This is a genomic window from Pseudoblastomonas marina (assembly GCF_034374265.1).
GTDB lineage: Bacteria > Pseudomonadota > Alphaproteobacteria > Sphingomonadales > Sphingomonadaceae > Alteriqipengyuania_A > Alteriqipengyuania_A marina.
This window is the reverse complement of record NZ_CP139718.1, coordinates 1,570,627-1,796,631: the sequence shown is the minus strand read 5'-3', so window position 1 is coordinate 1,796,631 and position 226,005 is coordinate 1,570,627. Positions and strand designations below refer to the sequence as shown.

Annotated in this window: 221 protein-coding genes, 3 tRNA genes and 1 pseudogene (2 of these 225 cut by a window edge); 120 read left to right on the top strand and 105 right to left on the bottom strand. The window is 64.8% G+C overall.

Translation table 11 applies throughout. The annotated features are described in order from the left end of the window. The 11 genes in view from traC to T8S45_RS08890 are tightly spaced (at most 34 nt apart) and all read left to right on the top strand, a layout consistent with a single transcriptional unit that may run on beyond the window. A protein-coding gene (traC, locus tag T8S45_RS08940; RefSeq protein ID WP_322293458.1) for a type IV secretion system protein TraC crosses the window boundary here: on the top strand, positions 1–2,196 show its 3' portion. It extends 348 nt beyond the left edge of the window; only the last 2,196 of its 2,544 coding nucleotides appear in the window; its start codon lies beyond the left edge, outside the window; the stop codon is at positions 2,194–2,196. Then, entirely contained in the window at positions 2,193–2,573 is a 381-nt protein-coding gene (locus T8S45_RS08935) for a hypothetical protein (protein WP_322293457.1), read from the top strand. The genes traC and T8S45_RS08935 overlap by 4 nt, the downstream gene beginning before the upstream one ends. 34 nt (positions 2,574–2,607) lie before the next feature. Then, positions 2,608–2,952 (top strand): TrbI F-type domain-containing protein, encoded by a 345-nt coding sequence (locus tag T8S45_RS08930; RefSeq protein ID WP_322293456.1) that lies wholly within the window; start codon positions 2,608–2,610, stop codon positions 2,950–2,952. Continuing rightward, complete coding sequence (locus T8S45_RS08925; RefSeq protein ID WP_322293455.1) at positions 2,949–3,470, top strand: S26 family signal peptidase; 522 nt, start codon at positions 2,949–2,951, stop codon at positions 3,468–3,470. Before T8S45_RS08930 ends, T8S45_RS08925 begins: the two co-directional genes overlap by 4 nt. After that, positions 3,467–4,105, top strand: coding sequence for a type-F conjugative transfer system protein TraW (traW, locus tag T8S45_RS08920; RefSeq protein WP_082835680.1), 639 nt, complete (start codon positions 3,467–3,469; stop codon positions 4,103–4,105). The genes T8S45_RS08925 and traW overlap by 4 nt, the downstream gene beginning before the upstream one ends. Continuing rightward, positions 4,102–5,115: a conjugal transfer pilus assembly protein TraU gene (gene traU, locus T8S45_RS08915; RefSeq protein WP_050599555.1), complete on the top strand. Its 1,014-nt coding sequence runs from the start codon at positions 4,102–4,104 to the stop codon at positions 5,113–5,115. Before traW ends, traU begins: the two co-directional genes overlap by 4 nt. Next, entirely contained in the window at positions 5,112–5,864 is a 753-nt protein-coding gene (trbC, locus tag T8S45_RS08910) for a type-F conjugative transfer system pilin assembly protein TrbC (RefSeq protein ID WP_050599554.1), read from the top strand. Before traU ends, trbC begins: the two co-directional genes overlap by 4 nt. Next, positions 5,861–7,594: a conjugal transfer protein TraN gene (locus T8S45_RS08905; protein WP_067695815.1), complete on the top strand. Its 1,734-nt coding sequence runs from the start codon at positions 5,861–5,863 to the stop codon at positions 7,592–7,594. Before trbC ends, T8S45_RS08905 begins: the two co-directional genes overlap by 4 nt. After that, complete coding sequence (locus T8S45_RS08900) at positions 7,591–8,421, top strand: conjugal transfer protein TraF (RefSeq protein ID WP_230833605.1); 831 nt, start codon at positions 7,591–7,593, stop codon at positions 8,419–8,421. The genes T8S45_RS08905 and T8S45_RS08900 overlap by 4 nt, the downstream gene beginning before the upstream one ends. After that, positions 8,411–9,847 (top strand): conjugal transfer protein TraH, encoded by a 1,437-nt coding sequence (locus tag T8S45_RS08895; protein WP_160726843.1) that lies wholly within the window; start codon positions 8,411–8,413, stop codon positions 9,845–9,847. Before T8S45_RS08900 ends, T8S45_RS08895 begins: the two co-directional genes overlap by 11 nt. A gap of 12 nt (positions 9,848–9,859) precedes the next feature. Next, complete coding sequence (locus tag T8S45_RS08890) at positions 9,860–12,571, top strand: conjugal transfer protein TraG N-terminal domain-containing protein (protein ID WP_067695821.1); 2,712 nt, start codon at positions 9,860–9,862, stop codon at positions 12,569–12,571. Here T8S45_RS08890 and T8S45_RS08885 read toward each other — a convergent pair whose 3' ends face one another. Continuing rightward, a complete protein-coding gene (locus T8S45_RS08885; protein ID WP_320181559.1) occupies positions 12,572–12,775 on the bottom strand; it encodes a hypothetical protein in 204 nt (67 codons plus the stop codon). Between the two features lie 149 nt (positions 12,776–12,924). Between T8S45_RS08885 and T8S45_RS08880 the strand changes: the two genes are divergently transcribed. Both T8S45_RS08880 and T8S45_RS08875 read left to right on the top strand, forming a co-directional pair. Further along, a complete protein-coding gene (locus tag T8S45_RS08880; RefSeq protein WP_067695826.1) occupies positions 12,925–13,284 on the top strand; it encodes a type II toxin-antitoxin system RelB family anti-toxin in 360 nt (119 codons plus the stop codon). After that, positions 13,281–14,579, top strand: a complete 1,299-nt coding sequence (locus tag T8S45_RS08875) for a type II toxin-antitoxin system HipA family toxin (RefSeq protein ID WP_067695830.1) — start codon at positions 13,281–13,283, stop codon at positions 14,577–14,579. Before T8S45_RS08880 ends, T8S45_RS08875 begins: the two co-directional genes overlap by 4 nt. 228 nt (positions 14,580–14,807) lie before the next feature. On the opposite strand, the gene T8S45_RS08870 is transcribed toward T8S45_RS08875, so the two are convergent. The 5 genes from T8S45_RS08870 to T8S45_RS08850 form a co-directional block, all read right to left on the bottom strand. Further along, positions 14,808–15,512, bottom strand: a complete 705-nt coding sequence (locus T8S45_RS08870; RefSeq protein WP_157075203.1) for a hypothetical protein — start codon at positions 15,510–15,512, stop codon at positions 14,808–14,810. A 9-nt stretch (positions 15,513–15,521) separates the two neighbouring features. Then, positions 15,522–16,658, bottom strand: a complete 1,137-nt coding sequence (locus T8S45_RS08865) for a hypothetical protein (RefSeq protein WP_067695838.1) — start codon at positions 16,656–16,658, stop codon at positions 15,522–15,524. 163 nt (positions 16,659–16,821) lie between these two features. Continuing rightward, on the bottom strand, positions 16,822–17,742 hold the full coding sequence (locus tag T8S45_RS08860) for a XamI family restriction endonuclease (RefSeq protein ID WP_067695841.1): 921 nt from the start codon (positions 17,740–17,742) through the stop codon (positions 16,822–16,824). After that, positions 17,733–19,349, bottom strand: a complete 1,617-nt coding sequence (locus T8S45_RS08855; protein WP_067695844.1) for an N-6 DNA methylase — start codon at positions 19,347–19,349, stop codon at positions 17,733–17,735. Before T8S45_RS08855 ends, T8S45_RS08860 begins: the two co-directional genes overlap by 10 nt. Continuing rightward, on the bottom strand, positions 19,346–19,696 hold the full coding sequence (locus tag T8S45_RS08850; RefSeq protein WP_067695847.1) for a HigA family addiction module antitoxin: 351 nt from the start codon (positions 19,694–19,696) through the stop codon (positions 19,346–19,348). The genes T8S45_RS08855 and T8S45_RS08850 overlap by 4 nt, the downstream gene beginning before the upstream one ends. A gap of 385 nt (positions 19,697–20,081) precedes the next feature. On the opposite strand from T8S45_RS08850, the gene T8S45_RS08845 reads away from it, so the two are divergent. Further along, entirely contained in the window at positions 20,082–20,717 is a 636-nt protein-coding gene (locus T8S45_RS08845) for a S24 family peptidase (RefSeq protein WP_067695850.1), read from the top strand. 15 nt (positions 20,718–20,732) lie between these two features. Here T8S45_RS08845 and mobF read toward each other — a convergent pair whose 3' ends face one another. From mobF to T8S45_RS08825, 4 genes are all read right to left on the bottom strand, one after another. After that, positions 20,733–23,657, bottom strand: coding sequence for a MobF family relaxase (gene mobF, locus T8S45_RS08840; protein ID WP_067695853.1), 2,925 nt, complete (start codon positions 23,655–23,657; stop codon positions 20,733–20,735). 59 nt (positions 23,658–23,716) lie between these two features. Continuing rightward, positions 23,717–26,029, bottom strand: coding sequence for a type IV secretion system DNA-binding domain-containing protein (locus T8S45_RS08835; RefSeq protein WP_322293454.1), 2,313 nt, complete (start codon positions 26,027–26,029; stop codon positions 23,717–23,719). Then, a complete protein-coding gene (locus T8S45_RS08830; protein ID WP_083508388.1) occupies positions 26,019–26,351 on the bottom strand; it encodes a hypothetical protein in 333 nt (110 codons plus the stop codon). The genes T8S45_RS08835 and T8S45_RS08830 overlap by 11 nt, the downstream gene beginning before the upstream one ends. Positions 26,352–27,082: 731 nt before the next feature. Beyond that, entirely contained in the window at positions 27,083–27,304 is a 222-nt protein-coding gene (locus T8S45_RS08825; RefSeq protein WP_067696232.1) for a hypothetical protein, read from the bottom strand. Between the two features lie 345 nt (positions 27,305–27,649). Between T8S45_RS08825 and T8S45_RS08820 the strand changes: the two genes are divergently transcribed. Further along, positions 27,650–27,916, top strand: a complete 267-nt coding sequence (locus T8S45_RS08820) for a DUF6437 family protein (protein ID WP_067695862.1) — start codon at positions 27,650–27,652, stop codon at positions 27,914–27,916. Positions 27,917–27,982: 66 nt separating this feature from the next. Here T8S45_RS08820 and T8S45_RS08815 read toward each other — a convergent pair whose 3' ends face one another. The 7 genes from T8S45_RS08815 to T8S45_RS08785 all read right to left on the bottom strand — a co-directional run bounded on the left by T8S45_RS08815 (position 27,983) and on the right by T8S45_RS08785 (position 33,883). Continuing rightward, entirely contained in the window at positions 27,983–28,381 is a 399-nt protein-coding gene (locus T8S45_RS08815; RefSeq protein WP_067695865.1) for a single-stranded DNA-binding protein, read from the bottom strand. A 268-nt stretch (positions 28,382–28,649) separates the two neighbouring features. Then, positions 28,650–28,919, bottom strand: a complete 270-nt coding sequence (locus T8S45_RS08810; protein ID WP_067695868.1) for a hypothetical protein — start codon at positions 28,917–28,919, stop codon at positions 28,650–28,652. A 70-nt stretch (positions 28,920–28,989) separates the two neighbouring features. Then, the gene (locus T8S45_RS08805) at positions 28,990–29,925 is read right to left on the bottom strand and encodes a DUF2493 domain-containing protein (RefSeq protein ID WP_067695871.1); all 936 of its coding nucleotides are present in this window, start codon (positions 29,923–29,925) and stop codon (positions 28,990–28,992) included. Positions 29,926–30,144: 219 nt separating this feature from the next. Then, positions 30,145–30,585, bottom strand: coding sequence for a hypothetical protein (locus tag T8S45_RS08800; protein ID WP_011413780.1), 441 nt, complete (start codon positions 30,583–30,585; stop codon positions 30,145–30,147). Between the two features lie 11 nt (positions 30,586–30,596). Then, entirely contained in the window at positions 30,597–31,526 is a 930-nt protein-coding gene (locus T8S45_RS08795; protein ID WP_067695873.1) for an ArdC family protein, read from the bottom strand. A gap of 245 nt (positions 31,527–31,771) precedes the next feature. Beyond that, positions 31,772–32,722: a patatin-like phospholipase family protein gene (locus tag T8S45_RS08790; RefSeq protein ID WP_157075204.1), complete on the bottom strand. Its 951-nt coding sequence runs from the start codon at positions 32,720–32,722 to the stop codon at positions 31,772–31,774. A 19-nt stretch (positions 32,723–32,741) separates the two neighbouring features. Next, positions 32,742–33,883, bottom strand: a protein-coding gene (locus tag T8S45_RS08785) for an IS3 family transposase (RefSeq protein WP_157075205.1) whose coding sequence is annotated in 2 segments (ribosomal slippage) — positions 32,742–33,646 and positions 33,646–33,883 — 1,143 coding nt in all. Because the reading frame shifts where the segments join, the coding sequence is not laid out codon by codon here. A gap of 111 nt (positions 33,884–33,994) precedes the next feature. Here T8S45_RS08785 and T8S45_RS08780 point away from each other — a divergent pair. Continuing rightward, positions 33,995–35,050 (top strand): anti-phage protein Upx-like protein, encoded by a 1,056-nt coding sequence (locus T8S45_RS08780; protein WP_067695885.1) that lies wholly within the window; start codon positions 33,995–33,997, stop codon positions 35,048–35,050. A 192-nt stretch (positions 35,051–35,242) separates the two neighbouring features. On the opposite strand, the gene T8S45_RS08775 is transcribed toward T8S45_RS08780, so the two are convergent. The 5 genes from T8S45_RS08775 to T8S45_RS08755 all read right to left on the bottom strand — a co-directional run bounded on the left by T8S45_RS08775 (position 35,243) and on the right by T8S45_RS08755 (position 39,345). Continuing rightward, positions 35,243–36,025, bottom strand: a complete 783-nt coding sequence (locus tag T8S45_RS08775; RefSeq protein ID WP_067695888.1) for a hypothetical protein — start codon at positions 36,023–36,025, stop codon at positions 35,243–35,245. Positions 36,026–36,227: 202 nt separating this feature from the next. Continuing rightward, positions 36,228–37,388 (bottom strand): MvdC/MvdD family ATP grasp protein, encoded by a 1,161-nt coding sequence (locus tag T8S45_RS08770; RefSeq protein WP_067695891.1) that lies wholly within the window; start codon positions 37,386–37,388, stop codon positions 36,228–36,230. 1 nt (position 37,389) lies between these two features. Then, entirely contained in the window at positions 37,390–38,163 is a 774-nt protein-coding gene (locus T8S45_RS08765) for a Fic family protein (protein ID WP_322293453.1), read from the bottom strand. Positions 38,164–38,314: 151 nt separating this feature from the next. Further along, a complete protein-coding gene (locus T8S45_RS08760; RefSeq protein WP_157075206.1) occupies positions 38,315–38,677 on the bottom strand; it encodes a hypothetical protein in 363 nt (120 codons plus the stop codon). Between the two features lie 44 nt (positions 38,678–38,721). Then, positions 38,722–39,345 carry a hypothetical protein gene (locus T8S45_RS08755; protein WP_067695897.1) on the bottom strand — a complete coding sequence of 208 codons (624 nt, stop codon included), beginning with the start codon at positions 39,343–39,345 and terminating at the stop codon, positions 38,722–38,724. 107 nt (positions 39,346–39,452) lie between these two features. Here T8S45_RS08755 and T8S45_RS08750 point away from each other — a divergent pair. After that, a pseudogene (locus tag T8S45_RS08750) lies at positions 39,453–40,804 on the top strand (IS3 family transposase). Between the two features lie 35 nt (positions 40,805–40,839). On the opposite strand, the gene T8S45_RS08745 reads toward T8S45_RS08750, so the two are convergent. The 5 genes from T8S45_RS08745 to T8S45_RS08725 form a co-directional block, all read right to left on the bottom strand. Beyond that, positions 40,840–41,373, bottom strand: coding sequence for a site-specific integrase (locus T8S45_RS08745; protein ID WP_157075207.1), 534 nt, complete (start codon positions 41,371–41,373; stop codon positions 40,840–40,842). A gap of 374 nt (positions 41,374–41,747) precedes the next feature. Then, the gene (locus T8S45_RS08740) at positions 41,748–42,491 is read right to left on the bottom strand and encodes a recombinase family protein (protein ID WP_067695913.1); all 744 of its coding nucleotides are present in this window, start codon (positions 42,489–42,491) and stop codon (positions 41,748–41,750) included. Positions 42,492–42,796: 305 nt separating this feature from the next. Further along, a complete protein-coding gene (locus T8S45_RS08735) occupies positions 42,797–44,770 on the bottom strand; it encodes a ParB/RepB/Spo0J family partition protein (RefSeq protein WP_067695916.1) in 1,974 nt (657 codons plus the stop codon). A 104-nt stretch (positions 44,771–44,874) separates the two neighbouring features. Beyond that, complete coding sequence (locus tag T8S45_RS08730) at positions 44,875–49,122, bottom strand: strawberry notch family protein (RefSeq protein ID WP_067695919.1); 4,248 nt, start codon at positions 49,120–49,122, stop codon at positions 44,875–44,877. A gap of 75 nt (positions 49,123–49,197) precedes the next feature. After that, a complete protein-coding gene (locus T8S45_RS08725; RefSeq protein ID WP_153038146.1) occupies positions 49,198–50,106 on the bottom strand; it encodes a DUF7146 domain-containing protein in 909 nt (302 codons plus the stop codon). Positions 50,107–50,244: 138 nt separating this feature from the next. Between T8S45_RS08725 and T8S45_RS08720 the strand changes: the two genes are divergently transcribed. The 3 genes from T8S45_RS08720 (at position 50,245) to T8S45_RS08710 (ending at position 51,630) form a co-directional block, all read left to right on the top strand. Further along, on the top strand, positions 50,245–50,829 hold the full coding sequence (locus T8S45_RS08720) for a lytic transglycosylase domain-containing protein (RefSeq protein ID WP_063506971.1): 585 nt from the start codon (positions 50,245–50,247) through the stop codon (positions 50,827–50,829). Positions 50,830–50,893: 64 nt separating this feature from the next. Then, entirely contained in the window at positions 50,894–51,445 is a 552-nt protein-coding gene (locus T8S45_RS08715) for a thermonuclease family protein (protein ID WP_197458270.1), read from the top strand. After that, positions 51,436–51,630, top strand: coding sequence for a DUF6961 family protein (locus T8S45_RS08710; protein WP_067695924.1), 195 nt, complete (start codon positions 51,436–51,438; stop codon positions 51,628–51,630). The genes T8S45_RS08715 and T8S45_RS08710 overlap by 10 nt, the downstream gene beginning before the upstream one ends. 136 nt (positions 51,631–51,766) lie before the next feature. Here the strand turns inward: T8S45_RS08710 and T8S45_RS08705 are convergent, their stop codons facing one another. Then, positions 51,767–52,990, bottom strand: a complete 1,224-nt coding sequence (locus T8S45_RS08705) for a tyrosine-type recombinase/integrase (RefSeq protein ID WP_063506960.1) — start codon at positions 52,988–52,990, stop codon at positions 51,767–51,769. Positions 52,991–53,155: 165 nt separating this feature from the next. After that, positions 53,156–53,242: transfer RNA gene (locus T8S45_RS08700), tRNA-Leu, on the bottom strand. Between the two features lie 136 nt (positions 53,243–53,378). Here T8S45_RS08700 and T8S45_RS08695 point away from each other — a divergent pair. Next, positions 53,379–54,335, top strand: coding sequence for a complex I NDUFA9 subunit family protein (locus T8S45_RS08695; RefSeq protein ID WP_322293452.1), 957 nt, complete (start codon positions 53,379–53,381; stop codon positions 54,333–54,335). A gap of 184 nt (positions 54,336–54,519) precedes the next feature. Here T8S45_RS08695 and T8S45_RS08690 read toward each other — a convergent pair whose 3' ends face one another. The 3 genes from T8S45_RS08690 to T8S45_RS08680 all read right to left on the bottom strand — a co-directional run bounded on the left by T8S45_RS08690 (position 54,520) and on the right by T8S45_RS08680 (position 57,895). After that, complete coding sequence (locus T8S45_RS08690; protein ID WP_188642510.1) at positions 54,520–55,191, bottom strand: glutathione S-transferase family protein; 672 nt, start codon at positions 55,189–55,191, stop codon at positions 54,520–54,522. Positions 55,192–55,246: 55 nt separating this feature from the next. Beyond that, the gene (locus T8S45_RS08685) at positions 55,247–55,741 is read right to left on the bottom strand and encodes a hypothetical protein (protein WP_188642509.1); all 495 of its coding nucleotides are present in this window, start codon (positions 55,739–55,741) and stop codon (positions 55,247–55,249) included. 63 nt (positions 55,742–55,804) lie between these two features. Continuing rightward, a complete protein-coding gene (locus T8S45_RS08680; RefSeq protein ID WP_322293451.1) occupies positions 55,805–57,895 on the bottom strand; it encodes a TonB-dependent receptor plug domain-containing protein in 2,091 nt (696 codons plus the stop codon). A 153-nt stretch (positions 57,896–58,048) separates the two neighbouring features. On the opposite strand from T8S45_RS08680, the gene T8S45_RS08675 reads away from it, so the two are divergent. Beyond that, a complete protein-coding gene (locus T8S45_RS08675) occupies positions 58,049–59,890 on the top strand; it encodes a cation:proton antiporter (RefSeq protein WP_188642507.1) in 1,842 nt (613 codons plus the stop codon). Between the two features lie 3 nt (positions 59,891–59,893). On the opposite strand, the gene T8S45_RS08670 is transcribed toward T8S45_RS08675, so the two are convergent. The 4 genes from T8S45_RS08670 to T8S45_RS08655 are packed head-to-tail and all read right to left on the bottom strand — an operon-like array spanning position 59,894 to position 64,209. After that, positions 59,894–61,324 (bottom strand): efflux transporter outer membrane subunit, encoded by a 1,431-nt coding sequence (locus T8S45_RS08670; protein WP_322293450.1) that lies wholly within the window; start codon positions 61,322–61,324, stop codon positions 59,894–59,896. Then, on the bottom strand, positions 61,321–62,349 hold the full coding sequence (locus T8S45_RS08665) for an efflux RND transporter periplasmic adaptor subunit (RefSeq protein WP_188642505.1): 1,029 nt from the start codon (positions 62,347–62,349) through the stop codon (positions 61,321–61,323). Before T8S45_RS08665 ends, T8S45_RS08670 begins: the two co-directional genes overlap by 4 nt. A gap of 13 nt (positions 62,350–62,362) precedes the next feature. Then, on the bottom strand, positions 62,363–63,046 hold the full coding sequence (locus T8S45_RS08660) for an ABC transporter ATP-binding protein (RefSeq protein WP_322293449.1): 684 nt from the start codon (positions 63,044–63,046) through the stop codon (positions 62,363–62,365). Positions 63,047–63,075: 29 nt separating this feature from the next. Beyond that, positions 63,076–64,209 (bottom strand): ABC transporter permease, encoded by a 1,134-nt coding sequence (locus tag T8S45_RS08655; RefSeq protein WP_188642504.1) that lies wholly within the window; start codon positions 64,207–64,209, stop codon positions 63,076–63,078. A 157-nt stretch (positions 64,210–64,366) separates the two neighbouring features. On the opposite strand from T8S45_RS08655, the gene T8S45_RS08650 reads away from it, so the two are divergent. The 3 genes from T8S45_RS08650 to T8S45_RS08640 all read left to right on the top strand — a co-directional run bounded on the left by T8S45_RS08650 (position 64,367) and on the right by T8S45_RS08640 (position 67,336). Then, positions 64,367–65,002, top strand: coding sequence for a TetR/AcrR family transcriptional regulator (locus T8S45_RS08650; protein ID WP_322293448.1), 636 nt, complete (start codon positions 64,367–64,369; stop codon positions 65,000–65,002). 71 nt (positions 65,003–65,073) lie between these two features. Next, the gene (gene ftsH, locus T8S45_RS08645) at positions 65,074–67,035 is read left to right on the top strand and encodes an ATP-dependent zinc metalloprotease FtsH (protein WP_188642502.1); all 1,962 of its coding nucleotides are present in this window, start codon (positions 65,074–65,076) and stop codon (positions 67,033–67,035) included. A gap of 34 nt (positions 67,036–67,069) precedes the next feature. Next, on the top strand, positions 67,070–67,336 hold the full coding sequence (locus tag T8S45_RS08640) for a hypothetical protein (protein WP_188642501.1): 267 nt from the start codon (positions 67,070–67,072) through the stop codon (positions 67,334–67,336). Between the two features lie 3 nt (positions 67,337–67,339). Here the strand turns inward: T8S45_RS08640 and T8S45_RS08635 are convergent, their stop codons facing one another. Together T8S45_RS08635 and rpoZ are read right to left on the bottom strand one after the other, a co-directional pair. Continuing rightward, entirely contained in the window at positions 67,340–68,524 is a 1,185-nt protein-coding gene (locus T8S45_RS08635; RefSeq protein ID WP_322293447.1) for a DUF3667 domain-containing protein, read from the bottom strand. A gap of 108 nt (positions 68,525–68,632) precedes the next feature. After that, positions 68,633–68,977 (bottom strand): DNA-directed RNA polymerase subunit omega, encoded by a 345-nt coding sequence (rpoZ, locus tag T8S45_RS08630; RefSeq protein WP_188642499.1) that lies wholly within the window; start codon positions 68,975–68,977, stop codon positions 68,633–68,635. Between the two features lie 117 nt (positions 68,978–69,094). On the opposite strand from rpoZ, the gene T8S45_RS08625 reads away from it, so the two are divergent. Further along, positions 69,095–70,273, top strand: a complete 1,179-nt coding sequence (locus T8S45_RS08625; protein WP_322293446.1) for a phospholipase D-like domain-containing protein — start codon at positions 69,095–69,097, stop codon at positions 70,271–70,273. On the opposite strand, the gene T8S45_RS08620 is transcribed toward T8S45_RS08625, so the two are convergent. Further along, on the bottom strand, positions 70,270–71,775 hold the full coding sequence (locus tag T8S45_RS08620) for a replicative DNA helicase (RefSeq protein ID WP_188642497.1): 1,506 nt from the start codon (positions 71,773–71,775) through the stop codon (positions 70,270–70,272). The genes T8S45_RS08625 and T8S45_RS08620 overlap by 4 nt on opposite strands. A gap of 190 nt (positions 71,776–71,965) precedes the next feature. Between T8S45_RS08620 and T8S45_RS08615 the strand changes: the two genes are divergently transcribed. The 4 genes from T8S45_RS08615 to T8S45_RS08600 all read left to right on the top strand — a co-directional run bounded on the left by T8S45_RS08615 (position 71,966) and on the right by T8S45_RS08600 (position 73,817). Next, a complete protein-coding gene (locus T8S45_RS08615; RefSeq protein ID WP_188642496.1) occupies positions 71,966–72,448 on the top strand; it encodes a UPF0262 family protein in 483 nt (160 codons plus the stop codon). Positions 72,449–72,466: 18 nt separating this feature from the next. Beyond that, on the top strand, positions 72,467–73,162 hold the full coding sequence (locus T8S45_RS08610; protein ID WP_322293445.1) for a glycoside hydrolase family 25 protein: 696 nt from the start codon (positions 72,467–72,469) through the stop codon (positions 73,160–73,162). A 4-nt stretch (positions 73,163–73,166) separates the two neighbouring features. Then, entirely contained in the window at positions 73,167–73,571 is a 405-nt protein-coding gene (locus tag T8S45_RS08605) for a cytidine deaminase (protein WP_322293444.1), read from the top strand. Between the two features lie 72 nt (positions 73,572–73,643). Next, positions 73,644–73,817 (top strand): hypothetical protein, encoded by a 174-nt coding sequence (locus tag T8S45_RS08600; RefSeq protein WP_188642493.1) that lies wholly within the window; start codon positions 73,644–73,646, stop codon positions 73,815–73,817. A 9-nt stretch (positions 73,818–73,826) separates the two neighbouring features. Here the strand turns inward: T8S45_RS08600 and T8S45_RS08595 are convergent, their stop codons facing one another. Together T8S45_RS08595 and T8S45_RS08590 are read right to left on the bottom strand one after the other, a co-directional pair. Further along, entirely contained in the window at positions 73,827–74,963 is a 1,137-nt protein-coding gene (locus T8S45_RS08595) for a M14 family metallopeptidase (protein WP_322293443.1), read from the bottom strand. Continuing rightward, entirely contained in the window at positions 74,960–75,565 is a 606-nt protein-coding gene (locus T8S45_RS08590; protein WP_322293442.1) for a DUF4136 domain-containing protein, read from the bottom strand. Before T8S45_RS08590 ends, T8S45_RS08595 begins: the two co-directional genes overlap by 4 nt. Before the next feature lie 104 nt (positions 75,566–75,669). Here T8S45_RS08590 and galE point away from each other — a divergent pair, with 104 nt between their 5' ends. The 3 genes from galE to T8S45_RS08575 all read left to right on the top strand — a co-directional run bounded on the left by galE (position 75,670) and on the right by T8S45_RS08575 (position 77,577). Beyond that, on the top strand, positions 75,670–76,692 hold the full coding sequence (gene galE / locus T8S45_RS08585; protein WP_322293441.1) for a UDP-glucose 4-epimerase GalE: 1,023 nt from the start codon (positions 75,670–75,672) through the stop codon (positions 76,690–76,692). Positions 76,693–76,788: 96 nt separating this feature from the next. Then, positions 76,789–76,914, top strand: a complete 126-nt coding sequence (gene ykgO / locus T8S45_RS08580) for a type B 50S ribosomal protein L36 (protein WP_007165381.1) — start codon at positions 76,789–76,791, stop codon at positions 76,912–76,914. A gap of 54 nt (positions 76,915–76,968) precedes the next feature. Further along, a complete protein-coding gene (locus T8S45_RS08575; RefSeq protein WP_322293440.1) occupies positions 76,969–77,577 on the top strand; it encodes an HAD family hydrolase in 609 nt (202 codons plus the stop codon). Between the two features lie 77 nt (positions 77,578–77,654). Here T8S45_RS08575 and T8S45_RS08570 read toward each other — a convergent pair whose 3' ends face one another. Beyond that, on the bottom strand, positions 77,655–77,981 hold the full coding sequence (locus tag T8S45_RS08570) for a CC_3452 family protein (RefSeq protein ID WP_188642490.1): 327 nt from the start codon (positions 77,979–77,981) through the stop codon (positions 77,655–77,657). Positions 77,982–78,143: 162 nt separating this feature from the next. Here T8S45_RS08570 and T8S45_RS08565 point away from each other — a divergent pair, with 162 nt between their 5' ends. Next, positions 78,144–78,713, top strand: coding sequence for a winged helix-turn-helix transcriptional regulator (locus tag T8S45_RS08565; RefSeq protein WP_188642489.1), 570 nt, complete (start codon positions 78,144–78,146; stop codon positions 78,711–78,713). 12 nt (positions 78,714–78,725) lie between these two features. On the opposite strand, the gene T8S45_RS08560 is transcribed toward T8S45_RS08565, so the two are convergent. From T8S45_RS08560 to T8S45_RS08545, 4 genes are all read right to left on the bottom strand, one after another. Next, positions 78,726–79,565 (bottom strand): hypothetical protein, encoded by an 840-nt coding sequence (locus tag T8S45_RS08560; RefSeq protein ID WP_322293439.1) that lies wholly within the window; start codon positions 79,563–79,565, stop codon positions 78,726–78,728. Between the two features lie 77 nt (positions 79,566–79,642). Then, on the bottom strand, positions 79,643–80,077 hold the full coding sequence (locus T8S45_RS08555) for a GtrA family protein (RefSeq protein WP_188642487.1): 435 nt from the start codon (positions 80,075–80,077) through the stop codon (positions 79,643–79,645). Between the two features lie 11 nt (positions 80,078–80,088). Beyond that, on the bottom strand, positions 80,089–80,778 hold the full coding sequence (locus T8S45_RS08550; RefSeq protein ID WP_322293438.1) for a ferritin-like domain-containing protein: 690 nt from the start codon (positions 80,776–80,778) through the stop codon (positions 80,089–80,091). Positions 80,779–80,806: 28 nt separating this feature from the next. Continuing rightward, a complete protein-coding gene (locus T8S45_RS08545; RefSeq protein WP_322293437.1) occupies positions 80,807–82,309 on the bottom strand; it encodes a YifB family Mg chelatase-like AAA ATPase in 1,503 nt (500 codons plus the stop codon). A 200-nt stretch (positions 82,310–82,509) separates the two neighbouring features. On the opposite strand from T8S45_RS08545, the gene T8S45_RS08540 reads away from it, so the two are divergent. The 7 genes from T8S45_RS08540 (at position 82,510) to T8S45_RS08510 (ending at position 87,428) form a co-directional block, all read left to right on the top strand. Beyond that, positions 82,510–83,286: an alpha/beta hydrolase gene (locus tag T8S45_RS08540; RefSeq protein WP_322293436.1), complete on the top strand. Its 777-nt coding sequence runs from the start codon at positions 82,510–82,512 to the stop codon at positions 83,284–83,286. A gap of 133 nt (positions 83,287–83,419) precedes the next feature. Beyond that, positions 83,420–83,554, top strand: a complete 135-nt coding sequence (gene rpmH, locus T8S45_RS08535) for a 50S ribosomal protein L34 (RefSeq protein ID WP_160616868.1) — start codon at positions 83,420–83,422, stop codon at positions 83,552–83,554. Between the two features lie 17 nt (positions 83,555–83,571). Further along, the gene (rnpA, locus tag T8S45_RS08530; protein ID WP_188642483.1) at positions 83,572–83,958 is read left to right on the top strand and encodes a ribonuclease P protein component; all 387 of its coding nucleotides are present in this window, start codon (positions 83,572–83,574) and stop codon (positions 83,956–83,958) included. Beyond that, entirely contained in the window at positions 83,955–84,164 is a 210-nt protein-coding gene (gene yidD, locus T8S45_RS08525; RefSeq protein WP_188642482.1) for a membrane protein insertion efficiency factor YidD, read from the top strand. Before rnpA ends, yidD begins: the two co-directional genes overlap by 4 nt. Positions 84,165–84,242: 78 nt before the next feature. Beyond that, positions 84,243–86,051 (top strand): membrane protein insertase YidC, encoded by a 1,809-nt coding sequence (gene yidC, locus T8S45_RS08520; protein ID WP_322293435.1) that lies wholly within the window; start codon positions 84,243–84,245, stop codon positions 86,049–86,051. Next, positions 86,052–86,690 (top strand): ribosome biogenesis GTP-binding protein YihA/YsxC, encoded by a 639-nt coding sequence (gene yihA / locus T8S45_RS08515; RefSeq protein WP_322293434.1) that lies wholly within the window; start codon positions 86,052–86,054, stop codon positions 86,688–86,690. A gap of 243 nt (positions 86,691–86,933) precedes the next feature. Then, a complete protein-coding gene (locus T8S45_RS08510) occupies positions 86,934–87,428 on the top strand; it encodes a hypothetical protein (protein WP_322293433.1) in 495 nt (164 codons plus the stop codon). Here T8S45_RS08510 and T8S45_RS08505 read toward each other — a convergent pair. The 4 genes from T8S45_RS08505 to T8S45_RS08490 all read right to left on the bottom strand — a co-directional run bounded on the left by T8S45_RS08505 (position 87,425) and on the right by T8S45_RS08490 (position 89,502). Further along, positions 87,425–87,631, bottom strand: a complete 207-nt coding sequence (locus T8S45_RS08505; protein ID WP_322293432.1) for a hypothetical protein — start codon at positions 87,629–87,631, stop codon at positions 87,425–87,427. The two genes, T8S45_RS08510 and T8S45_RS08505, sit on opposite strands and share 4 nt — an antisense overlap. A gap of 41 nt (positions 87,632–87,672) precedes the next feature. Beyond that, positions 87,673–87,930 carry a DUF5676 family membrane protein gene (locus T8S45_RS08500; protein ID WP_322293431.1) on the bottom strand — a complete coding sequence of 86 codons (258 nt, stop codon included), beginning with the start codon at positions 87,928–87,930 and terminating at the stop codon, positions 87,673–87,675. Positions 87,931–88,160: 230 nt separating this feature from the next. Further along, the gene (locus tag T8S45_RS08495; protein ID WP_322295209.1) at positions 88,161–88,982 is read right to left on the bottom strand and encodes an alpha/beta fold hydrolase; all 822 of its coding nucleotides are present in this window, start codon (positions 88,980–88,982) and stop codon (positions 88,161–88,163) included. 100 nt (positions 88,983–89,082) lie between these two features. Next, positions 89,083–89,502 (bottom strand): VOC family protein, encoded by a 420-nt coding sequence (locus T8S45_RS08490; RefSeq protein ID WP_322293430.1) that lies wholly within the window; start codon positions 89,500–89,502, stop codon positions 89,083–89,085. 85 nt (positions 89,503–89,587) lie between these two features. Between T8S45_RS08490 and T8S45_RS08485 the strand changes: the two genes are divergently transcribed. Next, a complete protein-coding gene (locus tag T8S45_RS08485) occupies positions 89,588–90,250 on the top strand; it encodes a glutathione S-transferase family protein (RefSeq protein ID WP_322293429.1) in 663 nt (220 codons plus the stop codon). Continuing rightward, the gene (locus T8S45_RS08480; RefSeq protein WP_322293428.1) at positions 90,247–91,095 is read left to right on the top strand and encodes a S1/P1 nuclease; all 849 of its coding nucleotides are present in this window, start codon (positions 90,247–90,249) and stop codon (positions 91,093–91,095) included. Before T8S45_RS08485 ends, T8S45_RS08480 begins: the two co-directional genes overlap by 4 nt. Positions 91,096–91,105: 10 nt before the next feature. On the opposite strand, the gene T8S45_RS08475 is transcribed toward T8S45_RS08480, so the two are convergent. Then, positions 91,106–91,552 carry a cupin domain-containing protein gene (locus T8S45_RS08475; RefSeq protein ID WP_322293427.1) on the bottom strand — a complete coding sequence of 149 codons (447 nt, stop codon included), beginning with the start codon at positions 91,550–91,552 and terminating at the stop codon, positions 91,106–91,108. A gap of 28 nt (positions 91,553–91,580) precedes the next feature. Between T8S45_RS08475 and dapE the strand changes: the two genes are divergently transcribed. The 3 genes from dapE to T8S45_RS08460 all read left to right on the top strand — a co-directional run bounded on the left by dapE (position 91,581) and on the right by T8S45_RS08460 (position 94,404). Then, positions 91,581–92,729 (top strand): succinyl-diaminopimelate desuccinylase, encoded by a 1,149-nt coding sequence (gene dapE / locus T8S45_RS08470; protein ID WP_322293426.1) that lies wholly within the window; start codon positions 91,581–91,583, stop codon positions 92,727–92,729. Positions 92,730–92,832: 103 nt separating this feature from the next. Further along, on the top strand, positions 92,833–94,089 hold the full coding sequence (locus T8S45_RS08465; RefSeq protein WP_188642472.1) for a dicarboxylate/amino acid:cation symporter: 1,257 nt from the start codon (positions 92,833–92,835) through the stop codon (positions 94,087–94,089). A 27-nt stretch (positions 94,090–94,116) separates the two neighbouring features. Next, positions 94,117–94,404, top strand: a complete 288-nt coding sequence (locus T8S45_RS08460) for a 1-deoxy-D-xylulose-5-phosphate synthase (RefSeq protein ID WP_322293425.1) — start codon at positions 94,117–94,119, stop codon at positions 94,402–94,404. On the opposite strand, the gene nth is transcribed toward T8S45_RS08460, so the two are convergent. Continuing rightward, positions 94,405–95,055, bottom strand: a complete 651-nt coding sequence (nth, locus tag T8S45_RS08455) for an endonuclease III (RefSeq protein WP_322293424.1) — start codon at positions 95,053–95,055, stop codon at positions 94,405–94,407. It abuts the gene before it with no gap. 3 nt (positions 95,056–95,058) lie between these two features. After that, positions 95,059–95,787: a 4-hydroxy-tetrahydrodipicolinate reductase gene (gene dapB, locus T8S45_RS08450; protein ID WP_322293423.1), complete on the bottom strand. Its 729-nt coding sequence runs from the start codon at positions 95,785–95,787 to the stop codon at positions 95,059–95,061. A 35-nt stretch (positions 95,788–95,822) separates the two neighbouring features. Here dapB and T8S45_RS08445 point away from each other — a divergent pair, with 35 nt between their 5' ends. Continuing rightward, positions 95,823–96,524, top strand: a complete 702-nt coding sequence (locus T8S45_RS08445) for an NAD-dependent deacylase (protein ID WP_322295208.1) — start codon at positions 95,823–95,825, stop codon at positions 96,522–96,524. 3 nt (positions 96,525–96,527) lie between these two features. Here the strand turns inward: T8S45_RS08445 and T8S45_RS08440 are convergent, their stop codons facing one another. Beyond that, positions 96,528–97,262 (bottom strand): 7-carboxy-7-deazaguanine synthase QueE, encoded by a 735-nt coding sequence (locus T8S45_RS08440; protein ID WP_322293422.1) that lies wholly within the window; start codon positions 97,260–97,262, stop codon positions 96,528–96,530. Between the two features lie 152 nt (positions 97,263–97,414). Here T8S45_RS08440 and T8S45_RS08435 point away from each other — a divergent pair, with 152 nt between their 5' ends. Further along, positions 97,415–97,996, top strand: a complete 582-nt coding sequence (locus tag T8S45_RS08435; protein ID WP_322293421.1) for a hypothetical protein — start codon at positions 97,415–97,417, stop codon at positions 97,994–97,996. 20 nt (positions 97,997–98,016) lie between these two features. On the opposite strand, the gene T8S45_RS08430 is transcribed toward T8S45_RS08435, so the two are convergent. Then, a complete protein-coding gene (locus T8S45_RS08430) occupies positions 98,017–100,737 on the bottom strand; it encodes a valine--tRNA ligase (protein WP_322293420.1) in 2,721 nt (906 codons plus the stop codon). Between the two features lie 89 nt (positions 100,738–100,826). Between T8S45_RS08430 and T8S45_RS08425 the strand changes: the two genes are divergently transcribed. The 4 genes from T8S45_RS08425 to T8S45_RS08410 are packed head-to-tail and all read left to right on the top strand — an operon-like array spanning position 100,827 to position 104,372. Further along, complete coding sequence (locus T8S45_RS08425; protein WP_322293419.1) at positions 100,827–101,951, top strand: MlaE family ABC transporter permease; 1,125 nt, start codon at positions 100,827–100,829, stop codon at positions 101,949–101,951. Further along, positions 101,948–102,820, top strand: a complete 873-nt coding sequence (locus T8S45_RS08420) for an ABC transporter ATP-binding protein (RefSeq protein WP_322293418.1) — start codon at positions 101,948–101,950, stop codon at positions 102,818–102,820. Before T8S45_RS08425 ends, T8S45_RS08420 begins: the two co-directional genes overlap by 4 nt. Before the next feature lie 9 nt (positions 102,821–102,829). Then, entirely contained in the window at positions 102,830–103,768 is a 939-nt protein-coding gene (locus T8S45_RS08415; RefSeq protein WP_322293417.1) for an MlaD family protein, read from the top strand. 16 nt (positions 103,769–103,784) lie between these two features. Next, positions 103,785–104,372: an ABC-type transport auxiliary lipoprotein family protein gene (locus T8S45_RS08410; RefSeq protein ID WP_322293416.1), complete on the top strand. Its 588-nt coding sequence runs from the start codon at positions 103,785–103,787 to the stop codon at positions 104,370–104,372. A gap of 3 nt (positions 104,373–104,375) precedes the next feature. On the opposite strand, the gene T8S45_RS08405 is transcribed toward T8S45_RS08410, so the two are convergent. The 6 genes from T8S45_RS08405 to crcB are packed head-to-tail and all read right to left on the bottom strand — an operon-like array spanning position 104,376 to position 108,067. Then, a complete protein-coding gene (locus T8S45_RS08405) occupies positions 104,376–105,071 on the bottom strand; it encodes an ATP12 family protein (protein WP_322293415.1) in 696 nt (231 codons plus the stop codon). Continuing rightward, positions 105,068–105,277 (bottom strand): hypothetical protein, encoded by a 210-nt coding sequence (locus tag T8S45_RS08400; protein WP_188642459.1) that lies wholly within the window; start codon positions 105,275–105,277, stop codon positions 105,068–105,070. The genes T8S45_RS08405 and T8S45_RS08400 overlap by 4 nt, the downstream gene beginning before the upstream one ends. Further along, a complete protein-coding gene (locus T8S45_RS08395) occupies positions 105,270–105,926 on the bottom strand; it encodes an HAD-IA family hydrolase (protein ID WP_322293414.1) in 657 nt (218 codons plus the stop codon). Before T8S45_RS08395 ends, T8S45_RS08400 begins: the two co-directional genes overlap by 8 nt. Before the next feature lie 10 nt (positions 105,927–105,936). Further along, the gene (locus T8S45_RS08390; RefSeq protein WP_322293413.1) at positions 105,937–106,542 is read right to left on the bottom strand and encodes an FMN-binding negative transcriptional regulator; all 606 of its coding nucleotides are present in this window, start codon (positions 106,540–106,542) and stop codon (positions 105,937–105,939) included. Further along, a complete protein-coding gene (locus tag T8S45_RS08385; RefSeq protein ID WP_322293412.1) occupies positions 106,542–107,690 on the bottom strand; it encodes an RluA family pseudouridine synthase in 1,149 nt (382 codons plus the stop codon). The genes T8S45_RS08390 and T8S45_RS08385 overlap by 1 nt, the downstream gene beginning before the upstream one ends. Further along, positions 107,687–108,067: a fluoride efflux transporter CrcB gene (gene crcB / locus T8S45_RS08380; protein ID WP_322293411.1), complete on the bottom strand. Its 381-nt coding sequence runs from the start codon at positions 108,065–108,067 to the stop codon at positions 107,687–107,689. Before crcB ends, T8S45_RS08385 begins: the two co-directional genes overlap by 4 nt. A 210-nt stretch (positions 108,068–108,277) precedes the next feature. On the opposite strand from crcB, the gene rpsU reads away from it, so the two are divergent. The 7 genes from rpsU to T8S45_RS08345 all read left to right on the top strand — a co-directional run bounded on the left by rpsU (position 108,278) and on the right by T8S45_RS08345 (position 114,696). Next, positions 108,278–108,481, top strand: coding sequence for a 30S ribosomal protein S21 (rpsU, locus tag T8S45_RS08375; protein WP_188642454.1), 204 nt, complete (start codon positions 108,278–108,280; stop codon positions 108,479–108,481). A gap of 106 nt (positions 108,482–108,587) precedes the next feature. Beyond that, the gene (locus T8S45_RS08370; protein ID WP_188642453.1) at positions 108,588–109,166 is read left to right on the top strand and encodes an FKBP-type peptidyl-prolyl cis-trans isomerase; all 579 of its coding nucleotides are present in this window, start codon (positions 108,588–108,590) and stop codon (positions 109,164–109,166) included. A gap of 3 nt (positions 109,167–109,169) precedes the next feature. Continuing rightward, the gene (locus tag T8S45_RS08365; RefSeq protein WP_322293410.1) at positions 109,170–110,879 is read left to right on the top strand and encodes a DUF4153 domain-containing protein; all 1,710 of its coding nucleotides are present in this window, start codon (positions 109,170–109,172) and stop codon (positions 110,877–110,879) included. A gap of 59 nt (positions 110,880–110,938) precedes the next feature. Next, on the top strand, positions 110,939–111,241 hold the full coding sequence (gene gatC / locus T8S45_RS08360; RefSeq protein ID WP_322293409.1) for an Asp-tRNA(Asn)/Glu-tRNA(Gln) amidotransferase subunit GatC: 303 nt from the start codon (positions 110,939–110,941) through the stop codon (positions 111,239–111,241). After that, positions 111,238–112,725 (top strand): Asp-tRNA(Asn)/Glu-tRNA(Gln) amidotransferase subunit GatA, encoded by a 1,488-nt coding sequence (gatA, locus tag T8S45_RS08355; protein WP_188642450.1) that lies wholly within the window; start codon positions 111,238–111,240, stop codon positions 112,723–112,725. Before gatC ends, gatA begins: the two co-directional genes overlap by 4 nt. Then, positions 112,722–114,221, top strand: coding sequence for an Asp-tRNA(Asn)/Glu-tRNA(Gln) amidotransferase subunit GatB (gene gatB / locus T8S45_RS08350; RefSeq protein WP_322293408.1), 1,500 nt, complete (start codon positions 112,722–112,724; stop codon positions 114,219–114,221). The genes gatA and gatB overlap by 4 nt, the downstream gene beginning before the upstream one ends. Positions 114,222–114,228: 7 nt before the next feature. Continuing rightward, positions 114,229–114,696 (top strand): tRNA (cytidine(34)-2'-O)-methyltransferase, encoded by a 468-nt coding sequence (locus T8S45_RS08345; RefSeq protein ID WP_188642448.1) that lies wholly within the window; start codon positions 114,229–114,231, stop codon positions 114,694–114,696. A 7-nt stretch (positions 114,697–114,703) separates the two neighbouring features. On the opposite strand, the gene T8S45_RS08340 is transcribed toward T8S45_RS08345, so the two are convergent. The 5 genes from T8S45_RS08340 to T8S45_RS08320 form a co-directional block, all read right to left on the bottom strand. Beyond that, positions 114,704–114,937 (bottom strand): hypothetical protein, encoded by a 234-nt coding sequence (locus T8S45_RS08340; RefSeq protein WP_188642447.1) that lies wholly within the window; start codon positions 114,935–114,937, stop codon positions 114,704–114,706. Between the two features lies 1 nt (position 114,938). Continuing rightward, the gene (locus T8S45_RS08335; protein ID WP_322293407.1) at positions 114,939–116,219 is read right to left on the bottom strand and encodes a dicarboxylate/amino acid:cation symporter; all 1,281 of its coding nucleotides are present in this window, start codon (positions 116,217–116,219) and stop codon (positions 114,939–114,941) included. A gap of 133 nt (positions 116,220–116,352) precedes the next feature. Beyond that, positions 116,353–116,658: a hypothetical protein gene (locus T8S45_RS08330; protein WP_188642445.1), complete on the bottom strand. Its 306-nt coding sequence runs from the start codon at positions 116,656–116,658 to the stop codon at positions 116,353–116,355. Positions 116,659–116,717: 59 nt separating this feature from the next. Then, a complete protein-coding gene (locus T8S45_RS08325) occupies positions 116,718–119,651 on the bottom strand; it encodes a M16 family metallopeptidase (RefSeq protein ID WP_322293406.1) in 2,934 nt (977 codons plus the stop codon). 49 nt (positions 119,652–119,700) lie between these two features. After that, positions 119,701–121,896, bottom strand: coding sequence for an acylase (locus T8S45_RS08320; protein WP_322293405.1), 2,196 nt, complete (start codon positions 121,894–121,896; stop codon positions 119,701–119,703). 119 nt (positions 121,897–122,015) lie between these two features. Between T8S45_RS08320 and T8S45_RS08315 the strand changes: the two genes are divergently transcribed. From T8S45_RS08315 to T8S45_RS08265, 11 genes are all read left to right on the top strand, one after another. Further along, entirely contained in the window at positions 122,016–123,467 is a 1,452-nt protein-coding gene (locus T8S45_RS08315; RefSeq protein WP_322293404.1) for an ATP-binding protein, read from the top strand. 113 nt (positions 123,468–123,580) lie between these two features. Continuing rightward, positions 123,581–125,149, top strand: a complete 1,569-nt coding sequence (locus tag T8S45_RS08310; RefSeq protein WP_322293403.1) for a leucyl aminopeptidase family protein — start codon at positions 123,581–123,583, stop codon at positions 125,147–125,149. Positions 125,150–125,326: 177 nt separating this feature from the next. Continuing rightward, positions 125,327–127,912, top strand: a complete 2,586-nt coding sequence (gene clpB / locus T8S45_RS08305) for an ATP-dependent chaperone ClpB (protein WP_322293402.1) — start codon at positions 125,327–125,329, stop codon at positions 127,910–127,912. 287 nt (positions 127,913–128,199) lie between these two features. Next, positions 128,200–131,673, top strand: coding sequence for a TonB-dependent receptor domain-containing protein (locus T8S45_RS08300; protein ID WP_322293401.1), 3,474 nt, complete (start codon positions 128,200–128,202; stop codon positions 131,671–131,673). A 138-nt stretch (positions 131,674–131,811) separates the two neighbouring features. Continuing rightward, positions 131,812–132,984 carry an acetyl-CoA C-acetyltransferase gene (locus T8S45_RS08295; protein WP_322293400.1) on the top strand — a complete coding sequence of 391 codons (1,173 nt, stop codon included), beginning with the start codon at positions 131,812–131,814 and terminating at the stop codon, positions 132,982–132,984. Between the two features lie 90 nt (positions 132,985–133,074). Next, the gene (locus T8S45_RS08290) at positions 133,075–133,860 is read left to right on the top strand and encodes an SDR family NAD(P)-dependent oxidoreductase (RefSeq protein ID WP_322293399.1); all 786 of its coding nucleotides are present in this window, start codon (positions 133,075–133,077) and stop codon (positions 133,858–133,860) included. Between the two features lie 180 nt (positions 133,861–134,040). Beyond that, positions 134,041–134,913 (top strand): crotonase/enoyl-CoA hydratase family protein, encoded by an 873-nt coding sequence (locus T8S45_RS08285; protein WP_322293398.1) that lies wholly within the window; start codon positions 134,041–134,043, stop codon positions 134,911–134,913. Further along, complete coding sequence (locus tag T8S45_RS08280; protein WP_322293397.1) at positions 134,910–135,536, top strand: TetR-type transcription factor C-terminal domain-containing protein; 627 nt, start codon at positions 134,910–134,912, stop codon at positions 135,534–135,536. The genes T8S45_RS08285 and T8S45_RS08280 overlap by 4 nt, the downstream gene beginning before the upstream one ends. Before the next feature lie 34 nt (positions 135,537–135,570). Next, positions 135,571–136,440, top strand: coding sequence for an S-methyl-5'-thioadenosine phosphorylase (gene mtnP / locus T8S45_RS08275; RefSeq protein WP_322293396.1), 870 nt, complete (start codon positions 135,571–135,573; stop codon positions 136,438–136,440). Continuing rightward, positions 136,437–137,072 carry a maleylacetoacetate isomerase gene (maiA, locus tag T8S45_RS08270; protein ID WP_322293395.1) on the top strand — a complete coding sequence of 212 codons (636 nt, stop codon included), beginning with the start codon at positions 136,437–136,439 and terminating at the stop codon, positions 137,070–137,072. Before mtnP ends, maiA begins: the two co-directional genes overlap by 4 nt. A 1-nt stretch (position 137,073) precedes the next feature. Then, positions 137,074–137,505, top strand: a complete 432-nt coding sequence (locus T8S45_RS08265) for a MarR family winged helix-turn-helix transcriptional regulator (protein WP_322293394.1) — start codon at positions 137,074–137,076, stop codon at positions 137,503–137,505. On the opposite strand, the gene T8S45_RS08260 is transcribed toward T8S45_RS08265, so the two are convergent. The 7 genes from T8S45_RS08260 to T8S45_RS08230 form a co-directional block, all read right to left on the bottom strand. After that, positions 137,502–138,506 (bottom strand): type II secretion system F family protein, encoded by a 1,005-nt coding sequence (locus T8S45_RS08260; protein ID WP_322293393.1) that lies wholly within the window; start codon positions 138,504–138,506, stop codon positions 137,502–137,504. The two genes, T8S45_RS08265 and T8S45_RS08260, sit on opposite strands and share 4 nt — an antisense overlap. An 18-nt stretch (positions 138,507–138,524) precedes the next feature. Next, positions 138,525–139,490 carry a type II secretion system F family protein gene (locus tag T8S45_RS08255; protein ID WP_188642430.1) on the bottom strand — a complete coding sequence of 322 codons (966 nt, stop codon included), beginning with the start codon at positions 139,488–139,490 and terminating at the stop codon, positions 138,525–138,527. A 75-nt stretch (positions 139,491–139,565) separates the two neighbouring features. After that, complete coding sequence (locus T8S45_RS08250) at positions 139,566–140,843, bottom strand: CpaE/TadZ family protein (protein ID WP_322293392.1); 1,278 nt, start codon at positions 140,841–140,843, stop codon at positions 139,566–139,568. A gap of 1 nt (position 140,844) precedes the next feature. Next, entirely contained in the window at positions 140,845–141,492 is a 648-nt protein-coding gene (locus T8S45_RS08245) for a CpaD family pilus assembly protein (RefSeq protein ID WP_322293391.1), read from the bottom strand. Between the two features lie 14 nt (positions 141,493–141,506). After that, on the bottom strand, positions 141,507–143,042 hold the full coding sequence (locus tag T8S45_RS08240; RefSeq protein ID WP_188642427.1) for a type II and III secretion system protein family protein: 1,536 nt from the start codon (positions 143,040–143,042) through the stop codon (positions 141,507–141,509). A 39-nt stretch (positions 143,043–143,081) separates the two neighbouring features. Beyond that, positions 143,082–144,119: a Flp pilus assembly protein CpaB gene (gene cpaB / locus T8S45_RS08235; RefSeq protein WP_188642426.1), complete on the bottom strand. Its 1,038-nt coding sequence runs from the start codon at positions 144,117–144,119 to the stop codon at positions 143,082–143,084. 95 nt (positions 144,120–144,214) lie between these two features. Then, positions 144,215–144,757: an A24 family peptidase gene (locus T8S45_RS08230; protein ID WP_322293390.1), complete on the bottom strand. Its 543-nt coding sequence runs from the start codon at positions 144,755–144,757 to the stop codon at positions 144,215–144,217. 92 nt (positions 144,758–144,849) lie between these two features. Here T8S45_RS08230 and T8S45_RS08225 point away from each other — a divergent pair, with 92 nt between their 5' ends. Both T8S45_RS08225 and T8S45_RS08220 read left to right on the top strand, forming a co-directional pair. Then, positions 144,850–145,809 carry an alpha/beta fold hydrolase gene (locus tag T8S45_RS08225; protein ID WP_322293389.1) on the top strand — a complete coding sequence of 320 codons (960 nt, stop codon included), beginning with the start codon at positions 144,850–144,852 and terminating at the stop codon, positions 145,807–145,809. Further along, positions 145,806–146,924 (top strand): NAD(P)/FAD-dependent oxidoreductase, encoded by a 1,119-nt coding sequence (locus T8S45_RS08220; protein ID WP_322293388.1) that lies wholly within the window; start codon positions 145,806–145,808, stop codon positions 146,922–146,924. The genes T8S45_RS08225 and T8S45_RS08220 overlap by 4 nt, the downstream gene beginning before the upstream one ends. Here T8S45_RS08220 and rnhA read toward each other — a convergent pair. From rnhA to ispH, 3 genes are read right to left on the bottom strand one after another with little or no spacing between them, the layout of a single operon-like run. Then, on the bottom strand, positions 146,921–147,367 hold the full coding sequence (gene rnhA, locus T8S45_RS08215) for a ribonuclease HI (protein WP_188642422.1): 447 nt from the start codon (positions 147,365–147,367) through the stop codon (positions 146,921–146,923). The two genes, T8S45_RS08220 and rnhA, sit on opposite strands and share 4 nt — an antisense overlap. Further along, positions 147,364–148,335 carry a homoserine kinase gene (locus T8S45_RS08210; protein WP_322293387.1) on the bottom strand — a complete coding sequence of 324 codons (972 nt, stop codon included), beginning with the start codon at positions 148,333–148,335 and terminating at the stop codon, positions 147,364–147,366. The genes rnhA and T8S45_RS08210 overlap by 4 nt, the downstream gene beginning before the upstream one ends. A 9-nt stretch (positions 148,336–148,344) precedes the next feature. Then, positions 148,345–149,313, bottom strand: coding sequence for a 4-hydroxy-3-methylbut-2-enyl diphosphate reductase (ispH, locus tag T8S45_RS08205; RefSeq protein WP_322293386.1), 969 nt, complete (start codon positions 149,311–149,313; stop codon positions 148,345–148,347). 80 nt (positions 149,314–149,393) lie between these two features. Here ispH and T8S45_RS08200 point away from each other — a divergent pair, with 80 nt between their 5' ends. From T8S45_RS08200 to tatC, 9 genes are all read left to right on the top strand, one after another. Continuing rightward, entirely contained in the window at positions 149,394–150,041 is a 648-nt protein-coding gene (locus T8S45_RS08200; protein WP_322293385.1) for a hypothetical protein, read from the top strand. A gap of 70 nt (positions 150,042–150,111) precedes the next feature. Then, entirely contained in the window at positions 150,112–151,860 is a 1,749-nt protein-coding gene (argS, locus tag T8S45_RS08195; RefSeq protein WP_322293384.1) for an arginine--tRNA ligase, read from the top strand. A gap of 12 nt (positions 151,861–151,872) precedes the next feature. Continuing rightward, positions 151,873–152,511 (top strand): SPOR domain-containing protein, encoded by a 639-nt coding sequence (locus tag T8S45_RS08190; RefSeq protein WP_322293383.1) that lies wholly within the window; start codon positions 151,873–151,875, stop codon positions 152,509–152,511. A gap of 97 nt (positions 152,512–152,608) precedes the next feature. Then, positions 152,609–153,631: a beta-N-acetylhexosaminidase gene (gene nagZ / locus T8S45_RS08185; protein ID WP_322293382.1), complete on the top strand. Its 1,023-nt coding sequence runs from the start codon at positions 152,609–152,611 to the stop codon at positions 153,629–153,631. 5 nt (positions 153,632–153,636) lie between these two features. Then, positions 153,637–154,452 (top strand): segregation and condensation protein A, encoded by an 816-nt coding sequence (locus T8S45_RS08180; RefSeq protein WP_407654933.1) that lies wholly within the window; start codon positions 153,637–153,639, stop codon positions 154,450–154,452. Next, a complete protein-coding gene (gene scpB / locus T8S45_RS08175; RefSeq protein WP_188642414.1) occupies positions 154,449–155,081 on the top strand; it encodes an SMC-Scp complex subunit ScpB in 633 nt (210 codons plus the stop codon). Before T8S45_RS08180 ends, scpB begins: the two co-directional genes overlap by 4 nt. Before the next feature lie 46 nt (positions 155,082–155,127). Next, positions 155,128–155,379: a twin-arginine translocase TatA/TatE family subunit gene (locus T8S45_RS08170; protein WP_188642413.1), complete on the top strand. Its 252-nt coding sequence runs from the start codon at positions 155,128–155,130 to the stop codon at positions 155,377–155,379. A 21-nt stretch (positions 155,380–155,400) separates the two neighbouring features. After that, positions 155,401–155,847: a Sec-independent protein translocase protein TatB gene (gene tatB / locus T8S45_RS08165; protein ID WP_322293380.1), complete on the top strand. Its 447-nt coding sequence runs from the start codon at positions 155,401–155,403 to the stop codon at positions 155,845–155,847. Beyond that, a complete protein-coding gene (gene tatC, locus T8S45_RS08160; RefSeq protein ID WP_322293379.1) occupies positions 155,847–156,638 on the top strand; it encodes a twin-arginine translocase subunit TatC in 792 nt (263 codons plus the stop codon). The genes tatB and tatC overlap by 1 nt, the downstream gene beginning before the upstream one ends. Before the next feature lie 53 nt (positions 156,639–156,691). Here the strand turns inward: tatC and T8S45_RS08155 are convergent, their stop codons facing one another. From T8S45_RS08155 to T8S45_RS08140, 4 genes are all read right to left on the bottom strand, one after another. Beyond that, complete coding sequence (locus T8S45_RS08155; protein WP_188642410.1) at positions 156,692–156,904, bottom strand: hypothetical protein; 213 nt, start codon at positions 156,902–156,904, stop codon at positions 156,692–156,694. A 273-nt stretch (positions 156,905–157,177) separates the two neighbouring features. Beyond that, positions 157,178–157,396 (bottom strand): hypothetical protein, encoded by a 219-nt coding sequence (locus T8S45_RS08150; RefSeq protein ID WP_188642409.1) that lies wholly within the window; start codon positions 157,394–157,396, stop codon positions 157,178–157,180. Positions 157,397–157,605: 209 nt separating this feature from the next. Beyond that, positions 157,606–159,261 (bottom strand): amidohydrolase, encoded by a 1,656-nt coding sequence (locus tag T8S45_RS08145; protein WP_322295207.1) that lies wholly within the window; start codon positions 159,259–159,261, stop codon positions 157,606–157,608. Positions 159,262–159,280: 19 nt separating this feature from the next. Then, on the bottom strand, positions 159,281–159,835 hold the full coding sequence (locus T8S45_RS08140; protein ID WP_322293378.1) for an NAD(P)-dependent oxidoreductase: 555 nt from the start codon (positions 159,833–159,835) through the stop codon (positions 159,281–159,283). 94 nt (positions 159,836–159,929) lie between these two features. Here T8S45_RS08140 and T8S45_RS08135 point away from each other — a divergent pair, with 94 nt between their 5' ends. The 4 genes from T8S45_RS08135 (at position 159,930) to T8S45_RS08120 (ending at position 168,620) form a co-directional block, all read left to right on the top strand. Next, positions 159,930–161,174 carry a threonine ammonia-lyase gene (locus T8S45_RS08135; protein WP_322293377.1) on the top strand — a complete coding sequence of 415 codons (1,245 nt, stop codon included), beginning with the start codon at positions 159,930–159,932 and terminating at the stop codon, positions 161,172–161,174. A 204-nt stretch (positions 161,175–161,378) separates the two neighbouring features. Next, entirely contained in the window at positions 161,379–162,227 is an 849-nt protein-coding gene (locus T8S45_RS08130) for an arginyltransferase (protein WP_322293376.1), read from the top strand. Continuing rightward, the gene (locus T8S45_RS08125; protein ID WP_322293375.1) at positions 162,199–164,457 is read left to right on the top strand and encodes an autotransporter assembly complex protein TamA; all 2,259 of its coding nucleotides are present in this window, start codon (positions 162,199–162,201) and stop codon (positions 164,455–164,457) included. Before T8S45_RS08130 ends, T8S45_RS08125 begins: the two co-directional genes overlap by 29 nt. Beyond that, positions 164,457–168,620 (top strand): translocation/assembly module TamB domain-containing protein, encoded by a 4,164-nt coding sequence (locus T8S45_RS08120; protein WP_322293374.1) that lies wholly within the window; start codon positions 164,457–164,459, stop codon positions 168,618–168,620. Before T8S45_RS08125 ends, T8S45_RS08120 begins: the two co-directional genes overlap by 1 nt. Positions 168,621–168,656: 36 nt before the next feature. Here the strand turns inward: T8S45_RS08120 and T8S45_RS08115 are convergent, their stop codons facing one another. Genes T8S45_RS08115 through T8S45_RS08105 form a run of 3 tightly spaced genes read right to left on the bottom strand, consistent with a single transcriptional unit; the run spans position 168,657 to position 170,924 of the window. Further along, entirely contained in the window at positions 168,657–169,238 is a 582-nt protein-coding gene (locus tag T8S45_RS08115) for a fasciclin domain-containing protein (protein ID WP_322293373.1), read from the bottom strand. A gap of 20 nt (positions 169,239–169,258) precedes the next feature. After that, on the bottom strand, positions 169,259–170,245 hold the full coding sequence (locus tag T8S45_RS08110) for a hypothetical protein (protein ID WP_322293372.1): 987 nt from the start codon (positions 170,243–170,245) through the stop codon (positions 169,259–169,261). Between the two features lie 55 nt (positions 170,246–170,300). Beyond that, positions 170,301–170,924, bottom strand: a complete 624-nt coding sequence (locus T8S45_RS08105) for a lysozyme (protein ID WP_322293371.1) — start codon at positions 170,922–170,924, stop codon at positions 170,301–170,303. 321 nt (positions 170,925–171,245) lie between these two features. On the opposite strand from T8S45_RS08105, the gene T8S45_RS08100 reads away from it, so the two are divergent. Both T8S45_RS08100 and T8S45_RS08095 read left to right on the top strand, forming a co-directional pair. Next, a complete protein-coding gene (locus tag T8S45_RS08100; RefSeq protein WP_322293370.1) occupies positions 171,246–171,455 on the top strand; it encodes a helix-turn-helix transcriptional regulator in 210 nt (69 codons plus the stop codon). After that, a complete protein-coding gene (locus T8S45_RS08095; protein WP_322293369.1) occupies positions 171,448–172,107 on the top strand; it encodes a hypothetical protein in 660 nt (219 codons plus the stop codon). The genes T8S45_RS08100 and T8S45_RS08095 overlap by 8 nt, the downstream gene beginning before the upstream one ends. A 21-nt stretch (positions 172,108–172,128) precedes the next feature. On the opposite strand, the gene T8S45_RS08090 is transcribed toward T8S45_RS08095, so the two are convergent. From T8S45_RS08090 to T8S45_RS08065, 6 genes are all read right to left on the bottom strand, one after another. Next, entirely contained in the window at positions 172,129–173,397 is a 1,269-nt protein-coding gene (locus tag T8S45_RS08090; RefSeq protein WP_322293368.1) for a cation:proton antiporter, read from the bottom strand. 131 nt (positions 173,398–173,528) lie between these two features. Further along, the gene (gene glnA / locus T8S45_RS08085) at positions 173,529–174,938 is read right to left on the bottom strand and encodes a type I glutamate--ammonia ligase (protein WP_188642397.1); all 1,410 of its coding nucleotides are present in this window, start codon (positions 174,936–174,938) and stop codon (positions 173,529–173,531) included. A 60-nt stretch (positions 174,939–174,998) separates the two neighbouring features. Continuing rightward, positions 174,999–175,337 carry a P-II family nitrogen regulator gene (locus T8S45_RS08080; RefSeq protein ID WP_188642396.1) on the bottom strand — a complete coding sequence of 113 codons (339 nt, stop codon included), beginning with the start codon at positions 175,335–175,337 and terminating at the stop codon, positions 174,999–175,001. Positions 175,338–175,493: 156 nt separating this feature from the next. After that, positions 175,494–176,417 (bottom strand): N-acetyl-gamma-glutamyl-phosphate reductase, encoded by a 924-nt coding sequence (gene argC / locus T8S45_RS08075; protein ID WP_322293367.1) that lies wholly within the window; start codon positions 176,415–176,417, stop codon positions 175,494–175,496. A gap of 10 nt (positions 176,418–176,427) precedes the next feature. Beyond that, positions 176,428–176,775: an SH3 domain-containing protein gene (locus T8S45_RS08070; RefSeq protein ID WP_188642394.1), complete on the bottom strand. Its 348-nt coding sequence runs from the start codon at positions 176,773–176,775 to the stop codon at positions 176,428–176,430. A 55-nt stretch (positions 176,776–176,830) separates the two neighbouring features. Next, entirely contained in the window at positions 176,831–178,219 is a 1,389-nt protein-coding gene (locus T8S45_RS08065) for a leucyl aminopeptidase family protein (RefSeq protein WP_188642393.1), read from the bottom strand. Positions 178,220–178,292: 73 nt separating this feature from the next. Here T8S45_RS08065 and T8S45_RS08060 point away from each other — a divergent pair, with 73 nt between their 5' ends. Both T8S45_RS08060 and map read left to right on the top strand, forming a co-directional pair. Continuing rightward, on the top strand, positions 178,293–179,135 hold the full coding sequence (locus T8S45_RS08060) for a DUF3298 and DUF4163 domain-containing protein (protein WP_322293366.1): 843 nt from the start codon (positions 178,293–178,295) through the stop codon (positions 179,133–179,135). A 45-nt stretch (positions 179,136–179,180) separates the two neighbouring features. Continuing rightward, on the top strand, positions 179,181–180,008 hold the full coding sequence (map, locus tag T8S45_RS08055) for a type I methionyl aminopeptidase (RefSeq protein ID WP_322293365.1): 828 nt from the start codon (positions 179,181–179,183) through the stop codon (positions 180,006–180,008). A gap of 94 nt (positions 180,009–180,102) precedes the next feature. Here the strand turns inward: map and T8S45_RS08050 are convergent, their stop codons facing one another. Continuing rightward, on the bottom strand, positions 180,103–180,759 hold the full coding sequence (locus tag T8S45_RS08050; RefSeq protein WP_322293364.1) for a heme exporter protein CcmB: 657 nt from the start codon (positions 180,757–180,759) through the stop codon (positions 180,103–180,105). Continuing rightward, a complete protein-coding gene (gene ccmA / locus T8S45_RS08045; RefSeq protein WP_322293363.1) occupies positions 180,756–181,331 on the bottom strand; it encodes a heme ABC exporter ATP-binding protein CcmA in 576 nt (191 codons plus the stop codon). The genes T8S45_RS08050 and ccmA overlap by 4 nt, the downstream gene beginning before the upstream one ends. Positions 181,332–181,384: 53 nt before the next feature. Here ccmA and T8S45_RS08040 point away from each other — a divergent pair, with 53 nt between their 5' ends. Beyond that, entirely contained in the window at positions 181,385–181,675 is a 291-nt protein-coding gene (locus T8S45_RS08040; RefSeq protein WP_188642388.1) for a 4a-hydroxytetrahydrobiopterin dehydratase, read from the top strand. A 6-nt stretch (positions 181,676–181,681) separates the two neighbouring features. Here T8S45_RS08040 and T8S45_RS08035 read toward each other — a convergent pair whose 3' ends face one another. From T8S45_RS08035 to T8S45_RS08025, 3 genes are all read right to left on the bottom strand, one after another. Then, positions 181,682–182,488, bottom strand: a complete 807-nt coding sequence (locus tag T8S45_RS08035) for an SDR family oxidoreductase (protein WP_322293362.1) — start codon at positions 182,486–182,488, stop codon at positions 181,682–181,684. Between the two features lie 94 nt (positions 182,489–182,582). Beyond that, positions 182,583–184,643 carry a S9 family peptidase gene (locus T8S45_RS08030; RefSeq protein ID WP_322293361.1) on the bottom strand — a complete coding sequence of 687 codons (2,061 nt, stop codon included), beginning with the start codon at positions 184,641–184,643 and terminating at the stop codon, positions 182,583–182,585. 78 nt (positions 184,644–184,721) lie between these two features. Continuing rightward, on the bottom strand, positions 184,722–185,339 hold the full coding sequence (locus T8S45_RS08025; protein ID WP_322293360.1) for a DNA-3-methyladenine glycosylase family protein: 618 nt from the start codon (positions 185,337–185,339) through the stop codon (positions 184,722–184,724). A 75-nt stretch (positions 185,340–185,414) separates the two neighbouring features. Between T8S45_RS08025 and T8S45_RS08020 the strand changes: the two genes are divergently transcribed. The 27 genes from T8S45_RS08020 to T8S45_RS07890 all read left to right on the top strand — a co-directional run bounded on the left by T8S45_RS08020 (position 185,415) and on the right by T8S45_RS07890 (position 213,367). Next, a complete protein-coding gene (locus tag T8S45_RS08020) occupies positions 185,415–185,732 on the top strand; it encodes a 2Fe-2S iron-sulfur cluster-binding protein (protein WP_188642385.1) in 318 nt (105 codons plus the stop codon). Between the two features lie 68 nt (positions 185,733–185,800). Further along, positions 185,801–186,133: a hypothetical protein gene (locus tag T8S45_RS08015; RefSeq protein WP_322293359.1), complete on the top strand. Its 333-nt coding sequence runs from the start codon at positions 185,801–185,803 to the stop codon at positions 186,131–186,133. Beyond that, positions 186,105–186,878, top strand: a complete 774-nt coding sequence (locus T8S45_RS08010) for a Gldg family protein (protein WP_322293358.1) — start codon at positions 186,105–186,107, stop codon at positions 186,876–186,878. The genes T8S45_RS08015 and T8S45_RS08010 overlap by 29 nt, the downstream gene beginning before the upstream one ends. Positions 186,879–187,204: 326 nt before the next feature. After that, a complete protein-coding gene (locus T8S45_RS08005) occupies positions 187,205–187,720 on the top strand; it encodes a division/cell wall cluster transcriptional repressor MraZ (RefSeq protein WP_322293357.1) in 516 nt (171 codons plus the stop codon). Beyond that, positions 187,717–188,697 carry a 16S rRNA (cytosine(1402)-N(4))-methyltransferase RsmH gene (rsmH, locus tag T8S45_RS08000; protein WP_188642381.1) on the top strand — a complete coding sequence of 327 codons (981 nt, stop codon included), beginning with the start codon at positions 187,717–187,719 and terminating at the stop codon, positions 188,695–188,697. Before T8S45_RS08005 ends, rsmH begins: the two co-directional genes overlap by 4 nt. 17 nt (positions 188,698–188,714) lie before the next feature. Beyond that, complete coding sequence (locus T8S45_RS07995; protein ID WP_322293356.1) at positions 188,715–189,254, top strand: hypothetical protein; 540 nt, start codon at positions 188,715–188,717, stop codon at positions 189,252–189,254. After that, on the top strand, positions 189,251–190,972 hold the full coding sequence (locus T8S45_RS07990) for a peptidoglycan D,D-transpeptidase FtsI family protein (protein WP_322293355.1): 1,722 nt from the start codon (positions 189,251–189,253) through the stop codon (positions 190,970–190,972). The genes T8S45_RS07995 and T8S45_RS07990 overlap by 4 nt, the downstream gene beginning before the upstream one ends. Before the next feature lie 3 nt (positions 190,973–190,975). Then, positions 190,976–192,433, top strand: a complete 1,458-nt coding sequence (locus tag T8S45_RS07985) for a UDP-N-acetylmuramoyl-L-alanyl-D-glutamate--2,6-diaminopimelate ligase (RefSeq protein ID WP_322293354.1) — start codon at positions 190,976–190,978, stop codon at positions 192,431–192,433. Then, positions 192,430–193,896 carry a UDP-N-acetylmuramoyl-tripeptide--D-alanyl-D-alanine ligase gene (locus T8S45_RS07980; RefSeq protein ID WP_322293353.1) on the top strand — a complete coding sequence of 489 codons (1,467 nt, stop codon included), beginning with the start codon at positions 192,430–192,432 and terminating at the stop codon, positions 193,894–193,896. The genes T8S45_RS07985 and T8S45_RS07980 overlap by 4 nt, the downstream gene beginning before the upstream one ends. Before the next feature lie 3 nt (positions 193,897–193,899). Then, positions 193,900–194,970 (top strand): phospho-N-acetylmuramoyl-pentapeptide-transferase, encoded by a 1,071-nt coding sequence (gene mraY / locus T8S45_RS07975; protein WP_188642376.1) that lies wholly within the window; start codon positions 193,900–193,902, stop codon positions 194,968–194,970. Beyond that, the gene (gene murD / locus T8S45_RS07970; protein ID WP_322293352.1) at positions 194,967–196,301 is read left to right on the top strand and encodes a UDP-N-acetylmuramoyl-L-alanine--D-glutamate ligase; all 1,335 of its coding nucleotides are present in this window, start codon (positions 194,967–194,969) and stop codon (positions 196,299–196,301) included. The genes mraY and murD overlap by 4 nt, the downstream gene beginning before the upstream one ends. A 5-nt stretch (positions 196,302–196,306) precedes the next feature. Continuing rightward, complete coding sequence (locus T8S45_RS07965) at positions 196,307–197,503, top strand: FtsW/RodA/SpoVE family cell cycle protein (RefSeq protein ID WP_322295206.1); 1,197 nt, start codon at positions 196,307–196,309, stop codon at positions 197,501–197,503. Next, positions 197,500–198,675 (top strand): undecaprenyldiphospho-muramoylpentapeptide beta-N-acetylglucosaminyltransferase, encoded by a 1,176-nt coding sequence (murG, locus tag T8S45_RS07960; RefSeq protein ID WP_322293351.1) that lies wholly within the window; start codon positions 197,500–197,502, stop codon positions 198,673–198,675. The genes T8S45_RS07965 and murG overlap by 4 nt, the downstream gene beginning before the upstream one ends. Then, positions 198,672–200,129, top strand: coding sequence for a UDP-N-acetylmuramate--L-alanine ligase (murC, locus tag T8S45_RS07955; protein ID WP_407654887.1), 1,458 nt, complete (start codon positions 198,672–198,674; stop codon positions 200,127–200,129). Before murG ends, murC begins: the two co-directional genes overlap by 4 nt. A 68-nt stretch (positions 200,130–200,197) precedes the next feature. Next, complete coding sequence (gene murB / locus T8S45_RS07950; RefSeq protein ID WP_322295204.1) at positions 200,198–201,094, top strand: UDP-N-acetylmuramate dehydrogenase; 897 nt, start codon at positions 200,198–200,200, stop codon at positions 201,092–201,094. Further along, a complete protein-coding gene (locus tag T8S45_RS07945; protein WP_322293350.1) occupies positions 201,091–202,065 on the top strand; it encodes a D-alanine--D-alanine ligase in 975 nt (324 codons plus the stop codon). Before murB ends, T8S45_RS07945 begins: the two co-directional genes overlap by 4 nt. Next, positions 202,058–202,960 (top strand): cell division protein FtsQ/DivIB, encoded by a 903-nt coding sequence (locus T8S45_RS07940; protein ID WP_322293349.1) that lies wholly within the window; start codon positions 202,058–202,060, stop codon positions 202,958–202,960. Before T8S45_RS07945 ends, T8S45_RS07940 begins: the two co-directional genes overlap by 8 nt. Next, on the top strand, positions 202,960–204,225 hold the full coding sequence (gene ftsA, locus T8S45_RS07935; protein WP_322293348.1) for a cell division protein FtsA: 1,266 nt from the start codon (positions 202,960–202,962) through the stop codon (positions 204,223–204,225). The genes T8S45_RS07940 and ftsA overlap by 1 nt, the downstream gene beginning before the upstream one ends. A gap of 124 nt (positions 204,226–204,349) precedes the next feature. After that, positions 204,350–206,116, top strand: a complete 1,767-nt coding sequence (ftsZ, locus tag T8S45_RS07930) for a cell division protein FtsZ (RefSeq protein ID WP_322293347.1) — start codon at positions 204,350–204,352, stop codon at positions 206,114–206,116. Next, positions 206,067–207,713 carry a tetratricopeptide repeat protein gene (locus T8S45_RS07925; protein ID WP_322293346.1) on the top strand — a complete coding sequence of 549 codons (1,647 nt, stop codon included), beginning with the start codon at positions 206,067–206,069 and terminating at the stop codon, positions 207,711–207,713. The genes ftsZ and T8S45_RS07925 overlap by 50 nt, the downstream gene beginning before the upstream one ends. Positions 207,714–207,877: 164 nt before the next feature. Next, positions 207,878–208,381, top strand: a complete 504-nt coding sequence (locus tag T8S45_RS07920; RefSeq protein WP_188642368.1) for a type III secretion system chaperone family protein — start codon at positions 207,878–207,880, stop codon at positions 208,379–208,381. A 30-nt stretch (positions 208,382–208,411) separates the two neighbouring features. Beyond that, positions 208,412–209,212: a pyrroline-5-carboxylate reductase family protein gene (locus T8S45_RS07915; protein ID WP_322293345.1), complete on the top strand. Its 801-nt coding sequence runs from the start codon at positions 208,412–208,414 to the stop codon at positions 209,210–209,212. Between the two features lie 109 nt (positions 209,213–209,321). Continuing rightward, positions 209,322–210,071 carry a Bax inhibitor-1/YccA family protein gene (locus T8S45_RS07910; protein WP_188642366.1) on the top strand — a complete coding sequence of 250 codons (750 nt, stop codon included), beginning with the start codon at positions 209,322–209,324 and terminating at the stop codon, positions 210,069–210,071. Between the two features lie 183 nt (positions 210,072–210,254). Next, on the top strand, positions 210,255–211,157 hold the full coding sequence (locus tag T8S45_RS07905; RefSeq protein WP_188642365.1) for a hypothetical protein: 903 nt from the start codon (positions 210,255–210,257) through the stop codon (positions 211,155–211,157). A gap of 87 nt (positions 211,158–211,244) precedes the next feature. Continuing rightward, a tRNA-Ala gene (locus T8S45_RS07900) sits at positions 211,245–211,320 on the top strand. A 92-nt stretch (positions 211,321–211,412) separates the two neighbouring features. Further along, entirely contained in the window at positions 211,413–212,465 is a 1,053-nt protein-coding gene (obgE, locus tag T8S45_RS07895; RefSeq protein ID WP_188642364.1) for a GTPase ObgE, read from the top strand. Next, positions 212,450–213,367 carry an NAD-dependent epimerase/dehydratase family protein gene (locus T8S45_RS07890; protein ID WP_322293344.1) on the top strand — a complete coding sequence of 306 codons (918 nt, stop codon included), beginning with the start codon at positions 212,450–212,452 and terminating at the stop codon, positions 213,365–213,367. The genes obgE and T8S45_RS07890 overlap by 16 nt, the downstream gene beginning before the upstream one ends. Here the strand turns inward: T8S45_RS07890 and T8S45_RS07885 are convergent. From T8S45_RS07885 to T8S45_RS07870, 4 genes are read right to left on the bottom strand one after another with little or no spacing between them, the layout of a single operon-like run. Next, positions 213,364–214,464, bottom strand: a complete 1,101-nt coding sequence (locus tag T8S45_RS07885) for a mechanosensitive ion channel family protein (protein WP_322293343.1) — start codon at positions 214,462–214,464, stop codon at positions 213,364–213,366. The two genes, T8S45_RS07890 and T8S45_RS07885, sit on opposite strands and share 4 nt — an antisense overlap. Further along, positions 214,461–215,711, bottom strand: coding sequence for a cystathionine beta-lyase (metC, locus tag T8S45_RS07880; RefSeq protein WP_322293342.1), 1,251 nt, complete (start codon positions 215,709–215,711; stop codon positions 214,461–214,463). Before metC ends, T8S45_RS07885 begins: the two co-directional genes overlap by 4 nt. Next, the gene (sseA, locus tag T8S45_RS07875; protein ID WP_322293341.1) at positions 215,663–216,511 is read right to left on the bottom strand and encodes a 3-mercaptopyruvate sulfurtransferase; all 849 of its coding nucleotides are present in this window, start codon (positions 216,509–216,511) and stop codon (positions 215,663–215,665) included. Before sseA ends, metC begins: the two co-directional genes overlap by 49 nt. A gap of 60 nt (positions 216,512–216,571) precedes the next feature. Next, positions 216,572–217,813 carry a hypothetical protein gene (locus T8S45_RS07870; protein ID WP_322293340.1) on the bottom strand — a complete coding sequence of 414 codons (1,242 nt, stop codon included), beginning with the start codon at positions 217,811–217,813 and terminating at the stop codon, positions 216,572–216,574. A 122-nt stretch (positions 217,814–217,935) separates the two neighbouring features. Here T8S45_RS07870 and queF point away from each other — a divergent pair, with 122 nt between their 5' ends. After that, positions 217,936–218,388, top strand: coding sequence for a preQ(1) synthase (queF, locus tag T8S45_RS07865; RefSeq protein ID WP_322293339.1), 453 nt, complete (start codon positions 217,936–217,938; stop codon positions 218,386–218,388). Here queF and T8S45_RS07860 read toward each other — a convergent pair. Together T8S45_RS07860 and T8S45_RS07855 are read right to left on the bottom strand one after the other, a co-directional pair. Further along, complete coding sequence (locus T8S45_RS07860) at positions 218,385–218,984, bottom strand: exopolysaccharide biosynthesis protein (protein ID WP_188642358.1); 600 nt, start codon at positions 218,982–218,984, stop codon at positions 218,385–218,387. The genes queF and T8S45_RS07860 overlap by 4 nt on opposite strands. Positions 218,985–219,029: 45 nt before the next feature. Then, a tRNA-Thr gene (locus T8S45_RS07855) sits at positions 219,030–219,105 on the bottom strand. A gap of 65 nt (positions 219,106–219,170) precedes the next feature. Here T8S45_RS07855 and T8S45_RS07850 point away from each other — a divergent pair. Continuing rightward, positions 219,171–220,112 (top strand): glutaminase, encoded by a 942-nt coding sequence (locus tag T8S45_RS07850; protein ID WP_322293338.1) that lies wholly within the window; start codon positions 219,171–219,173, stop codon positions 220,110–220,112. A 53-nt stretch (positions 220,113–220,165) separates the two neighbouring features. Here the strand turns inward: T8S45_RS07850 and T8S45_RS07845 are convergent, their stop codons facing one another. After that, positions 220,166–221,053, bottom strand: a complete 888-nt coding sequence (locus T8S45_RS07845; protein WP_322293337.1) for a hypothetical protein — start codon at positions 221,051–221,053, stop codon at positions 220,166–220,168. After that, positions 221,043–222,365: a replication-associated recombination protein A gene (locus T8S45_RS07840; protein ID WP_322293336.1), complete on the bottom strand. Its 1,323-nt coding sequence runs from the start codon at positions 222,363–222,365 to the stop codon at positions 221,043–221,045. The genes T8S45_RS07845 and T8S45_RS07840 overlap by 11 nt, the downstream gene beginning before the upstream one ends. Positions 222,366–222,463: 98 nt before the next feature. On the opposite strand from T8S45_RS07840, the gene T8S45_RS07835 reads away from it, so the two are divergent. After that, entirely contained in the window at positions 222,464–222,910 is a 447-nt protein-coding gene (locus tag T8S45_RS07835) for a hypothetical protein (protein WP_188642353.1), read from the top strand. 48 nt (positions 222,911–222,958) lie between these two features. Here T8S45_RS07835 and T8S45_RS07830 read toward each other — a convergent pair whose 3' ends face one another. The 3 genes from T8S45_RS07830 to putP all read right to left on the bottom strand — a co-directional run. Continuing rightward, positions 222,959–224,110 (bottom strand): glycosyltransferase family 4 protein, encoded by a 1,152-nt coding sequence (locus T8S45_RS07830; protein WP_322293335.1) that lies wholly within the window; start codon positions 224,108–224,110, stop codon positions 222,959–222,961. A 123-nt stretch (positions 224,111–224,233) separates the two neighbouring features. Then, on the bottom strand, positions 224,234–224,608 hold the full coding sequence (locus T8S45_RS07825; protein ID WP_322293334.1) for a VOC family protein: 375 nt from the start codon (positions 224,606–224,608) through the stop codon (positions 224,234–224,236). Beyond that, positions 224,608–226,005, bottom strand: the 3' portion of a protein-coding gene (gene putP, locus T8S45_RS07820) for a sodium/proline symporter PutP (RefSeq protein WP_322293333.1). It continues 66 nt past the right edge of the window; only the last 1,398 of its 1,464 coding nucleotides appear in the window; the start codon falls outside the window, past its right edge; it ends in the stop codon at positions 224,608–224,610. Before putP ends, T8S45_RS07825 begins: the two co-directional genes overlap by 1 nt.

The following is a 226,005-nucleotide window of genomic DNA, read 5'->3' as shown; positions in this document are numbered from 1 at the left end:
GGGATCTACGAGGCTATCGCCAGGGCGCGCACCAGGCGCCTTTACGATCTCGTCTGGAGCTCGGGCTCGGCGCATGCGCCCTTCCATGCCCGCAACGTCCGGCTGATCGTCTCGCTGGGCGTGCCGGTGCCCGGCAGTGTGACCGATGCCCAACTCTCCGAATGCCGCGAAGGGCTGATGGGCATGCTCCATTCGCTCGGCCTGCACGCGCAAGAGCTGCGTCCGGGCGGATTGCTGGCGCTGATCGACGAGCTTACTTCGCCGACCACCGCGCACGAGACCGACATCCATGCGTGGAACCCGCACGATACGCTTCAGTCCCAAGCGATCCGCCGCGACATCGAACTCGAGGTCGGCGACGATCGCCTGATCCTCAGGACCGAGCGCTTTCGCGAGACGGGCCGAGACGAGGAGGGCAATCCTGAAGTCGGCGAATGCTATCCTGACCATTTCGACGTGCGGCATTATGCCGTGCGCTCTACCCCTGAGCGCTGGGCACCTTGGGAATGCGCGCGGCTCATCGGCGACATGTTCACCGACAAGCTGCGCTTCCCCTGTCCAACGGCGACCATGCTGTGCCTGGTCTACCCCGACCAGGAAGCCGCCTCGGCGCGCGCGGGCTTCAAATTCATGCGCACCACCAGTCTCAGCCAGACCAAGAGCGCGCGCTTTCTTCCCAAGCTTGCCGAACAGTCGGCCGAGTGGCGCCACGTCCAGGCCGAACTCCAAGCCGGCAAGAAGCTCGTCAAGCTGTTCTACGGGCTCACCAGCATCTCGCCGCTCGGCCAGGGCGACGCGCATGAACGCATCATCAAGGCGATCTACAAGGCAGCGGGCTGGGATTTGGCCGACGAGCGCTTCCTCCAGCTGCAGGGCCTCGTCGCTGCCTTTCCCTTGAGCCTCGCCGATGGCCTCGCCGACGACATGGCGCGGTTGAAGCGCCTCAAGACCATGCTCTCGACGACAGCGGCGCATATCGCGCCGATGCAGGGGGAATATCTCGGCGGCGTGATCCCGCACCTCCTGCTCGTCGGCCGCCGCGGCCAGCCCTTCTGGTGGTCGCCGTTCGAAAACACTGCGGGCAATCACAATATCGCTATCTGCGGCAAGTCGGGTTCGGGCAAGTCGGTGCTGCTGCAGGAGCTCTGCGCCGCCTTGCGCGGCGCGGGCGCCAAGGTCGTGGTGATCGACGACGGGCGCAGCTTCGAGCATTCGGTCAAACTGCAGGGCGGACGCTTCGTCGAGTTCACGCTCGCCTCGGGCTTTTCGCTGAACCCCTTCTCAATGGTCGATGATGCCCGCGCGCACGAAGACGAGGATTACCGCCTCGACTGCTTTGCCATGATCAAAGCGATCGTCGGCCAGATGGCGCGTCCGGGTACCGCGCCGAGCGACACCGAACGCGGACTGATCGACCGGGCCGTAACCGCGACCTGGGAAGCCCTGGGAAGCGGCGCATCGGTCGACGATGTCGCGCATGCGCTCCATGGCTCGGAGAACGAGGCGGGCCGCGATCTCGCCACCGCGATTGCGCCCTTCTGCCGCGGTGGTAGCTACGGCGGGTTCTTTGCAGGCAAGGCGAGCTTCGCGCTCGACGATGATTTCACCGTCTTCGAGATGAGCGATCTCGCGTCCCGTGAGGAACTGCGCAGCGTCGTCCTTTCGGCGATCATGTTCATGACCAGCCAGGCGATGACCCGCTCGTCGCGAGCAACCAAGAAGCTGCTGCTGATCGACGAGGCCTGGGCCATGCTCAAGGGAGGGTCGATGGGCGAGTTCGTCGAGACCTACGCCCGCACCGCTCGCAAATATGGCGGCGCGCTCGCCACCGCGACCCAGTCCCTCAATGATTATTACAAGTCCGACGGCGCGCGCGCCGCGCTCGAGAACAGCGACTGGATGCTGGTGCTTCAGCAGAAGGCCGAGACGATCGCCGATTTCAGGGCGAACGCGCGGCTCGACATGGACGACCGCACCGAGACGCTGATCCGCAGCCTCAAGCGTTCGGGGACCGAGTACAGCGAGGTCTTCATCAAGGGTCCCGAGACCGAGGCGGTTGGCCGGCTCGTGCTCGATCCCTTCTCGGCCACGATCTACTCCTCCGATCCCGACACCTATGCCGCGATCCAGGACTGCGAGCGGCGCGGACACAGCCTCGCCGATGCCATCCGCATCGTGGCGGGAGGCGGACAATGATGGTCTCGCACCTCGTCGACCGGACCCCTCCGGCCAACCTCCGCAGCCTGCTGCCGTTCCTGCAGGGGAGCTGCTTCGTCCTCATCGAGACCGCACGCTTTGCCGCGACTTCGCTGCTGATCGTGCTGGGATTGCCGCTTGCGCTCTTCCTGTTCGTTGCGGGCTGGGACCTTGGCGGCCTCTTCACCCAGCTCGCCAATCTGTCGGACCGCTACCTCGAAGCCGACGGGCTGCGCCGCAGCCTGTTCAGCCAGGACCTCAAGGGCTGCTTCCTCATCCTGACAGGCGCTGTGACGCTGTTTCGCATGCCGCGCTTCCTGAAACGGCTCGCGGCCGATCTCGACAACCATCCGGCCCGGGAGGCGAACCGTGACTGACACGCGCAGATTACAATCTTTTAATCGCCCGGTGGTGCTCAGAATTCTTGGCGTGCTCGCGCTCGTGGTCGCACTGCTCTGGGCAGCCTGGGTCAGCCGCGAACTGTCCGAGCCGCGCCAGCAGATCGTCACCGTCCGGCTTGCCGAGACCATCGCGGCTTTCGTCGATGCCGAAGCGCGCGGGGCACAGAATCCCGAAGCCAGTCAGGCGCGCGTGCTCGCCTTCCTCCAGGCGTCCGAACGCGCTGTTGCGGAAATGGGGACCGATGGCCGCGTGGTGCTGGTCGGCGAAGCGGTGCTCGCAGGCGATGCCCCCGATGCGACCGATGAACTGCGCGTGCGGATCGCCCGCCAGCTTGAGCAGGGAGGCGGTCAGTGACGCACTTTGCCGCTCGTCTTGTCCGCACGATCAAACGGCCGTTTGTCCTGACCGGACTGGTGTTGCTGCCACTCGGATGGGGCGCGGTCGACGCCTTCGCGAAAGACCATGCCTTCCTCATCAATGCCAGCCCGAGCCTGCCCAACTGGGCTTTCTGGCTCGACAAGCATGCGCGGATCGAGCGCGGCAGCCTGATCTTCTTCGAGCCGCCGGCCAGCAGACTCGTTGAAGTGCATTTCGGAAAAGGCGCGCAGCTCTTCGGCAAACGGGTGCTGGGCGTGCCGGGCGATGTCGTGAGCCACCGCGGTCACGAGGTCTTCATCAACGGTCGCAAGATCGCCGCGCGGCTCGATGAGACCCGTCTCGGCATTGCGCTTCAAAAAGGCCCCGAAGGCCCGATCCCCGAGGGCTGCTTCTACACCGGGACCAGCCATCCCCGCGGCCTCGACAGCCGCTACGCCGAGATCGGCTTCGTCTGCCGCGGCCAGATCCTGGGCAGCGGGAGGGCGATCCTGTGAGCAAGCTCATCCTCCCTGCAGCGCTACTTGCAGTCCTGCTCTGCCCTGCCGAGGTGCTGGCGCGCGACTATGGCCAGCGCGGCACGGTGTTTCCCGTGATCGAACGCGACCTCCTCGAGCAGATTCATTCGCGCCTGACCCAGATGGAACGTTCGGGGGAGACCGCGCGGCTCAATGAAGACCTGAAGCGCCGCACGATCGCGCGCGTGAACCGGCCCGACCCCGTCGCCGGAATCGTCCGGGCCAGCGAAGCCCGTCGCTGGCAATTTGATCCGACGATCACGCTCGCTGCCGATATCCGCGGGGCAAAAGGCGAGCTGATCCATGCCGCTGGCACGAGGGTCAATCCGCTCGACAGCGTGCAGCTACGCGCCGAACTTCTCTTCCTCGACGGCGACGATCCCGACCAGCTCGCCTGGGCGCTCAAGCAGGCCGCCAATGCCAAGCTGATCCTGGTGAAGGGTGCGCCGCTCGAGCTGATGAAGGCCCGCCAGCGCCGCTTCTATTTCGACCAGGGCGGCAAGCTCACGGAAAGGTTCGGGATCAGATCGGTGCCCGCACGCGTGCGCCAGCAGGGCCGCCTGCTCGAGATCAGCGAAATCGCGCTGCCACCGAAAAGGAGGACGGCCCAATGACGCACTTAAGAAAGCTGGCGCTCATGCTGGCCGCCATTCTTGGTCTCGCCACTGCAACGCCCGCGATGGCCGATGCCGGTCCGGGACGCTGCACCGGAAGCTTTGTCAACCCGATCACCGACATCTGCTGGTCGTGCCTGTTCCCGATCTCGATCGGCGGGCTGGACATCTGGCCCTCGAGCCGGCCCGATCCCGATAACCCCGACCTGCCGGTGTGCCTGTGCGGTCTGAGGCCCGGAATTGCGATGGGCTTCTGGGAGCCCGTGCGGCTTGCCGATGTCAGCATGAAGCCGTGGTGCTTCGTGAACCTCGGCGGCATGAAGCTCGATCCCGGCTTCGATATCGGCTTCCGCTCGATCTCGGGTCCATCAGCAGTGGGCGGCGCGAGCCAGTATTATTCGAGCTGGCACGTCCACTGGTATGCCTATCCGCTGATCTACTGGATGGAGATCGTCGCCGATTTTCTGTGCCTGGAATCGGGCTCGATCGACATCCTCTACATCTCCGAGATCGATCCGCTGTGGCAGGATTCCGAGCTCACCGCGATCATCAACCCCGAGGCCGTGCTCTTCGCCAACCCGCTGGCGCTCGCTGCCTGTGCGGCCGACTGCGTCGCCTCGACCGCGAAGCTGCCGATCGACGAGATGTTCTGGTGCGCGGGCTGCCAGGGGTCGATGTACCCGATGAACGGCAATGTCTCGGCCAGCATAGGCCACGTCCAGGCCTCGCGCCTCGTGCTTTCGCGCTTTGCCTACAAGCTCCACCGCGAACTCGTCTCGTGGGGGACGATGGGGTCCAAGGGCCTGTGCGGCAAATATTTGATGCCGGTGATGCGCAAGCAACAATACCGCTTCCAGGCCACCAACCCCAACCCGGCGACTTCGGGCCGTTACGCCTGCCCGCCCATCGGCGCCTCCACCACCTTTCAATCGGCCGGACAGGTCATTCCCGCCATCGGCGAAGACATGGGATACCTCGTCTGGCGCAAGCGGAACTGCTGCGCGCTATGAACAAGCACCTCCTCCTTTTGCCCGTCGGCCTTGCCGTCACTCTCGGTGGCCTCGCTCTCGCCCAGAGCGCGCCCGAAGGCATCGACCTTGAAGCGATCCGCGAGCGTGCGGCCGAACACGCCGACGATGCGCAGGCGCTCAGCACCAATGTCCGCCAACGCGCCGAGGCGCTGACCGAGGACGCACAGGCTATCCAGGCGCAAGCGCAGGCCAATCGCGCAGCCTATGCGGACAGCATCAAGGCAACCGAGACCGACGCCGTCCTCGACTTCGACGCCATGATCGCAGGGCAAGCCGCCGCAGAGAAGGCGTCGCTCGGGGGAACCCCGCGCTTCATTGCCTTTGCCAGCCTGTCGATGCCGCCCGAAGCGCTGAAAGCACTGGTCCACGACATGACCAGGGCGGGAGGCGTCACCGTGCTGCGCGGCTTCCCGCAAGGTAACAGCGAGGCATTCAAGAAGCGGCTCGCCGCCATCTGGAGCACCCGAGACGCGGCCGGTTCGCTCGGCATCGATCCAAGGCTGTTCCGCGCCTTCAACATCGAAGCTGCACCGAGCTTCATTATGCTGAGCACCGAGTTCAGTCCCTGCGACGGGTTCGATTGCACCAGCGAGGTGCCGCCGCACGACCGCATCGCCGGCAACATTAGCGTGGGCGAAGTCCTCGAGACCTTTGCCTCGGGCAAGGGTCCGGGCGCCGAACTTGCCCGCCTCCATCTGCGCCAGCTCTCCAGGGAGGAACGGCCATGACCGCCAAAACCCTCGCCCATCTCCTTGTGGCACTCGTCACCCTCACAAGCGCGGCTTCCATTCAGGCTCAGACCCGCGATGCGGCAAGGGCTGACGGGAAGTACTTTGCCACCGAGCTGCTGGGCGAAGCGCGCGAGGCAGCAACGACCAATCCCGACGCAGCACGCGTTCCCAATTTCGATCCGCAAGCGACGCGCGATCTGCAGGATCTTGCGCGCGATCCCGACCAGATCGAGACCCGCGCCCGCAGCGCCGCTACGACCAGCACGCCGATGCGGACGATCCGCGACAGCATGGCCAATCGCGCACGGTTCGAGCCGAACGAGATCGAGGACGTGATCGCGCGCAGCCTCGCCATCAACGAGACGCCGCTCGACTACACCAGCGGCATGGCAATTTCGGGCAGCCAGGGATCCTGCGTTCCGCTGCCGCCCGGTTCGGGCGCGGCGGGCACATATACCGCGACCTGCAATACGGGCACACGGATCGATCAGTCGGTTGGCCAATGCGCGGTACCACTCGTCGTCAGGGTCAGCCAGCAACCGCAGTATCATTACCTTTGCAGCCCATTGGGCAGCTTCAACCTATCAGGTGAGCCGGACTGCGAAGAGTTTTCGGGCGCTCTTTGCCGGGTGACCGGGCACCGCGATGGTCCTTGCTTGCAGTGGGGTTGGTCCGGTGGTCGCAAGTGGTGCACCGAGCCGGGCGATCCGCTTACCGAGCTGACCTGCGACGAACAGGTCGCAGGTCAGACGCCCTACCGCATTGCCAACGCTACCACCGTTACCACGACCCCGGACGAAAGCCAGTGCACAGGTTTTGCGGACAATAGCGATTGCACGCTGGACGCAGAGATCTGCACCGATACCGATCCGCAGACCCGCGTGGTCGATGGCGTCTCTGTCACAAAGCCCTGCTGGGAATGGCAGAGGAGCTACACCTGCATCGCGCGCGAAGCGGCGACCGATTGCTCCGACATCGAAAGCCAGGGCAGCTGTCGCTTTGTTCGCGAGGAATGCCTCACCGACGAAGACCCCTGCGAGACCTGGGAGCGCATCTACGAGTGCCCGCTTCCCGGGACCGACAGCTCCACCCAGTATGTCTGCGACGGCGATGTCTATTGCATCGACGGCAGCTGCGAGACGATCCAGCGCACCGCGAACGACGAGTTCAAGGATGCCGTCACCGCGCTCCATGCGATGGACGAGGCCCGCGGGCAGTTCGATCCCGAGACGCTGACGCTGTTCCGCGGCACGCGCAACACCTGCTCGTCCAAGGTCTTCGGCGTGCTCAACTGCTGCAAGGGCAAGGGTTTCCCGCTCATCCCCGGCATCAGCCTGCTGGTCGCGCTCGGCTGCAACCGCGAGGAAGTTCTGCTCCACGAACGCGATGCGCAGGGGCTGTGCGCCTACGTGGGGACCTATTGTTCGGACAAGTTCCTCGGCGTCTGCCTGACCAAGAAGAAGGTCTACTGCTGCTTCGAGAGCAAGCTCTCGCGGATCCTGCAGGAACAGGGTCGCCGCCAGCTGCGCAAGCCCTGGGACAAGCCCAAGGAAGAGCAGTGCGAGGGGTTCACGCTCGACGAGTTCGCCCGGCTCGACCTCAGCCAGATGGATTTCAGCGAAGTCTATGCCGAGTTCACCGAGGCTGCACGGCTCCCCGACGAGCTCGAGACCAGCATCCTCATCCAGCAGAAAATCGAAGATTATTACGCAAGGAGTGGCCAATGACGCGCCGCCAATCACTGCCGATGCTGGCCCTCCCAGCACTGGCCATGATTCTCGCTGCACTGCTCCCCGTTCGGGCAGCCGCCCAGGAAGCGCGCCAGGCAAAGCCAGCTGCTTCGGCAGACAGCCTCTACTGCGAGCAGCGCAGGCTCGGCTACTGGTTCTATTGCGTAAAGCCGGTGCCGGCAGACGAGCCGCAGATGGCGCAGCCACCAGCCCAGGTGACCGCCACGCAGGAGCTGGACGCGGTCACGGGGGAACTGCGCGAACTCAAGGCGCGCGCGATCCTCTATCCGACGCCGGAAAACGTCACCGCCTATATCCGCTTCCAGCGTGCCCAGCTCGACCGGGCTTCGCTGTTCTCCGATGTCTGGCAACGCGCGATTTGGCAGGATCCCGAGCTCGACTACACGCTCGAACGACCGGTCGGCGCACTCGCCAAGAAGCAATGGCAGGACGCGCGCGCTGCCGACCGCGACGCGGTGATGGCCAGGCTCTCCGAACGCTATGGACTGTTCTACTTCTTCGCCCAGACCTGCGGCGCCTGCGAAGTGATGAGCCCGATCGTGCGCTCGGTGGCGGACCGCTGGCATATCACGGTCCGGGCGATCTCGACCGATGGCGGGCCGTCCAGGCACTTCCCCGACTACAAGGTCGAAAGCGGCCAGCGGCCCCGCATGGGGCTCGAACCCGGCATCACCCCGGCGCTCGTGCTTTGGGACAGCGTGGCCAGGCGCCCGATCCCGATCGGATACGGCGTGCTCTCGGCCGACGAGCTGCAGGACCGCATCTACCTCCTCACCTCGAAGGAAGCCGGACATGATTACTAGCATCCGCAATGCGGCGCTCACCATAGCTGCCGCCAGCATGGTCGCGTCCCCCGTCGCCGCAAACGTCGGCGACAGCATGGACCGCTTCATGGACGACATGGGCGCTGCGGCCAATGTCACCGGGCCGAGCGCATTCGAAGGACAGTCGGCGGGCTATTACAGCCTCGGCAATGTCTGGACGCGCTTCCCGCAGAAGACGACCAGCATCGCCAACCTCCAGCTGCCGCGTGCCCGCGCAGGTTGCGGCGGCATCGATATCTTCGCCGGGTCCTTCTCCTTCATCAACGCGAGCGAGATGGTCGCGCTGTTGAAGGCCGTCGCGAACAATGCGGTGGGGTTCGCCTTCAGCCTCGCGATCGATACCGTCTGCCCCGAGTGCTCAAAGATCATGCAGGAGTTCAGCCAGAAGGCGCAGCTCATGAACAATCTCTCGATCAACTCCTGCGAGATGGCGCAGGGGCTGGTCGGCGGCGTCTGGCCCAAGGGCGATCTCGCCGACAAGGCGATCTGCGAAGCGATCGGCAATTCCGAAGGTATCTTCACCGACTATGCTGCCGCCAAACACGGTTGCGGCACCAGGGGTCAGCGCGCCTCGACCAATGAGAGCGCCGGCGCCGACTATGCCGACGTCAATCCCGGTGTACCGCGCAATTACACCTGGCATGTCCTCAAGCAGAGCGCCTTCTTCAACCCTGGTGGCACCTTCGACCGCGACCTCGCCGAGTATGCGATGACGCTCATCGGCACGGTGATCTACGTGCCGCCCCGCGATGACGAACCAGGCAAGTTCGTGCCTTTCGCAGGCGATGCCTCCTCGACGCTGGTGACCGCGCTGCTCGACGGGACGCAAGGCCAGTCGGTGCGGGTGTTCCAGTGTGACGAGCCCGACCAGTGCCTCAACCCCACTTTCCAGCAGATGAGCCTCACGAGCGCGAAGGCCATCCGGCCCCGCGTTGCCCAGCTCATCGGCAGCATGGTCGAGGCCATCCGCAGCGACACAGCGATCGGCGACGAGGAGAAGGAGCTGCTCCAGGTGGCATCGGTGCCGCTCTACAAGATCCTCACCGTGCAGGCGGCCTATGGACGCGGGATGGCAACCGACGACCGCGACACGCTGGCCGAGATCGCCAGCATCGATCTTCTCTATGCCATCCTCGAACGCATCACAGCCGAGGCCGGACGCTCGATGGCGAGCTTCATTGCGGCCGATGAAGCGAAACTCGCGATCTGGCGCGCTCAGGTCGCGGAAGTCCGGTCAAGCCTCGCCCAGAGGCAAGCGACCGGACAGGCGCGGGTCTCCGCGATCATGCAGATCATCGAGAAGACCGCGATGATCGAGAACATGCTCGCCGCCTCGATGTCGCCATCGATGGCCGCCGCGCTCGACTGGTCGCGCGGGATGCAGTCCCGCTCCATCGTTCCATAAGGGTGAGGCAGCATGGTCGAGATTTTCACGGTCGGCGGCGGCGAGTATATCGTCAATGTCCTCAATGCCGTTGCCGCCTGGACCGGAGCGGGCGGCTACAAGAGCCTGATTCAGGTCGCGCTGGTGATGGGCATGGTGCTCGCGGTCATCGTGGTCGCGTTCAACCAGGACTGGCGCGCATGGCTCAACTGGTTCCTCGGTGCGACGCTCATCTACATGTGTCTGATGGTGCCGCGCATGGACGTCCATGTGACAGACCGGGTCAATCCAAGCCTTGCACCGGCAACGGTGGCCAATGTTCCGCTCGGGCTCGCCCTGATGGCAAGTTTCACCAGCCAGGCGGGGGACTATCTGACCCGCTCGGCCGAGCTCGTCTTCGGCTTGCCGGACGACCTCAACTACTCGAAGAACGGCATGATCTATGGCGCGCGGCTGCTTGAATCGACGCGGAGCTTGCGCATTTCCGATCCGGAGTTTGCTGCGAACTTCGACGAGCATGTCAGGCAATGCGTGTTCTACGATCTGCTGCTCGGCCGCTACTCGATGAAGGAGCTGTCCGAGAGCGATGATATCTGGGCGACGATCGCACCCGGCAGCGCGGCGCGCGCGCAGAAATTCCTGACCCGGCAGGCCGACGACAGCGTGACGGCCTCGATCATCACCTGCCGCGAAGCCTACACCGCGCTTTCGGGGCAATGGGCGAGCCTCATTGACGAGATGACGCTTGTCGCGGGACGCCAACTCTATCCGCGCCAGACCGAAGCGCTCGCCAAGGCCAAGCTCATGGCCGACCTCCCGATTGCCTATCAGTATCTTACCGGCATCTCGCGCAGCGCGAGCGACATTTTCCGCCAGGTGTTGACGATCAATGCCATGAACCAGGCCATGCACGGCTTTGCAGGGGCGAGCGGCACCGGCAGTATTGACGTCTTCGCGCAGACCCGGGCCGATATTCAGACCGAGCGGACCTATTCTTCGATCGCGCACAACGCGATGAAATGGGTCCCAATCCTCAATGTCGTACTGACGGTGGTGTTCTACGCGCTGTTCCCTGTCCTGTTTCCGCTGTTCCTGATGCCGCGGACCGGACCCATTGCATTGAGAGGTTACGTCACCGGCTTCTTCTATCTTGCGGCGTGGGGACCGCTCTTCGTCATCCTGCACATGATCCTGATGTTCAAAGGCGCGGGCGATGTCGCCGCCGCTGGCGGCAGCACGGGCCTCAGCCTCGCGACCTTTGCTGGCATGAGCGACGTCAACAGCGATATCGGCATCTTGGCAGGCTATCTTGTCGCCTCGATCCCGTTCCTTGCCGGCGGCGTGGCGCGTGGTGCGCTGGCGATTTCGGGCCAGGCAACGAGCTATCTCAACCCGAGCCAGAATGCAGCCGAGGAAGCCTCGCGCGAAGCGAGCACCGGCAACGTCTCACTCGGCAACTCGAGCATCGACAATTCGACAGTGTTTTCCCGCCAGTTTGCGCAGGGCAATCTTGCCCCCAACATTGCCTATGGCGCGGCACAGACGCGGGGATTCAGCGACAGCGGCACGCAGACGACCAGCTTCCCCGATGGCGAGTTCGCTGCAGTCCCGAATTCAAGCTATCCGTTCACGCCGACGCTCGGGCAGGACTTCACGGGCCGCCTAGGAACGATGGCGAGCCAGAGCCGGACGCAGAGCGAGACCTATGCCAACCTCGCCCAGCAATCGACGAGCTCTGCGCTCACCCGGTTCAGCGAGATCCGCAACGCCTACAGCCAGGGTCAGAGCTCCGATACTGTCAGCGGCGTTGGTACGAACGACAGCATCGGCACGGCATTCAGCGAAGTCGACAATGCCTCGAGGACGCTCCAGCAGCAGTTCGGCCTGTCCCGGCGCGCGTCAGACGACATTACTATTTCTTGGTTCCTCAACGGCGAAGCAGGAGCCGGAGCAAAGGCCGAAGGTGGAGTACTAAACGCGCAGGCGGGCGTCCGCGGTGGCCGAAATCAGTCGTGGACCGACAGCGATATCGGGATCGCCTCGGAAGATCGCGGCAGGATAATGGGTACGCTGCGGCAGCTTTCGGATAGCCGCAACTGGTCGAACACGCGTGAAGGCTTCCTGCGCGAGACGAGTTCGAGTTCGGTATCGCAGGTGTCAACCAGCTCGTCGGGTCTCAGCCGATCGCTGACCGAAGCCGAAAGCTACACACGAGAGGCGCGTCGGGCCGAAGAGGTGGCCAGCCGCCTCGAGAACCAGGCCAGTTGGTACGAGGCCAATAGTGCCGCAGGCACGCTAAACCTGAGCCAGGCTTATCGCGAATGGGGCATGGCCGAGATCGAAGCCAATCGCGACTATTACGGGCCGGTGCGCTTCGACGACATCGAGTTCCAGATGAGCGCGCGCGGCCAACAACTGCAATCGCGGTTTGTCGAGAGCTATGCTGATCGCCTACAAGACGACATCGAAGCCGACCTTTCGCTGCCGGACTTCGCTCCTGTCAGCCGCCCCGGGATCGGAAGTGCTGGGCAGGTACGCGCAAGAGGAGCCGTGGGCTCTGCGGGTGGTCCCTCAATGCCCGATGCTCCTGATCGGTCTGACATCACGGATGAGGTCGAGCGGGTGCGCCGACAGGGTCGTGGCAGGATCGGAACCGTGCGAACTTATCTTGATCGCCAAACGGAAGGCGCCACGGGCGCGAGTGAGGAAGCTGCAGACGACGTCAAAGAATGGGGCAATAGATAGCTACAGCACGAAATCCTGCAGGATGACGAACACCGCAAATGCGACGACGACCAGCCCAAGTAGCCAGAGTCCGCGTCGTTCCCAAGGATCTGCTAGAGCCTTCTTCCAGCTGTATTCCATGCGCCGATTTTCGGAGATGGCACGGTCGATCTCTCGCAGGCCCTTCCAGTCCGTCTGGTCGTTTTGCTCCTTCTCGTCATCCATTTCCATCACTCCGACCTAAATAAAGTAGCAAATTTGATGCATTATCGGGCATAAGCCAATTTACGTCTCGATATTGACACATTAAATATCATCACGTAAAGACGCAAAATCGCTACACAAAGCTCCATAACGGAGATAATGTCTCGATAATGCCACATTATGATTCACCAGATCTGCGTCCGCTCTCGGTGCTGCTATCCGACCTCGGGAAGCAGATCGAAGCATATCGCATATCACGCAATCTCAAGCAGGCCGAGCTTGCGGAAATGGCAGGTATCTCGCGTTCAACGCTCGCCCGCCTGGAAGCCGGTAATGGCGGGACCATCGATAGCCTCGCCAGGATAATGCGTGCGCTCGACATTGAAGACCGCCTGCTGGATGTCATGCCGGACGCCAAGCTGAGACCGCTCGATCCCCGGTCCGACACCGGCAAGGCGCGGCAAAGGGTGCGCAAGTCTTCTGAAGGTGAGGCTGGCGAGGAATGGAGCTGGGGTGACGAGGCCCCATGACGCGTGCGGTAGTCAATCTCTGGGGTCGTCAGATCGGCGCCGTCCTGTGGGATGAAGATCGCGATGTCGGGGTTTTCGAATACACTCCGGAATTCAGTCGCAGCGGCATCGAAGTCGCTCCGCTCACAATGCCATTACGAAGCGGCGTCTACGATTTTCCCGCGCTGAATTACGAGACCTTTAAAGGGCTACCGGGCATGCTGGCAGACAGCCTGCCCGACAAGTTTGGTAACGCGCTGATCAATCGCTGGCTTGCCGAGCAAGGCCGCACAGCCGACAGCTTCGATCCGGTCGAGCGCCTTTGTTATACCGGTCGCCGAGGCATGGGTGCGCTCGAATTCGAGCCCGCTACCGGTGAGCGCCGTGAACAGGGTCGGCCGGTCGATATCGCTCCGCTTGTCGAACTCGCCAACAGGGTCATTGCCGCGCGTGAAGAACTGGCCGGTGTGCTCAAGGGTGAAGATGATCATCGCGCACTTCAAGAGATCTTGCGCGTCGGCACCTCTGCTGGTGGCGCCCGGGCCAAGGCCGTCCTCGCCTGGAATGAGGAGACCGGAGAATTCCATTCAGGGCAGCTGACTGCAGGGCCCAGGTATACGCAATGGCTCGTCAAGTTCGACGGCGTGTCGGGCAGTGCCGACAAGGAGCTAGCCGATCCGATGGGCTTCGGCCGACTTGAATACGCTTGCTATCTGCTAGCCCGAGAGGCCGGCATCGACATGGCTCGTTCTCGTCTGCATGAAGAAGGCGGCCGGGCGCATTTCATGACACAGCGTTTCGACCGCACGCCTGATGGCAAGAAGCTTCACATGCAGTCGCTTTGCGCAATGCGCCATTTCGATTTCAACCTCGCTCGCGCATACAGCTACGAGCAGGCGATCGAGACCATCCGCATGCTCGGTCTCGGCCGCGAAGCGATTAAGGAGCAGGTGCGCCGCGCGCTGCTCAATATCTTCATCCGCAACCAGGACGACCACACCAAGAACATCGCATTCCTCATGGATAGCTCGGGTCGCTGGAGCCTCTCGCCCGCATTCGATGTCGTCTATGCCTACAATCCTGACGGGGACTGGACCAACGAACACCAGATGTCTCTGGCCGGAAAGACTGACGGCTTCGAGCTTGATGACTTGCTAGCGTTCGGCAAGTTCGCTGACCTGAAGGCAGGTGAGATCAGAAACATGATTGCCGAAATCAGATCCGCAATCAGCCTTTGGGACAGATTTACGGACTTGGCGGGTCTTTCGAAACGACTCTCTGCGCGTGCGAAAGCCGGATTCCGAGCCGAACTATAATGAAAATTGCACACTGAAAGTGATCCGAGACCAGGACTCACGCCAGTCCTTGCGGCTAAACTACTGTGCGGTGTCATCGCGGCTTCCAAGGTGATAAACTTGGGATCATCTCCGTCAGTTCGATTACACATCGTGGCATACCGACTAGACTTTGGAGAAGCTGTAGGTTGATTTTCAAAACGGCCACCGCAATTGGCATGCAAAATTGAATCTTTGGGAGTGCTGTCTCTAGGTTGGCCAGAAAACAGCGCTTGTTAGCTCCACGTACTCCTGACGATCGAAGTCCGCTGGTTCGACGTTCTGAAATATATTCAGAAATGCCTCCGCCTCGACGCTTTCTGGTTCAATGTATTGAGAGATCGCCCCAGTACAGCGAGAGCATGCCGCTGACAGGATCGGGATCAAATTGGCAAACATACGGTCCACTTCGTAGCTGTGAGCAAGACACCAATCCTCGAAGCGGTCCGCAGCAATGGCTTCACGCCCCGCAGCAACAGAATCCGCGTACTTGGCTGATTGCAAATCTAGAATTGCGCGGATGTCAGACCAGCTGACATAGTGTTCAGCGAAACTTCCACCATCTTCGCTTTCACCTGCTTCGAAATTGATCAGCAGATAGTCTCTGGGATGCTCTTCGGCTCTAGCCCGTCGATAAACGCTTCGAAGCCCGTTGGCTTGGTTATGGTGTCGAGCGTTTCTCAGTCGCAAGACAAATGCGCACAAGGGGTCATCGTAGAAATTGAAAGCTTCCGGCGCTTCCAATTTCACTGCGTCATAAAGGCCATGGAATGCATTCAGAATCCCATCGATTGCGTGGTCTAGATTGCCGACGGCTTCTGGTGCATCGATCAGAAAAAGTTGGCGAAAGCGAAGATGCTGTTCGGCAAAAACTCGAAACGCTTGGGCTAGAGTTTCGAAGCGATCTGAGATCATAGAATGGTGCTACTTAAAGGGTGTGATGGCTGGATCGGAGCCGCCGAACGTGAATTCGATCCAATCATCGTTATCGTCCTCGCCGCCAGGAATCACCTCAATCTTTGTCGGAAGCCTCCCGTTCGCGAACGGCAGTTTGAATGGATTGCCACGTTGAAGTTCTGACATACGATCCACACTGATTTGGCCAGTGAGAACCTCCATAATCATGCGAGAGCTCAATCTGACATTATCGCCTGACATTTTGCAGCCTCCATGGTGCCCCCATCCATAATCTGCTTCGATCGCCCTTCGTGCAGCATTGACTGGCATGTCTCGGGGATAAGGGAAGTTTCGCATCATCGAACGAAAGGTCGTGTCGAGATCGCCAGCAATCTTTAATGCGTCTTGCGTGCGCAGCATTGCAAACATTTGCCGGTCGTAGCCCTCGGCGGGATGCCAGCCACGTCTCTCCTCACGAACGCTAATCGCCAAAACGAAGTCTACCGAGCTGTTCTGCCGCAAGAAATCGCGTGTCAGAGTATCCATGAGATCGATGCGATTGCCGAAGCCACCATCGGCCATAGTGGCGCAATCCGCATCGCAGATGATTATCCCGGTTAAGGCATCCACCCCCTTCAACTGCGGAACCTTCGATCTCAGCGCCTTATAATAGGGGTTCCGATTTTTGATGCTTGGGCGGTCATATGAGGCATAGCCGCCGCTACTGTAGGGGCTCTTGGCCGGATCAATACTGACTGAAATTTCAGTTTCCTCGTCCACAATGTCTACGCGGATCGGACACTGCCCAGAGCGGTGCTGTTGCCTTATCTCAGGCTCGATGGCTGTCTTGAAGTATTGGCGCAGGCTTGACCGATTGGGCATCTGCAAGGTCGTTTGCTCGCCTCGATCCTTTCGCTCTCGACTCGATCCTATTCGGATATCCACTCCGCCTATTGGCATTCCGAGCTTGGTTTTCAGACTTTCAACCAGATTGCTCAGATCTTCATATGGATTTTTCTTGTCGAGCCCCGCGTCGGATACGGTAGTCACGTCTGCTACAAACGATATGCCTAGGCCTGCGTACTCGATATCGGGATTTTTGCCGTTCACCTGCTCCGCTTCAACAGCTACCGACCCGACTTGATTGAGGCCGTGTACAACCATGAGTTCATAAACGGCTGCCAGCCTATCGCGATTTGGCTGATTTAATCGGCGCACTAAGTCCGCATGCCACTCGCTCGGAGTGCAGGGCCGGATTGCGTCCAAACGTGCTTGAATGCTTCGACGACTAAAGAGCAAGATGGCCGCCTTTAGTCATTGATGCTGGTCACTTCTTTGAGCTGGCGATCCATTCCGTCAATGGCTCCAGATCGTGTGCCCAGAAGATGGTCAGGCCGCGTTCCTGCGCATCCAACAAATTGTGCAACTTGTAGACGCCGCTGAGGACCGCACTTGGCACAACCTGCCGCAGGCCAAAGTCCGTTTTCCAGCTCGTAGCTTTCACCGCAGCATCATTGTTCAACCGCTTGACCGAGTTGGTTGATGAGTTTGACACCTTACACTCTATGGGCATCACGCGATGGTCCCAAAGTCGCACGATGATATCGCCTTTGCGGTTGCCGAGCACACTTTCGCCGCAGAATTGTCCTGGCTCGGGTGCCAGGGCGATCGTAGTGATCTTTCGCGGTTCCACCTCTTCGAAACCGAGCTTCAAGAGTGAATCCTTCACCGCGCCTTCCTGACGATCTTTGCCAGATGTCCGACGCTTTGTCTGAGCTCGACTCGCAGCCATCAACGCCGCCGAGGCAAGCACGGCTGCATTGCGCTCAGCCTCGGTCGGTTCACGATCTTCAACGACCCAAGCGAAGCGCCGACGGTCAAGCACCTGGCGGACTACAGCTATTACGCGCTGGACCAGTGCCGGTGTGGCCGCAAGATGTCCTTTCGTGAGCGATTGTGCATCCGAAAGGGTCTTCAGATCGTCCTGAGAAATCGGAGGACCTGCGAGATACCTGAACGCCTCAAGCAAATTTGGATCGCCCAAAACATCGAGCGCCGTATCCTCAAGACGAGAAAGGTCGACGGTGGTCTCGAGTATCTCCTCGATATGCCCCTGATACTCGTCAAAAGCGTCGAGATAGTCTTCCAGAGGTTCTTCGAGACGTTCGGTGCAAAAGGCCGCGATTGCCTTTTCTCTTTCGACCTCTAATTCTTCGTCGCTCCAAAGCGGCCGATCAATCACAGGCATACTCCGCTTGTGAGCAACTCCGGGCTCGGCACAATCACCCGTTCCATTTCACGAGGCTCAAATTTGGTTAGACCACCCGCGTAAGTCCGTCCCGACTTTTGCGAGATGTTGTGCTGCAGATAGGAGACCAAGGCGCGCTTCAACTTTTCGTTCATCGGGTCACGAGGATACAACCCATGAGCGATATTGATATGCCTTGCTCCGGCTTTGTTTAGGGCAAAGCCAGGAGGGCGTCGGGCCATATATGTCGATATGATCGGGGCCGCTTCGCGAAGCCCAATTGACCACCAAGCCTTTCTATTGCGTGCGACATACCCGCTATGTGCACCCATCGATTTTGCTACCTTCAGGAAGCTTTCAACGCGCTTGCGGTCTGAGACAGAAAGTTCATCTAGGTCGGTTGGCAGATCGATGGCTTGCCTGAGCAAGTCGGGATCTTTCAACAAGCCGCCGGAATTGAAGACCTCGCGAGCGCGCGTGATGGTTGGGAAAAGCACCGAGTCAGGCAAACCAGCACTATGCTCTCCGGCGATCCATACGCCGTTTGCCCCGGTAACAGTGCCGCGATGAACCCGGCACAGTTCTCCTAGCTCGACGTATCCCTCGGGTGGACGTTCCGCTACCCGCGTCAGATGTGACCACCGCTTCTCGGTAGCGAGACGGTCTCGCCTAATGCGTCGACCACTTCCGAGTTTACCCAGACTTGCGAGGTCATCTACTCTCTGAAAGCTAACAGTCTTGGGTTCCGCACCAATTTCGAAGGTTGTGATCGCTGCGGTCGTGGCAGCATCGGGAAATGGCTGCGCGGTCGGTTCGATTACGGTAATGTTCTTCCCGCCGAGTTCGCCGAGCATCAGCGACCGAACGAGCGAGCCGTAGTTCACGTCAAGCCACTCGGAAGCTGTAACGAATGCCCCTACGTCCTTCTTCTCGGCTTCAAGTGCTGTCGCGAGGAAAAAGTACACGTGGAGCCCAGCGAGTTTGCTCGCCGGCAGTTTCAATTCTGCCGCTCTTTGCGCGAGCCAATCCTTCCACACAGCATCGATCTGATGATGCCTGACGTATGGTGGATTACCGATGTACAGTGTCTGTCCAGCAGTCCTCTCGGTGAAATTTCGGAAGTCACCGAGTATGATCTTTGCCCGCTTTGCATACCCATTCACACACAGATTGGCACGGGCCATCAGGGTTGCGACCGGGTCCACATCAATGCCGACAAGCTGAGCATTTGGGAACGCTCGCCCGGCGGCTGAGAGGAAGCGGCCTGAGCCAACCCCTGGGTCGACAACGCGCGATGGACTTGAGTTATTCGCGGCCCACTGCACCATCGACTGAACAATGCCCTCAGGAGTGTACGTCGCCCCATCAGACCGGCGTGTCTCCGCAGATCGGATTGACGAGAACCCTTCTCCTAAAGGGTCATTTCCGCTGAGAATTGAATCACGCAGCAGAGCCACTCTCTTTGCGGAAACTCGCTGCTTGGCAGAGCTTGCAGCGAGCCTCTTTTCAGCCTCCGATAACCCATGCCCGACATCGAGCGCGCCGAGTTGCAAGGCTGCCGAAATCAGTTCCTTCTCTGACGCGAAGAGAATGGGGAGATCAGTCATCGGACCGCCTCCCGATTTGCGCTTTGGCTCATCGACGTGGTTCCAACAAATTGGAACGGCTGCACCTCAATTTCTCTGTTTTTCTTGCGAGCTTCGGCGATGTCAAATGCAGTCTGCATCTGCATCATCGCTTCCAATGGAAATCCGAATGCCTTCTCCAACCGAACTGCCATCTCTGGAGACAAATGAACTCGTTGGTTGATGAGTTTGGATAGCGAAGGACGCGCGACGCCTAGAGCCTTTGCTGCCTCCGTGACGGATATCCCACGCTCGTCAATCAACTTGATTTTCAAGAACCGACCAGGGTGCCCGGGATGCTCCGTTCTAAACTGTGTCGCAGTACCCATTTGGTATCCCCTTTGCAGTCTATTGCCCTGTAACGCTACGGGTTACAAGTGTACCTTTGTTCTTTTTTTGTTCCACTGTCAATTGGAGCTGAAAGCAGCCTCACGAGCGTCGAGCTAGATAATTCTCTACCTTCTCGACTGTTCGGCGGCGCGGCCTGCGGCCAGCTCGTAGGTCAAGCACGAAGCGCGGATCGCCAACCGCGCGACGACCGAACCGTGTCGCCGAAATGTGCGATTCCTTCAGATGTCGTTCAATGCGATCCAGCAATTTCATGGCCTTCCTCGACTCACTCAACACTTGTGTTCCTGTTTTGTTCTTAGTAGGAAGGTTCCATCGAGTCTAGGAGATTTCCTTCTCTCCTGAGACCGCTAGAAGGAACGACACATGGAACATGTCAGAGAGGAGCTCGATCGCCTGATCCAGCAGCGACGGCTCGGATATTCCTCGATCTCGCGGATGATCGGAAGAAACTCGTCCTACATTCAGCAATTCATCAAGCGTGGATCGCCGCGCAAACTGGATGACGATGACCGGCGCACGCTTGCCAGCTTCTTCGGGGTCGACGAGCAAGTGCTTGGCGGACCGCCCGCACCCATGCGTGACGGGTTGATCGAAATACCCGTGCTCAATGTCGATGCATCGGCGGGCTTTGGAGCGATTGCCGAAAGCGAGACCGCCCATACCCGCTTCGGTTTCGACGAACGCTGGCTTGGCCGGTTGACCCGGGCGAAGAGCGCCAGCCTTTCGATCATCCACGTCTTGGGCGACTCCATGGAGCCGACACTCAGCGATGGCGACGAGGTGCTGGTCGATGCATCGGACCAAGGCTCGCGGCTGCGCGACGGTATCTACGTCCTGCGCGCCGACGATGCGCTGGTGGTCAAGCGCGTGACGCTCAAGCCCGGTGGCCGCAATATCACCATCAGCAGCGATAATTCGGCCTATCCGAGCTGGGACGATGTCGACCGGTCCGAGATCCAAGTGGTCGGACGGGTCATCTGGTTTGGGCGGGCGGTATAGAAAGCTCTCGTCGGCTCAGATCCCGATTTCGAAATGCTTTACCCTTTCCTTCGTGAGTTCGGGCTTGTCACTTGCAGGCGAAGGGCTGCGGACATCCTCGTCTTGCGAAAGGCCCTTGGCCGCTGCCGCCTTGAGCCTTTGCGTTACTTCAAGGGCCGACGCTTTCTCGCCGCTGTTGGACTTGATGGCCCGGCCGAGTTTCTCGGCATTATCTGCAATCAGCGTAAGGCCGTCGCGAAGCCGGGTGACCGTGACCAGGAAAGTCTGCCGATTGGCGAGATTGCGTTCGCGGCTGTCCATCACTGCGATCCCGCGATCCGAAGTAAGTCCCTGCGCCATATGCGCATTGAGGGCGTAGGCGAGGTCCATGCATTTGAGCATGGGGTCGCCGCGGTTCAGGCGGAGCTCCTTGCCCACTGATGTCTCGACCAAGACGCCCTTTGTGTCGATGGCCACGATCCTCGCCTGGTCGGCGTTGAACAGCCCGCGCTTGTGGTCGTTGTCGGTCCAACGGATTTTGTCACCTTCAATGATGGACAGCGATTTGCGCTCGAAGAGCGACAGCCGGCTATCGTCTGCGCCCGGCCGCAAGCGCGCGGGATTGAACTTGCGAAGCCGTCCTTTCCTGTCCTCAAGCACGAGCTGCTTCCGCGCATGGTCAATGGTCTTGACGGTGTAGTCACCCTTGGAGAGTTTCTGGGTGCTGTCGCGCGAGCGGAAGTTAAGGACCATGCCTGGTTGGTAAGTGCGAAGATAGCGCAGCTCCTCGTGTGTCACATTCACCCGCGAATGAACGGTCAGCCGGCCCGATCGTGGGCCGAGCTCGCCGTTGGCCTTGAGTCCGCACTGCACAGCCTCGTTGACCGCAGAACGTAAGGCCCGTCCCGAAGCGTAGATCGACGTCCGATCCCGATCCGCCGGGCTGAGCGAAAGCCACTTTTCGGCAGCAACAATCGCGCTGTCCCCACGAGCTTCGATGGTTGAAGGAGCAAGAGCCTGGAGCGCATCGTCGATGCGTCCCTCCTGCGCTGCGGCCTGGGCTCGCCGCAGTATGGGATCGCGGCCGCGTAAATTCACATCCATGTTGGCGCGCTCGATCCCGGCCTGCTGGACGAGGTCGAAGGGCTTACCGGCATCGACGGCGGCTAGCTGTCGCTTGTCGCCGACGAGAACCAGGCGCTGGACTTCTGCAAGGTTCGCCAGCCGTACCAGCTTGGCCTTGTCCTCGTTCGACACCATCGACGCCTCATCGAGCACCAGGACATGGTCTCCGAGAGCGCTCCGAGCCTCACGCAGCAACGTGGCATTTCCCGGCTCGTGCAGAAGCCTGCCCCATTGCGCGAGAAAGCGGGCGATGGTCATCGAACGGATGCCGGTGTCGCGCTCGAGCATCTGGACGAGCGTGTTCTGCACGGCGAGCCCCAGTACCTGCTTGCCTTCCTCGCGAAGCAGCTGGGCAACAGGCTTCATCACGCTGCTTTTGCCCGCCCCGGCTATGCCCTGGATCGCTACGGTCCGGTCACGCGACGAAAGGACAAGGCCAGCCGCATTCTCCTGTCCTTCGTTGAGCGAAATTCCGTGGTTGAGCGCAGCAACAGCCTGAACCCGCTCTGCAGCGTCCGCCCGATCCAGGATGGGCAACACCGCACCTCGTCCCTGGTCGACATTCGCAATAATGGTGCTTTCAAGGTCAAGCGCCTCCCGGCTCGCCAGCCAGCCTTTGTGCTCGCCTTTGCCGGATTCGAGTGCGCCGCTTCTGATCAATGCGTTCACACGGGTTTCGATGTGGTCCACCGTCGTCGGCAGCCCAAAATCGAGCGCCGCCTTCAGCAATCCCTCACGGGGAAAGGCTGCCTCGCGCTGCGAGAGATGGCGCACCGCGGAAGCAACGGCCTGCGCTGCCGCGATGGTCGGTGCATCTTGCTTGAGGACATGGGCAGGGATCAGTGGATCCGCCGGATTGCCCTTGATCCGCTGCGCGAACTCTCTCAGCTTCGCAATTCCACGCTGCAGAAGGTTCCCTTCTTTCGAGCTGGGAATGTCCTTTGTTGCAGCGCGCATCTGCGACGCATCGATCAAGCCGGTAAGGTCAATCCCGACTTCCTGGGATTTCTGCCGCCACCCATCGAGAAGGCCTTCCCGGTCCCTAACGGGCGCCTTGCTTTTCCTTGTATCGAGCACAGCAATGTCGCGGGTTTTCGGAGTATTCTCCCCCAGCTGGCGTACCGCGTCGAGGACTTCTTCGCGCCGCGTCGAAAAGGCCATAACTTGCTGGCGGGCAATGCCCGCTGCTTCGAAGTTGCCATGCTTTCCAACCGGCCCAGCCTCGTAGCCCATTTTCTCGACTGCCAGACGAAAGCGAGCCATGGTCATCGAGTTGAGCAGCGTGTTGAACGACCAAAGTTTGTCGTTGCGAAGCGCGCGCCACTTTCCGTCGCTGCCTTGCGTGACATTCGCCACGACCGCGTGAAAATGCAGGTTTGGCTCCTGGTTGCGGTTGGTGTCGTGCTGGAAAAGACCAATCGTCAGGTTATCTGTCGCGACCTTCCCGTAACCAGCCTGACTGCCCATCCGGGTCTGCGCCGCGTTCTTTTCTGCCCAGCGCAAGGTCTCGATGACGGCCTCACGATAAGCATCGATAATCCGCTGGTCGCCGCCCACCAGCGCGAGCAGCGACCAGCTTTTCGGGAGTGAAAATGTGAGGTCGGTTCCCGGCCTGTGGGCCTGGCCCGCGTTGCCGACCTGGATACCGCCGGGAAGCTCTCCCCGCAGCAAGGCATCGAATTGCTCGGCGCTGACGCGGCCCTCAAGGCCAAGTCGTTCCGCTCCCTTCCCGACCCAGGTTCCGGAACGATCGGCATCGGCGCCGGTGTAGTAATTGTCTGCCGCGAAATAGCTCGCAGCAGCCGAAGGGGAGCGCACATTGGCGACGGAAAGCATCCAGTTTGGTCCTCGTCACGGCTCCCCTCGCGGCCGGGTAATCCCTCCCTATTTGCCTTTCACATGTCGGGCTCGAACTCGCCGAAATCCTTTTCCGGAGGATCTGCGACCGCACCTTCACGCAGGTCTTTCTCGACCGGTATGAGAGGCTGGCGCCCGTTGGCAGCTGAACGGCCTCGTTGCGTCGAACCAGCCTTGCCACCTGTGTCATCGCCGGCGGTTCCGGGTTCGGACGGATGCTGTTCCGCGCCCATTGCTGGTGCATCCTCACCGGTTTGCACTGCGGCGAGAGGTAGCGTTGGACCTGCATCCAGATGCGTATCGGAACGGGTTTCGGCACCGAGCTCACCAGTAGCGCGTCCTGCATTCAGCTTTTCAAGCGGCACAGGCTCCTGCCGATCCTGCGGTTCATCGGCGACACGGCGCTGCCCCTCCAAGTCGAGTTTGAGCTGCTTTGAATCGACAGGTTTACCGGCACCGTCGTCGTTCGAGGCGGGATGCTCATCAATCGGTTTCGAACCCGGTCTTGCTTGAAGCGCCGTTGCCGCAGGACCCTGGTCAGGCTTAATGAGCGGTTTCTCGCGGGCGATGAATCCCTCGGCAATACGGCCACGCGTGCGCGGAATGAGCGATACCGGCGCAGCGGGGAATCCGTCGGGAAATTTGATGTAGGCCGACAACCTCGGAAGGTTCATAAACTGGTCGGGCAGGAGCAATGGCTCGATCTGCCGCCTCGGCGTCAGGCTGACCGCATCGCGCGCATTGTTGTACCCGTAGCTATAGCCTTCTTCCATGTCGCGCACCTGCCGGTGGCCGATGAAATCGGAGCACCAGGTCGCTGTCTCTCGATCGGCCGTCGCTAGGATGAGCTTCGTTCGCGCAAGCGAGGAAAGTGTCATGGCCATGTTCTCGCCGTAGACTTCCTTGAGCTTGGCAAACGCATGCACCCCGGTGACGATCGCACCGCCGAAGTTGCGCGCCGTTTGCAACCCCTTTTCAAGCGCCGGTAGTCGGTGAAGGGCACCGAGCTCGTCGATCAGGAACCACATCCGCAGGTCATGTGTGCGCTCGAGCGTCATCAGCGTATTCATCGCCGTGTCGAGCCACAGCGTCAGCAACTGCGAGGAGATGCTCATGTCGACATAGCGGGCAGAAAGGAACAGGATCGAGCCCGCCTGGTAGTCGCCTTTGACCCAGTCGCGGACCGAAAAGCGCGGTCCGGATGAGGGCAAAAGCTTGAGCACTTTCGCATTCGCATTGAACACAGCGCGGATCGATTCCGCCATGCGGGCCGCTTCCGGAGCGGTCAGCGGATCGGCCATGGTACCGCGCATCAGCTTATGCACCTCGGACAGATCAGCGGTCATCAGCCGCCGCGCCAAAGCCTCATTGGTTGCAGTGCCGGTACGGGCAAGATGAAGACACATCTCGACAAACAGCATGCGCGCCGCAAGCACCCAGAACTGTTCTGAACCACCCCCGTCATGGGGCACGAGCGCTTCAGCGGCAGCATGAAACTCAGCTTCCGTCGTGCAGTCGTTGAACACGCTCCAAAGCGGGCACCGCACATCGACAGGATTGAGAATGATGTCGCGTGCAGGATCGTAGAAGGCCTCAATGAATGCCCCTGTGAGGTCGAAAATGACCGCGCGCTGGCCGCGTTCACGCGCTTCGGCAACAAGTTCGGTGAGCGCCACGGTCTTGCCGGTTCCGGTCGTACCGATGAGCATGGCGTGGCTCTGCTCGAGCCGCCACGGCCAGCTTACACCGGCGAGATGTGCGGGTTGGTAATGGCCTGCTTCGGCCAGCGCCGACGAGCTCGCAAGCCGCCACTTCCAGCCAAACTTGCGGCCCAGTTCTTCGGCCCTGAATGCCTTGTTGTGACGCTCGATTTCTTCTTCGAGTTCGTCGAGCGAAACAAGCATTGCGCCGCGCTCGTGCTTGCGCTCCTTTGACCGACCGCCAAAGCGCTCGGCGAACCACCAGAAGAACACGAAGGCCGGGATCAGCAGTACTGCCGAAACCAGCAATCCCTGCTTCACTGCCGTACGAAACGCCTCGACCGCCTCGCGCATCGGCGGGAACTCGCGAACGATGCCGAACGGGAGGCCGACCCTTTCGCCGTCAAGCAGTTCAAGGTTGACCAGCTTGGCCGGATCGAACTCCATGAAGGCATAGAGACTGGCGTAGATATGCATCCAGACCAGGTAGATCTGGTGATCACTCAGAGCCGACCGCACCTCCCAATAGCAGGTGCCGACCGCTACCAGGCCGGTGACAATCAAGGGGCCCTTCAGGCCGGCTGCAAACATGAAACCAAAGTGGCCGAGCAACTGGCTCCCGCGGGTGAAATTCAGGAGATTATGCTTCATGGGATTGGCCTCCCATGTTTGCGTTGACGAGGAGGCCAAGACGCTCGAGGCGTCGCCGGTATGCCTCGTGAGTACGGTCGCGCAAACTCGCGTCAGGGTGGCTGGCCAGAAGCGCATCGAGCGCCACCGAAATGAAGATTGCCTGGCGCGCGGGATCGAGCCCTGCGGGCCTGTCCTTCGCCTCGTTATCGCGCTGCCACGCTGCGACGATGAGGTCACGAATAAAGACGCTGACACTGACGCCATGGTCCGCGGCACACTGGCGAACCCAGTTACCCACGGAGAGAGATACGAATGTCTGAAGCCGATCTTGTCGGGTCATGAAACAGGTTCCTTGTCGGGCCGACGGAACCTGGCTCACCTTGCGGAAGGTGGCAATGAGAATAAATCGTGAACAACTCGCAGTCAATCGAAAGATTCGGACTATATTTCAAGGTGATAGATGGATGTGAGTTGTCAGCGGATCAGCGCAAAGCCGCTCTACTCGCAGACGGGTTGATTTCGCCCAAAACCACATTCTTTAGCAATAACAGAAAGATTAATCCCGAAATCGCGGGGTAGGGTGTGCTCCTTTGTTCCCAAGTGCGCGAGGTGGTCCAGGCAATGAGGGGGATTCATCAAGGACGACTTTTCCCGATCTCCATGTTGGAGCGCGAGCAACCAAGCCTGGCAGCTCACAGCATGCAGATAGAAAGCAGTTGGACGCCTCCAGCCGAAGACAGCACCTGCGAAAGAGGCAGCGGCCAAGGGCGCGTGGGAAGCAAAGCAAGCGGGACCTGTCGCGTGCCCAAGCTTCCCGCCGCCCGACCCGGTGCCGGTTCGCAAGTGCGCGCGGGGCCCAAGAACAAATTACGCCGCACCCTCAGGAGCGCATCGCAAGATGCGCGGGACAGAGTGCGTCCACAGCCCCGCTCCACTTATCGGGCGGCGCCGCATTGCGGTGGGCGGCCGTCAGAGCAACCGACCGAACCGGTTTCTTGTGCTTCGATGGACTACCCGGCGAACAAGAAAAAAGGGCAGGAACCGCTTCCGGTTCCCGCCCTGTCGGAAGTCTCAAAACTCGTCGAGCATGCCGCCGTGGACCGTGTGGACCACCCGCGCTGCGAGATGCACTGGCAATATGTTGTAGTCACCCTCGTCGAGGGCAAAGTACCCGAGTTCGTCATCCTCGATAACGTGCTGATCGAAGAAGCTGTGCAGCGCTCTCTTCTCGGCTGTCTCCAGAGCCTCGAAATAGCTCCGTGACGGAAGGGCGCAATGCATCGAATAAGCCATGATAATCCTCCTGATTTCTGTCGTGAGACGACAGGAGGTGCGCGCGATGGTCTTGTGCATCCCGGGTCAGGGATCGCCCGGATGGGCGACCGCGATAGCGGCGGTGGGGGTAACGATTTTGTTCGCCGCCGGATGCAATCCGGTGGCGGGCAAAATGGTGGGGCCCCGCCGTCCTTGAGGCGGGAGGCGCAAGGCCATCATGCTGGGAGAACCGTGAGCAAGGACCCACCACCTCCGCCCAATATCAAACATCTGCTGCGTGCGAATTGTCTTTCCTACACCCCGATGACGCGGGCATGAAACCAACCGGGGAGCAGATCCGAGGGGGACAAAAGGACAAGTAACATGCCCCGAAACAGGAGCGCGATAGCAGCCCTGCAAAAGCTCGAAGCAGACCGCGAGGCGCTCGACGCCAGACAACGCGAACTTGAAGTGCAGGCGGCCAGAGAACTCGGCGAAATCATCCTGGGAAGTGGTCTCGAAAGCTTCTCGAAGAGGGGCCTGAGGAAGGTTGCCGAAGAACTCGGGAAACTCGGCGAGGATGCCGCGATCGAGAAACTGACGGGGCGCGGTGCAACACGTGCTTCGAATGCAGCGCCGGGAACCCAGTAACCCCAGAGGAAGAGGCCCTGCCGCTTGCGGCAGAGCCTCTTCGTAAGGGGACGATCGGGATCGATGTCAGTCGATATCGGGAGCGTCGGTGTTGTCGTTGTCGTCGCTCGAACCACTACCGCGGGAGAGGAAGTCGACCTTGTCGGCGAGGATCTCGGTGCCGTAGCGCGTGACCCCGTCCTTGTCCTCCCACTGGGTGTAGTGGATGCGGCCCTGCACGCTGACCAACTGGCCCTTGGAGCAGTACTGCCCGACGGTCTTGGCGAGGCCGTTGAAACAGGTCACCCGGTGGAACTCACTTTCCTTGGCGGTATAGCCGTTCTCGTCCTTGTAGGTCTTGCCGTCCTTGTCGCGTGCGGGGCGATCGGTGACGACGGTGATCCCGGTGACGTTGGTGCCTCCCTTGGTCTCGCGGGTGTCGGGATCGCGGGCGATGCGGCCGGTGAGGATTGCGATATTGGTCATGATAGTAGTCCTTCAGTTCCTCAAACCGGAGACCATCTCCGGCTTGCGAACTTGCCAAAGAAGCAGGGCATGGGAGGACTGCACCGCAGGAGCGAAGCTCCAAGGGGAACCTGTTCATGACGGGTGGTGCGGGCAGGCGCGCGAAGCGCGACCACACGGCCGGAAAGGAACGGGTTGCTGTACTCAGCTGACCTGATTCAGGACTGTTCGCGAAGAAAGCCGGATGGGTATCGGGTGCGGGTCTGAAGGTGCCAAGACCCTACTGCAATCAGCCTGCTCCATCGCCTTCCGATGCCGCCAGTAGATCCATGAAGTTGCGGGCTGCTTCCCGGTCTTCCTCGTTCTCGAACGCCACATCGAGATCGGGGGCGGACCCGAACATGTGTAGGAACGACCACAATGCAAAGCGCTTGCCCCGATCCTTCTCAAGGCCGAGATCGACCCGGCAATGTTCAATGCCGGCTGCAAAGGTGTCTGGGGCAACCCCGGAAAGGTCGCTGGTGGCAAAGTAGCGCTGTAGCAGAACGTCAAGTTGCATGACCGGTTCATATTCGGGTCGGCGCTGAATGCACATCCAGGCAATTCAGATGAAGATGATGAAGGGCCCCTCAGGACCCAGGAGAAGTGCCCAAGAGGCCGCGACGATCGACCACGGTGATCCGGCGCGTCTTAGCATCGATCACCAGTCGTTCGGTGACGCCATTGCCCGGAAAGGCGACGACATAACGCGGATTGAGCGAGAGCATCTGCTCGTTGCGCTTGAACCCGGCGCGGGCACCAAGCCGACGATCGAGCGAATAGGTCAGCTGCTGGACTTCGCGGCGTTCGGCCCAGCTGGCGGCCAGGCGATCGGCACCCTTGCCGTCGCCGCCATGGACCAGGAAGAGATCGGGAACCACGTCGCGAACCTTGTCCAGCGTCGCCCAGATATTGTCGGCATAAACGCGCGCGTCCTCGGCGCTTTCGAAGCTCTGGCGACCACCGGCGAAAACCACCGGAGTGCCTTCCGGGATCAGGGCATTACGCCGGTTCTCGGCGCGTGCGCGGAGGAAATCGCGGGCATCGATCACGGCCGAGGTAAGGTTTCGCGAATGGCTCGTGCGCGAGCCGGAAACGGGCTTCCACGAGGAACCGGTCTCGTCGCGGTAAAGTGCTGCCGCAGCCTCGCGCATCTGCTCGAAGGCCAGCATGCTGGCTTCGGCGGCCTGCGCGCGCTCGACCTGCTCTTCAAGATTGCTCGAATGCACTTCGGAGCCATCGGCGGATGCAAGGAGGACCCGGATCTCGTCGCTGGCCTGGTCAAGTTGAGCCGACTTGCGGCTGGCGGCGCGGTGGAAAAGGTTGACCATACCCCAGGCAATATCCTCGGCATCTGCTTCCAGGGCAGTGTCGGAAAACATCGCAAAAAGGTCGGACCAGACTGCGCCAAGCGTCTGTTCGATCGCATCCTCGCAGGGAAAGTCGGTCTCGTTGAATGGGGCCGGCCTGATGCTGAGGCCTGAGAGATCGAGGCCGCTCAACTGGTCGATGAAGCTGTCGTACATGAGGTGTCTCCTGATCGCGGGGACAAGGCGAGGAGGCACCATTGCCTCGGTCCTGTCCGCCGGAGCCCGATCAGGGCCGGGACAAGGGGCGAGACGCACCGCGAAGCGGGAAACCTGCGGCCCTAGGCTGGCGCGGGTAACACGGGCCGACGGGCCGCAGGTTGCGGCGCGCCCCGACCGGCCCAAGGGCCTCTCCCGGCGGACTGGGATGAGGCAGGATCAGGACCCGGTGTCGCACTTCGATCGGGAGCGCTCGAAGATCGCTTCGCCATTCGAGAACCGCCCGACCAGGCGCAGATCCCCGAACAGGTCGATGAACCTATCCGACACCTGGGTAAGCCAGTGCCGTGCCCTCGCCGTTCGTGGGTTGTAGAAATCCGCCTCCCAGTACCGGGCATCGTCACGCTCGGCGAGCCAGATCGCGGCAAGGCCGCAATAGGTCGATATGCCGCAATCGGCGAAGGCGTTGCGCAAGAGGATTCTGTCCTCGCGGCCGCGCCATCCATCGAAACGCTCGAAAGAAGGAAAGGTCGCCTTCGTGTTATCGATGACCTCGTCGACGAGGCACTCGTAGACCCAGTCGACATCGTCGCCTTCGCCCTCATCAAGCAGGCGAAAGGCCACCACGGAGCCGGTCGGATAACTGACGGAACGTCCCATCTCACTGCTCCTCAGGCGGCGTCAGCAAGGTCGATATCGTCCTCGCTCTCGCCGAATTGGTGACCCCCAAGATCAAGCAACAGGCTGGCCGCTTCCTCGGCCTTGGCCGCAGCGGTCAGGATCGCGCGCTCGTCCGATTTGAGGATCTTGAGCCAGGACGCGATGTAGCTGGCGTGATGGTCGAGGTGGGTGACCGGAAGACCCAGTTCGGCCCCGAGAATGGCCGAGGACAGCTCGGCGATCAGTTCCTCGGCAGCATAGGCATCGCTCCCGAAGCGGTTCTTGAGATCGCGGTCGAGCCGCGAAGAATGCCCCGTCCAGTGCGACAGCTCGTGTGCAAGCGTCGCGTAGTAGTGGTCATAGGCTTCGAAGAGTTCGGCTGGCGGCATGGTGACCCGGTCACGCTGCGGCTCGTAATAGGCCTGGGCTCCAGAATGCCGCAGGTCAGCGCCGATCTCGGCGAAAAAGGTATCAAGCCGCTCTTCGCGTCCTTTGGGCTCCAGCGCGGCAATGAGTGGCTTGGGATGATAGAACTCGGGGAGGCCGTCGCACTGGTCGGCATTGAACACGGCATAAGCTTTGAGGACGCGCCGGTACTCGGTGTCAGCTTCGCCTTCGGTGTTCTCGACCTCCTTGGTGTAGTTCTTGTAGAAGATCGCGATGGTCGATTTCTCGCCTTTGCGGACCTGTCCGCCGAGCGCCTGACACTGGCGGTAAGTCATCCAATAGGGCGAGACGTAGCCGTTGCCATCGGCCACCATCCACAACCAGAAGGTATTCATGCCGCGATAGGGCGTTCCGCAGGAGCGCAACGGCCGCGAGACGGGCACACCGCGCCAAGGCTTGACCCAGGGCTTTGTGCCTTGCTCGAGTTTTTCGATAATGGCGGCGGTAATGCGCTGGGCTGGCGAAGTCGAAGTAGTGCGGCGGGACTTGGTCATGGGAGCTCTCCTGATCGCCGGGACGGGCATGCCCCGGCTCAGGAAAGGCAAAGCTCCCTCCTCTCTCTTTTACATGTGGCGGCTACCGCAGGCGCGAGCTTCATCTCACGCGCTATTTGTTCAATAGACACTTCCAGAGGTGTCGAGCGCGGAGGATAGCCCAAACCTTTTCTCAGGAGGCGACTTTCGAAGATCAAGGCATGCATCGCGGTTGCCACCGGACAGACCTCAGAACTCCTCGTTCGCTAGTTTTTCGCCTGGATCTCTGGCCAATGCTCGCTCACCAAGGAGACCACGAGCTGCTCACCTCTTAAAGAAAGGCGATCGATCCATTCATCATCCATCGCCGAAAAATTGGTTCCATAACCAGCAACTGTGTCGCCGGATATAAAGTCATCTGGTTTGTTCGAGAGTCGCGCGTCGTCTTGTCCGAGATACGGCATTATGAAGCCACCGATCCTTCCGGCTCGTTGCAGATCGAAGAGCCGAGTGGTGGATGCGTTCTGAGCCCTCGCAAAAATGCTTTCAAAAACTGCTGCCATGCGTGCTGGCATTAACGACGAGGGCTCGCCAACATCCAGCGAGTAGCCCGCACGACATGCGATCAATTTGTAAACCGGATCAACCTCCAAGCTTATGGAGTGATCGCGGTCCGGCCAAAACGGCATCAAGCCGAGATTGTCGTAGACTCCTCCGTCAGTGAGTGAGATCCGATCAGAGCGCTTTGTTCCGTTGCGCTCGAACTCAACGGTGGTATCAAGCGCTGGCAGTGCCAACGGGTATGCTGCTGATGCTGCGACTGCATCTGCCAGGCTTGTATCTTCGGAGGTCGCTGAACCGTATCGCCAGCAATGCAACTTTTCTCTTGTAAAGTAGAACGCAGCCTTTGCGCGCAACTCACAGGCGACTATGATCAACCTGGGTCGATCACCACGCAATTCGGACAGGCGCTTCGAACCAAAGACTTTGTCGAAAACTCGCCTCAAAATTGTCGTTCGACTTGCTCTGCGGTGGAGGATCGTCCGGTATGGCCAGCGATCGCGGCGTGGACTCACTGGCAATAGTGAAATCATCAGCTTCGTCGGCAAAGCGGCCAATCGATCAAGGGATATGAGCAAGACGGTGAAGAGCGCCTTCAGCCCTTCCAAACTAAAGACCGCTTCGTAGGCTGCCGGCCAGACAAAACCTTGTCGCAACTGAATAGCCCCTAGTTTTCTAGACGCCCTCGGTGCTCATCATCTGCTGCCGTTCGAACTCTACGGGTGACAGCATCCCGTTTCTCACATGCTTGCGTATCGGGTTGTAGAACATCTCGATGTAATCGAACACATCCTGTCTGGCCTCGTCTCGTGAGCGATAGGTCCGCCGCCGGACGCGTTCGCGTTTGAGCAGGTTGAAGAAGCTCTCGACCACTGCGTTGTCATGGCAGTTGCCACGGCGGCTCATCGAGTGCTCCAGATTGTGGGCCTTCAGGAAGGACGTCCAGTCCATGCTGGTGAACTGCGATCCCTGATCCGAGTGGATCAGAACCTTCCCTTTTGGCTTCCTGCGCCACACCGCCATCAGCAATGCCTGCAGGACCAGGTCGGTGGTCTGGCGGTTCTGCATCGACCAGCCCACTACGCGGCGGGAGTAAAGGTCGATCACCACCGCCAGATAGGCAAAGCCTTCCTGTGTTCTTATGTAGGTGATGTCGGTCACCCATGTCTTGTCCGGTGCCGCGACATCGAACTGGCGGGCCAGCGTGTTGTCGACCACCCTAGATGGCTTGCCGCCATAGCTGCCCGGCCTGCGCTTGTAGCCGATCTTCGCTTTAATACCCGCCAGACGACTGGCGAGACGCGCCACCCGGTTCGGGCAGCAGGTCTCGCCCTGATCGAGCAGGTCGTCGTGCAGTTTGCGGTAGCCATAGACCTTGCCGCTGTCTTCCCACGCCTGCCGGATCATCGCAGTCTGGCGAACATCTTCCTTCGCCCGTCTGCTCAGCGGGTTCTTCAACCAGGCGTAGAAGCCGCTGGGCTGGATGCGAAGACACCGGCACATCGCGCGCACCGGGAACAGCGTGCGATGCTCGGCCACGAACGCGTATCTCACTTTGCATCCCTGGCGAAATACGCGGTGGCTTTTTTTAGGATGTCGCGCTCCTCGGTCACCCGCTGCAGCTCGCGCTTCAGTTGCCGGATCTCGGCGTCCTTTGATCCATCTTCGGGCCGCTTTGCGAACTGTCTCTTCCATGCATACAGCGAATGCTGGCTCACGCCGAGTCGCTCGGAAACCTCCGCCACCCGGTAGCCCCGCTCGGTGATCTGGGCCACCGCATCGCGCTTGAACTCATCGCTGAAATTAGCCTTCCCCATCGTCGCCTCCTGTCCTCAAAATTAGGAAAGAAAGCGTCCACAAATCTAGGGGCTATTCACACCCCGTTAGGCGACATCCATGCGAGGTTTGGGTTTATCGATGACATCATCATGCCTCATGCGCACGTAACGAATGAGCGGCGGATTGCATCAGATGCCGAGAGCTATCCCGAGCAGTTGACGGAATATGAAACGACACCGAAAGCCGAACACCTTCTTTCCCCGGAATTCGTTGAGGCGTGGCAAGAGCAGTTCGGCGCAGGTTTTGACGAAACCCGAGCGCTCGTAGATGCGATTGAAGACATTGGCATCAAGGCGGAGTCCGCTGTTCAGCAGCTCAAGAAAAGTGAACTTCTAGCGATCGGTGACGGGGCTTGGCCAATTACCTCCTCTTCCGTCGCGAGCCTCTTAGACGCACTTATCCACTTGCCGCGTTCCACATGGCGGGAAACGCCTGACGGGTTCGAGGATCGCGACCGGCATCCTTGGCGCTTCCGCCGACAGCTTTCGCTACTACGGCGCCCATTGATCCAGCTTGATGAGGATAGCGATCCAACGCTCATATTTGCTCCTGGCCAGATGCGCGACAGTTTCAAATATATGCTTGGAAATCTGCTTCGCGGTGAGTTCCCGCAAACTCAGCTTTCGCCGAAAATGAAGCGTTGGGCTGGCAAGGCTGCCGACAAGAAAGGACACGATTTCACGCTGAAAGTAGCGGAGCGCTTGAGAGAACTCGGATGGTGCACCGAGACCGAGGTGACAATCCCCAAGATCTTGGGCGAGCGCCAAGACAGGAACTACGGCGACGTCGATGTTCTAGCATGGGATTCGAACAGCCGCCGGGTATTGATCGTTGAGTGCAAGGATGTGCATTTTCGGAAGACCTACGGCGAAGTGGCGGAGCAACTCGCTGATTTCCGGGGCGTCATCCGTGAGAATGGAAAGCCCGATTATCTGCGTAAACACCTTGATCGCGTCGAAATTCTTCGCGGCAATATCGACGCTGTGGCGAGGTTCACCAAGGTCGCCGATTTGACCGACGTCGAGAGCCACCTAGTTTTTGCGGACCCGGTTCCATTGGAGTTCGCACTTGCACAGATGTCCGAGCAGGTTCGTATCTCACATTTTGATCGCCTAGGCACGGCGCTGGTCTGGGAAGCACCATAACTTCGAACTGTTCGAGAACACGAGCGAAACGGCAGTTTCGTGTTCCAGGCAGTAGGAGATCGTCCCTAGTTCCGTTCAGCCGCGCACATTAGATTGGCGCACCTAATGATCACATTCTTGGGATCAAGCCCCACAATACACGGGTAAGGCCCCCACGAAATTCGAGTAGTTGGAACTGTCATCCTTACAGCGCTAGTGCGACTTCTGAACCCCCAAGGCCTCCAAGACGTGAGGAGAAATAACATCAGGATCATACGGGAGGCGCAACGACGGCTTTTTATCCTCAACCTGGAACTGTGTGCCAAAGATTTGCGGCTGATTTGTCGCCAGCAAAAAGCGATCGAGGGAAGCTGCCGCAATCCAGCGTGCGGACGGTTCACCGCGTGCCAGTGCGACCATCGCCAAAGCGTGTGCTTGTAAATAATCCGATGGCTCTTCGCCGTGTTGAAAGATGAATGCAGCGAAATAAAAGTCCCTTCCTGATTTCAATTGACCTTCCCGCAGCAAACTCTTTGCTCGATTCCGCCTTTCTCGATCCCGGAGTGCCAGCAAATGCAGCCCTTGGTCATCTAACGAGGCAGCGTCGCTTCTTTCGCGCTGGTCTTCGTCAAAGATCGACGCGATTTCGCGGTTACTTGGGCGAAATCTAAGGTGACTATAGCGGGCGTTTGAGTCCCAATCTTCAAATGCGCATTTTCCCTCACTCGGAGCCCTCAGCATGGTGAAAGGCTCAAAGGGTAGCAGTTTAAATGAAAATTCCCCCTTGGTTTGATCTACGGGACTTAACTCGATGATGTCGGGGTTGTCAGGGTCACCGGGATCTTCAAACGCAATTGCGAGAGTACCTTCCTGTTCCTCAATCCAAAGAGATCTTCGCGAGACGGCGGGGCCGGACACCTGCCAAAAATCTTCTCCGTCCGTCAGATATTCAGACGGTGCAAGAAGAGAGGCACTCCACGCTTCCTCCTTGGTCAAATCAATTCGGAAAATTGCCTGACTTTCTGCACAAACGTACCATGAACCTTGTAGACCCGCCAAGCTGCTGGCGTCTGTCCGCCCCGCATGCAAAGCACCCGCCCCTAGGAGGCAAAGAGATATCGGCACAGTTCTAAACATTCTCAGGAATGCGCCACTTCGTAGGACCTGATCATATCCCATTACAAAGCACTCCAGATAGCTAAGCAGAAAGCGCGGGGACCTGCTCACCAATATCGGTCACAAAGCCCAAATCAGGGCTAGGGAAAAACTTAAACTGCTCAATGTACTTTTGGTATTCCGGGTCACTCAGCACATCGGGAAACAGGTTTTGGGCGCTGGACGCATCCCAGTCGCTTAGGGTTCCCCAAGCCAGAAAGTGGCAAAACGCGTCGGTGATAGGAACCTCTGGGCATTTATTCTCCAAGAAAAGGAATTGTCCGCTCTCGTTCACTTCCAAGAAGACAACTTCATCGTCAGGCGTTATGATAAAATCAAACGCCCCATACGTTAGGTTAAGCTCCTTCATTAGCTGCAAGCACTTCTCGAATAAGGACGGTGATAGCTCATAGGGATAGCACTTTACGCCACTCAAACCAGACATTCTCCAGTCTACGATTGCCTTTTCATGTCCCTGGGATTCGATCGCTATGCCGAATTGTTTCTCCCCGAAGATAGTTACCCTCGCCTCATACTTCTTTTCTATATATTGTTGGAAGATAGCCGGCTGAAGTCTTACAGCTTCGTCAGTGCGCGAGGAACGTGGCGGGAAAATTGCCGAATAGGCGTGCCAACTCGATTGCTCTCCCTTCCAAGTGTGAGGAAGAAGCGATTTGCAAATGAGCCGTCCTCGAGCTTTCTCACGGAAGCGCTCCACCTGTTCAGGTGAGTTGGTGATTAGGGTCTGTGGGATTTGCAAGCCGAGTTGTGCCGCAATAATCAGTTGCAGATGCTTACTGTTTCCAATCATCTTAGCTGGAAAATCGTTGACCATCAGACTCCCGGCATTCTTGCACATAACATCAATCATCGACAGAATTGATTTCCGGTGAGCTTTGTGAATTTGCTCTATATATGGCCGATCATCTTCGTGGATTTCAAACTCCTTGACGGAGTCTCCCGCCGTCCGTCGGAGCCAGACGGTATCATAGACGACATCAGGACCCAGGATCGTTTGGCTCTCGGTTGAGAATGACCACCCGTCGCCCACGTAAGTGGTTTGCTCATCGTAATAGGGAATGAGGCTTGGCATAAAGAATTCGACCTGAACACCCCTCCTCTCCAGCAAAAATGCCATTACGTAGGCCGTGTGATCTTGGGGCTCTGCGACGATAAGCACACGTGGGGATCGAAAATTGGTCATTCTAAAGCTCCGAGATACCTCTCTCCAATGCTGTGAATTGGCAGCAGAGTTCGATGAGATCTAACATGAATTGGAGAAATTCCTCCCATCTTCCGTCTTGGGCCATGCCGCGGAATGCCGGCGTGAAAGAGTTTCCATAATGATAAATCATGGGGCCTAGCGGAAGAAAGGGTGCTGAAATCACTCCTCGATTTGCAAGATTTCCATGAAAAATTGCGCGCGCCACACGTCCATTGCCTTCTTTTAAAGGATGAAAAATTACGAAGACCGCGTATAGAATTACCGCCTCCAACAACGGAGGAAAGGATCGACGCGCTCGGACATTCTTCAATTCCGGATGCCATAGCCGCGAATTCTCTACATTTATGTATTTCCAACCCGCAACATGCCCCATCCGTGGCTTGACTATTTCATTGTTGCGAAATTGGGCCACTTCGCCGAGCAATTTTGAGCCCATCTCAATGGCCCACTCAGGGTTGACTTGCCAATCGAGGAACTGCTCCCATCGCTCGACGAGAACCGGCTCCGAGCATAGCCTTTCTTGAAAGGTCGCCAGGCTCGGCGCGCGGTAAGAAATCCGAGGATGCGTCGCTATGCGCTCATCGTGCAAAGAAACAGTTTGCAGGAGTCCCGAGGCTCGAACTTCGCTCCCGTAGCTCCGCCACACTGCATTTTCGTAGTATCGGTTGAGCGAGGTGACGACACTCTCCAGCTCACAATATCGTTCCGTCAGGTGCGGTGAGCATTCCGGTAAGGTAAATCGGTCCTCTCGCATTGCGACCCTATTGAGCAAAGCCATCGAAAAAAGGGCGCCCGTAGACGCCCTTTTTCACTTAGTCGGCGTCGACGCCAACGTCATAGTCGGGACGAGGGAATGTGGGCTCCCAAGCTCCTCTGTCGCCGACTTATTTGCCTCGGACATGGATCTATTTGGGCACCAGCCGTCCATTTGGATGCGCAGCTTGCTCGACGATGTAGACCACCGGTTCATACCAAATTGCCCCGGTATCGGGGTCGACGCATTTTTCTAGGTGCCCGCCCCAAACATAGTTCTTCCCGTCGGCGTCGCTGCGTGGCGGCAAGCTCATTGTGCTCCGTCGCACCGGCATCTTCGCGCGCACTGGCACACCAAAGATGAGCGGCATGGGCTGGAAATAGATGCGGCCATTTCGAGTGGCGCTACGCGCAAGCGGTCGAATTACCTGCTCACCGGTCTTCGGATTAATGAGCCTCTCGAATATAGGTTCGAGAGGCACGGCGTCGGGCGGCGGATTGGCGTTAGCGTCCACTGTGAAATTTATACCGCCCGGCTCTTGTCTGGAAGCGCGCGGGCTCATCGCTGATAGTATTGATACTTTCGAGGATCAGCCTGATCCTGGAACGGTTTTCGCTCTTGCTCGGTCCGCGCCTTCTCCAAGGCGCGGAGGCGCTCCGCATTCTCAGGTTTCTTTAAAGCTTCCGCAATAGCCTTGAGTTTGGTCCTCTGGTGTTGATCAAGACGCCTGTAGGTATCTTGATCGAGCTTGATGCTCGCGGCGCGGGCCTCGGCCATCAGAATAAGCCTGCGTCCATCGGGTTCACTCAAAGCGCGTTCAAGTGCGTCTCGCCCTGCCGAGATCTGCGCGGCAAGACTATTCTGTCTTGCGCGGGCGGAATGCTGCCACCGCGGACCGGAGATGCCATGCTCGCTCATCGCCCGTTCCAGCGCGGCAGCTTCAAGAAGTGTGTCGTCTGCGCTAAGGCGGACCTCGAACATCTTCTTCTCGGTATATTGAATGCTTCGCAGTGAAGGCGCCACAGCCTCTAGGTCCGCCGGGGTAGGCGCAAGCGCGACCTCGCCAAATTGGGAGGGCCGTCTCAGGAGTTCGTTTTGCGCATGCCGAAGCCCCTTGTTGCGCGCCTGCTCGCGGAATGCCTGATAGGCACCATCTGCCTGGACAAAGCTGCGGCGGAACAACGCAAGGCTCTGTTCGGTGTGGTGTCCCCCGTCAGCACCTATGGCACAGATTGGCGGTTGTGATTTAAGGAGGATTTGGGCTTCGTCGTAGTGACGAAGGAACGAAGATGAAGCCCAAATCCTCAAGGTCCAAATCGCCTGCCGAGCAGGTGGTGAAGGACATCCGCCGCAAGACCCGTCGGCATTTCTCTGCAGAAGACAAGATCCGGATCGTGCTCGATGGCCTGCGCGGTGATGACTCCATCGCCGAGCTGTGTCGCCGCGAAGGGATCGCCCAGAGCTTGTATTACACCTGGTCCAAGGAGTTCATGGAAGCCGGCAAGCGTCGCCTGGCTGGCGATACTGCGCGTGCTGCGACCACGGACGAGGTGAAGGATTTGCGCCGTGAGGCACGCGATCTGAAGGAGTGTGTGGCCGATCTCACTTTGGAGAACCGGCTGCTCAAAAAAAGCATGATCGCGGATGGGGGTGACGACGAATGAGGTATCCCGCATCCGAGAAGCTCGAGATTATCAGGATCGTCGAGCAGTCGCATCTGCCTGCCAAGCGCACGCTGGATCAGCTCGGTGTGGCTAGGCGCACCTTCTACCGCTGGTACGATCGCTTCCTCGAGGGCGGGCCCGAGGCGCTTCAGGACCGCCCTTCAGCGCCGAGCCGGGTGTGGAACCGCATCGGAGACGATATCCAGCAGCAGATCGTCGAGATGGCACTGGAGCAGACCGAGCTGTCCCCGCGCGAGCTGGCCGTGCGCTTCACCGACGAGAAGCGCTACTTCGTGTCGGAAGCCACGGTCTATCGCCTCCTGAAGGCCCACGACCTCATCACCAGCCCGGCCTACACGGTGATCAAGGCGGCAGAGGCGTTCCACACCCAGACCACCCAGCCCAACGAGATGTGGCAGACGGACTTCACCTACTTCAAGATCATCGGGTGGGGCTGGGTCTACCTCTCGACTGTGCTCGACGACTACTCACGCTACATCATCGCCTGGAAGCTCTGCACGACGATGAAGGCTGAGGACGTCACCGAGACGCTCGACATGGCACTGACCGCCTCAGGCTGCGACCATGCCAATGTCCTGCACAGGCCGCGCCTGCTCAGTGACAACGGTCCCAGTTACATCGCCGGAGAACTGGCCAGCTATCTCGAAGGCAAGGCCATGGATCATATACGCGGTGCGCCCTTCCATCCGCAGACCCAGGGCAAGATCGAGCGGTGGCACCAGACGCTGAAGAACCGCGTCCTGCTGGAGAACTACTTCCTGCCTGGCGATCTCGAACAGCAGATCAAGGCCTTCGCCGAGCACTACAACCATCAGCGCTACCACGAGAGCCTGAAAAACGTGACGCCTGCCGATGCCTACTTCGGCAGGGCAACCGCCATCATCGAACGAAGAGAAAGGATCAAGCGACAGACACTCGAACATCGGCGCTTGCAACACCGCAGGCTCGCCGCCTAAACATCAAACCCAGACAAGGCCCACACTCCGTAAGCCTACGCCGCGAGTTGTGCCAAATGTTCTGACGACGGACAATCGCGGAATTCAAGCTGTTTGAGCTCGTCCGGCCTGAGCCCGGTATTGGCCGCGAAAAGTACAAAGTCGTGCAACTGCTCCGCATGCCACCGATAGTGCGGACGCTGCGGGTCCGCCGCGTTGGATCGCGTGGCCTGATACAATAGCTTATATTCGTTTGGCGTAAACCAGGGTCGATGTTCGACCTTGGTTTGGCGACGGTAAGGATCTGAAAGATCTGGGACGTGTTCGATCCATCCGTGACGGTAGGCGGTCTTCAGCACCATGCTCAGCGTTACGACTTCGTTGTGAAGTGTGTTGCGCGCAGGCGGCTTCCACTCCTTCTCGTCATCGTTCCAGCCTTCCGGCTTAGTCATCCGCTTCACACGGTATTCCTGAGCGGTGCCGGAGGTGATGCTCTTAACGGGCATCTTTTCGAAGTGAGGTAGTAAATGAAGCCTGATCCGGTCTTTGTGGCCCTGCACCCACTTGGGGCTGCGCCGGCCACGGGTGATCGCTTCGTACTCTTTTCAAATTGCTTTGCGGCCTGAGCAAAGGTTTTGCCGGACTCGAGCTCGCCAAATCTCTTTTTGGCGCAGAGCTCCAGATACCAATCTTCGGCAACGTCTTTGGCGCGACCGAGGCTGCGCAGCTTCGTGCTTTTGCGCCACTCCTTGCCGTCGAGGTATGTGGAGCAGTGCCAGTTACCGCCGTCCGCACGGCGGTAGAGGCGGACCTTGTCACCTAAGATTCGATGTATTTCCAAAGCGCCTCCCTTTGTGTGCGTTTGTGTGAGCGCTGTGCGACTCCATTTTAGTGTATCACGGGGGAGTTTTGAGCGTCAAATGCGTGCCGCAGACAAAGAAAAAACCCCTATGAAAAAAATGGTTTAATCATTTTGTCGGTTGGTTGCGGGGGCAGGATTTGAACCTGCGACCTTCAGGTTATGAGGCTTGCCCCGCGGCGAATACTTGACCGAGCTGCAAAGACCCCGTTCGCGAACGGCCGTCATGACGCGGGTGTATCGCCGTGTCCGCAGAAACTCGTCGAAGATAAACCGGACGATCTCAGCTTCTGGCTCGTCGACCTTTAACCCCTGAGGAGTGGCAACATAGCCGAATGGCGGCAAACCACCGTGCATTTTCCCGTGCCGCTTGCGCGTGCGGATGCTGTCGCGCACCCTTTCCGCGATAAGCTCGCGTTCGAACTGGGAGAAGGTAAGCAGCACATTGAGGATCATCAGGCCCATACTGTCGGAAGTATCAAAGGCCTGTGAGATGGAGACCAGAGCTATGTTAAGGCGATCGAAGATCTCGATCATCCTAACGAAATCGGCAAGGCTACCGGTCAGCCGGTCGATCTTGTACACCACGACAACGTCGATTTCTCCTGCTTCGATATGCTGCATGAGCTGCGAGAGCGCAGGGCGATCCATTCCGCTCCCCGAATGGCCGCCATCGTCGTATCGGTTGGGCAGCTCGACCCAACCCTTGTACTGCTGACTCTTGACATAGGCGCTACTGATTTCGCGCTGCGTAACCAGTGAATTGACATCATGTTCGAGGCGCTGGTTAGTGCTCTTGCGGGTGTAAATTGCGCACCGTTTCAACGGTGCGATAGCTTCGATATCCATGGGCAAACTCCGAAATTCCTTCGAAACATCGCCCCGTTGCGATCGGCGGAGAAGGTCTAAGCGCCGGATGTGGAGAATTATGCGGCTATATGAAGAGCAAGGGCATCTCGCGCCTGACCGCTCCCCTTGGAGCGATCAGCCATCGACCTTCAGCCTAAGTCGATTGCCAGCATTGCAAGGTCTGCTCTTGTCTTTTTACCCAAACGCGGACTGATAGTTTTCTGCCGAGTATCTGGCATGGAAAAGGCGGCCCGTCCCGATTGGGACGGACCGCCCGCCGAGTGACCTGGACCTGTCAGGAGGGGTCAGGCAGCCTGCTCGGCAATTTCGTCAGTTGCTTCGGCGTTCACCGCCTCGTCTCCTTCGTGGTCGGCCAATTCGACTTCTTCCGAACCGGCGAAACGCATGCTCGAAGGCACCCAGGCCTGCGCTCGTTCCTTGATATCTGCCTCGCCGATGAAGTTGCCCGAGAAAATGCGTTCGGCAGCGCTCGCGAGTTCTGCCTTCTTCGACGCAGCGTAGCGACTGACCATTTCGGGACCACCAGCGGCATCGAGCGCTTCGAGCGTGCGGGTCTTGGCAACACGGTCGAAGTAGTTGGCAGCCGTAGGACGCCACCAATGCGCGGTCTCGATTTCGAGCAGCGAGCCGAGCGCCTCGTGCATCGGCACCGAACGCTCGCCTTCGCAGGCAAGACTGGCAACGAGTGCACGCGAGACGACATGACCAAGCCAGGCCGAGCGCGCCTCGTCGGTAAGCGCCCGGAACCTGGCAAACCGCTCGACATCGCTCTCGCCAGCACGCCAGCTTTCATCGAGCGACCCCGCGAATTCGGCCAAAGCAGCACTCGCCGGCGCATCCTTGGCCTCAAACCCGGTGACCGGGCCGGACGCTACCGATCCGACAAGCGTCGACGCTTTCTTGGCGCGCCAGTCGTGCCCATCGGCATCGGCGAGCGTGAAGACCATGAAGTCGAGTGCCAGTGCCGGATCGTTTGCGAGATGGATCGCGAGGATGTCGCGGCGCTGCATCGCGAGCTCGTCGAGCAGGCGCTGGGACAGCGAGCTCCCTTTAGGCTTCGCCGCTCCGCTCTCCTCGACGGCCTCGACCACACATTCGTCAGCGATGACTTCGGTCTCGGTGTAGTATTGCTGGACCAATGTCGGCTCGCCATTTCGCGAGAGGACTAGGAAGGCGCCAGCTTCGGATTTCAGCTCGTCGGCGAGTACCGGCGGCCGATCATTGATCGCGCGCATGGCGCGGTCGATTACCACGAGTTCCTGTTCGGCCTTGGCGACCTCATCCTCGTCGCTGTCCTCGTCTTCGAGCACAGCGGCGACGCGGTCGTAGTCGGCCTCGAGCTCGCCAAGTTCCTTCGCTTCCTGTTCGGTCATCGGCGCAGGCTCGCAAGGCAGACGGCTCAGACCTTCAACAAGGTCGTGGCTGACGTAATTGCCAAGGGTCGGCCGAATCCAGGCAAGTCCATATTCGAGCGCGGTCTTTTCTGCGGCTTCGTCCATGGCCTTGTGCGCTAGGTCCTCGAGCAGCGCGACGTCGATCCAGCTCTCGCTGGCATCATCGTCGAACAGTTCGCGCTCGATCCGGCCACCTGCGGCGATATAGGCATCGCGTCCGACGAGAACAGCACGCGGATCGGAACCGCGCACCGTGGCATCGAGCACCATGCGGCGGATCGTGTCGGGCGTGATCTGGTACCAGGCGTCCTGCAGTTCGGCATAGACATGCGCCTGGCGCTCCACGTCGGAGATCGCGCCGTAGGCCTTGGCCATGTCGAGCGTGATCGTGCCTTCGGCGAGCGCTTCGAAGACGCAAGGCGCGAGACTTGCAAGGCGCAGACGTCCTTCGACGAACCGGACAGTGAGGCCGAAGCGGCGCGCCACGTTTTCCGTGGTAGCCCCTGCCTCGATGATGGAGGCGAAGGCCTGCGCCTCGTCGGCGGGGTTCATCGCGAGGCGCTGGAAGTTCTCGGCAAGACTTGCTTCGCGCACTTCGCTTTCCTCGCCTTCGATAACGAGGCAAGTGACTTCGTGCGTGTCAGGCAAGGTGCCCTCTTCGGCCAGCGCCTGCAGCGCGGTGAGACGGCGACCGCCGGCCTCGACCTCGAACTTGCCGCGCTTTCCTTTGCGCACGACGAGGTTCTGCAGCAGGCCGCGCGCAGCAATGTCTGCCCGCAACTGGAGGTCGGCCAGCACGTCGCTCGACTTGCGAACGTTGCGCGGACTCGGGACGAGCTTCTTCAAGGGAATTGACTGGATCATGGGTGTTCTCCTGATAGGATGCAGGCGCAGGTGAGGATCACGAGGCCCACAAGCCCAAAGGGCTCCCTCCACTCTCATTCTGAGATTGGGGTCTGCCCGAGGGATCAGGCGGCAAGCGCGGGGAGGACCGACGAGGCTGCGGAGACTGGCACGAACAGCCGCGTGCGGTATCGGATAATCTCGGTGAAGCAGCCCTTGTTCTTGTACCAGTCGAGCCGATCGGGCGAGAAGCCAGTCAGTTCGAGGCGCTGTTCGCCGCCGACCAACGAGCGCTTCACGGTAAGTGGATCATGGCTTGCGAGGCCCAGCGGTTTTCCGCTTGCGAGGACGAGGTCGCCGATCTGCTCTGCCGATGGTCCGGTAACCCCGGACAGGCCAAAGGTTTTGGAAATCGCAAAGAGATCAACATCGAGCACTTCACGTCCGATGATCGACTGGCCGTCCTCGGCAACGAGCCGGGTGACCCGGACATGATCGCCAGACAGGCGCTTCCAGACCGGGAGCAGCAGCCCGGTAGCGAGATGGACGCGCTCGGTCACCGGTGAAGCGCCAGCCTCTTCTTCCTCGGCACGCCAGGCGCTCGTGAACGCGGTGACGCCAGTTTCTTCCCAGTGGCTTTCACCCAGTGCCTCAAGCGTCCAGTTCGCGGACTTGAGCGGTCGCAGCAGGCGCCGACGTTCGATCACCTCCCCGTCGTCGGCGATGAGACGCCGGGCTGGTATCGACAGCGCGACCTTGCCCGAGCGCGCATTGCGCATCGGGATTGCGTGCGGGCTGCCAATCTCGTGCATCCGTAGCAGGCGCTGCAGGCGCAGAGGCCGCAGGTGCCTCGTCACTTCGAGCGAGACGAGGCGGGTTTCCGCTCCGGTCACGGGGTCGGTGCGCAGGAGTTCATCGGCGAGGACCGTGAAACGATCGACCTTCACGGTTTCCAGTCCCTGATCGAGCGTTCCGGCCTCGCGCGCGGCTTCGATCCGCGCTTCGACGAGGCCAAGATATTCATCGAAGATGGCGTTCTGGAGCGCGATCGGCAGCGCGAGGATGCGGTTGAGCCAGCGCTGGATCGTGGGGAGATTGTCGGTCAGTCCCCCATCTGGGTTTTCGAGACGGAGGCCCGTTCGCTCGACGAAGTGGCCGAAAGTGGTGGCTTCGAGCTTGCCGTCATAGAGCAGCTGGAACCAGCGGCTGAGCGCGTCGCGCGCATAATCGCTTTCGAGATTGTCGGCCGGGTCGAACAGGTTCTGTCCGCCGGTCTGGCGCTGGCCGCGCGTAAGCGCGCCCAAAGCGTCGAGCCTTCGCGCAATAGTCGAGATGAACCGGCGCTCGCCCTTCACATCTGTGGTGACCGGGCGGAACAGCGGGGCTGAGGCCTGATTGGTGCGGTTCGTGCGACCAAGGCCCTGGATGGCGTTGTCGGCGCGCCATCCCGGTTCAAGCAGGAAGTGAACCCGGCGCTGCTGGTTCCTGGCGCCCAAGTCGGCATGATAGGAACGCCCCGTGCCGCCCGCATCCGAGAAGACCAGGATGCGCTTGGTCCCTTCCATGAAGGTTTGCGCTTCGGCGACATTGGCGCTGGGGCTACGCCGTTCGAGGCGCTGCTCACCATCGCGGCCGAGGACAAGCCTGCGGGTCCGGCCCGTGACTTCGGCCACGGCGTCGGTTCCGAAATGTTCGATAATCGCATCGAGCGCAGTGGCGATGGGCGGCAGTGCGCAAAGCTGTTCGATCAGCGCATCGCGCGCAGCAATGGCGCGCGGGCAGAAAACGGGATTGCCCTCTCCGTCGCTCATCGCCTCGGAGCGAAGATTGCCGTCCTCGTCGGCGAAGACCTGCATCAATCGTATCGGGAAGCTCTTCGTAAGGTAGTCGATGACGTATTCACGCGGGGACAGATCGATATCGAGAGCTTCGCGTTCTTCCACGGTAAGGTCGGCAAGGCGCCGGTCGAGCATGGCCTCGGCGGTCGAGACCAGCTGCACGACAACCGAATGCTCTTCGCCAAGCGCTACTTCCATCGCGGGGATCAGGCTCGGCAATTTCATCGAAAGCAGGAGCTGGGCAAAGAAGCGCTGCTTGGTGCCTTCGAAGATCGATAGCGCCGCAGCCTTGGCATTGCGGTTGAGCGTGTCGCCGCTGTCCTCGTCGACCACGCGGGTTGCTTCGAGCGCAGCTTCGAGGTTGCGGTGAATGATCGCCCAGGCATCAGCATAGGCATCATAGATTTTTATCTGCGCTTCGGTCAGGCTGTGTTCGAGGATCTCGTACTCGACCCCGGCGAAGGACAGCGCACGGGCAAGATAGAGACCCTGGGCCTTGAGATCACGGGCGACGAGCTCCATCGCCGCGACGCCGCCAGCGCGGATCTCGGTCATGAATGCCTCGTGGGTCGGAAAGGCGGTCTCGGGTCCCCAAAGGCCGAGGCGGGAAGTGTAACCGAGGTTGGCGATATCCGAAGCGCCAGTGGCAGACGCGTAGAGCACGCGGGCGCGTGGGAGATGGTTTTGCAACCTGAGGCCCGCCATGCCCTGTTCGGAGCCCTTGACCTTGCCGCGGGTTGAAGAGCCCCCAAGCGCATTGGCCATCGCGTGGGCTTCGTCAAAGGCGATCACACCGTCGAAATCCTCGCCCGCCCAGGCAAGGATCTGGTCGAGCCGCGTATCCTCGGCGCGGCCCGAGCGCAGCGTTGGATAGGTGACGAAGAGAATGCCTTCGGACATCGTTACGGGCTGGCCGAGTTTCCAGCGCGAGAGCGGCTGGAGATCGAGCGGCAGCCCGCCAAGCGCCTCCCAGTCGCGGCGTGCATCTTCGAGCAGCGCCTCGTTCTTGGTGATCCAGACATGTCGGCGCTCGCCTGCGAGCCAGCGATCCATGATGACCGCGGCGATCTGCCGTCCTTTGCCCGCTCCGGTTCCGTCGCCGAGGAAGAAGCCTTGGCGGTAGGAGTGTCCGTCCTCGGAGAGTTCCAGCGAGGTGCCTTCCTGGCTCACCTTGAACTGACCCGGAAGATCGCGCGCAAATGCCTGGGCAGCGTAGACCAGTGTCTCGCATTGCGCTTCGGACAGCAGGCCATCGGCCTGCCAACATGCGGGAAGGCGCGGGCAAACATCGGGCTGCGGTGCCGCGACCGAACCCATGGCGACCGATTCCACGAGCGGGGTGGGATGGGCCGGAGCGCCTTCGAACGCGATGCGGCTGGGCCGGTAAGGCAGGTAGATGCCTGCCTGTTCGGGCACAGGCGCGGGGTCGGCGAGGACCGAATAGGCAAGGTCGATCGCATTCGCCGTGGCTGCTGGTGTCGCGGCGAACGGCGCCACCGGCCGAACCGGCGCGCTTTGGGCCGAAGTCTTGCCAACGAGGCGCACTGGCTTGCCGAGCGGCAGGCGGTGGATGTTGGCGGAGGTCTGTATGCGTGGCGGAAGCGCAGTGATAAGCTCGTGGAGCGAGATGAGGTCGGCAGTATCTCCGGTGATCGCAGGCGAGGACGCAGTCGGCGTCTTGTCGAACACAACCAGGCGAACAGCGATCCCCGTCCCTGTCCGGCGAAACATCTGCTGCAGGCGAACATCGAGGAGCAGCGATGCTTCGTCCTGTTCCTTGGCGAAGGCGGAGGCGTCGAAGCCTTCAGGCATAATGGCGACGATCCTCGCCCGATTAGCAGCGGCCCGGATTGCACCGCGTAGGTGACGCATAGCGGTCTCACCGTCCTTGCCGCGTTCCAGGCTGTGAGCGAACGGCGGGTTCATCAGCACGGCAGACGGAACAGGGCCGCGAAGCAAGTCGGCGATCAGTTCCCCGTCATGCGCAGTGATGGTGGCCGTGGGGAAGACGTGGGCCAGACCGTCTCGTCTTGCCGGATCGATCTCGTTGAGGAGCAGCGAAGCGTTCTGGACGCTGCCCCAAAGAGCAAGGGCACCATTGCCTGCGGACGGTTCGAGGAGCGTGTCTTGCGCGCAGCCAGCTGCGGCCTTCGCCATCAGCCAGGCCAGCATTGGCGGGGTCGAGAACTGCTGGAGCTCGACCTGTGCTTCGCTGCGCACATGCCGCGGCGGAAAGGCAGCTTGGAGCCAGTCGAACCGCGCTTCGGCTTCATGCACGTTCGTCGCCAGATCGATCCGTGAGGACTCTCGCAACCAGAGCAGTGCGCCGATCTCGACCGCGTTATTGTAGTCAGCGATGGTCCAGGCGCTTCCCCAGTCCAAAGATCCAGTCTCCTCGGCGAACAGCCCGGAAATGTCGGTACGGGTAAGATGACGTCCCGAAGCAAGAAGCGCGGCAACTCGGGTGCCGATGGCATAGGCCAAGGGCATGGACGGCAACTGCTCGCCGGCGGGAAACAGGTCTGATTGAAACATGGCAATTCGTCCTCCTGATGGGGGCATCGGGACACGCCCTCTGCCGGATCAGGAATTCGAGAAGCTCTCTCTCCTCTACCGCGCCGCTTTGCGGCGCAGCCATGCTGTAAGTTCATCGTTCCAGTCGGTGTCGCGTGAGGATGGTTTGCGAACGTGGATCGTCCGCCCATCGCGGGCATAAGCGGCCAGGCCACGCGACGCAGCCAGCTCGCCGCCAGCATCGTGATCGACGAAGAGGTGAAGCTCGGTCACGCTCTCAGGCACGCTGACGAGACCGAAGCGCTCATTGCCCAGGGTCGCCCAGACGGGGATGCCGGTAAGAGCATAAGCCGACATTGCGCTCTCGATCCCTTCAGCAAGGCCGAGCAGGCCGGAGGCCGGAGCGAAGAGACGAACAGCAGCTTCACCGAGCGCGCCAAGCGCGCGCTTCGGCTTGTCGAAATCAGCCTTGGCATCGCCCGAAAGGAAAGTGCGATGGATGGCGATCGGCCCCTCGTCGAGGTTGACCGCCGCAATCATCGCCGGCAAAAAGCGGGTTCGTCCTTTCGGACCAAGCGGCGTTCGTGAATGGAAGCGGAGCGCCGGAGATGCGGCAAGGATGCCGCGGCTCTCCAGATATGCCTTTGCCGGGCTGGCACGCAGTGGCTGTGCATCGCGCCAGATCCTCAGCGCTGCCGCCGAGGGTTTGCGCGTTCTGGTCTGCTCGGGACCTTCGGTAGTCGCAGAAGCTGAAAAGAGCGCCGGTGCCTCGAAACCTTCACGCGCCAATGCAGACAATACGCTCTGCTGATCACATCCCGCAAAGCAATGGAAAAGGATAGCCTGTCGACCGAGCGACACACCGAGTGACGGCGTGCGGTCATCATGCGCGGGGCAACAGGCCATGCCCTTTGTGCCGGACCATTTGCCCCCTCGCGATTCGCAAATGCGACGGGCGGTCTCGGCAAGCGACCGGTTGGGATGAGTTTGGACAGACAGGGACATGCGAGCTCCTCAGCATGCAAAGTAGCCCCCTCATCAGCGCTCCTCTCCTCTCCCAAAGGCAGGCGTTCGCCGCTTTCCTACAGGGATATGTTCTATCTATGTTCTCTTTCGATTCGAATCAATGGAGCACAAGTCGAGATGACCTCCCTCAATCGTCTGACTGCGATAGCGGTCGCCTGTCTGGGGATGATCGCGACCTCCTCACAGCAGGTCCGCGCCCAGGATTTCACTTTGTTCGAGCACGCGATCGTTCCACCAAAGACGGACCAGCAGCCGGCAAGGCAATATCTACCTGCAATCTACCAAACAGGGCCAGCAGACGTATCCTACCGGGAAGGCCTGTATATGGCGGCAATAGCCGAGGCCGAGCGCCGTTACGGGCTTCCGACCAATCTGCTTCGTGCTCTCATCTGGGCTGAGTCCCGCTTCAATCCGATGGCTGTGAGTCCAGCCGGTGCTGCCGGGCTTGCTCAGCTTATGCCAGCCACGGCGCGAGAACTGGGCGTCCGGAACCGTCATGACCCTCTTGCATCGATCGACGGTGGCGCCAGGTACCTTCGCGACATGTTGGACCGGTTCGACGCGGTCCACCTGGCCTTGGCTGCTTACAATGCGGGCCCAGGTGCCGTCTCCCGATCACGCGGCATTCCCAACAATGGTGAAACGCCGCAATATGTCCGGTCTGTGTTGGGACGTTGGCAAGCAATTGGTACGTACAATTGACGAAACTACCTGATTTCCGGCTATTGTCTGAAATCATGTGCCGGAATGAAGACGGACAACGCCAGTGAATGAGACCCCCGGTGAGCCGTTCGACTTTCGCAAGGCGTTGAAGGCACAGAAGCGCCGGAAGCTGAGAAAGGAGATCGCGTTGGGTTTGGGAGCATTCGCGATCGTATTTGCTGGAGGGATGCTGGCACTCAACTGGTCAGTCCATGATGCCAGCCTTGCTAACGACGATCAGCAGCCTCAGGCTTTATTCCAGCAAGCAAGCTCCCCACAATTCGACATCTGCGGATCCGTCCGGCGCACATGCGTCGTGGATGGAGATACTTTCTGGCTTGATGGCGTGAAAATCCGGATTGCCGACATCGACACTCCCGAGATCAGCGAGCCTCGTTGCGACTATGAATACCAGCTCGGCATGCGCGCGACGCACCGCCTTGTCGAATTGCTGAATGGCGGGCCCTTTGAACTGAGGACCATCGGTAGCAGAGACGAGGATCAGTACGGTCGCAAATTGCGGGTTGTAACGCGCGGCGGCCGCTCGCTTGGCGATCAGCTGGTCAGCGAAGGCCTGGCGCGAACCTGGACCGGGAGACGTGAACCATGGTGCTGAACCGCGATCAGGAATTGTGGGCCGTCGCGCTCTGGGTCGAAAAGAACCATGGCGGAGAGGGAACCGCGTATATCGCGCAGCAAATCCAGCGGCTATCCAACGAAGGGGACGAGGCTGGCATAGCAACGTGGAAGACTGTTGCTGAACGGTTCGATCAGCTTAGCTGCCAAAGCTCTACGAACTGAGGCTCGGCACGATGCGGAAGTGGCTTAAGGTCTGGGGCATCAGAATTGAGTTCGCCTTGCTCGCGTCAGTGTCCCTGATAGGGCTGGTCCTGAGCCTTCAATCCTGCACTGGCTGAGAAGAAATTCGATCTCCCGATCAACCCTTCGCAAACTTCCCCATGATGACCTTTCCTCCAGTCCGGAGCTCATCGAGGTAGTCGCTCCACCATTGAGCCATCCGCACGCGCTCGTCCCAATGCTTGCCGCGATGGTAGATGCCACGCACAACATTGCTGTCGCCATGTGCCAAGGCACGCTCGATCGCATCAGGATTCCAAAGGCCCGACTCGTTCAGGAATGTCGATGCTGTCGCCCGGAGTCCATGAGCGGTGACTTCTTCCTTCGAGTATCCCATGCGACGGAATGCGGCATTGAGCGTGTTTTCACTCATGGGACGCTTGGAGCTGCGCGCAGATGGGAAAACATATCCTTCGCGGCCGAGCATCTCGGCCAGATCAGTGAGATAGCCTCTAACCTGCTTGGAAAGTGGGACGGCATGCGCTCGGCGCGCTTTCATTTTACCGGCAGGGATCTTCCAGACCCCATCGACGAGGTCGATCTCATGCCATTCGGCGTGCCGGAGTTCGCCGGGGCGTACGAACACATGCGGCGCTATCTGCAAGGCCAACTTCGTCACCATGTAGCCAGTAAAGTCGTCGATTGCGCGCAGCAGCCCACCTAGCTCGGTGGGCTCGAGGATTGCTGCATAATGCGTGGCTCTCGGCGTTACGAGAGCGCCCTTCAGCATACTGGTCGGATCGGATTTGCAGCGGGTGGTAGCAACACCGTAGCGAAACACGCGGCCTGCGAACGACCGACATTTCTTCGCAGTCTCGTGCTTACCGGTGGCTTCCAGCCGTTTGAGGGGAGCCAGAACTTCGAACGGCTCGATCTCGTTGATGGGTCGGTTCCCGATGGCAGGCGCAAGCTTGTCGAGGAAATAGTTGGCCTTGACGATCGTGCCATCGGCGCGGCCGTTCTGGACCATCATCTGTTCAATATACTCACGTGCGACTGCCTCGAACGTCTGTGCAGAAAGGAACTCTGCGCGGATTTTCCGCTTCCGCTTCTCAAAAGCCGGGTCGCCCCCTGAAGCAACAGCTCGTCGCGCCTCGTAGGCCGCGTCTCGCGCTTGCTTGAGGCTGATGTCGGGATAGCTGCCGATGCAGAGCTTCTTTTGCGCGCCGCCGATCCGGTATCGGAATCGCCAAAGTTTGCCGCCGGTCGGCGTGACCTCAACATATAGGCCGCGCTCATCGGTTACCTTGTACGGCTTATCCTTGGGCTTGAGTGCGCGGAGGCGAGTATCTGTCAGCGGCATGTGGGGGCCTTTTCATCTGGGCCTTTGCGAAACGGCCTCAAAAGGCCCACAAAAGTGTCTGGAACCCCCGAGAACAGGCGGGACGATCCGGAACGATCCAAGGGCCAAATCCCTAGGATTTCTGCGGGTTTTATAGATTATTTGGGAGAACGTGAGAAGAACAAATGGTGCCCAGAAGAGGACTCGAACCTCCACGCCCTTGCGAGCGCCGCCACCTGAAGACGGTGCGTCTACCAATTCCGCCATCTGGGCACACTAGTCGCGGTGGATCGTCTGAGTCCGCCGCTCGGTAGGCGCGGGCCACTAGCGAAGCGATGGGGGCATTGTCAACGCTGATTGCGACCAGTAACGGGTCGCGCGACGCCCATTTCTCCGCAGGATGACCGCCATGACCAAGACCGACCCGCTTTCCGGAAAACTCGTGACCCTGTTCGGGGGCAGCGGCTGGCTCGGCACGCATGTCGCGCAGGACCTGCTCGAGCGCGGCGCGCGGCTCAAGATCGCGAGCCGGCATCCCGAGAAGGCACGGCATCTGAAGCCGCTCGCGAACCTCGGCCAGGTCGCGCTCGTGCGCTGCGACGTGTCGCGCGAGGACAGCGTGCGCGCGGCGATCGCGGGATCGGATGCGGTGGTGAACCTGGCCGGCGCGTTCGGCGCGAATGCGGAAGCCGTGATGGCCTGGGGCGCCGAGTATATCGCGCAGGCCGCGGCCGACGAAGGGGTTGGCGCGCTCGTCCACGTCTCGGCGATCGGGGCCGATCCGGACGGTGATACCGCTTATGCCGTAAGCAAGGCCGAAGGCGAGGCGGCGATGCGCGACCTGTTCCCCCAGGCGACGATCGTGCGCCCGTCGATTATCTTCGGAGAAGATGGCGAGTTCATCAACATGATGGCGGGGCTGATCCAGCGCCTGCCGGTGCTGCCGGTCTTTGCTCCCGAGAGCGAATTGCAGCTGGTCTGGGTCGACGACGTCGCGGCGGGCATCGTCGCCGCGCTGGCCGATCCGGGCAAGCACGGCGGCAAGACCTACGAACTTGCGGGACCCGAACGCGTGCCGATGATCGCCTTGAACCGCCGGATCGCGCAGGCGCAGGGGCGCAACCGCCACTTCATTCCGCTGCCCGATGCCGTGTCGGGCGGGATCGCTGCGGCCACCGGCTGGATGCCGGGTGCCCCGATCAGCCGCGAGCAATGGAAGCTGCTCGAGAAGGGCAATGTCGCGAGCGGCGACTATCCCGGCTTCGACAAGCTCGGCATCAGCCCCAAGCCACTCGGCCTGTTCCTCGATCGCTGGATGGCGCGCTATCGCAAGCACGGGCGCTTCGGGAAGAAGAGTGTAGTTTAGCTTTCTTCAGACCCTCAGGCGCCGGGCGCAGCGCGTCCGCGCTGATTGGCTTCGCGGCATAGGCCGCGATGGGCGGTCGCCCGCAGGCGCCTCGGCTCCAAGCGGAGAGAATAGGACCGCGGATGCGGGTGGGTAACTACAAAAACTTCGTCTCGACTGGGCGCTGGCTGGAGAGACCGCTTCTTTACCAGTTCACATCGGCATAGTTATCCGCCGGCTGGATCGTATCCATCTTCTCCGCCAGCAACGCGCGGAAGCTGGGGCGGCTCTTCATCACCGAATACCAGCTCTTGGCCTGGTCGTGACCGCGCCAGTCGAGCGCGCCGAGATAGTCGGCGACCGACAGCTGCGCGGCGGCGGCGAGATCGGCGAGGCTCAATCGCGGCCCGCCGAGCCAGGCGCGGTTATCGACCAACCAGTCGATATGGTAGAGATGCTCGTGGGCGAGCTTCATCGCCTCGCGCAGCACGCGCGCATCGGGCGGTTCGCGGGTGACAAGCCGCTTCTTCATCTTTTCCTGCAGCAGCGGCGCGGTGACGTCGCCGTAGAGGTGCTCGTCGAACAGCGCGACCAGTCGGCGGATCTCGGCGCGCTGGAGCGCATTGCCGACGATCATTGCATTGCCTTCGAAGGTTTCCTCGATGAATTCGCCGATCGCCCGGCTGTCGGCCAGCACCGTGCCCTTGGCACTGTCGCGCAGCACCGGAACCCGGCCGGCCGGGTTCATGTTGAGGAATTCGTCGCGCCGCCGCCAGGGGTCCTCGCGCACGAGTTCATAGGCAATGCCCTTCTCCGCCAGGTGCAGGCGCACCTTGCGGCTGAAGGGACAGAGCGGGAATTGGTAAAGGTGCCACATGCTTGGCCCCACGCTTTGCCGAAAGCTAGGGGCGCGTGCAATGGCGCGCGTGCAATCAGTCTCGCGACAGGACGGGCAGACGCGCGGGAAGCGACCGCTTCATGCGCTCGGCGGCCTCTTTCAGCTTGGGCAGGGCCGACTCGATCGCACCGGTCATCCCCGCCGCGGCATCCATCGCCTGCGGCACGCGTTCGGCCAGTTCGACCGACACGCGATCGCCATCGGGGCCAAGCATGTCGCGCAGGGTGGCGTCGGGATCGACGTCCTTGCGCGGAGGCGCTTCGGTTCCGGCTTCGCGTGCGATCTTGTCGACCGCTTCGTCCATCGCCTCGACCAGCGGGCCGACGGGCATGTCGAGCAGTACTTCGCCGAGAATCGCGACGGTGGCAGTGGCGGTAGCCTGGACCTGCGGGTCGCGCAGCGTCTCCGAAAGATCTTCGGCAGCGGTCGTTTCCGTTTCATCCGATTCCTGGGCGGAGGCGGGGGATGCCGCGAGGCCAAGCGCGGCCAGCGTGCCGAACAGCAAGGGGATCGAACGAATCGCGCGCATGGGTCTTCCTCCGGTATAATGGGCGAATGCTAGTGCCGAAGCCCTTAGCGATGCGTGAACGGGCTAGAAGGAGCCCTTGACCGACAACCGGACAGAGCGTCCGAATTCGCGGTCGCGTTCCTCGACGAACAGGATCGGCGAAGCGTTCCGGGGACCTTCGTAAACGGTGCGGATCGAGGTGTCCCCGCCGAGATAGGGGTTGCCGATCCGCACATTCACCGTCAGCCCAAACAGGTCCTTGTGCTCGACGAAGATGCCGCCGAACGCCGGACCGTTGCGCTCGAAGCCACTCTCGGTGATGCGGAAGAACGGTTCGTCTCCGCTCAGGAACACGCTTGCGCCGTAGGCGATGTCCGAGCCCGGGATATCGTGGCGGTAATCGATATCGATGCGATAGGGGTCGGCATTGCTGATCGCGCGGGCAAGCCCGGTCAGCGGATCGTCGAGCCGCGCGCGCTGCCAGTCGATCCCGGCGTCGATCCTGGCCCCGCCGATCCCCAGCGGGGCGAGTTCGAGCGTACCGTTGAACTCGACGCCCGTGCGCCGCGCGCTGGCGATATTGCCCGGCGATTGCCCGCCATCGACGAGGATCACGTCGACCAGGTCCTCGATATGGTAGTCGAACAGGCGCAGGCTGGCATTGCCCCAGCGACCGAAGTCCTTGCGCGCCTCGATTTCGAATTCCCAGCTTTGCGGCGGGCGCAATTCGTTGTTGCCGGCATTTTCGCGATCGTCACCGAGGAAGACCCGGGCGAGGAAGTCGCCAAATTGCAACTGCCCGACGCGGCGGCGCACACTGAAGGTGAGGTCGAGATCGTCCTGTGCCGACCAGGCGAGCGAGGCGGAGCCCTTCGGGCGCAGGAAGGTGCGCGAGGCGGCGGCCGAGCCGGTCTGCGTCAGCGTCGAGCGTTCGACCGCCGCGGTCGCCTGCAGCGAGAGCGTCGCTGAAAGCGGGCGACCGTAGCTGAGCGAGGCCTCGTAGCGATCCTCGGAAACCCCGCCGACCCCGGCGGGAAAGTCGATCTCGCCGAAATTGCCGCCAGGATCGATCTCGAACAGCCGCGCGACCTGGCCGAGCGTGTTGTAGGCGGCCTCGCCCGCAAGCTGCCAGTCGGCGCCACCGCCCGACCAGGTGAACTCGGCGCGCCCGATCCGTTCTCCTGATTCTCGCAGCTGGGCGAAGCGGGCACCGCTCAGCGATCCGTCAGCGTCGAGCGTGAGGAGTTCGGTGCTGACGAAATCGGAATCGTCCCCGCTCGCAAGGCCGATCAGCTTGAGCGTCCCGCCCAAGGCGGGGAAGGCCACATCGCCGCCGACCTCGTAGCGCACCGCGTCGTCATCGGTGGTGCGGTCGACGAACCGCGCATTGTCGCCGGCTCCGTCGGTGCGCAGCTCGTCCGAGCGGTTGCGGAAAAAGGTCCACTGGTGGCTGAGAGTCGCATTGGCGACCACGCCGTTGTCGTTACTCCAGCCGAAATTGCCCGAAATCTTGGGCGAGCGGGTGCGGCGCTCATTGTCGCTGAACCGCTGTTCGATCAGGTTTCCGGCCCCATCGAATCGAAGGCTCGGTCCGCGCGATGCGCCGACATCGTCCTCGTTGTTGAAGGCAAGCTGGTATTCGAACGGGCCGCTGGCCCCGCTGATCGAGATACTGCCGTCGAGCAGGGCGGGGCCGCCGACCTGGCGGAACTGGGGCGAGTATTCGAACTGGCCCGATAGGCCGCCAGCCTCGACCACGACATTGGCGACCTGACCGGTCAGGCCCGGAATTTCGAGCGTGGTCCCGTCGAGGATTTCGATGCGCACGACGTTGTCGATGGAAATCCGGCCCAGCTGGTCGCGCGCGCTTTCCGACTTCGAGGACAGCCGCCGGCCGTTGATCAGCACATTGCCCGAAGCCTGGCCGAGCCCGCGTTCGCCGTCTTCGGATTCGATCTGGAAGCCGGGGACCTGCTCGAGCAGGTCGAGCGCGCTACGCGGGGCGAAGCGGGCGAGATCCTCCGGGGTGAAGACGCGGCGCTGCTCGCCGGTGCCGCTGGCCGAAACCTGCGATGCGGCCGCTTCGGGCTCGTCCTGCGCGCAGGCAGGACTGGTTGCGAGCGCGATCGCGCCCGCAGCCGTGAGCGGCAATAATCCAGTCTTCAGTCCCGACATCGTGCAGCGCCCCTGCCAAGCGGGGCAATCCTGCCAACCCGCTTTCGTCGGGGTGCCCCTAGCCATCGACCAGCGGCATGGCGAGCGAAAGCTGAGCCGGATCACGAAGGTAAGGGGGTGCAATTCACAAACGGATAGGGCAGGGGAGGCCCCATGCACTTAGACACCCTCATGGTGAAGATCGCGCTGATCGGCGTTCTCGGTCTCGCGGCCCAGTGGATCGCCTGGCGCACCGGTCGCCCCGCGATCGTCTTCCTCCTCCTGTCCGGCATCGTCGTTGGACCGGTGCTCGGGTTCCTCGATCCCGAGGCCGATTTCGGCGAATTGCAGGAGCCGATCATCAAGCTCGCGGTGGCCGTGATCCTTTTCGAGGGCGGGCTTTCGCTTCGCTTCCGCGACCTGATCCATGCCGCCGGCGCAGTCAAACGCCTGATCTTCCTCGGCGTGCCGTTGGGCTTCATGTTCTGCACCTTGGCGGTTCGATACGGGGTCGGGCTGAGCTGGGAGCTGTCGATGCTGTTCGGCGGCATTCTGGTGGTAACCGGGCCGACGGTCATCGGGCCGCTGCTCCGCGAGCTGAACCTGCCGCGGCGGACGGGCGATGCATTGAAGTGGGAAGCGATCATCAACGACCCGATCGGCGCGCTGCTCGCGATCGGGATCTTCGCTTGGCTGACCTATGAAGGCATCGAGATCGACCCGGTCAATATCGGCGTCGACGTGCTGGTCGCGACCGGCATTGCGGGTCTGATCGGCTTCGCCTGCGGCTGGGCTCTCACCTGGCTGTTCCCGCGCGGTTACGTGCCCGAATATCTCAAGGCGCCTCTGTTGCTCGTCACGGTGATCGGCAGCTTCGTTGCGGCCGACCTTGTTATGCACGAAAGCGGGCTGGTCACGGTCACCGTGATGGGCATGGTCATGGCGAACAAGCCGACCTTCAGCACGCAGGCGCTGCGCCGGTTCAAGGAGGACCTCGTTGTCCTGCTGATCTCGGGCGTGTTCATCATCCTCTCGGCGACGCTCAACTGGGAAGTCGTCAGCCGGGTGCAGTGGGAATTCGTGATCTACCTCGCGCTGCTGATGTTCGTCGCACGCCCCGCGACGGTGCTGACGGCGCTGCTGTTCAGCGACGTTCCGTGGCGCGAACGGCTGTTCATCGCCTGGATCGCACCGCGCGGTATCGTCGCCGTGGCGATCACCGGCCTGTTCGCGATCCGGCTCGAACAGCGCGGGGTGCCGGGGGCCGAACTGCTTGTCCCGCTGGCTTTCGCGACCGCGATCGCGACGATCGTCGCGCATGGATTCACCGCGAAATGGTGGGCGCATCGCCTCGGTATCGACCAGGGCCGCGCCGAAGGCCTGATGCTGATCGGGGTCAACGGGTTCAGCCTTGCTCTGGCCAAGGCGCTCAAGAATTCGGACATCAAGGTCGAGGTCGTCGACAGTTCGAAATTCGCGTTGCGCGCCGCCAAGAAGCTCGAGGTGCCGACCCATCACGGCGACATGCTCGACGACGATTGGCGCCATCACCTGCCGCTCGCAAATTTCAACACCGTGATCGCGATGACCGAGACCGACGCCTTCAATGCGCTGGTCTGTTCGGAACTCGGCCCCGAACTGGGCTACGACAAGGTCGCGCAGGCCGGTCCGGACCAGCGCACGGGCATGACGACCGCGCGCGGCAATGTGATCTTCCAGGAGCAACCCTCGGTCTACGACCTGCTGGTGCGCGTGGGCGAGGGCTGGGAGTTTTCGCGCACGCGAATGAGCGAGCAGTTCAAGATGAAGGATTTGCGCGAATATCTCGGCGATCAGGGCATGCCCTTCGCCGTGATCCGTGCCGACAAGTCGCTCGAACTTTTCACCTCGATCACCCAGCCGACCGTGGGCGAAGGCGACGTGGTGCTGTCCTTCACCGCGCCCGATACCGCCGAAGAGCGCAAGGAAAAGCGCGACGCCGAGCGCGAGAAGAAGGACGCCAAGGAGAAGGCTTGATCGCTAGCCTTCCGGCTCGCTCGAGCCGGTCGCGGGTGTCCCGCCAAGCGCCTGCCACAACAGAACCCTCGCTCGCAGCGCGCGGCCGAGCGCGGCGGCAGCGCGCTCGGCGCTCCCGTCGGCGACGCGGCGGGCCTCGATCACGGTGAGGAAATCGGCCAGCCCGGCCTCGTAGCGCGTATTGGCAAGATCGGCGCTGCGGATGGACGAGGCTTCTTCGCGGCGCGCCGCGGCGAGTTCGGCATCGGTCGCGGCGACGAGGCCGTAGGCCGCCTCGGCCTCTCCCAGCGCCGCAAAGACCGTGCCGCGATAGGCCTCGAAGGCGCCGCGTTTCTCTGCAGCCGCGCCGTCGATCTCGGCCTCGATCCGGCCGAAGTCGAGCAGCGGGGCGGCGACGTCCGCCGCCAGCGAGCCGACGATCGAATCCGGATCGAAAAGGTCGCCGATCCCGAAGGCCAGCAGTCCGACCACCGCGCTCAGCGAGAGATTGGGAAAACGGCGCGCGGCGGTTGCGGCGAGCTGTTCGTCGCGGGCCGCGAGCCGCGCGCTGGCGGCAAGGATGTCGGGCCGATTCTGGAGCAGCGCGCCGGGCAGGGTGGGCGGCGGCACGGCACGCTCGGGGCGTGGTGCAACCTCGGCCAGGGCAGTAAGGACATCGCGTCCCGACGAGGCGGTCAGCGTGACGAGCTGGCCGGTGAGACGGGCCCGCTCACTCGCGAGCGCGGCGAGCCGGCTGCGGGTCGTTTCGGCCGAGGTCTCGGCGCGCACGCGGTCGAAACCGGGCGCGATCCCGGCGCGTTCTCGCACGCCCGCAAGCCGAGCAAGCTCTGTCGCCGCGGCGAGGTCCTCGCGCAGCGCGCCCTCGCGGCGGGCCAGCGTGCGCCAGTCGATCACCGCCCCCGCGATCTCGGCGACCAGCGCGTTGCGGACCGCCTGCGCATCGGCTCCGGCGGCTTCGACCAGTCGCACTTGCGCCCGCTCCTGCGCCCGCAAGCGGCCGAACAGGTCCGGGTCCCAGCTCGCGGCGAGGTTGACGCCATAGGAAATCCGCTCGCTTTCGATCTGGACACCCGGCGGCAGGCCGGCGGCGAATTGCACGGGATTGGTGCGCTGACCGGTGACGGAAGCGCCCGCATCGAGGCGCGGCATGCGTTCGGCGCCCGCACGTGCGGCCGACGCGCGCGCGGCGTCGATCCGCGCCGCGGCCTCGCCAAGCGTCGGCGAGGTTTCGAGAGCGCGTGCGACCAGCGCTGAAAAGGCGGGATCCTCGTCGGGCAGCAGGTCCTCGAGCTTGCCGGCAACACCCGCTTCGGGCGCGTAGGCGTAACCCAGCGGGAGCACCGGCGGGGACGTGTCGATCTGGGGCGGCGGCCCGGCGACGCAGGCCGACAGCGCCAACGCCGAGGCGAGGGGAAGGGCGGCGCGGCGGATCATTCGGTCTCGTCCGCTTCGGGTTTGACGATGTCCGTCGTCGCGCCGTTGCGGCGCGCGGGGATATAGGCATCGACCTGTTGGCCGACGCGGAACAGCGCCTCGTTCGACGAGGCCGCCGACGGGAGAGCGTAAATGACCTGCAGCACGCGGACGTCGACCCGCTCGGCGGCACTGTTGGTGAGCGAGCGCTTGGGCACCACCTGCGGCTCGGCGCGCACGAAGCTGGCCTTGACCTGGCGGTCCGACGCACCGCGTGGGCTCACGGTTGCGGGCTCTCCCAGCGCGATGCGCGCCGCTTCGGATTCGTCGATATCGATCCGGACATGGAGTGGCCGGGTTTCGCCCATGCGGATGAAACTCGCATTGCCGCCCATGGTCGAGACATATTCGCCGGGGCGGATGTCGACCGCGAGGATCTCGCCCGAGATCGGCGCGCGCACGACCAGCCGGCCAAGCTCGGTGGTGGCGCTCGATCGCATCGCCTGCGCGCTCTGCAGCCGGGCGCGGGCGGCATTGAGCCGGTTCTGTGCCGCGCTCGCCTCGCCCTCGGCGCGGATCACCTCGGCGCGGCTGACGGCGGCGGGATCGGAGACGTTGCGGTAAAGATCGAGCTGGCGCGCGGCGGTTGCGGCGGCGCTCTGCGCTTCGGCGATCGCGGCACGCGCCTCGCCGATCTGCGCTTCGGCCTCGCGGACGCGCGCGCGCACCGCGCGGTCGTCGACCTGGAACAGCGGCTGGCCCTTGGTGACGTAATCGCCCGGCTGCACACGCACCATCGTCACCAGCCCGGCAATAGCGGTGCCGATATCGATCACCTCGCTCGAGGGTTCGACCACGCCCGCGCCCGCCACCCGGGCGGCATTGGCGAGTTCCTGGGGCGCACGCGGCGGTTCTTCGGTCGGTTCGGAGAGCTCGCGATCGGGCAGGCCGGTGGCGATGTAGATCACCGCGAGGACTAGCCCCGCGAGTGCCACCAGCGGCAGGATCTGGCGCGAGAAGCTCAGGTTTTTCGGTAGCAGGGCCATGGTCTCAGTCCGTCTAGTGGTCTTCGGGCATCTCGGTGCCGTCATGGGTGACGCGGCCGTCCTCGAGCACGAGGATGCGGTCGGCGAGGTCGAACACGCGGTTGTCGTGGGTGACGATGATGCAGGCGCGATCCTCGTCCACCGCGACTTCGCGCAACAGGTCCATCACGCGGCGGCCGGACCTGGCGTCGAGCGCGGCGGTCGGCTCGTCGCAGACCACGAGGCGCGGCTCGTGCACAAGCGCGCGGGCGATCGCGACACGCTGCTGCTGCCCGCCCGAAAGCTGGTTGGGCAGCTTGTCGGCCTGGTCGGCGATGTTGAGCTTGTCCATCATCGCAACCGCACGTTCGCGCGCCTCGTGCCGGTCCATCCCCTGCGCAATCAGCGGGACGGCGGCGTTGCTGGCCGCGTTGATCGCCGGGATCAGGTTGTACTGCTGGAAGATGAAGCCGATATTCTTGAGCCGGAATTCGACCAATTCGGTATCGGACAGGTGGTAGATATCGGTATCGAAGACCCGGACCGTGCCTTCGGTCGGGTAGAGGATCCCGCACATGATGCTGATCAGCGTCGTCTTGCCCGATCCGCTTTCGCCGACGATGTAGGTCAGCTCGCCCGAATGGACGTCGATATCAATATCGTGCAGCACCCGGATGGTTTGCTGCCCGGCGGTGAAATCGCGTGCAATATCGCGCACCGAAATCGCCTTGCTGATCGGCGCCGCGCTCACCGGAACACCGCCGCGGGCTCGGTCTTGAGCACGGTGCGCAAGCTCAGCCAGCCGGTCAGCGCGATGATCAGCACGATCGCTACCAGCGAAATAAGCGGGATCTGCCACGGGATGTAGAAGCCCTTGAAGGTCGGGTCGCCGGAGAAGGCGTGGATGAAGCCGACCGTGCCGAGCACGCCGAGGCCGTAGCCGACCATCCCGACCATGCCCGCCTGCGCCGCCACCATCCGGGCGATCCGGCCATTGGACACGCCGATCGCCTTGAGCGCCCCGAACTGCTTGATATTGTCGCGAATGAACAGGCTGAAGGTCAGCCCGACGATCGCCACGCCGACGATAAAGCCGAGCATCACGGTGATCCCGAAATTCAGGGGAATCCCGGTGTTCTCGATGATGAAATCGACCCCGTCGCCGGCGAATTGCTCGCGCGTGCGGGCGCGCAGGCCCGTCTGCGCCTCGATCCGGTCGACCAGTTGCTGTGCGCTCACATCGTCGGCCTTGCCGACGAGCACGAAGGATAGTCGATTGCGCGTGCCGGGCACGTAGTTCAGCGCCTGCGAATACTTGGTGTAGAGCACGACGGTGCTGGTGAAGCTGGGGATCGCATCGGCGATCCCGCGGACCACCGCGCGCTGGTCGTTCAATTCGAGCCGCTCGCCGATCGGCGACTGGTCGGGAAACATCCGCGTCATGCCGACATCGTCGATGATCACGCTGTCGGGTTGCGAGAGGACATCGGGTGAGCCTTCGATCATGCGCTTTGGCAGTCCGATCAGCGTCGCGTCGTCGACCCCGATGATCGCCACGCCTTCGAGGTCGCCGTCCTTGGTCCGCACCGCCGCGGTCGCGCGGATATGCGGTACCGCCCATTCGACCCCCGACACGCCACGCACCTTGTCGAGCGCGGTCGACGGCATGGCATAGGCGACATCGGTGGTGCGGCTGACCGGATCCATTACCCAGACATCGGCGCTCGACACGTTGTAGACCCCGCTCGCCCCGCGCTCGAGCAGGTTGACGAAGATCGTCAGCTGCTGGGTGATCAGCAGGGTCGAAAAGGCGATTCCGAACAGCAGTCCGTAGAACTTCTGCCTGTCGCCGGTCAGCATCCGGATGGCGATCCAGATCATTGCGTGTCCTGCTCCGGTCCCGCGCCGTGACGACGCGCCTCTTGCGGTTGCGACCCGCTGCGTCCATAAGTGAACGACAGCGTTCACCTGAACGGCTGCGTTCAATTGAACGATCGCGTTCAGGTGAACGGACCCGTTCAATATGTCAAGGATCGATTTGAGCAAGACGAGAAAGCGGACCGGTCGCCCGGTGGACGAGGAGAAACGCGTCGCAATCGTGAATGCGGCCGCGCGGGCGTTCTTCGACCACGGCTATGCCGCTTCGAGCATCGAGGCGATCGCCGCCGAAGCGGGCGTCTCGAAGGTCACGATCTACAACCAGTTCGGTGGCAAGCGGGAGCTCTTCACCGCCGCGGTCGTGGCCGAATGCGGCAAGATGCGGCGTAGCTTCGAGGTCCCCGAATTCGTCGAGGGAACGCTGCGCGAGCGGCTGACCGAAATCGGCGAGGCGATGACGGCATTCCTGTCGCGGCCCGAGATGATCCAGTTCGACCGGCGAATTTCCGCCGAAACCGAGCGTGAACCGGGGATCGGCAAGGCGTTCCTCGCGGCCGGGCCCTATCGCATGAAAATGGCCTTCGCCGAATTCCTCGAGGCAATGCACGACGCTGGCGAAGTCGCGATCGACGATATCCCGCTCGCGACCGAACAATTCGTCTCGATGTGCAAGGGGATGGGCGACCTAGAGCGGCGATTCGGCGCGGAGCCGACCCGAGCAGAAGACCGGCGCCGGATCGACGGCGCCGTCGAGGTGTTCTGCCGAGCCTATGCCGTCGATCGGAATTGCCGCTGATCGCGCCCGTCCCGGCAACTTGTCATTCACCCGCGTGCGCCTACATACGTGCGTGAAAGGATGCCCCTGCGATGAGCGATCAGAACAACGCCCCCAACGAACCCGAAGAGGGCGGTCCCAACCCCTGGATTAAGAGCCTGATGGTATGGGGCGGGATATTCATGGTCCTGCTGCTGGTCGTCTCGATGTTCTCGCCGCAGGACGGCGGGGGCGATGCGATCGCCTATTCGGAGTTCCGCCAGCAGGTGGCCGAGGGGCGCGTCTCCGAGGTGCGCATTTCCGAAGACAAGATCGTCGGCCAGTATGCCGACAAGACGACCTTCACGACCGTGCCGGTGGCGGGAGATACCTCGCTGCCGCAGCTGCTCGAAGCGAACGGCGTCGCCTTTTCGGGCGCGCCCGACGAAGAGCCCAACCTGCTGTTTTACGTGCTGATCCAGGCGCTGCCCTTCATCCTGATCCTCGGCCTCGCCTTTTTCGCCTTGCGCCAGATGCAAAAGGGCGGCGGCGCGGGCGGCGCGATGGGCTTCGGCAAGTCGAAGGCGAAGATGCTGACCGAGAAGTCGGGCAAGGTGACGTTCGAGGACGTCGCCGGGATCGACGAGGCGCGCGAGGAGCTCGAGGAGATCGTCGAATTCCTCAAGGATCCGCAGCGCTTCTCCAAGCTCGGCGGCCAGATTCCCAAGGGTGCACTGCTGGTCGGCTCGCCCGGTACGGGTAAGACCCTCCTTGCACGCGCGATCGCGGGCGAGGCGGGCGTACCCTTCTTCACCATTTCCGGCTCCGATTTCGTCGAGATGTTCGTCGGCGTCGGTGCGAGCCGCGTGCGCGACATGTTCGAACAGGCCAAGAAGAACGCGCCGTGCATCGTGTTCATCGACGAAATCGATGCGGTCGGCCGCAGCCGTGGCCACGGCCTCGGCAATTCGAACGACGAACGCGAGCAGACATTGAACCAGCTGCTGGTCGAAATGGACGGTTTCGAGGCGAACGAAGGCATCATCATCATCGCCGCGACCAACCGGCCCGATGTGCTCGACCCCGCCTTGCTGCGCCCGGGCCGCTTCGACCGTCAGGTCGTGGTCCCGGTGCCCGATATCGAGGGCCGCGAGAAGATCCTCGAAGTGCACATGAAGAAGGTGCCGCTGGCGCCCGACGTCAACTCGCGCACCATCGCGCGCGGCACGCCGGGTTTCTCGGGCGCGGACCTCGCCAACCTCGTCAACGAGGCGGCACTGCTCGCCGCGCGGCGCAACAAGCGCCTCGTCGCGATGCAGGAATTCGAGGACGCCAAGGACAAGGTCATGATGGGCAGCGAGCGCCGCTCGATGGTCATGACCGATGACGAGAAGAAGATGACCGCTTATCACGAGGCGGGCCACGCGCTGGTTTCACTGAACGAGCCAGCCTCGGACCCGATCCACAAGGCGACGATCATCCCGCGCGGCCGCGCGCTGGGCATGGTGATGCGCCTGCCCGAACGCGACAATTATTCCTACCATCGCGACAAGATGCATGCCGATCTCGCGGTCGCGATGGGCGGCCGCGTGGCGGAGGAGATCATCTTCGGCCACGACAAGGTCAGCTCGGGCGCCTCCTCCGACATCCAGTACGCGACCAAGCTGGCGCGCAACATGGTCACCAAATGGGGCATGTCGGACAAGCTGGGTCCGCTCCAGTACGAGGAGCAGCAGGAAGGCTATCTCGGCATGGGCCAGTCCGCGCGCACGATGGGCTCGGGCGAGACCAACAAACTGATCGACGCCGAAATCCGCGCGCTGGTCGACGGGGCGCACAAGCGCGCGACCGAAGTCCTCAAGACGCAGGAAGACAAGCTCCACCTGCTCGCCCAGGCGATGCTCGAATACGAAACTCTGACCGGCGACGAGATCGACGAGCTGCTCGAAAACGGCAAGATCGACCGTCCCGACGAGCCCAAGGGCCCGAATGTCGTCCGTCCCGTGCATGGCAGCGCCGTGCCCAAGGCGGGTCGGAAGTTCGGCGGCGAAGGCCCGGCACCCCAAGGCGCGTGACGCGTTGATCCCTCGTTACAGAGGGAGAACGACCATGCGAAACCTGATTCCGACCGCGCTTCTCGCGCTGGCGCTGCCGCTCGCCGCCTGTTCGCAGGAAACGCAGCAGAACGCAGAGAAAACCGCTGAATACGCCGCGGACGATGCCGCCAAGAACGCCGACGCGGCAGGCGAAGTGCTCGAGGACGTTGCCGCCGATGCTGCGCGCGAGGTCAGCGAAGGCGCGGCCGCGCTCGAAGGCAAATTGCGCGACGGGGACGATCCGGCCGACGAGCTCGAGAAAGCCCCGGCGGTCGACTGACCGTCAGAAAGCGCCGATCACCAGCAGTAGCTGGAGGAAAAGCACCAGCACGATCAGGATGAAAACCTGCAGCACGACGAGCCGCCAGAGTGCGGAAAAACGCGACAGGCCGTAGGCACCGCGCAATTGCTTGTACATGTGGATCGGCGGGATGAAGAGCGCCGCGAAGGCGATCACCGCAGTGTGAGCCTTCAGGATTCCCATGATGCTGAGCGAGATGAACAGCAGCGACATGAAGGATAGCGAGTAGGTCACGAAGATCGCGTGATCGTAGGCGCGGAAATTGCGTTTCCAGGCAAACAGCAGCCACACGAACGGCACCGAAAGCGGGATCAGCAGCCAGCTGAACTTGTAGCTGTTGGCCTGCAACTTGTAGAGCATCAGGCTCGGGTTCTGCTCCCATTTCTTGACGATGCCGTTGTCTATCCAATCGATCCCGGTGAGGTTCATGGTCATCCGGCGATCGCCCGAAGAATCCGACGCGATGACGCGCGTATCGCTCTCGCCGTCAGGGGTTGCGGTCCCGTCCGCCTCGGCCCGGGTTGCGTCGCTCGCGCCTTGGACGAAGGGCGTGGCTGCCGCGGCTCTCGCGGTCTCGAGGTCGCCGACGGCTTCTTGTCGGCGCCGATTCAACCGCTCCCGCACCGACTGTTCGAGGTTTTCATCAGCCAGACGTTCGTCAAGCGTTTCGATGCGATCTTCCTGGTCCTTGATCTCGGCAGCGATCGCCGTCTTGATCTGATCGCGCGAAGGTGTGTCGGGCAGGGTGGGCGCGGTCAACCCCACCGCCTGGAAGATCGCGAACATCAGGAAGACGGAAAACAGAAACAGCGCCATTGGTGATACGAACTTAGCCCGTTCGCCCGCGACATAGCGACGAGTCAACTCGCCCGGCTTGAGTACCAGCTTGGGCAGCGTCGACCACATCTTGCCTTCGAAATGCAGCGCGCCGTGCAGCAGGTCGTGCATGAAGGCGCGGATCGTACGGTGAAGATGCGCCTTCTGTCCGCAATTGTGGCAATGCGTCCCGTGCAGCGAGGTCCCGCAATTGAGGCAAGTCTCTTCGGCGAAATGACCTTTCACCAGCCTCCCTGCTCCGACCGGACCCTCGCCGTCCGTTTTCTCGACCGCGCGCGAATAGAGGCCGCCCTCCGCGACCGTCCCTAACGCTTCGCCGATCTCACTCATGCCCCGGTCCCGATCCCTGCTCAGTTCGGGTGCATGATAGCGCCGACGGCGAATACGAAAAGGGCCGCCTCGCCGGGCGGCCCTTTTTGATCATCGGGTTGGCTGCGATCAGCCGTCGTAATCGGATCCGATCGAAGTCGGGCGTGCCGGCTGCGAGGCCGAGATGCGCAGCGCTTCGGCCGACTGGCTGAGCGAACCGATTTCGTCGATATCGTCGTCCTCTTCCTCGATCACGCGCTGCAGGCTCTGCACCACGGCCTCCTTGAGGTCCTTTGGCTTGACGTTCTGCTCGGCGATCTCGCGCAGGGCGACGACCGGGTTCTTGTCACGATCGCGCTCGAGCGTGAGTTCGGCGCCGCCCGAGATCTCGCGCGCACGCTGCGCGGCGAGCAGGACGAGGTCGAAACGGTTCGGGATCTTGTCGACGCAATCTTCGACGGTAACGCGCGCCATCGGGCACTCCGTAAATTCGTGTAAGCGACATGGCTGTCGGGAAGGGTGGCGAGCTAGGGGCGAACCGGGAAAAAGTCAAGCATTGCACGTGGGCGCAAGGGGTGCGAAGCGGGGCGCATGGCCGATGCGCCCTGCGAGCAGGAACAGTCCTATCACGATCCGGCGCCCTTCACGGTCGAGGCGCAAGGACAGACGCTCACCTTCTATCCCGACGGTCGCGACCGGTTGGAGGCGCTGATCGCACTGATCGAGAGCGCGCGCGAATCGCTCAAGCTGTGTTTCTACATCTTTGCCGAGGACGCCGCTTCGACCAAGGTCCGCGATGCACTGACCCAAGCCGCGCGGCGCGGCGTGGCGGTCAGCCTCCTGATCGACAGTTTCGGGGCCAGCGCCGACGAGAAATTCTTCGATGAATTCGTCGCCGCGGGCGGCAAGTACAGCTGCTTTTCTGCGACCTGGTCACAACGCTACCTGATCCGAAACCATCAGAAGATGGCGATCGCCGACGGCCAGGAGGCCATGTTCGGCGGGTTCAATATAGAGGACGGGTATTTCGAGACACCGTGCGAGGATGGCTGGCACGACCTGGGTATCGTGATCGAGGGCGACGGGGTGGACCGGCTGTGCGACTGGTTCGACCAGCTCGAGCGGTGGACCGAGAGCGACCGGCACCAGTGGCGCGCGATCCGCAAGCTGCTGCGCGAATGGGACCCGGGTGACGGCCCGGTGCAATGGCTGATCGGCGGGCCGACAAAGGGCCTGTCGAGCTGGGCCCGTTGCGTCGGCGAGGACCTGATCGAAGGCGCGCGCCTCGACATGATCATGGCCTATTTCTCGCCACCCAGGCGGCTGTTGCAGCGGATCGGCAATATCGCTCGTAAGGGTGAAACGAGGCTGATCATGGCCGCGAAATCGGACAATGGCGCGACGATCGGCGCCTCGCGCTCGCTCTATCACGACCTCCTCAAGCGGGGCGCAAAGATCTTCGAATTCGAGCCCTGCAAGCTGCACATGAAGCTGATCGTGCTCGACGACGCGGTCTATCTCGGCAGCGCCAATTTCGACATGCGCAGCCTCTATGTGAACCTCGAACTGATGCTGCGGATCGAGGACAGGGGGCTGGCCGACCGGATGCGGCAATTCGTCGATGCCCATATCCCCGCCTCGACCGAAATCACGCCCGCGCTGCACCGGCAGCGCAGCGGGTTGTGGACGCGGATCAAGTGGAACCTCAGCTGGTTCCTCGTCGCGGTGGTCGATTACACGGTCAGCCGGAAACTGAACTTGGGGCTTTAATATTCCGGCGAGCCGTAATCCTCGTCGGCGAGGTCGGAGAACTTGGTGATCTTGTGTTCGAAGCGCAGGCGGACCTTGCCGGTCGAGCCGTGGCGCTGCTTGGCGACGATCAGTTCGGACAGGCCGTAGACCCGCTCCATCTCCTGCATCCACTGGGCGTGGGTTTCGTGGACCGCGACGTCGTCCCCCTCGACCGGGCGCTTGGGTTCGCGCGAGGCGACGTAATAGTCCTCGCGATAGATGAACCACACCATGTCGGCGTCCTGTTCGATCGAGCCCGATTCGCGCAGGTCGGACAGCATCGGCCGCTTGTCGTCGCGTTGCTCGACCGCACGGGAGAGCTGCGACAGCGCGATCACCGGAACCTCGAGTTCCTTGGCGAGCGTCTTCAAGCCGCGACTGATTTCGGAAATCTCGTTCACGCGATTGTCGTTGGCGCGCCCGGTGCCCTGGAGCAGCTGGAGGTAATCGATGATCACCAGCCCGATATTGTGGCGCCGCTTCAGGCGTCGCGCGCGGGCGCGCAGTCCGGCGATGGTTAGGGCGGGCGTATCGTCGATATAGAGCGGCAGCTCGGACAGGCGCTGGCTGGCATGGGCCAACTGCGCGAAATCTTCCTTCGACAGCTTGCCCATGCGCAGCGCCGAGGAGCTGATGCCCGATTGTTCGGCGAGGATACGCGTCGCGAGCTGGTCGGCGCTCATTTCGAGGCTGAACAGGGCGACGCCCGCGCCGATCGATTCGCTGTCGTCGATGCCGGCTTCGCGATCGGTGCGCAGCCGCTCGGCGGCATTGAAGGCGATGTTGGTCGCGATCGCCGACTTGCCCATGCCCGGGCGCCCGGCGACGATGATGAGGTCCGAATCGTGCAGACCGCCGGTCTGCGAGTTGATCGAGACGAAGCCGGTGGTCTTGCCAGAGACCTTGCCGCCCGAATTGAGCGCCTTCTGGATCTGGCGCAGCGATTCCATGCTCGCCGCGCCGAAGCTCTTGGCGCTCTCGTTGGTCGCGCTGCCCTCGGCGACCCGATAGAGCTGGGCCTCGGCATTTTCGATCTGCTTTTCGGGCGAGATGTCTTCGCTCGTATCCATCGCCCCGGTGACGAGATCGCGCCCGACAACCACCAGTTCGCGCAGCAGCGCGAGATCGTAGATCTGCTGCGATAGCTCGCGCGCCGCGAGCGTGCCGAGCCCGGTGCCCGACAACTGCATCAGGTAGCTCGTACCGCCGAGGTCGGCGAGCGCCTCGTCGCCCTCGAAATAGGGCTTGAGCGACACCGGGCTGGCGGTCGCATTGCGATCGATCAGCTGGAGGATGCGTTCGAAAATCTTCTGGTGGATCGATTCGAAGAAATGCTGCGGCTGGAGCGCGACCGGCAGCTCTTCGAGCACGCGGTTGTCGAACAGCACCGCGCCGAGGAACGCGGCCTCCGCTTCGATATTGGAGGGCAACGCCTGCGCGGCATGTTTGTCGTCGCGGATGATGAGATCTTGGTCGGCCATGAGCGACATAGTGCGGGAGGGGGAGAGGGGCTTCAAGTGGCGCGATCCAATTGGGTGCTGTGGATGTCGGTCATAACTTTTCGTCATCCCGGAGAAAGCGGGGATCCAGGGAGATGTGGTGCAAAATTACCCCGGAGTTCCTGCGTGCGCGGGAATGACAACGGGTGTTGCATCTGCGAAGGCTAACTCGATGCCCGATCACCGCATTGCCAAGATCGAACTCGACGAGGCGACCATCCTGTGGCGCAATGCCGATATCGAGCAGGAGCGGCGGATCGCGATCTTCGACCTGATCGAGGACAATAGCTTCCGGCCGGTGCGCGCGGCGGAGAAGGGGGCCGACGGGCCGTACCACCTCTCGCTTTCGGTGCGCGACGGGCGGCTGGTGCTGCTGATCGCCGACGTGGATGACGCAGAGCTTGAAACGCTGGTGCTGGGGCTCGCCCGCTTCCGCCGTCCGATCCGCGATTATTTCGCCATCTGCGACAGCTATTACCAGGCGATCCGCAAGGCGACCCCGAAGGAGATCGAGACGATCGACATGGCGCGGCGCGGGGTGCACAACAATGCCGCCGAGCTGCTGCTCGAGCGGCTCGACGGAAAGGTGGAAACCGACTTCGCAACCGCGCGGCGGCTCTTCACACTGATCTGCGTCCTGCATATTAAGAGCTGAAGGACAGGCGGGCGCACATTGGCACGGAAATCTCGAAAACTGGTCTCGCGCGTGTTGGGCGCGCTCTTGCTGGTCGCGCTGATCGCGGGCGGCGTGGCTTGGTGGCAGCTGCGCCAATGGACCCCGCCGCGCGCGCAATTCCCAGTGCAGGGCGTCGAATGGGGGCTCGAGGAAGGCGCGGCGAATTGGCGCGCGCTCGCCGCCAACGGCGCGAGCTTCGCCTATCTCGATGCCAGCGACGGCGCCTTCGCCAAGGATTCGACCTTCGCCCGGCACCTGGCCGGCGCGCGCGAGGCGGGGCTGGCAGTGGGCGCTGTGCATCGCTTCGATCCGTGCCAGCCGGCCGACCCCCAGGCGGGCAATTTCGCCACCATCGTGCCGCGCGATAGCGAATTGCTCCCCCCGGTGGTCGAGTTCGACCGGGGGCAGGAGTCCTGTCCGCAGACCCTCTCCGATGCCGCGGTCGAAAGCGAGCTGACCACGCTTCTCAACCAGATCGAAACGCACGCGGGCAAACCCGCCATCCTCAAGCTGTCCCACGAGGCGCAGGACCAATTCGGGATCGCGACGCGGCTCGAACGCGACCTGTGGTTGTCGCGGACATATTACCAACCCGATTACGGCGGGCGCCCGTGGACGCTCTGGACCGCCAATCCCTATCGCGCCTACGAAGGCGGCGAAGGCACGGTGCGCTGGGTGGTGGCGCGGGAGTAGCAAGATGACCGACGAAGACCTGATCGCCGCCGCGCGCGATGCGGCCAAGCAATCCTATTCGCCCTATTCGGTCTTCCCGGTCGGCGCGGCGCTGCGCTTTGCCGACGGCACGGTGGTGACCGGCACCAATATCGAGAATGCCAGCTACGGGCTCGCGCTGTGCGCGGAGACCGTTGCGGTGGCGAAGGCAATGGATGCGGGCGTACGCGGCGGGCTCGAGGCGGTCGCGGTCACCGGACCGGGCGCCGAGCCGATTACGCCGTGCGGCCGTTGCCGCCAGGTGCTCAACGAACTCGCCGCGCTCGGCGGGACCGATCCCGAAATCCTCTGCGTCGGCCCCGACGACGTGCGTCGCACCACGCTGAGCGCGCTGCTGCCCGATGCCTTCGGCCCGGCAAGTTTGAACTGAGGCTGCGGGCAAGCTGTTAAGGTCTGCGCGTTATCGGACTCCAGCGCGCTCGGCGCACCGGAGTCCCAACACATGAAATTCGTCGAACTGGCCTCGCGCGGCGGCAACTACCTTGTCGTCGCTTCCAATGTCGCATGGCTGCGGGTGGCCGAAAACGGCCAGACCAATGTCGGCATCATTGGCGGACAGCCCCTGCTGGTCACCGGTACCCCCGAAGAGGTGTCGCAAAAACTGCTCGCGGCCTGACCCGCGCGATCAGGCGTCCGAGGCTTCGAGCCACTCCACCAGCGCACCGAGGCAGTCGCGGGCGAGCGCTTCGCAGTTCTCGGGCGACCAGCCCTGTTCGGGGTCGGGGCTCTTGAAATTGTCCTTGTAGGGCATCTCGAGCGTCATCGCGGTCGCCTTGAAGCGGTGCGCGACCTGGGTCGTGCTCATCGAGAGGTTGGCTTCGCCGGGCTTCGACTTGTCGTAGCCCTTTTCGGTCTGGAATAGCACCGAACGGCGGTCGAGGATCTGCTCGTAGCGGGTGAAGCCGGCATAATGCTCCTCGGTCAGGCCCGGGATGCCTTCATAGCCGGCGAGGAAGGCGGCGGGGATCGCCTCGTCGCCATGCACGTCCATCGCGAAGAACACGCCGGTCTCGTCCATCGCATTGCGCAGGGCGAGCACTTCGGGCGAGCGTTCGGCGGTCGGGTTTTCCCATTCGCGGTTCAAATTCGCGCCGCAGGCATTGGTGCGCAGATGGCCGCGGAAGCTGCCGTCAGGGTTCATATTGGGCACGACGTGGAGCGTGCACTTCTCGCGCAGCGTGCGCGCGACCGGATCGCCCATGTCGGTGAGCACGTCGAGCGCGCCTTCCATCCACCATTCGGCCTGCGTTTCGCCCGGATGCTGGCGGGCATAGAGCCACACATGCTTGTCGCCTTCGCCCATTTCGAGACAGTCGATCGGGCGCCCGTCGAGCGTGTGGCCGAGAACGCGGTGCGAGACCCCGTCCATCAGCGCGGCTTCGGAGACGAGGTCGAAATGGCGCTCCATCGAATAGGGCGCGAAATAGGCGAACCAGGCGATGTTCGATTCGGGCGTATAGCGGATCGTGAGCGTGCCGCTGTCGGCATCGTATTCGCTGTCGGCACGGCCCCAATATTCGCGATCCTCGGAAACGACCGATTCGTAGTCGGGCCAGCCGCCGGGGTAGGCCGAATCCTTGAGATCCTCGATCTTGAGTTCGAGTTCGCGGCCCGCCGCGCCCGACACTCGGAAATAGTACCACTGCTTGAACTCGGACTGGTTGTCCTTGCGGATGGCGAGGCGCGCGCTCGCCCCGTCCACGGCTTTGACTTCGATATTGCCCGCATCGAAGGCGGTGTCGATCGCGATATTGTGGGTCATTCTACCTCTATCGTTTCGCCCGAATTGCCGGGAAATCCGGCAAACAGGGCGCTGGCAAGTTTGTCGGCCGCGTTGGCGACCTCGAATTCGTCCGCGTTTTCGGTCGCGGCAAAGCTGGCCCGGCCTTCCCACAGCACTTCGCGCGTGTCCATATCGCGGATCATGACCGCCATGCTGGTGTCGACGGTGCGGCGCTCGCCGCCGCCCAGATTGATCCCGATCCCGACGCCGACGCCCGAGCCGTAGGTCCCGGTCGATCCGCCGACCCCGACGCTGACCGGCGAGCGGCGCGATCCATCGGCGAGCAATTCGCCGCGCCCGGCACGCACTTCGGCGACTTGCGTGCCGCCGCCGGAAACCGGGGCGTAACCGAGCGCGGCGAGCTCGCGCGTCACCGCGTCGAGATAGGGCTGCATGGCGAGACCGCTCGTCTCCTCGCCGGGGGCGACGACCACTTCGATCCGGCCGCGCGGCGCCTCGGCGAGGTCGGGCGCGGAGAAACGCGTCACCTCGGTGGGCCCAGCATAGGGCGCCGTGGCGCAGGCGGAGAGGGCGAGCGCCGAAAGCGCAATGAGGGCGGGACGACGGAACGTGGCGAACATGGGGTCGACTCCTTGAAAGTCGTGGCGATCCGTACGCCCGCGATCGAATCGAGGAAAGGAAGCGCGGGTGGCTCCCCGAAGGCGCGACGGCCTGTTAGAAGCGAATGATGGACAGAAAGTTTCCCGATTGCCCCGGGCACCTCCGCACGCCGGTGCTGGTGACGGGCGGGGCCGGCTACATCGGAAGCCATGCCGTGCTGGCGTTGCGCGATGCCGGCTGGCCGGTCGCGGTAGTGGACGACCTTTCGACCGGGTTCCGCGCCGCCGTGGCGGAGGACGTCCCGTTCTACGAGGGCGATATCGCCGATGGCGAACTGCTTGCGCGGATCTTCGCCGAGCAGGAAATCGGCGCGATCATGCATTTCGCCGGCTCGATCGTGGTCCCCGAATCGGTTGCCGATCCGCTCAGATATTACGGCAACAACACCGCCAAGAGCCGTGCGCTGATCGCTGCCGCCGTGGCGCATGGCATCGGGCATTTCATCTTCAGCTCGACTGCGGCGGTCTATGGCGCGCCCGACCATTCACCCGTGGACGAGGAGACCCCGGCCGCGCCGATCAATCCCTACGGCCGGTCGAAGCTGATGACCGAGCAGATGCTGGCCGACACCGCGGCGGCGCATGATATCAACTACGGTGTGTTGCGCTATTTCAATGTTGCCGGGGCCGATCCGCAGGGACGGGCAGGCCAGTCGACCGCCGGGGCGACGCATTTGATCAAGGTCGCCTGCGAAGCGGCGACCGGGCGGCGCGACGGCGTCGCGATCTTCGGGACCGATTACGAAACGCCGGACGGCACCGGCGTGCGCGACTATATCCACGTGTCCGACCTCGCGGCGGCGCATGTGCTGCTGCTCGAACGGCTGATCGCCGAACCGGAAGCCTCGCTGACGATGAATTGCGGCTATGGGCGCGGGTTCTCGGTCAGCGAGGTGCTCGATGCGGTCGAGCGCGTGGCGGGTACCGAGATCGCGCGGCGGACCGAAGCCCGTCGCGCGGGCGATCCGGGCGAACTGGTCTCGGATCCTTCGCGGATTCGTTCGACCCTGCCGTGGGAGCCGCGGAATGACGATCTCGATACGATCGTGCGCCATGCCCTCGAATGGGAGCGAATGCGGACAGACTGAATCGTTGACAAGCTCGTCCGCGCGCACTAACCGCGCCTTGATTTTCCGGCATCGGAGACCATCTCCGGTGCCTGTTTCATTTCCGGGATACGCACCATGAAGATTCGCAACAGCCTCAAGTCGCTGAAGAACCGTCACCGCGATTGCCGCGTCATCCGTCGCCGCGGTCGCACCTACGTGATCAACAAGACCAACCGTCGCTTCAAGGCGCGCCAGGGCTGATCGCCCCGGCGATACGGTTTACGAAAACCCCCGCCGATGCGGGGGTTTTTTGTTATGTCTGAGGCAGTCGTCTTCGATATCGGGCGCGTCATGGTTCATTGGGACCTCGCGCATCTCTACCGCGAGCTGATCGCGGATGACGGTCAGCGCGCCTGGTTCGTCGAGAACGTCGTCTCGCCCGAATGGCATTTCCAGCATGACGCGGGCCGACCGCTCGAGCTGATGGTGGCCGAGCGCAAGGCGCAGTATCCCGAATTCGGTCCGCTGATCGATGCCTATGCGACGCGCTTCCTCGATTCGATCCCGGGCGAGGTCGAGGGGATGGTCGCCTTGATCGAGGAACTGGTGGCGGCGGATGTACCCGTCTTCGCGCTGACCAATTTCGCCGACAGCTTCTGGGACGAGTTCGCCGCCGAATATCGCTGGACCCGCCATTTCCGCGAGGTGGTCGTTTCGGGCAAGGTCAAGCTCGCCAAGCCCGACCCGGCGATCTACGCGCTCGCGCAAAAGCGCTACGGGCGCGCGGCGGGCGAGCTGTTCTTTGTCGACGACACGGTCCGCAATGTCGAAGCGGCACGCACCGCCGGCTGGGATGCGGAAGTCTTCTCCGACGCAGAGACCTTCCGCGGCCAGCTGGTCGCGCGCGGTTTTCTCGCCGCATGAAAAAGCCCCCGCGCGGGGGAGCGCGGGGGCACGGGGAGACGAGCCGGGAGGAGGCTCCTCGGGGGAGAGCCGGTTGCTCAGTCGTTGCACTTCGCCAGTTCGTCGGCGTCGAACACGTTGTTGGCGGCACGGAAGGCGGTGACTTCGCCGAATTCGCTCGCCAGGCGCTGACACACGATCACGTCGCGGCTGCGGCCCTTGTTCGGTGCGACGCAGGTGTCGCCTTCGCAATCCCACAGCACGCCCTTCTGGATGTCGGAACGGGCGGTTTCGACCGGGCTGGCGAGCTGGGCACGGTAATAGTGGTTGTTGACGGCATTGGCCGGGGCGGTGGTCGCGGCGAAGCTGGACAACGTGCCGGCGATCGCGAGTGCGGCGAGCGAAAGAGTGCTGGTGAGTTTCATCGGAGGGGTCCTTCGGGCTGGTTTCGTATCGTTATTGCGGGCAACCGTTTTTCAGTTGCGAATCGATACCTACTGCCTTAAGTTTTAAGTTGCAACTAAAAACTTTGTTTCGATTTTGTGGCACTGCGCCTTTGCGCTATGAGCGCACCGGGAAAGGACGATATGGGCGATTTACGCGAACCGCTGCGCGAGCTGACCGAATGCGGGCTGCCGCAAGCGCTGGAAGTAATGGGCGAACGCTGGAGCTTCATGATCCTGCGCGCCAGCTTCAACGGGCTCCACCATTTCGAGGAATTCCTGAGCGAGCTCGGCATCGCGCGGAACATCCTTTCCAACCGTCTGGCCAAGCTGGTCGAGCACGAAATCCTCCGCCGTGAACCGTGTCCGGAGGATCGCCGCAAGATCGAATACCGGCTGACCCAGAAGGGCTTCGACCTGCTGCCGGCGATGATCGCGCTGCGTCAATGGGGACAGAAATACGGTGCCGAATTCACCGAGGATCCGGTGCTGGTCGACGAGCGCGACCGGCTGCCGCTGGGCCCGGTCTCGATCCTCGCGCATGACGGGCGCACGCTGACGCACGAGGATCTCTGGCTGGTTCCGCGCGACAAGCTCGGCCAGCGCGAGGACGGCAGCCGCGCCAAGGTCGGCAAGTGCTGCAATCCCGGCGCACGCGACGAACCGGTCAAGGACTGGCGTCAGTCGAGCGAGGATGCGGTCGCAGCCGAATAGGCTGTCAGTCGCTCATTCCGCGGGGACGGCTCCGGGGGCGGTATCCTTGTGCGGTCGGCGTTTGCCTGCCTGCCATCCGCGCCATGCGACCAGCGCACCGATGACGCATCCGAGCGCCATCCAGATCGCCGGGCTCGTCGCCCCGATCGCCATGAACAGCTCGCGCCATGCATCCGAAAGGCGCGCCACCGAGAACAGCACCAGTTGCGCGGCCACGAGCAGCGCGACAATCGCCATCGGGCGACGGCCTTTCACCGGCGCGGCGCGCCAGAGCCACACGGCAATGCCGGCGATGACGAACTGCGCAACGACCAGTGCCGCGTAGAACACCACGGGCGGTTCGTAGCTCCCACCCAGGGTGATGAAGAGCGGGATGGCGAATAGCCGCGCGAGGACCGGCCCGAGCAGCATGAACAGCGTCCCGATCATGAAACGCGCATGGACGTGGACGTTGTGCCGCTCCTTCAGCGCCTCGTGGAAGAACCACGCGACCGCGAGCACGCTCAGCAGGTCGTACGCGCCGAGGCCTTCGCCATGCGCCTCGTAGATGATGCTGTCGCCGAACGCGGTCGCCTTCGCCATCGACCACACGATCACCATCGCGCTGGCCATGAAAAGCGGAAAATAAAACAGGCTCGCGCGGCCCAGCGTGCGGTGCAGCGCCAATCGGTCCTTGCGGTGTGCGGCCCAGGCCTGGGTGGCGAGCAGGATCATCCATCCGGTCGCAGTCGCAGCGTGGAAATGCATCTCCCACGGCGCATCGGTGAATTGCCCGAAATATCCGCGCCAGAAGGCCGGAATGGTCAGCAGGACCACCAGCGTGACCCACAGATAGGCTTTCTTGTACGGCATGGCTTCCCCCCTCCTTGCGCGTCCCGGAGGGAGGCTAATCGCGGTTCGTGCAGACGGTCAAGCGAGCGGGCGCCCCCTCACACCCGGCGGAAGTTCCACACCGCGTTCAGCACGAACATTGCCAGCCCCGCCACCACCGAGACCAGCACCCGCGCGATCAGGTAGTTGATCGGGGTGAACTGCAGGAAAACCCACATCAGCCCCATGGTGAGCGCCAGCCCGACGCCGCTGTTCAGCAGGAACAGCGCATAGCCCTTGCCCAGCTCGCGCTCGGTTCCGGCGAACACCCACCAGCGACCGAACAGGTAATGGATCGAATTGGAGATCACGAAACCGATGCCCGAGGCGATCACCTCGTCGACCCCGTAATATTCGACCAGCACGAACAGGACCCCGAGCCCGATAAGGAACACCCCGGTGCTGACCACGGTGTTGCGCACCAGCATGCCGCCCACGCGGCGGGTGAACAGCCGGCGATGGAGCGGCGCGTCGGCGGGCGGCGGCGATGGCACGGCGGTGCGGGTCAGGCGGGATGCGCCCCCAGCTTGCGCGAATAGCGGTCGGGATCGACCTCGCCCTCGTCGCGCCAGCTCGTGCGACGCTTCATGAAGGGATTGAGAAACAGCAGCGGCAGCTTGAGGAACAGCAGTTCGGAATGGATGAAACCGTCCACGGCGCGCTCCCACCATCTCGGTTCGCGCCTCGCGTGCTGCTTGAGCCAGCCGTCATAGGGCGCCCAGTGGCTTGGTTCGTCCTGTTTGATGATTTCGAAGATCCTCACCAGCTGTGGGTCGCTCTTCACGAAGCGGTTGGCGAGCAGGATTTCGACCTGCTTGTAGCCGCGCTGTTCGGTCAGCGAGATCACGTGACACAGCCGCTCGAACAATTCGTCGCGCGCGATCACTTCCTTGGTGTCGAGCCCGTCGATCGTGCGTCCGAACATGATCTCGACGAAGCGGTCGATATGGCCGAACATCCGGTCGACCGCGAGCGGTCGGGTGCCGCGCAACTCGAACCAGCGCTTGAACATCACGTAATGCTTGCGCTCGTCCGCACGGTGCCGCTCGACCTTTGCGATGAATTCGGCATCGTCCGGGTAGCGCGCGCGCACCGCCTCGAGCACCCGGTCGATCGCCGTATACCCGCGATGCTCGTTGTAGATGTAGATCGACCCGAGCAGGTCGAGATAGCGATCGCGGAACCAGGTGAGCATCGTACGGCCTCCTCGGCCTGTGCCGTGTCTATGCACGCGGCGGTTGCCGCCTGTAACTCAATGCCTCTGCAACGTGGATTCGCCCCACCTGTTCCGCCCCCGCGAGGTCCGCGACCGTCCGCGACACGCGCAGGATGCGGGTGTAGCCGCGCGCGGTGAGGCGCATCGCCTCGGCCGCTTGCATCAGCAGCTTGCGGCCCGGTTCGTCGGGCGTGGCGTAGCGGTCGAGGTCGTCGCCTTCGAGTTCGGCGTTGGTCCGCGCCTCGGTGTCGCGGCTCGACTGGCGGGCGCGGGCCCGGGCGACGCGCGACGCGACTTCGGCGCTGCCTTCGGCGGCTGGCGGCAGGGCGAGGTCGCTGGCGCTGACGGGATCGACCTCGACATGCATGTCGATCCGGTCGAGCAGCGGCCCGCTGATCTTGGCCTGGTAATCGGCGGCGCAGCGCGGGGCGCGGCTGCAGGCGAGGGCGGGGTCGCCGAGATGGCCGCAGCGGCACGGGTTCATCGCGGCGACCAGCTGAACGCGCGCTGGGTAGGTGACGTGGGCGTTGGCGCGCGCCACGTCGACCTTGCCCGCTTCCAGCGGCTGGCGCAGCGAATCGAGCACCGCGCGCTGGAATTCGGGCAATTCGTCGAGGAACAGCACGCCCAGATGCGCAAGGCTGACTTCACCCGGCTTCACCCGCAATCCGCCGCCAGTCAGCGCCGCCATGCTGGCCGAGTGATGCGGCGCGCGGAACGGGCGGGTGCGGCTGATCGCGCCGCCTTCCAGCGTCCCCGCGACCGAGGCGACCATCGAGGTCTCGAGCGCTTCCTCGGGCGTCAGCGGGGGAAGGATGCCCGGCAGGCACGATGCGAGCAGCGATTTGCCCGCGCCCGGTGGCCCGTTCATCAGCAGGTTGTGTCCGCCTGCCGCGGCGATCTCGAGCGCGCGCTTGGCGGTTTCCTGGCCCTTGACCTGCTTCAGGTCGGGTCCGTGCCTGGGCTCGGCCGCCTCGCCCGGTTCGGGCGGGGAGAGCACCTGCGTGCCCTTCAAATGGTTGAGCAATGCGGTGAGATCGGGCGCGGCGAGCACCGCCACGCCGCTCGCCCAGCGCGCTTCCGGACCTTGGGCGGCAGGGCAGATCAGCCCCTTCTCCGCGCCCGCCGCATGCATCGCCGCGAGCAGCACGCCGGGCGAGGGCGCAATCCGCCCGTCGAGCGAAAGCTCTCCCACCGCGACGTAATCGGCCAGCTGCTCGGCATCGGTGACGCCCATAGCGGCGAGCAGCGCGAGCGCGATCGGCAGGTCGTAATGCGATCCTTCCTTGGGCAGGTCGGCCGGCGAGAGGTTGATCGTGATCCGCTTGGGTGGGAGCGCGAGGCCCAGCGCGGAAAGCGCCGCCTGTACCCGGTCGCGCGATTCTCCCACCGCCTTGTCGGGCAGGCCGACCACGCCGAATCGCGGCATGCCGGGCGCGATCTGGCACTGCACCTCGACCGCGCGCGCTTCGAGCCCGAGAAATGCGACGGTCGATACCAGTGCGACCATGCCATCCGCCCCCTGTTAACCCTGCCGCGACACGTCTGGCGGAGCGAACCGCATCTGTCGAGGACTGAAAAACTTCAGAATTCGCGCATGATCCGGTTCGTGCGCCGCCGCAGCCGCCGTGCCTGCAAGATTCGATTAACCAGCCTGGGTGACTCTGTGCCTAAGCGTGCTGGCAAGTCGCGCCCCTGCATGAGATCAACATGCAAAAGGTCGCAAAACTTTTCCTCGCCGCGCTGGCCCTGGTCGCAAGCCCCGCCGCCGCGCAGACGATCGCCTACGAAGACGTGCTGTTCGCCGACAGCTCGGTCGCGCTGCTCGAACAGCCGCCGTCGCAGGCCGTCGCCGCCGCGCCAACGATCGCCTACGAAACCCCGGTCGAATACGAAACCGCCCAGCGTGCGGTGACGATCTGGAACCGCGTGCCGATGGTCCCGCGTGCCACGCAGAAGGTAGCGACCCTCGATTACGGCCCGTTCCGCGTGCTCGGCGAGGGCAAGGTTGCATTGCTCGGCCTGATCGACAGCCGCAGCCCCGCACAGTTCGCCCAGCTGCTGCGCGACCACCCCGGTATCGGCATGCTCGAAATGGTCGAGGCCCCGGGTACGGTCGACGACAATGCGAACTTCCGCCTCGCGCGGATGCTGCGCGATCACGCCATCGTGACCTACGTGCCCGCGCACGGTTCGGTCCGTTCGGGCGCGGTCGAACTGTTCCTTGCGGGCGCGCGCCGGATCGCGCATCGCGACGCCGAATTCGCCGTGCACAGCTGGATGGACATCTATGGCCGCGAGGCGAGCGATTTCGCCGCCAACGACGCGGTCAACCGCGCCTATATCGACTTCTACGTCGAAATGGGGCTCGGCGAGGGCGAGGCGAAGCGGTTTTACGCGATGACCAATTCGGTCCCGCATTACGACGCGCTGTGGCTGGATACCCGCGAGCTGGCGCGCTATGTGCCGATCGAGCAGACTGGCTGAGGCCACGGTCGCTTTGGCTTGACTTGATCGCGGGTTTTTTCTAGGCGCGCGCTCGATATCGGGTCGCCCGTGAGGCGGCCCTTTCAATTTCCGGCCACCCGACAGGGTCCGGCACAAACCTAGGTTCGATACGATGAAACGCACTTTCCAGCCCAGCAATCTCGTGCGCGCCCGCCGCCACGGTTTCTTCGCCCGCAAGGCGACCCCGGGTGGCCGCAAGGTCCTCGCCAACCGCCGTCGTCGCGGTCGCAAGAAGCTGAGCGCGTAAGCTGTTACGGGGCGCCGATGGCGCGCGCTCCACTCTCCACTATCAGGAACCGCCCGGACTTTCTCCGGGCCAACCGGGGGCTGCGCGTTGCGCGGCCCGGTTTCGTGTTGCTGACGCAGAGGAACGATCTCGAATCGAAGCGATTCGGCGTGACCGTGACCAAGAAGGTCGGCAACGCCGTGGTCCGCAACCGGATGAAGCGGCGGTTGCGTGCGCTGGCGCACGAACTGATCCCCGAACACGGGCTCGACGGCCATGATCACGTGCTGATCGGGCGCGACGGCGGGATCGAGCGGGACTTCGCCGAGATGCGCGAAGAACTTGCCACGGCGCTGGCGCAGGCGCGCGCGGGGCGGGCGAGCCGGCGCGGACCCCGCAAGCCCGATCGCAAGGGCAGCAAGTGAAACGCCTGCTGATCCTCCTCGCGCGCGGGTGGCAACTCGGCCCCTCGCGAATTCTGCCTCCGACCTGCCGTTACACACCGTCCTGCTCGGCCTATGCGATCGAGGCGCTCGAGCGGCACGGGGCGATTAGGGGTGGCTGGCTCGCGACAAAGCGGATATGCCGCTGCCATCCATGGGGCGGGCATGGACACGATCCGGTTCCCTGATCCGGTGTGTCACAGGTTTAAAACACCTTGCGCCTTCCCATATCATGCACGATTTGAAGAATTGAGACGGGACCTCTCGTGAACGACAACCGCAATCTGATCATCGCGATCATCCTGTCGGCGCTGGTGCTGATCGGCTGGGACACGGCGATGAACACCTTCTACCCGCAGCCCGAGAAGTCGGCCGAAGTGGTCGAGGCCGTGGACGGTCCGCAGGCGGCCGCCGCGCCGACCGGTGCCGGCCCGGCGCCGGGCAGCGACACCTCGGCCCAGGCCCCCGCCGCCAGCGGACAGGGCGCGCCGATCGAAGCGACGCAGCCGGTCCGCGATCTCGACAGCGAGCTCGCCAGCGCCGGTCGCGTGCCGATCGATGCGCCGGGCCTTGCAGGGTCGATCAACCTGCGCGGTGCGCTGGTCGACGATCTCGTGCTCACGCGCCATCTCGCAACGCTCGAAGACGGCGCCGAAGAGCCGGTACGCCTGTTTGCGCCGGCCGGCACCGAAGCCCAGTATTTCGCGCAGTTCGGCTGGGTCGGTTCGGGCGCGCAGTTCCCCGATCGCGACACCGTGTGGAAGGTCGCCGACGATGCGACGCTCACCCCCGACACGCCGGTCACGCTGCAATGGACGGCGCCCGACGGCACCGGTTACGCGATCCGCTTCGCGATCGACGACGACTACATGATCACCGCGACCCAGTCGGTCGCCAATCGCGGCGGCGAACGGATCGTCGCGCAGCCGTTCGGGGTCGTGAACCGCACCGATCGCTTTGCCGACGAAGGCACATGGATCATCCATTCAGGTCCGATCGGCGCGTTCGACGACGCGGTGAATTTCGATATCGGCTATGACGATCTCGTCGAGGAAGGCCGGAGCAGTGGCAATGGCGATGTCGACTGGATCGGCTTCACCGACCATTACTGGCTCTCCTCGCTCGTCCCGCAAGCCGGGGCCGAGGCCGAGGCCGATTTCCGTTCGCTCGGCAATTCGATCTTCCGCGCCGATCTCGTCTACCAGCCGACCGCGGTCGCCGCAGGCGAGACCCTGACCCGCAGCACCCAGCTGTTTGCCGGCGCCAAGGAAAACGACGTCCTCGACGCCTATGAAGACGGCGGCATCGTCAATTTCGGCCATGCGATCGACTGGGGCTGGTTCGAATGGTTCGAACGCCCGTTCCTGTGGCTGCTCAAGCAGCTCGAATCGCTGTCGGGCAATTTCGGCGTGGCGATCATCCTGCTGACCGTCATCATCCGCTTCTTCCTGTTCCCGATCGCGCAGAAGCAGTTCGCCAGCATGGCGGCGATGCGCGCGATCCAGCCGAAGATGAAGGCGATCCAGGAACGCTACAAGGACGACAAGCAGAAGATGCAGCAGGAGGTCATGGCCCTCTACAAGAAGGAGAAGGTCAACCCGCTCTCCGGCTGCCTGCCGATCTTCATCCAGATCCCGATCTTCTTCGCGCTCTACAAGGTGCTGATGCTGTCGGTCGAAATGCGCCACAAGCCGTTCGTGCTGTGGATCGAGGATCTCTCGGCGCCCGATCCGGCGCATGTCCTCAACCTGTTCGGCCTGCTGCCGTTCACGCCGCCGGCGCTGCTGGCGATCGGCCCGCTCGCGATCCTGCTCGGCCTGACGATGTTCCTGCAGTTCCGCATGAACCCGATCGCAGATCCGGTGCAGGAACAGATCTTCAAGATCATGCCGTGGGTGCTGATGTTCGTGATGGCACCGTTCGCCGCGGGCCTGCTGCTCTACTGGGTGACCAACAACATCCTGACGCTGGCGCAGCAGAAATATCTCTATTCCAAGAACCCGCAGCTGCGCGAACAGGCGCTGAAGGAGAAGGAAGAGAAGCGGCGCAAGCTGGCCGAGGCGAAGGGTCAGTAGGTGGAGCCCGATCCCGAGCTCATCGAACGCGCGCGGAAACTGTTTTCCGGTCGTGTCGATTTCCTGCTCTCAGCCCCGCAGCTCAAGTTCCTGCCCGAACCGGACTTCCCGGAGATCGCCTTCGCGGGCCGATCGAACGTGGGCAAGAGCTCGCTGATCAACGCGCTCACGGGCAGGAAAGCGATTGCGCGCACCTCGGTGACGCCGGGACGCACGCAGGAACTGAACCTGTTCGAGATCGGCAACCCGACCCAGCTGCGGCTGGTCGACATGCCCGGCTACGGTTTCGCCAAGGCCCCGCCCAAGGTGGTGGAGAAATGGAAGAAGCTGGTCCGCTCCTACCTGCGCGGGCGGCCGGTGCTCAATCGCGCACTGGTGCTGGTCGATGCCCGTCGCGGGATCACCAAGCACGACGCCGAGATGATGGACATGCTCGACGAGGCCGCGGTCGGCTATCGAGTGGTCCTGACCAAGGCCGACAAGCTGAAGGCGAGCGAGCTCGACAAGGTCGCGGAAGCGACCGCGCAGGCGCTGGCGAAGCGTCCCGCCGCCTTCCCGGTTCTGCATGTCACCTCGAGCGAGAAGGGGATGGGCATCCCGGAGCTACGCGCTGCGGTGCTCAGCGACAGCGAACTCTAACGAACGACTGCTCTTCAGCCTCCCACGGGAGGCTCGAAATGACTGGGTTTGGGTGGAAAGCTGACTCTAGGTTCGTTGCCAGACCCTGTCTTCGAAGGAACAGACTGGCGGTCTCAGGTTTTGACTGACCGAAAGGCCAATTTCATGTTTCCACGTATCCTTGCCCTCTCCCTGTTAACGGCAACGATCGCGAACTGCTCTCCAAACAATTCGGAGCGTGCGCGAGCAGGGGGCGGTGATCAGATGAGCATGATGGGTGAAGGCGATGTGCCCGACCAGGGCAATGGCGGGATGATGAATCGCGGCATGATGGATGACGCCGGGTCAATGGGCGACATGATGACCATCCGGCGACTGCTTTCGAACCATGAGCAAATCGAACGCGAGGTGCAAAACATTCCGGGCGGAGTGCGCAGCGTGACCGTGAGTGACGACCCCAAAATCACCGAACTGATCCGTCGCCACGTGAGGGAGATGAAGGCCCGCTATAGCCGAGGGCAGCCGATCCGGATGATGGATCCGCTCTTTCGTGAACTGTTCCGTCATCGGGATCGCGCCACACTGACGATCGAAGATATCCCTGGCGGAGTGCGAGTGTCGCATACATCCGACGATCCCGAGGTCGCCTCGCTTATTCGGCAGCACGCTCATAGGTTCGTAAGCGAGGCCGCCGAGCAGGGCATGGAGCGGGTGATGCAACCGACGGAACTACCCGAAGGGTATGCACCGGCGAACTAGGGCAGATCGTTGCCGGCACCTTTCTTACCCTGAGTGTCAGCATCCATGTCTTTGCCTTTGCAGCAACAACAGCCTTCACCCTTCGCCATCTTTTCGCAGCACGCCATTTTTGTTTTGGCTGGAGGAGGGCTTAAAGGCTGCGATTCCGGAGCGGGCGCCGATTGAGCGGCGACGCTGGCGGCGATCAAAGTCGTAACGATCATGTGTAGTCTCCTGACATTATGAGGCCCTCCTGGGGCTTGGTTCAACCAATCAGGCGGTTGTAAGTTGCGGCGATAGCGACCGCGATCAGGCCAGCGCCTAGGGACCAAGCAAGAAGGCCGAATGCAAAGCCGGTGAAGTCGAGTTGCCAGCCCATTTGGCTTAAATCGGCGTGGACCATGTCACCTGTCATTTGCATCATCGACCCCGGCATCCCCAGAATGAACAGGCTGCAGATCACCCACGCCACGGCAAAGACGGCTGCAGTGGCAAATCCGAGTTTGATGGCATCTATCTTCATGACGCTCTCCTCTTCGGTGGCGAATGCATAGCAGACGCAGAGTCGATTGGGTTTGATCGGGATCAATCGCTCCGACCTGAAAACGTCCGCAATCGGGTCGTTAGCCGACAGACCGCTTTTCGTTGAATCTAGCCGATAGTTGACGGTCCGCGAACGGCCTAACACAAGGACCTTACGATGGGACTAGCCTCTGCATAGGCCCTCGATTTGCTAACCGCCCAGTTGCAGTATTATTTCGAATCCGAGATGCTCGTAGCGTCCAGAATCACGCGGACGGTCTCCTCTGGCTGATCCCACATCGGGAAGTGTCCGCTACGCTCGAACCAGTGCATCGTCGCTTCAGGGAAGGCTTTGATCGCGCGATCCGCCTGCTGCGGTAGACACAGCCGATCCTTACGTCCCCAGCCGATGACAACGGGCGCAGCCGTTTTTGCAGGGCCCTTCTGCATTGCGCCATTGGCGAGATCCTTCACAAGCGAATTGACGGTGCGCGTATTAGCCAATGACTTCAGTTCACGCGCGACGAATGCCGGATCGAGCGCCCACGGCCTTGCGGAGAGCTGGGCCATGAGCGCGGTCCGGCCTGCGACATTCCCGGTGATGGCAGAAAGCGCCGGTCGCAGCGCGCGAACCAGAGCAATCGATGGCGTTATGGTGGCTTTGAAGAAGGTGCGCTCCCACCCCTGCCAGAAGCCGCCCGGATCCAGTGCGACAACCGCGCCGGCTTGGCCGCGCCGCGACATCTCGAGCACCAGACGAGCACCCAGCGAGCTGCCGACCATATCAATACCTGTGAGATTCTCCGCGCCGAGCCAGTCGGCCAAATAGCGCGCCAGCCCGTCAAACGTGCCGCTGTCGGCCTCTTCGGGCGTCTGCCCGTGGCCGGGCAGGTCCACGGCGATTACCTCCCTGGCCTGAGAAAGCGCAGGCGAGATCGTGTCCCACGAGCGGCAGGTAGCCCCCAGTCCGTGGACAAGGAGAAGGGGTTTTCCGCGCCCCGTGCGCGTGTGTAGTGCATGGTCATGGAACGGTAACGCCTCACACCGACTTATGGGCCCGTGGATGCCTATATTGCCGAAGGTGAGGCCAAGAGCGGACGGTCCGCAATCGGGTCGTTGGCGGAATGGCAGGAATTGGCCCGCCTCGCCTTTTTCAGATCGCGAAAATCCGCGCGGGGTCGGCAAACGCCTTGATCTCGAGCGCGTTGCCGCTGGGGTCGCGGAAGAACATCGTCGCCTGCTCGCCCGGTTCGCCCTTGAAGCGGATATGCGGCTCGATCGCGAAATCGACCTTGCCTTCGAGCCGATCGGCCAGCGCCTGCCATTCGGTCATCGACAGCACCACGCCGAAATGCGGCACCGGCACGTCGTGCCCGTCGACCGGGTTTGCCCCGGCATCTGCATCGCCGGCGCGCTTCACCTTATGCGCGACGATCTGGTGGCCGTAGAAATCGAAATCGACCCAGTCTTCGGCGCTGCGGCCCTCGCGGCAGCCCATCACCTCGCCGTAGAAGCGGCGCGCGGCGGGAATATCGTCGACGGGGAAGGCGAGGTGGAAGGGCGGCATGGTCATGGATCGCTCTTGCGCTTTGATCGGTTCATTGTCGACAGGCTTTGCGTGAATGCATAGGGCGGGGCCGAGCAACAGGGACCCGTGCATGAAACTCGTCATCGGCAACAAGAACTATTCGAGCTGGTCGCTGCGCGCCTGGCTGGCATGCAAGCAATCGGGCCTGTCCTTCGACGAGATCGTGGTGCCTCTGTTCGGCAGCGACTGGGAAGAACACCAGCGGCAGGACAACCTCCAGCCCAGCCACGGCAAGGTGCCGGTGCTGTGGGACGGCGAGGCGGTGGTGTGGGATTCGATCGCGATCATGGAATACCTCGCCGACAAGGTCGGACGCGATCGCTTCTGGCCCAAGGACGAGGTTGCGCGCGGAACCGCGCGGGCGATGGTGGCGGAAATGCATTCCTCCTACCTCGCGCTGCGCAGCGAATGCCCGATGAACATCCGCAAGCGCATCACCGGCGGCTCGTTCAGCGAGGATTGCAAGCAGGACATCATCCGCATCCTTGGCCTGTGGGCCGAGGCGCGCTCGCGCTACGGCAGCGGCGGACCGTTCCTGTTCGGTGCGTTCGGCGCGGCCGACATCTTCTATGCTCCCGTGGTCAGCCGCCTGTTGACCTATGGCGTCGCCGTGCCGGGGTTCGCCGAAGGCTACATGCAGGCGGTGTGGGAACACGACTGGATGCAGGAATGGATCGCCGCGGCCGAGGACGAGGAATGGACGATCCAGCAATATGACAGGGCGCAGGCATGATCCGATTTCTTACCGTTTTCGCCGCCTTCCTGGCGCTCGCCGTGGCGAACCCGGTGAAGGCCTGGGGGTTCTACGCCCACCGCATCACCGCCAGTATCGCGCTCGAGAACGTCACGCCCGAAACCCGCGCCGAGATCGACCGGCTGCTGAAGGCCGCGCCGCTGCTGGGAACGCCCGAATGTGCGCTCGAAACGCTCGAGGATGCGTCGGTCTGGGCCGATTGCGTGCGCCGCGATTTCGATCGCTGGGGCTATACCGCCGCCTGGCATTACAAGACCGCGCCGATCGACGAGGAATACAATGCCCGCCAGAACTGCTCCGGCGGCGCCTGCGTCAACGGCCAGATCGAGCGCGCAATGAACGTGCTCTCGCGCCGTGAATTGCCCGACAACGTCCGGCTCGAAGCGCTCGCCTTCCTCGTCCATTTCACCGGCGACATTCACATGCCCTTGCATTCGGGCGACAAGGACGATCGCGGCGGCAACGACCGCGAGACCGATTACGGCATCGTGCCGTCGTTGAACCTCCACTGGATCTGGGACGGCCCGATGGCAGAACGCGCGATCAGCTCGGCGCGGCCCACGCTCGTGCGCCGCTACACCGCCGAGGAACGCGCGGCGCTGTCGGGCGGGACGCCCGCCGACTGGGGCCGCGAGAGCTGGGAATTGTCGCGCACGCTGGTCTATCCGATCGCCTTCGATACCGAGAATCCCGCTGAGGCCGACCTCCCCGAAAAGACCGCGCTGACGCAGGAGGATATCGTTGCGCAGCTTCCCGCGCTGCGCCGCCGCGTGCAGCAGGCGGGGCTGCGGATGGCGAACCTGCTGGACGAGGCGCTGGGGTGAGCTCGCCTGGCTAGAACGCGCTGCCGTCCTTGCGGGTGAAGGGACCGCCCGCGGGCAGGTGCATGTCGATATCGGGATAGTGGCAGGCGGTGGTCGAGGGCTTGCCGACCACGACGAAGCTGCACGGCGCATCGCTGCGGTTCTGGATGACGTGGCCGTTGCCGTCGTTCTTGGGGAAGGCCGCGATATCGCCGGGGCGGAGCGCATGTTCGCCCGCATCGTCGACCAGCACGCCTTCGCCTTCGACCATCACCAGCAGCTCGTCCTCGCCCTCGTGCCAGTGACGCTGCGACGACCACGCGCCGGGTTCGAGCACCACGTGGCTCGCGCCGAAATCCTCCAGTCCCGCGGCGGGGGCGAGGCGGCGGTAATTGCGCCCCTGAACCTTGTCGGCGAATTCGGGCGGGTATCCGGTCGCATTGGTCTGGGGAATGGTCTCGAGATCGAGCTTGGGCATGGGCGCGGCTCCTGTTAGCGCAAGCGTCATGACCGATGTCGTCACCCTCGCCAAGCGGCTGATCGAAGCCGAGAGCGTCACCCCCGCGCGCGGGTGCGTGTTCGATGCATTCGAGGCGATGCTCGCCCCGCTGGGGTTCGAGGTCCACCGCTTCATCCGCGGCGACGGGCCCGAGGGCAGCGACGAGGAGCCGGTCGAGAACTGTTTCGCGATCCGCCGCGGCCCCGAAGGATCGAAGCATTTCGCCTTCGCCGGCCATCTCGACGTGGTGCCTCCGGGCGATGGCTGGTCGGTCGATGCGTTCGAACCGCAAGTGAAATCCGAACCGGGCGGCGACTTGCTCTATGGTCGCGGCGCGGTCGACATGAAGGGCTCGATCGCCTCCATGGTCGATGCGGTGGCCGCGATCCCGGCGGAGGCGGGGACGATCAGCTTCATCATCACCGGCGACGAGGAAGGCCCGGCGCTCCATGGCACCCGCGCGCTGATCGACTGGATGAACGAGGCGGGCGAGCGGCCCGATTTGTGCCTCGTCGGCGAGCCGACCAGCGTGAACCGGCTGGGTGATATGGTGAAGATCGGGCGGCGCGGCTCGATCAATATCTGGCTCGAGGTCGAGGGACGCCAGGGCCACGTCGCCTATCCGCACCTCGCCGACAATCCGCTCCCGCGCATGATCGGCATGCTGTCCGAGCTCGACGAACTCGCGCTCGACGAGGGGACGGAATGGTTCCAGGCGAGCAATCTCGAGATCACCGAATTCGACGTGGCGAACCGCGCGCACAACGTCATCCCCGGCAAGGCAAAGGCGCGAATCTCGATCCGCTTCAACGACCTCCACACCGGCGCCGAACTGGCCGAGCGCGTGACGGCGATCGCCGAAAAGCATGGCGGCAGTGCGCGACCGATGATCTCGGGCGAGAGCTTCCTCACCCCGCCGGGCGAATTTTCCGACCTCGTCAGCCAGGCGGTGAAGGCCGAGACGGGGCTGCTGCCCGAGCTTTCGACCAGCGGCGGCACCTCGGATGCGCGCTTCCTCAAGGATCTATGCCCGGTGATCGAATTCGGTCTCGTCAACGCGACCATGCACAAGGTCGACGAGGCGGTCGCGGTGGCGGACCTACGCCTGCTGTCGAACATCTATCGGCGGATCGCCGTCGCGGCTCTCGAGCAATAAATTCCGTCGCCGGGATGACGAATTTGGATAGGATGCGCTCGGCGCTTCCAATGCGGCTCAACCCCGCCTAGCATCCCGCACCAAAGAGGTAGGGGAAGACTGCATGAAAACCTGGTTCGCCATTCCGCTGTGGCAGCGTGTGATCGCCGCACTGATCCTCGGCGTGATCGTCGGCTTCGTCTGGGGACCGGGCGCGGAAAGCATCAAGATTATCGGCGATATCTTCATCGCCTTCATCAAGATGCTGGTCGTCCCGCTGATCTTCTTCAGCCTGGTCGCAGGCGTCGCGAGCATCGGCGACTTGCGCAAGCTCGGCAATGTCGGCTGGCGCGCGCTGCTGCTGTTCGTCGTCACGGGCCAGATCGCGGTGTGGCTGGGCCTCGCGATCGGCAGCTTCTTCACCCCCGGTTCGAGCATCGACGGAACCTCGATGGAACTCGACCAGGGCGCGCTCGAAAACGCGCAGGCCCGGCAGGAACAGGCGGTCACCTTCCGCGACATGATCCTCGAAGTCGTGCCCGACAGCCCGGTACAGGTGATGGCGGACGTCAACGTCCTCCCCTTGATCGTGTTCTCGCTGCTGATCGGCGTCGGCATCCTGATGGCGAAAGAGGAGGGCAAGCCCGTCCTCGCGATCTTCGAAAGCGGCTCGGTCGTCATGCAGAAGGTCACCATGGTGGTGATGGAACTGACCCCGTTCGGCGTATTCGCGCTGATGGCGTGGGTCGCGGGTACGCTCGGCGTCGATGCGCTGCAGGCGCTCGGCCTGCTCGTGGCGCTGAACTATCTCGGCTGCCTCCTGATCATCGGGGTGATGTATTCGGCGATGATCAAGTTCCTCGCCAGGCTGCCGGTGATCGACTTCTTCCGCGGAATCGTCGACGCGATCGCGGTCAGCTACTCGACCGCCAGTTCGAACGCGACGCTGCCGGTCACGCTGCGCTGCGCCGAGCGGAACCTCGGCGTGTCGAACTCGGTCGCGGCCTTCGTGATCTCGCTCGGTGCGACGATCAACATGAACGGCACCGCGATGTATCTCGGCCTCGCCACGATCTTCGGCGCGCAGGCCTTCGGGGTCGACCTGTCGTGGAGCGACTATTTCATGATCTCGATCCTCGGCACGCTCGGCGCTATCGGCGCGGCGGGCATCCCGGGCGCGGGCCTGATCATGATGGTGCTGGTGTTCGGCGCGGTCGGCGTCCCGCTCGAAACCATCGCGCTGGTCGCGGGGATCGATCGTATCATGGACATGATGCGCACCACCACCAACGTCTCCGGCGACGCCGCCGTGGCGACCACGGTGGCCGCCATGACCGGCGAGCTGGACCGCGAGGAAATGATCTCCGCCGACGATGTCTAGGGCATGTCCAAACCCAAGACTCGGATCATGTATATCGAGGACAAGTCCGAAGGCTTGAATGGACCGGCGAGGATCGGGCGGGTCACTTTTTCAAAGTCCGGCCGCTCCGTGCATTACGGCGGCAGGACCTTTTCGAAGGTTGGTAGTGGCTACAAGTTTAACCATGTCGCGGACGACAACGGGGACCACTTTTGGATCTCAGGTCCACGCAAGGACGGTCAGGATCGCCTCTATCCGCAAAGTTCGATGCCGATCGAAATCGATGCTGAAGTCGCGGAAGAATACTGGCGAGAAATCAGGGGCAGGAAGGACTAACTACCGGCCCTTCGGCTTCTCCAGCACTTTCTTCCGGCAGCTGCACAGGTCCACGAGCTTGCAGCGCCAGCATTCGGGCGTCCGCGCCTTGCACACATAGCGCCCGTGCAGGATCAGCCAGTGATGCGCATGCAGGCGAAAAGGCTGGGGGACGCGCTTTTCGAGCTTGGCCTCGACCTGCTCGGGCGTCTTGCCCTTGGCGAGCCCGGTGCGGTTGGCGACGCGGAAGATATGCGTGTCGACCGCGAAGGTCTCCTGCCCGAACCAGCAATTGAGCACGACATTGGCGGTCTTGCGTCCGACTCCCGGCAGCCGCACGAGGTCCTCGCGCGTATCGGGCACCTCGCCACCATATTCGTCGACCAGCAGCTGCGAGAGCGCGATCACGTTCCTGGCCTTGGAATTGAACAGGCCGATCGTCTTGATGTGCTCCTTGAGCCCGTCCTCGCCCAGTTCGAGCATCTGTTGCGGCGTTTCGACCGCGGCAAACAGCGCTCGCGTCGCCTTGTTCACCCCCACGTCGGTCGCCTGCGCCGAAAGCGCCACCGCGACGACGAGCTGGTAGGCATTGCCGTATTCGAGTTCGGTCTCGGGCGCGGGGTCGTCCTCCGCCAGCCGCCGGAAGAACTCGAAGATCTGGTCCTTGGTCATCGTCTACAGGCCGAGCATATCGTCCATGCTGTAGCGCCCGGCCTCGCGCTCTGTCAGCCACGCCGCGCCCTTGACAGCGCCGCGAGCGAAGATCGCGCGGTCCTCGGCGCGGTGGGAAAGGGTGATGCTTTCCTGCTCGCCGGCGAGGATCACGCTGTGGTCGCCCGCCACCGTGCCACCGCGCAGCGCGGCGAAACCGATCGCGCCTTCGCCGCGTTCGCCGGTATGGCCGTCGCGGCCGCGTTCGGAATTGGTATCGAGGTCGATCCCGCGCCCCTCGGCGGCGGCCTCGCCCAGCAACAGCGCGGTGCCAGAGGGCGCATCGACCTTGTGCCGGTGGTGCATCTCGACGATCTCGATGTCCCAGTCGGGCCCGAGCTTTGCCGCCGCCTGTTTGACGAGGGCTGCGAGCATGTTGACCCCGAGCGAGGTATTGCCCGTCTGCAGCACCGGGATCGCGCGCGCCGCGTTGTCGATTGCATCGTGATGGCAGCTCTCGAGCCCGGTGGTGCCGATCAGGATCGGGATCCCTGCGCCGATCGCAGCCTGGAGATTGCTCTTGAGCGCGCCGGGGGCGGAGAAATCGACCAGCACGTCGCACTTGTTCGACAGGTTCTCGAGGTTGTCGCCGCGATCGACCCCGCCCGCGCAATCATGCCCGAGCTCCTCGACCGCGCGCATCAGCGCCTGCCCCATCCGGCCCTCGCTGCCGATAATGCCGATCCGTACCATTGCCATTCTCCCTCGCGGCATGGTTCATGGGGGACATGGAAAATATCCGCAACATCGTGATCCTGACCGGCGCGGGGATATCCGCCGAAAGCGGCATCGATACCTTTCGCGGGGGCGGCGGGCTGTGGGAACAGCACAAGGTCGAGGACGTCGCCACGCCCGAGGCCTTCGCGCGCGACCCCGACCTCGTCCTGCGCTTCTACGACATGCGGCGCGAGGCGATCCAGACCAAGGAACCCAACCCGGCGCACGAGGCGTTGGCGCAGCTGGATTCCGGGTGGAAAGGCGAGCTGCTGATCGTCACACAGAACGTCGACGACCTGCACGAGCGCGCCGGCGCCAAGCGCGTGCTCCACATGCACGGCACCCACCTCAACGCCTGGTGCACCGCCTGCGACGTACGCACGCCGTGGCGCGACACGCTGGTCGAACGACCGCCATGCCCCGAATGCGGAGAGCGTGCGCTTCGGCCCGACGTCGTCTGGTTCGGCGAGATGCCCTACGAGATGGAGCGGATCTACGGTGCACTGCGAGAGGCGGACCTGTTTGTTTCGATCGGCACGTCGGGCGCGGTCTATCCCGCCGCCGGATTCGTACGCGAGGCGAGGGCGATGGGTGTGCGCACGCTCGAGCTCAATCTCGAACCGAGCCAGGGGACCGCATGGTTCGACGATGCGCGGCACGGGCAGGCCAGCAAGCTCGTCCCGCAGTGGGTGGACGAGGTTCTCTCGTCGTGATCGTCAGGTCCCGCGCGTATCGCCGAACAGGTGGATATGGAGGCGGTCGGACAAGCGATACCCGCGCTCGATGCAGAGCGGGGTGAGCCATTTTTCGCGGGTCCGCAGCGTCTCGCTGACGGTGCCTTCGGCCATCAGGAAGACGCGACTCGGGTCGATGCCGTATTCGGCGACCAGCGCATCGACCTCGGCGACATCCTCGGGCGTGGCGATCACGAACTTGAAGAAGGCGCGCGGCTCCTGCGCCCAGTGGGCGAGGCGCTCGGGCACCAGCGCCAGTTCGGCCGGATTGCCGCTATGCGCGAGCTTGGGACTGACATTGTACTGGTCGATCAGCGGGTCGAGTGCAGGATGCGGCGGTGAGGTGCCGTTGGTCTCGATCTCGACCGTGAAGCCATCGAGTTCCTGCAGCATCTTCGCCAGCGCCGGGGCCTGCAGCGTCGGTTCGCCGCCGGTGAGGACGAGCCGCCGCGGCGCGAGCGCGGACACGCGCTCGGCGACCTCGGTCTCCGATAGCGTCTGCTGGTTTGGCTTGCGTTCGTAAGTCTCGCCCGAGCGGTGCGGACGCTCGTCTCCGGTAAAGTGCCAGGTGTAGGCGGTGTCGCACCACACGCAGGCGAGGTTGCAGCGCGACAGCCGCACGAAGGTGCAGGGCACGCCCATGCTCGGACCCTCGCCCTGGACCGAAGCGAAAATTTCGGGCTCATGGAGAGCCTGGGTGGCGAGAACCAGCGACATGGCGCCCCCATATCGTGTTCCCCTGCCGAGAACGAGCCGAAATGCCATCGATCGCCCGTTCGTCCGATTACAAGTGTAGTTGATCGAGTCCGGCTGGAGATCGCCCGGCGCACGGTCCTAGGTCAGGCTGCAATCAAGCAAGGAGTGAGAGGATGACACGCAAGATGTTGGCGATACTGCTCGGCGCGGGCGCGCTGGTCGCAGGACCCACCGTGATCGCGATGGAGCAGGCTGACCGCGATACCGACGAAGCGGCGCGCGAAGCGAAGGAAGCAGCCCGCGAGGCCCGCGAAGCGGCGCGCGAAGCGGCCGAAGAGGCGCGCGAGGCTGCACGCGAAGCCGCAGAAGATGCACGCGAGGCGGCCCGGGAAGCGGCCGAGGAAGCGCGCGAGGCGGCCGTGGAACTGCGCGAAGTCGATCTCGAAATCGCCGAGGGTATGCGCAGCGGTGCCGAAGCCATGCGCGAGGGTGCCGACGAGATGGAACGCGGGGCCGACGAAATGGCCGAATATGCCCGCAAGCTGCGCAATCGCGATTTCCGCCTCTCCGAGGTCGAGCGCATCAACGCGCAGGAGAATCGCGGTTACGGCGAAAAGAAGCCGATCACCGAGCAGGACCTGATCGATTCGATCCCCAAGCTCGAACAGGGCGCCCAGAAGATGCGCGTCGGTGCCGACAAGATGCGCGAGGGTGCCGCCCGCATGGCGCGCCGCGCGACCGACAGCCGGGGCTGACGCCCCGACGCCGACGCACCCTATCCGAGCCGCCCGAGCGCGGCTCGGAGACGTTCGATCTCCGCCGTGTGGTGCGCGTGGTCGGCGCGCGCCTTCTCGACCGCTTCGGGCTTGGCCTTTTCGACGAATTTGGCGTTGCCGAGCCGCCCCTCGAGTGCCTTGGCTTCCTTCTCGCTCGCCGCCAACGCCTTGGTGAGACGGGCCTTCTCGGCATCGATGTCGATCAGCCCTTCGAGCGGGACGATATAGGCGTCGCTCCCGGCCGCGACCTGCATCGACGCGCCGGCGGGCGCGGCGGTGCGATGCACGGCGGAGAGGCGCGCGACGCGTTCGAGCGCCGCGGCCTGGTTGTCGAGCACGCTCGCGCCGGTGTCCGAAGGGCTTTCGATCCACGCTTCGAGCTTCGCGCCCGGCGGCAGGCCGAGCTCGTTCTTGGCCGATCGCAGCGCGGTGGTGAGCGCAATCACGTAGTCGATCTCGGCCTTCGCCTGCGCATCCACTTCAGCCTGCGGATCGGGCCATTTGGCGGTGATCAGCGGGTAGTCCGCGCGGTCGCCGAGCAGGCTCCACAGCTCTTCGGTGACGAAGGGCATGAAAGGATGGAGCATGACGAGAATCTGGTCGAGCGCCCAGCCAGCGACGGCCCTGGTCTCGTCGTCGATATTGCCCTTGATCAGCTCGAGGTACCAGTCGCAGAACCGGTCCCACACGAAGTGGTAGAGCGTGTTTGCGGCGGCATCGAAGCGCAAATCGGCCAGCGCCTTGTCGAGCGTAGCCTGCGTCTCGATCACCTCGCCCACGATCCAGCGATTGACCGCGTGGTTGGCCTCGGGCGCGGCGATGGCCTTGCTCGCGGTGATCCCGTTGGACTGGCAGAAACGCGCCGCGTTCCACAACTTGGTCGCGAAATTGCGATAGCCCTCGACCCGGCTGTTATCCATCTTGATGTCGCGGCCCTGGCTTTCCATCGCGGCCATGAAGAAGCGCAGCGCATCGGCACCGTACTGGTCGATCAGGCCGAGCGGATCGACGACATTGCCCTTCGACTTGGACATCTTCTGCCCGTCGGGCGCGCGCACGAGGCCGTGGAGATAAAGCCGCGGCCACGGGTTCTGGCCGGTCAGGTGGCGGCCCATCATCATCATCCGCGCATCCCAGAAGAACAGGATGTCGAAGCCGGAAATGAGCAGGTCGTTTGGATAGTGCTTGTCGACGAGCGCGGTCTCGTCGGGCCAGCCGAGCGTGGCGAACGGCCACAGCGCGCTGGAAAACCAGGTGTCGAGGACATCCTCGTCACGGGTGAGTTCGACGCCCTCGCCGGCCTTGGCCTGCGCCTCTTCCTCGGTCATCGCAACATAGGCATTGCCCTCGGCATCGTACCACGCCGGGATCCGGTGGCCCCACCAGAGCTGGCGGCTGACGCACCACGGCTGGATGTTCTCCATCCAGTTGAAGAAGGTCTTTTCCCAGCTCTTCGGGACGATCTCGACCTCGCCGGACTTCACCGCCGCGATCGGTGCGGCGGCGAGCTGTTCGGCGTCGACATACCACTGGTCGGTCAGCCACGGCTCGATCACCACGCCGCCGCGATCGCCGAAGGGGGTCGCGATCTGGCGCGGTTCGGCGTCGTGCTCGATCCGCTCGCCATCCTTCTCGACCACGTGCGGGATCAGATGGCCGCTGTCCTTGAGGCGCTGGACGACAAGTTCGCGCGCGCCGTCGGTTCCGTCGCGCTTGAAGCGGTGGAGGCCGAGATATTCCTCGGGCACCATGCCGTCGGCGGTCTGGCAGACATTGGCATCGGCATCGAGCATGTTGAGCATGTCGGCGGGCGCGATACCCGCGCGCTTGCCGACCTCGAAATCGTTGAAATCGTGGCCCGGGGTGATCTTGACGCAACCCGAACCGAGTTCGGGATCGGCGTGTTCGTCGGCGACGATCGGCACCTTGCGCCCGGTGATCGGCAGGATCACATGCTTGCCGACCACGCTCTTGTAACGCTCGTCGGAGGGATGCACCGCGACCGCCATATCGGCGAGCATGGTCTCTGGGCGCGTGGTCGCGACCTGGATGAAGTCCGCCCCGCTATCGAGCGTGACGCCGTCCTCGAGCGGATAGCGGATGTGCCAGAAGCTGCCCGGAATCGTCTGCTGTTCGACCTCGAGGTCGCTGATCGCGGTCTTGAGCTTCGGGTCCCAGTTCACCAGCCGCTTGTCGCGATAGATCAGCCCGTCTTCGTGCAGCTTCACGAAGGTAGTCAGAACCGCCTTGGAAAAGTGCTCGTCCATCGTGAACTGTTCTCGCGACCAGTCCATCGAACAGCCGAGGCGGCGCAGCTGGCGGGTGATCTGGCCGCCGCTTTCGTCCTTCCATTCCCAGACCTTGTCGACGAATTCCTCGCGCGAATAATTGGTGCGCTTGTCCTGTTTCGCTTCGAGCTGGCGTTCGACCACCATCTGCGTCGCGATCCCGGCATGGTCGACCCCGACCACCCACAGCGCATCCTTGCCGCGCAGCCTTTCGTAGCGCACGACGATGTCCTGCAGCGTGTTGTCGAGGGCGTGGCCGATATGAAGGCTGCCCGTGACATTGGGCGGCGGGTTGACGATGGTGAAGGCTTCGGCCTCACCGCGCTCGGGCCGGAACAACCCGTGCTCTTCCCAATGGGCATACCACTTCGCCTCGATCGCTGCGGGATCGAAAGTGCGGTCAATCGTTTCGTTGTTGTGCTCGCTCGACATGCGGGGGCAATGGCAAAGGGTGCAATCGGGCGCAATAGCGGCGTTCGCACTTGTGACGGGGCGGCTTTTCGCCCACACGAGAGGGTGCAATGCGCGAGTGGGCGGAATACGATATCCATGAAGGGGACGGGGGCGAGAGCGGCGCGGGCAGCCGCATCGTGCTCAGCGGACCGATGCGTGTCGATTCGATCGGCCTGATCGAGCGCGACCTGCGCAATTACGACGGCCATCTCGCGGCGATCGATATCTCGGCGGTCGACGACATCGACACGGTCGGCGCGTGGATCGTCTCGCGGCTGGCCGACGAACACGATGCCGCGATCGAGGGTGCCAACGACACCGCCCAGCGCCTGCTCAAGGCGGTCGAGGCGGGCGACGGCGAGGCCAACGTCCACCCCTATCGCGCGCCGCTGGTCGAACGGGTGCTCTACGGTGCGGGCGAATACGTCCAGGACTGGGGCAAGGGCACGATCGGGCTGCTGTCCTTCCTCGGCCGGATCGTGCTCGCCTTCGGATCGATCATCCGCCATCCGCGACGCTTCCCGATGCGCGCGATCGTGCGGCAGATGGAACTGGTCGGCATCAACTCGCTCGGCATCATCGGGCTGATGAGCTTCCTGATCGGGATCGTGATCGCGCAGCAGGGCGCGGCGCAATTGTCGCAATTCGGCGCCGAATCGCTGACGGTGAACCTCGTCGGGCGCATTTCCTTGCGCGAACTCGGCGTGCTGATGGCGGCGATCATGGTCGCGGGCCGTTCCGGCTCGGCCTTCGCCGCGCAGATCGGGACGATGAAGCTGACCGAGGAAATCGACGCGATGCGCACGATCGGTATCTCGCCGACCGAAAAGCTGATCATTCCGCGGCTGATCGCGTGCACGGTGATGATGGTGTTCGTCGGTTTCTACGCCGCGGTGATGTCGATCATCGGCGGGGCGGCGATCTCGGACCTGATGCTGGACCTCAACTTCACCAGTTTCCTCGCCCGGGTGCGCGATGTGGTGCCGACCTACGATCTGTGGGTCCTGCTGATCAAGGCGCCGGTCTTCGGCCTGATCGTCGCGCTGCTCGGCTGCTACCAGGGCATGCAGGTCGAGAAGAACGCCGAGGAAGTCGGCAAGCGCACCACCCAGGCGGTGGTGTTCGGCATTTTCTTCGTGATCGTGGTCGACGCGATCTTTGCGGTGTTCTTCACCAGCGTGGGGTGGAAATGAGCGACCCGCTGGACAGGATCGACGAGCGCGCGGTCGCGCGGCAGGACGATTACGGCGAATACCCCATTCGCGTGCGTGGCCTGCGCAACGCCTTCGGCGAACAGGTGGTGCACGACAATTTGTCGCTCGACGTCAGGAAGGGCGAGATCCTCGGCGTGGTCGGCGGTTCGGGCACCGGCAAGTCGGTGCTGATGCGCTCGATCATCGGGCTGCAGACCCCGCAGGAGGGAGAGATCGAGGTGTTCGGCCGCAACATCCTCGAGGCCGATCCCGACGAGATCATCGGCATCCGCGATCGCTGGGGCGTGCTGTTCCAGGGCGGGGCGCTGTTCTCCACGCTGACCGTGGGCGAGAACATCCAGGTCCCGCTCAAGCAGTATTATCCCGAGCTTTCGCCCGAGCTGCTCGACGAGATCGCCCACTACAAGGTCAAGCTCGCCGGACTGCCCGAAGAGGCGCTCGGCAAGTATCCGTCCGAACTGTCGGGCGGGATGAAGAAGCGCGCCGGGCTCGCCCGGGCGCTCGCGCTCGATCCCGAACTGCTGTTCCTCGACGAGCCGACCGCGGGGCTCGACCCGATCGGCGCCTCGGCGTTCGACAAGCAGACCGAGGAATTGTCCGAGACGCTCGGGCTGACGGTGTTCCTGATCACCCACGACCTCGATACGCTGCACGAAATCTGCGACCGGGTGGCGGTGCTCGCGGACAACCAGGTGATCGCGGTCGACACGGTCCCCAACCTGATGGATCTCGATCATCCGTGGATCCAGGAATATTTCAACGGCCCGCGCGGTCGGGCGGCGCTCACCGCGCAGGCGCTCGACGAATTGCGCCGGGCGATGGACAAGCCCGTTGCGGGCGAGGCATAGGGCAGGGCGATGGAAACAAGAGCCAATTACATCTGGGTGGGCGCGGTCACGCTGGCATTGCTGGCGGCGCTCGGCCTGTTCATCGTCTGGCTTGCGCAGATCAACGACGGGTCGAAGCGGCAATACGACATCTTCTTCCCGCAAAGCGTCGACGGATTGGCGAACGGATCGCCGGTCTCGTTCTCGGGCGTGCCCGCGGGCGAGGTGAAGGAAATCGAGCTGTGGCCCGAGGACCCGAGCAAGGTGCGCGTGCGGATCGAGGTCAATGACGACATCCCGATCCGCCAGGGCACCGAAGCCTTCGTCCAGGGCAGTTTCACCGGGATCTCGACCATCCAGCTGACAGGCGCGCAGGCCAACACCCCGCCGATCACCAAGCTCGGTCCCGAGGGCAAGCCCGTGATCCCGCCGCGCCAGGGCGGTCTCGGCGCGATCCTGTCGAATGCGCCCGAAGTGCTCGAGAAATTGTCGACCCTCACCGAGCGGCTGACCGAACTGCTCAACCCGGAGAACCAGAACACGCTCGCCGGGATCCTGCGCAACACCGAGCGCCTGTCCGACAGCCTCGCCGACCAGTCGCCGATGATCACCGCGACGATGGAAGAACTGAACCGCACCCTCGCGCAGGCGGGCGCGACGCTGGCCCAGTTCGAACAGGTCGCCGGGTCGACCGACCGCATCCTCAACCAGGAAGGCGCGTCGGTCGCGCAGGAATTGCGCCGGACGCTGGCCAAGGCACGCGAGACGGCCGATACGCTCGACGCGACCCTCGAGAGCATCCAGCCGGCCGCCAAGCGCGTCAACGAATCGACGCTTCCCGCCGCCGAGGCCGCGATCAAGGACCTGCAGGCGACCACGCGCGCGCTGCGGCAACTGACCGAGCGGATCGAACAGCAGGGCGCGAGTGGACTCCTGTCGAGCCCGCCGCTGCCCGATTACGAGCCTTAAGGAGCCGAGCCGAACCATGCGTATCCCTCTCATCCGCCTCGCTCCGCTGGCCGCGCTGCTCGCGCTGTCGGGCTGCATCAGTTTCGGCGAGGACCCGCCACCCACGCTGTTCAACCTCACGCCGGCGACTCCCGAATCGCAGACCGAGATCACCGGCAGCGTCGAGAACGCGCTGATCGTCGAGGAGCCCTCGACCAGCCAGCGGCTCGCGGTGACGCGGGTCCCGGTGCAGGTCGACGCGTCGAATGTCGCCTACCTGCAGGACGCGATGTGGGTCGAACGGCCGACGCGGTTGATGCAGGCGCTGATCGCCGAGACGGTGCGGGCGCATAGTGGGCGGGTCGTGTTCGAGGGCGACGATACCGATGCATCCGGCGGGACGCTGCTCTCGGGCCGCCTGCTCGAAATGGGTTACGACGCGCGCGACGGATCGGTGATCGTGCGGTTCGACGCGCTGCTCCACCGCGAAGGGCAGCAGACGGTCGCGCGTCGGTTCGAATCGCGAATCCCTGGCATTGCGCCCGAGGCGAATGCCGTCGGACCAGCGCTCAACCGGGCGGCCAACGACGTCGCCGGCCAGATCGCGGCCTGGATTTCGGGCTAGGCGCTAGCGCCGCGCGAGCCGCGCGAAGTCGAACGCCTGCCTGAAGTTCGCGCGGCGCTCGGCGCGGCGCTCTTCGGCTTCCTCGTCCTTGCCCCAGAGCTCGGCCTGCCAGCTCTCCTCGAGCTCGGCCGCATCCCACAGCCTGTCGGGATCGGCATCGTCGTCGATTGCGGCGAGGGCGACGCACAGCGATGCCGCGAGCGAAGTCATCATGTCGACCGCCGCGAGTTCGAGCGGGGGAAGGGCGGCGAGCCGACGCCGTAGCGCCTCGATCGTGTCGTCCGAGGGAGGGCGTGCGACCACCCCGCTGACGCGTTCAAGCCGGATCCCCTCGCGCGCTTCCAATGCGGCGACGAGCGGCTCCCATACCTCCTGCTGTCGCTTGAACAGCGCATCTTCGGGATCGGCGCGATAACACAGCGTATCGGTCTCGGCGTAGCGCAGCAGCCGGTCGACGGTAGCGCCGGGATCGGGGGCGACATTGTCGATTGCGTGGTCGACCAGGTCGCGCAGGACGAAGCCCTTCGGATCGATCTTGTTCCCTTGTGCTGCCCATTCGGCGGCCATCGCCTCGCCCAGCCGCTGCGAATGCACCACCTGCGCGCGGCCGCCCTGCGTCTTGACCGCGCGGCCGTCGAGCTTGACCTGCCAGCCGCCTTCGACCGCCTGCGCCTCGGCTCTCTTGTAGAACCGTTTCACGATTTCGGCGTGCGCCAGCGGCGATAGAGGACCAGCGGGACGAAGAAGAAATCGGCCATCCCGACGATCACCATCACCCAGGCGTAAGTCCGGTCGAGGTCGATCCGGCCCGACAATGCGATCATCCCGAAGATGATGAGCACCGCCCCGGACAGGCGGGTGAGACTGATCAGCATGTGGCGATTGCGCGCCTGTCGCTCATCCATCGAGCAGCTCCTTCAGTTCGTTCGTATCGGCGACCACGCGTTCGGCCCCGGCATCGATCAGCTCGTCGGGTGCATGATAGCCCCAATCGACCCCGATCGCGCGCGCGCCGATCTGGCGTGCCATTGCCATGTCGTAGCTGGTGTCGCCGATCATCACGCAGCTGTGCGCGAGGCAATCGTCCATCGCGTTGCGCAGCATCGCGGGATCGGGCTTGGAAGGGTTGCGGTCGGCGGTCTGGAGCGAGCTGAACAGGTCGGAAAGGCCGTGCGTTTCGAGCGTGTGTTTCAGCCCGCGCATCGACTTGCCGGTCGCGACCGCGAGCTGCCACCCGCCCGCATGAAGCTCGGTCAGCAATTCGGCGATCCCGTCATAGAGCGGCTCGACCACGGCGTTGCGTTCGCGCGCCGCGCGAAACGCGTCCTTGTAGGCTTCGACCAGAGCATCGCGGCGTGTGGCCCCGGCGTCGGGGAACAGCGAGAGCATCGCCGATGGCAGGCTCAGCCCGACCGAGCGGCGGGTATGGTTGGGGTCGGGCAGCGGCTCGCCAAGGGCGCTGCAGGCGGCGGCCATCGCCTCGACCACCGCGGCCTGCCCGTCGACCAGCGTGCCGTCGCAATCGAATACAGCGAGACGGACTACATCGCTCATCGCGCAGCCCTCACGATGCCAGCGTCCGCATCAGGTGCGCGATCGCGCCCGCGCCTAGTTCGTCGAGCCGGTCGGCAATCCGCGCGCGCACTCTTTCGGGCTTGCCCTGGTGCAGCTTGATCGTCTCGCGCCAGGCCTTCACCTCCATCTCGAAGCCGGTGATACCGCGCACCAGCTTGTCGATATGGGCGGGATCGGCCTCGGCCATCCGCCAGGGTTCGCCGTCCGCGATGCGGGCTTCGTGGCGGCCCGTCAGGTCTTCGAGATGCGCGCGCAGGCCTTCCTCGGCCATCTGCCGCACCGGGCCCTCCATTTCGACAGCCAGGTAGTCCCAGGTGGGAACGTGGCTGTTCGGCTCGTCGTACCAGCGCGCCGAGACATAGGTGTCGGGTCCGTTGACCACCGCCAGCGCGGTTGCTCCATCGAGATGGCGCGCGAGCCCGTTGGCCTTGGCCATGTGGAACTGGATCGCGCCGTCGCGGGTGGAGACGATCGGGACATGCGCCACGCGCGGCCCGTCCGGGGTGCCCGCGAAGACCGTGCCGAAGCCCACCTGCTCGACGATGTCCTCGAGCAGCGCACGATCGGCGTGGCGGTAGGCAGGGTTGGGATGCACTATTTCCGCTTGCCTTTCGGATTGCCGGGCTTGCCCTTCTTCTTCGCCGGTTTCGAGGTCACACGCGAGCGGCGTTCGCCGCGGCGGGCCTTGCGATACTGCTTGGCATGCGCCTTGGCCTTGGCCTTCTTCGCCTCCTTGGTGGGCGGCGGCGGCGACCAGTCCATGATCTCCTCGCCCAACGACAGGTCGAAGCCCATAGCTTCCATCGTCTGCGCGAAATGTTCGGGCAGCGGGGCGACCACGTCGATCGTCTTGCCGCCCGGCGCGCCGATGATCAGGCGCCGCGCATGCAAGTGCATCTTGCGGCTGATCTGGCCGGTCAACATCGCGTCCTGCCCGCCATACTTGCCGTCGCCCACGATCGGGTGACCGATCGCTTCCATATGCGCGCGCAGCTGGTGGGTACGACCGGTGAGCGGGTGCAGCTCGACCCATGCGGCCTTGTTGCCCGCGCGCTCGATCACGCGATAGCGCGTCTTGGCGGGCTGGCCCTCGGGATCATGGTGCATGCGCTCGCCATGACTGCCCGGCTGCTTGGCCAAGGGCGCGTCGATCAGGCCTTCCTTCTCCTCGGGAATGCCGACCACCAGCGCCCAGTACACCTTGGTCGCGCTGCGCCCGGAGAAGCGCTTGGAAAAGAACGCCGCGCTGCCCGGCGTGGCGGCGGTCAGCAACACGCCGCTGGTATCCTTGTCGAGCCGGTGGACGAGGCGCGGGCGCGGGTCGTCCTCGCTGTCGCGAAACGCGTCGAGCAGCCGGTCGACATGCTTGGTCATGCCGGTGCCACCCTGCGTCGCGAGACCGGGCGGCTTGTTGAGCACGATCGCCGCGCGGTCGCGGTGGATCACCATCGCTTCGGCGTCGGCGACCTCTTGCTCGGTCAGTTCGACCCGGCGCGGGCCCTTGCGCTTGGGATCGCGCCCGCCCGGGGGCACGCGGATTTCCTGGCCGGTCGCGATGCGATCGTCGGGCTTGGCGCGCCCGCCATCGACCCGTACCTGCCCGGTGCGCGCCCAGCGCGAGACGGTGGCGAAGCCTATTTGCGGCAGGTGCCGCTTGAACCAGCGGTCGAGCCGGATGCCGTCATCGTCGGCCGCGACCGTGTAGGTGCGGACTTCGTCCTGCTTGTCGCGCTCGATGCTCATGCCGCGATCCTCAATCCTGCGAACAGCGCGAGGACGCCCGCCGCCACCGATCCGCCGATATAGAGCGCGGCGAGCCCCGCCTGGCCGCGTTCGATCATCAGGGCGCTTTCGAGGCTGAAGGCGCTGAATGTGGTGAAGCCGCCCAGCAGCCCGACCGCGAGCAGCAGCCGCAGGTGCTGCCCGCCTTCTCCGTGCCGTGCCAGCCAGCCGACGAGGATACCCAGCGCCATGCTGCCGACGATATTTGCGACGAGCGTGCCCCAGGGGAACGGATGGCCCGTGCCGATCGCGCGGCCAAGCCAGTAACGCGCCGCGGCACCGGTGCCGCCGCCCAGCGCGACGAGCGCGGTTGCGGTGAAGGGAGAGGGGGAAGCCATGGCGCTGCCCTATATACTAGCCTGCCGCCGCGTCACCCCCGCGCGGACGTTTTGGAGGGGTTTGGGGTTGCATTTTCGCCTGCGAATGCCTATTTGCGCCACCGCTTAGCCGTTCCGTGTACGGATTCGGCCCGATTTTCATGGCTTAGATATAGGGCGCACCCCACATTTTCGAGTGGGCTCTCGCCTTTCAGTGAGGTGTTTGAATTTATGCAAATCATGGTTCGCGATAACAATGTCGACCAGGCCCTGCGCGCGCTCAAGAAGAAGCTGCAGCGCGAGGGGGTGTATCGCGAAATGAAGCTGCGCCGTCACTATGAAAAGCCGAGCGAAAAGCGCGCCCGTGAAAAGGCTGCCGCCGTGCGCCGCGCGCGCAAGCTCGAACGCAAGCGGCTGGAACGCGACGGTTCGTAAGACACCGCGCTTGCACTCGCACCATTGATACGCCAATCGGGGCGCGAAGGGGCAGACCTTTCGCGCCCCGTTTGTTTTTCGCCGTATTTATCAGGACGCTCTTGTCATGACCGAAGTCACCCGCGTGCCGTTGCAGCCCATCGCCAAGGGGTCGCTGCTCAAGCTCTGGATCGGCATCGCGATCGCCGTGCTCGCCGCCGCGGGCCTCGCCTGGGCGGCGCAGCCCAAGGGATTGAAGCTCGAGGTCATCGAGGAAGGCATGGGTCCGACCGCCGAGATCGGCCAGGTCGTGTTCGCGCGCTATACCGGTCGTCTGCCCGACGGAACGACCTTCGACGAATCGCAGGACTTCCCGATTCCCGAATCGATCCTGCCCGGCGGCACGCCCTTCGCGGTCGAGGAAGGCGCGACCATCCCCGGCTTCTTCGAAGGCCTCCAGCAGGTGAAGAAGGGTGGCAAGTACACGCTCTATATCCCCGCCGAGAAAGCGTATGGTTCCGCGCCGCCCCCCGGATCGCCGATCCCGGCCGATAGCGACCTCGTGTTCGACCTCGAAGTGGTCGACATCCTCGAACGCGCCGATGTCGAACAGCGCTTCCAGGCTGCGCAGCAATTCATGATCGCGCAGCAGGCCCAGCAGGGCGAGGGCGAAGCCCAGGCGCCGGCACCCGCTCCGACCGAATAGGTCATGGGGAAGCCGACCACGCGCGCGCACCTGCATTCCGAATGGGCGCTGCGCCCGTGGGTGCTGGCGGGCCTGCTCGGCCTCGCCGGGCTGGTCGTCCACCTGCTGACCGACCATGCCGAGGACAGCGGCCTCCGCATGGCGCTGGCCGCGCTGGCGGGCTTCGGCGCGCTTGCTTTCGCCTTCACGCTCGATCGCGATCGCTGGCGCGAACCGGCGATCTACGCCGCCATCGTCGGCCTCGTGATCGGCGGGCTGGTGTGGCGCGCAGTGGGCCGGGCGGACGACCTCGCGGCCGAGGAATACGGGATCTGGGCCGGTATCTTCGCCGCCGGGCTCTCGCTCCCGCTGTTCCAGGCCGGCTTCCATCGCCGCCGTTGGCGTACCTCCTACGCCGATACGCACTATCACGTGTGGACCGACGCGATCAGCGCGGGCGGCGCGCTGGCCTTCACCGGCCTGTCGTGGATCGTGCTGTTCCTCGTCAGCCAGCTGCTCGACCTCGTCGGCATCCCGCTCGACGAACTGATCGACGATTCGTGGTTCGGCTGGACCTTCTCGGGTGCGGCCTTCGGCGCGGCGCTCGGCGTGTTGCGCAACCAGCTGAAGATCATCGGCACGCTCCAATCGCTGGTGCTGACCGTGTTCAGCCTTCTCGCGGTGCCGGTGGCGCTCGCGGTGGTGGTGTTCCTCGCCGCGGTCGTGGTCTCCGGGCCGGGCGTGCTGTGGGACGCGACCGACAGTGCTACGCCGCTGCTGCTCGCGATCGCCGCCGGTAGCTTCGTGCTCGTCAACGCCGTGATCCGCGACGATCCGCGCGGCATGAGCGCCAATCCCGCCATGCGCATCGCGGCGCGCGTGCTTGCGCTCGGCATCCTCCCGCTGACGGTGTTCGCCACGATCTCGATGGGGCTGCGGATCGGCCAGCACGGGCTCAGCCCCGAACGCTTGTGGGGACTCGCCGCGATCGTCGTCGCGGTCGCCTATGGCGTGGCCTATTTCATCGATACGGTCCGCGGCTGGAAGGCCGCTTGGCCGGACCGCCTGCGCGTCTCGAACCTCAAGCTCGCCGTGGGCACCGCCGCCTATGCGCTGCTGCTGGCGCTACCGCTGTTCAATTTCGGCGCGATCAGCGCATCGAACCAGCTCGCACGGCTCGAAAGCGGTGCGGTGCCGGTCGATGCGTTCGACTTCGACGCACTCAAATGGGATTTCGGTGCGCCCGGGCGCGAAGCGCTGCAGGGTCTCGCCGCCTCGGCCGATGCGCAGGTTTCGCGCGCCGCCAAGCAGGCGCTCGCGCGGCAATCGCGACCCTACGAGCCCTATCGCGACGGATCGGATCGCCGCGACATAGGCGAGGAGCGGGTCGCGAACCTGCAGATCGTCGGTGGCGACGAAGCGCTTCGCTCGGCGATCCGCGACTATGTCGCTGACAGCGGCATCATGTGCCACCGCGCCTGCCGCGCCGTGGTCGTCGGCCCCCGGGGCGAGGGCACGCATGTGATCCTGACCGACGGTCGCCGGATCGACCACCTCGTGTTCGATGCCGAAGGAATCGCGAGAGAGATGAGCAACCGCGCCGGGCGGCTCGAGCGCGGCCTGGTGCCACCGGCGCCCGGCGCCGATGTTGCGGACGAAGCGATCCAAATCCGTCCCTATTCCGGCCGCCAGCTTTATATCGACGGCAAACCGGTCGGCGACCCCTTCGAATAGGCCCGGAGACGGGCACGTCCCCGCTTGAAGCGCGGCCCCCGCGCGGCTAGTGCGCTCGCATGTCCGTAGACACGAAACAGGTGGCGAAAATCGCCTCGCTGGCGCGCATCGCGATGAGCGATGCCGAATGCGAGAAGATGGTGCCCGAACTCAACAATATCCTCGACTGGGTCGAACAGCTCGGCGAGGTCGACGTGACCGGCGTGGAGCCGATGACGGCGGTGATCCCCAACACGCTGCGCCTGCGCGACGACGTCGTGAACGCCGACCCCAAGACCGGCGGCGACCGGCGCGAGGACGTGCTCGCGAATGCGCCCGTGGCCGAACACGGCTTCTTCGGCGTGCCCAAGGTGATCGAATGACCGACCTCACGCAACTCGGCATCAAGGCCATCCGCGACGGCGTCGCCGACGGCACCTTCACCGCGCGCGAAGTGACCGAGGCGTTCAACGCCGCGGTCGCCGCTGCCGATCCATTGAACGCCTTCCTCGTGAAGACGCCCGAACGCGCGCTCGAAGCAGCCGATGCTGTCGACGCCAGGCGTGCGAAGGGCGAAGACCTCGGCAAGATGGGCGGCGTGCCGATCGGCATGAAGGACCTGTTCTGCACTCAAGGCGTCGAAACCACCGCGGCGAGCATGATCCTCGGCGGCTTCACCCCGACCTATGAGAGCACGGTCTCGCAGAACCTGTGGGATGCGGGCGCGACCATGCTGGGCAAGCTCAACATGGACCAGTTCGCGATGGGCTCGTCGAACGAGACCAGCGCGTTCGGAAACGTGATTTCGCCGTGGCGCAAGAGCGACGGCGGCAACGCCGCGCTTGCGCCGGGCGGCTCCTCGGGCGGTTCGTCGGCGGCAATCGCGGCGCGGCTGTGCCCGGCGGCGACCGGCACCGACACCGGCGGCTCGATCCGCCAGCCCGCCGCCTTCACCGGCATTTCGGGCATCAAGCCGACCTATGGCCGCTGCTCGCGCTGGGGCACGATCGCCTTCGCCTCGAGCCTCGACCAGGCCGGGCCGATGGCGCGCGACGTCACCGATTGCGCGATCATGCTGGGTGCGATGGCGGGGTTCGATCCGAAGGATGCGACCAGCCTCGACTTGGCCGTGCCCGATTGGGAAGCCGCGCTGTCAGACGATCTCAAGGGCAAGCGCGTCGGCATTCCGCGCGAATACCGGATGGAGGGCACCGACCCGCAAATCCTTGAAAGCTGGGAGCAGGGCAAGGCGTGGCTCAAGGATGCCGGCGCCGAGATCGTCGACATCTCGCTCCCGCACACCAAGTATGCGCTGCCCGCCTATTACATCATCGCGCCCGCAGAAGCCTCGTCCAACCTCGCGCGCTATGACGGCGTGCGTTACGGGTTGCGCGAACTGCCCGAGGGTGCCGGGCTGCAGGACATGTATGCCGCGACCCGGGCCGAAGGCTTCGGCGACGAGGTCAAGCGCCGCGTGATGATCGGCACCTACGTGCTCAGCGCGGGCTTCTACGACGCCTATTACACGCAGGCGCAGAAGGTCCGCACGCTGGTCGCGCGCGATTTCGAGCAGGCGTGGGACAAGTGCGACGTGATCCTCGCCCCGACTTGTCCGACCGCGAGCTTCGCATTGGGCAGCCTCGATGACGATCCGCTGACGATGTACCTCAACGACGTCTTCGCTGTCCCCGCCAGCCTTGCGGGCCTGCCTGCGATGAGCGTGCCGTGCGGCCTCAACGGTGACGGTCTGCCGCTGGGCCTCCAGCTGGTCGGCAAGCCGTTCGACGAGCAGGGCGTGCTCAACGCAGGCCTCGCGATCGAGAAACGCGCCGGGTTTACCGCCCAGCCGGAGAAGTGGTGGTCATGAGCAAGTATACGATCCAGGGCGCCACGGGCGAATGGGAGGTCGTGATCGGCCTCGAAGTCCACGCGCAGGTCACGTCGAACGCCAAGCTGTTTTCGGGCGCCTCCACCGCCTTCGGGGCTGAGCCCAATTGCAACGTCTCCCTCGTCGATGCGGCGATGCCGGGCATGCTGCCCGTGCCCAATCGCGAATGCATCCGCCAGGCGGTGCGCACCGGCATGGCGATCGAGGCGCAGATCAACAAATATTCGCGTTTCGACCGCAAGAACTATTTCTACGCCGACCTCCCGCAGGGCTACCAGATTTCGCAGCTCTACCACCCGATCGTGGGCGAGGGGCAGCTGGTGATCGACGCCGACGAGAAGGCGGGGATCCCCGAAGACAAGGTCATCGGGATCGAGCGCATCCACGTCGAACAGGACGCGGGCAAGCTGATGCACGACCAGCATCCGACCATGTCCTACGTCGATCTCAATCGCAGCGGCGTGGCGCTGATGGAAATCGTCTCGCGCCCCGACATGACCTCGCCCGCCGAGGCCGGGGCCTATGTCCGCAAGCTGCGCTCGATCCTCCGCTATGTCGGGAGCTGCGACGGCAACATGGAAGAAGGCTCGATGCGCGCCGACGTCAACGTCTCGGTGCGCAAGGTCGGCGACAGCGAGTTGGGCACGCGGACCGAGACCAAGAACGTCAACTCGGTGCGCTTTGTCCAGCAGGTCGTCGAATACGAGGCGCGGCGCCAGGTCGACGTGCTCGAAGACGGCGGCACGGTCGACCAGGAAACGCGCCTGTTCGATCCGGGCACCGGCACCACGCGCACCATGCGATCGAAGGAAGATGCGCACGACTACCGCTACTTCCCCGATCCCGACCTGCTGCCGCTCGAGCTCGAGGACGATTTCCTCGATGAATGCCGTGCTTCGCTGCCCGAACTCCCCGATGCCAAGCGTGCGCGCTACATCGACGAGCTCGGCCTCACCGAATACAATGCCCGCGAACTCACCGCCGAGGTCGAGACCTTCGCGCGGTTCGAGAACCTGCTCGACGAAGCCGCGCAGGCGATCGGCAAACCCGCCAAGGCGATCGCCACGCAGGTCGCCAACTGGTCGCTCTCGGTCGCGCCGGGCGTGATCAAGTCGCTCGGCGACGAGGCCGATCCGGCCCACGCCACCGCCAAGCGGCAGGCCGCGATCCTCGCGATGCAGGACAAGGGCGAGATTTCGGGCGGCCAGGCCAAGGAAATCTACGAGATCGTCCTGAAGACTGGCCGCGAGCCCGACGAGATCGCCGACAGCGAAGGCCTCAAGCAGGTCTCCGACACCGGCGCGATCGAAGCCGCGATCGACGAGATCCTCGCCAATAACGAGGACAAGGTCGAGCAGTACAAGGGCGGCAAGGACAAGCTGTTCGGCTTCTTCGTCGGCCAGACGATGAAGGCGATGCAGGGCAAGGCCAATCCGGCGGTGGTCAACCAAATCCTGAAGGACAAGCTCGGCTGATCCGGCCGTGACCGAGCCGAAACCCAGCATCGTCCTCGTCGAGCCCGAGATACCCGGCAATACCGGGGCGGTCGGGCGCACCTGCGTGGCGCTCGACATGGAGCTGGTGCTGATCCACCCGCTCGGTTTCGATATCTCGGACAAGCGCGTGAAGCGTTCCGGGCTCGACTACTGGCAGCATATCCGGCTGGTCGAATTCGCCAGCTGGCATGCCTTCCTCGCCGAACGCAGCCCACGCACCGACCAGCTGTTCCTGTTCGAGGAATTCGCCGAGACGAGCTTCTACGATCCCGACTATCCGGACGACGCCTATCTCGTCTTCGGCAAGGAGACCACGGGCATCCCCGCCCACATCGTCGAGGCCCATGCCGAGCGACTGGTGAAGCTGCCGATGCGCTCGTCGCAGATCCGTTCGCTCAACCTCGCGAACACGGTCGCGGCGGCGGCGTACCAGGCGCTGCGCGGCAAATTGTAGTCGCGCCTTAGGCGGACGTCGTCCCGAGCCAGATGATCAGCGCCACCGCGACCACCGCGCCCGCGCCCTTCGACGCCACGCCGAGCCAGAAATTGAGCGGCAGCTCCTTGCGCGAATAGTCGTGCAGTTCGTGCGCCATCTGGCCGCGATCGTGCTTGAGGTCGGCGTAGACCGAGTAGAGGCAGCCGGCTCCTACCAGCGTCAGGAAGATCGTGGCGATCGTGACGAAGCTCTCGTCCATGTTAGCCCTTTTCCGTGGTGATCGGGTCCGGTCCTGCCAGTCCCCGATCCACCACCGTCGCGGTGGTCGCGTGCGCGGTGACGTGGAGCACGGTCTTGAAGATGTCGGGGATCGTCTCGACCACGAGCAGCACGACGATGAATTCCATCGGGATGCCGACCAGCGCGGCGATCGGCGCGTAGAAGGCGACGAAGGTTGCGGCGCTGGGGATGCCCACGAGACTCATCTCGAGCACGATGCCGAGCAGGCCGACCGTCACCAGCAGCGCGATGCCCAGCGGCGGCAGGTCGTAGACCGCCGCGGCATAGCTCGCGATGAATATCCCGCTCGCGGGTGCAATCATGCGGAAGATCACCGCCGAGAGCGGCACCGCGACGTCGGTCGCCTCGGCGCTGACGCCCATCTCGCGCGCGGCCTTGATCGTCAGCGGCATGCACCCGGTCGAGCTCTGCGTGCCGAAGGCGACCGACTGCACCGGCAGCATCGCGCTGGCGAAGCGGCGCAGCGGAATTCGGCCGAGCAGCCGGGCGACGAGGTAGATCGCGGCGATGAACACCAGCACCTGCGTCACCGCGAGCGCGATGTAATGCGCGAGCCCGGCGAAGATATCGGCGCCGTGCTCCTGCGTCGTCGGGAGGATCAGCAAGGCCACCCCGATCGGCGCGAGCCGCAGCACCCAGCCGACGATGATGAACACCGTGTCGGCCAGCCCGGTCAGCCCGGCCGAGAGCGCCTGCTTGCCGTCGCCGTCCTCGAGCCGCGCGAGCGCCGCGCCGAACACAAGCGAGAAGAACAGCACCGGCAGCAGCGTCCCGCCGGCCATCGCGGCGACGATATTGGTCGGGACGATGGCAAGGAAGGCCTCGGCCCATTCGGGGCTTTCGGCGGGGACGCCCTGGCCCGCCATCGCGCGCATCGACTGCGCCATCTCGGCAGTGATCGGGAAGAGTTCGAGCAGGGTCAGCGTGCACAGGATGCCGAGCGGCACGGCCAGCAAGTACAGCCCGATAATGGTGACGAACGAACGCCGCGTGGTGCGCCCGCCGCCGCCCAGCGCCTGCGAGCGGATGAACAGCGTCGAAAGCAATGCGAAGACCAGCGGCAGGATCGTCATCTGCAGCGCCTGGAGCCACAGGCGGCCGCCGAGCGAGAGCGCGGCGACGGTTTCGTCGACCTGCGCATTGGTGCCTGCGCGCGGGAGCAGCAACCCGGCCACGGCGCCGATCGCGAGGCCCACGAGGATCTGGACCGCGAGCGGCACCTTCTTCAATCTGTCGAGCATCGATGCCCCTCTCGAATGGAAAAGCGAGCTTGGGGTCGCGGCGAAACGAAAGCAACCGTCGCGACGGCCTCGCATCCACGAAAAAGGGCCGCCGGATCGCTCCGACGGCCCCGATTTCAAGCCTTGCGGCCGATCAGCCCTTGCGTTCGCCGGTCAGCGGCATGTCGCCGAAGGCGCCGGCATTCACGGTGCCGGTCAGCTGGTCGCCATCGACGGTGGCGGTGCAGTTGAGCGTCATCGGCATCGGGACGGTCATGTCCATCTTCCAGCTGAGCGTATTGCCGTCGATGGTGCCGTCCTTGACGTCCATCGAGCCCATGCCGCCCGCCATGCTGCCGGTGAAGGTCTTGCCGTCGTCGCCGGGGACGACGGTGAAGGTGCCGTTCTGGTCGCCCATCGGGCTCTTCACGACGGTGTTGTAGGTTCCGGCTACGGACATTGAGGATCTCCTTGGATAAAAACTGCCCGCTTCATCGCGGTTGCTGACATCGGTGTCAATTACTCGTCGAGCTCGCGAACCTCGACCGGCAGGCCGGTCTTGTCGAGCTGCGGACGGACCACTTCGGCATCACCGACCACGACATAGACGAGATCGCCATAGACGAAGTTGGCGCGCGCCACCTCGGCGATCTGTTCGGCGGTGAGTCCGCGATAGCGATCGGCGATCGTCTCGTAGTAATCGTCGGGACGATCGTAGTTGACGATGTTGACCATGCCGCCGAGCACCGCGCCCGCGGTTTCGAACTGGCCCGGAAGCTCGCGGACATTGCCGTTGACCGTGCGGGTCAGCTCGTCGCCGGTGACACCGTTATCGGTCACGAAGCCGGTGATTTCCTTTTCCAGCTCGAGGATCGAGTCCCCGGTCCGGTCGGCCTGCACCTCGGCGATGACGTTGTAGCTCAGCCGATCCTGGTTGTAGCCGATCGACGAGCGCGAACCGTAGGACCAGCCCTTGGTCTCGCGCAGGTTCATGTTGATCCGCGACAGGAAGCTGCCGCCGAGCACCTCGTTGGCTGCACCCAGCACGATCGTGTCGTCGGTCCCGCGCAGGTCGAGCACGCGCGAGGCGAGGATCACCGACTGCGGCGAGTTCGGGCGGTTGAGCAGCAGGATTCGCGCCTCGGGGGCGGGGACCGGGACGTCGAAACGCTTGGTCGGGAGCGGGCTCGCCGGGGCGCGCCAATCGCCGAAACTGTCTTCGAGCAGGCTGACCGCTTCGGCCAACGTGGTGTCGCCGACGACGAAGACCTTGGCGTTGTCCGGACGGATCCAGCGCGCATGGGTCGCTTCGAGCGTGGCGGGCGTGGCCGCCGTCACCGCGGCGCTATCGCCGAGGCCCGAGGGCGGGATGCCGTAGGGATGGTCGCCATAGACCAGCTGCGCGAGCGCACGCGAACCGGCCGCGCGGGGGTTCTTGAGCTCCGAACTGATCCGGGTGAGCTGTTGCGCGCGCACCCGCTCGAGGTCTTCGCTGCGGAAGGCCGGGTTGCGGATGTAGTCGGCCAGCAGGTCGAGCGACGGGGCCAGTCGGGTCGACAGCGCCGAGAGCTGGAAGCTGGTGTCGTCGAAATCGGCGAAGGCGAACACGTTCGCACCGAGGCGCTCCTGCGCGATCGCGAGTTCGGTCGCGTCGAGGCTGTCGGTGCCTTCGTCCATCGCCTGCAGCATCAGCGACTGGGTGCCCAGCGCGTCGCGCGGATCGGCGGTGTAGCCGGCGTCGAAGGCGATCCGGACCGAGACCTTCGGCACCGCAGCGCGGCGCGCGAAATAGACTTCCATGCCGTTCGAGAGCGTAGCGCGCTCGATATCGGGGAAGTCGAGATCGGTCAGCTGGCCGACCGGCGGCAGCTGCGAGCGATCCTGGAACGCCTGCACCGCCAGTTCGTCGAAATCGCAGCTCTCGCCTTCGCAATAATGATCCTCGGCGGCGCGGAACACTTCCTTGCCCGAGCTGTCGGTGGCGATCACCGCGCCGCCGCGGTTCTCGCCGCCCTCGGTACGCTCGCCCGGCTCGACCACCAGCGCGAAGCGCGGCTTCGTCAGGTAGCGCTGCAGGATCGCGGTGATCGAGGCCGGGTCGGCTTCGACCATCTGCTCGAGCTGCTCGCGATACTCGCCCGGATTGCCGTGATAGAGCTGGCCTTCGGCGAGCGTCACGGCCTTGCCGCCGAAACCGCCGACCGATTCGAGGCCGCCGATCAGGCGCGACACGATCGTGGTCTTCGAGCGGGCGAGTTCGTCGGCGGTCGGGCCGCCGGCAATGAAGCTGGCGATCTCGGCATCGAGCGCCGCTTCGAGATCGGCGCGATCGACGCCGGGCTTGAGGTCGGCGGAAATCAGGAAGACGCCGGCGTCCTCATTGGTCCAGGTGCCCGAGCTGACCGAGACCGCGAGGCCCTTGCCGCGCACCAGCGCATTGTCGAGGCGCGAGCTGGCGAGGCCGCCGAGCGCGGTCGCGCCGAGCTGGATCGGCACGTTCTCGGCCGAGGTCTCGCCGGGGATCGGCCACATGCGATAGATGCGGGTGGTCGCGACCTGGTCGTAGATCACCTTCTCGCCGTCGGCGGCGAGGGTCGGGACGGGCACGGCCGGATCCTGCACTTCGGGCCCGCGCGGGATCGCGCCGAACCACTTGGTGACCTTCTCCTTGGCGGTGGCGACGTCGATGTCGCCGGCCAGCACGAGCACGGCGTTGTTGGGGCCGTAATTGTCGCGGAACCACTGCTTCACGTCGTCGAGCGTCGCGGCACCGAGGTCGTCCATCGAGCCGATGGTCGAGTGGTGGTAGGGGTGGCCCTTGGGGAAGATGTTCTCGACGATTTCGTAGCGCAGCAGACCGAAGGGCTGGTTGTCGCCGCGGCGCTTTTCATTCTGGACGACGCCGCGCTGGTTATCGAGCTTCTCCTGCGTCACTGCGCCGAGCAGGTAGCCCATGCGGTCGCTTTCGAGCATCAGCACGCGGTCGATCGCGGCGGTCGGTACGGTTTCGAAATAATTGGTGCGGTCGGCATTGGTGGTGCCGTTGAAGCCGGTCGCGCCGACCTGCTGGAGCGGTTCGAAGAAATCGCCCGGCGCGTTCTCGCTGCCGTTGAACATCAGGTGCTCGAACAGGTGGGCGAAGCCGGTCTTGCCCTTGGGCTCATGCTTCGAGCCGACGTCGTACCAAACCGAAACCGCCACCAGCGGGGCCTTGCGATCGGTGTGGACCACGGTGGTGAGGCCGTTGGGAAGCGTGAAGACCTCGTAGGGGATCCGCACCTGGTCGACGAGCTCGGCGAGATCGTCGTTCTGAGCGGTGGCCGGAGCGGGCATGACCGCGGGCGCTTCCGCCGCGGGCGCTGCGGGTGCGACCGCGACACCTTCGTCGGTATAGGACGCGCATCCGCCGAGCGCGAGCGCGATGAGACTGGTGAAACCGTAGACCTTCTTCATAGTATTCTCCCCGTTGCGGCGTCTGCCCGCCGCCAGAAGTTGCAGCGAATTACGACTCGTCGCGCGGGACCGTAAGGCCCTCGCGCGGATGCGTCACCGTCTTTCGACGAACGGCATTTTCCAACACGTCGGACCGCCAGAAGCGCACCGGCTTGAGCTCCTTGCGCACGAATAGCGGCGCCTGGCTGGTGAAATTGGGATCGCCGGGCCGGGTGGTGGCCGCGCCGAAGGGCTGGATGCTTTCGGATCGCACCGGCGCGCCTCGTTCCCAAGTCACGAACATCAGGAAGCTGTCGCCGTGCTTGACCGACAGGCGGCCGTCATCCTCGACATCCCACAGCGTCGAGGCCCGCAGCGTATCGCTGCCACCGTCGAGCGGAAGGTCGACCGCGTATTCGCCGGGACCCTGCCGCAACCGCAGCACCTCGCCCATCGGCGGGTCGAGCCGGTCGTAGTGCTCGACCAGGAAATCGGCCGCCTTGACCAGCTCCGCGCGCGGATCGGGCAGCGGTTCGCCGTTATAGTCCTTGCCCATGTATTGGCGCAGGATCAGCAGCGCGAGCGAATCGGCGCGACCGACGCCGTCGGAGGTGAAGTCCCATCCGGCGAGGATCGCCTGCGCCTCGGCGTAGCGCTCCTGTTCGAAATCGAGCGCGGCGATCGCGTCGAGCGCGGTCGCGACATAGCCTTCGCGCTCCCAGGCGACGTCGTACTTGATCCGCTCTAGGGCCGAGCGATCGATCCGGTTGGCGTCCTCCATCAGCTTCGCGGCACGGCGCGCGCGGTTGGTGCTCTTGGTCTCGATCCCCATCGCGGCGGGGAATGCCTCGGGCGACAGGTCGTCGGTGCTGCCCGCGGCGGAGAAAGGATTGTTGTTGGCGTTGTAGAGCCAACCCGAGTCCGGGTTCTCGTATTGGGGCAGTTCGGCGAAGTCGTAATAGCCTTCGGTGATCAGCGCGCTGTCGTTCCCCGGCAGCACGCCGCGCCAGTCGGTGGAGCCTTCGCCGGGGCGCTTGGGGATCGCGGCGTTGTAGTAATAGGCGATATTGCCCTGCGCGTCGGCGTAGAGGAAATTGGTCGACGGGATATCGAGGCGCGAGAGGATGCCCTTCCACTCGGCGAAGGTCTCCGCCTTGTTGAGCCGATAATAGGCGTCGAGCTGGTCGATCGAATCCATCCCGCCATAGCGGATCGCGAAATAGCCATCGTCGTTCTTGACCACGGGGCCGTGGACCGAACGATAGACCGTGCGCTGGATCGGCAGCACCACCGGGCCGACCTTGACCGGCAGCGTCACGTCCTTGGTGCCGAGCGGACGCCAATCGCCGTCGAGTTCGTATTCGAGCCCGCTATCGCCCTCGCGCACGAGCAGTTCGTAGATATCGTACATGTCGGGCATGTTGACCGTATTGGTCCAGCCCAGATTCTCGTTGTGGCCGAGGAAGGGATAGGGGCTGCCCGGGAAGGTCGCGCCGGCGAAATGCCAGCCTTCGCCGCTTTCGACGACGAGTTCGTACCACGCCACCCCGCCGCGCCACGGCTGGTGCGAATTCGAGACCAGCAGCGTTTCGCCGCCCGATTTCTCCGGCGCGATGGCGAAGGCGTTAGAGCCCAGATTGCGCCCTTCGTCGGAGCCGGGCAGCGGCAGTGCGGTGTCGATCGGGCGACCCGGATCGGGCAGGTATTCCTCGCCCTCGACCAGCCGGCCGAGCTTGTTCGCGAGGCCGAAGAAGAACGGCTGGCGCAGCGCGAAGCCGGCGGCGATATCGCGACCGTCGACCGGGAACAGGTCGCCCAGCTTGAGTTCGCCGGGGTGCTGTTCGGCATAATCGTTGAGCCCGGTGGCGTAGGCGTCGAGCAACGCGCGCACATCGGGCGCGAGACTGTCGTAGTTGCGATCGACCGTGCCCTTCGCGTCGAGCAGGTGGAAGGCGTAGTCGAACACTGCGCCGTCCTGTCCGGCGATCGCGCCATAGCGCCCGCGGGTCATCGCGGCGACGTCCTGCAGGGTCGCGAAATCGTCTTCGCTATGCGCCCAGGCGATGCCGTAGGCGACGTCGACGTCGCGCTCGCCGTAGATATGCGGCACCCCGAATTTGTCGCGCACGATCTCGGCGGAATAGGTCGCGGGCGGCGGTGCCGTTCCTTCCTCGGCAGCGATCGGTTCCCACACCGCGAGCCCGACGAACACCGCGAGGGCCAGCCCCAACGAGGCAAAGCCGATTCGTCCCAACCAGGTCTTCATAAGCAATCTATCTCCCTCGTGGCGTTGGGTAGCGAGCGCTTGAGGGGACTGCAAACGCGTTGGGCAAAACCGTATGCGCGCCCTTCGCTTATCCCGATCGGCTGGCTAGCCATGGGGCGGTGAGGGAACGCATTACCATCGGCCACGAATCGTCCGGGCAGCCGGTCGAGTTCGATATCGCGGAGCTGCTGGCGACGCGCCTGCTCGTGCAGGGCAATTCGGGCAGCGGGAAATCGCACCTGCTGCGCCGCCTGCTCGAAGAAAGCGCGGCGATGGTGCAGCAGGTGGTGGTCGATCCCGAGGGAGACTTCCCCTCGCTCGCCGACGAGTTCGGCCACGTCGTGATCGACGGCGCAGCCTATTCGGCGGCCGAGATCGAGGCGCTTGCGCGCCGCATCCGTGAACACCGCGCGAGCGTGGTGCTCAACCTCGAAGGGCTCGAGGTCGAGCAACAGATCCGCTGCGCCGCGCAATTCCTCAACGCGCTGTTCGATGCCCCGCGCGAACACTGGTTCCCGGCGCTGGTGGTGGTCGACGAAGCGCAGATGTTTGCCCCCTCGGTCGCGGGCGAGATCGCCGAGGACACGCGCCGGATGACGCTCTCGGCGATGACCAACCTGATGTGCCGCGGGCGCAAGCGTGGACTGGCCGGGATCGTCGCGACGCAACGGCTCGCCAAGCTCGCCAAGAACGTCGCCGCCGAGGCCTCGAACTTCCTGATGGGGCGCACATTCCTCGATATCGACATGGTCCGCGCCGCCGACCTGCTGGGGATGGAGCGGCGCCAGGCCGAACGTATCCGCGAACTCGAACGCGGCCATTTCCTCGCGCTCGGTCCGGCGATCACCCGACGTCCGCTGGCGGTGAAGATCGGCCCGGTGAAGACCGGCAACAAGGCGCGCAGCGAAGGGCTGATGGCGATGCCCGACACCGCGCCCGAGGACATGGCCTCGCTGCTCACCGAGGGGCTGGCCGAGGATGTCGCCAAGCCCGCGCCGCCGCCGCCACCCCCGCCGCCCGCGCCCAAGGTGGAGGACGTGGTCGAGAGCCTGTCCCGGGCCGACGAGGCGCCGACGGACGAGGCCGGTGAAAGCGCGGGACCGAACGAGGTCGCCGCGCGCATCGACGCGATAATCGCCGAACTGGCACGCGACGATCACGTCGTCGCGCAATCGACCGGCGCGCAGTACCAGTCCTTCATCTCGCGCTGTCGGCGCGAGCGGCTGGTCGGCCCGATGCCCGACATGCCCGGCTTTCGCCGCAAGTTCGCCGAAGCGGGGGCCGGGCTCGACGATCTCGACGACGCGGTGCGCGCACAGATCCTCGCGCTCGGGGCGAATGTCGACGACGACCTGCTCGCCCCGTTCTTCGTCATCGCGCGCGCCGCGCACGCGGGCGAGGTCGCGGTCGACGAGGAGGCGCTGGCGCACGCCTACGGCACCAGTTCGCCGGGGCGCATTCGCCGGTTGCTCGGCCATCTCGAACGCCAGGGGCTGGTGGTCGTGCGCGAGGAATTCGGCGGCGGGCGCACGGTGATGGTCCCGGGGCTCGATCTCGTCGCCACCGATTGATGCCGATGGTCGATGCCGGTCGGCGGATCGCCGATTGCTTGCTCGACGCCGCGACACCCTCCTTCGATAGCCCCGCGCGATAATTCGCCAACCGATCCCGGGGAGGGTTCTTCATGACACGCAACGGCCTTGCAATTCTCGCTCTTTCGATCGCTCCGCTAGCGGCAATGCCCGGCGCGGCCAGCGCGCAATCGGTGCTCGGTTCGGGTGTCGCGCCCGCGAGCGTCGACAACTCCGCCGAACGACCGATCGCCTTCGCCACCGCCATGCCCGCCGATGCCGCGATCGCGATGGTGATGACCAGTGCCGACCTTCCTGCTCTCGCTGCAAGCCTGCCGGCCGATACCGCCGCGCGGATCGCGGTTGCCGACTTCACCGGAGCGGACGGCCAGACCCTGGCCTTGCCCGCACCGGCCGGAGGGCGGCCGATCATGCTGTTCGGGGCGGCGAATGCCGATGGCGAGCCGATCGACTGGCGCGTCGTCGGGGCGCGGATCGCGCGCGAGTTCCAGGGCGAGGATGCAGCCATCGCGATCGCCGGACTTCCCTCCGGTGAAGCCATGGCGATGGCCGCCTTGGGCGCGAGCCTCGGGCAGTACCGGTTCGATCGCTACAAGAGCGACCGGAGCGCGCCGCCGGTCCAGCCGATCACCTTGGTCGGCAGCGCGGCGGCAGAGGCGCGCGCGCAGTGGGAATCGCGGCAGGCACATCTCGCCGAAGGGGTCCGGCTCGCGCGCGACCTGGTCAACGAACCGGCCAATGTGATCTATCCCGCGAGCTTCGTCGATCGCGCGCGCGCTGCGCTCGCCGGGGCGCCCAACGTGACGATCGAAGTGCTCGACGAGGCCGATTTCCGGCGCCTCGGGATGGGCGCGATCGCGGGCGTGGGGCAGGGCAGCCCGCGCGGCAGCCGGATGATGGTGGTGACCTATCGCGGTGCCGATGGACCGCCGATCGCGCTGGCGGGGAAGGGGATCACTTTCGATTCCGGCGGCATTTCGCTCAAGCCCAATAGCGGTATGTGGGAGATGAAGGGCGACATGTCGGGCGCGGCGGCGGTAACCGGCGCGATCCTGAGCCTCGCCAAGTCGCGCGCGCCGGTCCACGTCGTTGCTGTCGCGGCGCTGGCCGAGAACATGCCGGGCGCCAACGCCCAGCGTCCGGGCGACGTGGTCCGCACGCTGTCGGGCAAGACGATCGAAATCCGCAGCACCGACGCCGAGGGACGGCTCGTACTCGCCGATGCGATCGAATACGTCGTGCAGGAGAACGAGCCCTTCGCGCTGGTCGATATCGCCACGCTGACGGGCTCCGCCGTCGGCGCGCTGGGGGCGGAATATTCCGCCCTGTTCGCGCGTGATGATGCCCATGCCGACGCCGCCACCGCGGCGGGCAGGCTGGTCGACGAGCCGGTCTGGCGGCTTCCGCTCAACGAGGCGTATCGCAAGGCGATCGTGTCCGACATCGCCGATATCAAGAATTCCGATGCCTCGCCCGCGCCCGGTGCCAGCGCGGGAGCGCATTTCATCGAATATTTCGTGCCCGAGAACCTGCCCTGGATCCACATCGACATGGCGGCGGTGGATCGTGGCAGCGGCTCCGATCCGCTCGTGCCGGCCGGCGCGCGGGGTTGGGGCGTGATGCTGCTCGACGAGCTGGCACGAAGCTGGCGCCCCCGGTAACGCGCCTGACCCGGCCGAAACCTGTTGGACCATGCGGTGCAAAACTCTTGCGGTGCGCGCCGCATGGCCTACCTATGCGGGTAACACACCCGCGCGTGAAAAGGGGTTCGGACTTGTGTTGCGTTATTGCAACATTATATCACGCGGGACCATCTGATCTAAGGGGCAAGACCAGCGATGAATCTCGAAAAATTCACCGATCGCGCCAAGGGCTTCCTGCAGGCCGCGCAGACGATCGCGATCCGCAATTCGCACCAGCGGATCACGCCCGCGCACCTCTTGAAGGCGCTGCTCGACGATTCCGAGGGCATGGCGGCGGGGCTCGTCTCGAAGGCCGGTGGCGATCCGCGCATGGCCGAGGACGAGGCCGATGCCGCGCTGGCGAAGATCCCGGCGGTGTCGGGCGGCGGAGCGCAGCAGACGCCGGGGCTCGACAACGACGCGGTGCGCACGCTCGACCAGGCGCAGCAGCTCGCCGAAAAGGCGGGCGATGCCTACGTGCCGGTCCAGCGCGTCTTGCAGGCACTCGCGCTGTCGACCACCACCAGCGCCGGGCAGGCGCTCAAGGCGGCGGGTGTCGATGCAAAGGCGCTCGAGGCCGCGATCCAGGAAGTGAGCGGCGGACGGACCGCCGATTCGGCCAGCGCCGAAGATGCCTATGACGCGATGAAGCGCTTCGCCCGCGATCTCACTCAGGCGGCCAAGGACGGCAAGCTCGATCCCGTGATCGGGCGCGACGAGGAAATCCGCCGCACCGTCCAGATCCTCGCCCGCCGGACCAAGAACAACCCCGCGCTGATCGGCGAGCCCGGCACCGGCAAGACCGCGATCGCCGAAGGCCTCGCGCTGCGTATCGCCAATGGCGACGTGCCCGACAGCCTCAAGGGCCGCACGCTGATGGCGCTCGACATGGGCGCGCTCATCGCGGGCGCGAAATATCGCGGCGAGTTCGAAGAGCGGCTCAAGGCCGTGCTCGACGAGGTCAAGGGCGCGGAAGGCCAGATCATCCTGTTCATCGACGAGATGCACACGCTGATCGGGGCGGGCGCGAGCGAGGGTTCGATGGACGCCGGCAATCTGCTCAAGCCCGCTCTGTCGCGTGGCGAGCTCCATTGCATCGGCGCGACCACGCTCGACGAATACCAGAAATACGTCGAGAAGGACCCCGCGCTCCAGCGGCGTTTCCAGCCCGTCTTCATCGACGAGCCGAGCGTCGAGGACACGATCAGCATCCTGCGCGGGATCAAGGACAAGTACGAACTGCACCACGGCGTGCGGATCACCGATGGCGCGATCGTCGCCGCGGCGCAGCTTTCCAACCGCTACATCCAGAACCGCTTCCTGCCCGACAAGGCGATCGACCTGATGGACGAGGCGGCCTCGCGCATCCGCATGGAGGTCGAGAGCAAGCCCGAGGAAATCGAGGCGCTCGACCGGCGGATCATCCAGCTGAAGATCGAGGAGAGCGCGCTCGCGAAGGAAAGCGACACGGCCTCGAAGGACCGGCTCGAGGCGCTGCGCAAGGAACTGGCCGAGATCGAGCAGCAATCGGCCGAACTGACCACGCGCTGGCAAGGCGAGCGCGACAAGATCCATGCCGAGGCGCGATTGAAGGAGCAGCTCGACGCCGCGCGGCTCGAACTCGAACAGGCGCAGCGCGCGGGCGACCTCGCCAAGGCGGGCGAGCTTTCCTACGGCAAGATTCCCGAGCTCGAGAAGAAGCTCGAGGAAGCCTCGGGCCACACCGAGAACGCGCTGTTGCGCGAAGAGGTGACCGAAGAGGATATCGCCGGCGTGGTCGCGCGCTGGACCGGGGTGCCGGTCGACAAGATGCTCGAGGGCGAGCGCGAGAAGCTGCTCAAGATGGAAGATGTGCTCGGCCAGCGCGTGATCGGCCAAGCGCAGGCGGTCGAGGCGGTGTCGAAGGCGGTGCGCCGCGCGCGCGCCGGTCTGCAGGACCCGAACCGTCCGCTCGGCAGCTTCCTCTTTCTCGGCCCCACCGGTGTCGGCAAGACCGAACTGACCAAGGCGCTTGCAGGCTTCCTGTTCGACGACGACAGCGCAATGGTGCGGATCGACATGAGCGAATTCATGGAGAAGCACGCGGTCGCGCGGCTGATCGGCGCGCCTCCCGGCTATGTCGGCTACGAGGAAGGCGGTGTGCTGACCGAGGCGGTGCGGCGGCGACCCTATCAGGTCGTGCTGTTCGACGAGGTCGAGAAGGCGCATGCCGACGTCTTCAACGTGCTGCTCCAGGTGCTCGACGACGGGCGCCTGACCGACGGGCAAGGCCGGGTGGTCGATTTCTCGAACACGCTGATCATCCTGACCTCGAACCTCGGCAGCCAGTATCTCAGCCAGATGACCGACGACCAGCAGGTCGCCGACGTCGAGCCGCAGGTGATGGAAGTGGTGCGTAACCATTTCCGGCCCGAATTCCTCAACCGGCTCGACGAGATCATCCTGTTCCATCGCCTCGCGGAGGAACACATGGCGCCGATCGTCGAGATCCAGGTCGGTCGGGTGCAGAAGCTGCTCAAGGACCGCAAGATCGTGCTCGACCTCACCGACGCCGCGCTCAAATGGCTCGGCCGGGTGGGCTACGATCCGGTCTACGGTGCGCGGCCGCTGAAGCGCGCGGTGCAGCGCTACCTGCAGGACCCGCTCGCCGAGATGATCCTCCAGGGCGAGGTGCCCGATGGCAGCACGGTGGCGATCGACGAGGGCGACGGGGCTTTGGAAATGTCGGTCGCAAGCGGGTAGATTTCGCGCTCGCGTAATTTAGTTACAAGATTTTGCACAAATCTGTGGCGAGCGCTTCGTTAACGGGGCGTTCGCCACAACTGTGTGATTCTCGTCACAGCCCCTCGAAAAGTGTTTCACTCCTTTGACACGAGATGAACGGTCATGCAGAAACCACGTTACCAAAGGGACTGGGGGTTTCCTAACTTTCGATAAGTTTCCTGGCAGGGTGGTTCGATTCCAAGGGATCGATCGTGGGCCGGGGGGTGGGAAATCCAGTCATTGAATTTGTCGCGACTGGAGAAATCATGCGCAATTTTACCTCGAAATCGTTTCTGGGGCTGGCCTGCTCGGCCTCGTCCCTGGCAATCTTTGCCGCTCTGCCGACGGCCGTGTCCGCGCAGGATACCGGCGACGACGGTGAAGCCGTCTGCGAATATGACGACGCGGGCAATCCGACCGGCGTCAGCGTCAACGATCCGAATTGCGAAGTCAGCGACATCGCGCCCGAGGCCGATGGCTCCACGCAGACGACCAACGTCGTGATCACCGGTTCGCGCATCGAGCGCGAAGACACCTACAGCTCGATCTCGCCGCTGCAGGTGCTCGACACCCAGACGCTGCAGGACACCGGCCAGTTCGACGCCGCCTCGATCCTCCAGCAGTCGGAATCGGCTGCCGGTACGCAGATCGACGCCACCTTCCAGGGCTTCGTGCTCAACAACGGCCCGGGTTCGCAGACGCTCAACCTGCGCGGCCTCGGTGCCGACCGTACGCTGCTCCTGATCAACGGTCGCCGCCTCGCGCCGGCCGGTGTCGAAGGCGCGCCGACCAACCCGTCGATCAACCTCCTGCCGTCCTCGCTCATCGCGCGCTACGACCTGCTGCTCGACGGTGCTTCGTCGGTCTACGGTTCGGACGCGGTTGCCGGCGTCGGCAACATCGTCCTGCGCAAGGACATCGACGGTCTCGAACTGTTCGCCTCGGGCGACCTGAACGAGCAGGGCGGTGGCGACGACTACCAGATCAGCGCTGCGTTCGGTAAGTTCGGCGACAACTGGAACTTCGGCATCGGCGCCGAATACAGCCGTCGCGACGAAATCCAGATCGGCGATCGCGATTTCCTGGCTGGCTGTAATACCCAGTACGAAATCACGAGCACGGGTGAAATCCGCACGCTCGGTATTTCGGACAATGCGAACACGCTAGCCGATTCCAATGGCGCGATTGGCGAAATCCCGACCCCGTGTACGATCGACGCGGCCGCGAAGCGGATCATCCCGGGCAGCCCGCTGCTCTTCAGCTCGATCTATTACGACGAGACGGTGTTCGCCTCGACCGGCCAGGCCGGTAACACGGGCATCCCGTTTTTCTCCGATGCGTTCGATGCGTTCGGCAACCCGGTCGACCGCAACGGCGACGGCCTGCTCGACGTCAACTTTGCGAACGTGACCCGCAACGGTACCGACCTCACGCCGTCGTTCATCAGCCCGCAGGACCTGTACAACGTCATGGCCTATGGCGAGTACAGCTTCGGCGGCGACTGGAACATCACGCCGTTCTTCGAAGCCAACTACAGCCGCGCCGAGGTCTCCGCGCGGAGCACCGCGCCGCAGCTGTTCCCGTTCGTGGCCGCCAACAACCCGTTCAACCCGTGTAACATCGCCGCCGGCGGCGTCGATTGCGGTGACGCGAACAACCGCTTCGACGGCCTCTACACCTTTGCCGGCGGCCGTTTTGCTCGCCCGACGGGCCGGTCCTATGTCGTCCGTCCGGTCGTCAGCGTGGTCGGCGATCGCAGCTTCGTCGAAACCGTGCAGGAACAGTATCGCGGTGTGTTCGGTGTCAAGGGTGACCTGCCCTTCATCGACTTCGGTCCCGGCAATGACTGGACCTTCGAGCTTTCGGGCGTCTACTCGCAGTCGGAAGGCCAGTCCTCGCGCATCGGTATCCGTGAAGACCGCCTGGCCTTCGCGCTCGGCATCGACCCGTCGATCCCGGGACTGACCCGCGTCTCCAACCCGGTAACGCTGCTGGCGGCCGGTGGCCAAGCAGCGGGTACCCCCTGTAACGTCGACGGGATCCGCAACCCTGGTGCGCTCCAGCCCGACCTGCTTGCTGGCTGTGTGCCGGTGAACCTGTTCGCACAGAGCCTCTATCAGAACGTTGTCGGTGACTTTGCTTCGCAGGCCGAGCGCGATTACCTGTTCGACAGCCGTGACTTCGACACGACCTACAAGCAGACCGTCATTTCGGCCTACATCCAGGGTTCGGTGTTCGAACTTCCCGGCGGTACGGCCAAGGTCGTTCTGGGCGGCGAATATCGCGATGACACCTTGATCTCGACGCCTGACGCGGTCGCGGCCGAGGGCCTGTTCTTCGGCTTCTTTGCCGACCAGGGCGCCGAGGGCAGCAAGGACATCTTTGAAGCGTTCGGTGAAATCGACCTTCCGTTGATTTCCGGGGAAACGCTCGCCGAAGACGTGCGTCTCAACCTCTCGGGCCGTATCACCGAAGACGAGTTCTACGGCACCAACGGGACCTACTCGGTCAAGCTCGGCTGGCGTCCGTTCCAGCCGCTGCTCCTGAAGCTGTCCTATGGCACCTCGTTCCGTTCGCCGAACCTGCGCGAACTGTTCCTGGCCGGCCAGTCGGGCTTCGGTGGCGTGTTCGATCCCTGCGCCGTTCCCGCGAACGCCTACGCGCCGCTCAACGGCGGGTATCAGGCTTCGCAGGATAATCGCGAACAGAACGTGCTCGACAATTGCCGCCGCGAAGGTCGCGATCCGACGACCGTCGGTACCGACGGTGCGAACACCGTGACCACCCCGAGCGTCGAGATCACTTCGGGCGGCAGCCTTGCGCTCGACCCGGAAACCTCCGACTCGTTCACGACCGGTTTCGCCTTTGCGGAAGCCTTCGGTCCGGTCGATTTCTCGTTCAACTTCAACTACTACAACATCAGCGTGAAGGGTGCGATCGCCGAACCGAGCGCAGCGTTCATCGTCAACCAGTGCTTCACGCGTGACGATGGCGTCCGTTCAACGTTCTGCGATTTCATCGATTACGATCCGAGCGGTCGCCGCCTCATCAGCGACGTGTTCGCCGGCTTCGTTAACATCAACGAGGAACTGGTCGAAGGTCTGGATCTGAACACCAACATCTCGACCGATGTTGCAGCGTTCGGCAAGGACGTCCGTCTGGGCCTCAACGTCCGGGCGAACCATCTGATCGCACGCGACACCACCTTCCTCGACGATCAGGGCAACCCGACGATCGACGAAGATGCAGGCGAGTTCGGCTTCCCGTCCTGGACGGGCCGCGCGAACTTCACTGCAGCGGTGGACAACGTGACCTTCACCTGGTCGACCCGCTACATCGGCCCGACCGAACAGGCCGCGGCCGGCATCGATCCGCTGTCCGACGCCTTCGGTCGCGGTCCGGACGGTCAGCCGACCGGCTTCATCGGGAACACCTGTCTCGGCAACGGTTCGGGTTCGAACTCGGGTCCGAACGGCGAATTCGTTCCCGACGGCATCGTCCCGGGTGACGGCGTGTTCTGCCGCGACATTGGCTACGCCGACGATTACTTCGTCAGCAGTGCCTCGATCCGCGTCGACTTCGACCGGTTCAACATCCGTCTCGGCGTTTCGAACATCTTCGATCAGAAGCCCCCGCTGGTGGATGCGTCCGAAGTGTTCTCGGTCTCGAACACGCCGATCGGCAACGGCTACGACCTCGACGGTCGCGAGTTCTTCGGCTCGATTTCCTTCGAGTTCTAAGAACCCGCCGGTCGCAGGACCGGCACGAAACAGGGCCCCGCGGAGCGATCCGCGGGGCCCTTTTTCTTTGCTCGCTTGCGCTTGCCCGGAGGGCGGTTTAATCGCTCGGTTAAACCAATTTCCGGAGAGGAGCCCCAAATGTCCGAAGCCTATATCGTCGAAGCCGTCCGCACCGCCGGGGGCAAGCGCGGAGGGCGCCTTGCGGGCGTCCACCCGGTCGACCTCGCCGCCAGGTCTCTCGATGCGATCGTCGAGCGGACGGGGATCGACGGGGGCGCGGTCGACGACGTGGTGATGGGCTGCGTGCTGCAGGGCGGCGAGCAGGCGCTCCAGGTCGGGCGCAACGCGGTGCTCGCCTCGAAGAACCTGCCGCAAAGCACCCCCGCGGTGACGATCGACCGCCAGTGCGGCTCCTCGCAGCAGGCGATCCAGTTCGCAGCGCAGGCGGTGATGAGCGGGACGCAGGACGTCGTGATCGCCAGCGGGGTCGAAAGCATGACCCGCGTGCCGATGGGGTCGACCGCGACGCTGTTCATGAAGGAGGGCATGGGGCACTACAAGTCGCCCGGGCTCGAGGAGAAATACCCGGGCGTGCAGTGGTCCCAGTTCATGGGTGCCGAGATGATGGCGAAGAAGCACGGCTTCTCGAAGGACGAGCTCGATGAATTCGCGCTCGCCAGCCACCAGAAGGCCGCCGCTGCCACCGAAGCAGCGTATTTCAAGGACGAGATCCTCCCCGTCCGGATCGAGACGCCCGAGGGCGAGGAATGGCACACGGTCGATGAAGGCATCCGCTTCGACGCGACCCTCGAGGGGATCGCCTCGGTCAAGAAGCTGTCCGAGGACGGCGTGATCACCGCCGCCACCGCGAGCCAGATCTGCGACGGGTCGAGCGCGGTGCTGGTGGTCAGCGAGCAGGCGCTGAAGGATCACGGGCTCACGCCGCTGGCCAGGATCCGCAACCTCACCGTCACCGCGGGCGACCCGGTGATCATGCTCGAGGAACCGCTCTTCGCCACCGACAAGGCATTGAAGCGCGCCGGGATGAGCATCGACCAGATCGACCTTTACGAGGTCAACGAGGCCTTCGCGCCGGTGCCGCTGGCGTGGCTGAAGCACACCGGGGCGGACCCGGACAAGCTCAACGTGCATGGCGGGGCGATCGCGCTCGGCCACCCGCTCGGCGCGAGCGGGACCAAGCTGATGGCGACGCTGGTCCATGCGCTCAGGACGCACGGCAAGAAATACGGCCTCCAGACGATGTGCGAGGGCGGCGGCGTCGCCAACGTCACGATCGTCGAGGCACTTTGACTTAGCGGCAAGTCCCCGCGAAAGCGGGGGCAGCCCACCGATCGAGAAGAGGTCCCCGCCAGCGCCGGGACCCAATGAAAGAGGAATACAATGGATATCAGCAGCAACACCCCCGCCATCGTCACCGGCGGCGCATCGGGCCTCGGCGCCGCGACCGCGCGCGCGATCGCGGCCAAGGGCGCCAAGGTCGCGATCTTCGACATGAACGAGGAGAAGGGCAACGCGATGGCCGAGGAACTCGGCGGCGTCTTCTGCAAGGTCAACGTGACCAGCGAGGAAGACGTCGACGCGGGCTTCGCCAAGGCGCGCGAGGCGCACGGTCAGGAGCGCATCCTCGTCAATTGCGCCGGGATCGGCAATGCGATGAAGACTGCCAGCCGCGACAAGCAGACCGGCGAAATCAAGCACTTCCCCGTGTCCGCCTTCGAATTCGTGGTGCAGGTGAACCTGATCGGCACGTTCCGCTGTATCGCCAAGTCGGCCGCGGGCATGATGACGCTCGATCCGATCACCGATGACGGCAATCGCGGCGCGATAGTCAACACCGCTTCGGTCGCGGCCGAGGACGGCCAGATCGGGCAGGCCGCCTATTCGGCCTCGAAGGGCGGCGTCGTCGGCATGACGCTCCCGATCGCGCGCGACCTGATGAACGAGGGCATCCGCGTCAACACGATCCTGCCCGGCATCTTCCACACGCCGCTGCTGATGGGCCTGCCCGAGAAGGCGATCGAGGCATTGAATGCCAGCGTCCCGTTCCCCAAGCGGCTCGGCAATCCCGAGGAATACGCCAAGCTCGCTTTGTGCATGATCGAGAACGGCTATTTCAACGGCGAGGACGTGCGCCTCGACGGAGCGATCAGGATGGCCCCTCGCTGATGCGAGGGGTGGCGCATGGCGCCGCGTTGATCGGCTTTCCTACTTTCCATGCGCGCGATAGCATCGCCGCATGATCGAAAACCGCCTCCTTCCCGCCATTTTCCCCGGCGCGGAGCGAGGCGGTTTTTTCTTTCCCGGACAGTGTAACATGCGGTCCATCCGTTTCGCAGGAGCGACCAGTTGAGCGATTTCACCCAGATCCGTTACGAGGTCGACGGCCCGGTCGCGACGATCGTGCTCGACCGGCCCGAAAAGCTCAACGCCTACACCCGCGACATGATGCGCGAGATCTGTGCAGCGCTCGATGCGAGCGATGCCGACGACGCGGTGCGCGCGGTGATCCTGACCGGCGCGGGCGAGCGGGCCTTCTGCGCCGGCGCAGACCTGACCCCCGACAGCGGGGCGGGGCCGTTCTCCTCGGACGAGGAGGTCGAGGACCTTTCGGATGAGCGCGTGCGCGACGGGGGCGGCCGGCTGACGCTCCGCATGTTCAACTCGAAGAAGCCGCTGATCGTTGCCTGCAACGGCGTGGCGGTGGGCGTCGGCGCGACGATGCAGCTCGCCGCGGACATCCGCCTCGCGAGCGACAATGCGCGCTACGGCTTCGTGTTCGCGCGACGCGGGATCGTGCCCGAAGCCGCGTCGAGCTGGTTCCTGCCACGCCTCGTCGGGATGCAGACCGCGCTCGAATGGTGCTACACCGGCCGCATCTTCGGCGCCGAGGAAGCGCGCGCCGCAGGGCTGGTACGTTCGGTCCATCCGCGGGGCGAGCTGCTCGGCGAAGCCCGCAAGCTGGCGCTCGAGATCGCCGAGAACACTTCCGCCGTCTCGGTCGCGATGACGCGCGCGATGATGTGGCGGCTCTCCAGTCTCGACCACCCGATGAAGGCGCACCGGGTCGACAGCCGCAGCATCTACCGCCTGTCGCGCAGCGCGGACGCGGGGGAGGGCATCGCCAGCTTCCTGGAAAAACGCCCGCCCGACTTTCCCGGACGGCCATCCAGCGATATGCCTGACTTCTACCCGTGGTGGGAGGAACCCGAATTCGAATGAACAGCGTCACCGACAACCTGCCGCCCGATGCCCGCGACAAGCTGCTCAAAACCGCCAGCACGATCATGCGCGAGGGCGACCAGGTCGATATCTCGCTGTCCGAACTGAGCCTGCGCGCCGGACTCAATTCGGCGCTGGTGAAGTACTACTTCGGCAACAAGGCGGGCCTGATGAAGGCGCTGCTCGATCGCGACATGCAGGCGATCGTCCACTCGGTCGAGGCGCTGATGGCGAAGGACATGGAGCCGACCGAAAAGCTGCGCCGGCATCTCTCGGCGATGGTCGATACCTATTACGATACGCCCTACCTGAACCGCCTGCTGATGCGGCTGGTGCGCGACAGCGACCCCGAGGAGGCGCAGCGCATCGCCGACGAATACCTGACCCCGCTGCAGAAGGCCTATGACCGGCTGATCGCCGAAGGGGTGAAAGCCGGCGCGTTCCGCAAGATCGACCCGCAGATGTTCTATTTCATCGCCACCGGGGCGGCCGATCGCTTCTTCAGTGCGCGGCTCGTACTCAAGCATTGCTACGACCAGGATTCGCTGACCGAAAGCTTGCGCGACCGCTATCGCGAACATGTCATCGATTTCGTCATGGCGGGCATCCTCGCCGACGGCTAACCCGACGGCACACCAGGCAGAAACGGGAGTTCGCGTGAGCGACGAGTGGATTATCGGGATTATCGGCGGGTCGGGCCTGAGCGAGGGCCTCGCGCTCGAGGAGGCGCAGGAAATCGAGATCAGGTCGCCATTCGGCGAGCCGTCCGGCCCGGTGACGCTCGGCCGCATCGGCCATGTCCGCGTCGCATTCCTCGCCCGCCACGGCAAGGGGCACCGGGTCCCGCCGAGCCAGGTCAATTACCGCGCCAATATCGACGTGCTCAAGCGCGCTCGCGTCACCGACGTGCTCGCCTTATCGGCGATCGGCTCGCTGCGCGAGGAGATCGAGCCCGGCCAGTTCGTCGCGGTCGACCAGTTCATCGACCGCACCACGAGCCGCGAGAACAGCTTTTTCGGGCCGGGCTGCGTCGCGCATGTCAGCCTCGCCGATCCGGTTTGTCCACGCCTGGCGAAGCACGCGGGCGACGCGGCCAAGGCGGCAGGAGCTGCCCTTCATCGCGGCGGGACCTATGTCGCGATCGACGGCCCGCAATTCTCGACCCGCGCCGAAAGCCGGCTCTATCGCGCATGGGCGGGCGACGTGATCGGGATGACCGGGATGCCCGAAGCCCGGCTCGCTCGCGAGGCCGAGCTGCCCTATGCCATGCTTGGCATGGTCACCGACTACGACAGCTTCCGCGACGACCAGGAGGGCGTCGACATCACCGACGTGCTCAAGGTCATGCAGGCGAATTCGAAAACCGCCGCGAAGACGGTGGCGGAACTGTGTCGCGCGCTGCCTGAAAAGCGTGAGCCGGTGCCGATCGACACAGCTCTCGAACACGCCATCATCACCGCCCGAGACATCCGCGACAGCGAGCTGGTGGCGAAACTCGATGCGGTCGCGGGAAGGGTGCTGAAATGACCAAGCCGATCCTCTACGATTACTGGCGCAGTTCGGCTTCGTACCGGGTGCGTATCGCGCTCGGCCTCAAGGGCGTCGACTACGAATCGCGCGAGGTGAACCTCGTCGAGGGCGCGCAATCGGGCGATGACAATCGCGCGCGCAACGCGCAGGGTTTCGTCCCGACGCTGGCGATCGACGGGCACGAACTGACCCAGAGCCTCGCGATCATCGACTATCTCGATGCAACCCGGCCGGAGCCGCCGCTGGTGCCTTCGGATCCGGTGGCGCGGTCGCGCGCACTGGCGCGGGCGCTGGTGGTGGCGGCCGATATCCATCCGCTCGATAATTTGCGCGTGCTCAAATATCTGAAGAACGAGCTTGGCCACGATCAGGACGCGGTCGACCGCTGGTACCGCCACTGGATCCACGAGGGCTTTGCGGCGCTTGAGGCGCTGGCGCCCGATAGCGGCTATCTGGGCGGCGATGCGCCCGACCTGTCGGACATCTGCCTGGTGCCGCAAATGTACAATGCGCGCCGGTTCGAGACCGACCTGTCGGCCTATCCCAAGCTGGTGCGGATCGATGCCGCGCTGAACGAGCTGCCTGCCTTTGCCGCGGCTACGCCCGAAGCGGTCAAGCCGAAGGACTGACATGTCGCGGCTCGCCCGGTTCCTGCCCTACAAGCTCTCGATCGCGTCGAACGCGGTCAGCGACCGGATCGCGCAGGAATACCAGTCGCGCTTCGGGCTCAAGATCCCCGAATGGCGGATCATGGCGGTGCTCGGCGACAGCGGAGCGCTGACCCCGCGCGAGATCGGCCGGGCGACGCTGATGGACAAGGTCGCGGTCAGCCGCGCCTGCCGCACGCTCGAGGGCCGCGAGCTGGCGGCGCGCGAACCGCATTCGAGCGACGGGCGCAGCCATGTTCTCGGCCTTACCGCGACAGGGCGCGAGGTGTTCGAGGAGATCATGGAGCACGCACTGGAGATCGAGGAACGCCTGTTCGACGTGCTAGAGCCCGACGAACGCGAAACGTTCGCCGGGCTCCTTGACCGGGTCTACGACAGGGCGCGCGAGGATTAGCCGTTAACGCCGCCGTCGCCGAGCGTGTCGGAGATCGAACAGGCCGCCGGGCCCAGGATCACGATGAACAGCACCGGGAGGATGAACATGATCAGCGGGATCGTCATGATCGCGGGTAGGCGCGCGGCCTTCTCTTCGGCGCGCATCATGCGTTCGTTGCGGAACTCCGCCGACAGTACGCGCAGTGCCGAGGCGAGCGGCGTACCGTAGCGTTCGGTCTGCACCATCGTCGTCACCACGCCCTTCACGGCATCGAGGTCGACACGATAGGCGAGATTGTCGAACGCCTGCTTGCGCTCGTTGAGGAAGGAGAGCTCGATCGCGGTCAGTGCGAATTCGTCACCCAGTTCGGGATAGGCGCGGCCCAGTTCCTTGGCGACGCGGTTGAACGCGGCGTCGACGGTCAGGCCGGCCTCGGCGCAGATCACCAGCAGGTCGAGCGCGTCGGGGAGGCCCTTGCGGATCGCGTCGGTGCGCTTGTTGATCTTGTTCTTGATGAACATCTCCGGGCCCTTGTAGCCCGCGCCCACGGCCGCTGCGAAAGCCATCAGGCGCTTCAAGCCGCCCCAATCGGGGAAGTAGTTGGCGACGTAGATGAGCAGGAACGCGCTGCCGCCCAACACGATCGGCAGGATCATGCGCGCGAAGATGACATAGACCGCGAGGTCCTTGTTGCGGATACCGGCCTGGGCGAGCTTCTGCACGACCTCGTCGACCTGCTCCTTCTGGAGCACCTTCAGCGATTTGAGCGTGTCGCGGACCTTGTCGACCTTCTCGTCCTTGCTGACGAGGCTCTTGCGCTTTTTCGCGGTCTGCGTGACCATCCCGGTCTTGAGCTCGTTGCGTCGGGCGTTGAGCGCTGCGACGCGCTTTGCCATCGGGTCCTTCACGGTGACCGCAGCGTAGATCGCGAGCACGACCGCGAGCACCGCGATTGCGACGAGGATCGTCCCGATCATGATGACGTCGAAGCCGAGGAGGGTGGGGCCGGTGGTTTCCATATGCGTCTCGCGTCCCGCTCAGATCTCGAAGCTGACCATCTTGGCCATGATGAAGGCGCCGATGCTCATCCAGACCAGTCCGCCCAGGCCGGCCACGATCAGCCGGTCCTCGGTGAAGAAGCCGCCGATATATTCGGGGCTGATCCAGTACATCATCCCGAACACGATGAAGGGCAGCGCGCCGACGATATAGGCCGAGGCCTTCGATTCGGAGCTCATCGCCTTGATCTTGAGCTTCATCTGCGCGCGCTTGCGGAGCACGTCGGACAGGTTCGAAAGCGTTTCGGCGAGGTTGCCCCCGGTCTCGCGCTGGATTGCCAGCGTGATGCAGAAGAAGCTGAACTCCGGCGTGTTGAGCCGATCGGCCGTTTCCTGGAGCGCGTCTTCCATCGGCGTGCCGATCTTGATGCGTTCGACCACCGTCTTGAATTCTTCACCAACCGGCCCGGGCACTTCCTGAGCGACGACGGCGAGCGTTTCGGTGACCGGCAGGCCCGAACGCAGGCCGCGTACGAGTAGCTCGATCCCGTCGGGGAATTTCGAGTTGAATTGGGCAGCGCGCTTCTTGATCGCGCGGCTCACCACCATGTGCGGGATGCCGAACCCGGCCAGCGCGCCGATCGCGAGCGAAAGAGGCAGGGCACCGGAGCGCAGGAAGACGATCGCCGCGACCACCAGCCCGATGCCGAGCGAGGCATAGAGATATTGTGACAGCGTCCACTTCTTGCCGGTCCGCTGGAGCCGCAGGTCGAGAGCCTCGATACGGCTGCCCGATCCGGCGATCCGGTGAGCTTTCGGACGGCGAGCGGCGACGGCCTTTTTGAGCTGCGCCTCGACCTTGTCCTTGGTGTTCGCCGAATGGCGGTAACGCACCTGCGCCAGTCGCCGCTGGGTGGCCTTGGAGGGTGCCGGTCCGGACAGGGCCGAATAGGCGAGCACCAACAGCGCGAACAATCCGCTAGCGATCAATACGGTCTGTAGCACTGGGCGAAACCCCCTTGGTTTGGCGCGGGCCGGTGGCGGGGCGCGGGTCCGCCGCCACCGGGAAAATCATGGTGTTCAGGCGCTTTCGGGCGCCTTTTCCTTCTTTGCGAGCAGACCTTTGAGGTCGAACTTGCCGAGCAGCGAGCCCTTGGCTCCCGGTGCTTCGGTCGCGGGCTCCGCCTCGGGATCGCCGACCTTGATGATCTGCGCCGCGATATCCTTGATCCCGCTCGACATTTTATGCGAGCGGTTGGCTTCGATGAAGGGCTGGCCGAGCTTTGCCGCAGTAACGGCGGCCTTGGCATCATAAGGCAGCACTACATCGACGCCGCACTCGATCGAGGCCTCGAATTCGGACTTCGAAATCTCCGCATTCGGCTGCGCCTTGTTGGCGACGACGATCGGCTGGACCTGCGCAGCATTGGTCTTGAGCCAGGACAGGATGCGGATCGCATCGCGCGCGCCGGCCAGGGTGAATTCGGTGGCGAGCACCATCACGTTCACGTCCGACAGCAGATGCGGGAAGTTGATCAGCATGTTTCGCGGCATGTCGATGACGGTCATCTCGAACGACTGGCGGAATTCCTCCTCCAGCTGCACGAAGGCGGCGCCATCGGTCATCAGCGGATGCGCGATCGGTGCTTCGGCCGAGAGGATCGCGAGGTTGTCGTTCGCGCGGATCATCGCGCGTTCGAGGAACAGCCCATCGATCCGGCCCGGATTGTCGATCGCATCGGTCAGGCCGCGGCCCGGCTCGAGATCGAGCGCAAGCGCACCGGTCCCGAAATGCACGTCGAGATCGAGCAGCGCGGTCGGCAGCGACTTGTCCTGCGAGAAATGCCACGCGAGGCTGGTCGCGAGCGTCGAGGCACCTACGCCGCCGCGCGTGCCGACGATGGCGGTCGAGATATGGCGCTTCGCCACCTCTCCTTCGCCGGCCTTGGGGGCGGAGAACACCGCCTGCGCCTCGGCCAGCGCATCGCGCACCTGGCCCGAGGAAAGCGGCTTGAGGAGGTAGTCGTGAATCCCGCTGGCGAGCAAGTCGCGATAGAGGCGAACGTCGTTCACCTGGCCGATCGCGATCACCACCGTGCCGGGCTCGCAGACCTCGGCGAGCGCGTTGATGTCGTTCAGCGGATCGCCGCATTCCGAGAGGTCGACGATCAGGATGTTCGGGCTGGCCGAGACGGCGAGCGACTGGACCGCGTTACGCAGCCCGCCCTTGTTGCACTTCTCGGGCTGCCAGCCCATTTCGACCACCACCGGCCGCAAGACGTCGAGCGTCGTGTCGTCGCAGATATAGGCGGCGAAGCTGTCGCGGTTGCCCTGACCTGCCTTCCATGGCGCGTTCATCTCAGTTTCCTCCGGTGGTGTCGGTTTCTTCAAGTCCGCCTTCGCCGGTCGGCGCGGCGGCGCGATAGGATTCTATCGCCTTGGTCGAGGTCGCCTCCGAAGAACCGCCCTGCGCCTGCTGGCCGCGGATCAGGTCTTCCGGGTTGGCGACCATCGAAGCGAGATTGCCGTTCACGGCGCATCCGTAATTCGGGTAGGTTGCGTTGACGTCGTTGAGATCCGACTGGGCGGACCAGTTGGGGCAGCCCGGAACCTCGGCGCGCGAGCGGGCGACGACCACGCGCACTGCGCCCGGTCCGACCACGCCTTCGGTGACCGGCGCGGTATCCTCGATGATCATGCCGTAGCGCGAGGCGATCGCCTGCACGGCGTCGCGGGTCGCCTGGCTGGCCGACGAATCGTCGATCGCGATGCGGTCACCATAGCCAAGCTCCATCGCCGCGAACCAATCGGCGAGGCGCCGCTGTTCGGGGATCGACAGGCCTTCGGCTCCGGCCGACAGGTCCATCGTGTAATTGGTACGGGTGACGACCGGCTGGTTCGGGCTTTCGAGCCCGCGCCATTCGGGAGTGCCGCCGCAACCGGCGGTAAGCAGGCCGAGCGACAGCGCGAAGGCGGCCGAAGCGCGTTGGATAATCGTGCGTTTCATTTCTCGGTCCTCTCTCACTCGAAGCTGAAGCCGGGCGCGGCGGTATCTTCTTCGCGGCCCTGTGCGATCGGCGGCGCGCCGCTATCGACAGACGGGGCAGCGCCTTGCGTCGAGGCGCGCGGGACGGGGCGCTGGGCGCCCGACACCCCGTCGTTTTCCTTGTTCTGGATCAGCCGCTGGAACTCGCTCGGGCTGCGGAAGCCGTCGGTCGGCAGCGCGATGCGGTTGGCATCGACCGGCTTGACCAGGTACGGCGTGACCACGATCACGAGCTCGGTTTCGCCACGACGATAGGTCGAGGAGCGGAACAGGTTGCCGAGGATCGGGACGTCGCCGAGACCCGGTGCCTTCTCGATCGAGTTCTGCGACTGGTTGCTCAGTAGGCCGGCGATCATGAAGCTCTGGCCCGAGCCCAGCTCGACCGTCGTCTCGGCGCGGCGGGTGATGAGCGCGGGAACCTGAAAGCCATTGAGCGTGATCGCACCCTGGCTCGAAAGTTCGGACACTTCGGGCCGGACGCGGATCGAGATGCGACCATTGGCGAGCACGGTCGGCGTGTAGGCCAGGCTTACGCCGTAGTTCTTGTACTCGATCGTCGTCGTTCCGAGCCCCTGGTTCAGCGGGATCGGGAATTCGCCACCGGCGAGGAAATTGGCGGTCTCGCCCGACAGCGCGGTAAGATTCGGATTCGACAGCGTGGTCACCAGGCCTTGCGTTTCGGCAAGGTCGAGCGCCGCACCGAGGTCGAGCCCGAGGAATTCGCCGACCAGACCGAGCGTGGTGCCCGATCCGCCGCCGGGGATGCTGGTTCCCGGGAGGTCCTCGACCTCGCCGGTGATCGGGTTGAACACGCGATCGGTCACTTCGACGCCGGTGCCGAGCGAACGGCCCGGGGCGAGAACCGAGGCGGCCGTGCCCTGGGTAACGCCGAATTGGAAGCCGCTGGTCGAATCGATCGATGCGAGGTTGACCCCGATCGCGCGGACGAAGCTGCGGCTGACTTCGGCGATGCGGACCTGCAGGTTGACCTGCAGCGGGGTCGCCATGCGCAGGCGGCTGATCACCTGTGTTTCCTCGCCCACGAACGCCTGGACGAGGCTTTTGGCCTCGGCCGCATCCTCGGGCGCACCGACGGTGCCGGTGAGCAGGATGGTGCTCGCATTGATCGTCGCTACCGAAACCTTGGCATCGGGCATGGCGAGCGCCATCATCTGGTCGATGCTGTCGATGTTTGAGCCCACGCGGATGGTGGCCGAATAGATGATCTGGCCCGAGGCGTCGGAAGCGTAGATCGTCGTTTCGCCGCCGGCCTTGCCGAAGACGTAGAGCTGGCGGTCGGACTTGATCTGCACGTCGGCGATCTTGTCGTCGGCGATGAAGACATCGGCCATGCGACCGCCGACATCGACGAGCTGCCCGCTGCCGATCGACAGCGTAAGCTGGCTTTCGGGAGCGACGACGCCCTGGGCGATGACGGGGGCCGTCGGTGCGGTCAGCGTGGCGCCCCCCAGCGCCGCACCGAGCAATACAGTTTTCAGGCTACGTTTCATGGACTTGGCCTTTGTTTTTATTGTCTGCGGTACGGCGGCTTACTTGCCGGCCTCTTCGACGGTTACCTTGTCGGCGCGGCGGACGGTCACGGTCGGACCGACGATCCGGGGCTTGCCGAGACCTTCGGGTGCGGGACCGGTGAAGCTCGGGCCGCGCGGACCGGACGGACCGGGCATCCCTTCGACGGGCGGGCCACCCGAACGCTGGGCGGGAACGGTGCGGCGCTGGAAGCGCGACACGTCGCCGCCGGTAACGAAGGTCGATTCACCGTCTTGCGGGCTCGTCATCGCGGCGCGGATGATGCGTTTCTCCTCGTCGGCGCTGGCGCCTTCGGGGATCACGACTTCGCCGCTGGCGATGGCGCGTTCGAGTTCGCCGGCATTGTCGGCGATCGAGCGAAGCGAGATCGAAAGCGTGCCGATTTCCTTGGCGACGGCGATCTTTTCCGCAATCTTCGGCGTCACTTCGAGCGTCACGTAGGTGAAGCCGGTGACGACGGTCTGGCCCTCTTCGGTCTGCGCGTCGCGCATCTTGTCGGTCGCGAGGACGCGCAGGTTGCGCAGAATGGTTTCGGAGGCCTTGAGCGCCTGGCCGTCGCCCGACACTTCCTGGGTGAGCACGAGGTCGATGCGGTCGCCGGGGAAGACGAAGCCGGAGACGCCGGTCTGGTCGTTCACCTGGACCGTCACCGCGCGCATGCCCGGGCCGAGCGCCGCGGCGAGGAAGCCGCGATCGCCGGGGCTGACGAGCGCACCTTGGGTGACCGGTTGGCCGGCGGTGACCGGGAAGCGGACGACGGTGCCGATCAGCTTCGAAACGTCGGTCTCGCCGTCGAGGAAATAAGCGTCCTGCACCATGTCGGCAGGCCAGAGCTGGAAGTTCAGCGCATCTGCGGTGATGATCGTCCCGACCGGGAGCGTGCGCTGGGCGACCAGTACGCGCGGTCCTTGCGGCTGGACGGCGGAGGCCTGCGCCTCGGGCGCGGCTGCGCCTGCAAACAGGCTGCGCGCCATCAACGCCGTGCCGATCGCGATCACCAGCGCGCCGATCAGCAAAACGAGTTTCTTCCTATCCATGGCGTAACGCCCCCTTTGGAATTCCGACTTCGGGTATCGTGCGTCTTATCAGGGTGAACTGGTTAAAATCCGGTTCACGGCGCTGGCCGGAAGCCTCAGGAAAAGACCGGGTATTTGCTGAAGAGGATCCACAAGCCCGCAAGCGCGACGGCGATCCCGTAGGGGATCAGGATCTTGGGGCCCTTGACGGGATTGCCGCCACCGATCGTTCCGACCGTCGGGTCGTCGGCGAGTTCATCGCCGCTGCGCAAGTGCTTTCGCCGAATGATATGGAGCCCGCCGAAGACCAGCGTCACCACGCCGCCGAACAGCGCGACGAAGACGAAATATTCGAGAAAGACCATGGGCGGGAACCACAGGGCAATCCCGGTCATCAGCTTGGTGTCGCCGGCAGCCATCGCGCCGATCGCGAAGAGCAATGCGCCGAACAGGAATATCCCGACTGCGAGCGCGACCTGGATCGCCATGCCCGGCCAGGGATCGAATCCCGCCGCCCACCACCATGCGGGGGCCGCGAGGACGATCGGGAACGTGTTCCAGTTGTAGATCTTGCGGCGGGTGAGGTCGGTGGCGATCGCGACGACGAGTGCGATTGCCAGCCCCATCAGCAATGCGTAGGAAATCGTCTCTTTGTCCATGATGCCCTGCGGGTCCCGTCTCTGTCTGGCGACGGTCCTAGGGCGTAGCGGTTACCATCCGGTAACCACGATTCGAAGGATCGCACACTTCCATGACCGCCACCGCGATCGATCGCCGCGCCATCCCGCCGGGAGTCACCGAGACCTATTGGGAGGCGGCTGACGGACATCGGATCCGCCGGATCGACTGGACCGTGCCCGAAGGCGAGGCCGCGCGGGGCTCGATCCTGTTCTTCCCCGGTCGCGGCGACCATTACGAGAAATACATCGAATCGATGGCCGAATGGCATGCGGCGGGCTGGAACGTGACCGGTGCCGACTGGCGCGGCCAGGCCGGCTCGGGCCGGCTCGGCGAAGACGCGCTGACCGGCCACATCTCCGATTTCGGGGTCTGGGTCTCCGATCTCGCCGCGCTGTGGCAGGACTGGAGCGCCGAGCGGCCCGGTCCGCACGTGCTTGCGGGCCACTCGATGGGCGGGCACCTCGTGCTGCGCGCCTTGGTCGAGCACCGGGTCGATCCCGACGCAGCCTTTCTCGTCGCCCCGATGCTCGGCTTCCGCGGTCCGCCGGTGCCGTTCGGCTTCGCGCATGGCGTGGCGAAGGCGATGAGCAGCATCGGCGATCCGGCGCGACCGGCATGGAAATGGAGCGAGAAACCGGGAGAGATCCCGCGCGACCGGATGAAACTGCTGACCCATGACGCGGAGCGCTACGAGGACGAGATCTGGTGGCGCGACGCGCGGCCCGAGCTCAAGATGGGACCGGGTAGCTGGGGCTGGGTCGAACGCGGCTACGCCTCGGTGCGCGAAATTTTTGCGCCCGGGGCGCTCGAGGCGGTCGAAACGCCGGTACTGTTGATCAACGTGACCGAGGACAAGCTGGTCGATCCGAAGGCGACCGCGCGCGCGGCCGAGCGCCTGCCGCATGCCACCCTCGCCAATTTCGGACCGGAGGCGCGACACGAGATCCTGCGCGAGGTCGATGCAGTTCGCGACCGCGCACAGGTGACCATCCTTGCCTTTCTCGACCAGAGCACCCCCGAACCCAAGTGAGCGTCCATTACGACATCGCGATTGTCGGGGCGGGTATGGCCGGGGCCTCGCTGGCGGCCGAATGCGCCGGGTACGCCAAGGTGGTCGTACTCGAGGGCGAGGACACGCCCGGATATCACACGACCGGGCGTTCGGCGGCGTTCTGGGAGCAGACCTATGGCGGGCCGGGGGTTGTGCCGCTGACGCTGGCCTCGGGGGATTTCCTCCGCGAGCATGGGTTCCTGACGCGGCGGGGCGGGCTCTACCTTGCGCGCGAGGCCGACGCGCCGATCCTCGAAGCCTTTCTCGATCGCTATGCCGGGAGCGGGGTGGAAATCGCGCGCTACAACCGCGCCGACCTGCTCGGCGTCCATCCCGATCTCGATCCGCGCTGGACTTGCGGCCTGTACCTGCCCGACTGCGCCGATATCGACGTGGCCGGGCTGCACCAGCACTACATTTCGCAGATGCGGCAGGGCGGGGTGGAGCTCCAGTTACGCTGGCGGGTCGAATCCATCGCACGTGACGACGATCGCTGGGTGCTCGGCGATTCGCGCGGCCGACGGGTCACCGCGACCCGGATCGTCGATGCAGCGGGATCGTGGGCGGACGGCGTAGCCCGCATGGCGGGCGCGCGGGCGCTGGGGATCACCCCGTTTCGCCGCACGGTGGCACAGTTGCGGACCGACCCGGCACCACGACCCGACCTGCCGCTCACGCTCGACATCAACGGGCGGTTCTATTTCAAGCCCGAAGCCGGACGCTTGTGGCTCTCGCCGCATGACGAGGAGCCTTCCGAGCCGTGCGACGCCGCGCCCGAGGAAGCCGCGATCGCCCATGCCATCGACCGGTTCGCCCACGTTCTCGGATGGAAGGTCGAGGCGGTCGAGCGCAAATGGGCCGGACTGCGCAGCTTCGCACCCGATCGCCTCCCGGTGTTCGGCTACGACGAGGACGCGCCGGGCTTTTTCTGGTGTGCCGGGCAGGGCGGGACGGGGATCCAGACCGCGCCCGCTGCGGCGCGCCTCTGCGCGCAATTGCTGCTCGACCTGCCGCGCGATGCGATGACGGAGGGGCTCGATGCCGCACTCTATGCGCCGGACCGGTTCGGCCGGTCGCGCAATCGCGGAAGTTAACGCTCTCCGCGCGCGATCGCGATTGCCGCGTCGCTGGCGAGCTGGTCCGCCCGCTCGTTGTCCTCGTGACCGTCATGTCCCCGGACCCAATGCCAGGTCACGTCGTGGCGTGCGGCCGCCCGCTCGAGTTCCTGCCACAGTTCGGCATTGGCCACCGGCTTTTTCGCAGCGGTACGCCAGCCGTTCTTCTTCCAGCCGAAGATCCACTTGGTGATCCCGTCGCGCACATAGGTGCTGTCGGTGTGAAGGTCGACCTTGCAAGGCCGTGTGAGCGCTTCGAGAGCCCGGATCGCGGCGGTCATTTCCATCCGGTTGTTGGTCGTTTCGAGCTCGCCGCCCGACAGTTCCTTTTCGCGGCCGCCCATGCGGAGCAATGCGCCCCAGCCGCCGGGACCGGGATTGCCCTTGCACGCACCGTCGGTGAAGATTTCTACCCTGCTCATGGAGCGAAGGCTCTAGCGCCCCGATCGCCTGAATAGAAGCGCAGTCTCTGTGCAAATTCAGCGGGATGCTTCGCGGTGACGCTCGCCCCCTCCGGCGGTGAGATCCAGTCGCGCAGACGGGTGGCGAGGATCCGCAGGCAGGCCACGCGGGCGAGCAGCGGGAGTGCGGCGCGCTCCCCGGACGAGAGCGCTCGCGATCGTGCATATGCATCGAGCAATGCTGCCGAAACATCCTCGCGAAAGACCGAATCGCCCGGGGTGAAACACCATGCTGCATGGGTCATTGCGAGGTCGTAGGCGAACGGCGCAGTGCAGGAAAAATAGAAGTCGATCGCGCCCGACAGGCGCGGGCCGGCGAACAGCACGTTGTCTGGGAACAGGTCGCAATGGACCGCGCCGGCCGGCAGTCCTTGTGGCCAGTCGTCGAGTGCTTCCGAGAAGGCGGAGGCGAGGTCCGCAGCGAGCCCCGGAACGGCCGTTTCGATCGCGAGCGGGTCCAGCCTGCGCACGATCGCTGCCATATCGGGGAGGCCCATCGGATTGGACCGGCGCGGTGTGAAATCGGCCGCATCGAGGTGCATGCGGGCGAGGAGCTCGCCCATCTGGCCCGCCTGCCGCGAATCGGGTGCCACCGCGACGGTGCCCGGCAGGAAAGGCGAAAGAAGTGCGGGCTTGCCGGCGAGCGTTCCCCACAGCGAACCGTCCGACCGGCCGAGCGGCGCGGCCAGCGGCAGGCCTTTCGCATCGAGATGGCGCTGGAAGGCGAAAACGAAATCGAGTTCGGAGCGCGCGATCGGCGGTTCGATGACCGTCAGGACCAAAGCGGGGCTCGAAATGCCGAAATCGAGGCACCAATTGCTGTTGCTGACCCCACCCTCGAGCGGAGTGCGCGTCGCATCGGAGGACAAGCCGTATGCCTGCAGGAATGCGGCGAGTTCGTCTTCGTCGAGCGCGGTGAAAACCGCCATGGCGCCGGCTCAGTCGACGAGCTGACGCGGCAGCTTGAACACCATCCGCTCGTCGATCGTGCGTACCTGGCGCTCGTCCAGCGTGCGGAATTCGCCGAGCCGGGCGATGACCTCTCGAACGAGAATCTCGGGTGCAGATGCGCCCGCCGTCACACCAACGGTCCCGACGCCCGCCAGCCAGCTTTCCTCGATCTCGCTCGCGCGCTGGATCAACCTGGCATCGGTGCCGAGCCGGTCGGCGACCTCGACCAGCCGGAGCGAGTTGGAGGAATTGGGCGCGCCGATAACCAGCATGAGGTCGCAGCTCTCCGCAATCTGCTTGACCGCGGCCTGGCGGTTCGAGGTCGCGTAGCAGATGTCCTCGGCCTTGGGCGCGATGATGCCCGGGAACTTCTCCTGCAGCGCGGCGATGATATCGGCGGTGTCATCGACCGACAGGGTCGTCTGGGTGAGGAAGGCGAGTTCGCGTTCGGCTGGGAAGTCGAGCCGGGCCACGTCCTCGACCGTCTCGACCAGCGTCATGTCGCCCTTCGGCACCTGGCCGAACGTCCCGATCACCTCGGGATGGCCGGCATGGCCGATGAAGAGGATATGGCGCCCCTTTTCGACCTGCCGTTCGGCTTGGCGATGAACCTTGCTCACCAGCGGGCAGGTCGCGTCGAGATAATCGAGCCCGCGTTCCTCGGCCTTGGCCGGCACGGCCTTCGGCACGCCGTGTGCGCTAAACACCACCGGCACGCCGTCCGGCACTTCGTCGAGCTCTTCGACGAACACCGCGCCCTTCTCCTTCAGCGCGTCGACCACGTAGCGATTGTGCACGATTTCGTGCCGGACATAGACCGGCGCACCGTATTTCTCGATCGCGCGCTCGACGATCTCGATTGCCCGGTCGACGCCGGCGCAGAAACCGCGCGGGGCGGCGACCAGGACGGTCAGCGCGTCGCGGCGCACGTCTGTGGCTTGCAAGGGAGCATTCATGGACGCGCATCTAGCGCTTTGTCGTCCGCCTCGCTAGGGCGGGTGCGAACACGAGACAAAATTCGGGACCAGGTCCAACCATGAATCTCCGCTTTGCCAGTTTTGCCGCCCTTGTCGCCGCCAGCCTCGCGGGCTGTGCCAACGAAGGCGATATCGTCGTCAACCAAGGGGTCGGCATCACCGCGGTGCGCAGCACCTGCCCGGCGGTCGGGATTCCCGACTACACCGGCGACGTGACGACCTTCAGCGCGCCGAACAACTATTCCGCCGCCGCGCTCGACGTGTCGGCCAGCATGACCAACCTGCGCTTCGAATGCGCCGAAAGCGCGGATGAGATCTACGCCACCGCCAGTTTCGACGTGCTCGCCCGGCGTACCGACACGCGCGGTGCGCGGCAGGTCACGCTGCCCTATTTCGTGACCGTGCTGCGCGGCGGCAGCGCGATCGTTTCGAAGAAGGTCGGCAGCGTCACGGTGAACTTCGCCGACGGCCAGGACCGCGCGCGTGCCACTGGCACCGCCGCCGCCTATATCGATCGCGCCGAAGCGACCCTGCCCGAGGATATCCGCGAGCAGATCACGCGTCGCCGTCGCCCCGGCGATCCCGATGCGGCGGTCGATCCGCTGACCCGCCCGGAAGTGCGCGCCGCGGTTGCGCGGGCTAGCTTCGAGATGCTGGTGGGGTTCCAGCTGACCGAGGACCAGCTGCGCTACAACGCCACGCGCTGATTCCGGGAGCGGTCCCGCAGGGGCGCGTGATTCGTTGCGCTCTGTGGCGGATTTGCTAAGCGCTGGCGCCATGTCGAAAGCCACCAAGACCATTCACGCGGCAATGGCCGCGCATGTTTCCGCTGCGCTCGATGCGCTCCAGGCCGCCGGGACGCTTCCGGAAGGGATCGAGCGCGGCAACGTTACCGTCGAGCCGACCCGCGATCCGGCGCATGGCGATCTCGCCACCAATGCTGCGATGGTGCTGGCCAAGCCGGCGAAGACCAATCCGCGCGCGCTGGCCGAGTCGTTGGCCGAGGAATTGCGCAAGGTCGACGCGATCGATTCGGTCGAAATCGCCGGGCCGGGCTTCATCAACCTCCGGCTGTCCGACAACGCGTGGCGCGACGAACTGCGCGCGATCGCGGCACTGGGCGAGACCTATGGCCGCTCGACCGTGGGTGAGGGCACGCGGGTCAATGTCGAATACGTCTCCGCCAACCCCACGGGGCCGATGCATATGGGCCATTGCCGCGGTGCGGTGGTGGGCGATGCGCTGGCGGGCTTGCTCGAATTCGCCGGGCACTACGTCACCCGCGAATATTACGTCAACGATGCCGGAAGCCAGGTCGATACGCTCGCGCGCTCGGCGCACCTGCGGTATCGCGAGGCGCACGGCCAGGATATCGGCGACATTCCGGAAGGCTACTATCCGGGCGAATACCTGAAGCCCGTCGGCGAGGCGGCGAGGGACCGTTTCGGCGATACGTATCTCGAGGCCACCGAGAGCGAATGGCTACCGGTGTTTCGAGGCTTTGCGGTCGAACGGATGATCGAGCTGATCAAGGCCGATCTCGCGTTGCTCGGGATCGAGCACGACCTGTTCGCCTCGGAAGCCGAGTTGCAGGCGGCCGGCAAGCCAGAAGCGGCCGAAGCGTGGCTGCGCGAGCACGATCTCGTCTATGACGGTGAGCTCGAAGCGCCCAAGGGCAAAACGCTCGACGATTGGGAGCCGGTAGAACTGCCCTTGTTCCGCGCGACCAGGTTCGGCGACGACCAGGATCGCCCGATCAGGAAGAGCGACGGCAGCTGGACCTATTTCGGTGCCGATCTCGCCTATCACTTCCAGAAGGCCGAGAATGCCGATGCGCTGATCGATATCTGGGGGGCCGACCATTCGGGTACGGTCAAGCGGATCAAGGCCGCGGTCGCCGCGCTGACCGAGGGCTCGGGCCGCAACGTCCCGTTCGACGTCAAGCTCGTGCAGATGGTCCAGCTCCTGCGCGACGGCGAGCCGGTCAAGATGTCGAAGCGCTCGGGCCAATTCGTCACGCTCGCCGACGTGGTGCGCGAAGTGGGCAAGGACGTGGTGCGTTTCACCATGCTCACCCGCAAGCCCGACGCGCAGATGGAATTCGACTTCGCCAAGGTGGTCGAGGCCTCGAAGGACAATCCCGTCTTCTACGTGCAATATGCCCATGCCCGGATCGCATCGACGCTGCGCAAGGCGACCGCGGCGGGCGTCGCGCCGAGCGCCGATGCGCTCGACCGGCTGGGCGAGGAAGAACTGGCGCTGGTCAAGGTCGCGGCACAGTTCCCGCGGATCGTCGAGAGCGCGGCCGCCGCGCGCGAACCGCACCGCATCGCCTTCTACCTGCAGGACCTCGCCGCGGCCTTCCATGCCTTCTGGAACCTCGGCAACGACCGGCCCGAAATGCGCATCCTCGTCGAGGACGATGCGGAAATCACCTCCGCGAGGCTTTTCCTCGCCGAACGGATCGGGCAGGTTGTCCGGAACGGTCTCGCCATCCTCGGCGTCGAGGCCGTCGACGAACTTTAGGGACCTGCGGCCATGTCCGACGCGGCATACGGAAACGACGATCGCCTCGCGCTCGAGGAAGAGCGCAGCCTGCCCTGGCTCGAAAGCGGGCTCGAGGAAGAGGATGAAGACGCCTTCGATACGCGTCGGATCGTGATCATCAGCGTGATCGCGCTCGCCGCCATGGTCGCGATAGTCGGGGCAATCTGGTTCCTGTACGGCAATTCCGGCGACCCGGCCGAAACCGCGTCCGGCGAAGTGATCGCCGCGCCGGATGGTCCCTACAAGATCGCGCCCGAAGATCGCGGCGGACGCGAATTCGACCGCACCGGTGACAGTGCGCCGACCGCTGCCGAGGGGCAGACGCGGCAGGCGCAGCTAGCAGGTGGCAGCGAAGCCGACACTCCTACAGCGCCGGCGGAGAGTCAGGCACCGGCGTCCGGCGTTGGTGTGCAGGTCGGTGCCTATCGCAGCCGCAACCGCGCCGAACAGGCGTGGGCGGAATTATCCGCCAGCGGCCCGCTGCAAGGCCGCAATTATCGGATCGAGGAAGCGCGCGCCGATATCGGCACCGTGTTCCGGCTCCAGGCGCTCGCCCCGAATGCGTCGCAAGCGAACGCGCTGTGCGGCGAATTGCGTTCGGTGGGTATCGACTGCCAGGTCCGCGATTGAGTGCACAGTTCGGCGTCGACTCGACCGGACTCTCTTTCCACACTTCCCGTCGCTCTCGCGCTTGCGCTGAACCGCGCGACAGGCGCACATTTCCGCGATGACGCCCGCGATCCTCAGCTTTGCCGGAACCGCGCTCTCTGCCGAGGAGCGCGCCTTTTTCCGTGATTGCGATCCGGCGGGCTACATCCTGTTTGGGCGCAATATCGAGAGCCGCGAGCAATTGCGCGCACTGACCGACGATTTGCGCGCGATCCAGGGGCGCGAGAAGCTGTTTATCTGCATCGACCAGGAAGGCGGCCGCGTTGCGCGGATGAAGCCGCCGGTCTGGCCAGCCTTTCCGCCGGGCGAGCGGTTCGACAGGCTCTACGATATCGCTCCCGCCACCGCGATCGAGGCGGCGCGGGTCAATGCCACGGCGTTGGGGCTCGAACTCGCCGAAGCCGGTATCACCGTCGATTGCCATCCCTCGCTCGACGTACGGGTGGACGGGGCGCACGATGTTATCGGCGATCGAGCACTGGGCCGCGATCCGATGCGCGTCGCCGCGCTGGGGCGCGCGATCCTCGACGGGTTCGCATCGGCGGGGGTCGCTGGCTGCATCAAGCACATGCCCGGCCATGGCCGCTCGATGGCCGATTCGCACAAGGAACTCCCGCGGGTCGAGGCATCGGCCGAAGAGCTCGAACACGATCTCGCGCCGTTCCGGGCGCTGGCTGACTACCCGATCGGGATGACCTGCCACCTGGTGTTCGAGGCGTGGGACCCCGAGCACCCCGCGACGCAATCGCCGACCGTGGTCAACGACATCATACGCGGTGAGATCGGCTTCGACGGCCTGCTGCTGACTGACGATATCGATATGCAGGCGCTCGAGGGTACGATCCCCGAACGTTCCGAAAAGGCGCTCGCCGCCGGGTGCGACCTGGTACTCAATTGCTGGGGCCGCATGGACGACATGCGCGGGATTGCCGAACGCTGCGGGGCGCTCTCGGACCAGGGTATGCAGCGCCTCGACCGGGCGCTCGAGGCGACCGATCTCGCGCGCGGAGACCTCGCTCAGCGCGAAGACCTTATCGCCAAGCGCGATGCCTTGCTGAATGCCGCCGAGGTCGCCGCATGACCGATATGCTCGATGGCCTGACGCTCGAACCGTTCGAGGGCGAGGAAGAGGAGTGGGACGGCGTCGCTACCGGTCCGACGCCTGACGACGCGCTCTATCTCGAACTCGACGGGTGGGAGGGGCCGCTCGATCTCCTGCTCGACCTTGCGCGGCGGCAAAAGGTCGACCTGCGCAACATCTCGATCCTCGCGCTGGTCGAGCAATATCTCGATTATATCGATCGTGCGGGTGCGTTGCGGCTCGAATTGGCGGCCGATTACCTCGTGATGGCGGCGTGGCTCGCCTACCTAAAATCGGCGCTGCTGCTGCCCAAGGAAGAGCAGGACGAACCGAGCGCAGAAGAGCTCGCCTTGCGGCTGCAATTGCGACTCCAGCGGCTCGCGGCGATGCGCGATGCCGCGGCGCGCCTGATGGGCGGCGACCGGATCGGGCGCGACGTGTTCGTGCGCGGAGCGCCCGAAGGATTGCGGATCGACAGGAAGCACAAGTGGAAATGCGATCACTTCGCGCTCGTCCAGGCTTATGGACAGGTGAAGGCGCGCACTGCGCCGGCGATCCACATGGTGCGCGAGCGGATGGTGATGACGCTCGACAGCGCGTTGTCGCGCGTGTCCTCGATGCTGGGTGTCAGCGTCAAATGGATGGAAATCCGCGATTTCCTGCCCGATCACGCCAACCCGCAATTGCGCAAGTCGGCGCTCGCTTCGAGCTTCGTCGCTGCGCTTGAGCTCGCGCGGATGGGCAAGGCGGAAATCGAGCAGGAAGATATTTTCGGCCCGCTGCGCCTGCGGGCCATGCCCAATGCGAAGAACGCCGCATGAGCGCCCCCGACGAGTTGGTGCGGGCGGTCGAGGCAACGCTCTTCGCAAGCGAGGAGCCGATGACCTGGCAGGACATCTCGACGCATCTCGGCGATGCCGACGTCAAGCCGGCGCTGGCCGAACTGCAGGCGCATTATGCCAAACGCGGGGTGCGGCTGGTCGAGCGCGGCAAGAAGTGGTTCTTCCAGACTGCCCCCGATCTCGCGCACCTGCTGCGGCGCGAAAAAGAGCAGATCCGGCGCCTGTCGCGCGCCGCGACAGAAGTCCTCGCGATCATCGCCTATCACGAACCGGTCACGCGGGCCGAAATCGAATCGATTCGCGGGGTTCAGACCAGCGGCGGCACGCTCGACGTGTTGATGGAGGCAGGCTGGGTACGGATGGGCCCGCGTCGAGAAGTGCCCGGTCGACCGCTCACCTATCTCACCACCCCCGAATTCCTCGCCCATTTCGGGCTCGAATCGCGCCGCGACCTGCCGGGGATAGAGGATCTGCGCGCCGCCGGGCTGCTGGATCCGGTCGATGCGGCGATGGAAGCGCTCGATTTTGAGGGCGGAGACGAGACCGCCGAGGACGACGGCGACGACGGTGAATTCGCGCGAACCGATACGGACGCGGCTGGCGAATAGCTGGCCGAACGCCTATATCGGGCTTCGAACCAACAAGGAATTTCCCATGGGCCTCAGCGTCTGGCAGCTTCTTATTATCGCGCTTGTCATCCTCGTCCTGTTCGGGCGCGGCAAGATTTCGGAAATGATGGGCGATTTCGGCAAGGGTGTGAAAAGCTTCAAGGAGGGGATGAGCGACGAGGACAAGCCGTCCGAGCCATCCGAACCCACGCGCCAGATCCCGCCGCCGAGTGCCTCGGATGGCGCTGTTCCGCCGACGCCGACCGAAACCAAGGACGGCAGCAAGGGCGCGCGCTAAACCCGCGAGGCACAAGAGCCCATGTTCGACATCGGCGCCGCCGAAATCCTGATCATCCTGGTCGTCGCGGTCGCGGTGATCGGTCCGAAAGACATGCCTGCTGCCTTGCGACAGGCGGGACGCTGGCTCGGCAAGATACGCCGCATGTCCAACCACGTCCGCTCGGGCATCGACACGATGATCCGCGAGGCGGAAATGGAGGACATGGAGAAGGAGTGGAAGGCGCAGAACGAACGGATCATGCGCGACCATACCGAAGCGACCGAGGACATCGCCGAGTTCGAGCCCATGCATAAGCGCCAGGCGACCGAGGCCGAAGAACCGCAAATGCGGCCGCTGGCAGCTCCGCCCGAAGAAGCGTCGGAGAGCGCCGAGGCGAAGCCCGCGCGCGATCCCGACGACCCACCGCTGCCGTCCGAACTTCCGCAATTGCCGTTTGGCAGGGGCAGCAATGAGGGGCAGGGCTGATGGCGCTGATCAAGGATCTCGACGAAACGCAGGCCCCGCTGGTCGAACACCTCGCCGAATTGCGCACCAGGCTGGTCCGCGCGCTGGTGTTCCTCGGCATAGGCTTCGCCATTTGCCTGCCATTCGCCGATGTGATCTTCGGCTGGCTGGTGCTTCCGCTGCGCAGCGCCTTTGCCGAAGGGCAGGGGCAGCTGATCTTCACCAAGCTCTACGAACAATTCTTCGTCGACATGAAGGTCGCGTTGTTCGCGGGCTTCCTGCTGTCCTTCCCCTTCATCGCGAACCAGCTGTGGGCGTTCGTCGCGCCGGGGCTGTATGCGAAGGAGAAGAAGGCGTTCCTGCCATTCCTGCTCGCGACGCCCGTGCTGTTCCTCTCGGGCGCGTCGCTGGCCTATTTCGTGGTCATGCCCACCGCGTTCAAATGGTTTCTGGGATTCCAGGGCGAGCGCGGCGGGCTGACGGTCGAGGCGCTGCCCGCGGTGGGAGATTACCTTGCGCTCGTTATGCGGTTCATCATCGTGTTCGGCGTCAGCTTCCTGCTGCCGGTTTTCCTCTTGCTGCTGAACCGGGCCGGGATCGTCGAACGCGCGCAGCTCGCGAAGGCGCGGCGCTATGTCATCGTCGGGATCGTGACGGTCGCTGCGATCATCACCCCGCCCGATGTGTTCTCGCAGATCCTGCTCGCGGTGCCGCTGTTCCTCCTGTTCGAAGGATCGCTGGTGTTGATGCGCCTGTCCGAGCGCAAGCGCGATCGGCAGGACGTCGCAGGCCAGCCGGAAACCGACGCCTGACATGAAAACGGGGCCGAATGGCCCCGCGTTCAATTCCAATAGTTCGTCGAGCCTTACGGGCTGACGGGTTCATCGTCATCGTCGGCGATGAGAACGATGCCGACCACGACGGCGGCAACGATCAGCGCGGAAATGAGGAAGCTACCACCGAAGACCTGTTCGCTGTCTTCGGCCGGAGCCGAGGCGCGATCGGCCTGCGCGGCGATCGGCGACGCGATCAGCATGGAAGCCGAGGCGCCGGCGATGAGTGTCTTTTTGATATTCATATTCCCTCCTGCGAGTGCGGATTCACTATTCCAACGGAGCGACCCGCGGGAACGTTCCAAGTGCGCGATCAACCGTTCCTGATGAACGACGACCGCCAGTAAAAGCCTGAATAATACCGAAAATACCAATTATCGGGCTCAGGCCAACATTTGCGCGACAATATGGACGGCGTCAACCGGTCGAAGTCTGACTTTCGGGGGTGATGTGCCTACAATGCAGACAAAAAAAGCGGGGCACGAAGGCCCCGCTTTCGAATTCGTTTAGCTTCGGTCTTACGGGCTGACCGGCGTGTCGTCGTCGTTGTCGGCGAGCACGAAGATGCCGGCGCCGAACGCGACGATCGCGAGAATGAGGAGAAGGCTCGACGAACCGAAGCCCGCTTCCGCTTCTTCCGCGGGTGCGGCGGTGCGGCTGGCATCGGCCTGCGCCAGAACCGGCGTGGTCGTGAGAGTCAGCGCTGCAGCGGCAGCGGCGAAAGTACGGATATTCATTCTTAAAGTCTCCTTTGAGCTCTTTCGATTTGGGGCTCTATGCGATTCGAACCCTCAAGACAAGCCTTCTGTTTCAATTTCGCGCTACATTTCAGCCCAATCTTCGAACTGTTGCCGATTTGCAGCGTTCCTTCCCGCGCGGACCCATGGATCGCACATCCATGCGCTAGGCGGGAATGGTTTCCATTAAGTTACGTTCCCATACCGTTTTAATCGGCTTCGCGATAGACCCTCCGGCCACCGATCCAGGTTTCCAGCACGCGCGTCTCGCGCAGTTGGCTGGGAGAGGCCATGGTCGGGTCGCGATCGACGAACAGGAAATCGGCACGCATGCCGGGCGCGATGCGCCCGAGTCGATCTTCGGCGAATGCGGCATAGGCGGCACCGGTGGTGAAGGCCGCAAGCGCCTGTTCGAAATTGATCGCTTCCTCGCTCCTCCAGCCGCCATAGGGCTCGCCTTCTGAGTTCTGGCGCGAGACCGCGACCGCGAGGCCGGCGAAGGCATCGGCCGGTTCGACCGGCGCGTCCGACCCGAAGGCGAGGTGGCCGCCATTCTCGCGGATCGTATCCCAGGCATAGGCACCCTCGAGCCGGGCGGGATCGAGTCGCGCCTCGGCCATGAACATGTCTGATGTCTGGTGGAGCGGCTGCATCGAGGCGATGACCCCGAGCTGTCCGAATCGCGCCAGGTCCTGCGGCGCGACGATCTGCGCATGTTCGATGCGCCAGCGGCGATCGCCCTCGTAGGTTTCGTCGAGATCGTCGATCGCGTTGAGGACTTCGGCATTGGCGGCGTCGCCGATGGCGTGGATCGCCAGCTGGAAATTGTTGAGCGAGGCGCGGCTCATCATGTTGCGCAATTGCGCGGGTGTCGCGAGCGGCAGTCCGGTCTGGTCGCGTGCGTCGGCATAGGGCTCCTTCAACCATGCCCCACGCGATCCGAGCGCACCGTCGAGATAGAGCTTCACACCTGCCATGTGCAGGCGATCGCCATACAGCCAGCGGGTCGGTCCGGGGCCACCGATCAGCGACATGTTGTCGATCCCTGCGGCGTAGCTCACGATCCGGATGTCGAGCGCGCCGCTATCGCCGGCACGGCGAAAGCTCTGCCAGTCCTCGATCGTGGTCCCCATATCGGCGACCGCGACGATACCGTTGCGCACGAGGATCTTCTGCGCGGCCTGCAGCGCAAGGTCGCGATCGACCGGGCGCGGCGGCAGGACCACCTTTTGCACGAGGTCCATCGCCGCATCGACGAACACGCCCGAGGGCGTGCGAGTCCCCGGCAGCCGTTCGATCCGGCCGCCCGAGGGCGATTGGGTCGAGGCGGTCACGCCCGCCAGTTCGAGCGCCTTGCTGTTCGCCCAGGCGGCGTGGCCGTCGACCCGTTCGAGCCATACGGGGCGATCGCCTACCACCGCGTCGAGCTCGGCTGCGGTCGGGAAGCGACCCAGGCCCCAGATTTCCTGGTTCCAGCCGCGACCGAGGATCCAGGGACGGTCGGGAAACTCCTCGGCATAGGCCGCGATCAGCGCCTGCGCTTCCTCGAGCGACTTGGTCTGCGACAGGTCGAGGGTCAGCGCGCCGAAGCCGATGCCCATCACGTGAACGTGTGCGTCGAACAGGCCGGGCATCATCACGCGGCCCCGGCCATCCTCGCGAAAATCGACGTCGCGCGGCAATTCCTCGCCGCGCTGGAAGACCTGCTTGATCCGGCCATCGTCACCGACGAGCAAGGCGACGAAGCGCTGGATCTTGCCTTCTTCGTCGAGAGTGATGCCCTGGACGTCGTCGAACAGCGTGTCGGCGTGTGCCGCCGTACCCGTCATTCCGAGCGCCAGCGCAGCCAGCGCGACCCGAATCATCTTCACCTTTTCACTCCCATCAAACTTGTTCCTGGTTCGCCATCGCGGCTGCCTGTCCGGATCCTGCCGGGCCGGCGTGGATGATGCGCGCGGCATAGACATCCATGATCGGACGGGCGAGGGCGAGCGCTTCTTCGCTGCCGTCGCATGCGATCGCAAGCGTGCCCTTCTCGACCTCCGCCCGACCGCAGGCGACAGGCGCATCGACAAGGTGAACGCAATGAGCCGAACCATCCCGCGCCAAAAGCCGCACAAGGCTGACTGGACCAGCCGTGTGGTCGATCAGCACTGCATCCTTGCCCATAGCGGCCAGCGCGCCGTCCTCGCCGAGGAACATCGCCTCGATATCCTCGTCGCGGTCGAGGCAGGCGATCACCCCATCGGCGCCTTCGGCCCCGCTGGCAGGCGTCGGAACGCGGATCGCGCCGCTGTCATCGGAGGCAATCCAGGCATCGGCGCGGTCGTCGCTACGATCGTAGACGATCACTTCGTGGCCGGCGGCGGCAAGCCGGCGCGCGATGGCGCCGCCGATCGGGCCGAGCCCGAGGAAAAAGATGCGCTTTCCGTCTCCCATGCGGCGAGGCTTTGCATGCGCCCGGCGGTACTTGCAAGCGATGCGGCCCGATCATGCGTTGGCGCGGGCGGGGCTTTGCGCTACCCGCGCTGCCATGGGAGACGATAAAACACATGAGGGGCTGAGCCTCGAGACGATCCGCGCGGCCGCCGAGCGGATCGAGGGGCAGGTCGTCCGTACGCCGACCCGGCATTCGCGCACGCTCAGCGAAATCACCGGCGCGAATATCTGGCTCAAGTTCGAGAACCTCCAATTTACCGCGAGCTACAAGGAGCGCGGCGCATTGAACGCGCTGCTGCAGCTCGATCCGGCGGATGCCAAACGCGGGGTGATCGCGGCCTCGGCGGGCAATCACTCGCAGGGTTTGAGCTATCACGGCACCCGGCAGGACATTCCCGTCACGATCGTGATGCCGAAATCGACCCCGACGATTAAGATCCGCCAGACCGAGATGGTCGGCGGCAAGGTCGAGCTGTTCGGCGAGACCTTCGACGAAGCCTACGCCCATGCGCGCGAACTCGAACGCGAACGCGGGCTGACCTTCGTTCATCCTTTCGACGATCCACAGGTCGCCTCGGGACAGGGCACGGTCGCGCTCGAAATGCTCGAGGACGCGCCCGAGCTCGACATGCTCGCGATCCCCATCGGCGGCGGCGGTTTGTCCTCGGGCATGGGCACGGCGGCCAAGGCCTTGCGGCCGGAGATCGAGGTGATCGGGGTCGAGGCGCAACTCTATCCCGCGCTCTACAACACGCTCAACGGCACCGACCTACCGATCGGGGGGGATTCGATCGCCGAAGGCATCGCGGTCAAGGAACCGGGACATTTCACCCGCGAGGTGCTGCGCGATCTGCTCGACGACCTGCTGCTGGTCGACGAGGGGCATATCGAAAGCGCGATCGCGCTGCTGCTGACGATCGAGAAAACCGTGGCCGAAGGCGCCGGGGCGAGCGGCCTGGCAGCCGTCCTGCAACATCGCGAGAAGTTCGCCGGGCGCAATGTCGGCATCCCGCTCTGCGGCGGCAATATCGATACACGCCTGCTCGCCAACGTGCTCTTGCGCGACCTTGCGCGGAGCGGGCGATATGCGCGATTGCGGATCATGCTGATCGACCGGCCCGGCGCGCTCTACCAGGTGATGAAGCTGTTTGCCGAGCGCAACGTCAACATCATCGAGGTGATCCACCACCGCGTCTTCACCTCGCTGCCGGCGAAGGATTCGATGACCGATATCGAGTGCGAGGCGCGCGACGCCGAACAGCTCGACGCGCTGGTCGCGAGTCTACGGGAGGCGGGCTATTCGGTGAGCCGGGTGGAGATCGACCAGAGGACCGATTGATCCCTGCACCGGGAGTGCGCCGGTCGGGTTCCGTCCAGCTTCGGCACGGTTTGGCTCGCCGCCCTCGATCCCACCCGCAATTCTTGCCGATTTGAAAATTTTCGTGGTTAATCCCCTTTAAACACTCCATGTTGGACGACATAAACGTCGTCGAGCGCGGGGCTCGCCCCGCCGCCGGATTGACTGGAAGAGGTGCCCCGAACCGTGACCGCCCCCGTTCGCTTTCCCCGTTTCTACGTGACGAGCCCCGCGCCCTGTCCGTACCTGCCGGGAAAGACCGAGCGGAAGGTGTTCACCGAATTGTCGGGGCCGAATTCGGATGCGCTTAACGAAGCACTCGGCCGGATCGGTTTCCGTCGCAGCCAGACGGTCGCCTATCGTCCCTCCTGCCTCGATTGCCGGGCCTGCGTCTCGGTTCGCGTGGTGGCCGAACAGTTCAAGCCGTCCACGAGCCAGAAACGCAATATCAAGCGCAATGCCGACCTCGTGGCGAGCGAGTGCCGCCCGTGGGCGACTGCCGAACAATTCGAACTCCTGCGCAAGTATCTCTCCGCGCGCCATCCGGGCGGCGGGATGAATGAGATGGACGAAGTCGATTTTGCCGATATGGTGGAGCATACGCCGGTAACCAGTTGTGTTATCGAATATCGCGAGCCGGGTGACGGGGTCGAACCTGGCAAGCTCGTGGGCTGTTGCCTGACCGACAGGCAGGGCGACGGGCTCTCGATGATCTACAGTTTCTACGACCCCGAATGTGAAGATCGCAGCGGGCTTGGAAATTACATCATCCTCGATCACATCCAGCGCGCCGCCTCGCAGGGGCTCGGATACGTGTATCTCGGATACTGGGTCGAAGGCGCACCCCGGATGCAGTACAAGGTCCGCTTCCGCCCGCTCGAACTGCTTGGTCCCAATGGCTGGGAACCGATGGCCCCCACCCGCCAGGCCGAGCTCATCGCCGAAGCCTGCAAGCCGCACGGCGACGGATTCATGTTCGGTGGCAAGGACAAGGACGGCGTCGCAGGTGGCGCGCCCATTCACGCGGACGCCTGACCGGTTCCGAACCAATTGGCTGGCGGCGGCGCTGTTCGCGCTGGGCTTCGCCGCGACCCCTCTGCAGGCGCAGGATCGCGACACAGAGGACGAACTCGAAGCGCTGATCCCCGACAGTGCGATCGACAATCCGGAAGAATGGGCCGAGGCGGAAGAGTCCGGCGAGGAAATCGACGGCGAGCGGGTCGACCCAGAAGCGCCGCTGCCCGAGATGAACCTGTCGGTCGAGTGGCCCGAACCGCCGTTCGAACTCGCCCGCCCGGACCCGATCGAACCCGATCCCGAACTCGCTGCCGCCTTCGAAGAAGCTCAGGCGGACACAATCGTCGAACCGCTGGTCGCGAGCGGGGAGGAGTTCGCGATCAACGACACGCTGACGCTCGTCTTCCCGACCGGCGGCGACCGATTCCCGGAAGGCACCGAATTCCTCGAGCGGTTTCGTGCGCTGTCCTCGATCGTCGAGCTCGACAGCGACGATTCGACCATCGCCCAGCTGAATGCGCGCGCGGCGAACGACCGTGAACTGCTCGACGACCTGCTGCGCATTTACGGCTATTACGACGCCCAGATCTTCCGCACCGTCGCCGCCGCGCCGATTGGCGATCCGGCCGGGGAGGGCGCGAGAATCCGGTTCGATATCGTCCCGGGACAGCAATACCTTTTTGGGGCGATCGACTTTGGCGATCTCGCGGAGACCGGGAGCGATTACCCCCACCTTCGAGCAAGCTTCGGCGTGCGCCGCGAGGACAGCTCCGACGAGATCACCCCTCGCGAGGAGCGCCGGTTGCGTGACGGGCTCGTCTCGATCGACGAACTCGATCCGTTGGAAGTCGGCGATGCGGTCAAGAGCGACGATATCGTCTACGCAGTCGCCGGGCTCACCTACGAACTCGGCGAGAGCGGCTACGCCTTCGCCGATGTCGGCGAACCTTCGCTGCTGATCGATCACGAGCGGGTCGAGGGCGATCTGACCGTGCCGGTCGCACCGGGGGGCAAGTACAATTTCGCCGGGGTCAATTCGAACCGCGAGGATTTCCTCTCGAGCCGCCACCTCCAGCGAATCGCGCGCTTCGATCCGGGCGAGCTCTTTATGCGCTCCGACGTCCAGGACCTGCGCCAGGCGATCCTGGCCACCGGGCTGGTTTCTTCGGTCACCGTGACCCCCCGCGAAACCGCCGCCCCGCAGGGCGAGGCACCGGGCGAGGTCGTGCTCGATGTCGAGATGACCGAAGCGCCGCTGCGCACCTGGGCGGGGGCGATCGGTTACGACAGCCAGGACGGTTTCAGGCTCGAAGGCAGCTGGGAGCATCGCAACCTGTTTCCGCCCGAAGGCATGCTGCGCGTGCGCGGAGTGGCGGGGACCCGCGAGCAGCTCGCCGGGGTGCTGTTCCGCAAGAACAATTTCATGGGCCGGGACCAGGTTCTCTCGATCGATCTCTACGGGACCACGATCGAGCGCGACGCCTTCGAGGCCACCACCGCCGCGCTGCTCGCGCGGTTCGAGAAGGAGACCACGCTGCTGTTCCAGAAGCCGTGGTACTGGTCGGTCGGGTTCGAGGCGGTCGCCACCAGCGAGCGCGAAGGCTCGCTCACCGGACCAACCATGGCTCCGCGCGAAACCTATTTCGTCGCGGCACTGCCGCTGTCCGCCACGCTCGACAGTTCGGACAATCTGCTCGATCCGACCACCGGCTTCCGCCTGAGCGCATTCGTCTCGCCCGAAACCTCGCGCAATGATGGCGTGCAGTCGAACTATGCGCGGATGTGGCTCGATGGACGGGCCTATTTCTCGCTGTCCGACAATATCGTGCTCGCGGGCCGCGCCAAGTTCGGCTCCATCCCCGGCGCCGACATCCAATCTATAGCGCCCTCGCGACGCTTCTATGCCGGCGGGGCGAATTCGGTGCGCGGCTATGGCTACCAGCGGATCGGGCCCCGCGACATGCTCGGCGAACCCTCGGGCGGGCGCTCGCTGACCGAGATCAACCTCGAGGCACGGATCGGGACGCCGCTTTTCTCCGGCGCGCTGTCGGTGGTGCCCTTCGTCGACGCCGGCTCGGTCGACCGCGGCGCAACCCCCGATTTCAGCGACATCCGCATCGGGGCGGGCGTCGGCGTGCGCTACGAAACCAATTTCGGACCGATCAGGGTCGATGTCGGCGTGCCGCTCAACCGGCGCGAAGGCGACAGCCCGGTCGCGGTCTATGTCGGGCTGGGCCAGGCGTTCTGATGGCGGCGCGGAAACTCCCCATCCCGGCGCGGGTCGCGAAGTGGATAGTGGTCACGCTCGGCGCGCTCGTCCTCGCCGTCCTCGCCGCGTTGGCGGTGCTCAATTCGCCCTTCGGACAGCGCTTCGTGGCAGATCGTATCGCCGAGATCGCGCCCGCTTCGGGGCTCCAGATCGAGATCGGCCGGATCGATGGCGACCTCTACGGCGAGGCCACCCTGCACGACGTCGTCCTGTCCGATCCCAAAGGCAAGTTCCTCGAAATCCCGCTGGTCGAGCTCGACTGGCGACCCTTCAGCTGGTTCACCAGCGGCCTCGATGTGCGCAAGCTCGTCGCCTATCGCGGCACCTTCCTGCGCTCGCCCGAGCTCCTGCCCGGTGACGAGGACGCGCCGATCCTGCCCGATTTCGATATCCGGGTGGACCGGCTCGAACTGGTCGATTTCACCGCCGCCGCAGGGGTGATCGGAAGCGAGAGCCAGGTCGTCAACGCGGTGCTGAAGGCCGACATTCGCGACGGGCGCGCCTATGTCGATGCACGCGCCGATATCAGCGGCGAAGACAATCTCGCCTTCCTGCTCGACAGCGAACCCGATGCGGACCGTTACAACCTCCGGCTCGACTACAATGCTCCGGCGGGCGGCTTCCTCGCCGGGCTGGCGGGGGCGCGCGAGGACTTGCGGGTGCAGGTATTCGGCGACGGTACGTGGGAGCGCTGGACCGGCGGGATCTACGCGACCCAGGCCGACGAGCGGCTGGCCGCGATCAGGTTCACCAAACAGGGCGAGACCTACGAACTTCTCGGCCAGGTCGATCCGCGCGACAATCTCACCGGGTTGCCCTCGCGCGCACTCGGCCGCACGGTCAGCCTGCGCGCGGTCGGTTCGCTCGCCGACAGCGTGCTCGAGGGCAGTGCGCAGATCGCCGGCGCAGCAGTGCGGGGGGTGGCCGAAGGCGCGATCGACCTCGCCGACAACCGGTTCGACGATCTTGCACTCGATGCCAGGCTGACCGATCCCAACCTGTTGTCCGACAGTGTCGCGTTCGAGGACACGATCCTGTCCGCGACGTTCGACGGTGCGTTTCGCGATCTCGAGATCGAGCATGCGCTCTCGGTCGGACGGATCGCTGCGGGCGATTACGTGCTCGACGGGCTGACCCAGTCGGGGACGGCGACGTGGGACGGGACCCGCGTGGTCGTACCGCTCGAAGCGCGCGCCCAGCGGATCGTGACCGGGCTCGCGCAGGTCGATCCACGGCTCGATCCGGTCGTAGCTGCGGGTACGCTCACCTATACCGGCGGTCGCCTGCTGTCCGATGATCTCGCATTGCGCGCACCGGGGCTCTCCGCGGACCTGCAACTGCGCGGCGATATCGGCAGCGGTACCTATCGCCTGACGGGGCCGGCGCGCGCGAACGGCCTGGCGATCGACAATATCGGGCGTGCGGGCGGCCGTGCCCGGATCGACCTGCAGATCGGCGGCGCCCGCGCATGGACGCTGTCCGCCACGCTCGACGGGGCGATCACCGAAGTCGCCAATGCGACGCTCGCGAACCTCGCCGGGCCTCGGCTCGATTTCGACGGCAACGTCCGCCTCGGCGCAGGCCTGCCGATCCTGTTCGACGATTTCGCACTCAAGGGTGAGAAGCTTTCGCTGACGGCCTCCGGTCGGCGATTGGCGAACGGAAACACCGAACTCGCGGGCGACGGCCGCCACGTCCAGTACGGACCCTTCACCTTCGATGCACGGCTCGACGACGCGGGACCGGTGGCCGAGCTGGTCTTCGCCGATCCGTTGCCCGCCGCCGGTCTGAAGGACGTCCGAGTGGCGCTTTCGCCGATCGAGGACGGGTTCGATATCCAGACCAGCGGCAATTCGCTGCTCGGACCGTTCAGCGGCGACCTCGATCTCTTTGCACCCGAGGGTGGGCCGCTGCGGATCGAAGTCGCTGAGCTCACCGTCGCCGACACGCGTGGCGAGGGCACGGTGGAGATCGAGGACGGGATCGCGCGGGGCATGATCGGGCTGACCGGCGGCGGGCTCACCGGCAATATCCAGCTCTTGCCGCTCGAGGGCAATCAGAGCTTCAGTGCGAACCTGCGCGCCGCCAATGCGAGTTTCGGCGGCGAAACCCCCGTGCGGATCGCGCGCGGCACGGTCGAGGCGCGTGGAGTCCTCGCCGAGGGCGCTTCCTCGATCGATGCCGAGATCGACCTCGCCGGCGTATCGCGCGGCAATCTGTTCCTCGGCCGGGCCGAGGCGGACGTGGCGTTGCGCAACGGGCGCGGCAGCGTGACCGGGCTCGTCGCCGGGCGGCGCGGCAGTCGTTTCGCGCTCAATTTCGACGGTCGCGTCGCGCCCGAGAGGATCGCACTCGCGCTGCAGGGCACTTATGCCGGTCGCCGCATCGCGATGCCGCGGCGCGCGGTGCTCAATCGCCTCGATGGTGGCGGCTGGGAGCTCGAGCGGTCGCAGATTTCCTATGCCGGGGGTAGCGTGATCGCCTCGGGCCGCTTCGGTGCCGCGAACGGAACCCGGCTCGATCTCGCGCTAGACGAACTCCCGCTCAACATCACCGATATCGCAGTCGCCGATCTCGGGCTCGGCGGGCAGATCTCGGGGCTCGTCAATTACGAGGTCGGCCCGAACGGGATCCCGGTCGGCAACGCGAGGGTGAAGGTCGAGGGGCTGAGCCGCGCCGGCCTCGTCGTCACCTCGCGCCCGATCGATCTCTTCCTGGCGGCGGACCTTTCGCCGACGCGGCTCGAGACGCGTGCGCTGATCCGCGAAGACGGCCGCACGCGTGGGCGGCTGCAGGGGCGGATCGCGAACCTGCCGGGCAGTGGCAACCTGCCCGATCGCCTGCAACGCGGCGCGCTCGATGCGCAGTTGCGCTACAACGGACCGGCTTCGGCGCTGTGGCGGCTGATCGCGGTCGAACTGTTCGACCTCACCGGCCCGCTCGAAGTCGCCGCGAACTTCTCCGGCAGTCTGCGCGATCCTTCAATCGCCGGGTCGCTCGCCAGCGACGACCTGCGGCTGCAGAGCGCGCTGACCGGGACCGATGTCGATTCGATCCGGGTGCGCGGTCGCTTCGCCGGCGCGCGGCTGCGGATCGGGCGGTTCTCGGGGCGTGCGCCCAATGGCGGCACGGTCAGCGGGTCGGGCTTCATCGACCTGTCGGGTCTCGGCGAGCGGCTGCCGACGATTGACCTCAAGCTTGCCGCCGACAATGCCCGGCTGCTCGAACGCGACGATCTCGGTGCGACCGTCACCGGCCCCCTGCGCGTGGTGTCCGACGGCAATGGCGGGACCATTGCGGGCCGGTTGCGGATCGACCGGGCACGCTGGCAACTCGGGGCCGGGCCGGCGCGCGAACGCCTGCCACAGATCGCCACGCGCGAGATCAATGGGCGCGCCGATATCGCCCCGCCGCGCCGCCGTTCGGGCCCGTGGCGTTATTTGATCGACGCGGTGGCCGACAACCAGATCGAGGTGCGCGGGCTCGGCCTCGACAGCGAATGGGCCGCCAATATCCGCCTGCGCGGGACCGTCGACGCGCCGCAGATCTACCGCCAGGCGACTCTGGTGCGCGGGACCTATTCGTTCGCCGGCGCGCGGTTCGAGCTGCGCGAGACCAGCCGGATCGACTTCACCGGCAGCAATCCACCCAATCCCAGGCTCAGCATCGTCGCCGAGAACGATGGCGGCGCGGTCGATGCCACCGTCTCGATCACCGGCACCGCGCAGAGCCCGCAGATCGCGTTCTCCTCGCCCAGCGGGCTGTCGGACGAGGAAGTCCTGTCGCGGCTGCTGTTCGGCGACTCGGTGACCGACATCTCGGCCCCCGAAGCGCTCCAGCTGGGTGCGGCGCTGGCGAGCCTGCGCGGCGGCGGCGGGCTCGATCCGATCAACTCGCTGCGCAGCGCGATCGGGCTCGATCGCCTGCGCGTGGTCGGCTCGGACCCGACGATCGGGCGCGGCACGGCGGTCGCGGTGGGCAAGTATTTCGGCGATCGCTTCTACGCCGAGCTGATCACCGACGGACGCGGTTACAGCGCCACCGAGCTCGAGTTCCGGATCACCAGCTGGCTCTCGCTGCTGGCTTCGATCTCGACCATTTCGGGCCAGAGCCTGAACCTCGAAGCGCGCCGCGACTACTAGCCACGACGCGCTTCACTGGTGCGTTCGGTTCGGTGGTCAGCGGCTGGCGGTGGTGGCCGTCGGAAGCCGCCGCAGGATGCCGTCGACCGGGATCAGCACGCCGTTATTGGCCTCGACCGCGCGATCGACCAGCAGGCGGACTTGCGCTCCGTCAGGGCCGCGTGCGACGAGCGTGTCGCCGTCCATCCTGAAAGTCACCGGGTCGCTGCCGACGCTGGCCATCTCGACTTCGCCGTCCTCGTCGTCCGCCAACGCGGTGCGCAGGTCGTCGGGCCGCAGGTGCCCGGGGACGATATGATTGCGCAGCAGGGCGATCATGGGCGCGGTGTCGCCATCGGGCGTGAGCTGTTCGGCCGCATCGCCCAGTTCGGCGAAGGCGTCATCGGTCGGCGCCAGCACCGTATAGGCGCTGGACCCGTCGAACACCGACGCGAGGTTCGCCTCGGTGATGACGCCAGCCACGGTCGACAGGCCGTCCGCCTGGCTGATCGACGCGGTCAGCGTCTGGTCGGCGGTGTTCTCGGTTGCGGGTGCGGCTTCGCCGTCCTCGACGCGCTCGCACCCGCCGAGGGCGAGCGCGGTCGCGGCGATCGACGCCAGCCAGATCGTGTTCTTCATGGTCTTTTCTCCCCTTCCGCTCAGGTCAGCAATTCGATCGCCGCGGCGACGAGCCGGGTTTCGGGATCGACCTGATAGATATAGCCGTCGCTGTAGCGGTACTGCGCGTCGGGACGATCGTAATAACGATCGCGATAGCCCATCGGCACGTTGTAGACGTCGTAGCCCGCCGGCATCGGCTGGCCGACGGTGATGTCGTCGCCGGTGATCAACGCGGCAATCGAGGTGATCGCGGCGGTTTCGGGATCGAGCCGGTACAGCGTGTTGTCGTAATAGCGGTAATCGTCGCCCAGATTGTAATAGGAACGATAATAGCTGGGCACGCGCGAGACGCCGAAATCTCCGGGCCAGGGCTGGCCGATCGACAGCGCGCCGCCGAGCAGCGGGATGTAGCCCGAAATGCCGCTGTCACCGTAACGGACCATGTATCCGTCGCGATAGCGGTAATCGTTGCCCGATAGGCCGAACCAGCCGGCATCGTAGTTGCGCTTTTTCGCTTGGCCGGGAGGCAGGCAGCCGTTGCGTTTCTTGGCAAGGCCCGGGGGACACCCGTTGATCAGACCCGGATTGCCGTCGCGATCGCGGGCGAAGAAGGGGCCGTCATTGTCGCGATAGCGATCGTCGGTGCGATAGTAATCGCGATCGCGGCCGCGATAGTCGCGGTCGGCAGTGCGATAGGCCCGTGCGTCGGCATTGCCATTGCCGCGCGCACCGGCATTGCCGTTGCCGCGCGCCTGTACCGGCGGACCGCCGCGGCGATCGGCCTTCGCCTGGCCGTTACCGTTGCCGTTGCCGCGCTGCTGCGCGCGCGCCTCCATCGAGGGCCCGCCACGGCGATCGGCCTTGGCATTGCCCTTTCCGTTGCCGTTGCCGCCCCCGCGCTGTTCGGCCTGGGCGTTTCCGTTTCCGTTGCCATTGCCACGTCCCTGCGCGTCTGCGGGGAGCGAGTAGGCGGTTGTCATGGCGGCGATCGCGAGCGTCGCCGTTCCGATCAGTATCTTGCGCATTTCGAACTCCTTTGCCCGCTTCAACGGCAGGTTCGGGCCCAAGGTTCCGACGCCCTTAACATTTGCGATAAAGCGAAACCTCATCGCGACGCCTGTCGACGAGGCCTTTGAGCGGGCGGCGATCGTTGTAGATCCAGCGCCCGAACTCGCGTTCCGCCGCGACGAAATCGCCGGCGCGGTGGCGCTTTGTCAGCGTGGCGCGGCGGATCGCCCCGGTGTTGTAGTGGAAGCTCACCAGCGCATCGAACTGCGCCTGCGTGGTGGGAGCATCTCCCAGCGCGCGCTCGACCTCCGCCGCGTAACGCACGAGATCGGCATCGAAGCGCCGGTCGCATTGCTCCCGCGTCCACACCGTCCCGCGGGCGATTCCCGTCCCGGTCGATCCCCAGCCGATCGTCCAGGGGTGGCCATCCGCACTGCCGGGGTCGGGATAGGCTTCGACGCGCCCGTCGGCGCGCTGCCGGTGGCACCCCTCCCACTTGCGGATCAGCGCACGGCCTTCCGCGCCGAGCCGGAGGCGTCGCGGCCGGTCTTGCCCCGGCTGCACCAGCGGCGCAGGGCGTCCCGCGATCGCCCCGGTCGCGCGATCGATCGCCGCGTCTATCCGGTCAACCTCGTACTGCCGGAACCCCCGCCCGAGCAGTTCGCGGACACAGTCGAATATCGGCTGGCGGTTCATGGCTGGGGCTCTCCTCGTTCACGATGGAAAGCCGGACCATGTAAGCGATTTCGGCGAAGTAGGAAAACGGCGACCACCGGGTGCCGCGAGGGGGCATGGACCGGGTGTTACACTGTTCTGGAGAAAAATAATCCGCCCCGCGCGCACGCCGCCAAGGCTCCGCATTCACTAGGAATATCGACGGCACGAACATCACACCGGTCAGTGTGCCCGAAACCGCGCATGTAGGAAAATGCGGCGGGTGCGGGGGGTGTAAAGACCTCTTGACTGTCAAATGTTCTTTACAGTAAAGAGCTCTTTACAGGCAAGGGAGGCGATTCGGTGCACAACCGCGTGAAGCATTTCCGCGAGGAGGCGGGCTGGAGCCAGGGCGAACTGGCCCGGCGGCTCGGCGTGTCGCGGCAGACGATCAACGCGGTCGAGACCGACAAGTACGATCCCTCACTGCCATTGGCGCTGCGGATGGCGAAATTGTTCGCCGTGCCGGTGCCCGAACTTTTCCTCGACGAATGGGAGCCCGAACATGACTGACACGACCACCGAAGCGGCGGAAAAGTCGCGCAAGCTGAAGAAGACCCTTTTCGCCCTCGGATTGGGCGGGGTGGCCGGTTTCCTCGGGGCGTTCGGCTTCATGCAGCTGGCCGACACCGGCACGCTCGGTGATCTGGGCGCTTCGCGCGAGATCGCCGCCTTGGTGGGGGTGACCTATCTCGTCACCGCGATCGCGGTGCTCGCCGGCGTGGTGGCCCCCAAGGCGGGTGCGTCCTTCCTCAATGTCGAGGATGCCGAGGAACTGCGCGAGCAGAAATACCAGCTGTCGATGAGCGGGCTGGGCATGGTCACGGCGGGTGCGGCGCTGCTGGTCGCGGCGCTGGCGGCGCCGACAGGGCCGATCGCGCCAGCGTCGGCGTTGCTGGCGATCGTCGGCCTGATGATCGTCGCAATCTATGCCTCGATCGCTTCGCACAAGCGGCAGGACGAACTGATGCGCGCGATCGGTCGCGAAACCGGGGCGACCGCGTTCTACCTCCTCTTCTTCGTCGGCGGCGGCTGGGCGATCGCCGCGCATCTCGACTACACGGCCGGGCCCGCGCCGCTCGACTGGCTGACGATGTTCTGGGGCCTGACCCTGCTCGCGGCCTTCGTCGTCGTTGCCAAACGCGGTATGCTGACGATGCGCTGAACCTTCGGCGGATCGCCCGGCTCAGGATTTCTCGGGCGCGATTTCCGAATTCTCGTCATGGGTGGCGGCCCAGACGACGCTGCCCGCGCTGAACCCGTGGACGAGGGTCGAGACGAGGATGGTGAACACCACCGTCGCCCACAGCGCGCCTTCGTCGACCAGGTCGAGCTGCGCCCCGGCATAGGCCATGTAATAGATCGAGCCGATCCCGCGCACGCCGTAGAAGGCGACCACGCCACGCTGCTTGAGCGACAGCCTCGTGCCGGCCAGCGCCACCATTCCCGTTGCGGGGCGAATGAGGAAGATCAGCGCGAGGCCGAGCAGCGCGTGCGACCAGTCGAGATAGGGGAGCAGCGCGGGGATCGCTCCGCCGAGCAGGACCAGCAGGATCGCGGTGACGGCGTGCTCGAGCGCTTCGGAAAAACTGTGCAGCCGCCCGTGATATTCATGGTCGGCCTCGGCGCGGCGCAACACCAGCCCCATGACGAATGCAGCGATGAAGCCGTAGCCCTCGATCAGTTCGGTCGCGCCGTAGGTCACCAGCACCCCGGCAAGCGAGATCACACCGCTGCCGGTCATCGCCAGCGGGTTGGCGCGGGGCAGGACGAACAGCACCTTGCCCAGGATCCAGCCCGCCGCGATCCCGGCGAGGACCCCGACCGCGATCTTGTAGACGACATAGAGCGCGAACCATTCGCCCAGCCAGTCGGCCACCCCGCCCTGCGCCGCGACGATGAAGATCGCGAGATAGACGAAGGGGAAGGCGAGGCCATCGTTGAGGCCCGCTTCGGTGGTCAGCGCCAGCCGCACCGGATGTTCGCCGCCTTCGAGCGGCGGGCCGACCTGGACGTCGGCAGCGAGCACGGGATCGGTCGGCGCGAGCACCGCGGCGAGCAGCACCGCACCGGCGATCGTCAGCCCCGCCACCGAGCCGATCAGTACCACGCCGAGCATCGAAAGCGGCATCGCGATGGCAAGCAGCCGCGCGGTCGGCCCCCACAACCCCTTGCCGGTCACCCGGTCGATGCGGATACCCGTCCCGAACAGCGCGATGATGACGGCGAATTCGCTGGCGATCTCCCAGAACTTCGGGCGATCGATCGGGCTGAAGGCCTCGGGAACGCCGGGCAGCAGGCCGAAGACCAGCAGCCCGCCGATGATAAGCAGGCCCGACGCGGCCGGTTCGCGCCCGGAGAAATATCGCGGCAACCAATAGGCCACCACGATCGCGAAACCACACCCGACCAGCAGGATGTGGTACGCCGAAATACCGAAAAACGGACCGTCCATGCCGCCTCAACGCGTCGTTGCGCCTTCGGTGCCGGAGCATGCGAAAAAGGGCGGCGGATCGCTCCGCCGCCCTTCGCTCGGTAGACGCAGCGCTTAGCGGCGCCGCGTAACCAAAATGTTACGTCGCGCGATCAGGCGCTGTAATACATGTCGAATTCGACCGGAGCCGGGGTGGTTTCGAGGCGTAGGACCTCGTCCCATTTGAGCTCGATATATGCGTCGAGCTGTTCTTCGGTGAACACGCCGCCCTCGGTCAGGAAGTCGTTGTCGGCCTCGAGCGCCTCGAGCGCCTCGCGCAATGATCCGCAGACGGTCGGCACGTCGGCCAGTTCGGCTGGCGGCAGGTCGTAGAGGTTCTTGTCCATCGCCTCGCCCGGATGGATCTTGTTCCGGATCCCGTCGAGGCCCGCCATCAGCAGCGCCGAATAGGCGAGGTAGGGGTTGGCCATCGCATCGGGGAAGCGGAATTCGACGCGCTTGGCCTTCTCGCCCGCGCCGTAGGGGATGCGGCAAGAAGCCGAGCGGTTGCGCGCGGAGTAAGCCAGGAGCACCGGCGCCTCGAAGCCCGGCACCAGCCGCTTGTAGCTGTTGGTGGTCGGGTTGGTGAAGGCGTTCAGCGCCTTGGCGTGCTTGATGACGCCGCCGATGAAGAACAGGCAGGTTTCGCTGAGGCCGGCATATTCGTTGCCCGCGAACAGCGGCTTGCCGTCCTTCCAGATCGACATGTGGGTGTGCATGCCCGAACCGTTATCGTCCTTGATCGGCTTGGGCATGAAGGTCGCGGTCTTGCCGTAGGCATGCGCGACCTGGTGCACGACATACTTGTAGATCTGCATCTGGTCGGCGCAGGTGGTCAGCTCGGAGAAGGTCAGGCCGAGCTCGTGCTGCGCGGCGGCGACTTCGTGGTGATGCTTGTCGCAATCGAGGCCCATCTCGATCATCGTCGAGACCATCTCGGCGCGGATGTCGCCCGCGCTGTCGACCGGCGCGACGGGGAAATAGCCGCCCTTGGCGCGCGGACGGTGGGCCATGTTGCCCATCTCGTATTCCTTGCCGCTATTGGTCGGCAGCTCGATATCGTCGATCGCGTAGCCCGAACCGGCATAGCCGTCTTCGAAGCGGACGTCGTCGAACATGAAGAATTCGGCTTCGGGGCCGACATAGATCGTGTCGCCGATCCCGGTCGACTTGAGATAGGCCTCGGCGCGCTTGGCGGTCGAGCGCGGGTCGCGGCCGTAGAGTTCGCCGGTCGAGGGTTCGACGATGTCGCAGAATGCGATCAGCATCGGGGTGGCGCTGAACGGATCGACATAGATGCTGTCGAGATCGGGGCGCAGGATCATGTCGCTTTCGTTGATGGCCTTCCAGCCGGCGATCGACGAGCCGTCGAACATCAGCCCGTCCTCGAGCATGTCCTCGTCGAGCGCGGAGGCCACCATCGAGAGGTGCTGCCACTTGCCCTTGGGGTCGGTGAAACGAAGATCGACCCATTCGATCTCTTCGTCCTTGATCTGTTTCAGAATGTCTTTGGCGCTTGCCATGGGAGGGCCCTTCCGTGGGGTATGAGGGTGTGTGGAGAGTGTGCGGTTAGTCTATCAACGTCAGATCGCGTCGTCGTTCCGTTCACCGGTGCGAATTCGCAACGCGCTTTCGATCGCGGTGACGAAAATCTTGCCGTCGCCGATGCGGCCGGTCTGCGCGGCGTTGGCGATCGCCTCGACCGTGCGCTCGGCGAGGTCGTCGCCGACCACCACTTCGAGTTTTACCTTGGGCAGGAAATCGACGACGTATTCGGCGCCGCGATAGAGCTCGGTATGGCCCTTTTGCCTGCCGAAGCCTTTCGCCTCGGTCACGGTGATTCCGGAAACGCCGACCTCGTGAAGCGCTTCCTTCACCTCGTCGAGCTTGAACGGTTTGATGATCGCCTCGATCTTTTTCACCGCGCGGATAGCCCCCTGTGTTCGCGTTCCGGCGGCAGGACTGCGCGACGGAATCGTTCAATCATGGCGCGTGACGCTAGAGGATGATTGCGCGAGGGGAAAGACCGTCATTGTGCACTGCGGTATCTTATGCACGGTTCGTGGAAAGCGATCCGGTCAGAGCGCGAGACCGCGCGTTTCGGGCAGGCCCGCCATCAGGTTGAGGTTCTGCAGCGCCGCGCCGCTCGCCCCCTTGCCGAGATTGTCGAGCGTCGCGACCAGCTTGGCGCGGCGGCCGTCCTCCGACGCGAGCAGGCGGAGCACCAATCCGTCCCAAGCACCGCTTTCGCGATCGAGCACCAGCTCCTCGGGCAGGTTGTCGAGGAAGTGCACGACCTTGCTGTCGCGATAGGTCGCCGCGAGATGCGCGCGCAACTCGGGCACCGGCGCCGCGCCCGCGATCGCATCGAGCGGCAGCGGGACCTCGACCACCATCCCGCGAAACGCCGGGGCGACCGCGGGCGAGAAGATCGGCGCGTGGGCAAGCCCGCCATGGACCTGCATTTCGTCGAGGTGCTTGTGCTCGAGCGACAGCGCATAGCCGCGCCAGGCGAGGCCGGGCTCGTTGTCGATACGCTCGATCAGCGCCTTGCCGCCGCCCGAATATCCCGAAACCGCGTGGACGCTGTAAGGCCAGTCGGCGGGCAGCAGCCCGGCGGCGACCAGTGGGGCGAGCCCGGCGAGGAAGCCGGTCGGGTAGCAGCCCGGATTGGAAACCCGTGCACTTTGCGCGATCGCGTCGCGAAAGCCGATCTCGGGAAAGCCGTAGGTCCAACCCGGCGCCGTGCGATGGGCGGAGGACGCATCGACGATCCGCACTCGCGCGGCATCGTCGACCAGCTCGATCGCGTCGCGCGCGGCGACATCGGGCAGGCAGAGCACGGCGAAGTCGCTGTCGTTGAGCGCCTCGCGCCGCGCTTCGCGATCCTTGCGCTGCGCCTCGTCGAGGACGACCGGGGTGAAATCGGGATGCTTGCCGAGCCGTTCGACGATCTCGAGCCCGGTGGTACCAGATGCCCCGTCGACGAATACCTCGATCATGCGCGCGGCCTCACAGCGGCTCGCCGAGATCGGCGATCTTCACCCAGCCGACCTTGCCGCCGAGCCCGTCCTCGCTGTCGCTGTGCTCGATGCCCCACGCCCACTCGCCCGAAATGTCGAGCACGTCGAAGATCGAACCTTCGGCGAGATCGCCGTGCTTGTCCTCGGGCTTCTGCGCGCCGATCCACATCGGCGTGTCGCAGGTCACAAGGCGCGCTTGCGGCACCGCGTAATGGGGCACGAGGAAGCGTCCGGCGAGCGCGATATGCGCGAGGTCGCCGCGGATCGGCGCGCGCGTCGGGTCCGGCCAGGAAACCGGTCCGGTCAGTCCGAAATTGCCGGTGATCGTTTCGTTCAAGATATTCGCCCCAAAGTTCGGTTGCCCCTAATTCGCGCCCGGGTGGCTGGCAAGCTCAGCCATAGCGCTGCTTCAACATGCGGTAGGCCGCGCGCAGGCCCAGCGCCGCGCCGCCCTTCGGCCGGCCGGGCTTGGCCGCGGGACGCCAGGCGAAGGTATCGAAATGCGCCCAGTCGATCCCGTCGCCCACGAACTTGTCGAGGAACAGGCCCGCGACACTCGCCCCGGCGAAGGCATTGCCGTGGGCATTGGTCATGTCGGCGATGTCGCTGTTGAGCCATTCGCGGTAGCTGTCGGTGAGCGGCAGGCGCCACGGTTCGTCGTCATGCGCGCGGCCTGCCTCGATCAGTTCCTGAGCGGTCTCGTCGCGGCGGGCGAACAGCGCCGGCAGGTCGGGCCCGACCGCGACCCGCGCCGCGCCGGTCAGCGTGGCGAAGTCGAGGATGAATGCGGGTTTTTTCTCGCTCGCGCGGGCGAGGGCGTCGCCGAGGATCAGGCGGCCTTCGGCATCGGTATTGGTGATCTCGACGGTGATCCCCTTGCGGCTCTTGAGCACGTCGCCGGGACGGAAACTGTTGGACGAAATCGCGTTCTCGACCGCCGGCACCAGCAGGTGGAGCCGCACCGGAAGCCTGTTCTCCATGATCAGGCGCGCGAGCGCCAGCGCATGGGCCGAACCGCCCATGTCCTTCTTCATCAGCTTCATGCCGGCCGCGCTCTTGACGTCGAGCCCGCCCGAATCGAAGGCCACGCCCTTGCCGACGACGGCGATGCGCGGATGGCTTTCGTCGCCCCATTCGAGTTCAATCAGGCGCGGCGCGTGGCTGCGCGCTGCGGCGCGGCCGACGGCATGGACCATCGGGTAATCGCGCTCGAGCGCGTCGCCCTTGACCACCGAGATCGATGCGCCGTGCGTGTGGGCGAGGTCGCGCGCGACCTCCTCGAGCTGCTCGGGGCCCATGTCCTCGGCCGGGGTGTTGACGAGATCGGCGACGAGGTTCGCCGCTTCGGCTTCCGACACCAGCTCGTCGATTCGTGCCGCGTCCTTGGTCAGCAGCACGCGCGCGCCGCGTTCGTCCGGCTCGGCCTTGTAACGTTCGAACTTGTGCTGGGCGGTGAGCCAGCCATAGGCGGCGGGACCGGGCGAACCCTCGGTGCGGCGATAGGTCCCTTCGGGTAGCTTTTCCGCCAGCGCCGCCATGCACCAGCTCGACAGCTCGTCGGGATTGGCGACGCCGCCGACCGCGAACCAGCCGCTGCCTTCCTTGGCCGGGACGATGCCGACTTCGTAGCCCTTGCCCTCGAAGCGCTGGGCCTTGAGTGCGGCGCGCTGCGGTTCTGACAGCGATTTGGCCCAGTCGCCGAAACCGTCGGCATTGACGAGGTGGATCGGGATCGCGTCCTGGCCGCGATCGGGCTGGATAAGTTGGGTGTTTTCGCTCATTGTGTCGTCCTGACCGCTCTGCGGCGGTTTCTGCAAGGAGATGGGTCGAGAAATGCGCAGATTCGCGCCTGCCATGATTACGCTTGCCCTAGTCGCCTGTTCCGCAGGCTGCTCGGGCGGCGACGGGCGCGACGGCGATGTCGAAAGCGATCCCGAAGCCCGCGCCAAGGCGACCGCGGCGGGTGGCGACGGGGTCGCGGCGGCGCAGGATTCGGGGAGCGCGGGTGCGCGGCAGGTCTCGCTTTCGACCGAACTCTATTCGTTTTCCTACTCCTATCCGGGCGAGGCCGGTTCGCGGCAGGGCCTGCGGATGGTACTCGACCGCCGGCTCGAGGAAGCGCGCACCGCGCTGATCCAGCAGGCGCGGGAATCGAAGAAGGATTCCGAAGCCGAAAACTACGAATTCCGTCCGCACACGCTGGCGACCGAATGGAAGGTCGCGGCGAGGCCGCCGGGCTGGCTGAGTCTCGTCGCGGAGACCGATTCCTACTTCGGCGGCGCGCACGGCATGTACACCTTCGATTCGCTCGTATGGAACGATCGCGAACGCAAAGGCGTGAAGCCGGTCGACCTGTTCGCCACTCCCGAGGCGCTGTTGGAAGCGATCCGCCAGCGCTTTTGCGCGCGGCTCGACGAACAGCGCGCCGAGCGCCGCGGGCAGCCGGTGGCGAAGGACAGCGACGATCCGTTCGATGCCTGTATCGACCCGATCGAGGATGCGGTGCTCGTCCTGCGCTCGCAATCGGGCGACGCGTTCGACACGATCGGCATCCTCGTTCCGCCCTATGCCGCAGGGCCCTATGCCGAAGGGGCCTACGAGGTCGAGATTCCGGTGACGCGCCGCGTGATCGCCGCACTCAAGCCGGGCTATCGGGGCGCCTTCGCGCTGCCGGGCGAGACCGGCGCGCGCGACTGAGCGGCTCGCTGGCACTTTGCGGCACGTGCGCCTATATCGCGCAGCATGACACGATACGAAAAGATCACGGGCCACGAGCCGCTCATCCGCGATGGCACGATCAAGCTGCACGGCCCCGCCGGTTTCGACGGGATGCGCAAGGCCGGGCGGCTGGCCGCCAAGATCCTCGATGCGATGTACGACCATGTCCGCCCCGGCGTGACCACCGGCGAGCTCGACGACATCATCCGCGAGATGATGCTCGATGGCGGCGCGGTGCCCGCGACGCTCGGCTATCGCGGCTATACCCACAGTTCGTGCATCTCGCTCAATCACGTCATTTGTCACGGCATCCCGGGCGACAAGGCGCTCAAGGAAGGCGATATCCTCAATATCGACGTGACACCGCAGCTGGATGGCTGGCACGGCGATACGAGCCGCATGTATTTCGTCGGAGAGGTGCCGCTCAAGGCGCGGCGACTGGTCGAGACGACCTATGAATGCCTGATGCTCGGGATCGAGGCGGTGAAGCCCGGCGCCCGGCTCGGCGATATCGGTGCGGCGATCCAGAAACACGCCGAAGGGCGCCGCTACGGCGTGGTCCGCGAATTCTGCGGCCACGGCCTCGGGCGCCTGTTCCACGACGCGCCCGAAGTGATCCACGCCGCGCGCGCGGGCACCGGGCCGGAGCTCAAGCCGGGCATGTTCTTCACGATCGAACCGATGATCAATGCCGGGAAGCCGGCGGGCAAGATCCTCGAGGACGGCTGGACCGCCGTGACGCGCGACCGCCAGCTATCGGCCCAGTTCGAACATTCGATCGGGATCACCGAGACGGGCGTCGAGATTTTCACCGAAAGCCCGACCGGGCGGCATCATCCGGGGTGTGTTTAACCCCCACGTCATCCCCGCGCAGGCGGGGATCCAGAGCGATGAAGCGCTGAGCTATCCCGGATTCCCGCCTGCGCGGGAATGACGGGCTTCGCGATTATTCTCTGGCCGCGCGGATCGCCGCACCCGCCGCGAAGGGGGCGAGCGCCAGCAGCACCAGGCTCGCTGCGCCGGTCAGCGCGAGCGCGCCATCTCCGTTTCCATCGAGGCTACCCGCCCCGAAGATCAGCGGGGGCACCGCCAGCGGGATCGCAAGCAGGCCGCCGAGCGCCGCGCCCGAACGCAGTGCCGCGGTCAGCCCCGCCACCATCACGCCCAGCGCCGCCAGTCCGGGCGTACCGACCAGCAGGCCGAGTTCGAGGTTGAGCAGCGTCTGCGCCTCGATCCCCATCAGCGCCGCGCCGGGAAGCGCCGCCACCATCAGCGGCGGGCCGAAGCTCAGCCAATGGGCGAGGATCCGCGCGGCAAGGCTCGCCTCCTCGGCCACGCCGCGCAGCGCGAGCTGGTCGAACAGGCCGAGTTCGAGGTCGGGGCGCACCAGCCGCTCGATCGGGAGCAGCGCCGCCAGCAGCGCCGCGATCCACAGCACCCCGCCGCCAGTATCGGCGAGCAGCCGCGCGTCGCTGCCGACCGCGAAGGGATAGAGCGTCGCCACTGCGAGGAAAAACAGGACGGGCAGCGCCGCACCGCCGCGCGCTCCCGAGCCGAACATTGCCGCCAGATCGCGGCGGAGCAGGGCGGCGAAGGGACTCATGCGCCGAGCTCCATCCGGGTCACCCCGTCGATCCCGATCGGCTGGTGCGACGCGACCACGCAGAGCCCGCCGCCACCGCAATGGAGCGCGATCAGCGCCTCGATCTTCGCCGCGCCATCGCTGTCGAGCCCGTTCAACGGTTCGTCCAGCAGCCAGATCGGGCAGTGGCGGTTGAGCAGGCGGACGAAGGCCGCGCGCTTGCGCTGACCGGTCGAAAGATAGCGTACCGGCACGTCGAGCAGGTGATCGATCCCCATCAATTGAGGATTGATCGCGGGCGCGGTGCAGCCGTCGACCCGTTCCCAGAAGCGCAGTGCCGTGCCCAGCGGCAGGTCGGAATCGAGCGCGCTGTGCTCGTCGATCCAGCCGACCGTGCCCTCGCGCTCGACGCTGCCTGCGAAGGGGCGCATCAATCCGGCAAGCAAGCGCAACAAGCTCGTCTTGCCCACGCCGTTGGGCCCGGCGAGGTGCAGCGCGTCACCCGGCCTGAGGTCGAGCTCGAGCCCGGCGAACAGCACCCGGTCGCCCCGGCGGCACGCGAGATCGCTGGCAATGAGGCGCGGCGCTTGCATCGCTCGGTCGCTTAGGCGAGGGGGGCGGCAGCGACAAGCACAGGAGAGCGACCATGTCCGTCCCCCAACTCACCGACGCCGAACGCGATGCCGCGCTCGCCGAGCTCGAAGGCTGGACCCTGCGCGGCGACGGAAAGGCGATCGAGTGCACCTTCGAGTTCGACGACTTCGTGCAGGCCTTCGGCTTCATGACCAGGGTGGCGATCCTCGCGCAGTCGCAGGACCATCATCCCGAGTGGTTCAACGTCTACAACCGCGTCGAGATCACGCTGACCACCCACGACGCCGGCGGGCTCAGCCAGCGGGACGTCACACTCGCCAAGGCGATCGACCACCTGCTCTAGGGACCCCTAGGTCTTCTTCCCCATCACGCCGGCCATCTGCCTCGAGCGCTTGCGCAGGCGGCCGGGCATCCAGCGGGCCGCGAACCGCAATTGCTTGGCGGTCTTGCCGACGACGACGTGGAGCTCGTCGCCATGGGCCGCGTCCCACACGGCCTGTGCGACGTCCTCGACCGGAGTCAGTTCGAGCCCGGCCTGCTTCACCCGTTCGCGCACGCTTTCGTTGCTCGCGCGGTTGGGGGCGTGGTCGAGCAGCGGGGTCTCGATGAAGCTCGGCATGATCGCCGCGACCTTGATCCCGTCGGGCGACCATTCGGCATCGAGGCTTTCGCTCATCCCGCGCACACCGAACTTGGTCGCCGAATAGGCCGCCGCGCCGCCCGTGCCCCAGATTCCCGCCGCGCTGGCGGTGTTGATCAGGGCCGATCCGGGGGCGGTCTGTTTGAGATAGGGATAGGCCGCCATCGCGCCGTGGAACACGCCCTTCAGATTGATGTCGATGCAGCGCTCGACCTCTTCGGTCGAGCATTCGACCAGCGGGCCGCCGAGCGGGATGCCGGCATTGTTGAACAATACGTCGATCCGACCTCCCGCGGCGGCGCTGAAGGCCGACAGCGCGGTGTCCCATTCCTTGCGATCGCGCACGTCGAACTTGTGGGCGTAGGAGTAGCCGCCCGGCAGCATCTCCTCGGTTGCGCGCATGCCGTCCATGTCGACGTCGCCGAGGCCGACGAACCAGCCTTCGCGCCCGAATTTGACCGCGGTCGCGCGCCCGATGCCCGACGCGCCGCCGGTGATGAAGATCGCTTTTTTCATGATTTCCCGTCCCGTCCGAAATGCAAAGAAGCCGCACCCGCCTAATGCGAGCGCGGCTTCGTGTCACGCCTCCAGGGCGCGCTGGTCGGGTGCCTTACTTGATCGCTTCGGAAAGGCCCTGGACGAAGTCCGCACCTTCGACGATCTCGGCGGTCGATGCCTTTACCGTGTCGCGGATCGGCTCGGCCCGGCCGCCAAGGCAGGTGGCGAGGAAATTCTCGGTCACCGCGTTGAAGGCGATGTTGTTGGACGGCTTGGCGAAGCCGTGGCCTTCATCCGGATAGAGCACGTACGTCACCGGGATGCCCTTTTCCTTCATCGCCTCGACGATCTGGTCGCTTTCGGCCTGGTTGACGCGCGGATCGTTCGCGCCCTGGCCGATCAGCAGCGGCTTGGTGATCTGGTCCGCCTTGTAGAGCGGCGAAGCGTCGATCAGCAGCTGCTTGCCTTCGGGCGTATTGGGATTGCCCATCCGCTCGTGGAACTGCGCGACCACCGGGGCCCAGTAGGGCGGGATGGTCGAGAGCAGGGTCTCGAGGTTGGACGGGCCGACGATATCGACACCGCAGGCGAAGGTTTCGGGCGTGTAGGTCAATCCGACCAGCGTGGCGTAACCGCCATAGGACCCGCCCATGATCGCGACCTTGTCCTCGATCGCGATGCCTTCGTCGATCGCCCACTGGGTGGCGTCGATCAGGTCGTCATGCATCGCTTTCGACCATTGCAGGTTCGAGGCGTTGATGAAGTCCTTCCCGAAGCCGGTCGAACCGCGATAGTTGACGCTCATCACCGCATAGCCGCGGTTGGCGAGCCACTGGTGATACGGATTGAACCCATAGCCGTCGCGCGCCCACGGGCCGCCATGCACCAGCAGAACCATCGGCACCGCCTCGTCGGGCTTGCCATCACCATCGGCGTCGCTGCCCGGCGGGAGCGTGAGATAGGACGGCAGCGTCAGCCCGTCGCGCGATTTCAATTCGAGCGTGTGCATCGGCTGGAGCGGCGCGCCTTCGAGTTCGGGGCGGGTGACGTAGAGCTGGGTCAGCGTGTTCGCATCGCGATCGAACAGGAACGACTTGGCCGCGCCGACGACGGGGTCGTTGCCGACGATCCACTTGCTGTCGTCTTCGGTCCGCGAGCTGATCCCGAATTCCCCCGTCAGGTTGGCCTTAAGGAAATCGAGCGACGCGCCGATTTCGGGATCGAGCGCCTTCCATTCGTTCTTAAGGTAATTGACCGAGTAGGCCTCGACCTCGCCGGTTTCCTGGTCGCGGATCGAACCGCCGATATCGGCGCGGTCGTCTTCGGCGATCACGCGCGTCTCGCCGGTCTCGACGTCCATCGCGACCAGAGCGGCGGTGTTCCGTCCGCGGCTGTCGACCCAGTAGAGGGTCTTGCCGTCGGTGGTGAAGCCGGCCGGATTGGTGGTCAGCGAGTCTTCCAGTCCGGTGCGACCGAACGGTTCTTCCTCGACCTCGTTGTCGACCACGCGGAAGAAATCCATCCCGCCATCGGCGTTCGGACGGATCGCCAGCCGGACATCGAGATTGTCGTCGGCGACGAAGCCCGCATAGGCGTTGTTCTCGATCACCATTTCGAGTTCGCCGGTGTTGAGGTCGAGCAGGTGGACGTCGTGGAAGCGCGCGTCGCGGTTGTTGAGGCCGATGAGGATCTTGTCCTTGATCTTGTCCGACCCACCGACGACGGTGACGCGAGTGTCTTCGAAATCGGTCAGCTTGGTCTCGTCGCCGGTGTCGACGTTGATGCCGTAGAGCAGGAAGTTCTCGTCGCCGCCCTTGTCCTGGATGTAGAGCAGGCTCTGGCTGTCGGGGGCCCAGAAATACTGGCGGATCGGGCGATCAGTCGCCTTGGTCATCACGCGCGCGGCGTCGAGATCGTCGGCCGGTGCCAGCCACACGTTGAGTACGCCGTTGGACGGCGCAAGCCAGCTGATCCACTTGCCATCGGGGCTGATCTGGCCGGCGGCCTTGGTCGGATTGCCGAACAGCGCCTCACGCGGGATGAGCGTGGCGGCCTCGGAGGTCTGGGTCATGCTTGGGCTTTCATTGCTGGAAGTGGCGCCCGCAGCACCCGGCAGCGTCAACGCCATGGCGGCAAGCGTGCAGGTGGCGAGCAGTTTGAACTTGGTAGTCATCGTAACATCTCCCCTTGTTAAGCGACTTGGAAAGTAGACTTTACGTCATGACAAGTCCATTTGTCATCGACGAACGGGTCACAGGGCCGGATTGTTGTAGCTGTGCCAGGTCAGGATGGCCACTGCGCCGCGATGCGGGCGCCAATCATCGGCGAGGGCGCGCGTTTCCTTTTCGCTCGGGCGTTCCTCGAGCCGCAGGATCTTGCCGATCCCGGCCTGCACGGCGAGGTCGCCGGCGGGCCAGATATCGCGGCGCCCCTCGGCGAACAGCAGGTAGATTTCAGCCGACCAGCGACCGATGCCCTTGATCCGGGTCAGCTCCTCGATCGCCGCCTCGTCGTCGGCGGGCAGGTTTTCGAGATCGAGCGCGCCGCTTTCGACCAGCTCGCACAGCGATCGCGCATAGCCCTGCTTCTGGCGCGACAGCCCGCAGGCGCGCAGCTCGTCGAAACTGCTGGCGAGGAGCCGGTCGGTCGGCGTGTCCTCGCCAAGATGCGCCTCGAGCTTGTTCCACATCGAGCTGGCGGCAGCGACGCTGACCTGCTGGCCGACGATCGTGCGCAGCAGCGTGCGGTAGCCGGTCGGGCGGATTCGCGCTTCCGGATAGCCGACCTTCTCCAGCGCGGCGGCGATAGCGGGCTCGCGCGCCGCAACCACATCGATATCCTCGACCAGTTGCTCTTTCGTCAGGCCCATGCGCGCTCCTTGCCAAATCGGGAACCACCCCCTAGCAGCCGCCGCGACTGGATTGCCATAGTTCGAGGACACACCATGCCGAAGCTTACCGTCGTCACCCGCGAAGGCGAAGAAAGCACGATCGAGGTCGAAAGCGGCCTGACCGTGATGGAAGCCATTCGCGACAACGGCTTCGACGAATTGCTGGCGCTGTGCGGCGGGTGCTGCTCGTGCGCGACCTGCCATGTGCACGTAGATCCCGAACATTTCGGCAAGCTCGATCCGGTGAGCGAAGATGAAGACGACCTGCTCGAGAGCACCGACCACCGGACCGAGTATTCGCGCCTGTCGTGCCAGATCCCGTTCAGCGAGGCGCTCGACGGGCTCAAGGTTCAGATCGCCCCCGAAGACTGAGCCCCGGATCGGCAAACGTCGCGTAACCGCGGGATTGACCGCGAGTCGAAAGGGCCTAGTCTGCGGCCATGGCCATTGCCGATACTCCTTCGTCCGGCGAACCGCCGCGGACTACCCCCGGGCGCCGTAGCCAAGCGCTTTATCGCCTCCAGGTCGGTGGTATCGGGCTCGGCTTCATCCTGCTCGTCATCGGCATCGCCAATGCGGTGATCGATCGCGCGCAGGAGGTCGAGCAGACCGCCGTGCCCGAAGCCAAGATCGATCCGCCTGCGCCGACCGAGACCCCGGCGTCCGATCCGCTGGCCGAGATCGGTGTGGTTCCGTCGCCCGAACCGGCCACGCCGACCCCCACCACCAGTGCGACCGCCGACAATGTTTCGACCCCGCCGCCGAGCGAGTAGCCTCGCGGCCCTGGCCGCCGGCGCGCTTGCAGCCTGCAATCCGACCGTCGGAAACGAGGCGGCGGAGCCGCCTGCCGACCCGGTCGATATCGCGCTGTTCTCGACCCTGCCGATCGCGCAGCCCGAGGGGGTGGGCATGGCCGACCTGCTGTCGGCCGATGCGCCCTCGCATTGGGCCGTCGGTGTGCTTTCCGAACGCGGCGACTGGCGCGCGGTCGACTGGCTCGGCGAACGCGAGGACGGCTGGGACGCGTTGGCCGAGACCGATTTGCTGATCCTCGCCCAGCCGCGCCCGCTCGCGCCCGAGGAGAACGTCGCGCTCGATGATTTCGTGCGTGGCGGGGGAACCGTGCTGCTGTTCGCCGATCCCGCCCTGACCCAGGAGAGCAGCTATCCGCTCGGCGACCGACGCCGTCCTCCCGCGGGCGTGCTGCTGTCGCCGATCCTGTCGCGCTGGGGGCTCGAACTCGTGCGCGACGAGGCCGACCGCGCGAGCGGCGTGGACTGGAACGGCGTGTCGCTTCCACTGTCGCGCGCCGGGCGCTTCCAGCTCGCCGAGGACGCCGGGGATTTCGCGGGAGACTGCACTGTGGGGGCCGACTCGCGGCTGGCGGACTGCGCGATCGGGAAGGGGCGGGTGTTGGCTTTGGCCGATGCTGCGCTGCTCGAGCCCGACCAAGGCGAAACCGCGGAAATCCGCGCCGCACTGCTCGACAAGCTGATCGAATCCGCGCTTCGACCATAGCCGGGGAATTCGCGGGACCGGCCCTTCGGTGCCGTGATCGGCTTACGTATTTCTCCCGAATTCCAGCACTTTCCGGTAACTTCTTGTTAACGATTGAAAATCGAGACATCGAAATATATCGCATAAAAACAGATACTTACCGAAGTATACCGCGATTTCCCGTAAAATTCCCTTTTTTCCCGCCTTTGTCCGGGGTACACAGTCGTTCCATCGGATGAGCTGATGATTCCGCGTGTTCCGTCCTTCGGCGGGGCCGCCCCGAAGCCGCGCGCTTTCGGGAACGATGATGCTCGTCCGGTCGGGGAATTCGAACCGGGGAATGCGACGTGTCGCTTGGTGGAGGAAAATACAGCGGTCAGGGCTTTTCGCTTCGCGGCGAAAAGGGTCGCTATGTCCTGCCCCCGATTTTCCGCAAGGCAGTAAAGGACAGCTCGGAAGGGCGCATCCTGTGCCTCGCCAAGCACGAGCGCTGGAACTGCCTCGTTGGCTTCGGCCTCTCGCGCCGGCTCGAACTCGAAGCCCAGCTCGACCGCGAGGAGCGGATCGCGATCGATCGCGATCGCGATTTCGACCGCGACCTGCGCGCGATGCAATTGTTCGGTTTCGCCGAAATCCCGTTCGACGACAGTGGTCGGTTCGTGATGCCCGAGCACCTCGCCGGGCTCGGCAAGCTCGACGAGGACATCTATTTCCAGGGCGCCGGCAGCTTCTTCACGCTGTGGAACCCCGAACAGCTCTACGACCAGGGCGAAGGCTGGGAAGGCGCGCAGGCGGCCTGCCGCGCGCTCGCCGCCGAGGCTGCCGCCAAGGCGAAGGCCAAGGGCAAGGGGGGCGCGAAATGAACCTCGCCAACGGACCGCATATTCCCGTCCTGCTCGACGAGGTCGTCGCGGCTCTCAATCCCGTGCCCGGATCGGTCATCATCGATGCGACGTTCGGGGCGGGCGGTTACACGCGCGCGCTGCTCGATCGCGGCGCGACCGTGCACGCCTTCGATCGCGACCCTGATGCGATTGCCAAGGGCCGCGAATGGGCCGAGCACAAGGCCGATCCGCAGCGCCTCGTGCTCCATCCGCGCCGCTTCTCCGAAATGACCGCGGCAATGGCCGAGGTCGGCGTGGCGCAGGTCGATGGGATCGCGATGGATCTCGGCGTCTCCTCGATGCAACTCGACCAGGCCGAGCGCGGTTTCGCCTTCAGCTCGGACGGGCCGCTCGACATGCGGATGAGCAAGTCGGGCACCAGCGCCGCCGATTTCCTCAACGAAGCGGGCGAAAGCACGATTGCCGACGTGCTCTACCAATATGGCGAGGAGCGCCAGTCGCGCCGCGTGGCGCGCGCGATCGTCGCCGCGCGCCCGTTGCACACAACCGCCGATCTTGCCGCCGTGGTGCGCCGCGCGCTCGGTTACCGGCCCAATTCTCAGAAAAAAGGGGGCGCGCCCAAGGATCCCGCGACGCGCAGCTTCCAGGCGATCCGCATCCACGTGAACGGCGAACTCGACGAATTGCAGACCGCGCTCGGCGCCTCCGAACAATTGCTGCGCGGCGGCGGGCGGCTGGCGGTGGTCAGCTTCCACAGTCTCGAGGACCGGATGGTCAAGCGCTTCCTGCGCGCCGCCTCGGGCGGCCAGGCAGCCACCTCGCGTCACATGCCCGAGCGGCTCGACGATTTCCTCCCGACGTTCGAAAAGCCCGACAAGCCGGTCAAGCCGCTGCAGGGCGAGCTCGACCTCAACCCGCGCTCGCGCTCCGCGATCCTGCGCGCCGCGACTCGCACCGAAGCGCCGGCCAGAACGCAGGTTGGGGTCCCGGCATGATGGTCAACCGCTCCCACGTGAAGACCGCCGGTTGGGCCGCGGTCCTGCTCGGCTGCGCCAGCGCGGTGGCGATGCTGATGTTCAAGGTCAATGCGGTGCGTAGCGAAGTGCGCAACGCCGAAGAGCGCATCGTCGAGTTGCAGCGCGACAACCTCTATCTCGAAACCGAGTTCGAGACCCGCGCCAGCCAGCAGCAGCTCGCGGCGTTGAACCGGATGGAATTCGGCTATGTCGCGCCGGGGCCGGGTCAGTTCCTGCCCAATGAGCGCGCGCTCACCGCCTTCGCCGAACCGCGCGCCGCGGGTGCGCCGCAGATGATCCGCGTGGCGCGTGGCGACATCGCCGATGTCGAACTCGCCTCCTTCTCGGGCGAAGTCGCCGAGGCGGTTGCCGACGACGAGCCCGAGGCGAAGCCGCGCGAAGAGAAGCCCACGGCCCAGCCGAGCTTCCAGCGCGCAGTGGTCGAGAAGGCCGAGGACGCTGCGAAGGAAAAGGCGCAGCCCAGCTTCGCCGCGCTGTTCGCAGACTACCGGCTCGACAAGGAAGCCTCCGAATGAGTGTGGCGCTGGGCGGGGTCGCGCAGGCATCGCCGGCGTTTCGCCTGCACCAGGAACGCCGCCGGGTGCTTTACCTCGCCAAGATTCGCGGCTTGTGGATCGCGCTGGTCTTCTTCGCCCTCGCGGTGGTCGCTCTGGCGCGCATTGCATGGCTCGGCGCGGTCGAGCCGGGCGCACAGCCGCTGTCGATGGCGCAGCGCCTCCTGCCGGAACGCGGCGAGATCGTCGACCGCAACGGCGTACCGCTCGCGCGCGCCTTCCATGCCCGCGCGCTGTGGTACAACCCGCAGGCGATCGGCGATGGCGGCGCGCCGCTGGTCAAGTCGCCCGAGGCGGTCGCCAAGGCGCTCGCCGCGATCTTCCCCGAAGCCGACGAGGGCCGGCTGCTGCGCAAGCTCAAGTCGGGCAAGCCGACCTATCTCGCGCGGCGCATCCTGCCGCGGCAAATGGCGAAAGTGCACGCGCTGGGCGAACCCGCGCTCGAATACCCGCCCGAGAAGGAACGCTTCTATCCGCAGGGCTCGCTCGCGGCGCACGTGATCGGCTTCGTCGACGCCGACGGAGAGGGCAAGGTCGGGATGGAAGAGGCGCTGCAGGACCGACTGCTCGATCCGGCCGGGCGCGGCGAGCCCGTCGCATTGTCGATCGATGCGCGGGTGCAGGGCGCGCTCGAAGACGAGCTGATGGCGGGTATCGAAATGCACGAGGCGATCGGTGCGGCTGGCGTGATCCTCGACGTCGAGACCGGCGAGGTCCTGGCGCTCGCGTCCTTGCCCTCATTCAACCCCAACCGGATCGATTCCGACGGCGCGCAGAATATCTTCAACCGCGTGACCAACCAGGTGTACGAGCTCGGCTCGACCTTCAAGCCGCTATCGGTTGCGGCGGCGATCGAGGCGGGCACGGTCAAAAGCCTGGCGCGGCGCTATCCGGCCCGCGAGCCGCTCAAGGTCGGTCCGCACCGCATCCGCGACAGCCACGTGATCGGCGACAGCCTCAACGTGCCCGAAACGCTGATCCATTCCTCGAACATCGTCACCGCGCAGATCGCCGACGAGCTCGGCGTCGAGCGGCTCCAGAAGACGATGGTCGATCTCGGCATGTCGGTGCGTCCGGAAATCGAACTGCCGGCTCGCGGCCATCCGCTGTTCGAGACCAAGAAATGGTCGCGCATCCGCAACATGACCGTTTCCTACGGTCACGGAATCGCGGTTACCCCGCTGCACCTCGCCAGCGCGTATGCCGCGATGGTCAATGGCGGGATCTACCGCCCCGCCACGCTGATGAAACGCGCGCCCGGCGAATATGTCGAGGGTCGCCGCGTGTTCAGCCCCGCGACCTCGGCCAAGATGCGCCAGATGCTGCGGATGATCGTGGTCTACGGCACCGGGCGCAAGGCCGACGCCGACGGATTCCGGGTCGGCGGCAAGACCGGTTCGGCCGAAAAGCCGGGCAGCGGTGGATATCGCCGCACGAGCCTCGTATCGACCTTTGCAGCGGCGTTCCCGATGGATAGACCGCGCTACGTGATTATTGCGATGTTCGACGAGCCCACGGGCAATGCCTCCACCTACGGCCAGCGCACCGCCGGCTGGAATGCCGCGCCCGCGGTCGGCCGGATCGTCCCGCGGATCGGCCCGATGCTGGGCATCGAACCCGATGCGACCCGCGATATCGACCTGTCCGACCTGAAACCCCTCGTCGTCACGGAGGGCTAGGCCATGCGTATCAGCCGTCTGTGCGAACGCGCCGGAATCGAATTTCCGGATGGTGCGGACGATGCCGAGGTCAATGCCTTCGCGATCGACCATCGCAAGGTCGCGCCGGGCACCGTGTTCGGCGCGTTCCAGGGCTACACGGTCAATGGCGAGGACTTCATCCCTCAGGCGATCGAGAGCGGCGCGATCGGGGTGATCGCGCGGCCCGAGGCCAAGGTCGAAGGCGCGCTTCACTTCGCCGACGACAAGCCGCGTCGCCTGTTCGCCCGGCTTGCCGGGGCGTTCTTCCGGCCGTTCCCCGAGACGATCGTCGCGGTAACCGGGACCAACGGCAAGACCTCGACCGCCGAGATGACGCGCCAATTGTGGCGCATGGCGGGCGAACGTGCGGCCTCGATCGGCACGCTGGGCGTCACGACTCCCGACGAAAGCGTTTCGACCGGGCTGACCACCCCCGACATCGTGACCTTCCTGTCGAACCTGCGCGGACTCGCGCGCGAGGGAACGACCCACGTTGCCTACGAGGCCTCGAGCCATGGCCTGTCGCAATATCGCAACGAGGGCGTGCCGGTGAAGGCGGCGGCGTTCACCAATTTCAGTCGCGATCACCTCGATTACCACGCCACTATGGAAGACTATTTCGAGGCCAAGATGCGGCTCGTCGAAAAGGTCCTCGATCCCGACGGTACGGCGGTGATCTGGGCCGACGATCCCAAGTCGGCCGAGGTGATCGCGCGCGCGAAGGCGCGCGGTGTGAAGGTCATGACCGTCGGCGAGCAGGGCGAGGACATCGTGCTCGTGTCGCAGGCACCGACCGAGCTCGGGCAGGAAATCGTCGTCCGGCACGACGGGACCGAACGCAAGATCGCGCTGCCGTTGATCGGCGCCTACCAGGCCGCGAACGCGCTGACCGCAGCGGGGCTCGCGCTCGCCACCGGCGGAAAGCCGACGCAGGTGTTCGACGGGGTGGCAAGGTTGCAACCGGTCGCCGGGCGGCTCCAGCGTGCGGTGATCAGCCGCTCGGGCGCGCCCGCCTATGTCGATTATGCCCACACGCCCGACGCGCTAGAAGCCGCGATCGCGGCGTTGCGACCGCACTGCAAGGGGCGTTTGACGGTCGTGTTCGGCGCCGGCGGCGATCGCGACCAGGGTAAGCGCGGTCCGATGGGTGAAGTCGCGGCGAAGGCCGCCGACCAGGTCATCGTGACCGACGACAATCCGCGCGGCGAGGACCCGGCGAGCATCCGGGCCGCGATCATGGAGGGCGCTCCGCAGGCGCGCGAGATCGGCGACCGGCGCGATGCGATCTGCACCGCGATCCGCGAGGCAACGCGCGGCGATATCGTGCTGATCGCGGGCAAGGGACACGAACAGGGCCAGGTGGTCGGCGCGGGCAAGGACGCCCGCGTCCTCGCATTCGACGATGTCGACGTGGCGCGCGAATGTGCGGCGGAGGGATGATGACGCACCCGGCGATCCTCGACTGGCCCGAACAGCCGTCCGACGACCTCCCGCTCGCGCTGTGGGATGCCGACGCGATTGCCTCGGCCACCGGCGGCACCGTGCATGGCAGCTTCCAGGTGTCCGGCGTCGAGATCGACAGCCGCGACGTGGGTGAGGGCGACCTGTTCGTCGCGCTCAAGGGCGCGGCAATGGATGGCCATCGATTCGTCGCGGGCGCGTTCGAACGCGGCGCGGCGGGCGTGCTCGTCTCGCAACCGGTCGACGGACCTCACGTGCTGGTCGACGATACGCAGGCCGCGCTCGAGGCGCTTGGTGCCGCGGCGCGTGCGCGAGCGGACATGCAGGTCGTCGGCGTCACCGGTTCGGTCGGCAAGACCTCGACCAAGGAGGCGTTGTTCGCCGCGCTCGACCGCGCCAGCCGCGGGGCGGCACATGCTTCGGTCAAGAGCTACAACAACCACACCGGCGTCCCGCTCTCGCTCGCGCGCACGCCCGCGCGAAGCCATTACGGCGTCTACGAAATGGGTATGAACCATGCGGGAGAGATCGCCGCGCTGACTACGCAGGTGCGGCCGCATGTCGCGCTGGTCACCGCGATCGCCCCCGCGCATATCGAGAACCTGGGCAGCGAGGAAAACATCGCGCGCGCCAAGGCGGAAATCTTCGAAGGGCTCGAACCGGGCGGGATCGCGATTGTCCCCGCCGACAGTCCGCATGCCGAATTGCTCGCCGGGGCGGCGCAAGCGGTCGGAGCCAGCGTGACCACCTTCGGTCTCGAGAGCGCCGCTGACATCAAGCTCCTCGAAAGCGTGACGACGCGCGACGGCGGGTCGCTCCTGACGGTCCAGGTGCGCGACCGACGGCTGTGCTTCACGATCGGCAATCCGGGGCGACACTGGGTCTCCAACGCGCTGGCGGTGATCGCGGCCTGCGATGCGCTGGGCGCCGATCTCGGTGCGGCGGGTCTTGCGCTCGCCGAACTGCAGGGACTGCCGGGGCGCGGCGAGCGGCACGTCCTCCCGGTCGAAGGCGGCGAAGCGCTGCTGATCGACGAAAGCTACAACGCAAATCCGACCTCGATGCGCTCCGCGCTCGCGCTGCTCGGTGCGGTCGACGCAGACCGCCGGATCGCGGTGCTCGGCGCAATGGGCGAGTTGGGCGATCATTCGGACCGCTTCCACGCAGAGTTACTCGAGCCGATCCTCTCCGCACAGGTAGACCAGGCGATCCTGGTCGGGCCGGCGATGCGGCCGTTGGCCGAACGGCTGGGGACAGGCGAGGTCTCCGACCTTGGCAAAATGCCCCGCTTCACCCATTGCGACGATGCTTCCGCGGCGCAGGCGGCGCTCGACGAAATCGGTCTCGCCAATCGCGACGCGGTGCTGGTGAAAGGCTCGAATTCGGTCGGCCTGGCCGCGCTGGTCGCCGACCTGGTCGATGCGCCGGCCGATGGGGACTGACAGATGCTTTTCTTACTCGCCGAGTGGTTCGATTTTCCCGGCGCTGCCAATCTTATCCGTTACCAGACGTTCCGCGCCGGCGCGACGCTGTTCACCGCGCTGATCATCGGCCTGATCATCGGGCCGAAATTCATCGCCATGTTGCGCGTGCGGCAGGGCAAGGGCCAGCCGATCCGCGACGACGGGCCGCAGAGCCACCTCGCCAAGAAGGGCACGCCGACGATGGGCGGGCTGATGATCCTGATCAGCCTGACCGTGTCGATGCTGCTATGGATGGATCTCGCCAACCCGTTCGTGTGGGCCTGCCTCGCGGTCACGCTGGGCTTCGGCCTGATCGGCTTCATGGACGATTTCGACAAGGTGACGAAGAGCCATCATGCAGGGGTTTCCGGCAAGGTGCGACTCCTGCTGGAATTCATCATTGCCGGTATCGCGGTGTGGCTGATCGTGAGCAAGATCGACACCAATCTCTACATCCCGTTCCTGCCGAGTACCTATGTCCCGCTCGGGCCACTTTATTACGTCTTCGCCGCGGTGGTGATCGTGGGGGCGGGCAATGCCGTGAACCTCACCGACGGGCTCGATGGCCTCGCCACCATGCCGGTCATCATCGCTGCGGGTGCCTTCGCGGTAATCGCCTATCTCGCCGGCCGCGTCGACTATGCCGAATATCTCGGCATCCCGTATGTCGAGGGCGCGGGCGAGCTCGCGATTCTGTGCGCGGGGATCATGGGGGCGGGACTCGCCTTCCTGTGGTTCAATGCCCCACCCGCCGCGGTCTTCATGGGCGATACCGGTAGCCTCGCTTTGGGCGGCGCGCTCGGCGCAATCGCGGTCGCGAGCCATCACGAGATCGTGCTCGGCATCGTCGGCGGGCTGTTCGTGCTCGAGGCCGTGTCGGTGATCGTGCAGGTCTTCTGGTTCAAGCGCACCGGCAAGCGCGTGTTCCGCATGGCGCCGATCCACCACCATTACGAGCAGATGGGCTGGAGCGAGAGCACGGTCGTGATCCGCTTCTGGATCGTCGCCATCGTCCTCGCACTGATCGGCCTGTCCACGCTGAAACTCCGGTGAAGGCGGATCGCGCCTTCGCAGGCAAGCGCTACGCCGTGCTCGGGCTTGCGCGCTCGGGTCGCGCGACCGTGCAAATGCTGGTCGACAGCGGGGCCGAGGTGACCGCCTGGGACAGCCGCGAGGAACCGCGCCAGCAGGTGCCCGACGGGGTCACGCTCGCCGATCCGCTCATGATCGACCTCAAGGGGTTCGACGGCGTGGTCGTCTCGCCCGGCGTGCCGCTCAATCGCCATCCGATCGTCGCCGCGGCCCAACGCGCGAACGTGCCGCTGATCGGCGATATCGAGCTGTTTGCGCAGATGCGCGACGAGCTTCCGCCGCACCGCGTCGTCGGGATTACCGGGACCAACGGCAAATCGACCACCACCGCGCTGGTCCACCACCTGTTCGAACAGGCGGGCGTACCGAGCCTGATGGGGGGCAATATCGGCAAGCCGATCCTCGGCGAGGATGCGCTGCCCGCGCACGGGGTCTACGTGCTCGAATTGTCGAGCTACCAGATCGATATCACGCAGACGCTGTCGTGCGATGTCGCGGCCTTGCTCAACATCACGCCCGACCATCTCGATCGTTATGCCGATTTTGCCGATTATGCAGGCGCCAAGGCACGACTGTTCGCGATGCAGGACGCCGATCGCCACGCCGTGTTCGGAATGGGCGATGCGCAGACATGTGCGGTGGCCCTACGCGAGCGGGCGCGCCGCGGCGAGGCGCTGGTGCACGAGGTCGAGGGAGCCGGGCTGGCGCATTTGCAGCATGACTGGCCCTCGCTGCAGGGACCGCACAACCTCCAGAACGTCGCGGTGGCGGTGGCGATCTGCGAGATCGTCGGCCTGACACCCGAACAGTGGCTTCCGGCGCTCAAGACATTTCCCGGCCTGCCGCATCGGATGGAACGGGTCGCCGAGCATCGCGGCGTGACTTTCGTCAATGACAGCAAGGCGACCAATCCGGCCAGTGCCGCACCCGCGCTCGCCGCCTTTCCGCCCGATCCTGGGCCGCGAATCCACTGGATCTGCGGCGGCCTGCCTAAGGGCGACCGGCTCGATGAATGCGAACAGTATTTCGGCTACGTGAAGGCGGCGTACACGATCGGCGATGCCGGCCCTCGTTTCGCGGAGCTGCTCGCGTCCCATACCGAAGTGACGCGTTCCGAAATGCTCGGCGACGCGGTGCGTGCGGCGATGGCGGCGGCGGATGAGGGCGATGTGGTGCTGCTCGCGCCTGCCTGCGCAAGCTTCGACCAGTTCCGCGACTACGAAGCGCGCGGCGATGCCTTCCGCCAGATCGTGACGGCGCTGATCGAAGACCATTCGGAGGCCGCCTTGTGACCGAGATGTCGTCGCTCAGCCCCCAGCGCGGAAAGCTGCCGGTCGCCCGCCCTCGTTCGCGGATCGAGGAACTCGCCGTCTGGTGGCGAGAGCTCGACAAATTCCTGCTCGGATTGATCGTCGCGCTCGCCGGGATCGGGATCGCGGCGGTGGCGGTGGCATCGCCCGCGACCGCGGCGGACCTGTCCACTGCGAGCGAACGGCTCGATCCGCTGCACTTTCTCTATCTCCACCTGCGCTGGCTGACGGTCGGCTTCGCGGCGATGATCTTCGTTTCGATGCAATCCAAGCGCGACGTGCGGCGCGGTGCGCTGCTCGCGGCGGCGGGCTTTACCGGCCTGCTGCTGCTGGTCCCGATCGCCGGATACGAAGTGAACGGGGCGCAGCGCTGGATCCGGCTCGGCATGGGCGTCCAGCCGGCCGAGTTCCTCAAGCCCGCCTTCGCGGTCGCGCTCGCCTGGGTGCTGAGCTGGCGCCTGAAAGATCCCGGCATTCCTGTGGTCGGATTGGCGGTCGCCTATTTCGGGCTGATCGCGGCGCTGCTGATGATGCAGCCCGATTTCGGCTCGACCGTGCTTTTCGGCGGCGTACTCGGCGTGTTGATTCTCGTTTCGGGCGTTCCGTTCCAGCGCTTCGCGATGTTCGGCGGCGCAGCCTTGGGTGCGCTGGCGCTCGTTCTCCTGCTTTACGAGAACGGGCGGAACCGCATCCTCGCCTTTTTCTCCGGCGGGACCGAGTTCGACCAGGTCGATCTTGCCGCGCGCACGCTCCGGGCGGGCGGCTGGCTCGGCACCGGGCCGTTCATGGGCGAACGCAAGATGGCGCTGCCCGAAGCGCATACCGACTATATCTTCTCGGTGATCGGCGAGGAATTCGGGCTGGTGACCTGCGGCATCGTCATCCTGGTCTATCTCGCGCTCGTGATCCGGATCCTCTCGCGCGTGGCCGACGAGGAGGACCTTTTCGCCGTGCTTGCATCGACCGGGCTGGTCGCGCTGGTCGGGGGTCAGGCCTTCATCAACATCCTCGTCAACCTCCAGCTGTTCCCTTCCAAGGGGATGACGCTGCCGCTGATTTCCTATGGCGGCTCCTCGACCATCGCGCTTTTCCTGGCGCTCGGAATGTTGCTCGCACTCACGCGGCGAAATCCCTATCTGAGCCGCGAAGGGCCGCTATGGGCCGATCGGGGAGACGACGCTTGACCACCGCCAACCGCCATTTCGTTCTCGCCGCCGGGGGGACCGGGGGACATTTGATTCCCGCCTTCGCGCTCGCGGACGAATTGCATGCGCGCGGCCATCACGTCGCGCTGGTCACCGACGAACGCGGCGACGCGATCCCGGGCAAGCCCGATTATCTCGAAACGCATGTCGTCCCCGCCGGGCGCTTTTCGAAGAACCCGATCCAGCTCATCAAGGGGATTCGCGCAGTTCTGGCAGGGCGCAAGATGGCGCTGAGGCTGTTCGAAAGCTTCGAACCCACCGCGGTGGTCGGGTTCGGAGGCTATCCCTCGCTCCCGACCCTGATGGCTGCGCGCAAGGCGAAGGTCCCGGCGGTGCTGCACGAACAGAACGCCGTGCTCGGCCGCGTCAATCGCCTGCTCGCGGGCGGGGTCGATGCGATCGCGACCAGCTACCAGGAGACCCGGCGGCTCGACGACAAGCATCGCTACAAGGTCGAACTGACCGGCAACCCGGTGCGCAAGGAAGTGCTCGCGCTGCGCGACGAACCGTTTCCCCCGGTGTCCGAAGACAGCCTGCTGCGGGTGCTGGTGACCGGCGGCAGCCAGGGTGCGCGAATCCTGTCCGAGGTCGTGCCCGATGGTCTGGCCATGCTTCCCAATGCGCTCCGCAGCCGGTTGCAGGTGGTCCAGCAATGTCGCCCCGAAGATATCGAGGCGGTGCGCGAACGCTATGCCAGCCACGAGATCCCGGCGGAGCTCGGCACGTTCTTCGAGGACATGCACGAACGGCTGGCGCGCGCGCACCTGTTTATCGGGCGTGCGGGCGCCTCGACCATCGCCGAACTCACCACGGTGGGGCGACCGGCGATCCTCGTCCCGCTGCCGATCGCGACCGACGACCACCAGGCCGTCAATGCACGCGAAATGGTCAAGGCTGGCGGCGCGCGCGCGATCCGGCAGGAAAATTTCGTTGCCAAGGAGCTGGCCAAGCAGATCAAGGCGCTGGCCGAACGCCCCGATGCGCTGGCCAACGCCGCCCATGCCGCGTGGAATTGCGGCCATCCCAAGGCCGCACAGAAGCTTGCCGACCTCGTCGAGGGGTTCGGCGGTGCGCCGTTGATGGACGTGATCCGCATGGGAGACAGCACCGAAAGAGAGGTTTCGGGCGAAATGCAGGGAGCCGGGGCATGAGCGGCGCGGGCAATTTGCCGATGGGCGGCATGCGCGATATCGGCAAGATCCATTTCGTCGGGATCGGCGGGATCGGCATGTCGGGCATCGCCGAGGTCATGCACAATCTCGGCTACAGCGTGCAGGGCTCGGACATCGCCGAGAGCGCGCGTGTGGTCTCTTTGCGCGATGCGGGAATCCCCGTCGCGATCGGCCATTCGCCCGACAATCTCGGCGATGCGGCGGTGGTGGTGACCTCGACCGCGGTGAAGCGCACCAATCCCGAAGTCGCCGCCGCGCTGGAGAAGCGTATCCCCGTGGTCCGCCGCGCCGAAATGCTCGCCGAGCTGATGCGCCTGAAGCGCACGGTCGCCGTCGCGGGCACCCACGGCAAGACCACGACCACCAGCATGATCGCCGCGCTGCTCGATGCGGGCGGGGTCGACCCGACCGTGATTAATGGCGGCATCATCAACCAGTACGGCTCGAACGCCCGGCTCGGCGATAGCGACTGGATGGTGGTCGAAGCTGACGAGAGCGACGGCAGCTTCCTGCGGCTCGACGGGACGATCGCGGTCGTCACCAATATCGATCCCGAGCACCTCGATCACTACGGCGGCTTCGATGAGGTCAAGAAGGCGTTCGTCGAGTTCATTGAGAATGTCCCGTTCTACGGAGCGGCGATGCTGTGCGTCGACCATCCCGAGGTCCAGAACATCATCCCGATGGTGCGCGATCGCCGCGTGGTGACCTACGGCTTTTCCGCGCAGGCCGATGTGCGCGGCCAGAACATCCGCCCGACCGCGACCGGCAATCGCTTCGACGTGGTGATCCGAGACCGCGATGGCAGCGAGCGCACGATCAGCGATATCGACCTGCCCATGTCGGGGCGGCACAATGTCCAGAACGCGATCGCCGCGGTAGCCGTGGCCGCCGAGATGGGCTGTGCGGACGAATATATCTGCAACGGCTTCGACCAGTTCGGCGGGGTCAAGCGACGCTTTACCAAGGTCGGCGAGGTGGCCTGCGAGGGCGGCAGTGCGACGGTGATCGACGATTACGGCCATCACCCGGTCGAGATCCGGGCCGTCCTTTCCGCCGCCCGCGAGAACGTCGCTGCGGCGGGCGAGGGCGGGCGCGTGATCGCGGTGTGCCAGCCCCACCGCTACACCCGCCTGCGCGACCTGATGGGAGATTTCCAGGGCGCCTTCAACGATGCCGACATGGTGTTCGTGACCCCAGTCTACGAGGCGGGCGAGGACCCGATCGAGGGCGTCGACGCCGCCGCGCTGGTCGCAGGCTTGCGCGATCGCGGTGCGCGGGCGGCCGAGGAAGTCGCCGACGAAGAGGCGCTCGCGACCCGACTGGCCGAGGAAGTGCGCGCGGGCGACCTCGTGGTCTGCCTCGGCGCCGGAGACATCACCAGGATCGCTGCCGGGCTGGCGGACGCGATCGAGGAGCGAAAAGACAAGTGATCGATCAGCCCGACGACTGGAAAGGCGAATGCTCGAACGACGCGCCCGATTGCACGAGCGACGAGGCGATGGTCGCGCGCGTGCCCGAAAGCGCGGCACGCGGCTCGCTGACCAAATGTGCGCCGCTTGCCAAGCTGGTCTGGTTCAAGAGCGGCGGCACGGCCGACTGGCTGTTCGAACCCGCTGACCTCGATGACCTCCGCACCTTCCTCTCGCGGCTCGACCCAGCCGTGCCGGTGATGCCGCTCGGGCTTGGCTCGAACCTGATCGTGCGCGACGGCGGGGTCCCCGGCGTGGTGATCCGCCTCGGCAAGCCGTTTTCGGGTTGCGAGATCGAGGACGGCAACGTGGTCAGGGCGGGCGGCGGTACGCCCGGTATCCTCGCCGCATCCTCGGCCCGCGATGCGGGGATTGCGGGGCTCGAATTCATGCGCGGCATCCCCGGCACGGTTGGCGGTTTCGTGCGAATGAACGGCGGCGCCTATGGCCGCGAAGTGGCCGACGTGCTGGTCGATTGCACCGTGGTGATGCGCAATGGCGACAGCATGGTCCTGCCGGCCGAGGCGCTGCGCTATTCCTATCGCCATTCCGAACTGCCCGACGGCGCGGTGGTCGTTTCTGCCCGCTTCAGGGGCGAACCGGGCGATCCCGAGGATATCGGCGCGGAAATGGACCGGATCGCCGAAGCGCGCGAGCAATCGCAGCCGCTGCGGACCAAGACCGGCGGTTCGACCTTCAAGAACCCCGAAGGCGGGAAGGCGTGGCAATATGTCGACGCCGCCGGTTGCCGGGGCCTGACCATGGGCGGAGCGCAGGTGAGCGAAAAACACACCAATTTCCTGATCAATACCGGCGATGCGACCAGTGCCGATATCGAGGGGCTGGGCGAGGAAGTCCGCCGCCGCGTGCGCGCGGACAGCGGCGTCGACCTCGAATGGGAAATCCAGCGCGTGGGGCGGCCATGACTGATCTGCCCCGTCTCCACGTCGCCGTCCTGATGGGCGGCTGGGCGAACGAGCGCCCGGTGTCGCTGATGAGCGGGGAGGGCGTCGCCAAGGCGCTCGAAGCCAATGGGCACACGGTCACGCGGATCGACATGGATCGGCAGGTCGCGGCGCGCATAGCCGAGGCCGCACCCGATGTCGTCTTCAACGCGCTTCACGGCGTGCCGGGCGAGGATGGCAGCGTGCAGGGCATGCTCGACCTGATGGGCATCCCCTATACCCACGCGGGTCTCGCCGCCTCGGTCATCGCGATCGACAAGCAGCTGACCAAGCAGGCGCTGGTACCGCACGGCATTCCGATGCCCGGCGGGCGCATCGTCAAGAGCGCCGAGGTGCACGAGCGCGATCCGCTGCCGCGCCCCTACGTCCTCAAGCCGGTGAACGAGGGCAGCTCGGTCGGCGTGGCGATCGTCACCGACGAAAGCAATTACGGCAATCCGATCGCGCGTGATGCGAAGGGTCCGTGGCAGGATTTCCGCGAACTGCTCGCCGAGCCGTTCATTCGCGGGCGCGAACTCACCGTCGCGGTGCTCGACGATGGCACGGAAGCGCGCGCGCTCACCGTGACCGAGTTGAAGCCCAAGGCGGGCTTCTACGATTTCGATGCCAAGTACACCGACGGGCTGACCGAGCACGTCTGCCCCGCCGAAATCCCCGAGCGGATCGCCGAACTTTGCAAGGCGCACGCGCTTTCCGCGCATCGCCTGCTGGCCTGTCGCGGCACCAGCCGCACCGATTTCCGTTGGGACGACGAGCAGGGCGAAGACGGTCTGTTCGTGCTCGAAACCAACACCCAGCCGGGCATGACGCCTTTGAGCCTCGTGCCCGAACAGGCGCGGCATTGCGGCATCTCCTACGAGGAACTGGTCGAGGCGATCCTCGCCGAAGCCTGGAGCCGCCAGTCGGCGGGGGCGGAGCGGGCCGATGGCTAGGGTCAAGCGCAAGGCCACACCCGCGCGCACCACCGCGCGGCGCAAGAACACGCGCGCCAAGGCGAGCGCGGCGCGCAGGAAATCGGCCTCGGTGCTCGATACCGCACTGGGCGCGATCCCGCTCAGCCAGAAACAATGGCAGGGCGTGTTCGCGGCGCTGATCATCGCCGGCGGGCTGGCGCTGGCCTGGACCGTCGCGGTCGCGGCGGGTGTTCCGACCATGGCGCGCCATCAGGTCGCGGTCATCGCCCACGACGCCGGGTTCGAAGTGATCCGGGTCGACGTGCGCGGAACCGACAACCTCAACGAGCGGCGCGTCTACGACCGGGTGCTCGATCTCGAGCAGCGCGCGTTGCCGCTGGTCGATCTCGACATGCTGCGCGAAGACCTGCTGACCCTCCCCTGGGTCGAGGATGCGCGCGTGTCGCGCCAGCTGCCCGATACGCTGGTGGTCGATATCGTCGAACGCGAACCGGTCGCGGTCCTGCGCAAGGCCGACCGGTTGGTGCTGGTCGACAGCGAAGGACGTGAACTCGACGTCGTGAGCCGCAAGGAGGCGGAGGATTACCTGATCCTCGCCGGGGCGGGCTCGGCCGAGCGGATCCAGTCGCTCGAACGCCTGCTGCAATCGGCGCCTGCGCTGCGCCCGCAGATCGCCGAGGCCGAATGGATCGGCAATCGTCGCTGGAACGTCCATTTCAAGACCGGGCAGGTGCTCGCGCTGCCCGAGGGCGAGCGATCCGCCTCGACCGCGCTGATCGAATTCGCCCAGCTTGACGGGCGCAATCGCCTGTTGGGGGGCAAGGCGACCAGTTTCGACATGCGCAACCCGCCACGCATCTACCTGCGCGAACCCGGCCGCGCCGAGCGCGCGCTCGAGGAGAAAGAGGAATAATGGCCGCGCCCAAACCGGGCCGCGTGATCGGCGCGGTCAATCTCGGCAGTTTCCGCGTTTCGGCGCTCGTCGCGCAGGTCGGCGAAGGCGGCGAGGTGACCGTGCTCGGCGCGCATCACCGCAAGGCCGACGGGTTTCGCCGCGGCTACGTGGTCGACATGAACGCCGCGAGCGCCGCCGTGCGCCACGTGATCGACCGCGCCGAACAGATCGCCGAGCGCAGCGTGCGCGAGGTCTGGGTTGGGTGTTCGGGTGCCGGCCTGCGCAGCGAGATCGTGCCCGCCGAGTGCGAGATCGGCGGACGCCGGGTCGAGGGCGAGGACGTCGAGACGCTGCTGCTGCTCGCGCGCGAGCGGATCGGGCGCGATCGCGGTCAGCTGCTCCACGCCCAGCCGGCGCTCTACACGATGGACGACGCGCAGGGCGTGCTCGACCCGGTCGGCATGCATGCCGAGCAGCTCGGCGTCCACGTCCACGCCGTGCTCGCCGATCCGGCGCCGATCCGCAACATGCGCGAAGTCGTCCAGAATGCGCACTACGACGTCGCCGGGATCGTCGCTTCGCCGATCGCCGCGGCGCAGGCCTGTCTTACCGAGGAGGAGCTCGACCTCGGCTGCGCGCTGGTCGAATTCGGCGGAGAAGTGACCACCATCGCGCTGTTTTCGCGCGGAAAGCCGGTCGGCCTGCAGACCATCACCTGGGGCTCGGCCGACATGACCGAGGCGATCGCCTCGAGCTTCGGCATCCGCCGCGGGCAGGCCGAACGGTTGAAATGCGTCCACGGTTCGGCGCTCGCCTCGCTCGCCGACCACAAGGAAATGCTGCCGATCGTCGGGCTCGAGGCCGAAGGCGACGCGGGCGAGGAGGCCGGCACCATCGCCCGCGCCGATCTCGTTGCCGTCGTCGGGCAGGAATTGGCGCGTTTCACCGCCGATGTCGGGGCCGCGCTGAAGCGCATGGGCGGCAATGCCGGGACGGGTCGGCAGATCGTGCTCACCGGCGGCGGTTCGGAACTGGCGGGGATCGCCGATTACATGCAGGGCGCGCTGGGACGCCCGGTGCGACTGGGCAAGCCGGGCTTCGTGCGCGGCATGGCGGAGGCGCATTCGGGGCCCGGATTCGCGACGCTCGCGGGCCTCGCGCTCCATGCCGCGAACCCGCCGATGGACCTTCGGGCCTTGCGCGGAGGCGGCGAAAGCAGCGGGGGCAGCGGCCCGCTGGGCATGGCGAAACGCATCTGGCGCATCATGAAGGACGGATTCTAGGCGATTCCCCTGCTTGAGACAGTGGATTAGTCGCCGATATGTTTTGGAACAGCACATGGCATTGTGCCATTGCTATGAGTGAATACCCCCTGGTGAGAGCTGCGTGCTTTCAGGAGAGAATGGAATGAGCATCAATATCGCCCCGGCAGACATGGACGAACTGCGTCCTCGCATCGTCGTCATCGGCGTGGGCGGCGCGGGCGGCAACGCGATCACCAACATGATCGATGCCGATATCGAGGGCGTCGACTTCGTCTACGCGAACACCGACGCACAGGCGCTCAACAGCTCCGTCGCCGAAACCCGCATCCAGCTCGGTCCCGAACTGACCAAGGGGCTGGGCGCAGGCGCGCGGCCCGAAGTCGGCCGTGCTGCGGCGGAAGAAACGATCGAGGAAATCGAAAAGGCGCTCGAAGGCGTCAACATGGTTTTCATCGCGGCCGGCATGGGCGGCGGCACCGGCACCGGCGCCGCACCTGTGATCGCCGAAACCGCGCGCAAGATGGGGATCCTCACCGTCGGCGTGGTGACCAAGCCCTTCCTGTTCGAAGGCACGCGGCGCATGCGCTCGGCCGAACAGGGGATCGACCAGCTGCAGGACCATGTCGACACGCTGATCGTCATCCCCAACCAGAACCTGTTCCTCGTCGCCAAGGCCGAGACGACCTTCAAGGAAGCATTCCAGCTCGCCGACGAGGTGCTGCAGCAGGGCGTCCGCTCGATCACCGACCTGATGGTGATGCCCGGCCTGATCAACCTCGACTTCGCCGACATCCGCTCGGTGATGCAGGAAATGGGCAAGGCCATGATGGGCACCGGCGAAAGCGAGGGCGAAAGCCGCGCGCTCGAGGCGGCCGAAATGGCGATCGCCAATCCGCTGCTCGACGGCGTCTCGATGCAGGGCGCCCGCGGGGTCATCATCTCGATCATCGGCGGCGAGGACATGCGCCTGCTCGAAGTCGACGAGGCCGCCAACCACATCCGCGAGCTCGTCGATCCCGATGCCAACATCATCTGGGGCTCGGCGTTCAACCCCGACCTCGAAGGCAAGATCCGCGTCTCGGTCGTGGCGACCGGGATCGACGGCCATGTCGCGGGCGCGCATGACGGCGGTCGTGCGGCGCGTACCCCGTCGCCGGCGTCCCGCGTGCCCGAGCCGGTCAAGAAGGAACCGGTGCCCGAACCCGAGATCACCTACGAAGCGCCCGAACCGCAGGAAGCCTCGCCCGAGCCCGTCGATGCCGGGTTCGGCGACTCCCCGCTCGCGCGCCGCGGCGAGGCGAAACCGGTCGACGACCTCGACACCAATGAGGGCTTCGACGGCGGCGATGATTATTCCGGCGCGTCGGACGACGCGGTGCCGCCACCGGCCGACGACAGCGGCTACACCGCGCCCGGAGAAGACCATGGCTTCTCCGACGATGATGACGAACCGCTCGATTTGTCGCTCGATTTCGCCGAGGACGAGGAAGGCGAAGACGACGTCAACGAGGATGCCTATGCCGACCTGACCGGCGGTGGTCTTCCGCGCATGCCCAAGAGCATCGACGAGGTCGAGGACGAGGGCGAAGACGAATTGCTGCTCGACGCCTCGCGGCTCGCCGAAAACCGCGATGACGAGGCGGGCACGCCGTCCCCAGCTCCCGAACCCGCACCGTCCGCCGCCGACGGCCTCGGCGGGACCTCGGCAGGTGGGGCCCCGGCCCAGCCTTCGGGCGGTCCGCCGGTTCCGGGCGGCGGCAGCACGCTGTTCGAACGCATGGCGAACCTGTCGCGCGGCGGGGGCAAGCCCTCGTCGGAACCGGAAAAGGGCGCGGGGGAAGACGAGGAGGAGGACGACAATGGCGCCGTCAATATTCCGCGCTTCCTCGGCCGCCAGAACAACCAGTAAGCCGCTGCGCACGACGCTCGCCGCGCTGGCCTGTGCCGGGGCGGCACCGGTCCTGCCTTTCGCCATCCAGGCGCAGGAAGTCGTCCAGCGACTTCCGAGCGCCGAGGAGCGCGCGCTCACCGAGGCCCTGCAGACATTGGCGCGCAACCCGAACGAACGGCGTGCGCTGCTGACGGCGGGGCGCTCGGCGCTGGCGCTGGGCGATACCGACGCGGCGCTGGGTTTCTTCTCGCGCCTGCGCGATCTCGATCCGGGCAGCAGCGACGCGCTGGCGGGGTTGGCAGCGGTCCAGGTCCGGCGAAACGAGCCGGTGCTGGCGCTCAGCCTGTTCGATAATGTCGGGGACGACGCGCTGCGCGATCTCTCGATCGTCGCCGAACGCGGGCTGGCCTATGACCTGGTCGGCGACCAGGCCCGCGCGCAGGCGATCTATCGCGAGGCCCTCGCCGTGACCCGTTCGGAGGAACTCGTCCGGCGGCTGTCGCTCAGCCAGGCGATCGCGGGCGATCGTGAAGCGTCCGAAGCCACCCTGCTGCCGCTGCTGCAACGACAGAACAAGGCGGCATGGCGGACGCGCGCCTTCGCGCTGGCGATCCTCGGCGCGAGCGACGAGGCGGTCACGGTCGCCAACGCGGTCATGCCCGCCGGACTCGCGCGCGAGATGGAGCCATTCCTGCGGATCATGCCGCGATTGACGGCCGCCCAGCAAGCGGCGGCCGCCAATCTCGGCCAATTCCCCCGCTCGAGCCAGATCGGTCGCGATACGCCCGAGATCGCGGCCTATGTCCGCAGCCCGCAATCGGCGGCGCAGGGGCGGCGACAGCCCGGTGACGGCCTGGTGCCGCAGGGCCAGCCCTTCGGGCCGGACGCAGGAACGACGCAGGCCAGCCGCCCCGAGCCAGCGGACGCAGTCACGCGCGACAGCGATGGTGAAGTGCTTGCCCGGCAGGCGACGACGCTGCGCGATCGCCAGTCTCGAACAGCGGTCCCGCGCGAACGTACCGATTCGGCGCCAGCGGCAGATCCGGCTCCGTCGAACCCGGAGACGCGTGCAGGCGAAGTCTCGCGCTCCACCCTGCCGACACAGGAGCAGGGCGCCGCGGCGCCGGTCGAGCAGCCGGTGCAGCCAAGCGCGGGATTCGACCTGTCGCAGGTGCCGTCGACGACGCGCGAAGAGCCGATTGCGGAACCCGAACCCGATTTCGCCAGCGCATTCGGCGATTTCGTGAGGCCGACGGTCGATCCGGATGCGTCGGAGGGCGGGGTCGACGTGACCGGGATCGAACCTGCGCGCCCGCAGCCCGAAGACCCCCCGCCGCCACCGAACCCCGCGCGAATCTGGGTCCAGCTCGGAATCGGTCGCGACGTCGATGCGCTGGCCTTCGACTGGCGCCGGCTCCAGCGACGCCATTCGCAGCTCGAGGGCCGCGATGGCTATCGAGCTGGGCTGGGCCAGACCAACCGGATGGTAACCGGTCCCTTCGCGTCGCGCGCGGAGGCCATGGACTTGGTTAATGCGCTCAAGGAAGCGGGGCATGACAGCCTTGTCTGGCGGTCCGAAGATGGCGAGGAAGTGATCCTCCTGCCCGACCGTTGAGCTGCTCCGCGGATTGCGACGCAGGGTAGTTATCCCCAGTTCCTGCCGGGCTTTTCCACAGCGATACCACAGGCTTATCGAGTTATACGCAGCTGCGAGTCCGGCGCACATTGCTCCCGGGAGTCATGGCGATTCATAAGGGCGCCCATGGACATGAGGGAAGCATGGGTACGGTAAACGCAATCACGGCCACCGAGGATGCCGCACCGGTCGAAATGCTCGCGGCGCTGTTCGAAGCCCATGGCTGGCCCTTCGAGCTGACCCAGGAGAACGAGATCGCGGGTGAGATCCGCGGCAGTTGGACGACCTACCAGCTGCGCGGCGTGTGGCGGCGCGACGATCATGTCCTGCAATTGCTCTGCCTGCCCGAAGTGCGCGTGCCGCAGGAAAAGCGGGTGGCCGTGTTCGAGCTTCTGGCGATGGTCAACGAACAGCTCTGGCTCGGCCATTTCGACATCTGGTCGAATGGCGGGATGCTGCTCTACCGCCACGGGCTGATGCTCGGCGACGACGGATTGCTCAGCCTGGCCCAGGCCAAAGCCGCGGTCGAGGCGGCGGTGGCCGAATGCGACCGGTTCTATCCCGCCTTCCAGTTCGCGCTGTGGGGCGACAAGGAACCGGCCGAAGCGCTGGCCAATGCAATGGTGGACGCAGCGGGCGAAGCCTAATAGGCGCAATGCCCATGGAGGCATCGCGCAATGTTTGAACGTATCCTTGTCTGCGGTTTCGGCAACATGGCCTCGGCTATGGTCGAAGGCTGGATCGCGGGCGGAATCCCGCCGCACCACTTCACGATCTACAACCCGCGCCCGAAAACGGTGCCGCAGGGGACCAAGCTGGTCACCGATATCCCGCCCACGCCCTTCGACGCGCTGGTGCTGGGGTTCAAGCCGCACATGCTCGCCGACGTCGCGCCCAAGCTGGGCCCGGCTTCGAACGGCGCGACGATCATCTCGATCCTCGCCGGGGTCGACCTCGATTCGCTGCGCAAGGCCTTTCCCAATGCGGGCAAGGTGATCCGCCTGATGCCGAACCTAGCCTGTGCGCTGGGCAAGTCGCCGATCGCGCTGGCAGGCCGCAGCCTGACCGAAAAGCAGCGCGAAGCCGTCGAACAGCTGGCCAAGCCGCTCGGCCCCTTCGCCTGGGTCGATGAGGAAAACTACGAGCTGACCACCGCGCTGGGCGGTTCGGGCCCGGCCTTCGTCTACCGCTTCATCGATGCGATCGCAGGAGCGGCGACCGATCTCGGGCTCGATCGCGAGGAAGCCGACAAGCTGGCGCTCGCCATGGTCGACGGGGCGACCCAGCTGGCGGTGAATTCGCGGCACTCGCCGGGCGAACTCGCCAAACGGGTCGCGAGCCCCGGCGGCATGACGCAAAAGGGCATGGACGTGCTCGACGAGGGCGATGCACTACGCAATCTGCTCCGCGACACGCTCGCTGCCGCGCGCGACCGGGGCACCGAAATGGCGGAAGAAGCGCGTAAATCGGGTAAGTGACGCGTACGGTCGCGATGACCGATTACGCTTGAAATTAAGCCGATGGATGCCGATATTGTCGGCACAAGTCAGCGCCTATGGTGGCGCGGACGGGATAGGAGTTCGACGAATGGCCGATTGGAACGACCAGCGCACCGGCGTCGGTTACGGAACCGGCATCGACAGCGCCTCGGTGCCGAGCACCGTGCGCGACACGGGGCTGCGCAAGCACATGCTCTCGATCTACAACTACATGACCTCGGGCGTGCTGCTGTCGGGGATCATTGCGCTCGTCTTCGCCCAAGGCGGCGAGAATTCGATGGCCGCGCAATTGTTCACGAGTGGCGGTATCCTGGCCTGGATCGTGATCTTGTCGCCGCTCGCGATCGTGTTTGCGATGAGCTTGGGCGCCAATCGCTTCTCGGCAGGCGCCTTGCAGGCGATGTTCTGGGGTTTCGCGACCCTGATGGGCATATCTCTGTCGACGATCTTCCTCGTCTATACGAGTGAATCCATCGCGCTGACCTTCTTCGCGACTGCGGCCGCCTTCGCCGGCCTCAGCCTGTTCGGCTACACCACCAAGAAGGACCTGTCGGGCTTCGGCACCTTCCTGATCATGGGCGTGGTCGGACTGCTCGTTGCGATGCTGCTCAACATCTGGCTGCAGTCGAGCGGCCTCGCCATGGCGATCAGCGCGATCGGCGTGCTGATCTTCGCGGGCCTCACCGCCTACGATACGCAGCGACTGAAGGCGCAGTACATGCATGTCCGCGGGACCGAATGGGCCGGCAAGGCAGTGATCCTCGGCGCGCTCAGCCTGTATCTCGACTTCATCAACATGTTCCAGTTCCTGCTCGCCTTCCTCGGCGGACGCGAATAAGCGAAGGGACGACCGAACACGCGAAAGCCCGGCGGGAGTGATCCTGCCGGGCTTTTTCGTTGTCAGCGGCTATTCATTACAAAGGTTGGTTGGCGTGGAGCTTCAGCTTCCGCTAAGGCAGGTCCGGACAGGGGGCTGTCGTTAAGGATTTTCGGGAAGGTTGGTATGACGGGTCGTAATTCGATGAGAACGGGTGTCATTGTCACCCTCGTGGCGGCGCTCGCCGCTTGTGCGACGCCGGCACCGCCGCCTCCTCCTCCGCCGCCGCCACCCCCGCCGCCGCCCGCCGCCGTGGTCATTCCGCCGCGCCCGCAGCCGCCCTTGGGCGTCACCGGCGGCGTGGTGATCCCGCCCATGGATGCCTTCGGCAGGCGCGATACGGTCAACCGCAACATCTCGACCTCGCAGGTGGTGTGGAATTTTCGCAGCGCGCTCAACGTCGCGGCGCTCAATTGCCTCGGGCCCGACTACAGCCTTCTGGTCGACAATTACGGCGCCATGCTCAAGCGCCACGCACGCGCGCTTTCGGCTGCCAATCGCGGCGTCGAACAGCGCTTTCGCGACGAATACGGCGCCCGCTACGTCATGCCGCGCGAAAGCTACATGACCAAGGTCTACAATTATTTCGCCTTCCCACCGACGATGCCCGAGCTGTGCGACGTTGCGAACCGGCTGAGTTTCGGCGTCACCGTGGTCGACCCGGCCGAGTTCGAATCCTTCGCCACCCAGGGACTGGCCGAGCTCGATGAGGTGCTGATCAGTTTCTATAACGAATTCGAGGCCTGGCGCGCCGCGGTCGCCGATTGGGAAGAAACCTACGGTACGCCGATCTCGGCCCCGATCATGGCATCGAGCCTCGTCAGCGACACCGCGATCCAGACCGGGACGGGCATCGCCCCTGTCGATCCGGAAACTGCACCGAGCGTACCGACGCCCGATGCGCCGCTCACCGTAACCGGCGCCCCGGCGAGCCTGCCGGGTACGGCGGCCCTGCCCGATCCCGATCCGATCCGCCCCACGCCGACGCCGGCGTCGCCCTCCTCCGACGAGCCGGCCTACGGCCCCACGCCCGACGGCGAGGAATAGGTCGCGATTAGCCCTTGGCACGCGCGCGTGCTTTGGCTAATGGGCGCCCCTCGCACGGCTTAGGCTGCGGCGAGAAGCCACTGGAACGGGGCCGTAGCTCAGTTGGGAGAGCGCGTCGTTCGCAATGACGAGGTCAGCGGTTCGATCCCGCTCGGCTCCACCAGTTGGAATGAAAGGGCGGCCCTCGGGCCGCCTTTTTCGGTTTTATGGACCCTTTCCTTCCCAATCGCGCCCATCCGGACTACCTGAACCAGCATGCATTTCCTCGACCAGGCCAAGATTTTCATTCGTTCGGGCGCAGGCGGCCCCGGGGCCGTAAGCTTCCGGCGCGAGAAGTATATCGAGATGGGCGGTCCCGATGGCGGTGACGGCGGTCGCGGAGCGGACGTGGTCTTCGAAGCCGTGCCCGCGCTCAACACGCTGATCGATTTCCGGTATTCGCAGCATTTCAAGGCCGATCGCGGCGGCCACGGCATGGGCAAGGACCGCACCGGCGCCTCGGCCAAGCCGCTGGTGATCAAGGTGCCCGTGGGCACGCAGATCCTGTCCGAGGACAAGGAAGAGGTGCTCGCCGACCTGACCGAGGAAGGCCAGCGCATCGTGCTGCTCGAGGGCGGCATGGGCGGCCGCGGCAATGCGAGCTACAAGACCTCGACCAACCGTGCGCCGCGCCAGCACCAGCCGGGCGAACCGTCGCAGGAAATGTGGGTCTGGCTGCGGTTGAAGCTGCTCGCCGATGTCGGGCTGGTCGGGCTGCCCAATGCGGGCAAGTCGACCTTCCTCAACGCGGTGGCCAACACCAAGGCCAAGGTCGGAGCCTATGCCTTCACCACCATTGCGCCCAAACTCGGCGTGGTGCGCCACAAGGGCCGCGAATTCGTGATCGCCGACATCCCCGGCCTGATCGAGGGGGCGGCCGACGGAAAGGGCATCGGCGATCGCTTCCTCGGCCATATCGAGCGCTGCCGCGTGCTGATCCACCTGATCGATATCGAGGGCGAGGAGCCGGTCGATGCGCTCAAGACGGTGGAGGATGAGCTGGCGGCCTATGGCGAAGGGCTCGAGGACAAGCCCCGCCTCGTCGCGCTCAACAAGCTCGACCTGGTCGACGAGGAACTGTTCGAAGCCTTCGCCGCCGAGTTGAAGGAAGCGGGCGTCGACGAGGTCTTCCCGATCTCGGGTGCGACCGGCGACGGAATCCCCGAACTGCTCGACGCGGTGCTGGGATATTTGCCCGAGAAGAAGACCGGTGCACCGGGCAGTGCCGAGGTCGAAGATGCCGACGATGCGGAGTGGTCGCCGATTTGAGCGTGCTCGCGATCACCGGCGGCACGGGTTTCGTCGGCCGCGCGACGATCGAACGGGCGCTCGCCGCCGGACACACCGTGCGCGCGCTGACCCGCCGCCCGCAGTCGGAACGCGAGGGCCTCGAATGGATCGCAGGCGATCTGTCCGACGATACTTCACTCGAACGGTTGGTCGCGGATAGCGACGCGGTGATCCATGTCGCGGGGGTGGTCAGCGCTTCCGATCCGGCGCTGTTCGAAGCAGCCAATGTGCGGGGCGCATACTCGCTGGCCCGTGCGGCCGAACAAGCGGGACCGGAACGCCTCGTGCTCGTTTCCTCGCTGGCAGCGCGCGAACCCGACCTGTCGCTCTATGGTCGCTCGAAGAAGCGCGGCGAGGACGTCGTGCGAGCTTCGGGGCTGGACTGCAGCATCGTCCGCCCTCCGGCGGTCTACGGGCCGCATGATACCGAGATGTTCGAACTGTTCCGCGCGGCGAAGAAGCGCGTCCTGCCGATGCCGCCACAGGGACGGACCTCGGTGATCCACGTCGATGACCTCGCATCGCTGCTCTTGACGCTGGCGGGGCAACGCGGAGACGACCGGATTTACGAGCCCGACGATGGGCGCGCGCAGGGGTGGGAGCACGGCGAGCTCGCCCGCGCGATCGCTGCGGCGGTAGGGCGCAAGGCATTCGTGCCACGCGTGCCCGGCCGGCTGCTCTCGCTCGCCGCACGCGGCGACCGGATGCTGCGCGGCGACAAGGCCAAGCTGACCCCCGACCGGGTCGGTTACATGGTGCATCCCGATTGGGTGGCGCGACCCGATCGCAGGCCGCCACCGGAGCTGTGGCAGCCACAAATCGATACGTACGAGGGGCTCGCCGCAACCGCGCGCTGGTACGAAGCGCAGGGCTGGCTCTAGGGCTCTTTCCCGGTCGTATCGATGCGCTGCGCGACGGCAGCGATCAGCTGGTCGAACTGTTCGTTGCCGCGCAGGTTGAGATCGCGCTGCGGGAACGGGATCTCGATGTCGTTTTCCTTCAGCAGCCACCACAGGTTCTTGAGCACCTGCGAGCGGACATTGCCGACCCCGTCTTCGGGATCCTTGATCCAGCACTGGATGACGAAATTCACACTGCTGTCGCCATAGCCGTCGAGCCACACGGTGGGAGGCGGGATGTCGAGCACGCGCGGACAATCCTTCGCCGCCTGAAGCATCAGCTTTTCCGCCACGCCGATGTCGCAGCCATAGGAGACGCCGACCGGCACCTGCATGCGCACATTCTTTGACGAATAGGACCAGTTCTCGACCTGGTTGATCATCAGGTTTTCGTTCGGGATCAGGTATTCGCGCTGGTCGCGGGTGGTGACCGAGACCGCGCGGATGCCGATCTTGCGAATCTGGCCGAAGCTTTCCTTGCCCGCCTGGTCGGTCACCGCGATCACGTCGCCCGGCTTGATCGAGCGGTCCATCAGCAGGATGATCCCCGCGATCAAATTACCGAAGGTCTTCTGAAGGCCGAAACCGATCGCGAGGCCGAAGGCGCCGGAAAACACCGCGAGCGCGGTGAGATCGATTCCCAGCAAATCGATCCCGATCAGGAAGGCGACCGCCCAGACGACGATCGTGACGAGTTTTTCGGCGAGCAATTGCTGGGTTGCGTCGAACCCGCTGAACTTGCGGATGCCGCGGCGCACGACCTTGCCGAAGCCCCAGGCGAACAGCAGCACGCCGCCGATGATGCCGATCACCACCAGCACGTCGAGCAGCGAGATTCGGTGGTCGCCGAGCGTCAGCGCGACCGCGTCGATCGCTTCGACCACGGTGCCCGCGGTTTCGTTCTGGGCCGCGACTTCGCGGATCCCTTCGGTCGCGGTCACCGCACCGGTCGCGGTGTCGACCGGCTCGGGCGTGGCGTTGGCCGCCTGCTCCAGCCGGTCGAAGACCGATTGCAGCGGTTGCGCACCGCCATCGGCGGCTGTTTCGGGGGCGGAGGGAGTGGCGGTTGGTGTCGTCATGCGTCGAGAGCAGCAAAACCCTGTTCGAGGTCTGCAATCAAGTCCTCGCTGTCTTCCAATCCCACGGAAAGGCGGATTCCGAGCGTGTCGTCGGGACCGCAGCCGGGCGGCGGCCACGCCATCCGGTCGCGGATCCGCGCCGGATCGAACGGCACGGCAAGGCTTTCGTATCCGCCCCAGCTATAGCCCATGCCGAAGAGGTCGAGCGCATCGAGTAATCGCCCGCGCGCGGGTTTGTCGCGCCCTTTCAGGACGAAGCTGAACAAGCCGCAGCCGCCGGTGAAGTCGCGTTGCCACAGTTCGTGGCCGGGTGCGCCGGGGAGCAGCGGGCAGAGCACCTGCGCGACCTCGTCGCGGCCCGCCAGCCATTCGGCCACTTTTCGGGCGTTCTCGGTCGCGCGCTCGAGCCGCAATTGCATCGTGCGCAACCCGCGATGAGCCAGCGCGGCATCGTCGGGCGAGACGTGCTGGCCCTGCAACTGCGCCGCGCGCCGGAGCGTGCGGTAGAATTTCTCGTTGCCGGCCGCGCTCCCCATGAGCAGGTCGGAATGCCCGCCGACATGCTTGGTCAGCGACATGATCGCGATATCGGCCCCGTGATCGAGCGCGGCGAAGCCGAGCGGCGACGCCCAGGTATTGTCGAGCAGGACCGTGGCTCCGTGACGATGTGCGATATCCGCCAGCGCGGGCACGTCGCACACTTCCATCGTCAGGCTGCCGGGGCTCTCGAGCAGGACCGCGGCCACGTCCTCGCTCACCAGCGCTTCGAACGCCGCATGGTCGAGCGGATCGAAGGTGATCGTTTCGACGCCCATCCGCTTGAGCGGGCCGAACGCGATCGCCCGCGTCGGCTCGTAGGCATTGTCGGTCAGCGCGAGCCGGTCGCCGCTTTCGAGCACCGCCGCCAACGCGGAAAACAAGGCCGCCGTGCCCGACGGATAGAGCATCGTCCCGGCCGCGCCCGGTTCGAGCTCGGTCAATGCTTCGGCCAGCGCCCATTGGGTCGGCGCGCCACGCCGCCCGTAGTGGAAATGCCCGTCGGCATTGGGGTGCCCGCGCGCGAGTTCCTCGTGGGTGTCGTAGAGGTGGGTCGAGCCGCGCCAGACCGGCGGATTGACCACCGCCCCGGTCCATTCGGGACGACGTCCTCCCTCGACGAGCCGTGTCGCCGTCTTCCTGGGCGGTTTGCGATCCGCAGTCAGCGCGCCGGCCCCGTCTGCTTGGGGGTAGCGGGGTCTGCGCCCCATTCGGCCCAGCTGCCGTCATACAGCGCGACGTCGTCCTTCCCGAGCAGGTGCGCCGCGAACAGGACCGCGGCGGCCGTCATCCCGCTGCCGCAACTGGTGACCAGCGGCCGGTCGAAATCGACCCCCGCGCGATCGAACGCGGCGCGCAGGGCCGCCTCGTCCTTCCAGGTGCCGTCGTCTTCGAACAGCCAGCCCACCGGCAGGTTGCATGCGCCGGGGATATGGCCCGCGCCCATGCCCTCGCGCGGCTCGGGCGTCGAGCCTTCGAAACGCTCGGCCGGGCGGGCATCGACCACTTGCTCGGCATCGCGATCGATATTGGCGAGCATGTCCGCCTTCGAGCGCACCTGCCGGCCTGAGCCGTAGGTGGTGAAATGGCGCGTTCGCCGCTCCCGTCGACCGCTTTCGACCGGGCGGCCCTCGCGCTCCCACTTGGCGAGCCCGCCGTCGAGGATCGCGACGTTGGAAGCACCGAACAGCTTGAACATGAACCAGGCGCGGGTGGCGCTCCGTACCTGGCTGCGATCGTCGTAGATCACGACCCGGCTGCCGTCGCCGATGCCGAGCGCCTGCATCCGGCTGGCGAATTGTTCGGGCGGCGGAAGCATGTTCGGCGCATCGGCAGCATCGTCGACCAGCGCGCCGAGATCGAGGAACACCGCGCCCGGGATGTGCGAGGCTTCGTATTCGGCGCGCGGGTCGCGCTCGGGTTCGAACGGGTGCTTCGAGGCGTCGACCACCCGCAGGTCGTCGGCTTCGAGCTCTCCCGCGAGCCATTCGGTCGATACGAGACTGTCCATCGCACCTTCTCCCGCTGCGAAGGATCAGGATTAGCTAGCGCGCAGGGCGAGGTCCACCCGTCACGCGGCCTGCGGGGCGACGAGGCGCTGGCCGATATGGCGATAGACGCGCGGCCCCTGGTCGAGCCGGATCGGAACCAGCTCCGGGCCCTGGTCGGCCCGCCCCAGCAGGATGCTCTGCTGTGCGATCACGGGATCGTTGCCGTCGGAGGCAGCGGCCGCGCGCAGACGGACGATCGGTACGAACAGGGCCTGCTCGCCGCGGCGGATCGGGTTGAGTTGCGCGAGCGGCACCCGGAATTCTCCGGTCAGTTCGATCACCGCGCCGGGCTCGAGGTTCTTGGAATTGTGCGCAGCGGGCAGCTTGCCCAGCGGGGGCTCGAGCTGGCGCTCGATCGCCACGTCTCCCCGCGCGGCTTCCATCACGCCCCCGACCAGCAGCTCGGTCAGCGTTTCGCGACCGCGATTGGACACGGTGATGCGGTAGTTGAGCGTGACGGTCATCAGGGTCGCGGTGATATCGCGCACCTCGAACGCCACGTGCAGCGGTCCGTTGTCGAAGGCCACGGCGGCGGGTTTGGGCGGTGAGGGGAGCGGCGCGACCTTGGACGGATCGGCGACCGTGGCTGCTGGCGTGGCTGCCTGCACCGGACCCGGGTTGGTTGCCGCGGGCGACCGCTTCACGGGGGCCGGGCGCTCGATTTGGGGGACGCTGACGGCCGCGGGGCCTTCGCGTCGACGCCACCAGGCAAATGCTCCTCCGGCCAGCGCGATGACGAGCGCGACCAGAACGATCAACAGCCAAGGCAGGCCGCTGTCGGTGGGTGCCTCTCCGGCAGGCTCGGGCGGAGCGGTCGCTGTGGTCGGAGCGGCCGGCAGCGAGGTCGGGATTTCGGTCGGACCAATCGCGTCTGGCTGCGACGTCGGCTCGCCGGGCGTCCCGGGAGCGCGCTCGGTCGTTACGGGCCGGTTCGCAGGCTCAGTCGGTCGCCTCGCGGCAGTCGTCTGACGCGATGTCGGGACCGATTGGACGACCGGAGACTGCGGCGAGGGCGTCGGCGTTGCTGTCGCGCTCGGCTGCGACATGGGCGTGCTTCGTGCCGCCGGGGTCGCGCGCTGTGTCGGGACAGGGATCGGGCGCGCGGCCGGCCGGTCGGGATCCTGCGGACCGTAGACCGGGCTAGAGGATGGCGACGGCGTCGGGGCTGGAGGCAGGTCGAAGCCCTGCGCGGCGACTTCCGCCGGGGCAAGCGCAAGCAGTGCGGCAAGCGAAGCGAGCGGTAGGGCGAGGATCTTTGACATGGGCGATGCTGCTATTGGGGCGCGATGCGACGGCTTCGCGAAAGCGCTCTGAATAGCGGGTGAAGCGCGGCGAATCAGCCCCGCGCTTGCAAGGCGGTGTCATTCGCGCCAGAGCTTGTGGCATGTCCGACACACCCAAATTCCTGGGCCAGCAGAGCCCGCTGCCCGAATCGCCCGAAGAGGCGGTGCTCGACTACGTGCCCAACCCGCGCGCCGGATCGACCTACATGGTCCGCTTCGCCGCGCCCGAATTCACCTCGCTGTGCCCGGTGACGGGCCAGCCCGATTTCGCGCACCTAGTGATCGATTACGCGCCCAAGGCGCAGATCGTCGAATCGAAGAGCCTCAAGCTTTTCCTCGGCAGCTTCCGCAACCATTGCGGCTTCCACGAGGACGTGACGGTGGGGATCGGACAACGCCTGTTCGACGAGATGGAACCGCACTGGCTGCGGATCGGCGGATATTGGTATCCGCGCGGCGGCATTCCGATCGACGTGTTCTGGCAATCGGGTGAAGCGCCGGCCGGGCTGTGGGTGCCGGATCAGGGCGTCGCCCCGTATCGCGGCCGAGGTTAGCCGCCGCCCGACGAGCCGAGCGCGAAATAGCTCCCGACGACAAGCGAAACGACCGCGAGGCCGGTTGCGACCAGCATCAGCAATCCGTCGCGCACCATCAGTGCGAGCCCGAAGAACGCGATCGCGATCATCGGGCCACTGCTCGCGAAGGGCAGCAGTTCGAGCGGGGGAACGGTCACGCATAGGGCCAGGATCAGTACGCCGGCGATCTTGTGCCACGGATTGCGCGTGAACCTGCACCAGCGCCCGTGGAACCACCGATCGAGCCGCTTGCCGGGTCCGCGCAGCTTGTCTGCAGCCTTCTCCAGCTTGTCGGCCTCGACACACCGGTTTTCAATGAAGCCGGGCATCCACAGGTGATCGTGTCCGATCACCATCTGCACTGCAACGAGGGCGACCACCAGCGCGAGGAACGAGGGTACGCCGGGAATCCCACCGATCGGGGTGATCTCGAGCAGTGCGGGCACCATGATGAGCGGCCCCCAACTGCGCTCGCCGAACGCTTCGATCGTGTCGGCGATCGACACCTGGTCGTTTCCCTCCGCCAGCTCCTCGAGATCGTCGAGGATATCGGCGACGCTATGCGGCTCTTTCAAAAGCTTAACTCCCCTGTGTGGGAGAGTAACGGGCGGGGAAGGATATGGTGCCGGTTGCAGGAATCGAACCCGCGACCTTCGGTTTACAAAACCGCTGCTCTACCAGCTGAGCTAAACCGGCACTGACAAGCGCCCCATGATCGAAAGGGGCTGCAAAATCCAGTCCCATTCCCTTAGTCGGGCACCATGGACCTGCAACAGATCGTTGACGACACCTGGAATACGCTCGCGGACGAGCGCGGTTGCGGGACCCCGGCGCGCTATATTCCGGCGCTGGCCGAGGTCGACCCGACAAAGTTCGGCATCGCGGTGGCGACCCGTTCGGGCGAGGTCCATTGCGCGGGCGATACGGACGAGCCGTTCTCGATCCAGTCGATCTCGAAGGTATTCGTGCTCGCCCAGGCGCTGGAGCGGGAAGGGCTGGCGCTGTGGGACGCGGTCGGCCGCGAGCCTTCGGGCAACGCCTTCAACTCGATCGTCCAGCTCGAGCGCGAGAAGGGCATTCCTCGCAACCCGTTCATCAATTCGGGCGCGATCGTCACGACCGACCGCTTTATCGGCGATCGCGGGCCCGACGAGGCGGTGGCGGACCTGCTTGCCAAGCTTCAGAACATGGGGCGCGACGACGATATCGGGATCGACGAGCGGGTCGCCCGCTCGGAAAGCGAAACCGGCGCGCGCAATCGCAGCCTTGCCTATTTCATGGCTGATTTCGGGAGGTTGCTGAACCCGGTCGAGGACGTCCTGTCGGTCTACTTCCGCCAATGCGCACTGGCGTTGACCTGCCGCCAGCTGGCCGACGCCGCGCTTTTTCTCGCCTTCGACGGCTGCGATCCGGTGACCCGCGAACGGATGTGCTCGCGCGAGCGTACCCGGCGGATCAATGCGCTGATGCTGCTGTGCGGGCACTACGACAATTCGGGCGAATTCGCCTTCGATGTCGGTTTTCCGGGCAAGTCGGGGGTGGGCGGCGGGATCCTCGCCAGCATTCCAGGCCGCGCGACGATCGCGGTGTGGTCACCGGGGCTGAACAAGTGGGGCACCAGCCTGCTCGGCGCCCGCGCGCTCGCCCAGATCGCCGACCGCACCGGCTGGTCGGTCTTCAGCGGGCGGTTGGAGAAGATTTAGGGTTTGGCAAGCCGCCAGCTGGCTTTCACCTTCGTGGCGAGAAGGTGACCCTTTCAGGCGGCGCCGAAGGTCCAGCCTTCGGTGGAGGCGAGTTCGCGGGTCAGGCCTGGGGGCGACCACAGCGTCGGATCATGGGCTCGGACGCGGAGCCACGCGGCGGTGAGCAGCGCGTCGGCATCGTCGTCCGACAGGGCGCCGCTGCCGCGCACCCGGGGTGAACCGATCGCCGGATGCGCCAGCGCGGCATTGAGCGCGTCGTAATCGCGCAGCTTGGAAGTCGCGGCGCTGCGTCCGGCAGAAAGCGCAGGGATCGCGGTGTACATCTCGACGATCACCGAGCCGCTATCGGGCAGCGGGTCGTAGGGCCAGACCGGCACCGTGCCGCCCAGCCGGTGCAATACCCGCATGCCTGTCAGCGAGGACTTGCCGACCTGCCCGCTGCCGACGAGCTTGAGATTGCTGTGCGGGCGGCAGCCCATCCGCGCCTGCGCGTGCTCGGTCACCCGCAGGCGGCCGTTGCGGTGGGCGGCACCATCGCAGCGATAATGTTCGCCCATACGCTCGCCATGGTGGAAATATTCGCGCAAGTCCGGGTGCGTGACGAAGTTGCCGACTTCGAGATTGGGGTTGTCGGCACAAATCTCGTCCACCAGCGCCCACAGCGACTTGGCATCGGGTGGACTGGCCTCCCAACCGGGAAAGAACGCGCCGCAATCTGCGAAGGGCAGCGACATGCCGAGATCCATCCCGACCAGCGTATCGTCGGGCAGGTCGCGCAGGATCGCGAGCACGTCTTCGCGCGACCACGCGCGCTCTGGTTCGGCGAGCACCGGCGGGCCGCCTGCGGCATCGGCCACGCCGATCGCGATCCCCTTCTGCCGCGCACCCTTCGCGCCCGACCAGTCGATCGCGACGAAGTGTTTGAAGCGCTCAGCCTTCACCGCGCTCGCGCCGCAGCCTGTCCCAATAGTCGAGCCGCTTCTTCACTTCGCGCTCGAAGCCGCGATCGACCGGCGCGTAATAGGTCTGCGGTTCCATCTCCTCGGGCCAGTAATTATCGCCCGAAAAGCCCTCGTCGGCATCGTGATCGTAGCTGTAGCCCTTGCCGTAGCCGATATCCTTCATCAGCTTCGTCGGCGCATTGAGGATGTTCTGCGGAGGCATCAGGCTGCCGGTTACCTTAGCGCTTTTCCACGCCGCCTTCTGCGCCTTGTAGACGGCGTTCGATTTGGGTGCGCTGGCGAGATAAAGGCAGGCCTGCACCAGCGCGAGCTCGCCTTCGGGGCTGCCGAGAAATTCGTAGGCATCCTTGGCCGCCATGCACTGGGTGAGGGCATGCGGATCGGCGAGACCTATATCCTCGACCGCCATGCGGATCAGGCGTCGCGCAAGGAAGCGCGGTTCCTCGCCTGCGGTGAGCATCCGTGCGAGGTAGTAGAGCGCCGCCTGCGGGTCCGAACCGCGCACCGCTTTGTGCAGCGCGCTGATGAGATTGTAATGCCCCTCGCGATCCTTGTCGTAGACAGCGACCCGGCGCTGGAGGAACGCGCCGAGTGCTGCCGGATCGAGCGGCTCATCGATCTGCGCGGCATAGAGTGTTTCAGCCTGGTTGAGCAGGAAACGCCCGTCGCCATCGGCGCTTGCAACCAGCGCGTCGCATGCCTCGGCGGTGAGGGGAAGCGGGCCTTCGAGTTCTTCCGCCCGATCGAGCAGGTGCGCCAGCGCTTGCGGGTCGAGCCGGTGGAGGATGAGCACCTGCGCGCGGCTGAGCAGCGCGGCGTTGAGCGCGAAGCTCGGGTTCTCGGTGGTCGCACCGACCAGCGTCACCGTGCCGCGCTCGACGAAAGGCAGGAAGCCGTCCTGCTGCGCGCGATTGAAGCGGTGGATCTCGTCCACGAACAAAAGCGTGCGCTGACCCGCATCGGCTGCCTTGTCGGCTTCGGCAAAGGCTTTCTTGAGGTCGGCCACGCCCGAGAATACTGCGCTGATCGAGGCGAAGCGCATGCCCACGCTGTCGGCAAGAAGCCGCGCGATGCTGGTCTTGCCGGTGCCCGGTGGCCCCCACAGGATCATGCTCGACAGCCGCCCGGCGGCGACCATTCGCCCGATCGCGCCTTCTTCGCCGGTGAGGTGATCCTGCCCGATCACCTCGTCGAGCGTGCGCGGGCGCAGGCGATCGGCCAGCGGCGCATCCTCCCGCGGTTCGGCTGGCGGTGCGTCTTGCGGCGCTTGGTTTGCGAATAGGTCGGCCATTGCGGACCTACTTAGCCACTGGCGGCCGAATTGCCATTATTGCGGGACGTGGTAATCTCGATCCCGGGGTCGACGACGTTTTCTTGGGGAGAGGAACAATGTCCGATACGAAATTGCCCTGGCACTTCTGGGCGGTCGGAATCCTGGCGCTGGTGTGGAACGGGTTCGGTGCCACGGACTACTTGATGACGCAGCTCGAAAATCGCGGCTGGTTCGCGTTCATGGGCATGGACGAGGCCACGACCGATGTCGCGCTGGCCTGGATCGCAGCGCAGCCCGCCTGGATGAGCGCGCTGTGGGCGCTGGGCGTCTGGGGTGGCCTGGCAGGGGCGTTGCTGCTGCTGGCGCGCAACCGGCTGGCGGTGCCCGCCTTCCTCGTTTCGCTGGTGGGCGCGGCGGGTTCGTTCGTCGCTTCGTTGCAGCAGGAGGTTCCGCCCGAACTGGAAGACTTCGGCGGGGGCGCGATCATGTACGTGGTGATCGTGCTCGCGGTCTTCTTCACCTGGTATGCCTGGACGATGCGCAACCGGGGGCTGCTCCACTGATCGATCGAGCGACCGCTGCGGGCGTCGTACCGTCCGCGTTTCGCCATTCTACTGGCGCAGTAGTTCGAGATAGGTCTGCGCGACCGCGTCGTTGACGCCGTCCCAGTCGAATTCGTGCGCGCGTTCGAGTGCGGCCTGGCCGTGCTCGTGACGCAGGACATCGTCCTCGCAATAGGCCTGCAAGGCATCGGCAAAGCCGGCGATGTCGCCGCGCTCGACGAGGCGCCCGTTGATCCCGTCCTGAACCAGGTGGTCGCTGCCGATCGTGTCGACCGCGACGACGGGGTGCGCGCAGGCCATCGCCTCGAGCGTGACGTTGGAGAAGCCCTCGGTGCTCGAGGCATTCAGCAGCACGTCCATGCTGGCGACTGCGCGCGCCAGCCCTTCGCCGATCTGGAACCCGGCGAACTTCGCATCGGGCACGCGCTCGGCGAACCATTCGCGTGCCGGGCCCTCGCCGATAACGAGGACTTCGTGCTCCACCCCGCGCTGGCGCAATTCGCCGATCACCTCGGCGAATTGGCCGAGACCTTTTTCCAGCACCAGCCGTCCAAGGTAGCCGATCGCGACCGCATCGTCGGCGATGCCGAGCTCGCGGCGCCATTCCAGGTCGCGCTTGCCGGGGTTGAAAATGGATTTGTCGACCCCCCGCTGCCAGATGCCGAACCGCCTACCGAGACCGAGCTTGCGGTATTCGTCGCGGATCACCTCGGTCGGCGCGAGCACCACGTCGGCGCGGCTGTAATAGCGGCGCATGATCGCGAGCAGCGGTTTTTCAGCCCAAGCGGCACCGTAGTAGGCGGGATAGGTCTCGAACCGCGTATGCACCGATGCCACGGTCGGAACGCCGCGCTTGCGCGCCCAGGTCAGCGCGCGATGGCCCGAAACGTCGGGCGAGGACAGGTGCACGATTTGCGGATCGAATGCGTCGAGCGTTGCCCGGTTCTCGGCCGAAAGCCCCAGCGGGAACTGGTATTCGGTACGGGTCGGGATCGGCTTGCTCGGCAGCGAGTGCAGTTCGCCTTCGGGTTCGAAAGCGGGCGTTTCGGTGGTTGGCGAGAACACCTTTACCTCCGCGCCCTGGCGCAACAGGTAACCGACGAGCCGGTTGAGGGCCTGGTTGGCTCCGTCCTTCTCGTAATTGTAGTTGCCGGAAAACAGCGCGATGCGCGTGCCAGCGATGGGGTGCGGTTCGGCCATGCGCAGCCCATAGTCGCGCGGGAGATACAAGGCAAAGGTCGGCGCTGGCGGGGGCTCGGTCTTCAACCTGACGCACCCGGCGCATCAGGATCGCAGTCGGAGCTTGGCGGTAGCGCTAGCCGCCTATTCCGGCGGCGGGGCGCATTGCTGCCACAGCTCGATCTTGATCCCGTCCGGGTCGAGCAACCATGCAAACTTGCCGTAGCCTTCGTCGACCGTGTCGATCACGTCGACGCCCTTCGCCTCGAGTTCGGCAACGAACGCGTCGAGATCGTCGACCCGGAGGTTGATCATGAAATGCGGCTGGCCGGGCTTGAGGTATTCGCCGTCCTTGAAATGCGAGATCAGCGAATAGGGCTGGTCGCCGGTTTCTTCCGACCACGGCATCTGCGGCCCGTATTCGCCGTCGCTACCCAGTACCTCGCGATACCAAGCCCGCGTCGCGGCCGGGTCCTTGACGACGTAGAATACGCCGCCGAGCCCCGTGACCTTGGCCATCAGGCTGGCTCGACCGCCGCTTCGGCCGCGGGCTGGGTCGCCTTGCTCACCAGCCAGATCGCGAGCCATGCGGCGGCGAAGCCGGGGACGATCTCGTAGAGCCAGTCCGACCAACCGAGCGCGATCCAGGCCGCGACCACGCCGGTGCCGGTCACCAGCCCAGCCACCGCGCCGGCACCGGTCATCCGGTTCCAGGTCAGCGAGAGGATGATCAGCGGGCCGAAGGCCGCCCCGAAGCCGGCCCAGGCGTTCGAGACGAGGCCGAGCACCTGGCTGTCGGGATCGCTCGCCACGACGATCGCGGCGAGCGCGACCAGCAGCGTCGAGATCCGCCCGACATTGACCGTCTCGCGCTCGCTCGCCTCCTTGCGCAGGAACAGGCGATAGAAATCCTCGGTCAGCGAGGATGACGCGACCAGCAATTGCGAGCTGATCGTCGACATGATCGCGGCGAGCAGCGCGGCGAGCAGGAAGCCGGTGATCAGCGGGTGGAACAGCAGGTCGGCGAGCACGATGAAGATCGTCTCGGGATCCTCGACCGCGAGCCCGTTGCGCTCGACATAGGCGCGCCCGGCGATCCCGAGGCCGACGGCGCCGAGCACGCACACGCCCATCCAGCTCATCGCGATGTTGCGCGCGGTGGTCACCGCCTCGACCGAGCGCACGGCCATGAACCGCACGATGATGTGCGGCTGGCCGAAATAGCCGAGGCCCCAGGCCACAGCGCTGATAAAGCCCAGCAATGTCAGTCCCTCGGTGAGGCTCAGGAACCCTTCGACCGGCACCTCGGCCAGCGATCCGCCGGCGCTGCCGCCTTCGCCGAACATCACCACCAGCGGCATCAGCACCAGCGCGACCAGCATGATGCACCCCTGCACGAAATCGGTCAGGCTCACCGCGAGGAACCCGCCGACCATGGTATAGGCGAGCACCACGCCCGCAGTGATCCAGATGCCGAGCATGTAGTCGCTCAATGGCAAGTCGGGCAGCAGCGCGGGGAAGGCGGTCTCGAACAATTTGCCGCCCGCGACGAGCCCGCTGGCAGTGTAGACCGCGAAGAACAGCACGATGACGAGCGCGGAGACGGTGCGCAGCGCGATCGCCTTGTCAGGGAAGCGGTTGGACAGGAATTCGGGGATGGTCAGCGCATTGCCGCGCTCGACGCTCTGCTTGCGCAGCCGCGGCGCGACCACGATCCAGTTGACCAGCGCGCCGACGAACAGCCCGATCCCGATCCAGGCCTCGACCAGCCCGGCGGCATAGAGCGCGCCCGGCAGGCCGAGCAGCAGCCAGCCCGACATGTCCGACGCCCCGGCGGAGAGCGCCGCCACGGCCGGGTGCAGATTGCGCCCGCCGAGCAGGTATCCTTCGGACGTATCGGTGGACTTGCGCCAGGC

Bases quoted from the DNA above. Each gene is read 5' to 3' on its own strand.
- dapE (WP_322293426.1), top strand. From the start codon at position 91,581: ATGACCGATGTCGTCACCCTCGCCAAGCGGCTGATCGAAGCCGAGAGC.
- queF (WP_322293339.1), top strand. From the start codon at position 217,936: ATGTCCGACACACCCAAATTCCTGGGCCAGCAGAGCCCGCTGCCCGAA.
- T8S45_RS08395 (WP_322293414.1), bottom strand. From the start codon at position 105,926: ATGAGCGATGTAGTCCGTCTCGCTGTATTCGATTGCGACGGCACGCTG.
- scpB (WP_188642414.1), top strand. From the start codon at position 154,449: ATGAGCGCCCCCGACGAGTTGGTGCGGGCGGTCGAGGCAACGCTCTTC.
- T8S45_RS08265 (WP_322293394.1), top strand. From the start codon at position 137,074: ATGTCGCGGCTCGCCCGGTTCCTGCCCTACAAGCTCTCGATCGCGTCG.
- T8S45_RS08445 (WP_322295208.1), top strand. From the start codon at position 95,823: ATGGAAAATATCCGCAACATCGTGATCCTGACCGGCGCGGGGATATCC.
- T8S45_RS08300 (WP_322293401.1), top strand. From the start codon at position 128,200: ATGCGCAATTTTACCTCGAAATCGTTTCTGGGGCTGGCCTGCTCGGCC.
- T8S45_RS08935 (WP_322293457.1), top strand. From the start codon at position 2,193: ATGATGGTCTCGCACCTCGTCGACCGGACCCCTCCGGCCAACCTCCGC.
- T8S45_RS08440 (WP_322293422.1), bottom strand. From the start codon at position 97,262: ATGTCGCTGGTTCTCGCCACCCAGGCTCTCCATGAGCCCGAAATTTTC.
- T8S45_RS08825 (WP_067696232.1), bottom strand. From the start codon at position 27,304: ATGGCTTATTCGATGCATTGCGCCCTTCCGTCACGGAGCTATTTCGAG.
- T8S45_RS07980 (WP_322293353.1), top strand. From the start codon at position 192,430: ATGATGACGCACCCGGCGATCCTCGACTGGCCCGAACAGCCGTCCGAC.
- T8S45_RS07925 (WP_322293346.1), top strand. From the start codon at position 206,067: ATGGCGCCGTCAATATTCCGCGCTTCCTCGGCCGCCAGAACAACCAGT.
- T8S45_RS08830 (WP_083508388.1), bottom strand. From the start codon at position 26,351: ATGACCCGACAAGATCGGCTTCAGACATTCGTATCTCTCTCCGTGGGT.
- T8S45_RS08465 (WP_188642472.1), top strand. From the start codon at position 92,833: ATGAAAACCTGGTTCGCCATTCCGCTGTGGCAGCGTGTGATCGCCGCA.
- T8S45_RS08415 (WP_322293417.1), top strand. From the start codon at position 102,830: ATGGAAACAAGAGCCAATTACATCTGGGTGGGCGCGGTCACGCTGGCA.
- ispH (WP_322293386.1), bottom strand. From the start codon at position 149,313: ATGAATGCTCCCTTGCAAGCCACAGACGTGCGCCGCGACGCGCTGACC.
- T8S45_RS08865 (WP_067695838.1), bottom strand. From the start codon at position 16,658: ATGGTTGTACACGGCCTCAATCAAGTCGGGTCGGTAGCTGTTGAAGCG.
- T8S45_RS08590 (WP_322293442.1), bottom strand. From the start codon at position 75,565: ATGTTCGCCACGTTCCGTCGTCCCGCCCTCATTGCGCTTTCGGCGCTC.
- T8S45_RS08295 (WP_322293400.1), top strand. From the start codon at position 131,812: ATGTCCGAAGCCTATATCGTCGAAGCCGTCCGCACCGCCGGGGGCAAG.
- galE (WP_322293441.1), top strand. From the start codon at position 75,670: ATGATGGACAGAAAGTTTCCCGATTGCCCCGGGCACCTCCGCACGCCG.
- T8S45_RS08570 (WP_188642490.1), bottom strand. From the start codon at position 77,981: ATGAAACTCACCAGCACTCTTTCGCTCGCCGCACTCGCGATCGCCGGC.
- T8S45_RS08575 (WP_322293440.1), top strand. From the start codon at position 76,969: ATGTCTGAGGCAGTCGTCTTCGATATCGGGCGCGTCATGGTTCATTGG.
- T8S45_RS08400 (WP_188642459.1), bottom strand. From the start codon at position 105,277: ATGGATGAGCGACAGGCGCGCAATCGCCACATGCTGATCAGTCTCACC.
- T8S45_RS08475 (WP_322293427.1), bottom strand. From the start codon at position 91,552: ATGCCCAAGCTCGATCTCGAGACCATTCCCCAGACCAATGCGACCGGA.
- T8S45_RS08820 (WP_067695862.1), top strand. From the start codon at position 27,650: ATGCCCCGAAACAGGAGCGCGATAGCAGCCCTGCAAAAGCTCGAAGCA.
- ftsH (WP_188642502.1), top strand. From the start codon at position 65,074: ATGAGCGATCAGAACAACGCCCCCAACGAACCCGAAGAGGGCGGTCCC.
- T8S45_RS08800 (WP_011413780.1), bottom strand. From the start codon at position 30,585: ATGGGACGTTCCGTCAGTTATCCGACCGGCTCCGTGGTGGCCTTTCGC.
- T8S45_RS08030 (WP_322293361.1), bottom strand. From the start codon at position 184,643: ATGACTACCAAGTTCAAACTGCTCGCCACCTGCACGCTTGCCGCCATG.
- T8S45_RS08895 (WP_160726843.1), top strand. From the start codon at position 8,411: ATGATTACTAGCATCCGCAATGCGGCGCTCACCATAGCTGCCGCCAGC.
- nagZ (WP_322293382.1), top strand. From the start codon at position 152,609: ATGACGCCCGCGATCCTCAGCTTTGCCGGAACCGCGCTCTCTGCCGAG.
- T8S45_RS08595 (WP_322293443.1), bottom strand. From the start codon at position 74,963: ATGACCCACAATATCGCGATCGACACCGCCTTCGATGCGGGCAATATC.
- mraY (WP_188642376.1), top strand. From the start codon at position 193,900: ATGCTTTTCTTACTCGCCGAGTGGTTCGATTTTCCCGGCGCTGCCAAT.
- T8S45_RS08565 (WP_188642489.1), top strand. From the start codon at position 78,144: ATGGGCGATTTACGCGAACCGCTGCGCGAGCTGACCGAATGCGGGCTG.
- T8S45_RS08015 (WP_322293359.1), top strand. From the start codon at position 185,801: ATGGCCATTGCCGATACTCCTTCGTCCGGCGAACCGCCGCGGACTACC.
- T8S45_RS08505 (WP_322293432.1), bottom strand. From the start codon at position 87,631: ATGATCGTTACGACTTTGATCGCCGCCAGCGTCGCCGCTCAATCGGCG.
- T8S45_RS08385 (WP_322293412.1), bottom strand. From the start codon at position 107,690: ATGAGCATCGAGCGCGACAAGCAGGACGAAGTCCGCACCTACACGGTC.
- T8S45_RS08620 (WP_188642497.1), bottom strand. From the start codon at position 71,775: ATGGCCGACCAAGATCTCATCATCCGCGACGACAAACATGCCGCGCAG.
- T8S45_RS08425 (WP_322293419.1), top strand. From the start codon at position 100,827: ATGCGCGAGTGGGCGGAATACGATATCCATGAAGGGGACGGGGGCGAG.
- cpaB (WP_188642426.1), bottom strand. From the start codon at position 144,119: ATGGATAGGAAGAAACTCGTTTTGCTGATCGGCGCGCTGGTGATCGCG.
- T8S45_RS08145 (WP_322295207.1), bottom strand. From the start codon at position 159,261: ATGATTCGGGTCGCGCTGGCTGCGCTGGCGCTCGGAATGACGGGTACG.
- T8S45_RS08365 (WP_322293410.1), top strand. From the start codon at position 109,170: ATGGGGAAGCCGACCACGCGCGCGCACCTGCATTCCGAATGGGCGCTG.
- clpB (WP_322293402.1), top strand. From the start codon at position 125,327: ATGAATCTCGAAAAATTCACCGATCGCGCCAAGGGCTTCCTGCAGGCC.
- T8S45_RS07990 (WP_322293355.1), top strand. From the start codon at position 189,251: ATGAGTGTGGCGCTGGGCGGGGTCGCGCAGGCATCGCCGGCGTTTCGC.
- T8S45_RS08615 (WP_188642496.1), top strand. From the start codon at position 71,966: ATGCCCGATCACCGCATTGCCAAGATCGAACTCGACGAGGCGACCATC.
- rpsU (WP_188642454.1), top strand. From the start codon at position 108,278: ATGCAAATCATGGTTCGCGATAACAATGTCGACCAGGCCCTGCGCGCG.
- T8S45_RS08640 (WP_188642501.1), top strand. From the start codon at position 67,070: ATGCGAAACCTGATTCCGACCGCGCTTCTCGCGCTGGCGCTGCCGCTC.
- argS (WP_322293384.1), top strand. From the start codon at position 150,112: ATGTCGAAAGCCACCAAGACCATTCACGCGGCAATGGCCGCGCATGTT.
- T8S45_RS08170 (WP_188642413.1), top strand. From the start codon at position 155,128: ATGGGCCTCAGCGTCTGGCAGCTTCTTATTATCGCGCTTGTCATCCTC.
- T8S45_RS08035 (WP_322293362.1), bottom strand. From the start codon at position 182,488: ATGAAAAAAGCGATCTTCATCACCGGCGGCGCGTCGGGCATCGGGCGC.
- T8S45_RS08545 (WP_322293437.1), bottom strand. From the start codon at position 82,309: ATGGTCGCACTGGTATCGACCGTCGCATTTCTCGGGCTCGAAGCGCGC.
- T8S45_RS07885 (WP_322293343.1), bottom strand. From the start codon at position 214,464: ATGACGACACCAACCGCCACTCCCTCCGCCCCCGAAACAGCCGCCGAT.
- T8S45_RS08090 (WP_322293368.1), bottom strand. From the start codon at position 173,397: ATGGACGGTCCGTTTTTCGGTATTTCGGCGTACCACATCCTGCTGGTC.
- T8S45_RS08325 (WP_322293406.1), bottom strand. From the start codon at position 119,651: ATGAAGAAGGTCTACGGTTTCACCAGTCTCATCGCGCTCGCGCTCGGC.
- T8S45_RS08600 (WP_188642493.1), top strand. From the start codon at position 73,644: ATGAAATTCGTCGAACTGGCCTCGCGCGGCGGCAACTACCTTGTCGTC.
- gatB (WP_322293408.1), top strand. From the start codon at position 112,722: ATGAGCAAGTATACGATCCAGGGCGCCACGGGCGAATGGGAGGTCGTG.
- T8S45_RS08805 (WP_067695871.1), bottom strand. From the start codon at position 29,925: ATGTACGACAGCTTCATCGACCAGTTGAGCGGCCTCGATCTCTCAGGC.
- T8S45_RS08310 (WP_322293403.1), top strand. From the start codon at position 123,581: ATGACACGCAACGGCCTTGCAATTCTCGCTCTTTCGATCGCTCCGCTA.
- T8S45_RS08635 (WP_322293447.1), bottom strand. From the start codon at position 68,524: ATGAGTGAGATCGGCGAAGCGTTAGGGACGGTCGCGGAGGGCGGCCTC.
- nth (WP_322293424.1), bottom strand. From the start codon at position 95,055: ATGACCAAGGACCAGATCTTCGAGTTCTTCCGGCGGCTGGCGGAGGAC.
- obgE (WP_188642364.1), top strand. From the start codon at position 211,413: ATGCATTTCCTCGACCAGGCCAAGATTTTCATTCGTTCGGGCGCAGGC.
- rsmH (WP_188642381.1), top strand. From the start codon at position 187,717: ATGAACCTCGCCAACGGACCGCATATTCCCGTCCTGCTCGACGAGGTC.
- T8S45_RS08025 (WP_322293360.1), bottom strand. From the start codon at position 185,339: ATGGGCCTGACGAAAGAGCAACTGGTCGAGGATATCGATGTGGTTGCG.
- T8S45_RS08770 (WP_067695891.1), bottom strand. From the start codon at position 37,388: ATGACCAATTTTCGATCCCCACGTGTGCTTATCGTCGCAGAGCCCCAA.
- T8S45_RS08665 (WP_188642505.1), bottom strand. From the start codon at position 62,349: ATGGCCCTGCTACCGAAAAACCTGAGCTTCTCGCGCCAGATCCTGCCG.
- T8S45_RS08680 (WP_322293451.1), bottom strand. From the start codon at position 57,895: ATGTCGGGACTGAAGACTGGATTATTGCCGCTCACGGCTGCGGGCGCG.
- T8S45_RS07940 (WP_322293349.1), top strand. From the start codon at position 202,058: ATGGCTAGGGTCAAGCGCAAGGCCACACCCGCGCGCACCACCGCGCGG.
- T8S45_RS08885 (WP_320181559.1), bottom strand. From the start codon at position 12,775: ATGGATGACGAGAAGGAGCAAAACGACCAGACGGACTGGAAGGGCCTG.
- ftsZ (WP_322293347.1), top strand. From the start codon at position 204,350: ATGAGCATCAATATCGCCCCGGCAGACATGGACGAACTGCGTCCTCGC.
- T8S45_RS08155 (WP_188642410.1), bottom strand. From the start codon at position 156,904: ATGAATATCAAAAAGACACTCATCGCCGGCGCCTCGGCTTCCATGCTG.
- T8S45_RS08150 (WP_188642409.1), bottom strand. From the start codon at position 157,396: ATGAATATCCGTACTTTCGCCGCTGCCGCTGCAGCGCTGACTCTCACG.
- T8S45_RS08225 (WP_322293389.1), top strand. From the start codon at position 144,850: ATGACCGCCACCGCGATCGATCGCCGCGCCATCCCGCCGGGAGTCACC.
- ccmA (WP_322293363.1), bottom strand. From the start codon at position 181,331: ATGCAAGCGCCGCGCCTCATTGCCAGCGATCTCGCGTGCCGCCGGGGC.
- T8S45_RS08695 (WP_322293452.1), top strand. From the start codon at position 53,379: ATGACCAAGACCGACCCGCTTTCCGGAAAACTCGTGACCCTGTTCGGG.
- T8S45_RS07830 (WP_322293335.1), bottom strand. From the start codon at position 224,110: ATGGCCGAACCGCACCCCATCGCTGGCACGCGCATCGCGCTGTTTTCC.
- T8S45_RS08625 (WP_322293446.1), top strand. From the start codon at position 69,095: ATGGCCGATGCGCCCTGCGAGCAGGAACAGTCCTATCACGATCCGGCG.
- T8S45_RS08855 (WP_067695844.1), bottom strand. From the start codon at position 19,349: ATGACTGATCTCCCCATTCTCTTCGCGTCAGAGAAGGAACTGATTTCG.
- T8S45_RS08190 (WP_322293383.1), top strand. From the start codon at position 151,873: ATGTCCGACGCGGCATACGGAAACGACGATCGCCTCGCGCTCGAGGAA.
- T8S45_RS07945 (WP_322293350.1), top strand. From the start codon at position 201,091: ATGACTGATCTGCCCCGTCTCCACGTCGCCGTCCTGATGGGCGGCTGG.
- T8S45_RS08810 (WP_067695868.1), bottom strand. From the start codon at position 28,919: ATGCAACTTGACGTTCTGCTACAGCGCTACTTTGCCACCAGCGACCTT.
- T8S45_RS08490 (WP_322293430.1), bottom strand. From the start codon at position 89,502: ATGACCATGCCGCCCTTCCACCTCGCCTTCCCCGTCGACGATATTCCC.
- T8S45_RS07850 (WP_322293338.1), top strand. From the start codon at position 219,171: ATGGACCTGCAACAGATCGTTGACGACACCTGGAATACGCTCGCGGAC.
- T8S45_RS08690 (WP_188642510.1), bottom strand. From the start codon at position 55,191: ATGTGGCACCTTTACCAATTCCCGCTCTGTCCCTTCAGCCGCAAGGTG.
- T8S45_RS08370 (WP_188642453.1), top strand. From the start codon at position 108,588: ATGACCGAAGTCACCCGCGTGCCGTTGCAGCCCATCGCCAAGGGGTCG.
- T8S45_RS08705 (WP_063506960.1), bottom strand. From the start codon at position 52,990: ATGCCGCTGACAGATACTCGCCTCCGCGCACTCAAGCCCAAGGATAAG.
- T8S45_RS08110 (WP_322293372.1), bottom strand. From the start codon at position 170,245: ATGCGCAAGATACTGATCGGAACGGCGACGCTCGCGATCGCCGCCATG.
- T8S45_RS08260 (WP_322293393.1), bottom strand. From the start codon at position 138,506: ATGGAAACCACCGGCCCCACCCTCCTCGGCTTCGACGTCATCATGATC.
- T8S45_RS08720 (WP_063506971.1), top strand. From the start codon at position 50,245: ATGACCTCCCTCAATCGTCTGACTGCGATAGCGGTCGCCTGTCTGGGG.
- T8S45_RS08605 (WP_322293444.1), top strand. From the start codon at position 73,167: ATGACCGACGAAGACCTGATCGCCGCCGCGCGCGATGCGGCCAAGCAA.
- T8S45_RS08210 (WP_322293387.1), bottom strand. From the start codon at position 148,335: ATGGCGGTTTTCACCGCGCTCGACGAAGACGAACTCGCCGCATTCCTG.
- ftsA (WP_322293348.1), top strand. From the start codon at position 202,960: ATGGCCGCGCCCAAACCGGGCCGCGTGATCGGCGCGGTCAATCTCGGC.
- ykgO (WP_007165381.1), top strand. From the start codon at position 76,789: ATGAAGATTCGCAACAGCCTCAAGTCGCTGAAGAACCGTCACCGCGAT.
- T8S45_RS08095 (WP_322293369.1), top strand. From the start codon at position 171,448: ATGACTGACACGACCACCGAAGCGGCGGAAAAGTCGCGCAAGCTGAAG.
- T8S45_RS08905 (WP_067695815.1), top strand. From the start codon at position 5,861: ATGACCGCCAAAACCCTCGCCCATCTCCTTGTGGCACTCGTCACCCTC.
- T8S45_RS08500 (WP_322293431.1), bottom strand. From the start codon at position 87,930: ATGAAGATAGATGCCATCAAACTCGGATTTGCCACTGCAGCCGTCTTT.
- T8S45_RS08340 (WP_188642447.1), bottom strand. From the start codon at position 114,937: ATGGACGAGAGCTTCGTCACGATCGCCACGATCTTCCTGACGCTGGTA.
- gatC (WP_322293409.1), top strand. From the start codon at position 110,939: ATGTCCGTAGACACGAAACAGGTGGCGAAAATCGCCTCGCTGGCGCGC.
- trbC (WP_050599554.1), top strand. From the start codon at position 5,112: ATGAACAAGCACCTCCTCCTTTTGCCCGTCGGCCTTGCCGTCACTCTC.
- T8S45_RS08685 (WP_188642509.1), bottom strand. From the start codon at position 55,741: ATGCGCGCGATTCGTTCGATCCCCTTGCTGTTCGGCACGCTGGCCGCG.
- T8S45_RS08050 (WP_322293364.1), bottom strand. From the start codon at position 180,759: ATGAGTCCCTTCGCCGCCCTGCTCCGCCGCGATCTGGCGGCAATGTTC.
- T8S45_RS08460 (WP_322293425.1), top strand. From the start codon at position 94,117: ATGTATATCGAGGACAAGTCCGAAGGCTTGAATGGACCGGCGAGGATC.
- T8S45_RS08180 (WP_407654933.1), top strand. From the start codon at position 153,637: ATGCTCGATGGCCTGACGCTCGAACCGTTCGAGGGCGAGGAAGAGGAG.
- T8S45_RS08550 (WP_322293438.1), bottom strand. From the start codon at position 80,778: ATGCTCACCTGGTTCCGCGATCGCTATCTCGACCTGCTCGGGTCGATC.
- mobF (WP_067695853.1), bottom strand. From the start codon at position 23,657: ATGCTTTCCGTCGCCAATGTGCGCTCCCCTTCGGCTGCTGCGAGCTAT.
- T8S45_RS08335 (WP_322293407.1), bottom strand. From the start codon at position 116,219: ATGCTCGACAGATTGAAGAAGGTGCCGCTCGCGGTCCAGATCCTCGTG.
- T8S45_RS08020 (WP_188642385.1), top strand. From the start codon at position 185,415: ATGCCGAAGCTTACCGTCGTCACCCGCGAAGGCGAAGAAAGCACGATC.
- T8S45_RS08835 (WP_322293454.1), bottom strand. From the start codon at position 26,029: ATGAAGCATAATCTCCTGAATTTCACCCGCGGGAGCCAGTTGCTCGGC.
- T8S45_RS08540 (WP_322293436.1), top strand. From the start codon at position 82,510: ATGCAAAAGGTCGCAAAACTTTTCCTCGCCGCGCTGGCCCTGGTCGCA.
- T8S45_RS07905 (WP_188642365.1), top strand. From the start codon at position 210,255: ATGAGAACGGGTGTCATTGTCACCCTCGTGGCGGCGCTCGCCGCTTGT.
- T8S45_RS08105 (WP_322293371.1), bottom strand. From the start codon at position 170,924: ATGAACCGCCAGCCGATATTCGACTGTGTCCGCGAACTGCTCGGGCGG.
- T8S45_RS08115 (WP_322293373.1), bottom strand. From the start codon at position 169,238: ATGAAGAACACGATCTGGCTGGCGTCGATCGCCGCGACCGCGCTCGCC.
- T8S45_RS08560 (WP_322293439.1), bottom strand. From the start codon at position 79,565: ATGCCGTACAAGAAAGCCTATCTGTGGGTCACGCTGGTGGTCCTGCTG.
- rnpA (WP_188642483.1), top strand. From the start codon at position 83,572: ATGGCGCGCGCTCCACTCTCCACTATCAGGAACCGCCCGGACTTTCTC.
- T8S45_RS08510 (WP_322293433.1), top strand. From the start codon at position 86,934: ATGAGCATGATGGGTGAAGGCGATGTGCCCGACCAGGGCAATGGCGGG.
- sseA (WP_322293341.1), bottom strand. From the start codon at position 216,511: ATGGACAGTCTCGTATCGACCGAATGGCTCGCGGGAGAGCTCGAAGCC.
- T8S45_RS07835 (WP_188642353.1), top strand. From the start codon at position 222,464: ATGTCCGATACGAAATTGCCCTGGCACTTCTGGGCGGTCGGAATCCTG.
- T8S45_RS07965 (WP_322295206.1), top strand. From the start codon at position 196,307: ATGTCGTCGCTCAGCCCCCAGCGCGGAAAGCTGCCGGTCGCCCGCCCT.
- argC (WP_322293367.1), bottom strand. From the start codon at position 176,417: ATGATCGAGGTATTCGTCGACGGGGCATCTGGTACCACCGGGCTCGAG.
- T8S45_RS08875 (WP_067695830.1), top strand. From the start codon at position 13,281: ATGACGCGTGCGGTAGTCAATCTCTGGGGTCGTCAGATCGGCGCCGTC.
- rpoZ (WP_188642499.1), bottom strand. From the start codon at position 68,977: ATGGCGCGCGTTACCGTCGAAGATTGCGTCGACAAGATCCCGAACCGT.
- T8S45_RS08290 (WP_322293399.1), top strand. From the start codon at position 133,075: ATGGATATCAGCAGCAACACCCCCGCCATCGTCACCGGCGGCGCATCG.
- T8S45_RS08655 (WP_188642504.1), bottom strand. From the start codon at position 64,209: ATGATCTGGATCGCCATCCGGATGCTGACCGGCGACAGGCAGAAGTTC.
- map (WP_322293365.1), top strand. From the start codon at position 179,181: ATGACACGATACGAAAAGATCACGGGCCACGAGCCGCTCATCCGCGAT.
- T8S45_RS08430 (WP_322293420.1), bottom strand. From the start codon at position 100,737: ATGTCGAGCGAGCACAACAACGAAACGATTGACCGCACTTTCGATCCC.
- T8S45_RS08410 (WP_322293416.1), top strand. From the start codon at position 103,785: ATGCGTATCCCTCTCATCCGCCTCGCTCCGCTGGCCGCGCTGCTCGCG.
- maiA (WP_322293395.1), top strand. From the start codon at position 136,437: ATGACCAAGCCGATCCTCTACGATTACTGGCGCAGTTCGGCTTCGTAC.
- T8S45_RS08815 (WP_067695865.1), bottom strand. From the start codon at position 28,381: ATGACCAATATCGCAATCCTCACCGGCCGCATCGCCCGCGATCCCGAC.
- T8S45_RS08780 (WP_067695885.1), top strand. From the start codon at position 33,995: ATGCCTCATGCGCACGTAACGAATGAGCGGCGGATTGCATCAGATGCC.
- T8S45_RS08795 (WP_067695873.1), bottom strand. From the start codon at position 31,526: ATGACCAAGTCCCGCCGCACTACTTCGACTTCGCCAGCCCAGCGCATT.
- rpmH (WP_160616868.1), top strand. From the start codon at position 83,420: ATGAAACGCACTTTCCAGCCCAGCAATCTCGTGCGCGCCCGCCGCCAC.
- T8S45_RS08320 (WP_322293405.1), bottom strand. From the start codon at position 121,896: ATGAAGACCTGGTTGGGACGAATCGGCTTTGCCTCGTTGGGGCTGGCC.
- T8S45_RS08670 (WP_322293450.1), bottom strand. From the start codon at position 61,324: ATGATCCGCCGCGCCGCCCTTCCCCTCGCCTCGGCGTTGGCGCTGTCG.
- gatA (WP_188642450.1), top strand. From the start codon at position 111,238: ATGACCGACCTCACGCAACTCGGCATCAAGGCCATCCGCGACGGCGTC.
- T8S45_RS08870 (WP_157075203.1), bottom strand. From the start codon at position 15,512: ATGATCTCAGATCGCTTCGAAACTCTAGCCCAAGCGTTTCGAGTTTTT.
- T8S45_RS08240 (WP_188642427.1), bottom strand. From the start codon at position 143,042: ATGAAACGTAGCCTGAAAACTGTATTGCTCGGTGCGGCGCTGGGGGGC.
- T8S45_RS08725 (WP_153038146.1), bottom strand. From the start codon at position 50,106: ATGTCCCTGTCTGTCCAAACTCATCCCAACCGGTCGCTTGCCGAGACC.
- T8S45_RS08675 (WP_188642507.1), top strand. From the start codon at position 58,049: ATGCACTTAGACACCCTCATGGTGAAGATCGCGCTGATCGGCGTTCTC.
- T8S45_RS08420 (WP_322293418.1), top strand. From the start codon at position 101,948: ATGAGCGACCCGCTGGACAGGATCGACGAGCGCGCGGTCGCGCGGCAG.
- T8S45_RS07825 (WP_322293334.1), bottom strand. From the start codon at position 224,608: ATGGCCAAGGTCACGGGGCTCGGCGGCGTATTCTACGTCGTCAAGGAC.
- T8S45_RS08330 (WP_188642445.1), bottom strand. From the start codon at position 116,658: ATGTCCGTAGCCGGAACCTACAACACCGTCGTGAAGAGCCCGATGGGC.
- T8S45_RS07910 (WP_188642366.1), top strand. From the start codon at position 209,322: ATGGCCGATTGGAACGACCAGCGCACCGGCGTCGGTTACGGAACCGGC.
- T8S45_RS08120 (WP_322293374.1), top strand. From the start codon at position 164,457: ATGGCGGCGCGGAAACTCCCCATCCCGGCGCGGGTCGCGAAGTGGATA.
- T8S45_RS08880 (WP_067695826.1), top strand. From the start codon at position 12,925: ATGCCACATTATGATTCACCAGATCTGCGTCCGCTCTCGGTGCTGCTA.
- T8S45_RS08710 (WP_067695924.1), top strand. From the start codon at position 51,436: ATGGTGCTGAACCGCGATCAGGAATTGTGGGCCGTCGCGCTCTGGGTC.
- T8S45_RS08850 (WP_067695847.1), bottom strand. From the start codon at position 19,696: ATGGGTACTGCGACACAGTTTAGAACGGAGCATCCCGGGCACCCTGGT.
- metC (WP_322293342.1), bottom strand. From the start codon at position 215,711: ATGGGGCGCAGACCCCGCTACCCCCAAGCAGACGGGGCCGGCGCGCTG.
- T8S45_RS08250 (WP_322293392.1), bottom strand. From the start codon at position 140,843: ATGAACGCGCCATGGAAGGCAGGTCAGGGCAACCGCGACAGCTTCGCC.
- T8S45_RS08900 (WP_230833605.1), top strand. From the start codon at position 7,591: ATGACGCGCCGCCAATCACTGCCGATGCTGGCCCTCCCAGCACTGGCC.
- T8S45_RS08435 (WP_322293421.1), top strand. From the start codon at position 97,415: ATGACACGCAAGATGTTGGCGATACTGCTCGGCGCGGGCGCGCTGGTC.
- T8S45_RS08765 (WP_322293453.1), bottom strand. From the start codon at position 38,163: ATGCGAGAGGACCGATTTACCTTACCGGAATGCTCACCGCACCTGACG.
- T8S45_RS08860 (WP_067695841.1), bottom strand. From the start codon at position 17,742: ATGCCTGTGATTGATCGGCCGCTTTGGAGCGACGAAGAATTAGAGGTC.
- dapB (WP_322293423.1), bottom strand. From the start codon at position 95,787: ATGGTACGGATCGGCATTATCGGCAGCGAGGGCCGGATGGGGCAGGCG.
- T8S45_RS07920 (WP_188642368.1), top strand. From the start codon at position 207,878: ATGGGTACGGTAAACGCAATCACGGCCACCGAGGATGCCGCACCGGTC.
- T8S45_RS08740 (WP_067695913.1), bottom strand. From the start codon at position 42,491: ATGGATATCGAAGCTATCGCACCGTTGAAACGGTGCGCAATTTACACC.
- murB (WP_322295204.1), top strand. From the start codon at position 200,198: ATGGTCGCGCGCGTGCCCGAAAGCGCGGCACGCGGCTCGCTGACCAAA.
- T8S45_RS08730 (WP_067695919.1), bottom strand. From the start codon at position 49,122: ATGTTTCAATCAGACCTGTTTCCCGCCGGCGAGCAGTTGCCGTCCATG.
- crcB (WP_322293411.1), bottom strand. From the start codon at position 108,067: ATGGCTTCCCCCTCTCCCTTCACCGCAACCGCGCTCGTCGCGCTGGGC.
- T8S45_RS08140 (WP_322293378.1), bottom strand. From the start codon at position 159,835: ATGGGAGACGGAAAGCGCATCTTTTTCCTCGGGCTCGGCCCGATCGGC.
- tatC (WP_322293379.1), top strand. From the start codon at position 155,847: ATGGCGCTGATCAAGGATCTCGACGAAACGCAGGCCCCGCTGGTCGAA.
- T8S45_RS08280 (WP_322293397.1), top strand. From the start codon at position 134,910: ATGAACAGCGTCACCGACAACCTGCCGCCCGATGCCCGCGACAAGCTG.
- T8S45_RS08735 (WP_067695916.1), bottom strand. From the start codon at position 44,770: ATGATCCAGTCAATTCCCTTGAAGAAGCTCGTCCCGAGTCCGCGCAAC.
- T8S45_RS08065 (WP_188642393.1), bottom strand. From the start codon at position 178,219: ATGAGCGAAAACACCCAACTTATCCAGCCCGATCGCGGCCAGGACGCG.
- T8S45_RS08245 (WP_322293391.1), bottom strand. From the start codon at position 141,492: ATGAAACGCACGATTATCCAACGCGCTTCGGCCGCCTTCGCGCTGTCG.
- rnhA (WP_188642422.1), bottom strand. From the start codon at position 147,367: ATGAGCAGGGTAGAAATCTTCACCGACGGTGCGTGCAAGGGCAATCCC.
- T8S45_RS08010 (WP_322293358.1), top strand. From the start codon at position 186,105: ATGTTTCGACCCCGCCGCCGAGCGAGTAGCCTCGCGGCCCTGGCCGCC.
- T8S45_RS07915 (WP_322293345.1), top strand. From the start codon at position 208,412: ATGTTTGAACGTATCCTTGTCTGCGGTTTCGGCAACATGGCCTCGGCT.
- T8S45_RS08890 (WP_067695821.1), top strand. From the start codon at position 9,860: ATGGTCGAGATTTTCACGGTCGGCGGCGGCGAGTATATCGTCAATGTC.
- T8S45_RS08060 (WP_322293366.1), top strand. From the start codon at position 178,293: ATGATTACGCTTGCCCTAGTCGCCTGTTCCGCAGGCTGCTCGGGCGGC.
- T8S45_RS08230 (WP_322293390.1), bottom strand. From the start codon at position 144,757: ATGGACAAAGAGACGATTTCCTACGCATTGCTGATGGGGCTGGCAATC.
- T8S45_RS08135 (WP_322293377.1), top strand. From the start codon at position 159,930: ATGGGAGACGATAAAACACATGAGGGGCTGAGCCTCGAGACGATCCGC.
- T8S45_RS07840 (WP_322293336.1), bottom strand. From the start codon at position 222,365: ATGGCCGACCTATTCGCAAACCAAGCGCCGCAAGACGCACCGCCAGCC.
- T8S45_RS08040 (WP_188642388.1), top strand. From the start codon at position 181,385: ATGTCCGTCCCCCAACTCACCGACGCCGAACGCGATGCCGCGCTCGCC.
- traU (WP_050599555.1), top strand. From the start codon at position 4,102: ATGACGCACTTAAGAAAGCTGGCGCTCATGCTGGCCGCCATTCTTGGT.
- T8S45_RS08200 (WP_322293385.1), top strand. From the start codon at position 149,394: ATGAATCTCCGCTTTGCCAGTTTTGCCGCCCTTGTCGCCGCCAGCCTC.
- glnA (WP_188642397.1), bottom strand. From the start codon at position 174,938: ATGGCAAGCGCCAAAGACATTCTGAAACAGATCAAGGACGAAGAGATC.
- murC (WP_407654887.1), top strand. From the start codon at position 198,672: ATGAGCGGCGCGGGCAATTTGCCGATGGGCGGCATGCGCGATATCGGC.
- tatB (WP_322293380.1), top strand. From the start codon at position 155,401: ATGTTCGACATCGGCGCCGCCGAAATCCTGATCATCCTGGTCGTCGCG.
- T8S45_RS07870 (WP_322293340.1), bottom strand. From the start codon at position 217,813: ATGTCAAAGATCCTCGCCCTACCGCTCGCTTCGCTTGCCGCACTGCTT.
- T8S45_RS08485 (WP_322293429.1), top strand. From the start codon at position 89,588: ATGAAACTCGTCATCGGCAACAAGAACTATTCGAGCTGGTCGCTGCGC.
- T8S45_RS07985 (WP_322293354.1), top strand. From the start codon at position 190,976: ATGCGTATCAGCCGTCTGTGCGAACGCGCCGGAATCGAATTTCCGGAT.
- T8S45_RS08845 (WP_067695850.1), top strand. From the start codon at position 20,082: ATGGAACATGTCAGAGAGGAGCTCGATCGCCTGATCCAGCAGCGACGG.
- T8S45_RS08480 (WP_322293428.1), top strand. From the start codon at position 90,247: ATGATCCGATTTCTTACCGTTTTCGCCGCCTTCCTGGCGCTCGCCGTG.